Genomic DNA, 224,763 nt, shown 5'->3' with positions numbered 1-224,763 from the left:
GGTTCCGGGCCTGCAAGCGCTGCCGTCCGGACGCCACCCCGGGGTCGGCCCAGTGGGATCTGCGCACGGACACCGCGGCCCGGGCCGTGCGCCTCATCCGCGACGGCCTGGTGGACCGCGAGGGGGTGGACGGTCTGGCCCGCGCGGTGGGCTACTCGCGGCGCCAGGTGGAGCGCCTCCTGCTGGCCGAGGCCGGGGCCACCCCCCTGGCGCTGGCGCGGGCGCAGCGCGCGCACACGGCCCGCCTGCTGCTCGAGACCACCGACCTCCCCCTGACCCAGGTGGCCTTCGCGGCCGGCTTCGGGTCCGTTCGCAGCTTCAACGAGGTGACGCGCCAGGCCTACGCGGCCACGCCCCGCGAGATCCGGGAGCTCCGCGGGCGCCGGCGGGCGGCGGAACGGGCGGGGGCGCACCTCGCATCGGCTGGGGCCGATCCCGCACCGGATGGCGCCGTGCTCACCCTGCCGCTCCGCCTGGCCTTCCGGCGCCCGCTGGAGCCCGAGCAGCTGTTCGGCCACCTCGCGGCAACCGCGGTCCCGGGGGTGGAGACATGGCAGGCCGGCGCCCTGCACCGCACCCTGGACCTCCCGGGCTCACCGGGCGTCGTCTCGGTCCGTCCGCCCGACGCCGCGGCAGCACACCTGGACGTCGTGCTCAGCCTCCTCGACCCCGCCGACCTCACCGCGGCCGTCGCCCGGGTGCGCCACTGGTTGGACCTCGATGCCGACCCCGTGGCCGTCGACGCGGTGCTCGCCGCCGACCCCCACCTCGGCCCCTTGGTCGCGAGCGCACCGGGGCGGCGTGTGCCGCACTGCACCGACGGCCCGGAACAGGCGGTCCGCGTCGTCCTGGGCCAGCAGGTGTCCACCGCCGGGGCGCGCACCGTCACAGGTCGACTGGTGCAGGAGATCGGCACACCGCTCCCGCCCGCCCTGGACGCGGTGGCCGGCCCGCTGGGGCTGACCCACATCTTCCCCCGGCCCGCGACGGTCGCGGCCCGCTGCGCCGCGTCGCTCGCAGGTGCTCCCTACCTGCCGATGCCGCGTGCGCGGGTGCGGGCGGTTCTCGCCCTGTCCGATGCGGTGAGCACCGGCACGCTGGACCTCTCACCCGGGGCCGACCGCGCCGCCGCCCGGGAGGCGCTGGGCCGCCTGGCCGGCATCGGGCCGTGGACCACCGAGATGGTCGCCCTGCGCTGTCTGGGGGACCCGGACGCCTTCCCCGCCACGGACCTCGGGGTGGTGCGGGCGGCCGAACGCCTGGGGACGGGCAGCCTCGGCGGGCGCTCGTCCACAGCCGCGGAGGCCTGGCGCCCCTGGCGGGCCTACGCCGTCCAGTACCTCTGGTCTGCACACGACCACCCCATCAACCACCTGCCGCGGGACGAGGGTGAGACCGCCGCCCCGCACGGACGAGGAGAGAAGACATGACCGACAAGACAGCCACCGACCACCCGCCCCAGCGGTGCCACCGGATACTCCAGACCCCCGTCGGCCAGGTGACGCTGGTGGGCGACGGCCAGGTGCTCGAGGGGCTCTACTGGCCCGACCACACGCCCGCGCCCGACCGCTCCACCTTCGGGCCCTGCGCGCCAGAGGCCTTCACCGATGCGATGACCCAGCTCCAGGAGTACTTCGCCGGCGAGCGCGTCGAGTTCTCCCTGGCCACCCGGGCCGAGGGCACCGACTTCCAGCAGGCCGTCTGGGAGCAGCTCCGCATGATCCCCGCCGGGGAGACCCGCACCTACGGCCAGGTGGCTGCCGCGATCGGCCGGCCGACCGCCGTCCGGGCCGTCGGGGCGGCCAACTCCCGCAACCCGCTGTCGGTGATCGTGCCCTGCCACCGGGTGGTCAGCGCCAGCGGTGCTGCGCACGGTTATGCCGGAAGTGTCGAGACGAAGGAATGGTTGCTCGCCCACGAGCGTCGGCACCGGGCATGACCCGTAAAATGGCCGTGTGACTTCTGATCCCGCCGCTCCGCAGAACCCCTCGACGTCGCCCGACGGTGCCGTCGAGAAGCCCCTGGCCGCCGACGAGCTGCCCGAGCAGATGCGGATCCGCCGGGAGAAGCGTGCCGCCGTGCTGGATGCGGGCGGTCAGGCCTACCCGGTGGAGGTGCCGCGGACGCACTCCCTGGAGGAGGTCCGCGAGCAGTGGGGCCACCTGGAGACCGGGGAGGAGACGCAGGACGTCGTCTCGGTGACCGGGCGCGTGGTGTTCTCGCGCAACACCGGCAAGCTCTGCTTCGCCACCCTGCAGGCCGGTACCGGGGAGCGCCTCCAGGCCATGCTGTCCCTGGCCGAGGTGGGCCAGGAGGCCCTCGACGAGTGGAAGTCCCTCATCGACCTCGGCGACATCGTGTCGGTCACCGGTCGGGTCATCTGCAGCCGCCGCGGCGAGCTGTCGGTCATGGCCACTGACTGGCAGCTGGCCAGCAAGGCCCTGCGCCCCCTGCCCACCCTGCACAAGGACCTGTCCGAGGAGCAGCGCGTCCGCCAGCGGTACGCGGACCTCATCGTGCGTGACGAGGCCCGGCGCATGGTGCTCACGCGCTCGCTGATCACCTCCACGGTGCGCCGCTTCCTCGAGGAGCGCGGCTACGTCGAGATCGAGACCCCGGTCCTGCAGCTCATCCACGGTGGCGCCCTGGCCCGACCGTTCACCACCCACCTCAACGCCTTCAACCAGGACATGACCCTGCGCATCGCGCTGGAGCTCAACCTCAAGAAGGCCGTCGTGGGCGGGGTGGAGAAGGTCTTCGAGATCGGCCGCATCTTCCGCAACGAGGGCGTGGACTCCACCCACAGCCCCGAGTTCACGATGCTGGAGGCCTACGAGGCCTGGGGCGACCAGACCACCATGGCCGAGCTCATGCAGGAGATGTACCTGGTGGTGGCCGATGCCCTCATCGAGGCCGGCCTGCTCGAGTCGCGCGTGCTGAGCACCCCCGCCGGGGAGATCGACCTCGACGGCGAGTGGCGCTGGCTGCCGGTGTACGAGGGCGTGTCCGAGGCGGTCGGCGCCTCGGTGACCCCGGAGACCGACGAGGCCACGCTGCGCGAGCTCGCGGCCCGCCACGAGGTGGAGCTCGACCCCGCCTGGGGTGCGGAGAAGATCGTGCTCGAGCTGCTCTCGGAGCTGGTCGAGCCCACACTGGTGCAGCCGACCTTCCTGTGCGACTACCCACCCTCGGCGCAGCCGCTGGCGCGTCCGCACCGCAGCAAGCCGGGCCTCATCGAGGCGTGGGACCTGATCATCGGCGGGGTGGAGCGTTCGACGGCCTTCTCCGAGCTGATCGACCCCATCGTGCAGCGGGAGGTGCTGACAGAGCAGTCCCTCGCCGCCGCGGCGGGCGACCCCGAGGCGATGCAGTTGGACGAGGACTTCCTGCGGGCGCTGGAGTACGGCGCCCCGCCGATGGGAGGAATGGGTTTCGGTCTCGACCGCATGGTCATGCTGTTCACCGGCGTGGGTATTCGCGAGACCATCCTGTTCCCCCACACCAAGCCGGAGGCATGATGAACGACTTTTTCGCATCGGTATGGCCCTACGTGGCAGCCCTGCTGCCCACGGTGGGAATCCTGTGGCTGTTCATCGTGATGATGAAGCACATCGTCGAGGGGGACCGCCGGGAGCGCGCTGCCGTCGCCCGGTGGGAGGCCGAACAGGATGGCCTGGAGCAGGTGGACGACGACCCCGTGGGGTGAGTCGCGGTGCGCTCCGCCGGCGTTTCCCCGCAGATTCTTCGGCGAACTGCGGACTGCGTGAAGCGAACGAACCACGTCGTTTTGCGGGGAGGGGGCATTCTGGTGTCGAATGGGCACCTGACCCCTCTGGAGAGACGGGGGGGATGACGTGAACGATGAAGGGACCGACATGGTGCAGCGACATGTGACCATCCTCGAGGACGACCTGGACGGCGGTGAGGCCGTGGAGACCGTTTCTTTCTCCGTGGACGGCGTCGCCTACGAGATCGACCTGAATGCAGACAACGCGGCCAAGCTGCGCGACGACTTCGCCCCCTGGGTGGGTGCGGCGCGCAAGGCCACCGGTCGCAAGCCGGCCGGTCGCCGTCCGGCGGCCACGGGCGCCGCGCGCAAGCGCGAGATCGCAGCCATCCGCGAGTGGGGCCGTGAGAACGGCTGGAAGGTCAGCGAGCGCGGCCGTCTCTCGGCCGATCTCGAGGAGGCATACGCCAAGGCCAACGGCTGATCGTCGTCGACTGAGCGCCCGGGGTCTCGCACCCCGGCACACGAGGAAGGGGCCCCGGGATCCATCCCGGGGCCCTTCCTCGTCTTCACCGACACGCGGGGGCGAGCCGGCTCACGCCGTGGATCACTTCTTGCGGTGCTTCTTGCCCTTGCTCTTCACGTCGTCGCCGTAGCTGTTGCCGTAGCCGTACCCGTAGGAGCCGTAGCCATAGCCCTCCCCGTAGAGGATGCGGTTCAGGCGGCTCACTGAGGCGCGGTTGATGACCGCACCCAGCAGGAGCGCGTTCACGTTGCGCAGGTTCGCCGTAGCGCGCTCGACGTGCTCCTTGCGGGTGTCGTTCGCGGCCACCACCAGCACGGCGCCGTCGGTGCTCGTGGTGAGCAGGGCGGCGTCGGTCACCGGCAGCAGCGGCGGGGCGTCCAGGATCACGCGGTGCGTCTGCGTGAGCGTCGCGATGAGGTCGCGCATGCGCTGCGAGCCGAGCAGCTCCGAGGGGTTGGGCGGGATGGTGCCGGCCGGCAGCACCATCAGGTTCGGGTGTTCGGTGGGCTGCACCGCATCGGCCAGGTCGGCGGAGCCGGCGAGCACCTGGGTGAGGCCCACCGAGGAGTCGATGTCGAAGATGCCGGCCACGGACGGGCGACGCAGGTCGGCGTCCACCAGGATCACGCGCTCGCCGCCCTCGGCCAGCAGGTAGGCCAGGTTGGAGGAGATCGTCGACTTGCCCTCGCCCATGCGGGCCGATGTGACGACGATCGACTTCGGCGCGTGGTCGACGTTCACGAAGCGCAGGTTGGTGCGGAACTGGCGCAGCGCCTCGCGGGTGGAGAAGTCCACCTCGCCGCTGTCGCGCACGGCGCGCTCGGGGGAGGCCAGGGCCTCGTTCGCGGGGATGAGGCCCAGCGTCGGGGCGCCGCCGGCCGCCTCCTCGATGTCCTCCTGCGTGCGCACCCGGGTGTCCTGACGGTGACGGAACCAGGCGATCACGTAGCCCAGCGCCAGACCGGCCAGGCCACCGAGGACCAGGGCGCGGGCCGGCTGCGGCTCGGTGGGGGAGGAGGGGAGCTCGGCGTTGGCCAGGGGCAGGATGCTGGTCGCGGGCGCCTGGTCCTGCTGCTGCCCCTCCTCGCCCTCGGGCTGGTTCGGCGCGGCGGACATATTCTGCGTCTCCAGCTCGCGTACGTACTCGGCCGTCTCGGCCACGACGGTGTCGGCCAGCTGCTTGGCGCGCTCCGGGCTGTCCCCGCGGGCGCTCACTGTGATGTTGGGCGTCTCTTCCTCGACCTTGGCCGTGACGCGGCCGGCGAGGCTGCTGGGGCTGGTGTCCAGCCCGAGCTCCTCGATGACCCGCTCGGCCACCGGCTGGGAGCTGAAGTAGGTGACGTAGGTCTTGCTCTTGGTGATCGCCAGGGAGTTGCCGGAGAGGGACTCACCGACCGTGCCGGTTCCGGCGTTCGCCTGCACCACGCCGGTGGCGGTCGCCGTGTAGACGGGCTTCTGCAGGGCCACCCACCCGGCGGCCAGCGCGATGCCCAACAGGGTGCTGAGGACCAGGGTGATGATGTGTCGGCGCGAGAGCCGCAGGATGTCGTCGAGCGTCAAGACGTGCTCCGTCAGTGGGGTGGGATGGGGCGCACAGCACCCGCAGGGACAACTCGAGCACTGTATCCCCTTCCGTCGGACCGACGGGGTCTGTTCGGCCCCCGGGGGCGTGACCCCGACCACGTGCCCCTTGCGCCGCGACGAGGCCCCGCGCAAGCGGACGTCGCCCGCCTACACTCGGAGGGGTCCTCGTGATCTCGGTGGTGCCGCTCGCCCACCGAGCGACTGCGACCGCCGGGAGGCCCACGTGCACATCCTCTATGTCTGCACCGGCAACATCTGCCGGTCCACGTTCGCCGAGCGGTGGTCGCGGCACCTCGCGCCGCACGGGCTCACCTTCTCCTCGGCGGGGACCATGGCGCTGGTCGGCAACCCGATGGACGAGCTGATGGCCCACGAGCTGCGGCGGCGGGGCGGCGACCCCGAGGGCTTCGCGGCACGCCAGGTCAGCCTGCCGATCCTGCGCGAGGCGGACCTGGTGCTCACCATGGAGCGTCGTCACAAGGCCTACGTAGTGGACGAGATGCCGTCCCTGACCCGGCGCACCCACACGCTCGGCCACTTCCTGCACGCCGTCGACGAGCTGGCCGCGGCCGGGCCGGTGCCCTCCGGGCCCGCGCTGGTCGATACGGTGTCGCGCGTGCGTGTCCCGTCCTCCCGTGCGGAGTCGGTCGAGGACCCCTACCGCCGCGGCCCGGAGAAGGCGGCCCAGGCCGGCCAGCAGCTCGAGGCCTGGGTGGGGAGGGTGGTCGGGGCGCTGGCGAGCAGCCCGCCGGTCGATGCGGCACCCGGCCGGCCGGCCGGTGGTCGGCCCGCAGCGGGCGGTTCGACCCCCGTGCGCCTCTTCGGCGACTGAGGTTCGCGCACAGCGAACGAGCAACCCGCCCGGAGCGGAACACCCCGCAGATCGGCACTGTTGAGCCGTACAAGAACGTCCCCCGAGGTGGGCTGTCAGGCAACGAGCAGTCCGAGGCGCTCCACGAGCCCCTCCTGCCGCAGTCCGCGGCCTAGCCTTGGGGTCCCGCGAGGCAAGGAGCTGAGATGTTCGAACGGTTTACCGACCGCGCACGGCGCGTCGTCGTCCTGGCACAGGACGAGGCACGCATGCTCAACCACAACTACCTCGGCACCGAGCACATCCTGCTGGGTCTGATCCACGAGGGCGAGGGCATTGCCGCCCAGGCCCTGGAGAACTTGGGGATCTCCCTCGATGCGGTGCGCGAGCAGGTGCAGGAGGTCATCGGCCAGGGCAAGCAGGCCCCTTCCGGCCACATCTCCTTCAGCCCGCGGGCCAAGAAGGTGCTCGAGCTCTCGCTGCGCGAGGGGCTGCAGCTGGGCCACCAGTACATCGGCACCGAGCACATCCTGCTCGGCCTGATCCGCGAGGGCGAGGGCGTGGCCGCCCAGGTGCTCGTGAAGCTGGGCGCCGACCTCTCCACGGTCCGCCAGCAGGTGATCGAGCTGCTCTCCGGCTACCAGGGTGGCCAGGGCGAGCCGCAGGCCGCTGGCGTCGGCGCGTCCGGGGGACAGGCCGAGGGCACCCCTGCCGGGTCGCTCGTGCTGGACCAGTTCGGCCGCAACCTCACGCAGGCCGCCCGCGAGGGCAAGCTCGACCCGGTGATCGGCCGCGAGACCGAGATCGAGCGCGTCATGCAGGTGCTCAGCCGCCGCACCAAGAACAACCCGGTGCTGATCGGTGAGCCCGGTGTCGGCAAGACCGCCGTCGTCGAGGGCCTGGCTGCCGACATCGTGGCCGGCACCGTGCCGGAGACGCTGAAGGACAAGCACGTCTACACCCTCGACCTCGGGTCGCTGGTGGCCGGCTCCCGCTACCGCGGTGACTTCGAGGAGCGCCTCAAGAAGGTGCTCAAGGAGATCCGCACGCGCGGCGACATCATCCTGTTCATCGACGAGATCCACACCCTCGTGGGTGCGGGTGCCGCCGAGGGCGCGATCGACGCCGCCAACATCCTCAAGCCGATGCTGGCGCGCGGCGAGCTGCAGACCATCGGTGCGACCACGCTGGAGGAGTACCGCAAGCACATCGAGAAGGACGCCGCGCTGGAGCGCCGTTTCCAGCCGATCCAGGTGAACGAGCCCTCGCTGGCGCACGCCATCGAGATCCTCAAGGGCCTGCGTGACCGTTACGAGGCGCACCACCGCGTCTCCATCACCGACGGGGCCCTGGCCTCGGCGGTGAACATGGCCGACCGCTACGTCAACGACCGCTTCCTGCCGGACAAGGCGATCGACCTCATCGACGAGGCCGGCGCCCGGTTGCGCATCCAGCGCATGACCGCGCCGCCGGACCTGCGGGAGATCGACGAGAAGATCGCGAACGTCCGCCGCGAGAAGGAGTCCGCCATCGACGGCCAGGACTTCGAGAAGGCGGCCTCGCTGCGCGACGACGAGCAGAAGCTGCTCAACGAGCGCGGGGAGCGCGAGAAGGCTTGGAAGGAGGGCGACCAGGACGTCGCCGCGGTGGTGGACGAGGACGTCATCGCCGAGGTGCTGGCCGCGACCACGGGCATCCCGGTCTTCCGGATCTCCGAGGAGGAGTCCAGCCGCCTGCTCAAGATGGAGGACGAGCTCCACAAGCGGATCGTGGGCATGGACGACGCGATCCACGCGCTGTCCCAGGCCATCCGCCGCACCCGCGCCGGCCTGAAGGACCCCCGCCGCCCCGGTGGCTCGTTCATCTTCGCCGGCCCCACGGGCGTCGGCAAGACCGAGCTGGCCAAGGCGCTCGCCGAGTTCCTGTTCGGCGACGAGGACGCCCTCATCCAGCTCGACATGTCCGAGTTCGGTGAGAAGCACACCGTCAGCCGCATGTTCGGCTCGCCCCCCGGCTACGTCGGGTACGACGAGGGCGGCCAGCTCACCGAGAAGGTGCGCCGCAAGCCGTTCTCCGTGGTGCTCTTCGACGAGGTCGAGAAGGCGCACCCGGACGTGTTCAACAGCCTGCTGCAGATTCTCGAGGATGGCCGCCTGACCGACTCGCAGGGCCGCACGGTGGACTTCAAGAACACGATCATCATCATGACCACCAACCTGGGTGCCCGGGACATCGCTAAGGGCGTCTCGCTCGGCTTCTCGGCCGGGCCGGAGTCCGGCACGGACTACGAGCGCCTGAAGGCCAAGGTCTCGGAGGAGCTCAAGCAGCACTTCCGCCCGGAGTTCCTCAACCGTGTGGACGACACGGTCGTGTTCCCGCAGCTGTCGCAGGCCGAGATCGTGCAGATCGTCGACCTGATGATCGACCGTCTCTCCGAGCGGCTCGCGGACAAGGACATGGCCATCGAGCTCACGCAGGACGCCAAGGAGCTGCTGGCCAAGCGCGGGTACGACCCCGTTCTGGGTGCCCGTCCGCTGCGCCGCGCCATCCAGCGCGAGATCGAGGACGTCATCTCCGAGAAAATCCTGTACGGCGAGTTCGCGGCCGGGGACATCATCGAGGTCGACGTGGACGCCCCGGCCGCGGAGGAGACCGCCGCTCCCGCGGGGCCGATCAACCCGGGCGCGAGTGGTTCGGCCGCCCCGGTCGGGCCGCGAGGGTTCACCTTCACCTCGCGCCGGAGCCTCGACGCTAAGCCGGTCGACCAGCTGACCGGTGACGCCGACCGCGCGATGGTGGGCGAGTGACCGCCGCGACGCAGCAGGAGCACCGCGTGGGGGAGGGTGTCGGCCATCGTGCCGACGCCGTCTCCCCCCGGCGGGTGTTCGGGTGGGTGGCGGTCGCCGAGGCGATCACCTGGGCGCTGCTCCTGACGGGCATGTTCCTGAAGTACGTCACCGAGACCACCGAGATGGGGGTCAGCATCGCCGGGCCGGTGCACGGTTTCGTGTTCCTGCTCTTCGTGGTGACCGTCGTGGTCGTCGCCGTGGACCAGCGATGGGGTGCCGGCCGCGCCCTGCTCGGGCTGGTTGCCGCCGTGGTGCCCTTCGCGACCATCCCGTTCGAGCGGTGGGCCCAGCGCAAGGGCCTGCTGGCCGACGCCTGGCGTCTGCGCCGGGAGCCCGGCGCCGGGCCGCTGGAGCGGCTTGTCGGGTGGGCCCTGCGCAATCCCGTGCTGGCCGTGTTGGCGGTGGTCGCTGCGGTGGCCGTGGTCTTCACCGCCCTGCTGCTGGTGGGCCCGCCCTTCTGATCGTCCCGCCCGGGTCCTGACCCGGCACCCACGACCTGAGGCCCTCTCCCCACTGGGAGAGGGCCTCAGGCGTGCTCGGGCAGGTCCCGCGGAGGTGCCGGTGGGTCTCAGCTGCGCAGCGTGCCGACCATGCCCTCACTGCCGGCGCCCCAGCAGGTGCCTCCGGGCGTGCAGTCCAGGGTGTGGAAGCCCTGGTCGGTCACCCGCTCCCAGCTCTTCCCGCCGTCCCGGGTGAGGCTGGTCCCCTCCGAGCCCCGGTAGTCGCCGGTGGCCAGGGCAAGGCGACTGCCCCGTACGTGGGCCACGTCCTCACCCACGTGCGTCAGGTCCTCACCGGACCGCCAGGCCCCACCAGCGTGTGAGCGGGCCGTGGTCTGGCGGGTGTTCGCCGGGTCGTCGAAGTCCCCTCCCACCACGATGCCGTGCCGTCCGGTGAACGAGGCAGCGAAGGCCCCCGCTGCGTCCCCGGCGCGCAGGGCGCTGCCCCGCGCCGTCCACGTCAGGCCGTGGTCCGTGGAGGTCAGCACGCGCGAGCTCGCGCCCCCGGTCACGATGTGGGCGCGGTCGGCAGAGACGGTCAGGCAGTCGCCGCTGGACGAGAACTGGGCCTCACCCTCAGTGGGAACCATCCCGGTGCCGGGCAGCACCTCCCAGGTGCGGCCCCCGTCGTCGGTGGCCACCAGCTGGATCCGGCCGTCCACCGGGTCGCTCACGGCGAGGCCGCGGCGACCGTCGGGGTAGAAGGCCATGCAGTTGTAGAAGGCGGCGGGGTCGTCGTTGCGGAAGGTCTCCTGCCAGGTGGCTCCCTCGTCGGTGGTCCGCAGGATGCGGGAGTCCTCGCCGGGCCCGATCGCCAGGACGTGCACCGCGCCACCGACCACCTCGACGTCCCGCAGGCTCAGCCCCTCGGTACCGGGCGGGGTGACGTCCTGCCAGCTGCGGCCCCCGTCCGTGGTGTGGAAGATGCCGGCGGCGCCCCCACTGCGGGACTCACCACTGACCCACGCCTCGGAGGCGCTCACCGCATCGAGGCCGCGGAGGTTCTGGTCGCTGTCGGTGACGCTGGTCCGCCAGTCCAGCTCCGGGCCGGGGGGAGCAGCGGTGGCGGTCGGCGCCGCGGTGAGCACGGCGGCGGTGAGCAGGGCGAGTGCGGTGCGCTTCGTCATCCCTGAACTGTGCTCCTGGCCACGTGCTCTGTCCACCCCTCCTCACCGGGCTCCGGCGTCCACCTCAGGTCGGCAGCGTGTACCCGGTGTGGTCGTCCCCCTCGGCCAGCCCGTCCTCGAGCAGACCGCTCAGGCAGCGTTCCGCCTGCATCTCGGTGGCCCCCGATGCGGTGAGCACCTGCTCGCGGGAGAGGGGGCCGTCCGCATCGCGGAGGGCCTGCACGATGCGGCCGCGCGCCTGCCGGTCGGTGCCCGCCCAGGCCTGGCCGCGCCGCGGTGGCCCGTCGTCCTGCGGGGACCCGGCGGCCACCCAAGCGCAGGGGTCGACCAGCGGGCACTGGCCACACGCGGGGTTCCGGGCGGTGCAGACCAGGGCGCCGAGCTCCATCGTGGAGATGTTCCAGCGCACGCTCTCCGCGGCGCCCGCCGGTAGCAGGGCGGTGGCCAGGGCGCGTTCGGCGGCGGTGTAGCTGGGGGCGGGCAGGGCACGCCCCGAGACCGCGCGCGCCTGCACGCGGCGGATGTTGGTGTCCACCACCACGGCCCGCTGTCCGAAGGCGAAGGCCGCCACGGCCGCGGCGGTGTACTCCCCGATGCCGGGGAGGCTCCGCAGGGCCTCCTCGTCGGAGGGCACCTCCCCGCCGTGGTGGTCCCGGATCGCGGTCGCGGCGTCCACCAGGCGCAGGGCTCGTCGGGGGTAGCCGAGGCGGCCCCAGGCCCGCACGGCCGCGCCGGGGCCGGCGTCCGCGAGGTCCGCCGGGGTGGGCCACCGCTCCATCCACGTGGTCCAGACGGGCAGCACCCGCACCACCGGGGTCTGCTGCAGCATCACCTCGGAGACGAGCACGCCCCACGGGGAGCAGTCGTCGTGGCGCCACGGCAGGTCCCGGGCGTGGCGGGCGTACCAGTGGGCCAGCGGTGCGGCCAGCGCGGCTCCCCGGCGGAGGGCGGCGTCGTCCGGGGCGCGGCGCGGGGCCGGCCCCCTGGTGCGTGCGGCCACCTCAGACGTAGCGGTCGAGGATGCTGGTCTCGGCCATGCGGCTCAGCCCCTCGCGGATCGCGCGGGCGCGGGCGTCGCCGATGCCCTCGATCTCGTGCAGGTCGTCGAAGGTGGCGCCCAGCAGGTGCTGCAGGCCGTCGAAGTGCAGCACGACGCGGTCGACGATGACCGGGGGCAGGCGCGGGATCTGCGAGAGCAGGCGGTAACCCCACGGGGAGAGCGGGCGCTCCAGGGTGTCGCTGGCCACCGGGTGCCCCATCGCAGCGGCCACGGAACCCAGGTCCAGCAGCTCGGCGGTGGACAAGGCCGCGATGTCGGCCAGCACCGCATCCACCTCGGCAGGGTCCCCGGACGGGGTGTGCGAGGGCGCGTAGTCCCGCACCAGCAGCTCGCGGTCGTTGCCGAGTCCGGCGGTCAGCTCGGACAGCTGCAGGTCCACCAGGCGCCCGTCACGCCCCAGGGTGAGCACGTAGTGGGAGATCTCCTCGCGGATGCGGTGCACCATCTCCAGCCGCTGGGCCACGGCCGCGACGTCGCGGACGGTGACGAGGTCCTCGATCTCCAGCGCCGAGAGGGCGGCGGCGACCTCGTCGAGGCGCATCTTGTAGCGCTCGAGGGTCTGCAGGGCCTGGTTGGAGCGGGACTGGATCGCGCTGACCTCCTCCAGCACCACCCGGTGCTCGCCCATATAGAGGGCGATCATGGACATGGAGGCCGAGACGCTCACCACCGGGACGCCGGTCTGCCGGGCCGCGCGCTCGGCGGTGCGGTGGCGGGTGCCGGACTCGCGGGTTTCGATCGCCGCATCGGGCACCAGCTGGGTGGCGGCACGCACGATGCGGGTGAGGTCGTTGGAGAGGACCACCGCGCCGTCCATCTTGGCGAGCTCGCGCAGTCGGGTGGAGGAGAAGTCCACGTTGAGCTCGAAGCCGCCGGTGGAGATCTGCTCCACGGCGCGGTCGTTACCGAGCACGATGAGGGCACCGGTGCGCCCCCGCACGATCCGCTCCAGGCCGTCTCGCAACTCGGTGCCGGGCGCCAGCAGCGCCAGCACTGCGTTCACTGCCTCCTGGTCCACGGTCTCCACGGGGTGAGTCTAGGTCCCCGCCTGCCACGGCGCGTACCGGACACCGGTCCGGCATCGGGGTGGTCCCCGGGCGCTCCGTGCGACACGATGGGGGCGAATCACCGACCGCAGCGAGGAGAACCGTCCATGGACAACCGAACAGGTGACCGCACCTCCCTGGTGCGTCACGAGGAGAAGTTGACCGCTGCCGTGCAGCGGGTGGCCCGTGGCGCGACCCGCGTCCGCAAGCGCGTGATCACCGAGACGGTGACCGTCGAGGTCGAGGTGCAGCGCGAGGTGCTGGAGGTGGAGGAGGCCCCGGCGGCTGGCGGCGGGGCCGCCACGCCCGGGACCGGCACGGCAGTGGACACCGGGGGCGGCCAGGCGGTCGGCGCGGAACAGCTCGCGCAGCGGCAGGTCGACGCGCAGCCCCGCGAGGAGGAGGTGCAGGTCGTGACCCTGCACCGGCAGCGCCCCGTCGTCACCCTGGAGACCGTCCCCTACGAGGAGGCCCGCGTGGTGAAGCGCACCGTCACCGTGCCCCACGAGGTGACCGAGACGGTCCGGCGCGAGCACGTCGACGTGCACGAGGTGGACGCCGAGGGCGTGTCCACCGGCGACTTCCGCTGAGCCCCAGCTTTCCGTCCCGGGGATGATCCGCTCCCACAGCGGATCATCCCCGGGACGCTGTGCGTCGGGCCCCCCGGGGCTCGATGCTGGTGCTGAGCACGGCGTCGCGCCGCTGGCTCAGCGCTTGAGCACCGCTCCGATCGCGTGCTCGAGCGTGTCGGCCTGGAAGACCTTCATGCCGGCGGGTGCCTGCTGGTCGCCCAGGGCCCCCCGGGGGATCACGGCCTTGTCGAACCCGATGCGGTGCGCCTCCACCAGACGCCGCCCGGTGCCGGGCGCATTGCGCAGGTCGCCCGCCAGCCCCACCTCGCCGATGGCGACCAGGCCGTCCGGCAGTGCTTGGTCCGCCAACGAGCTGGCCAGCGCCAGGGCCACGGCGAGGTCCGTGCTCGGCTCCGAGAGGCGCACGCCGCCGACGGTGGAGACGTAGACGTCGCTGGTGGCCAGCGGCACCCCGCCGTGCCGGTTGAGCACGGCCACGGTCATGGCCACCCGGGAGGAGTCCACCCCGCTGGTGGTCCGCCGTGGGCTGGGGGCCTGCGTCGGGACGGCCAGCGCCTGCACCTCGGCCACCAGCGGACGGCGGCCCTCCAGGGTCACGGTCAGGCAGGTGCCGGGCACCGGGGCTGCGTGGCGTGAGACGAACAGCCCGCTGGGGTCGGCCAGCCCGGTGATGCCGGACTCGTCCAGGTCGAAGCAGCCCACCTCGTCGGTGGGGCCGAAGCGGTTCTTCACCGCCCGGATCAGGCGCAGGCGGGAGTGACGCTCGCCCTCGAAGGTCACCACCACGTCCACGAGGTGCTCCAGCACCCGCGGCCCGGCGATCGCGCCCTCCTTGGTGACGTGGCCGACCAGCACCGTCGCGATCCCCCGGTGCTTGGCCTCACGGATCACCGAGGCGGCGACCTCCCGCACCTGGGCCACGTTGCCGGCGGCCCCGTCGACCTCCTGCGAGCTGATGGTCTGGACGGAGTCCAACACCACCAGCCGGGGCTGCACGGCCTCAAGGTGGGCCAGCACGGCGGCGAGGTCGGTTTCGGAGGCCAGGTAGAGCCCGTCGGTGACGGCGCCGATCCGCTCGGCGCGCATGCGCACCTGGGCCGCGGACTCCTCACCGCTGACGTACAGGGCGGGGCCGCCCCCGGCCGCCACCCGGGCCGCGACGTCCAGCAGCAGGGTGGACTTGCCGATGCCCGGGTCCCCGGCCACCAGCACCACCCCGCCGGGCACCATGCCGCCGCCCAGCACGCGGTCGAACTCTTCCACCCCTGTGGCGTGGTGCTCGGAGGCCGAGAGGTCCACCTCCCCGATGGGGCGGGCGGGCTCGCGGACAGAGGCGGCCGGGGTGGTCCTGCCCGCCGGGCGGCCGCCCGCCTCCACCAGGGTCCCCCAGGCCTGGCACTCCTTGCACCGTCCGATCCACTTGACCGTGGTCCACCCGCACTCGCTGCACCGGTAGGACTCCCGCTCGCGGGACCTGCTGCCACCACTCTTCGCTGCCACCCGTGCACCGTATCCGCGCCCCCCGACAACCTCGCCCCGGCAACCTCCCCGTGCCGACCGGGGCGCCGCGGCGGGAGGCAGGGCCCCTGCGCGCCCGTAGGCTGGGGGTCATGCGCCTGGGAGTCATCGACGTCGGATCGAACACAGTCCACCTCCTGATCGTCGACGCCCGTCCCGGGGCCCACCCGCTGCCGGCCTCGTCCTTCAAGCACCAGCTGCGGCTCGCGGAATTCCTCACGCCCGAGGGCGACATCGACGATGCCGGGGCCGAGACGCTGGCCGCGTTCGCCACCGACTGCCTCGACCACGCGGCCGACCTGGGCGCCGTGAAGGTGCTCGGCTTCGCCACCTCCGCCATTCGCGACGCCGGAAACACCGACGCCGTGTTGGCGCGAATCCGCGAGGCCAGCGGGATCGACCTGCAGGTGCTCTCCGGGGAGGAGGAGGCCCGCCTGACCTTCCTGGCCGCGCGCCGTTGGCACGGCTGGTCCTCCGGGCACCTGCTCATGGTGGACATCGGCGGCGGGTCGCTGGAGCTCGCGGCCGGACGGGACGAGGACCCCTCCACGGCCGTCAGCCTGCCGCTGGGCGCAGGGCGCCTCACGCGCCACCTGCCCGGTGACGTGGCCGACCCGAAGCAGGTGCGGGCCCTGCGCCGCTACATCCGCGCCTCCATCGGCGAGGTGGTGCCCGACCTCACGGCGCGCACCCCCCATCGGGTGGTCGGCACCAGCAAGACGATGCGGAGCCTCGCCCGCCTGCAGGGAGCCGCCCCCAGCGGGGAGGGGCCCTTCGTGCGCCGCACGGTCGAGCGCGGGCCGCTCAAGGAGTGGGTGGAGCGGCTGGCGGCCATGCCGGTGTCCGAGCGCGCCTCGCTCCCGGGGGTCAACCAAGGACGGGCGCACCAGATCCTCGCCGGGGCCCTGGTGGCCGAGGGGGCGATGGACCTGCTCGGCATCGAGAGCCTGGAGATCTGCCCCTGGGCGCTGCGGGAGGGTGTGATCCTGCAGTTCCTGGACCACCTGGACACCACCGGCCTGCTGGAGCTGGCATGAGCCGTTGGGCCGTGGGGCTGTCCGCCTCGAGCTGCTACCCGCAGAAGACCGCCTACACCTTCGCCATGGCCGAGCGGCTCGGCTACGACGGGGTGGAGGTCATGGTCTGGGGCGAGAAGCTCAGCCGTGACGTGCCGCGGTTGCAACGCCTCGCGGAGGACCACGGCCAGCCGATCCTCTCGGTGCACGCGCCCACCCTGTTCTTCCTGCAGCACGTCTGGGGCACTACCTGGGACCAGATCGACAGGTCGATCGAGCTGGCCGAGGAGCTCGCCTGCCCGACGGTCGTGGCCCACCCGCCCTTCGCCTGGCAGCGGGCCTACGGCCGTGCATTCGTCGAGGGGATCGCCGAGCGGCAGGCGCGCACCGAGGTCAAGATCGCCGTGGAGAACATGTACCCCTGGCGGGTGCCCGGCACCGGGGCCCGGGGGAAGGTGCCCATGTACCTGCCGGGCTGGGACCCCACATACCACGAGTACGCCCACGTGACGCTCGACCTCTCGCACAGCGCGACCGCCCACGCCGATGCGGTGGCCATGGCCCGTGCGGCGGGGCCCACCCTGGCGCACGTGCACCTGGCCGACGGTTCGGGCTCGCTCAAGGACGAGCACCTGGTGCCCGGGGACGGGTCGCAGCCGTGCGAGGAGGTGCTGGGGATGCTGGGGGAGATCGGGTTCTCCGGGTCGATCATCGTGGAGGTGGGGACCCGCGGCGTGGACGAGGCGACGCGAGTGGACAGGCTGACCCGGTCGCTGGCGTTCGCCCGCCAGCACGCCCACTAGCTGTACTGACCGGGCACGTTGATCAATCGTGAGGAGGGCGGCTGGTTGCCGCAGGCGGTATGCGGACGGTGTTCGTTGTACTGGTGCAGCCAGTCCGGCAGGGCGTCACGTCTTTCTTGCTCGCTGGTGTAGCAGCGGGCGTACGCCCACCCGTCGGCCATGGTCCGGTGGAAGCGCTCCACTTTTCCGTTGGTCTGCGGCCGGTACGGACGGGTCCGCTTCGGGGTGATCGATAGGGCCTCGCAGGTGTCGCGCCACAGGTGTGACCGGTATGCCCCGCCGTTGTCAGACAGCACCCGTTCGATGGTGACACCGCGGTCTGCGAACCACTCGACCGCCCGGTGCAGGACGGCGACGGCGGTGATGGCGGTCTCGTCGTCGTGGACCTCGGTGTACGCGACGCGGGAGTGTTCGTCGATGACGGTGTGCACGAACGCGTACCCGAGCTTTGGGTTGTGCCACTTGCTCTTCGGCTTCCCGGGCGTGGCGGCGCGGTTGCGTTCGCCTTGGAGTCGGCCGACATAGCGCCAGCCGCCGCCGTCGGGGATATTCCCGAGCTTCTTAACGTCCACGTGCACCAGCGAGCCGGGATGGGGGTGTTCGTACCGGCGGATCGGCTCGCCGGTGGCACGGTCGACGTAGGACAGCCGGTTGAGGCGTGCCGTCGTGAGGATTCGGTGCACCGTCGATGGTGCGATGCCGAGTCGAGCGGCGAGCTGAACTGGGCCTTCGCGCAACCGCATTCGCAGGCTGACGCACCGCTTGGTCACCGTCTTCGGGGTCTTGTTCGGCGACACCCTCGGGCGCGAAGACCGGTCTTCCATGGACTCGCCGGCGAGGTAGCGGTCGGCCCACCGCTTCACCGTCGGCCAGGACACCTGGAACCGAGCGGCCACCTCGCTGATCGGCCAGCCATCCTCGACGACGAGGCGAGCGACCTTCAAGCGGTGGCGGGGTGTCAGGGCGGCGTTCTTGTGGCTCATGGGGGGCTCTCGGAACGGGATGAAGGGGGTCAGCGGCAGTGGCTGACCCCCTTCATCGGTGACGAGGAACTCAGGAGGCGAGAGCGGCGGCGGCGATCGCGTTGGCCAGATCTTCGGAGCGGCTCCACATCGGCCAGTGACCAGTGGGCAGGTCGACGATCTGGACGTCGATCAGGTCGTTGACGGCGGCGAACATGGGGTGTCGTGCCTGGGCCAGCTCAAGGACCTGGTTGGACGGCAGGGAGCAGCAGATCAGGGTGGTCGGCACACTGTGGCGCCGATCATTGGTCAAGGAGACCGTGGCGCGGGCGACACCTGCAGGCTCGGGGACAGCGCGGGCGCGGAAGGTCTTGAGCTGACCGTCGCTGAGCCCTTCGAGGCTGGCCTGCTGACCGAGCGTGTCAAAGTCGGGCAGCGGGAGCTCCTCGATGTCCTGCGGGAGCTCCGGCGCGAAGGCTCCTCCGTCTGGCATGGGCCCGGAATCGACCCAGATGACCCGGCGGAGCAACTGGGGGGTCCTGTCCGTGACGGTGCTCACCGCGGCGTTGGCGCCGCTATGCCCCACGAGAACGACGTCGCCGCCGGCCTGTTCGACAAGGGCCTGGAGGGCATCGACCTGGTCCTGCAGAGTGGTGTTCTTCCGATTGGGATCCTGCTCGTCGAGGCCCGACGGAGTGATGGCCTCGACGTCGAGCCCCTGCTCCTTCAGGGCGGGCACCACGTCATCCCAGGCCCAGGCGCCTAGCCAGTAGCCGGGAACGAGGATCACGTGCGGTTGGTCCGTTGCGTTTGATGTCATGTGCTCGATGCTGGCAGGGCTCCTGGACAACGGAGTGGCACTATTTATGACATGAATATGGCGATGGTTTCCTGATGAAGCGTTCGGAACGCCTCCACGCGCTGTCGGAGGCCCTCAGGCGCAGCGGGAAGCGTGGGAGGAGTGCTGGGGGACTTGCCCGTGAGTTCGGGGTGTCTGTCCGGACCATCAAACGAGACCTGACGGCACTCGAAGCTTCCGGGGTGCCGCTGTGGTCCCGCCCTGGTCCAGGCGGCGGGTACGGGATCGTAGAAGGTGGCTCCCTGCCGCCGATCGCGTTGTCACCGGCTCAAGCCTTGGCACTGCTGGCAGCGGTCAAGGCCGCACCCGATGCGCCGTACTCGGATCTCGCGGCAGCCGCCGTCCGCAAGATCGTGGATGTCCTCGACCCGCACACTCGCGAGCAGGTGAGCGAGCTCGCGCAGCGTGTCTGGGTCGACTCGCCCCCCAGCACCTCTCGGTCCGTCCGCTCGACCTGCGAACAGGCCATGACAGATCAACGAGTGCTGCGCATCCACTTCGTCTCCGCCGCTGGCGAGCACACCCGTCGTGACGTCGAGCCCATTCTGTTCGCCGGCACCCGTGGTAGCTGGTACCTCATCGGTTGGTGTCGACTGCGCGGCGCTGTGCGGTGGTTCTCTCTCGACCGCATTCGCAAGGCTACGCTCACGCGCTATCCATGCTCGGGCCACACCGTCGACGAGATCGGCACACCACCGGACACCGCCGCCAGCGTCACCTTGGACTGAACTCGATCGGGTCGATCAACGTCTCCGGTCAGTACAACTAGCCGCCCACCAGCGCCCGGGCCCCCGCGCCGGGGGGGCCGGGGGCCGGGCGCCGCCGAGGTCGTGCCGGGGGGACCGGTCCGTGGCACGATGCAGGAAGGACCCTGATCGGGTCCGGCACCGCCGTCCTGGAGGACAGAAGTGAACGCACCACGCCGCGGCCCGCGTCCTGCGGGGAGCGACACCCGGGCCGACATCCTCGGCGCCGCCCTGGAGCTCTTCTCCACCCACGGCTACGACGCTGTGTCCGTCCGGATGATCGCCCGGCAGGCGGGCGTCGACCCGGCCCTGGTCAACTACTACTACGGCGGCAAGAGCGCCCTGTTCGTGGCCGCCATGCGACCCACGGTCGACGACGAGCTGCTGGCCGCCTTCATCAACGGCCTGCAGCCGGAGACCTGCGGTGAGGAGCTCATCGCCTTCGTGCTGGGGTTCTGGTCGCGGCACGACACCGCGGTGCGCATGACCGGCACCTTCGTGGCCGCGCCCTCGCAGCAGGAGGAGCAGGAGTACCTGCGTCACCTCATCGTGGAGCGCTTCCTGCGGCCGGTGGTGGAGAAGCTCAGCCCGGACCACCACGAGGTGCGCACCGAGCTGGCCGCGGTGCTGCTGATGGGGATGATGGCCGGCACCAGCGTGCTGGGCCTCCCACGGCTGGACGGACTCTCCGTGCGGGACCGGGCGCGCCTGCTCGGACCGGCCTGTCAGGGGTTCCTGGTCGGCGAGCTGCCCACCATCGGGGATGATGGGGGCACGTCCACCGAAAGAGAGTTGCCGTCGTGAGTGTTCTCGACCCGTCCGCCCTGATGCGGGATGCGTTCCTGGCCATGAGCCGTCAGACCGCCGTCCGCGACACCATGGTGAAGATGCCCGTGACCAACAAGGTGGTCTCGCGCTACGTGCCCGGTGAGGACTTCGCCGACGCGGTGCGGGACTGCGCGAACCTGGTGGCCCAGGGCCGCACCGTGACCGTCGACCACCTCGGGGAGGACATCACCGACCTCGCCCAGGCGACGGCCACCAAGGACGCCTACCTGCGCTACATCAAGGACATGAGCAACGCCGGCCTGAGCACCGACGGCACGGTCGAGTTCTCGCTGAAGCTGAGCGCGCTGGGCCAGTTCGTGGGCAAGGACGGGGAGAAGGTCGCCCTGGAGAACGCCCGCGAGATCGCCCGGGCGGCGGCGAACGCCGGCACCACGATCAGCCTCGACATGGAGGACCACACCACTACCGACTCGACGCTGGGCATCCTGCGCGAGCTGCGCCAAGACTTCCCCGGCACCGGTGCGGTGCTGCAGGCCTACCTCCACCGCACCCAGGCCGACTGCCGCGACCTGTCCGGCGAGGGCAGCCGGGTACGCCTGTGCAAGGGCGCCTACGCCGAGCCCGAGTCCGTGGCCTTCCAGGACGACCACGAGGTCGACCTGAACTACGTGGAGTGCGCCAAGATCCTGATGAACGGTCAGGGTTACCCGATGATGGCCACGCACGACCCGAACATGATCGACATCGCCGGCTTCCTGGCCGACTCCGCGGGCCGCTCCACGGACTCCTGGGAGTACCAGATGCTCTACGGCATCCGGCCCCACGAGGAGGGCCGCCTCATCGACGAGGGCTACCAGGTGCGGGTCTACCTCCCCAACGGGCCGGACTGGTACGGGTACTTCATGCGCCGCCTGGCCGAGCGTCCGGCGAACGTCATGTTCTTCGCCCGCTCGCTGCTCTCGAAGGGCTGACGTGCCCGGGCAGGGCCTGGACGAGCTGACCCGCATCACGATGGTCGGTAGCGGCGTGATGGGGCGCACCGTCGCGGCGGGTCTGGTCCGCGCGGGTCACCCGGGTGAGCGGATCACGCTCGTGGGCCGGGACGCCGCACGCGCGGCAACCACTGCCGAGGGCCTCGGCGTGGCCTGCGCGCCGTTGGCCGAGGCCGTGTCCGGGTCCGACGTGGTCGTGCTGGCCGTGAAGCCGCAGGACATGGACGTCGCCCTGGGGCAGGTGCGTGAGCACCTGCGCCCCGGTGTGGTGGTCATGTCCCTGGCGGCCGGCATCCCGCTGGCCTTCCTGCAGGCCCGCCTGCCCGCAGGCACCCCGGTGGTGCGCGCCATGCCCAACACCCCCGCCCAGGTGGGGCAGGGCATGGCGGCCCTCTCGCCCGACGAGCACTGCACCGACGACCAGGTGGAGGTCGCGCGGGCGGTGCTGGAGTCCACCGGCTCGGTCATCACCATCGCCGAGAAGCACCAGGACGCGGTCACGGCCATCTCCGGCTCCGGCCCGGCGTACCTGTTCTTCGTGGTCGAGTCCATGATCGAGGCGGGCGTGCTGCTCGGCCTGCCCCGCTCGACGGCCACCGAGCTGGTGGTGCAGACCCTCTTCGGCGCCGCCACGATGGTGCGCGAGACCGGGGAGCACCCGACGGTGCTGCGGGAGATGGTCTCCAGCCCCGGGGGCACCACCGTCGCCGCGCTGCGCCAGCTGGAGGACCACAAGGTGCGAGCGGCCTTCCTCTCGGCCATGGAGGCCGCGGCCCGGCGCAGCAAGGACCTCTCCGACGGCGTGGTGGATGACGACTGACGGCCCCGGGGCCACGTGCCCCGGGGGCCAGCAGGACCCCGCCGCGCGGCTCGACGCCCTGGTCTGGCTGGACCCCGCATCGGACCGCGACGTGGCCCTCTGGCGCGACATCCGGCTCGAGATGCTGACCGTCGCGCCCGAGGCCTTCGGCAGCACCCTCGCCGAGCACGAGGGCCGAAGCCTCGATGAGTGGCGCGGCCAGGTGGCCAGCCCGGTCCTCGAGACGGTGGTCGCCGTGCGGCACGGCCTCCCGGTGGGCGCGGCGCGGCTGATGCGGCCCGGGGACGGCCTGCCCGCCGAGCTGATCAGCATGTACGTGGCCCCGGCGCACCGGGGCGCGGGCCTGTCCCGCCGCATCGTCGAGGCGGTGATGGAGCGGGCGCGGGAGCTCGGTGAGCCCACGCTGCGCCTCGACGTGATGGAGGACAACCCGGCGGCTCGACGGCTCTACGAGGGCTGTGGTTTCACGGCGCAGGGGCCCGCCGTCCCGGCCCACCCGGAGGACCCGTCGGACCCCCGGGTGGAGCTGCCGATGCTGGTCCACTTGCGGTGAGGGGCTGCGGTCATGGGAACATGTGCCCATGACTGACATCACAGTGCGCGAGCTCGCGGCGGACGAGTGGGAGATCTTCAAGACCCTCCGGCTCCGTGCGCTGCAGGAGGACCCCGAGGCCTTCGTGGCCTCCTACGAAGAGGAGTCCCAGCACAGTGATGAGGAGTGGCAGGAGCGCATGAGCCACGCCACCCGCATCGGGGCGCAGCGGGGGTCCGAGTGGGTGGCGCTCGCGTCCGTGGGGGACGAGGACACCCGTGACGACGACGACCTGGGGGAGGTCTACGGCATCTGGGTCACCCCGTCGCTGCGTGGCGAGGGGGTCGCGCGACAGCTCATGGAGCACGCCGAGCTGGTGGGCCGTAACGCGGGCTACAGCCACCTCGCCTACTGGGTGAACACCGACAACGGGCGGGCCGTCGCGTTCGCCAGCTCCATCGGCTACCGCCCCACCGAGGGCCGCCGCGACGTGGTGGTCGAGGGGCAGCCGGAGGTGGAGGCCGCGTTCATGATCCCGCTGGGCTCGGACACCGACGAGACCCCGCTGGCGCTGCAGAACGACGTGGACGAGGACGCCGCCGAGTCCACCGGGGACGCTCCGGACTGACGCACCACCGCACCGGGCCGCGAGCCCGAGCACACCTGACCCGCACGCGGCACCGCCGGTGCGGGTCAGCTGCGTCTCAGGGGCGGGAGGCCAGCCGTTCGATGGCGGTCACCGGGCCGCTGACGATGATGGAGTGGTGGCGGCCCACCATCGTGCCGGGGACGGCGTGGTGGAAGTCCTCGCCGGGTTCCTTCACGCCCACCACGGTGACGCCGTAGCGCGAGCGCACCTGGCTCTCGGTGAGGGTCTTGTCCAGCATCTCGGTGGGCGGGGTCATCTTCACGATGGCGTACCCGTCGTCGAACTCGATGTAGTCGCGCAGGGTGTCGTTCACCAGGTGGGCCACCCGCCGGCCGCTGTCGGCCTCGGGGAAGACGACGTGGTGCACCCCGATGCGCTCCAGGATGCGGGCGTGCTCGTCGCTGACGGCCTTGGCCCAGATGCTGGGCACCCCGGCGTCCACGAGGTTGCCGGCCGTGAGCAGGGAGGCCTCCACCGACGACCCGATGGCCACGACCGCGATGCGGAACATCTCCGGCTTGGCCTGCGCGAGCTCTTCTGGGTCGGTGGCGTCCAAGGCCAGGACGTGCTCGAACCGCCGGTGGTGCCGCTCGGCCAGCCGGGGCCTCTCCTCGATGGCGTGCACCCGGTAGCCCAGGGACTTCATCTCCGAGGCCACCGCCGTGCCGAACCGGCCGAGCCCGATCACGAGGGTGTCCTCGTCGTAGAGCCGGTGACGCTGCATGCTCTTCCTCTCGGTAGCGTGTCGTCATGGACGACGCCGAACGGGCCCAACATCCCGCGGACCACCCCGACGAGCGGGGGTGGATGGTGTGGGACTCCGCCTTGGTCAAGTATGACTTCGGCCCCCTGCACCCGATGAACCCGTTGCGGCTTCAGTTCACGCACGACCTGGCCGAGGAGCTCGGGGTGCTCCAGGGGCTGCACGTGGTGCCCCCGGTGATGGCCACCGACGAGGAGCTGCAGACCGTCCACCACGCCGAGTACGTCGAGCACGTGCGGCAGGTCTCGGCCGACCCCGCATCCGCGGACGGGGCGCTGGGCATCGGCGACGAGGACTCCCCGGCCTTCGCCCACATGCACGAGGCCTCGGCGCTGGCGGCCGGTGGCAGCCTGGTGCTGGCCGACGCGATCATGGACGGACGGACTCGGCGCGGGGTGAACATCGCCGGGGGTTTGCACCATGCCATGCCCGGGCGGGCGGCGGGCTTCTGCATCTACAACGATGGCGCCCTGGCCATCCAGCGGATGCTCGACCGCGGGGCCGAGAAGATCGTCTACGTGGACCTGGACGTCCACCACGGGGACGGTGTGGAGGCAGCCTTCTGGAACGACCCGCGGGTGGTGACCGTCTCGGTGCACGAGACCGGGCGCGTCCTGTTCCCGGGGACGGGTTTCCCGGGGGACGTCGGTGGGCCCGACGCCGTGGGCTCGGCGGTGAACCTGGCCCTGCCCCCGGGCACGGGCGATGCGGCTTGGCTGCGCGCGGTGCACGCCATCGTCCCGCCGCTGGTGCACGCCATCGAGCCGACGGTGCTGGTGACCCAGCATGGGTGCGACGGCCACGCCAAGGACCCGCTGGCCCACCTGGGGCTGTCCGTGGAGGCCCAGGTCGCCGCGATGGGGTCGATGCGGGAGCTCGCCGGGTCGGTCACCGAGGGCCGGTGGCTGGCGCTGGGCGGCGGTGGGTACTCCATCACCGACGTGGTGCCGCGCAGCTGGAGCGCGCTGCTGGCCGTCGTGGCCGGCAACGAGCTGGACCTCTCGCTGGACACGCCCGATGGGTGGCGGGCGCGGGTGGAGGAGATCACCGGGGAGTTCCCGGCCACCCTCGGCGACGCCGGGGGCGACTGGCCGTGGTGGCGCAGCTGGGAGACGGGCTACGACCCGGAGTCCGCCGTCGACCAGGCCGTCATGGCGGCCCGGGAGGCGACCTTCCCGCACCACGGGCTGGACCCCTGGTTCGACTGAGCGGGGAGGGGACGTGGCCCCATCCGGACACTGCCCGCGCCGGCGGCGTGTATCCTTGGTGATCACCGTCTTCGAGTCCGTGCTCCACGCCCGTGGCGCAGAGCAGGACTCTTTGTCCGTCGTGAGGCCTCCATCCACGAGAGGGGCCGAGGTACACCCCGAAAAGGATGTGAAGCATGGGTTCCGTCATCAAGAAGCGTCGCAAGCGGATGAGCAAGAAGAAGCACCGCAAGTTGCTGCGCAAGACGCGCCACCAGCGCCGCAACAAGAAGTGAGCTGCAACGCCCTCCGACCACACCGGGTCGGGGGGCGTTCCGCTGTGCGGGGCGGGGGCCCCGGGGCGTCGGAGGGCCGCGCCGGGGCCGTGCGGCGGGTGCTCAGGGGGCGCGTGATTTCGCGAACTACGACGGAGCAGCGTAGAGTGGGGGGTGCTGTTCGCGACGCCGGGCGCATCTGGTATAGCGCCCCCTCGAGCCCCTCCCACCCCTGTCCGCGGGGTCGAGACCCTGGCGCGCGAACCCGCTGAGAGGAGTCGGTGATCCCCCGGTGAGCCTGCTGGTCATTGGTGCGTCGCACCGCAGTGCGTCCATGGACCTGTTGGAACGAGTGGCGCTGGGGGACGACGCAGCAGGCGAGCTCGCCGCAGCCGTCCAGGCCGGTGACACGATCTCCGAGGCGCTGACCGTCTCCACCTGCAACCGCCTCGAGGTCTACGTCGAGGCGTCGGCCTTCCACGGCGCCGTGCACCACATCGGCCACAACCTCGCCGACATCACCGGGGTCCGGCTGCCGGACCTCTCCCAGCACCTGTACGTCCACTACGAGGACCGCGCCGTGGGCCACGCCTTCTCGGTGGCGGCCGGCCTGGACTCGATGGCCGTGGGCGAGGGGCAGATCCTCGGTCAGTTCCGCACGGCCCTGCGCCGTGCCCGTCGCTCCGGCCGGGCGGGGACGCACCTGGGGGGCCTCTTCGACCACGCGCTGCGCGTCGGGCGCCGCGCGCACGCCGAGACCGAGATCGATGCGGTGAGCCGCTCGCTGGTGCAGCGCGGTCTGGAACGCGCCGAGGCGCGCCTGGGCAGCCTGGTCGGCAAGCGCGTCGTCGTGGTGGGCGCCGGGGCCATGAGCTCGCTGGCCGCCATGACCGTCGCGCGCCAGGTGCGCACCGACCTGCACGTCGTCAACCGCACCCGGGCCACCGCCGACCGCCTGGCGACCGCCACCGGCGGGACGGCCCACGACTGGGACGAGCTCGCCGGCGTGCTGGCGGACGCGGACGTGGTGCTGACCTGCACCGGTGCCACGGGCGCCGTCATCGAGGCCCCGCTGGTGCGTTCGCTGCCGGAGCGCGACCGGGTGTTCGTCGACCTGGCCCTGCCCCGCGACGTCGCCCCCGAGGTGGCCGACCTGCCCCGGCAGGTGGTCGTGGGCCTGGACGCCCTCGACTCCGGTGGTGAGGAGGACCAGGCCGTGGAGGCCCAGGTGCGCGCCGTCCGCGAGCTCGTGGAGTCGGAGGTGGCGGCCTTCGAGATCGCCCGCCGTCAGCTGGAGGTCGCGCCGACCGTGACCGCCCTGCGGCAGTCCGCGCGCTCGGTGATGCTGGCCGAGATGGAGCGGCTCGACCGGCGCCTGCCCGACCTGGACGAGGCCAGTCGGTCCGAGGTGGAGCGCGCGGTGCACCGCATCGTCGACAAGCTGCTGCACACCCCCAGCGTGCGCGTGAAGGAGCTGGCGGGGGACCCGCGGGGCGACTTCGCCGGCGCCCTGCGCGAGCTGTTCGACCTCGACCCGCACGACGCGGTCAACGTGTCGGCGCCCCCGGCCACGGGCCCCCTGCCGCTGCTGGGGGAGACGGCCCCGGGCATGGAGGGGCTGCGTCTGGACACCCTGTTCGACGAGCAGGGGGGTGCCCGGTGAGTGCCGCGCAGGAGACCGCCGCCGGGGCGCAGGGCCGGGTGGTCCGGCTCGGGACGCGCCGCAGCGACCTGGCCACCACCCAGTCCACCCACGTGGCGGACGCGCTGCGTGCCCGCGGTCACGAGGTCGAGCTGGTGCTGGTGACCACCGAGGGCGACGTCAACCGGGCCCCGCTGAGCCGCATCGGGGGCACCGGCGTGTTCGTCAGCGCCCTGCGCGACGCGCTGCTGGCGGGGGAGATTGACATCGCGGTGCACTCGCTCAAGGACCTGCCGGTGGCGCAGCCGCAGGAGCTCGTCATCGCCGCCGTGCCCGAGCGGGAGGACCCTCGTGACGCACTGGTGGCCCGGGACGGCCTCACCCTGGAGACGCTGCCGGCCGGCGCGCGGGTGGGCACCGGCTCCCCGCGCCGCGAGGCCCAGCTGCGCGTGGCCCGCCCCGACCTCGAGGTCGTGGATCTGCGCGGCAACGTGCCGCGCCGGTTGGCCACGGTCGCCGAGGGCGAGCTCGATGCCGTCGTGCTGGCCGGCGCCGGTCTGCGCCGCCTCGGCCTCACCGAGCACGTGACCCAGTGGCTGGAGCCGCAGGTGATGGTGCCGGCCCCGGGGCAGGGCGCGCTGGCCGTGGAGTGCCGCAGTGACGACGCCGAGAGCATCGCGATGCTGGAGCCGCTGGACCACCTACCCACGCGCACGGCCACCACGGCCGAGCGTGCCGTCCTGGGCACCCTCGAGGCCGGGTGCTCCGCGCCGATCGGTGCGCTGGCCCGCCACGACGGTGCCCGCGTGGACCTGATGACTTTCGCCGGCCCTCGCGACGGCAGCCGCGCGCTGCTCGAGGCCGACTGCGCGCGCGGCGTGCCCGCCGGCCACCCCGCAGACACGCCAGACGACACCCCCGCAGACACCCCCGACGACAGCAGGAACGACGACCGCGTCGCCCTGGACACCGCCGCCCGTGAGCTGGGCCGGCGGGTGGCCGAGGCGCTGCGAGGTGGAGGGGCCGACGTCCTCCCCGGCGTCGGAGAGGTTCCTGCCCACCCCGACCCGACGTCCCCGAAGGAGAACTCGTGAGCACCGCCCCGAGCACCCAGCCCACGCCCACGCGGGTGGGATGCCCCGCGCCCGCTGCCCGCATCGCCTTCGTCGGCGCGGGCCCCGGCGACCCGGGCCTGATGACCGTCCGCGCCACCCGCATCCTGGCCATGGCCGACGTCGTGGTGGCCGACGAGGGCCACCTGCAGGACGACTTCGTGGAGTGGATGCGGCCGGACGCCGAGTTCATGACGGTGCCCGCGGCCCAGGCCGAGCTGACCGCCGTCTCGCGGGCGAAGGAGCTCGTGCAGACCACGCAGGGCGCCGTGAAGGACGCGGCCGCGCGCCGGGCCGAGCAGGGGATCACCCGCGAGGGCCAGGTGCTGGTCGCCCGCATCGTGGACGGTGACCCGTCGATCTTCTCCTCGCTGGGCGTCGAGGCCTCCGTGGCCCGCAAGGCCGGCATCGAGATCGAGGTCGTGCCCGGGGTGTCCGCCATGCAGGCGGTGCCCGCCTACGCGGGGGTGCCGATCGCGACCGGCACCAACCGGGCGGTGCACGCCATCGGCCCCGGTGGCCGGGTGAACCCCGCGCTGCTGGACGACGAGGACTCCACGGTCGTGCTCATCGGCACGCCCGAGGAGGTCGCCGCCCACGCCGCCGCGCTGGTCGGGGCCGGCCGGGACGCCGCGCTGCCGATCGCGCTGACCACCCGGGGGACGACCGCGCACCAGAGCACCATCATCAGCACCTTGGGGGACGTGGCCGAGGGCTCCGCGGAGGTCTCCGCGGACGAGGTGGTGGCCACCATCGGCGCCTGTGTCGGCGACCGCGACACCCTCTCCTGGTTCGAGACGCGCCCGCTGTTCGCCTGGCGCGTGCTGGTGCCGCGCACCAAGGACCAGGCCGGCCCGATGGTGCACGCGCTCTCCGAGCGCGGCGCGACGGCCCACGTGGTGCCCACCATCAGCGTGGAGCCGCCGCGCTCGCCGCACCAGATGGACAAGGCGATCAAGGGCCTGGTGACCGGCACCTACGAGTGGATCGGGTTCACCTCCGTGAACGCCGTGCGCGCCGTGAAGGAGAAGTTCACCGCCCTGGGGCTCGACGTGCGGGCCTTCGCCGGCCTGAAGATCGCGGCCGTGGGCGGCAAGACCGCCGACGCGCTGCGGGAGTGGGGCCTGGAGCCCGACCTGGTGCCCAGCGGCGAGCAGAGTGCCCGCGGGCTGCTCGAGGACTGGCCGCCCTACGACGACGTGCTCGACCCCATCAACCGCGTCTTCCTGCCGCGCGCGGACATCGCCACCGAGGTGCTCGTCTCCGGGCTGCAGGAGCGGGGCTGGGAGGTCGACGACATCGTGGCCTACCGCACCGTGCGGGCGACCCCGCCCCCGGCGCCGGTCCGTGCGGCGATCAAGAACGGCACCTACGACGCGGTGCTGTTCACCTCGAGCTCCACGGTGCGCAATCTCGTGGGCATCGCCGGCAAACCGTCCCCGAGCACCGTCGTGGTCGCGATCGGCCCGGCGACCGCGCAGACCGCGGCCGACCTGGGCCTGCGCGTGGACGCGGTGGCCGAGGAGGCCAGCAGCGAGGCGGTCATCGACGCGCTGACCGACTTCGCCCGTGGCCGGGCGGAGGACGCCGTGGCCGAGGGCAGGCCCGTGACGCGGCCCTCCCAGGAGGCCCCCAAGCGCCGGGCCCGCCGATGACGGCCGGCGCCGGGGCGCTGCCGACCGGCGGGCGGACCGTGCTCGGACCGCACCGTCGCCCGCGCCGCCTGCGCGGCACGCCGGCCTTCCGGCGCATGGTCGCCGAGACGCGGCTGGCGCCGGAGGACCTCGTGCTGCCCGCCTTCGTGCACGAGGGGGACTCCCCGCGCGACATCAGCTCGATGCCGGGCGTGCAGCAGCACACCGTCGAGGGCCTGGTGGAGCTGGCGCTGCACTGCCGCGACGCCGGGGTGGCCGGGATCATGCTCTTCGGCGTGCCGGACCACAAGGACGCCGAGGGCAGCGGTGCGACCGACCCCGACGGCATCCTGAACCGGGCCACCCGCGCCGTGCGGGACGCCGTCGGCGACGACCTGCTGGTGATGACCGACCTCTGTCTGGACGAGTTCACCGACCACGGCCACTGCGGCGTGCTCGACGCCGACGGCCGGGTGGACAACGACGCATCGCTGGAGCGCTACGCCGAGATGGCCGTGGCGCAGGCCCGCGCCGGGGCCCACGTGGTGGGGCCCAGCGGCATGATGGACGGCCAGGTGGTGGTCATCCGCGAGGCGCTCGACGACGCGGGCTTCACCGACGTGGTGGTGATGGCCTACACGGCCAAGTACGCCTCGGCCTTCTACGGCCCCTTCCGGGAGGCCGTGGCCTCCTCGCTCAGCGGCGACCGCCGGACCTACCAGCAGGACCCCGCCAACGCGCGGGAGAGCCTGGTGGAGCTCGCGCTGGACGAGGCCGAGGGCGCTGACCTGGTGATGGTGAAGCCGGCCCTGGCCTACCTGGACGTGGTGGCCTCGTTGCGGGCCGCCACGGACCTGCCGGTCGTGGCCTACCAGGTCAGTGGTGAGTACTCGATGATCGAGGCCGCTGCCGCGAACGGCTGGATCGACCGCCGCGCCGCCGTGCTGGAGGCGCTGCTGAGCATCCGCCGGGCCGGTGCCGACGTGGTGCTGACCTACCACGCGCTCGAGGCCGCCGGCTGGTTGCGCGAGCAGCGCTGAGGCCCGCTCCACCCCGCCGGTGGCGGCCGCCCCTGCGGGGTCGCGGCCCCACCCGCTGTGCAGTGAACTCTCAGGAAGGATTCATACCCTCGTGACCATGCCTGCCCCCCGTGACCCCCAGCCCTCGGGGCACCCTGCGAACACCCCCGTCGTCGACGCCAGCGTGGCCTGGATGGAGCGCGGCCGGGCCGTGATCCCCGGCGGCGTGAACTCCCCGGTGCGCGCCTTCGGTGCGGTCGGTGGCGAGCCGCGCTTCATCACCTCGGCCAAGGGTGCCCTTCTCACCGACGTCGACGGGAACGAGTACGTCGACCTCGTGGGCTCCTGGGGCCCGATGATCCTGGGCCACACCCACCCCGAGGTGCTCGATGCGGTGACCTCGGCCGCCGCCCGCGGCTTCAGCTTCGGCACGCCCAATCCGCACGAGGTGGAGCTCGCCGAGGAGGTCGTCGCCCGCATCGAGCCGGTCGAGGCCGTCCGGTTGGTGAACTCCGGCACCGAGGCGACCATGAGCGCGTTGCGCCTGGCCCGCGGTTTCACGGGGCGCGAGAAGGTCATCAAGTTCTCCGGCAACTACCACGGGCACGTGGACGCGCTGCTGGCCGCGGCCGGATCGGGACTGGTCACCTTCGCGCTGCCGGACTCGGCGGGGGTGCCTGCTTCCAGCGCGGGGCAGACGATGGTGCTGCCCTACAACGACGTCGCCGCCCTGGAGGCCGCCTTCGCCGAGCACGGTGACGAGCTGGCCGCGGTGATCGTGGAGGCCGCCGCCGGCAACATGGGCGTGGTGCCGCCGACCGCCGAGTTCGAGCAGGCGATGCGCCGCCTCACCCGGCAGCACGGTGCCCTGCTCATCTCCGATGAGGTGATGACCGGTTTCCGCGCGAGCCCGACCGGGTGGTGGGGCCTGTCGCAGATGGGGGACGCGCCGGACCTGTTCACCTTCGGCAAGGTCGTGGGCGGCGGCTTCCCGGTGGCGGCCTTCGGTGGCCGTGCGGACGTGATGGGCCACCTGGCCCCGGCCGGGCCGGTCTACCAGGCCGGCACGCTGAGCGGGAACCCGGTCGCAGCCACGGCGGGCCTGACCACGCTGCGCCTGTGCACCGACGAGGTGTACGCGGCCGTGGACCACGCCCGGGAGGTGCTGACCGCGGCCGTCACCGACGCCTTCACGCGCCACGGCATCGCGCACACCATCGGCCGTGCGGGGACGATGTTCAGCGTCTTCTTCGGCGAGGAGCCGGTGCACGACTTCGCCACGGCCCAGCAGCAGGACACCGCGCGCCACGCCGATTTCTTCCACGCCATGCTGCGTCGTGGCGTGCACCTGCCCCCGAGCGCCTTCGAGGCCTGGTTCGCCTCGGCGGCGCACACCGACGAGGTGCTCGACCGCATCATCGAGGCCCTCGACGCCTCTGCCCAGGAGATCAGCGCATGACCCGTGGACCGATGCCGAGCCCGGGCCCGGAGCAGCAGCGGGCCCGCACGACCGACCGGCCCGTCGACGGCGGACCGCAGCACCTCGGCGAGGAGGGGACCGGCGCCCCGCAGCCGGTGCGGCACGACGGCCGCGTGGACCGCACGCTGGTGCATGTGGTGCGCCACGGCGAGGTGCACAACCCCGAGGACATCCTCTACGGGCGCCTTCCCGGGTACCACCTGTCCGAGCGCGGGCGCGCGATGGCCGACCTCGTGGCCGAGGCGCTGGCCGGTCGTGACATCGCCCTGCTGGTGGCCTCCCCGTTGGAGCGCGCCCAGGAGACCGCCGCCCCCATCGCGCGCGCGACCGGGCGCACGATCGAGACGGACGTGCGCGTCATCGAGTCGGAGAACAGCTTCGAGGGGCGACAGGTGACCGCCAAGAAGGGCGCGCTGAGCGAGCCGCGGAGCTGGCCCTTGTTGTGGAACCCGCTGCGGCCCTCCTGGGGCGAGGCCTACAAGTCCATCGCCGCGCGCATGGACGCGGCGCTGCGGGAGGCCGCCCGGGCGGCGCGGGGGCACGAGGCCGTGATCGTCAGCCACCAGCTGCCGATCTGGACGCTGCGGAGCCACCTGGAGGGCCGCCCGCTGACGCACGATCCCCGCAAGCGCGAGTGCTCGCTGGCCAGCGTGACCACCTTCGACCTCACCGGCGACGAGGTGCACGCCGTGTACTACAGCGAGCCCGCGGCATCGCTGCTGCCCGGCGCCTCGTCGGTCCCCGGGGCATGAACGCCCCGCGGAGGACCGGTGGCGGCATGCTCCCCGGTGACAACCCCTCGCGCCGCCTCCTGCTGACCGGGGGAGCGGCCGGTCTGGGCACGCTGCTGCTGTCCGCCTGCGGCGAGGACGGGGGCAACACCGTGACCGGACGTGCCCGGGGCGAGGGCGACGCTGGGTACATTTCGGGCGACGGCACCGTGGAGCAGGTGGCCGCGGACCAGCGCCGTGACCCAGTGACGCTGGTGGGCCAGACCCTGGACGGCAAGGACTTTGCGCTGGACCAGGTGGAGAAGAAGGTCGTGGTGCTCAACACCTGGGGCTCGTGGTGCCCGCCCTGCATCGAGGAGATGCCGGTGCTGCAGGAGTTCTGGGAGAACTACGCCGAGCAGGACGTGCTGCTGCTGGGACTGGTGCAGCGGGACAGCGTGGAGACCGCCCAGGCCTTTCTGCGCTCCCGCGAGATCACCTACCAGAACCTGCGCGACAACGGGGGCGGCACGCTGCGTGGTCTCCAGGGCGCCACGGCTGCGACGCCCACCACGCTCGTGCTCGACGCGCAGCGGCGCATCGCGGCCCGGGTGTCCGGGCCGGTGGAGCTGTCCACGCTGACCACGCTGGTCGACGACGTGCTCGCCGAGGACGCCTGAATGGCGGACCTGTCCCTGCTGGCGCCGCCGGGCGCCCTCGTGCTGCCGGCCCTCGCGGGAGGGGTGCAGGACACCATCGCCTCGGGCTTCCTGCCGTGGGCGATGGTGCTGGCCTTCGCTGGGGGCGTGGTGAGCTTCGCGTCCCCCTGCGTGCTGCCGCTCGTGCCGGGCTTCCTGGGGTACATCACCGGGCTCGGCGGCGTGCAGGCCGAGGGCACGCCGGCCGCGGGACGGCCGCGTCTGGTGCTCGCCAGCATGCTCTTCGTGCTCGGCTTCTCGGCGGTCTTCCTGGCGCTGAGCGTCGTGGTCAGCGGTGTGAGCATCGCGCTCTCGGACGACCGGGCGCTGCTGGTGCGGCTGGGGGGCGTGGCCGTGCTGGTGATGGGGGCCGTGATGGCCTTCGGGCTGGGCGGCCGGGAGTGGAAGGTGCGCTGGCGCCCCGCGGCGGGCCTCGCCGGTGCGCCGCTGCTTGGCGGCGCGTTCGGGCTGGGCTTCTCCGCCTGCATCGGGCCGGTGCTCGGCGCGATCCTCGCGCTGTCGACCTCGCTGAGCGGCTCGGGTGACGCGATCACCCGCGGCGCGGTGCTGGCCGGGGCCTACAGCCTGGGGCTGGGCCTGCCGTTCGTGCTGCTGGCCGCGGGGATCTCGCGCCTGGCGGGGGCGTTCGGGTGGCTGCGTGACCACCACCGGGCGATCAGCATCGTCGGCGGGGTGGCCCTCATGGTCCTCGGGGTACTCATGGTGGCCGGGGTCTGGGACCGCGCGATGGTGTGGCTGCAGACCGAGTGGATCTCCTCCTTCAGGCCGGTGATCTGATGCGGGGCACCCTGCGCTGGGCCTGGAGCCAGCTGACGAGCATGCGCACGGCGCTGCTGCTGCTGATGCTGTTGGCCGTCGCGGCCGTCCCGGGGTCCATCTGGCCGCAGCGGTCGGTGGACGCCGCCGCCGTGGACCGCTACGAGCAGGACCACCCGAAGCTGGCCCCGGTGCTGGACGCGCTGCAGCTCTTCGACGTCTACTCCAGCCCCTGGTTCGCGGCGATCTACCTGCTGCTGTTCACCTCGCTGGTGGGCTGCATCCTCCCGCGCACGCGGGTGTACCTGCGGGGCTGGCGCCAGCGTCCCCCGGCCGTCCCGCGGCGCATGACGCGGATGCCCGGCAACCGCGTGCTGGCCGTGCCCGGCGCCACCGCCGCCCCGGCCGCCGAGGTCGACGGGGTGGCCGACGCCATCGCGGCGATGGGGCGCGCGCGGCGCTACCGGGTGCGCGAGGAGTCGCCCCGCGAGGGCGTGCGCGAGGTCTCCCTGGAGACCGGTATGTTGCGCGAGCTGGGCAACCTCATCTTCCACACGAGCTTGGTGGGCGTGCTCATCAGCGTGGCCATCGGCTACCTGTTCGGGTGGCGGGCGGAGGTGCTCGTCGTCGAGGGGGACGAGTTCACCAGCAGCAACGGGCGGTTCGACACGCTCAACGCCGGGCCGTGGGTGGACACCCGTGACCTGCCGGCCTTCCGGCTCGCGGTCGATGCGGTGGACGTGGAGTTCGAGACGAACGCCGACGCCGGCCCGGGCCAGTTCGGCCAGCCGCGCTTCTTCGAGGTGGACGCCCGCTTTGACGACGGCGACGGCGAGCGGGCGCAGAAGCTGCGCGTGAACTCGCCGCTCTCGGTGGGGGGCGCGCGCATCTATCTGCTGGGCAACGGCTACGCACCCCAGGTGAGCGTCCGGAACGCCGAGGGTGACCTGGTCTACCGCGAGGCCTCCCCGATGCTGGTGCAGGACAACCAGTACACCTCCAGCGGGGCCTTCAAGATCTCGGCCTCCGGCACCGACGAGCAGATCGGCCTGGCGGGGCTCTTCCTGCCGACGCAGGCGATCACCGCCGACCGCGGCCCCCACTCGACCTTCCCCGGCCTGGCGGACCCGGCACTGGTGATGACGGCCTGGGAGGGCACCCTCTTCCCGGGCGGTCGTCCCCAGTCGGTGTTCACGCTGCAGACCGACCAGATGGAGCAGGTCGAGGGCGAGGACGGCACCCCGGTGCGCATCTTCCTGCGGCCCGGTGAGACCTTCCAGCTGCCCGACGACCGGGGCGAGGTGGCCTTCGAGGAGGTCAAGCGCTTCGCCGGCCTGTCCGTGTCGCACGACCCCGGGCAGGTGCCGGCGCTGGTGTTCTCGATGGTGGGCCTGGCCGGCCTGATCATGACGCTGACCATCCGTCGTCGCCGGTACTTCTTCCGCGTCACCGGCGGCACGGCTCCGGCCGGGCCGGGCGAGGTGCACCCGGGTGGGGCTCACCCCATCGAGGTGGACATGGCGGGTCTGGCGAAGGGGCACGACCCCACCGTCAGCGACGGCGTGGACTCGCTCGAGAAGGACCTGCGCAAGCGGCTGGGGCTGCCTCCCGCCGAGGACGCGACCCCCGCGGGCGGAGCCACCGGCCCCCACCCGACCGACGACCCCGACGCAGGTGGCGGACCCACCGGCCCGCGTCAGACCCCCGAGGAGAAGTGATGAACGTGCTGGCAACCGCGCCGGTGGTGCTGCCGATGGCTGTGGACGAGCCGATGGCCCGCACCTCGGACATCGCGCTGGTGGTGACGATGAGCATCCTGGCGCTCTCGATGCTCGCCTACACCGGGTACCTCGCAGCGGCGGACGGTCGACGCTTCGGCACCGCGGGGCAGTTCCTCGCCTGGGCCGGGACGGCGGCGCTGATCGTCACGATCGCCACGCGCGGGCTCTCGGTGAGCCGCGCCCCGCTGGGCAACATGTACGAGTTCGCCCTGGCGGCGGCCGGCTTCGCGATGCTGGGCTTCAGCCTGTGGAGCGCCGTGCGTGACACCCGGTGGCTGGGGCTGTTCGTGGTGGGCCCGGTGCTGCTGGTGCTGGGAGCGGCCGCCACGGCCTGGTGGACCGAGGCCTCCCAGCTGATGCCCTCGCTGCAGAGCTCGTGGCTGGTCATCCACGTGACGGTGGCGACCTTGTCCATCGGCGTGTTCATCCTGGGCTTCGCCCTGGCGGTGCTGTTCCTGCTCAAGCGGCGGCGGGAGGAGTCCGGCGGCAGCTGGGGGCCGGCCTTCCTGGACCGCGTGCCGGGCGTTGACCGGCTGGACAAGTTCACCTACTCGGCGCACATCATCGGCTTCCCGCTGTGGACGTTCACGCTGGTGGCCGGCGCCATCTGGGCCGAGCGTTCGTGGGGCCGTTACTGGGGGTGGGACCCCAAGGAGGTCTGGACCTTCGTGATCTGGGTGGTCTACGCCGCCTACCTGCACGCCCGCGCCACGGCCGGGTGGACGCGCCACGCGGTGTGGTTGGCGATCGCCGGATTCGTGTGCATCATCATCAACTACGCCATCGTGAACGTGTACTTCGTTGGCTACCACTCGTACTCGGGGATGTGACCGATGCTTCGCTACTCGCTGCTGCGGATCCTGGTGTTCCTGTTCTTCCTGCTGGGCTTCTTCCTGGTGCTCGAGCTCGCGGACGTCGAGCTGGGGTCGATGGGGGTCTTCTGGCTCGTCGTGGCCGCCGCCCTGGCCTCGATGGTGGCCTCGCTGTTCCTGCTGAAGGCGCCGCGGGCGGACTTCTCGGCGCAGATCGACGACGCCATCGCCAAGCGTGAGGCCGCCAGATCGCGCAAGCACGCGGTCTCCGACGAGGCCGTCGAGGACGGCACCTACGACGAGCAGGCGGGGCGCCCCACCGGCCGTGGTGCGCGCCGCCGCGCCGATGAGGGCAGCGGCGACGACTTCGTCTGAGGGCGGGCGGCCACTCAGGAGGCGCTGAGGACCGCCACGTCGAACGAGCCCTGGCCGGCGGGCGTGTTGACCCGGTAGCCGGTGGTCTTGCCGGGTGCTCGCAGGGTGAAGTCGCGGCGCCCGGTATTGCAGGGGATGGTGCGGGGGGTCCCGACGGTCTCGAGTTCCCTGCCGAGGAGCACGACCTCGATCTGGCCCGTGCCCGAGCACTGCGCGGCGAACCGGACGGTGGGTCCCGACTGACTGAAGAAATTGGTCGGGGAGGCCTCGCGCTCGTCGAACTCCCCGCTCATGCCGCTCAGGAACTCCTCCTCGGGGTCCAGCAGCTCCTCGGCGGGGCGCGCGCTCACCGTGTAGCCCACCTTGCTCCCCTCCGGGACGACCACGATGAGGGACGTGTCCCCCGGGGTGGCCTCCACCATGAAGGAGATCGTCTCTGCGTCGGGGCAGGTGAACGGTTCGCTACCCAGGAGCACCTGCACGTCCTCGGTGCCCTCGCAGGTCACGTCCACCTGCACCTGCCCGAACGACGTGCCCTTCAGGATGTCGTGCTTGCCGGGGCCCAGCGTCGTGGGCCCTGCGAGCAGGCGGGCACCGTCGTTCGGGCCCTGCGGGGAGGGCTCAGCCGCGCCGTCGGACGAGGTGCTGGGCGGGCTCGGGATCGACTCACTGGACGGGCTCGACTCGCTGGGCGGGCTCGGGCTGGTGGACTCGGACGGGCTGGGGCTCGTCTCGCTGGTGGCTGACTCCTCGCCATCGGCGGTGCAGGCACTCAGGACGAGGCAGAGACTGACAAGGAGCGGAACGGCACGGCGCATGAAGGCCCCCTGGTGGTCGTTCGGGTTCCCCCGGTCGGCGCAGTGCGCTGACTCGCCCAGCATGCAGCACACCGGGGCTGCACGGCCGGGCCGTTGCCGAATTGTGACCTGAGGCCCCCACCGGTCCGCGCCCTCAGGTGGCCCGGGGCGCCGACCGGTCCCGCTCAGTGGCTCTGGATTCCGCTCTGGATCCCGCTCAGTCGTTCTCGATGGCCGCGACCTCGAAGGTGGTGGGCTGGGAGGTCGCGACGATCAGGACGGACGAGAAGGGCTTGGCGCCCTGCAGCGTCACGTCGTGCCGCTCGCCGTCGCAGGGCAGCAGCTGCGGCTTGCCGGGGCGCGCGCTCTCGAGGTCCTTGGCCAAGGGCTGCAGCGTGAGCTTGCCCTTGCCGGTGCACCGGGCGGCCAGCTCGGCGGAGTTCACGCCGTCATCGGTGAAGGTCATCCACTGGGGGGCGCCCTGGACGGTTCCCTTGAGGCTCTCCTCGGCCTCCTCACCCTCGGCGAGCAGCGCCCCGGCGAAGGGGGCGGTCGCGCCATCGGCGTCACCGGACGGGGTGGGCTCGGCGGTCTCGCTGGCGTCGTCGTCGGTCTCGCTGGCGTCGTCGTCCGAGTCGGCGGGCTCGCTCGCGTCGTCGGAGTCGTCGGTCTCAGCCGGGCTCGACGCGGACGTGGACGGGCTGTCGTTGGGGCTGGTGGACTCGTCGGAGTCCCCCTCGCCGCCGCAGGCAGCGAGGACGAGACTGAGGCTGAGCAGGGAGGTGACGGTCAATGAACGGCGCATGGAGTGCCCCCTCGGGAGGTTGTGACGCGGTCCCGGCGCTCTGCCGGCGCGCAGCCGGCTGGCTGCCGACTGCTTTCCATGGTTGCTGAGACACCGGGGAGAATCCACCCCGCGGCGTCCCTTTCGCCGGATTATGGGCAAACTCTCAGCCAGTTCCCACCGAGGCGCTGTCGGTGCGGGCAGTCACCGGCACGGCCTCCCGGCGCCCCGGACCGCGACTCAGCGACCGGCCCACCAGAGGCCGAGGCCCCACAGCAGGCCCAGGGCGAGTTGGAGCCGTCCGGTCTGCCCCAGCACGCCGATCAGCGACCGCCCGCGCGCCCGCTCCAGGACGGACCGCACGGGCGCAACGGCCAAGGGCAGGGCGAGTAGGCCCAGGACCGCCGGGGTGTGCACGAGGCCGGAGGCCAGCACCATCACGAAGGCCAGCGCGATGAGGCCGGCATACAGCCGCCGGGTGCGCGGCGCCCCGAGCCGCACCGCCAGGGTGACCTTGCCGGAGGCTGCGTCGCCGTCGATGTCGCGGAGGTTGTTCGTGAGGTTCAGCGCCGCGGCCACGGCCCCGATGCCGACGGCGCCGGCGAGGCCCGCGAGGTCGATGGCGCCTGCTTGCGTGAACTGGGTTCCGAGCACGGCCACGAGTCCGAAGAAGACGAACACCGCCACCTCGCCCAGTCCGCGGTAGCCGTACGGGTTCTTGCCGCCGGTGTAGTTCCAGGCCGCCCAGACCGCCGCCACGCCGGCGAGCAGCAGCCACCAGGTGCCGGAGAGCAGGCAGAGCAGGACGCCGGCCACCCCGGCCACCCCGAAGCAGGTGAAGGCCGCGCGCTTCACGGTGCCGGGTGCGGCCAGCCGCTGGCCGACGAGGCGTACCGGGCCGACGCGCTCCTCGTCGGTGCCGCGGATGCCGTCGGAGTAGTCGTTGGCGTAGTTCACGCCCACCTGCAGGGCCAGGGCGACGACCAGGGCCAGCAGGGCGAACCCGAGGTGGCCGGCGTCGCCGTGGCCCGCCTCCTCGCGCAGGGCGAAGGCGGCACCGGTGCCCACCGCCACCGGTGCGACGGCCGCGGGCAGGGTGCGGGGGCGGGCGCCGTCGATCCACTGGGCGAGCGTGGCCATGGTCCTCCTGGGCAGGGGCGGGCGCGCCCTCGCAGGGGCGAGCGGTGGGTGGGTGTCCGGGCGCCGGTCGGTCCCGGCAGCCGGTCGATTCTCCCACCGGTGGCAGCCGGGAGCGCCAGTGGGCGGGCGGGCATGGCCATCAGGGGGGGCTACGGTCAGACCATGGAGCGGATGCGTGGGTGGGGAGTGCTGGCCGCGGCCGGCGTCGCGATGGTGTGCGGCACGGTCGCCGGGTGCGGGGGCGAGGAGGATCCCGCGGTGGAGGGCTCGCCGGGCGCCTCGGCGTCCTGGACGCACGGACTGCTGGAGCAGGAGACCCGGAAGGGCGAGCCGCTCCGCATCGTCACCGTCGAGCCGAACCCCGGCGAGGGAGACGGTGCCCTGCTCGCCGGGCGCCTCGTGAACGTCGACGGGTGTGTCCGGGTCGACACCGGCCAGGGGGACCCGGTGCTGCCGATCTTCCCGCGCGACGCCGTGCTCCTGGAGGGCGGGAGCGTGGAGGGGGATCTGCTGTACGTCACCCAGAAGGGGCAGCCGCGCTACATCGGGACGCCGGAACGCCTCGGGGACGAGGTGGAGCTGGGCGGCGGGCTGAGCGACGAGGTCCCGGAGGAGGCCGAGGTCTGCGGCGAGGGCCCGGTCTTCCACGTCGTCGCCGAGCCGATGGAGGACTGACTCAGGGGCGTCGAGGGTGTGGGCGCGGGCAGGACGCGCAGCGTGTGACGGCGATACACTTGACTACCCGTAGTCAACGTGGGGAGCCGCCATGACCGTCGCCACCTCCGTGAAGCTGTCCGACGAGACCGGCCGCAAGCTCGAGCAGCTGGCCGCCGCCACCGGGCGCTCGAAGTCCTACTACCTCCGCGAGGCCGTGGAGACCCACATCGACCGCCTCCTCTACGAGTACGGCATCGTCCAGCGGGTCGAGGATGTCCGCGCCGGCCGCGAGGCCACCTACGGTCTCGACGAGGTGGAGGCGGATCTTGGCCTGGACCGTTGAGGTCTCGGCGACGGCGCGCAAGGCGCTGAAGAAGCTGGACCCACCGGTGGCCCGCCGCATCGTCCGCTTCCTGCGGGAGCTCGAGGCGCTGGACGATCCGCGGGCCCGAGGCAAGGCCCTCACGGGGGTTCTGTCCGGGCTGTGGCGCTACCGGGTCGGGGACCACCGGGTCATCTGTGACGTGGACGACGAGGTCCTCGTCGTCCACGTCATCGAGGTCGGGCACCGCTCCTCGGTGTACGACGACTGACTCAGGCGATCTCGTCGGGCCGCTCGGCGAGTCGACGCAGCGCGGCCCGGTCGTGCTTGCCCGGGCCGGTGAGCGGCATCGCCTCGGCGGTAGCGTTCGGTGGATTGGCGGTGGGGGTGGTTTCGGGAGCGGTCACCATGACCTCAGTAGTACCAGGGGGGCGCCGACCTGTCCGGGTCGCGCTTCTCCGTCGCCGGGGTGGCCAGCCGCTGGCCGACGAGGCGCGCCGGGCCGATCCGCTCCTCGTCGGTGCCGCGGATGCCGTCGGAGTAGTCGTTCCCGTAGTTCATGACCACCTGCAGCGAGAGCGCCACCACGGCGCGAGGAACGCCAGCCCGAGGTGCCCCGCGTCCTCCTCCCCGACCTCGCAGCACACAGCGTGTGCGCGGCCCGGTGCCCACCGCCCCGGGCGCGATCGCCGCCGGCAGGGTGCGCGGGCGGGGCCGTCGATCCACTGGGCGAGCGTGGTCATGCTCGAGGGGCCCTCCTGAGTGTGTGGGGGTTGGGTGATTGTTCCACCGGGACGCGCTGGTGGCGGGCCTCGTCTCAGAGGGGCGTCCACGCCTCTGAGCGATGGAGCGGCCACAGCAAATCTGTTGAGACCCCTTGCTCCTCCCTTGGGCTGGTGTTAACTGGCTCTTCCCAGATGAGGGTGTAGGCGACGCAGCAGCCGTGGTGGGAGGGCGCGGCGCGTCGGTGCCCGGATAGTGGTCGAGGCCTTCCGAGGATGGAAGTTCTCACACTGCCCATCCAGGAAGACCTCGACGTGCCCGACGCTACCTTCGCGACCCCTGATGTGACGACTTTCTGCCGCCTCGACGAGCTCGGTCTCGTGGTCGTGGGCCAGCAGGGACAGCCGGACCGCGCGGTGCTCCTGTGCCGCGTCGAAGAGGACGATGCGGCGCGCTGGTGCCGGCGCTGCGGCTGCGAGGGGAGGGCGCGGGACACCGTCACCGGGCCTGTCAGATGGTCTGTGTAAGCCGTACTGAGAGGAACGGTGAAGGATCATGAACATGACTGACAAGGAGCAGCGGGCTGGTGCCCAGCCCTCGGGGCAGGACTTGGTGGAGGAGTTGAAGGCTTCGGGGCAGTTGGACGGCTTGTTCGCGCAGATCGATGCCGGGCAGGTTGAGCTGACCGGGGATGGTGGTTTCGTCCCGGCGTTGGTGAAGGCTGCCCTGGAGCGTGGGTTGCAGGCCGAGCTCAGCAGTCACCTGGGCTACGAGAAGGGCTCGGTGGACGCTTCAGCGCACAGCAACTCGCGCAACGGGTCCACCCCGAAGACGGTCGCCTCAGAGGTGGGATCGATCGAGTTGGACGTCCCCCGGGACCGGGACGGGTCGTTCACTCCCCGCCTGGTCCCCAAGGGTCAGCGTCGGCTGGGCGGGTTGGACGACATGATCATCAGCCTCTACGCCGGGGGCATGACGATCCGGGAGATCCAGCACCACCTGGCTGGCACGATCGGCACCGAGCTGTCCCACGAGACGATCAGCAAGATCACCGACGCGGTCGCCCAGGAGGTGCTGGCCTGGCAGGTCCGGCCGTTGGAGGAGTTCTACCCGGTGCTCTACCTGGACGCGATCCGGGTCAAGATCCGCCAGGACCATCAGGTGCTCAATCGGGCGGCCTATCTCGCGGTCGGTGTCGATCTGGAGGGTGTCAAGCACGTCCTGGGGATCTGGGTCCAGGACACCGAGGGATCGGCGTTCTGGGCTCACGTGTGCGCCGACCTGGCCAACCGTGGCGTGTCCGACGTGCTGATCGTGTGCTGCGACGGGCTCAAGGGGCTGCCAGAGGCGATCGAGGCGACCTGGCCGGACTCGATGGTCCAGACCTGCGTGGTCCACCTGATCCGCGCGTCCACACGGTTCGTGTCGTACACCGACCGCAAGAAGGTCGCCAAGGAGCTCAAGCCGATCTACACCGCCGCCACCGAGCAGGCCGCCAGAGCCGCGTTGGAGGACTTCGCGGCCAGCGAGATGGGCCGGAAGTACCCCTCGGCGGTCGCGACCTGGCAGGCAGCGTGGGAGCGGTTCGTCCCGTTCCTGGCCTTCCCGCCGATGCTGCGGCGGGTGATCTACACGACGAACTCCATCGAGTCGTTGAACTATCAGCTGCGGAAGGTCACCAAGTCCCGCGGGCACTTCCCCTCGACCGACGCCGCGGTCAAGCTGCTGTGGCTGGCGATCTGCAACATCGAGGACCGACGAGCCGCTGAACGAGCCCGTGAGAAGGGCAAGCCGGCGGCCGAACGCAAGGCCAAGGGCCGCCTCGTCCAGGGCCAGGTCGTCACCAACTGGAAACAGGCACTGGCCCAACTCGCAGCGGCCTACCCCGACCGAATCAACCCCTACCTGTGAACACCCCCGCTTACACAGAAACCTTGACAAGCCCCCGTCACCAGGGAGCTGGCCCACGAACCGCTGGGGTGGCGGCCGACCACGCTGTTGCTCACGGTCCGCCGCTACAAGTGCACCGGCTGCGGGCACGTCTGGCGGCAAGACACCACCCGTGCCGCCGAGCCCCGAGCGAAGCTGTCCCGGACCGCGCTGCGGTGGGCGCTGGTCGGACTCGTCTGCCAACACCTCACCGTTGCTCGCCTCGCCGAAACTCTCGCCGTCTCCTGGGACACAGCCAACGCCGCTGTGCTGGCCGAAGGCCAGCGGCTCCTGCTGGACGACCCGACCCGATTCGATGACGTGAAGGTGATCGGCGTCGACGAACACGTCTGGCGTCACACCCACCGCGGCGACAAGTTCGTCACCGTCGTCATCGACCTCACCCCGGTCCGCGACAAGACCGGGCCATCGCGGCTGCTGGCCATGGTGGAGGGCCGCTCCAAGGAAGTGTTCAAGACATGGCTCGCTGCCCGGCCCAAGGCCTGGCGCGACGGCCTCGAAGTCGTCGCCATGGACGGGTTCACCGGCTTCAAGACCGCCACCACCGAAGAGCTCCCGCAGGCCGTCGCCGTCATGGATCCCTTCCACGTCGTCCGCCTCGCCGGCGACGCCCTCGACCGCTGCCGGCGCCGGGTCCAGCAAGAACTGCACGGCCACCGCGGCCGCAACACCGACCCGCTCTACAGATCCCGACGCACCCTGCACACCGGCGCCGACCTGCTCACCGACCGCCAGACCCAACGCCTCACCGCCCTCTTCGGGGACGACGACCACGTCCAGGTCGAAGCCACCTGGGGCATCTACCAGCGCATGATCGCCGCCTACCGACACCCCGACCGCACCGCAGGCCGACAGGCCATGAGCAACCTCATCACCAGCCTGACCTCCGGCGTCCCCGCCGCGCTCACCGAGCTCGTCACCCTCGGCCGCACTCTGTCCAAGCGGGCAGAGGACGTCCTGGCCTACTTCGACCGACCCGGCACCAGCAACGGCCCCACCGAAGCCACGAACGGTCGCCTCGAGCACCTCCGCGGCTCCGCCCTGGGCTTCCGCAACCTCACCAACTACATCGCCAGAAGCCTGCTCGAGACAGGCGGATTCAGACCCCAACTACACCCTCGATTGGGATGAGCCTACGTGGCTCTTCACGAACGAGGGTGTAGCGCGGGTCTGAACCCTCCGGCTTCGAGCAGCGACCGAGCGATGTAGTGGGTGAGGTTGCGGAAGCCGAGGGCGGAGCCGCGGAGGTGTTCGAGTCGCCCGTTGATGGCCTCGGTCGGGCCGTTGCTGGTGCCGGGGCGGTCGAAGAACGCGAGGATGTCGCCCGCCCGCTGCTTCATGGTCCGGCCGAGCTTGCGGACCTCGACGAGCGCCGCGGGAACGCCGCTGCTGATCGCAGCGATCACCTCCTGCATCATCGCCTTCGCTTTCTTCTTGTCGGGCTCCCGGTAGGCCGCGACGATGCGCTGGTAGATGCCCCAGGTCGCCTCGACCTCGACGTGCTCCTCGCTCGCGAACACTGCGTCCAGGCGTGCCCGCTGCCGGTCGGTGAGCAGGCTCGCCCCGGTGTGCAGGGTGCGGCGGGCTTTGTAGAGCGGGTCGCCCTTGAGCCCGCGGTGACCGGTGGTGTCTTGCTGGACCCGACGCCGGCAGACATCCAGCGCGTCGCCGGCGAGGCGGACCACGTGGAACGGGTCCATGACGGGGACGGCGTCGGGGAGTTCCTCGGCGGCAGCGGTCTTGAACCCGGCGAAGCCGTCCATCGCGACCACCTCGATCCGCTTCGCCCAGTCCGCGGGGCGGGCGGCGAGCCACTGCTTGAACACCGCCTTGGAGCGGCCCTCGACCATGTCCAGCAGCCTCGCCGGCCCGGTCTTGTTCCTCGCGGGCGTGAGGTCGATGATCACGGTGACGTACTTGTCGCCCAGCCTCGTGTGTCGCCAGACGTGCTCGTCGACACCGATCGTGGTGACCCCGTCGAACCGGGCGGGGTCGTCGATCAGGCGCCGCTTGCCTTCCGCGAGGACGGCGGCGTTCGCGGCACTCCAGGACACCCCGAGACCTGCGGCGACGCGGGTGACGGTGAGGTGGTCGATGACGATGCCCCGCAGCGCCCACTCCAGGCCGCCGCGGGAGATCTTCGCACGCGGCGCCGCTGCCCGCGTCATGTCCTGCCGCCACGTGCGCCGGCAGTGTCCGCACCGGTACCGGCGCACCCGCACCAGCAGGGTCGTCGGCCGGTGCCCGAACGGTTCATGCGCCAGCGGGCGCGTCACCGTGTCCCGTGGCACGCCCTCGACACCGCACTTCCGACACCGCGGGTCGTCCTCGACGACGCGGCATTCGATCGTGGCCCGATCCGGCTCGATCAGCTGGCCGACGGCGACGAGGCCGAGCTCGTCGAGGCGGCAGAACGTGGTCAGGTCAGGGGTCGCGAAAGTAGGGTGGAGCACGTCGAGGTCTTTCGGGATGGCGAGCGTGAAGAACTTCCATCATCCGGGAGACCTCGACCCCTACCCGGCCACCGACGCGCTCAACCGACTACACCCTCGTTCGTGAAGAGCCGCATACGTGGCACATGAGTCGGAACTGCGGGTTTTCATCGTGGGTGGGGTGCTCCTTGCCTACCGGGTCTCAGGAAAACCGAACGCAAGGTCCCTGTGGGATGATTCGGAGGCGGTTCGGGTGGAATCCGTTGATCTGGGCGAGTGTCTGGCTGGGCGCGTTCGGTCCTTCGTTGCGGAGCACCGGGTGGATCTCGGGGCGATCGATTTCCTGGTGCAGGAGGATGGGACCCCGGTCTTTCTGGAGATCAATCTCGTATTCGACTGGCGGTACTTCCAGAAGAATGCCGGAGACACCCGGGTGAGCGATGCCCTGTGTGAGTATTTCGAGGGGGCGGTCCGAGCGTGAAGCTGAGCCTCTCGCGTTTCGGCAGCATCTTGGTGGGGGAGGCTGGGCTGGTCTGGGACGACCCCCTGCGTCACCGCCAGATTCCACTGGACCAACAGGGCCTGGAGGCCATCCGGTGGTTCGCTGACGCCAAGGGGTCGGTCTCAGAACGTGCTCGGGCTGTCGAGCAGCTGGGGGAGGATCTGGTGACTGCCTTGGAGGCGCTCGAAATTGTCCTGAGTGAGGTCTCTCCACGTCATCGTCGGGAGAACCTGCTGCTGCGTAGTTGGGGGGAGTGGTCCACCCACGCCCGGATGTACCACTTCGCGACGCGGGTGGAGGTGGGTGAGGAGTTCGCCTCGACCGCCCAGAATCGTGCGATGCTCCGTCACAAGCGGATCGAGGAGCCACCGCCCTCCCGCTTTCCGCACGTGGAGGCCAACGCCCTGGCCCTGCCGGTTCCCGGTGCTGTGCCGGGAACGCCATGCATTGACGTTCTGCGCACCCGGCGCACGGTGCGCCGCTTTGCAGGCCAGCCCCTTGGGGGCGCCGTCCTGTCCACTCTCCTGAAGGAGGCGGTGGGACTCTCGGAGGCGCGGCAGCGCAGTCGAGGCGACCGGGACTATGAGAACTTCTTTCGCAGCGCGCCGTCAGGGGGCGCCCGTGTGTCCACCGAGGTGTACCTCGTGGCCAGATCGGTCCGGGGCCTTCCGCCGGGCGGATATCGGTATAACCCGCTGGACCACACGGTGACCCCGGTGGGCAGGCCCCTCCCGGACGAGGAACTGGCCCATGCGCTGGGTGGGCAGACCTGGTTCTTGGACTGTCCGGTTCTGCTCGTGTACGGCGTGGACCTCCCGAGTCTGGTGTGGAAGTACCCCCATGCCCGCGCGTATCGGGTGGGAATACTGGATGTCGGGCACCTCAGCCAGGCGGTGCTGATGACCGCCACCGCGCTGGGGCTCGGGGCTGGTTTCACGGCGGCCTTCAGGGAGTCGGTCCTGGAGGGGGCTCTCGGGGTGGACCCAGCGGTCAACGCCTTGGCAGGCGTGTGCGGTATCGGGCATCCGTGGGACAACGACCCGCAGACTCAGGGTCTGCATGAGTGAGGAGCGATGATGGCGCTCGGTGCGGACCTTCGTGATTACCGATTGTTGTGGATGGGGGGTATTCCGGCGGATGTGGCGAGCACGGCGTTTGTGTTCGCCACGCCACTCATCGTGTTGCGGATGACGGATTCGGCGGGGGTCAGCGGTCTGGTGGCTGGTTTACTGGGTTTGGCGGTGGTGGTGGGGCGTTCACCGGGTGGAGCCCTGGCTGATCGGTACGACCGGCGCCATCTCCTGGTGGCTTCGCAGCTGGGGCAGGCCGTCATCTTCGGAGTGATGGCTGCGGTGTTGTTCGCCGGGTCCACGTCGGTGGTGCTTTACGCGGGGTTGTCGATGCTCGTGGCGTTCATCGCCTCGACCAATGATGCGGCTGAGGATGCGGCAATCACGCAGGTAGTTCCGCAGGAACGCCTGGAGCAGTCGCACGGAGAGTACCAGGGGCGCAACCAGGCTGCTCAGCTGGCGGGCCCGGCGTTGGGTGGTGTGTTGCTGGGGGTGGGCCCCGGTTGGGTGTGCGCGGTCGCGGCGGTCGCGTGTGTGGTGGCCATGGTGTGCGACCTGCTCATCCAAGCGGACTTGAGTGTCGAGAAGTCCGAGGAGGAGAACTTCGCCCAGTCTGTCATGGCGGGTTTCTCCTACGTCGGGCGAGAGAGCGTGCTGCGTGACATATTGGGAGTGCAGTTCTTCTACAACCTGGCCGTCGCGGGACTGATGTTCTTCATGGTGATCGACCTGGAACGCGCAGGTGTCTCGGCCGGAGTCATCGGATTGCTCTCGGGTCTCCTGGGGGCTGTGGGCATCGCTGGTGCGGCCATAGTGCCTGCCGTGACCAAGCGCCTTTCGTTCCACCAGACGCAGTTGTTCTGTGTGTTCCTGACCGTGGTCTCGTTGGCGACCAGCGCGGCCCTCAGCGGCCATTGGGCAATGGCCATCCCTTTGGCGCTCAGCATCCTCATTGGGCCGAGCGCGGGGGCCGCTGTCTTTGCCCGCATCAGCCGCTCTGTCCCTCAAGAGCGCTTGGGGAGGGTCATCAGCGTGCAGGCGCTGAATGCCATGGGAGGCAGCGCTCTCTCCCGGCCGGCGGTGGGCTGGGCCTACGGTGGTCTGGGCGCGGTCAGCGGCGCCCTGCCGGTGGCTGCTGCGGTGATCTCCTTGGGGTGGGCGGTGGCGTTCTGGCGCAACGACGACGACCCCCAGTACCACCGGCCCCCGGAGCGTGACTGAATCGCTCGGTCTGCGCCCACTGAATGCTCAGGCTACTTCGTCCGGTTCGGTAGCGAGGCGCCGCAGCGCGCCACGGTCGTGCTTGCCCGGGCCGGTGAGCGGCATCGCGTCCACCCAGCGGACGGCGCGCGGGAGCGCGGACGCGGGCAGCGCCTCGCGCAGGGCGTCACGGAGCGTGGCCAGAGGGACGCGCTCGCCGCGCGGCACGGCGACGACCGTCACCCGCTGGCCCCAGGTCTCGTCCGGGGCGCCCACGACGGCGCACTCGGCCACCTGCGGCAGGCGGCCCACCGCATCGGCGACGGGGCCGGGCGCGACCTTCACGCCGCCGGTGGTGATGAGGTCGTCCGCGCGGCCGGTGATGCGCAGGCGGCCGTCGGGGCCGATCTCGCCGAGGTCGTCGGTGATGAGCGTACGTCGCGGGGTGCCGTCGGGGGCGGGGGGTGCGTCCTCGATGCGGGCGCCCTGCCCGCCGGCGTGGGCGCGGGAGGTGACGAGTTCGCCGTCGACCAACCAGCCGCGCGTGACCCACGGTGCGGTGAGGGTGACCCGGCCCTCGGCGGTGGTGCCGATCTCGACCCCGGGCAGCGGGAGGCCGTCGTACACGCAGCCGCCGCAGGTCTCGGTGGAGCCGTAGGTGCGGACCACCGGCAGGCCGGCCGTGGCGGCCCGCTCGGCCACGGCGGCCGGTAGGGCGGCGCCGCCGACCAGGACGGCGTCGGTGGCCGCGGTGACGGCGCAGGCCGTGGCGGGGTCCTCGGTGAGGCGGGCGACCTGGGTGGGGACGAGCGAGAGGTAGGTGCGTGTCGTCGGGTCGGCCTCCCGGGCGGCGGTCAGGTCGGCAGTGAGACGGGCCGGGTCGAAGGAGCCCTCGGCGCCGGTGGTGACGAGGGGCCCGATGCCGGCGACCGCCGCCCGCACGAGCACCTGCACCCCGGCGATGTGGCCCGGAGGGAGGGCGAGGACCCACCGCCCGGGGCCGCCGAGGCGCTCGTGGGTGGCCGTCGCGCTGGCGGTGAGGTCGGCGCCGCGCAGGAGGGCGCGGGCCGGGCTGCCGGTGGAGCCGGAGGTGCCCAGCGCGAGCTCACGCTCGCCGGCCAGCACGGGGGCGAGGGCGGTGCGCACCGCCTCGGCCGTGGCCTCTGGCGGGACGGTGACGGGGGGCGTCGGGGTGAGGGTCACCGGGGCCTCAGTAGTACCAAGGGTGTGCCGACCAGTCCGGGTCGCGCTTCTCCAGGAAGGACTCCTTGCCCTCCACGGCCTCGTCGGTCATGTACGCCAGGCGCGTCGCCTCCCCGGCGAAGACCTGCTGACCCATGAGGCCGTCGTCGGCCAGGTTGAAGGCGAACTTCAGCATCCGCTGGGCGGTGGGCGACTTGCCGAGGATCTCGCGGGCCACCTGGATGCCCTCGGCCTCCAGCTCCTCGTGGTCGGCCACGATGTTGACCGCGCCCATGCGCTGCATCGTCTCGGCGTCGTAGGTGCGGCCCAGGAAGAAGATCTCGCGGGCGAACTTCTGCCCCACCTGCTGGGCCAGGTAGGCGCTGCCGTAGCCGGCGTCGAAGGAGCCGACGTCCGCATCGGTCTGCTTGAAGCGCGCGTGCTGGCGGGAGGCGAGGGTCATGTCGCACACCACGTGGAGCGAGTGCCCGCCGCCGGCCGCCCAGCCGTTCACCAGGGCGATGACGACCTTCGGCATCGTGCGGATCAGGCGCTGCACCTCCAGGATGTGCAGCCGCCCGCCCTCGGCCCTCACCCGGGCCTCGTCCACGGAGGAGGCGTCAGCGGCCGCGACGTCCGTGTCGTGGTCCGTGGCGTACTGGTAACCCGACCGCCCACGGATGCGCTGGTCCCCGCCGGAGCAGAAGGCCCAGCCGCCGTCCTTGGGTGAGGGGCCGTTGCCGGTCAGCAGGACGACGCCCACGTCGGGGGACCGGCGGGCGTGGTCGAGCGCGCGGTAGAGCTCGTCCACGGTGTGCGGGCGGAAGGCGTTGCGGACCTCCGGGCGGTCGAACGCGATGCGGACCACCCCCAGCGGGACCTCGCTGTCCCCGCTGCCGTCCTCGCCGCCGCGTCCCACGGCCGGCAGCGTGCTGCGGTGGTAGGTGATGTCGGTCAGGCCCTCGAACCCGGGCACCTCGGCCCACAGTGATGCGTCCACAGTCATGGCCCCGACCCTAGTTGTCCCCGCAGTGCTCTCGGGCACCCCGGTGCTCCCCGCCCGCGCCCCACGCCACCCAGTACCGTCGGTCCCGTGCTTCCCTGCCCCACCGACCGCCCCCAGGCGGTGAGCGACCCCACCCTGGGCCGTGAGCTCCCCGCGCTCGAGGAGCTGCTCGCCCACCTGGTGGTGGTCCGCCTGCCCATGGTGGTGCGCTTCCGGGGCCTGACCACCCGCGAGACCGCGTTGGTCCGCGGGCCCCTCGGCTGGGCCGAGTTCGCCCCGTTCACCGAGTACGACGACGCCGAGGCCTCCCGCTGGCTCGCCGCCACCCTGGAGGCCGGCTGGTGGGGCTGGCCCGCCCCCGTCCGCTCCACGGTGCCGGTCAACGTCACCGTGCCGGCCGTCGCCGCGGAGGAGGTCCCGGCCGTCGTGGCCCGCGTGCCCGGCGCCGGGACCGCCAAGATCAAGGTCGCCGAGCGCTCCGTGCTGGACCGTGACGAGGCCGCCTCCACGGCGAACGACCTCGCCCGCATCGCCGCCGTCCGCCGCGCGATGGGGCCCGACGCCGCCCTGCGCATCGACGCCAACGGGGCATGGTCCGTGCGTCAGGCCGCCCGGGCGCTCGAGCAGGTGGCCGCCACGGGGGAGCGCCTCGACTATTGCGAGCAGCCCTGCGCCACGGCTGCGGAGCTCGCTGAGCTCCGCGAGCTATTGGTTGCCCGCGGTGTGCCCACCCGCATCGCGGCCGACGAGTCCATCCGCCGCGCGGCCGACCCCCTGCTCGTGCGCGCGCTGGGCGCGGCCGACCTCATCGTCGTCAAGGCAGCGCCGATGGGGGGAGCGGCCGCCGCCGCGCAGATCATCACCGCCACCGGGTTGCCCACGGTCGTGAGCTCGGCCCTGGAGTCGAGCGTGGGCCTGGGGGCGGGCGTCGCCCTGGCCTCCTCGATGCCGGAGCTCGCCGGAGCGTGCGGGCTCGGCACCGCTGCGCTCTTCTCGCACGACGTCACCTCGGCGCCCCTGGTGCCGGAGGGTGGGCGGATCGCCCTGCGCCGCGTCGAGCCGGACCGGGCCGCGGAGCTGGCCGCGCCGGACCGGACCGACTGGTGGGCACGCCGCATCGAGCGGTCCCTGGAGCTGCTGCGGACCGGTCAGGCAGGCTGAGCGGACGAGACGGGTCGTCGTGCCGGTCCGTCCGGGTCGTCCGGTCAGGTCACCGAATCAGGTCACCAGAGGCTGACGTCATAGACCATCACCGCGATGAACAGCACCAGCACCGCCAGGATCGCCGCGTTCACCAGTGCCCGCACCATCAACTCGCGGCGGGTGGGCTCGGGTGCCTTGCGCCAGAACGTGAACCGGTGGAAGGCCTTCACCTGACCGCGCGGGTTGAGCACCCCCATCAGCGTGATCACCACGGCGAGGATGGCCACGGCGACCACGAACTTGACCACGGTGGGCATGTGCGTCCTCCCAAGGGCTCAGGGGATGGTGCCGACGGTCGGCGGTGCGGTTCAGGGTGCCACACCCCCTGCCGGCCCGGGGCGCCCCGGGCCGGCACTAGAATCCGGCCATGAGCCACGTGACGGGGGGCCCCTCGGGCCCGTACGCCTACCACCCGCAGCAGCAGCCGAAGCGCAAGGGCCTGATGCCCCTGATCTTCGGCGGTCTGACGCTGCTCGTGGGAACGCCGCTGGCCTTCCTGCTGCCGATGGCGATCGGCATGGGGGACCTGTTCGGCGCACTGCTCAACCCCGCCTCGGACGGCGACACTCGCTACCTGCCGGCCGGTGAGGAGCGGGTCCTCTACGCGATGGGGCCCGACGCCGACCCGCTGGAGACCGACCAGTGCACGGTGACCGACCCGGCGGGAAACGCCGTGCCCCTGGATCCGCAGCTCACGGAGAGCGCCAGCGCCCCGCAGAACTTCTGGCTCTTCCAGACCACCGAGGCCGGTGACTACACCCTGGAGTGTGGTTCCGGGTCGGTGATGGCCGTCGCGCCCGGGGACGCCCTGGAGGGCGTGATCGGGTGGACCCTGGGTGCGTTCGCGCTCGCGCTGATCGTGTTCCTGCTGGGTCTGGTCCTCATCATCTGGGGCATCGTCCAGCTCGTCCGCACGAGCCGCGAGCAGCAGGCCGTCGCGGGTGGGTACGGCCCCCCGCCCGGCGCGGCGCCGTATGGCCAGCCGGGTCAGTACGGGCAGCCGGGTCAGTACGGCCAGCCCGGCCAGTACGCACCCCCCTCCGGGCCCGCCGACCAGCAGGGCCAGTACGGCCAGCCCCCTGCCCCGGGTCAGTACGGCCAGCCCAGCCAGCCCAGCCAGCCGGCCCCCGAGGGTGCCGGAACGGGTGACGACCCCCGTGCCCCGCACCCGCTGAACGGGGCCCGGGGCCGCCCGGCTCCCGAGTACGGGCAGTACGCCCCAGGGCACGAGCCCAGCACCCAGGAGCCAGGCACCCACGAGCCCGGCGCCGGCACCCGGGCCCCCTCCGGGTCCCCGCAGGACGGCGACGGCCGCGGCGGAGCCCACCGGCTCTGAGGGCGGGCCCGTAGACTGGGCCTGTGGGCGACGGTGCGCACGGCGCCGTCGCCTCCCTCATCACTGCCGTTCCCCCTCGTGGGGGCGGCCCCCACGTCACACAGGAGTTCCCAGTGCCCACCGGCAAGGTCAAGTGGTTCGACGCCGACAAGGGTTTCGGCTTCGTCGGCGACGATGCGGGGAGCGACGTCTTCCTGCGCGCCAGCGCCCTCCCCGCCGGGGTGACCACGTTGCGCCCCGGCACCCGCCTGGAGTACAGCATCGTGCAGGGACGTAAGGGCGACCAGGCCATGCACGTGGAGGTGCTCGACGCGCCCCCCTCAGTGCAGCGTGGCCGCACCCTGCGTGACCGCAAGCCCGCGGACGACATGGCCGTCGTCGTGGAGGACCTCATCCGGTTGCTCGACGACGCGTCCAACCAGCTGCGCAAGGGGCGTTACCCCGACGCGCGCCACGGGCAGACCCTCGCCAAGGCCCTGCGGGCCGTGGCCGACCAGTTCGAGGCAGGACGCTGATGACCACCCCCACCACCCCCACCACCCCCAGCAAGCAGCGCGCCCCGCGCCCGGACGCCGCCCTGATGGAGGCCGTCGGCACGGCCCGCGAGGGGCTCTTCGGTGTGGCCGCCGCGGGTTCGGTCGGCGAGCACGTCGGCGCCGTGAGCGTCGGGGAGCGCCTGGTGACCCACCACTTCGAGTGCCTGCTGCGCGGCTACGTCGGCTGGCGCTGGGAGGTGACCGTCGCCCGGGCGCCCCGCAGCAAGCGGATCACCCTGTGCGAGACGCACCTCGCCCCGGCCGAGGGCGCCCTGCTCGCCCCGGAGTGGGTGCCCTGGGCCGACCGGCTGCGCCCGGAGGACTTCGGCGCCCCGGACGCGCAGACCGAGGAGCCGCAGGTGGTGCTGGTCTCCGCGGCTGCGCTGCCGGTGCGGACCGACGGACAGCAGCCCGAGCGGGTGGCCGCGCGGTGCGAGAACTGTGAGTGCACCGGGTACCTGGTGCCCGTCGAGACCCTGCGCAAGGAGCGCGCCGAGCTGGCCGAGCCGGAGCCGGCACCCCTGCCCTCCCCGCTGATCGACGACTTCGACCTGGACGTGCTCGACCTCTCTGACGAGTCGGACTCGTCCGACCAGCCGGATGCGCGCGACGAGTTCGCCGGCGAGGGCACCGACGAGTCCACCAGCGCGTCGGGCGCCTCCGCCGACGAGCCCGGCCAGGCCGAGGAGTCCCGCGCGTGAACGCGGTGCTCAACCGGTGGTTCGACCTCGAGGGGCGCGAGACCACCGTCGTCCGCGAGGTCCGCGGCGGTGTCGTCACCTTCTTCACGATGGCCTACATCATCGTGCTCAACCCGCTGATGATCGGCACCGTCGCCGACGGCACCGGCAACTTCCTCGGTGGCGGCGACAGCCCCAACATCGCGATGGTGGCCGCGGCCACGGCGCTGGTGGCCGGCGTCATGACCATCCTCATGGGCGTGGTGGCGAACTACCCCATCGCACTGGCGACGGGGCTGGGCCTCAACGCGTTCGTCGCCTTCGGCGTCGCCAGCCTCCCGAACGTCACCTGGGCCGACGCCATGGGTCTGGTGGTGATGGAGGGCCTGATCATCCTGCTGCTGGTGCTCACCGGCTTCCGGCAGGCGGTCTTCCACGCCATCCCCGCCCAGCTCAAGATCGCCATCAGCGTCGGCATCGGCCTGTTCATCGCCTTCGTCGGCCTGGTCGATGCGGGGATCGTCCGCAAGCCCGCCGGCGGCCCGGTGCCGGTCGAGATGGGCGTCGGGGGCTTCCTCTCCGGCTGGCCCACCCTGGTCTTCGTCCTCGGCCTGCTCGCCATCGTCGTGATGATGGTGGCCAAGGTCCGTGGCGCGATCCTCTACGGCATCCTCGGCTCCACCGTGCTGGCTGTGGTGCTGGAGCGCATCATCGGCATCGGTTCGCAGACCGACGCCTCCGGTGAGGTCGTGAACCCCACCGGCTGGGGCCTCAACGTGCCGGCCATCCCCACCCAGTGGGTCGAGGTGCCCGACTTCGGACTGCTCGGCCAGTTCAACCTGCTGGGTTCGTTCAGCTCCATCGGCATCGTGGGTGCCAGCCTGCTGGTCTTCACGCTGCTGCTGGCCGACTTCTTCGACACGATGGGCACGATGGTCGCCGTGGGTGCCGAGGCCGGTCTGCTGGACGAGGAGGGCAACCCGCCCCGGGCGCAGCGCATCCTGGTGGTCGACTCCCTGGCCGCCGCCGCCGGTGGTGCCGGCGCGGTCTCGTCGAACACGTCCTTCATCGAGTCCGCCTCCGGCGTCGGTGAAGGTGCTCGGACCGGCTTGGCCAGCGTCGTGACCGGCATCCTGTTCCTGCTGGCGACCTTCCTCTCCCCGTTGGTGTCCGTGGTGCCCTACGAGGCCGCCACGCCCGCGCTGGTGGTCGTCGGCTTCCTGATGATGCAGCAGGTCACAGGCATCGAGTGGGACCGCCTGGACATCGCCGTCCCGGCCTTCCTCACCATCGTGCTGATGCCCTTCACCTACTCCATCACCGCCGGCATTGGTGCCGGCTTCGTGACCTACGTGGTGCTGCAGGTGGCGCAGGGCCGGGCGCGTGATCTCCACCCGTTGATGTGGATCATCGCCGCCATGTTCCTGGCCTACTTCGGCATCGACCCCATCCGCGACCTGGCAGGAGTGTGATGAGCGCACAGACCCGACGCATCATCGTGATCGTGACCCTCGTGGCCCTGATCCTGGGCCCGGTGGTGGCAGCGCTGTTCAGCTGACCGCTGTCAACCGACGACCGGGCGGCCCACCGTGTGGTGGGCCGCCCGGTCGTTTTTTGTGGGTGCCTCAGGTGGCGGTGGTGAGGTCCGCCGAGGATGGGGTCGAGCCGGGGGGCGGGCTCGGGAGCGGGGTGATGCTCTCCGAGGGGACCGTCCGGCCGCTCGGAGACGGGCTCGGCGCCTCGGACTCGCTCGGGTCGTCGCTGGGCTCGGTGTCGGTCGGGTCCGGGTCGCTGGTGGGGCTGTCGCTCGGGGAGGGTGACTGGTCGCCGTCGCTGGAGGCGTCCGTCTCGGCCGGCGGCTCGCTGGGGTCGTCCGAGCCCGACTCGGACTCGTCGTCGGACCCGCTCTCGCTGGGCGCCTCGCTCTCGTCGTCGGACCCGCTCTCGCTGGGCGCGTCGGAGCTGGTCTCGCTCGTCGGCGAACTCGTGCTCTCCGAGGGGTCCTCGTCGGATTCCCCGGTGCAGGCCGTCAAGCCACCCAGCAGCAGCCCGACGGTCAGGATGTGGGCAGCGGTGCGTGTATTCGTCATGGTGACCCTCCCGGTGGTGTGTCCCTCCACCATGGCGCGGAACGGCCCCGGTGCCAAGCCCCCGGCGGCTTCGTGAGGAAACCGTGAGGAAAGGGGCACCGGGGCCGGGTCGCCGGATCGGTTCCGGCGCAGGGGTTCAGGCGCGGTCCACCGTGCCCTCGCGGCGGGCGAGCCCCTGGGCCGTCTCGGCGCGACGCAGGTCGTCCCAGCGGTCGACCACGATGCGGCGCAGCGCCGCCGGTGCCTGCGGGTGGGCCTCGAGCCACTGGCCGGTCGCCTCGTCGGTCCGGTCGTCGGCCGGGAACATGCCCGGCACGATCCGCTCGGCGATCTCCATGCCGTGCTGCGCCCAGATCTCCTCGAGGCGGCCGAAGTACTCCTCGCGCAGCCAGCCCAGCTCCTCGGAGCGCAGCGGCTGACGGATGCCGCTGATGGTGGCCGAGACGTGGTCGTTCGTCAGCGACAGCGGGGTCAGCAGCTTCTCCCAGGCCTCGCGGCGGGCGTCCTCACTGGGAAGCGACGAGACGGCCTCCAGGTGGTGGGTGATCGTCGAGTTGTTGCGGTCGGCCTCGAGCTCGGCGTCCAGCTCCTCGCGGGTCGCCTCCCCGGTGGCGGCCAGGGCCTTCCACAGGTCCCAGCGACGGTCGGCCTCCCAGGCGATGCCCTCCACCTGCTCGCTCCCGTCGAGGAACCCGCGGGCCACCGGCGCCGATGCGGGGTGCGTCGCCGCCGCAGCCCCGAAGGCTCGCTGCCACACCAGCTGGGCGTCGGAGCCCGGCTCGGCCGAGCGCAGGTTGGCCAGGCAGGTCTCGGCCCAGGCGGCGCGCCAGGCGTCCCGCTGCTCGGCGGGCAGGTACTTCTCGATCGCGGTGCGCGCGTTGCCGGCCACGGCGCCCAGCATGCCGCCGTGCTGCTCGTTGGCCAGCCCGGCGATGGCAGCTCGCACGTAGTGCGCAGCGTGCAGCCGGCCGTCGCGGGTGGCGTCCCACAGGGCCCACCAGGCCGCGGTGCGGGAGGTGTCCTCCTCCAGCGTGCCCAGGTACTCCACCAGCGTGCCCATGCTGCGCTCGTCCAGGGCGAGCTTGGCGTAGGTCAGGTCGCCGTCGTTGAGCAGCACCAGGTCGGGCTGCGGGGACCCGACCAGGTCGGCCAGGCCCTCCACCTCGGCGAGGTCCACCGACGCGGCGGCCAGGTCGAGCTCGGCGCGGCGCGTGCGCTGCAGGCGGCCGTCCACGAGGTCGTAGGTGCCCACGGCCAGGCGGTGCGGGCGCATCACCTCCTGACCGGTCACCGGGTCGGTGCACGCCTGGGTCAGGCGCGCGGCGGTGACGGCCCCGGCGGACGCGTCGCTGCCCGCATCGGAGGTCATGAGCTCCAGGCCCAGGGTGGAGACGCCGGCGGTGCGCAGCCACGGGCCCACCCAGGCGTCCAGGTCGCGGCCGGAGGCCCCCTCCAGGGCGGCCAGCAGGTCCGGCAGCGTGGTGTTGCCGTAGGCGTGCTTCTCGAAGTACGCCGTGGAGCCGGCGAAGAACTGCTCGGGCCCCACATAGTTCATGAGGTTCTGCAGCAGCGCCGCGCCCTTGGCGTAGGTGATGCCGTCGAAGTTCTGGCGGGCGGCCTCGAGGTCCTCGATCTCCGCGACCACCGGGTGCGTGGAGGGCATCTGGTCCACGTGGTACGCCCAGAGCTTGCGGGCCGTGGAGAAGGCCACCCAGGCGTCGGTGTACCCGGTGGAGTCCGCACTGCCCTGCGTGCCCAGCAGCTCGGCGAAGGACTCCTTGAGCCACAGGTCGTTCCACCACTCCATGGTCACCAGGTCCCCGAACCACATGTGCGCCATCTCGTGCAGGATCGTGTTCGCGCGGGTGGCGCGCTGCGAGCGCGTCGGGGTGGAGCGGAAGACGTAGCCCTCGGTGAAGGTCACACAGCCCGGGTTCTCCATGGCGCCGAGGTTGTACTCGGGTACGAACACCTGGTCGTAGGTGCCCCACGGGTAGGCCACGCCGAAGGTGCGGTGGAAGAAGTCCAACCCGGCGAAGGTGATCTCGAAGATCTCCTCCGCGTCGAAGTGCTCCACCAGGCTCTGGCGGCAGAGCAGGCCGACCGGCACCTCGAGCGCGGTGCCATCGGCGGCGGTGCCCGTCCAGGTGCGCTCCACGCGGTGGTAGTCGCCGGCGCACATGGCGGTGATGTACGTGGACATCGGCAGAGTGGGGGCGAAGCTGTGGCGGGTCCCGGCGGGCACCTCGGCGCCGGCGACGATGCCGCCCTCGACGGGCTCGGAGGTCGGGTCCTCGCTGTTGCAGCGCACCACCCAGTCGGTGGGGGCCGTGATCACCCAGGTGAACGGGGCCTTCAGGTCGGGCTGCTCGAAGGTGGTGTAGAGGCGGCGGCAGTCCGCGGGCTCGAAGTGCGTGTAGAGGTAGACCTTGCCGTCGGCCGGGTCGATGAAGCGGTGCAGGCCCTGGCCCGTGCGGCCGTAGGTGCCCCGACCCTCCACGACGACCCGGTGCTGGCCGGCGGAGAGCTCGGGCAGGCTGATGCGCGCACCGTCGAACACCTCCTCGGGGACCAGCGGCGCCCCGTCCAGGCTCACCGCATCGACCCCGCCGAGGAAGTCGAGGAAGGTGGAGCCACCGGTGGAGGTGAAGTCCAGCGTGGTGGTGGTGCCGAAGGTCTCGCAGTCGGCGTCGGGCGCGCTGCGGACGTCGACCTCGATGCGGTAGCTCAGGTCGCTGATCATCGCCGACCGGGCGGCGGCCTCGGTGCGCGAGAGGTTGCGGGAGGAGTGCGGTGCGGTGGGTGCGTGGGTCACGGGGTCAGTCAAACAGACCCCGTGGCGCAGGAAACGTCGACCCTGTGGCTGGGTGTGGACGAGCCGGAGTCGCCGGTCAGGGGTGGTGGACGGTGCCCGTCAGCGGCTCGTCATCATCGGGGGCATCGCCTGGGGTGGAGCCGCCGACGGTGCCGGACCCCGGTTCGCCCGGCTGCGCGCCCCCATCGGGCTGGGGAGCGGTGGGCCGTCCCGGCCGGCTGGGCTGACCGGGCTTGCGAGGGCGGATGCGGGCGTCCAGGTCGGCGTGGCGCAGCAGTTCGCTGAAGGGGGTGTCGACGTGCGGGTGCGTGCCCACTGGGGTGTCGCCGGAGAACACCACCCAGACCGGTCGCGAGTGGATGAAGGTCTGCAGCATGGAGCCGTCCACCACGGCCCGCGCGTGGTGGGTGGCGCGGCGCTTGGCCGCGGCCCCGCCCAGCGGGGTGTGGTCCACGAAGCTGCCGGTCTGGCGAGGGGTGGCGTCGGCCATGTCTGCGGTGCGCCCGCCCTGGGCGCCGGGCACCCGGCGCCCCGTCCGGCGCTCGACCTCGTCGACCACGGCCGGCGCGTGCTTGCGGGCCTCCTGCACCAGGCTGGGCCCGTACTTCTTGGCGGCCCCGGCGATCACGGGCCCGTACTTGATGGCATTGCGGATGACGCGGGGGTTGACCATGCTGGATTCCTCACGGCTGGGGGTTCAGCTCCTGCGCTCCAGTGTCTCGCGCACGGCTCGTCCTCACCAACGCGGGATCCGGCCGGCTGCTTCCCGCCAGCCACGCAGCGGGCCGCCCCGTGCTCGCTATGGTGTGCGCCATGCATCCCTCGGAGCTGGCCCGACGCCGCGGTCGCCGCCTTGAACGGCTCGAGTACACCGGCGAGGGCCTGGACCCGGAGAGCCTGCCGCCGGCGCCGTGGTCCGTCATCGACGAGTGGGTGTCGGCCGCCCACCACCGGGCGCTGGAGAGGGGGGACGTGCCGGAGCCGGCCGCCGTCGCCCTGGCCACGGTCGATGCGGACGGGGCCCCCGATGTGCGCACCGTCCTGTGCCGTGACATCGCTCCGCAGGGCCTGCGCCTGTTCACCTCCTTGGTCTCGGCCAAGGCCGAACAGATCGCCGCCGACCCCCGCGTCGCCGTGACCTGGACCTGGCCCAGCATGTTTAGGGCCCTGCGCTTCCGGGGCGTCGCGGAGGAGCTCCCGCGCGACCAGGTGGACGAATACTTCCGGCAGCGGCCCTGGGGTGCCCGCATCGGGGCCCACGTGAGCCACCAGTCGCACGCGATGGCCACCCGCCAGGAGCTCGTGGACAGGGAGGCCGAGCTGGCCACGCGGTGGCCGGACCGCTCCCGCCCGGACGACGTCCCGACCCCCGGCCACTGGGGCGGCTACTTGGTGCGCCCCTACCAGGTGGAGGTGTGGACCGGGCGCCAGTCGCGGCTGCACGACCGCTGCCGGTGGGAGCTCGTCGAGCCCCTCGACCCCACCCAGTCGGCGGCCGACCAGCGCGCGTTGCTGCTGCCGCTGGACGACGAGACCGCCTGGACGCACACCCTGCTGCAGCCCTGAGGGCCGGTCCCGCCCGCCCCCTCCGTCGGCACCCCCTGCCGCAAACTGTCGTCTGCCCGTCCAACCTGACGCACCTGTACGCGTCGCGTTGAGCCGGGAGAAGACAGAATCGGATCCGTGCCCTTCAGGCGTAGTCGGCCCAGACCCGCTGCTCCTCGCCGTCGATCGTCATCCGGCCGCCGAAGGGCAGGATCCAGTGCGGCCGGGTGTGGCCGAAGGGCACGCCCGAGACGACGACGGCCCGGTCGTTGTGCCGCGTGACGACCTCGCAGACCGCCTCCGTGAGCTGCCCGCGATGGGCGGCGCGCTCCTCGGCCGAGGGCACGTGCTCGTGGTTCGAGGTGGCCGGGCGGGCCAGCACCACGGCCTCGACGGCCTCGAGCAGCCCCCGCTGGGCCAGCGCCTCGAGGTTCCGGGCGACCGCGTGCGGTGGGGGCACCTCCTCGCTGGTCTCCACCAGCAGCACGCCGCCGGCCAGGTCCTCGGCGGTGACGGTCAGCCGCCCGGCCAGGGCCACCCAGGCCAGGACCTCGATGTTGCCGCCCCAGGTGGGACCGGTCACCACGCGGCGCGGCCCGGACCAGACCCACGCCGGGGCCGGCTCGCGCTCCCCGAACTGCGTCAGCGCCTCCGGGGAGGCCCAGTCCGGCCCGAAGTCCTCGGACTCGCCGGGCTCGGTGACCTCCAGGCGCTCGCCGGTGAGCAGGGCCGCCCGCAGCGATGCGGAGTGCACGGCATCGACGGCGGGGCCGGCCCCGAGGTGCACCTGGGTGGAGCCGCCGTGGAAGGCCGCGACGCCGGCGGCGTGCAGCCAGGCCAGGAGGTTGGTGTTGTCGCTGTACCCGAGGAAGGGCTTGGGGTCGGCACGGGCCACCTCGGGGTCCAGGTGGCCGACCACCCGCACCTGGTCGTCCCCACCCACCGTGGACAGCACGGCACGGATCGACGGGTCGGCGAAGGCGGCCATCAGGTCGGCGGCGCGGTCACGCGAGTCGGCGCCGAGCCGACGCGTCGTCGGGTACTCCACCGGCACCAGGCCGGTGAGCTCGGTGAGGCGCTCCATCGCCCGCTCGTGGACGGCGGGCCAGACGGCCGGCGCCGCGAAGGAGGGGGAGAGGACGGCGACCCGGTCGCCGGGGCGGGCCTTGGGAGGGTGCAGCAGAGAGGTCATGCCCGACCGTACCCCCGATGGGGTGAGGGTCGCCTAACCCCCTGGCCGCCGGACCCCGTACACTGGCGCCTCCGCACGTGCCACGGAAGGCAGGCCCAGGTGAGTGACCTCATCGACACCACCGAGATGTACCTCAAGACCATCTACGAGCTCGACGAAGAGGGCATCCCGGCGCTGCGCGCGCGCATCGCCGAGCGACTGGGCCACTCGGGCCCGACGGTCTCGCAGACGATCGCCCGCATGGAGCGCGACGGGCTGGTCACCCTCGGCGAGGACCGCCACCTCACGCTGACCGGCGAGGGGCGCCAGCTGGCCACCCGCATCGAGCGCAAGCACCGGCTGGCCGAGCGCCTGCTGGTCGACGTCATCGGCCTGGAGTGGGAGTACGTCCACGACGAGGCCTGCCGCTGGGAGCACGTCATGAGCGACCGGGTGGAGCGCAAGATCTTGGCCCTGCTGGAGAACTCCGAGGAATCCCCCTACGGCAACCCGATCCCCGGGCTCGAGGAGCTCGGCGGGGTGCAGGGCAAGACCTTCCGCGACGGCGTGGAGTCCCTCGTGGACGTCGTCCGCGACGGGCACGACGCCGTGTTCGTCCGCCGCATCGGCGAGCCCGTGCAGGTCGACGGGGAGGCGCTCGCGCTGCTCACCGAGGCCGGCGTGCTGCCCGGCGAGCGCATCGAGGTGAGCTCCCAGTCCGACGACCGCATCGTCGCCCGGGGCCTGGGCGAGAACGCCTCCGGCGGGGTCTCCCTGCCGCGCGAGATCGCCTCCCACGTCTTCGTGAGCCGCGTTGACGTCCGAAGTCCGCAAGACACCAAGTAATCCCGCACAGAAGCCGGAGTAGAACCCCTCGTGTTAATCGCCCTCGGCGTTCTCACAGTCCTTGTCCTCACAGCCTTCACCGGCTTCTTCGTGGCGCAGGAATTCGCCTACGTCTCCGTGGACCGCACCGAGTTGAGAACTCGTGCCGAGGGGGGTGACAAGAAGGCACAGCGGGCCTACGACCTCACGAGCCGGCTGTCCTTCCTGCTCTCCGGTGCCCAGTTCGGCATCACGGTGACCACCCTGCTGGTCGGCTACGCGGCCGAGCCCCTCATCGGAGCCGGTCTGCGCGAGCTGGTCGGTGCGGAGAACGCCTCCCGCGCCGCCACGGCCATCGCCATCTCCGTGGGTGTGCTGCTCTTCTCCACCATCGTGCAGATGGTGCTGGGTGAGCTCGGCCCGAAGAACCTGTCCATCGCCCGAGCGGTGCCCGTGGCCCGCGCGATCGCCGCCCCCACCGAGGCCTACCTGAAGGTGGCTGGCCCCATCGTGCGGTTCTTCGACAACTCCTCCACTTGGCTGCTGCGCAAGGTGGGCATCGAGCCGGTGGAGGAGCTCTCCTCCGGTGCGACGCCGGAGGACCTGCAACGCATCATCGACCAGTCCCACGCCAGCGGCCTGCTGGACGACGAGCTGCAGGACCTGCTCGACCGCGGCCTGGCCTTCCGCCACCGCACGGTCGGCGAGGTGATGACCCCGCGCGTGGACGTGGAGACCATCAGCGCCGACGCGTCGGTGGCTGAGCTCGTGGAGATGCTGGCCACCGGGCACAGCCGCTACCCGGTGTACGGCCGCGACATCGACGACATCGTGGGTGTCGTGAGCATCTCCGACGTGCTCGGGGTGCCGCTGGAGGAGCGCGCGTCGACCTCCGTGAACAAGATCGTGGACGAGCCGGTGCTGCTGCCGACCTCGCTGGGCGTCACCAAGGCCCTGGAGGAGATGCGCAGCCGCCACCGTCAGATCGCCGTGGTCGTGGACGAGCACGGTGGCTTCGCCGGCGTGGTCTCGTTCGAGGACATCGCGGAGGAGGTCGTCGGGGACATCCTCGACGAGGACGACGAGGAGGAGTCGCCGGCCACCGAGCGTGCCGACGGCACCTGGCTGCTGCCGGCCAACCTGCGACTGGACGAGGTGCGCAAGTTCACCTCCATCTCCCTGCCGGAGAGCGAGGACTACGACACCCTCTCCGGGTTGGTGCTCAAGACGCTGGGCCGCGTGACCGAGGTGGGTGACGTCGCCGAGCTGAGCTGGGTCGTCCGCGACGCGGACGGCGCCCCGTTGCGGGCGCGCACCTCCCTGGAGGTGGTGTCCGTGGAGAGACACGTGCCCGATGAGGTGGTGCTCGCACCGGTGACGGTCGACGACGTGGAGGAGGTCTCCTGATGGGCGACATCGAGAAGCTGCTGATCTCCGTCCTGCTGTTGGCCCTCAACGGGTTCTTCGTGGCTGCCGAGTTCGGCATCATGGCCGCCAAGCGGCACCGTCTGGAGGACCGCGCCGAGCAGGGTGGCCGGGCTGCCCGCGCCGCCGTGGCCTCGAGCAAGGAACTGTCCCTGATGCTGGCCGCGAGCCAGCTCGGCATCACGCTGGCGACGCTGGGCCTGGGTGCCATGGCCGAGCCCGCCATCGCGCACCTGCTGGAGCCGGTGCTGCACGCGCTGAGCGTCCCCACGGCCCTGACCCACCCCATCGCGCTGGTGATCGCGCTGAGCCTGGTCACCTTCCTGCACATGGTGGTCGGTGAGATGGCGCCGAAGTCCTGGGCGATCGCCCACCCGGAGACGGCGGCGATCGCGATCGCCCTACCCTTCCGGGCCTTCGCGATGATCACCAAGCCGTTCATCTGGCTGCTCAACGAGTTCACGAACATCCTGTTGAAGCTGTTCAGTGTGGAGGCCGTGGACACCATCGAGGAGGAGCACGGTCCGGCCGAGCTCCAGCGCCTGATGTCCACCTCGCAGGAGGCCGGGTCGCTGCCCGACGAGGACGCCCGCCTGCTGGCCGGCGCGTTCCGCCTGGAGAACCAGGACCTCTCGCACATCACCCGCCCGGTGCAGGAGCTCGTCACCATCGACGTGGACGCGACGGCCGCGGACGTGGAGCGGATGAGCAAGGAGACCGGGCGCTCGCGGCTGATCGTGACGCACGGCCAGCGCTACGTGGGCCTGGTCCACGTGCGCGATGCGGTGACGGCCCTGTCGACGGGCAAGAACCCCGGGGTGGTGGAGCTGCGCCAGCAGATACCCACCCTGCGCCAGGACGTGCCGCTGATCGACGCCGCGGCGCTGATGCGGCAGCACCGCGCGCAGCTGGCGATGGTCGCCGACCCGGCCGGTCGCAAGATCGGCATGGTGGCGATGGAGGACATCCTCGAGCAGATCCTCGGCCAGTTCGACGACGAGACCGACGAGCTGGTGAAGGTGGCCGGTTCCGGTCGACGCCTGCGTCGCCGCGGCTGAGCGAGTCTGTCGTGCACGGGTGGCGCCCCTGGGTCCTGGTCGGGCTCGGGGGCGCCGTCGGTTCGGTGGCCCGGGTGCTGCTCTCCGAGGCGTGGGGCACCGAGGCCGGGGTGCTGGCCGTGAACCTGGTGGGCGCCTTCCTGCTGGGCGTGGCCGATGCGGTGTGGCGCGGCCGTCGGCCGCTCACTTTGGCCTTCTGGGGAACGGGCGTGCTGGGCGGGTTCACCACGGTCAGCGCGTGGGCGGTGCTGATGGCCGGCTCGTGGGCGTGGTTCTGGGGCGGGCCGGCGCTGCTCGGGGCGGGCGTGCTGCTGGCGGCCCTGGGCCTGCACGCGGGGGCCGTGCTGCGTGGTCGTGACGGGGGCCCGGTGGGGGACGGCGACGCCGTGGGTGCGCGGTGATGCTGGCGCCGGTGGTGGTGCTGTGGGTGGCCGTGGGTGGGGCGCTGGGGGCGGTGTTGCGCCACGCGGCCGACGGTGCGGCGCAGCGGTGGTCGCCGCGCGTGGCGGAGCTGGGGGTGCTGGGGGTGAACCTGGTGGCCAGCGCGGTGCTGGGATTCCTGGCGGGTGGGGAGGTGCTGCTGGGGAGCGTCCCGGGTGAGGGGCCGATGGCGCCGACGCTCACCGCATCGAGGATCCTGGGGGTGGACTGGTGGTTGCTGGGGGCCGGGCTCGCGGGGGCGCTGAGCACCTTCTCGACGGCCGTGGTGCAGGTGGCGCGGCGGGTGCGGGCCGGGGAGTGGGGGACGGCGCTGGCGCTGGCGGGGGTGACCTGGGTGGTCTGCGCGGGCGCGGCGCGGCTGGGGGCGGAGCTCGGCGTGGTCCTGGCCTGAGCGCTGCGCCGGGCCCGCTCCGCCGCCCCGGACTCGCACCGTCGCGCCACAGCATGGTGGAGTGGCGACAGCGCGGTGGGCCGGCGCCTCCCCGTGGCCGGCGGGGCACGCCTGTGGGTGGCCGGGGAGATGTTGTCGGAGGCAGGCCCTACGGTGCCCGCATGAAGTTCTTGCAGACCAGTGACTGGCAGTGGGGCATGACCCGGCACTGGCTCGACGCCGACGACCAGGCCCGTTTCACCCAGGCCCGGAACGATGCGGTGGTGCGGGCGGGGCGGGTGGCACAGGAGCACGACTGCGCGTTCATGGTGGTGGCCGGGGACGTGTTCGACTCCAACCACCTGCGGCCACAGACCGTGCGGCGGGCGATGGAGGCCCTGCGGCAGGTGCCGGTTCCGGTATACCTGCTGCCCGGCAACCACGACGCGCTCAATGTCGCCGCCGTGTACGACTCCCCGGCCTTCACCGGGGTGGGGCTCGAGCACGTGCACGTGCTGCGCTCGAGCGAGCCGGTGGAGGTGGCCCCGGGGGTGGAGCTGGTGGCGGTCCCGCTGACCACGAACCAGCCCGACCATGACGTGGTGGCGGCGGTGCTCGACGACCTGGAGCCCCCGGCACCGGGGGTGCGCCGGGTGCTGGTGGCGCACGGGCAGCTGCTCGAGCTCGACCCGGGGCGGCGCGTTTCGGCGTTGGATGGGGACCGCATCCGACAAGCGCTGGACGAGGGCCTGGTCGACTGGGTGGCCCTGGGCGACCGGCACTCCCGCTGGGCGGACCCCAGCGGCCGCATCCACTACTCCGGGGCGGTGGAGGTCACCGACTTCCGTGACGAGGTCCCCGGGGACGTGCTGGTGGTGGACCTGGGCGAGGAGGGCCGGGCGCCGGCGGCCGAGCCGGTGCACGTCGGCACCTGGCGGATGCTGGGGGTGACCGAGGAGGTCAACTCCGCCGAGGACGTGGCGCGCCTGCGCGAGCAGTGGGAGGCGATCGAGGACAAGTCGTCGGTCCTCATCCGCCACGCGCTGACGGGCACGTTGTCGCTGACCGACGACGCGGCACTGCAGGAGCTGCTCGAGTGGGCGGGTGACACGTTCGCGGCAGCGTTCGCCTGGGAGCGGCACACCGACGTGGTGGTGGTGCCGGATGACGCCGAGCTGTCCGACATCGGGATCGGCGGGTACGTGGCGCAGGCGGCCGCGGACCTCAAGGAACAGACGGAGTCCGGTGGGGAGGGTGCAGCGGCCGCGTCGGACGCCCTGCGCCTGCTCTACCGGTACGCGACGGCAGGGGAGCGAGCATGAGGATCCACGCGCTGGAGGTCAAGGACTTCCGCGGCATCGACCACTACCGCCTGGAGGTGCCCGAGGCGGGGGTGCTGGTGGTCGAGGGGCCGAACGAGGCCGGCAAGAGCACGCTGGTCCGGGCCCTGGACATGCTGCTCACGGAGAAGGCCACGGCCAAGAAGCAGTACGTCAAGGACACCCAGCCGATCGGTCGCGACGAGGGCCCGACCGTCACGGCCGAGCTGACCGTGGGTGGGCAGCGGTTCACCTACGCCAAGCAGTGGGTGAAGGGGCCGCGCACGGAGTTCCGGCCGCACGGTCCGGGGCAGCCGCTGACGGGTGACGATGCGCACAACCACGTGGTCGCCCTGCTGGACGAGCACGGGGACGAGACCCTGCGCAAGGCCCTGCAGCTGCTGCAGGAGGGCCCGCTCGTGGTCGACGGGCTGGGGGAATCGCGCCGGCTGACCGCTGCGCTCGACGCGGTGGCCGGGGGAGACACCGGGAAGGACCTCGACCAGGCGGCCAGCCTGGTGGAGCGGGTCGAGTCCGATGCGGGGGTCTACTGGACGGCGGGTGGCCGGGAGTCCGGTGAGCTGAAGCGGCTGCGCGGGGAGCACGAGGCAGCCGTGCAGGCCGAGGAACAGGCTCGGGCCGTCGTGGAGGCGCTGGAGGGGGATGTGCGCCGGGTGGCCGCGTTGGGCGATGCGGAGGAGCGTGCCGCCGAGGCGGTGACTGCCGCGGCCGCCCGCCGGGCTGAGGCCGAGGAGGCGTGGGCGTCCACGGAGGCCGAGCGGGCTGCGGCGGCCACCGCGCAGGAGGCGCTGGTGACGGCGCGCCGGGACCACGAGCGCGCCGTGGCGGACCAGGTCGCACGTCAGGCACTGCTGGCCGAGGCGGCGGAGGCGGCCGAGGCGGAAGCCGTCGCGGAGGAGGCTCGGGAGGCAGCGCTGGAGCCGCAGCAGGCCGCCGAGGAGTCCGTGGCGCAGGTGGTGGCCCGGCGGGAGGAGGCCGAGCAGGCCGAGGCCGAAGCACGTGCGGCCTCCCGGACGGCGGAGGACCAGGTGGCGCTCGCGCGTGCTGCCGCGGAGCTGACCACGCTGCAGCGTGCGGTGGAGCGCCTCGACGCGCTGCGCGAGCGGCAGCGGGCGATCCGTGCCCTGCTCGAGGGGGACGTCGTCGACGACGACGCGCTCGCCCGCATCACGACCGCCCAGGACGCCCTGCGGACCGCGACCGCCCGGCGCGACGCGGCCAGTCCCCGGCTGCGGGTGGCCGGTGATGCCTCGGTGCCGGTGGTGCTCGACGGGCGGGAGCTGCCCGCTGACGAGCGGCCCTGGGAGGCTCCGATGGGGGCGGCCACCCTGCTGGAGGTGGCGGGTGTGGAGGTGCACGTCCTGCCGCCGCGGGGCGCGGACGACTCCGAGGTCGAGGCAGCCCGCAGGGCGTTGTCCGAGGCCCTGTCCGAGGTGGGGGCCCAGGACGTGGCCCATGCCCACCGGTTGCACGCGGCGGTGCAGCGGGCAGCGGCCGACCGGGATGCGGTGGATGCCGAGCTGGAGACGGCCCTGGAGGGTCGCTCCGTGGAGGACTGGCGGGCCGATGCCGCCGACGCTCGGGTGCGGGTCGAGCAGGCCGACGGGGAGGCACCGTCCGTGACGGATGCCCAGGCGGCCGCCCTCACGGCGCGGGAGGCCCTGGAGGCAGCGCGCGAGGCCGCCGAGGCGGTGCGCGTGGAGGAGGGGGCGGCTCGGGAGACGGCCGCGACGCGGCGGGCTGCGCTCGACCGCGCGGAGGTGCAGCGCGACGCCGCGGCCGCGGCCGTGGCCCGGGTGCAGGACCGCGTGGCGGCCGCGCGGGAGCTCGTCACGGACGACGCGGCGCGGGCCGCGGTGGAGAGCACCCGCCACGCAGTTGCTGATGCCGAGCACCAGGTGGCCGACCGGCAGGAGGCGCTCGCCGCCGCGGGTTCGGTCTCCGAGGAGGACCTGCAGTCGGTGCGGGTGGCGGCCGAGCGGGCCGAGGACCGGCACCGCCGGGCTCGTGACGAGCACCTGCGGGCCGAGGCGATGTTGGCCCAGGTGGGCCAGGAAGGTCGCGCAGAGGACCTCGATGCGGCTCGCACCCACCTCGAGCAGGTCACCGAGGCCTTCACCCGGGTGCAGGCGCGGGCGGAGGCCCTGAAGCTGCTGCTCACCACGCTGCGGAACCGCCGGGCGGAGGCCCAGGCCAGTTACGTGCAGCCCTTCCGGGAGGCGCTCGAGGAGCTGGGGTCCGTGCTCCACCCGGAGGGCTTCGCGGTGGAGGTGGCGCCGGACCTGTCGATCGTCTCGCGGTCGGTGGGAGGTCGGCCGGTTCCGTTGGAGGGCCTGTCGACCGGTGCGCGGGAGCAGCTCTCGGTGCTGTCGCGCCTGGCCGTCGCGAAGGTGGTCGACGCCGACGAGGGCATGCCGGTGGTGCTCGACGACGCCCTGGGCTGGTCCGACCCGGACCGGTTGCGGCGCATGGCCCGCGCCCTGGAGCGGGCGGGTGCGGACGCCCAGGTGCTGGTCCTGACGTGCACGCCGGGCCGGTACGACGCCATCGCGGGCGCGACCGTCCGCACCGTGGAGGACCTGCGGGCGGCGGCTGTGGGCTGAGCCCCGGGGAGCTCATGGCCTCGGAGGGCCTCGCTGCCCATGGTGCCCGGTCGCCGGCCAGCAGCCCAACCGTTAACGTGGAGGGCAGTTCCCACGACCCGTGGGGCCGGGCCGTGGTGAGCCACCGGCCCGGACGAACACCCAGGAGGTGCTCATGAACGACAAGCCCACCAGCATCAGCGCAGAGCGCGAGATCCCGGCCTCGACCGAGGCGATCTTCGAGGTCCTGTCGCTGCCCGAGAACCACGTGAAGCTCGACGGCTCCGGTTTCGTCCGGTCCGTGGACCACGGCGACCGCATCAGCGACGTCGGCCAGGTGTTCACCATGAACATGGAGGGTGAGCACATGGGCGGCGAGTACCAGGTGGACAACCACGTCACCGGGTACGCCAAGAACCAGCGTCTGGCCTGGAAGACCGCCCCGGCCGGCACCGAGCCGCCCGGCTGGGAGTGGGTCTGGACCCTCGAGTCCCAGGGCCCCGATTCCACGCTGGTCTCGGTGACCTACGACTGGAGCGAGGTCACCGACGAGGCCCTGTTGCAGAACATCGGCTTCCCGCTGGTCCCCAAGGAGGGTCTCGAGGACAGCCTCGAGAAGCTCGCCGCCGAGGTCGACTGACTCCAGCGGCGCCGCTCGGCCACCCGCTGAGCGCGTGATGCAGGAGAGTCACGGGCCCCGTCACCCCTGAGGTGGCGGGGCCCTGGCGTGTGCCCCGCCGCGCGGGACTCACTCCACCGTGCTGTGGCGCGGTGGGGCAGTCTTGGCGCGGCGGGGAGCGCGGGGGCGCGGTGGCGGGAACCGGCCCCGGCGCAGGTGGTGCCCCCGGCAGGATTCGAACCTGCGACACCTTCTTTAGGAGAGAAGTGCTCTTCCCCTGAGCTACGAGGGCGTGCGCCCGAACGGTGCCGGGCGCGGTGGCACAGTCTACGACCGCCGGGCCAACTACCCTGCTGGGGTGAGCACCGTGCCCCAGCCCCACACACCCATCGGCCGCACCACCGCCTCCGCCTGGTCGGCGGCCCTCGCGGACGCCGGTGGGCGCAACAGCCTGATCTGGGGTACCCGGCCCGGGCTCGCACTGGACCTGGTGGCCGCCCACCCCGGCGGGGTGGCCAAGCTGCTCTCCGGCCAGCCGGTCCTCCTCAGCGACCTCGTGCGCGCCCCCGGGCCGCGGGAACGCGCCTTGGGCGTGGTCACCGCCATCGCGGACCGGGCGCAGGAGATGGAGGAGGACTGGGGGCTCACCACCTGCTTCGTCACCTCCGGTCTGGCCACCTGGGACGTCCCCGGCACGCAGGCCCCCTCCGCGCCGGTGGTGCTCCGCCCGGCGCGGGTGAGCTTCACGGACAGCTCCCGCACGGAGGCCGAGATCGCCCTCACCGGCGTGCCGGAGGTCAACCCGGCCCTCCTGCGCTTCCTGCGCGTCTCGCACGGGGTGGACCTCGACTCGGTGGTGCTGGCCGAGATGGTCGACCGCCTACACGCCCGCACCGACGAGCCCCTGCTGCGCCACCTGGAGATGCTCTGCCGTGCGGTGCCGGGCTTCGCGGTCCGCTCCGGACAGCACCTGGCCAGCACGACCTACTCCAAGGACGCCGGCATCGCGGACCTCGCCGAGGTGGCCGCAGACCCTTCCCGCGCGCTGGGTCTGCTGGCCTCGGCCGCCGCCGGTCGCAGCTCGGGCGCCGTCGCCCCGCACCTGCCCCAGGTGGCCGGTGTCACCCGCAACGTCGTCTGCCCGCTGGACTCGATGGGGTTGCGCGTGGTCGACCTGGTGGCCGCCGGTCAGGACGTGCTCGTCGAGGCCCGCCCCGGCACCGGTCGCACCAGCCTCCGCTCCGCGCTGGTGGCCGATGCGGTCGCCCGCGAGCAGGCGGTGCTGCTCGCCGCGCCGGACGAGTCGATCCGCCGCCAGGTGGGCGCCGTCATCGACAACTGGGTGGGTCCGGAGGTGCCGGCCGCGTGGGACGTCGCTCGTACGCGCCAGGAGCAGGGTGAGCAGCACGCGGCGCTGATGGCGGCACTGGACAGGGTCATCGCCGGCCTGACCCTGCCCCGGCGGACGGCCGACCCATCGCGGGAGGCCCTCGACGCAGCCCTGACCGCGCACCGTGACCACAGCGCGATGCTGCACGACAAGCGACACCCCTGGGGCGTGAGCGTGCACGACCTGCACCAGCGCCTGGCAGCCCTGGCCGGCCTCCCCCATCCGCCCTCGATCGTGGTGCCCCTCGAGGACGAGGTGGTGCAGCGCGTGTCAGTGGCCGACCTGCCGGCCGTGCAGCAGGACATCGTGGACCTCGCCGCCCGCGGGGCGTGGGAGGTGCGCAGCCAGGAGGACCCGTGGTTCGGCGTGCACGCCGAGGACGAGGAGGACGCCGGCCGCCTGCTCGCCGTGGCCGAGCGCCTGGGCGGAGGCGTGCTCCAACGCACCCGGGAGGAGCTGGCGCCGATCGCCCGGGCGCTGGATGTGCCCGAGGTGACGAGCCTCACCGAGGGGCAGCGTCTGCTGCGGCTGGCCCGCGCGGTCCGCCTGGCCATGCGCCGTTTCGGTGCCGACGTGTTCGACCAGGACCTGGACGTCTGGGCGGCGGCGCACGGCCGCCACTCGCCGGTCTCCGTCGGGTCGCTGCAGGCGGGGCGCATCCGCACCCGCGTGCGCAAGCACCTGCAGGCACGGGGCACCGAGCCGGAGGAGGGCGTGGCGGAGGCCGTCGCCCAGGCCGCGGCCACCTGGCACCGGCTGGCCGGGTGGCCGGGCCGGGACGCCGCCGCCACCGTGGAGCCCGTGGGCACCGAGCTGACCGAGGTGGCCGAGCGCTTCGAGACCGTCTCGACCGACGTGGTGTGGTTCCAGCAGCACCTCTCCGGCGGCCCGGGTGACGACCTGCTCGCCGCCGACCTCGCGTCCCTGCAGACCCGCATGGAGCGCCTGGCTGCGCGTCCTGACCGTGCCGCGCTGCTCCCGGAGGTCTCCCCCCGATGGCGTGAGCTCACCGGCCGCGGCTTCGGCGCCGTGCTGCGGGAGCTCGCCCGCCGGTCGGTCCCCGTGGAGCGGGTGGGTGCCGAGGTGGAGCACGTCTGGGTGCGCGCGGTGCTGGAGCTGATCGGCCGGTCGGAGCCGGCTCTCGCGCAGTTCGACCGCGAGGCGGCCCTGGCCTCGGTGGCCGAGCTCGACCGGGCGGTCACCGCATCGCACACCGCGGCGCGGGAGGCGGTGGCCGAGACGGTCCACCGTGCCCGCGCGACCATCGGCCGCACCCGCCGCGCGGCGGCGCTGCTGGAGGCCGCGCGTCGCGACGGACCGTGGAGCATGGCCGAGTGGTGGCGTCGCGCCCCGGACGTGATGCGGGCGCTGACACCCGTGGTGCTGGCCTCGCCGTGGACGGTGGCCGACGCCCTGCCGCCCACCGCCCGCCTGGACCTGGGGCTGGTGGACGACCTCACGAGCCTGGCCCCGGCCCGGGTCGCGGGGGTGCTGGGCCGCGTGCAGGCGTTCGTGGGCTTCGGCGACCCCGAGACCCCGGAGGTCACCGAGCCCGAGCCGAGCACCCCGGGCCGCCCGGTGGGCACCGTGCCGGGGGAGTCAGCGTGGACCGTGCTGTCGCGCCGCGTCCCGCAGCTGGGCCTGACCACTTCCTGGCGGCACCTCTCGGCGGACCTCGAGCCGCCGGTGCCCGGCCGCACCCCGTTGGCCGCCGTGCCGGGGCTGGCGCCGTCGGCCCGCCACCGTCAGGTGGTGGAGCAGGAGGCCGTGCCGCAGGTGGTGTGGGACCTGGTGCGTTCGGCGCTGGCGCGCCCGTCGGGCACCCAGTCGGTGCTCGTCACGCCCCCCACCGAGGCCGAGGCGGTCTGGTGGCGCCACCGTCTGGCGCAGCACCTCACCGGCGACCACTACTCGCCGGGTGTGCGGGGCAACGTGGTGGTGCGTTCTTGGCGCCGCGCCCGCCGCACGACGGCCGACGTGGTGATCGTTTTGGCCGACGGCCACGGTGACCTGCTGGGCGATGCCGTGGCGCAGCCGGGCAGCCTGCCTGCCGTGCTGCCGGTGCTTCGCCGCGCGCGACGCTCCATGAAGCTGGTGGTCACGCGCGCCTCCGACCAGGAGCTGCGTGCGGCCCGGTCCGTGCCGGACAGCGCCGGCGGACTGCTGACGCGCTGGTTCGACGCGCCGCCGGTGGCCGACAAGGCGGTGGGGGAGGACGCGCTGCCGCCGCTGCACGCCCGCTTCGCACGGCGGCTGCGCGCCGAGGGCCTGGTGGTCCGTCCGGTGCACCACCCGCTGCTGGGGTGGATGCTGCACCTGGCGCCCGGGCCGCGGCGACCGGAGATCACGACGGTGGTCTTCGACGAGCCGATCAGTGCCGAGGGCCTGGAGGTCGACGCCCACGTGCGCGTGTGGCCCGAGCAGCTGCGTCGCGCCGGGTGGCTGGTGGAGCCGGTCTCCAGCCTCGACCTGCACCGCGACCTGGGCCGCGAGGCGATGCGGGTGCGCAACAGCGTGCTGCGCGCTGCGGCGCAGCAGGCGGGCCGTCGGACGTGACCCGGCGCCCCCGGCGGGTGGTCGCCCCGCCCACCTCCGATGCGGCGGACCCCACCTGGGAGGACTCGACCCCGACCCTCGATGAGGGGGGCGTCCCCCCGGCGCGCAAGCGCCCCGCATCGAGGACGGGGGTCGATGGGGAGCGCGGCCCCGAGCGAGCAGGGCCGTCCCAGTCGGCTGCGGGTGCCGAGCGGTCGTCCCCTCGGGTGGTCAGTGAGCGTCCGCTGGGCGCCGAGGACCGCCGGTGGCTGGAGGACCGCCCGCCGCACTGGGGTTGACCTGGGCCGGCGCCGGCCACAGCAACGGTTCACGCCCGGCACGCGACGACGCCGCAGTGCCCTCTTCGGGTCACTGCGGCGTCGGCTCGGTGCGCGGCACCGGGTGGTTGGGGATCACCGACCCGGGTGGATCACAGACCGCGGTTGGTCTTCAGCAGGTCGCGGATCTCGGCCAGCACCTCGGAGTCGGTCTGGGCGGCCAAGACGCCACGACGCTCGTTGAACTTGTTCATCGGCATGACGAAGGCGTAGTACACGACGGCGGCGGTGATCAGGAAGGTGATCAGCGCGGTGAGGATGGCGCCGAAGTCCATGAAGGTCGCCGGGTTGCCCTCGCGCAGGTGGAAGCCGAGACCGGCGGCGTCGGCGCCACCGATGGCGGCGAGGATCGGGTCGATCAGGTTCTCGACGACCTTGTTGACCACGGCGGCGAAGGCGCTGCCGATGACCACGGCGACGGCCAGCTCGACGACGTTGCCGCGCATGATGAAGTCCTTGAAGCCCTGCATGGTGGTTCTCCTAGTGTGAGGGGGGCGACCCCTCCTGCGGGGGGTCAAACGCCGTAACCTTACTGCCCGCCGGCCCGTCAGGTCGCGGATTCGCGTGCGTCGTGCATCACGTCCTCGAGCCCGCGCTCGACCCCTGTCTGCTCACTCCTGTGGGGACCGCACCAGCGAGACGGCCACCGCCCCCTCCTGGCTGCCGGTCTGCACCCCGGCCGATGCGACCGCATCGGACTGTGCGGGAGTGAGTTCCAGCCACAGGCCGCCCAGGGAGTCCACCGCATCGGGGTCGATGGGCGCGGTGGAGCGCACGGTGGCCCGGTCGGCGAGGGTCTCCCCGGTGGTGCGGTCGACCAAGCGCACCGTGCTCCCGGGGTGGGCGGCAGCGAGCACCGGCGGGTCGAGCACGGGCAGGAAGATCAGCTCCCGGCCCCCGGGGATCTGCTCGCCGGCGGGCAGGACGCTGCGGGGTGTGACCGGGTCGCCGGGAGCCAGGGGGATGGTCACGGTGCGGCCCGTCAGCTCCTCCACGGAACCGGCGTCCCAGGCCGCGGCACCCTCGGGCAGCTCGATCGTGCGCAGGTGCTCGGCGGTGAGGGTGGTGCCGGGGGCGATCTCGGCATCCGCGACGAGCACTTCCGTGGTGACCGGCGGTGCAGGTGCAGCGGCCTGGACCCCGGCGCCTACGGCCAGGGCGCCGCACAGGACGGCGGCCACGCGGCGCCATCGACGCACCCGGTGGGCGGGGGCGCGGTCGGTCGGGCTGGGGGTGCGCTCTCGGGTGCGCCGGCGGAAGGGGTTCATGGGTCCTCCTGGTGGTCTCAGGAGGGATCCTGCTGCGGGCGTCTGCGGCAGAGAACCGCCTGGGGACGCCCCCTGTGGACGGGCGGTCGGCGGCCCGGGACGGACCACAGCCCGGGCCCCCGTGGACGCCCCGCCGCGCTGCCGTCCAGCCGCCCCAGGGCTTCTTCACCGCCCCAGACCCACTCCGCCGCGCGGGGTGTGCTTGGCCGTGCTGTGGCGCGGTGGAGTGGGTCTGGCGCGGTGCGGGTGGGCTCAGTCGCTGCTGGAGCTGCTCGACGAACCGGAGCCCGAACTGCTGGAGCTGCTCGACGAACCGGAGTCCGACCCGCCGGAGCCACCGGACCCGCCGACGCGGCTGTCGGTGCGGTAGAAGCCACCGCCCTTGAAGGTCACCCCGACCGAGCCGTAGACCTTCCGCAGGCGCCCCTCGCACTTGGGACAGGTGGTGAGGGCGTCGTCGGTGATCTTCTGCGAGATGTCGAACGCGTTGTCGCACGCGGTGCAGGCGTAGGAGTAGGTGGGCATGGGGGCAGATCGTAATCCGTCGAGCAGGGCCGCCCTGCGGCATCCGTCGGGCGGGACCGCCCACGCCCACGGCGGGTTCAACCACCCGCCAACGCCCGCGCCTCAGAACCAGGTCACGCCCGAGGGTCGCAGCACCCCGTCCACCGGCAGGTCGTGCGGCTCGCTGGGCAGCGAGGGCACCAGCTCCGCATCGTGCAGCACGGTCACCACCTTCACCCCCTCACGCCGCCGGGGGAGCGCACGGTCGTAGCAGCCACCCCCCTGGCCCAGCCGCACCCCGCGCTGGTCCACAGCCAGTCCCGGGGTCAGCACGAGGTCGGCCCCGGCGATGCCGTCCAGGCCCAGCGGGGGGCCCAGGTCCAGGTCCTCCTCGCCCACCACGTCGCCCTCGGGACAGGCGCGCACCTCGGCCCAGTCCAGCGCCAACGAGGGCAGGGTGAGGGGCACCAGGACGCGCACCCCCGCATCGAGCAGGGCCCGGGTGAGGTGGGCGGTCGGCGGCTCGACGTCCCAGGCCGCGAACAGCGTGACCGTGCACGCCCCGCTCTCGCGTACGAGCTGCACACCGTGGGCGGCCAGCGACTCGCCGTCGATGCGGTGTCGCCCGGCAGCGCGCCATTCGCGGCGCGCTGCACGCACCACCCGCCGCGCCTCCTTCTTGTCGTCGGGCAGGTCCAGACCTCCGATGGGGGTGCTCATGCCCCGCAGTATGGCGCGGCCCGGGGTGGTGGTCGGGACAGGTGGCCGGATGCGTGCAGCGGTGTGGGGAGCGGTTGTCGGCGGCTTCCCCTACGGTGAGCCCATGAACACGCGACGTCCGGTCCGCAAGGCAGTGATCCCCGTGGCTGGGTTGGGAACTCGTTTCCTGCCCGCCACCAAGGCCATCCCCAAGGAGATGCTGCCGGTGGTGGACAAGCCCGCTATCCAGTACGTGATGGAGGAGGCCGTGCGCGCGGGGGTGGAGAACGTGGTGATGGTCACCGGGCGCAACAAGGGTGCGCTGGAGGACCACTTCGACCGTCACTGGGAGCTGGAGAAGGCCCTGGAGAAGAAGGGCGACGACCTGCGCCTGCGTCGAGTGCAGAAGTCCAACGAGATGGGGGCCCCGCACTTCGTGCGCCAGGGGGAGCCCAAGGGGTTGGGCCACGCCGTGCTGTGCGGGCGGCCGCACGTGGGGGACGAGCCGTTCGCTGTGTTGCTGGGTGATGACCTCATCGGTGCGCAGGACCACCTGTTGGAGCAGATGATCGCGGTGCAGTCCGAGCGGGGCGGGTCGGTCGTGGCGCTGATGGAGGTGCCGGCCGACCAGGTGAACCTGTACGGCTGTGCGGCCACTGAGGGCGAGCCGGACGCTGATGGGGTGGTGCGGATCACGGGGTTGGTGGAGAAGCCCGACCCGGCGGATGCGCCCAGCAACCTGGCGATCATCGGGCGGTACGTGTTGGACCCGAGCATCTTCGACGTGCTGGAACAGACCCCTCCGGGGCGGGGTGGGGAGATCCAGTTGACCGATGCGTTGGAGGAGCTGGCCACTGCCTCGGAGGAGTCCGGTGGTGGTGTGTGGGGTGTGGTCTTCCGGGGCAACCGCTATGACACCGGTGACCGGTTGGACTACCTGAAGGCCGTGGTGCGTCTGGGGCGCGCGCACGGTGAGTTCGGCCAGGAGTTCGACGGTTGGCTGCGCGAGTACGTCCAGGAGCTGGGCCAGCCCGGCCGGGACGCCTGAGGCGAGGGCCGCGGCGCCCGCACCGCGGCGCTCGGGCCTCGCGGTCGGGCTGCTGACAGGCTGGGCACCGTGAAACCTGCACTGGAGTGGCCTGTCACCCTCGAGGGCCTGACCGCCGCCGGCGACCCGGTGCGTCTGCGTCCGCTGCTGCGGTCGGACTGGCGCGCCTACCAGCAGTTGCGCCGGGACAACCTGGACCACCTGCGCGAGGGCACCGCCGACGACCCCGACGCCCCCGGGATGGGGGCCATCCCCCCGGTGCGCACGGCCTACCACCGCTTCGTCCGCTCCGTGCCGCGGCAGGCCGCTGTTGGCGCCGCGGTGCACTGGGGCATCGAGCACCGGGGGCGGCTCGCCGGTGAGATGGCGCTGGGTGACGTGCGATGGGGTGGTCAGCGCACCGCATCGGCGGGCTACTGGGTGGACCGTCAGGTGACCGGGCGGGGTGTGGGGCGTACGGCGTTGGCGCTGGCGATCGACCACGCGCTGGCGGCGGGTCTTCACCGGGTGGAGGTTGCGGTGGCCGTGCACAACGAGGCCTCGCTGGCGATGGTGGCCGCGTTGGGCCTGCGCGAGGAGGGCGTCCGGGTGGGGGCCACCTTCATCGACGGTCAGTGGTGTGATCACCGCGTGTTCGCGGTGACCGCGCCCGAGTGGGACGCCGCGCGCGCCCGTCTGGGCCATCGTTATTGAATGTTCACCTGGCAGGCGTTTCCGGGGGTGTGTCCTCAGGTGAATCACAGCGTTGTGTTTCTAGACTGCGGCCATGCCGCCCAGCCTCCTTGTCCTCGTGCTCGTCGTCCTCGTCTGGGTCGGGTTCGGGGTGCAGTGGTGGTGGAAGCGGCGTGACCACGTGGCCACGGTGAAGTCCATGGACGCCTTCCTGGACGCGATGGAGGCGCTGGAGCACTCGGTGCGAATGCCCAACCCGCGCTCGGAGCTCGACCACCGCCCTGCCCAGCAGGTCTCTCCCACCGCGGCCATGGAGCCGACGGTCACGGTCAAGCCCCGGCGCGATGAGGCGGACGTCGCCCGCGCGCACGCCCGAGAGGCCGAACGCCGGGCCCGCGCCGGGCAGTCGGCAGACCTTTTCAGCCTGGGCTCGATGCGGGAGCAGCTGGCCGACAAGTCCGTCCGGGCGGGGCTGCTGATCGCCAGCGCCCTGGGCCTCCTGGTGAGCTTCGGGGGTGCCCTGGTGGGTGCGCTCAGCTGGTTCTGGGTGGCCTTCTTCGTGCTGGCCGTGGCGGCGAACGTGGCGTGGTCGCGCAAGTGCGCCGAGATGCAGGTGCGGGGCAGCGGGCTGCGGATCACCGGGGTGCGTCGTGGTGCGCAGGAGGCCCCGGCGGCCGGGCGCTCGGCCACCGGCCGTTCCCGCGCCCAGCGCCCGGGGCGCGCCTCGACCCCCGCCCGGGCGGAGCTCGCGCGGCGGGGTGGCGCACGGACCAGCCGCCCGGTTCCGGCACGTGGTACGCGCCGCGCGGCACCCAAGGGCGCCAAGCCCACGTCCAAGCGCCCGGCCGTGCGACGCTGAGGTCGATCGGGCCAGCGGTTGGTCGCTCGGCGGGTTGGTTGCTATAGTCGGCGCTCGCACACGGGGCTATGGCGCAGTTGGTAGCGCGTCTCGTTCGCAATGAGAAGGTCAGGGGTTCGAATCCCCTTAGCTCCACGTAAAGTTGAACGTTCGAACCTTGCCCCGCTTGATCGCGGGGCAAGGTTCTTTCGTTGTGTGGCCCGGGGGTGGCGTCGAGGATCGTCGCGATCGTCTGGGCTGGTTCGAGGGCGGCTTGGTCCTCGTCATCGATAGTGATGCGGTCGAACAGTGCCCGGTTGAGCATCCGCCGTTCGGCGGGTTCGGCCTTCGCGTACACGTCGCCGATGTCGGTGAGCAGGCCGAGGATCGCGTCGAGCCCGACCTTCGCGTTGTCGTAGGTCGTCGCCAGGGTGTCGAGCCGGCCGGTGATCGCGTGGAGGCTGGCGCGGATGCGGTCTTGTTCAGTTTTGAGCAGGTCGATGGGGATCGCGTCGGCGTAGTGGGCTTGGAGGAGCTTGACCTGTTCGGCTTCGAGCTTGATCTTCTGTCCTTCGAGGAGGGTCCGTTCATCGCTGGTGGATTCGGCGAGGGTGTCGAACACCTGCCCGAGGACGGCCTGGATCTGTCCAGCCTCCTCCTCGGTGACGGAGACGTGTTGGTAGCGGGTCTCGATGCTCTGCTCGACGCGGTGGACGAGGGCGGCGGTGCGCTGGCAGTCGTTGCGCTTGAACCGGCGGCCGGTGCAGGTGAAGTAGTCGTAGGCGACGCCCTGGTGGTTGCGGGGCCGTTCGAACATGAGCTTCTTCCCGCAGCCGCAGTAGATCGAGCCTTTGAGGTAGTGGTCGTACTTCTGCGGCTTGTCGCCGGTGACGTGGTTCTGCTGGAGGATCGTCTGCACCTGCTCGAACGTCTCCGGGGTCACGAGTGGCTGATGGGTGCCGGGGTAGGTGACCTCGCGGAACGTGACGATGCCCTGGTAGTAGGGGTTCGTGAGGATCTTGTGCAGCCCCGTGGTCGTGACCGGCTTCGCGGGGAACGTCGGCGTGGGCCGGGTGACAAGGCCGCGGGTCTCCAGCTCCCGGGCGAGCTTCGATACGGACCAGTCGCCGGTGGCGTAGGCGGTGAACGCGAACCGGATCAGGTCGGCCCGGTCGGGATCGAGTTGCACGTCGCGCACCTCGTGCCCGTTCGCATCGGTGAGGCTGACGTTGAGGTAGCCGATGGGCGCCTTGTGCGGGGTGCCGCCGATGGACGCTTTCTGCACGAGCCCCTTGGTGACCTCTTGGGCGAGGTTCAGGGAGTAGAACTCCGCGATCGAGGCCATGATGCCGTGCATGAGCATCCCGGAGGGGCTCTCGTCGATGTTCTCCATGACAGACACGAGGGTGACCCCGGCTTGGCGGAGGGTGGCGTGGATGATCGCGTCATCGAGCCGGTTTCGGGCGATCCGGTCGACCTTGTTGATGATGCAGTATCGGACGGGATGCTCGGCGAGGTAGTCCAGCATCTCCTGGAGGGCTTTGCGGCGGGCGGTCTTGTCGGACTCGCCGGGCTCGATGAACTCTGCGACGATGACCGCACCGAGCTGGTCGGCCTTGCGCTGTGCGGCCTCGCGCTGCGCGGGGATGGACAGGCCTTCTTCGAGGCCGTTGCGGGTGGCTTGGTCTTTGGTGGAGACCCGCAGGTAGGAGATCGCCGGCACTTTCCCGGCTCTTCCCAATCCAGGGTGGGTCGCGGGGCGGCGCGTCGGTCCTGGGGTAGGCGTCGAGGTCTCCACATGATGGGAGTTCTCACACTCCCCACCTGGAAGACCTCGACATGCCTGACGGTACCTGCACCACGCCTGATCTGACGACGTTCTGCCGCCTCGACGGCCTCGGGTTGGAGGTGACCGGGCAACGCCTCGAGCCGGACCGGGCGGTGCTGGCCTGCCGGGTCGTCGATGATGACCGGTGGTGCCGGCGGTGTGGCTGTGAGGGGACCGTGCACGACGTGGTCACGCGACGCCTGGCACACGAGCCGTTCGGGTGGCGACCCACGACGTTGCTGGTCGCGGTCCGCCGGTACCGGTGCACCGGCTGCGCGCGGATGTGGCGGCAGGACACCACTGCGGCGGCGGAGCCGAGGGCCAAGATCTCCCGCGGTGGGCTGCGCTGGGCGTTGCTCGCGCTGGTCGTGCAGCACCTGACCATCGCTCGGGTCGCCGAGGCGTTGGCGGTGGCGTGGGACACCGCCAACGACGCCGTCCTGGCCGAGGGCCGGCGCGTCCTGATCGGTGACCCGGCCCGGTTCGAGGGGGTGAAGGTGGTCGGGGTCGACGAGCACGTGTGGCGGCACACGCGCAAGGGCGAGAAGTACGTCACCGTGATCATCGACCTCACCCCGATCCGAGACGACACCGGCCCCGCCCGGTTGCTGGACATGGTCGAAGGCCGGTCCAAGGCCGCGTTCAAGACCTGGCTCGCCGAGCGGCCACAGGCGTGGCGTGACGCCGTGGAGGTGGTCGCGATGGATGGGTTTCCCCCGGCTGCGCCGCTGACGCGGAGTATCGCAGCGGGCGGTGCCCCCACCGGCTTCAAGACCGCAGCCGCCGAAGAGCTCCCGTGCGCCCTCGCGGTGATGGACCCCTTCCACGTCGTGCGCCTCGCCGGGGACGCCCTGGACTCCTGCCGCCGCCGGGTCCAACAAGACCTCCACGGCCACCGCGGCCTCAAGAACGACCCGCTCTACCGGGCCCGGCGCACCCTACACACCGGAGAGGACCTGCTCACCGACCGCCAACGAGAACGACTCATCGTCCTGTTCACCAACCCCGACCACGTCGAGGTCGAGGCCACGTGGGGCATCCTGCAACGGATGATCGCCGCCTACCGACACCCCGACCGGGCAACCGCCCGCGCGGCGATGACCGCCGTCATCGACGCCCTCCGCGACGGCGTGCCCGCGGCCCTCGTCGAGCTCCGTCGCCTCGGCCGGACCCTGAACCAGCGCGCCGCCGACGTCCTGGCCTACTTCGAGCGGCCCGGTACCTCCAACGGACCCACCGAAGCCCTCAACGGCCGCCTCGAACACCTACGCGGCTCCGCCCTCGGCTTCCGCAACCTCACCAACTACATCGCCCGCAGCCTGCTCGAGACAGGCGGCTTCCGAACCCACCCTGGATTGGGATGAGCCACCAACCTCGTGGACGGGTTCGGAGCCTGCAATGACGGACGCGATCAATTCCGAAGGGAGCCATCCTGGGCATATAGATCGCTGACCGCGTCCAGGTACCGCGCGACGACTTCGAGTTCGCTCGCGCTGAACTTCTTACTCAATCCGTCGAACGCCTGATCCGCACGGCCATAGAAGGTCCTGAGCGGTTCAATGGCCCCGGGAACGAGTTCCAGCAATGTCCTGCGCCGATCGGTGGGGTCTGGCGTGCGCTTGATGTATCCGGCGGCTTCGAGTCGGTCGACGAGCTTGGTGACGCTGCTCGCGGGCATGCCCGTGGTGGTGCTGATCTGTCGCGGGGTGCGGACGTCATCGCGGAGCACCATCAGATGCAGGGTCTGGAGATCGGTCACCTGCAGGCCGTGTGCGCGGGCGACGTGGTCGTTGTCGAGGATCGCGTGCACCAGGTGCCGCTGCATCGCTGCGCGCACCTGCGCCACCGGCTCATCTGCCATCAGTCTCTACTCCATCCCAGACTCTGTTGCTTCCTATCAGGTACTATACCGGATGTGTACTAGTTTGCTGTGGGCAGAAGGAGAGCTGTGAAGATCTTGGTACCGGGTGCGACGGGCACCGTCGGCGGGCACGTTGTGGAGCAGGCGCTCGGGCGGGGCCATGAGGTGGTCGCGATCGCCCGCAACCCGGCGGCCCTGGAGGTCGAGCATCCTCGCTTGGCGAAGGCGAAGGCAGACATCCTCGACGCGGAGACGATCGAACCCCTCCTGGCGGGCGTCGATGCGGTGGTGAGCACAGTGGGAATCGGAGCATCGAAGACGCCGACGACGCTGTACTCGGCGGGAACCAAGAACCTCGTCGCGGCCATGCGGGCTCACGGGGTCGAGCGCCTCGTGGTGATCTCCTCCGAGGTCGCGGAGCATTGGGCGCATCAGGGTCCGTTGAAGTTGTGGATCGTGCTGCCACTGCTGCAACGGTTCTTGGGTGCGACGTATGACGACATGCGCCGCATGGATGTCGTGCTCTGGGAGAGCGATCTGCAGTGGACTGCGATCCGCGCCCCGCGCATCCAGCCCGCCATCGCGAAAGGCCGCTATCGACTGAGCAAGAACGGGCCGCTCAGGCGCGGGTGGGCGATCACCGCACCCGACATGGCGACCGCGCTGCTGGACATCGCCGAGCGCGACGACTTCGGCCGTTCGCACGTCTACGTCGCCAACTGACCCGCACTACCGGAAGGAAGAAGGAGCCGTGGAGACTCTTCGTGGAATCGTGATCGTCCTGCATCTGGCAGGGTTCGCGTTGCTATTCGGCGCGTGGGCTGTGGAGGCTCTGAGCCGACGTGACAGGATGGCCCCGCTGATGCACTGGGGTATGGCGGTGGCGCTCGCGTCAGGGCTTGCTCTTGCTGCGCCGTGGGGACTCAGCGGCGACCCGAACTACATGAAGATCGGCATCAAGCTGATCGTGCTGCTGATCATCGGCGCACTGCTCGGCATCGGCGCGGCCCGGCAACGCCGAGACAAGCCGGATCCGGCCCCGTTATTCTGGTCGGTCGGCTTGTTGGCCCTCGCGAACGCCACGATCGCGGTCCTCGTGTGACAGGTATCGCCGTTCCCGTCATGAGAGGCCCGTCTGCCACCCGGGTCTTGTGGGCGGCGCTGGCGTTGCTCGTCGTGCTGCATCTGGGTGCTCTCGCTGGGATCGGCTGGGCGGCGATGCCCGCTGTGACGGCCGGGGAGCCGCGCGAGGTCACTTTCGCTCCGTGGATCCTCGGAGGGGCGGGGGTCGTTGCTGCTGTGTGGTTGATGCGACGTGCGCCCCATCGGCTGGTATGGATTCTCGCCGTCGCCGCATTCGAGGGGGTGTTCCTCGGCGGGCTGGCGACGTACTTCGAGGGCCTCTTCCCCGGCGTCGTGATGCAGGTGGCGTTCGCTATCCTCTCGCCAGCCGCCGCCGCGCTGGCGATGATGGCGATCCCTAGGTGTTGCGGGGCAGGACGTTGATGACGATGCCGCGGCGCGCGCAAAGGATGTGCAGTGTTGAGGGAGCGTCGGTAGGGTGAGGAGCATGGCGTGCCCTGAATCAGACACTCAGGGGGCTTTCGGTCACACCGTCAGCCCCCCAGACCTCCTGAGTCCTTAACCCGCCGCCTGCGCCTGTGCGCTGAGCGGGCTCTTGGGCAGCTCCCTGGGCGCTGGCCGTGGTGACGAGACGTTTCCCTCTTTTCGTTCTCGTTCCTCGGAGCCCTCCATGCCCTTCGCCCTCTACCTGCTTGCCCTGGCTGTCTTTGCCATGGGCACATCTGAGTTCATGCTTGCTGGCCTCGTGCCAGACATCGCCGCCAGTGTCGGTGTCTCTGTCGGCACAGCTGGGTTACTCACCTCTGCCTTTGCGGTCGGGATGATTCTCGGTGCGCCCGCCATGGCAGCTCTCACCCGTCGGTGGCCCGCCCGGACCACCTTGCTCGGGTGCGTAGTCATCTTCGCTGCCTGTCACGTCGTCGCCGCCACTGCCGAGACCTTCTCCGTGCTGTTCGCAACTCGTGTGGTTGCTGCGGTTGCTAACGCCGGGTTCCTGGCCGTTGCACTCAGCACCGCGACCCGCCTCGTGGCCCCCAGCCGGAAGGGCCGCGCTCTTGCCATCCTCCTCTCGGGCACCACGATCGCCATGGTCGCCGGTGTTCCCGCGGGGGCTCTACTTGGCACGGCGCTGGGATGGCGGGCCACGTTCTGGGCGGTAGCCTTCCTGTGCGTTCCTGCTGCAATCGGCATCCTCACCGGGATCCGTCCACAGCCGAGAGACACGCAGGACGAAGCCAACGATGGCCTGTCTCTCGCCTTCGAGTTGGCGCAGCTCCGCGTGCCCCGTCTTTTCACGGCGATGCTGCTCGCTGCGCTGGTCAATGGCGGGACTTTCGCCGCGTTTACGTTCCTCGCGCCGGTCGTGACCGGGACAGCGGGTCTGGGCCAGGTGTGGGTACCGGTGGCTCTGGTGTTGTTCGGCATCGGGTCCTTCATGGGAGTCAGCATTGCCGGGCGACTGTCTGACCAGCACCCGCGAACGCTCCTCGTTGTGGCCGCGCCGCTCCTGTTAGTTGGGTGGCTGTTGCTCGCGGTGCTTGCTGGGCACTCCGTGCCGCTGCTCGTCCTGGTGTTCCTGCTGGGAATGCTGGCATTCGCTGTGGGAAGCACCATGATCGCTCGAGTGCTCTACGCAGCATCGGAAGCGCCCACCATGGGTGGTTCCTACGCGACTGCCGCTCTCAACATCGGGGCCGCTGCTGGTCCGGCGCTCGGAGCGGTAGCGCTCGAGAGCTCGAGCAACCTTGGTCCCGTGTGGGCAGCGACCGCGCTGACCGCTCTCGCACTCCTCGTGATGCTGCCCACGCTGCGCATGATCGCCCCGCGGGTACGGAATGTGGAGGCTGCCAAGTGACGCACGCTAATGCTCCGTTGAGCCTTGAAGGTCGACGCCGGCTCGTGAATCGGTGCCTGACCCGGCCGATCGCGCACGTAGCTGCCGAGATGGGCATCTCACGCGCGTGCGCTTCGAAGTGGGTCAACCGGTGGAGACGCCATGGCGAAGCCGGGCTCCAAGACCGTGCTTCGACGCCCCACCACAGCAGTACCGCGACAGCCGCCTGTGTCATCCAACAGATCGAGGTCTGGCGGCGAGAGCACAAGTGGTCCGCCCAGCGCATTGCCTACGGGCTCGCCGAGCTGGACGTCAGGATCAACCGGCGTACCGTCAGCCGACACCTGAGCCGGCTCGGCCTTGGCCGACGCCGGTTCATCGACCCTGGCGGCGACACCAATCGCAAGCCAGGGAAGATCACCGCCCGCTGGCCCGGCCATATGGTGCACCTCGACGTGAAGAAGGTCGGCCGAATCCCTGACGGTGGCGGCTGGCGCATTCATGGGCGCAACAGCGACCAGGCTAGGACTGCGGGTCGCGCGAAGTCAGCTGGGGCGAAGCGGGGGTACACCTACCTACACTCCGCCGTCGACGGATTCTCCCGACTCTCGTACACCGAGCCGCTGACCGACGAGAAGGGACCCACGGCGGCAGCGTTCCTCGCCCGAGCTAAGGCCTGGTTCGCCGCTCACGGGATCTCGCACATCCACCGCGTCATCACCGATAACGGTGCGTGCTACCGCTCGGCCGACTTCGCTCGAATCGTCGGCAACCGCACGCGACACCAGAAGACCAGGCCCTACACGCCCCGACACAACGGGAAGGTGGAGCGCTACCAGCGAATCCTGGCCGAGGAACTGCTATACGCCCGAGAGTTCGAGAGCGAAGAAGCCCGCGACACCGCGATCGGAATCTGGAATATCCACTACAACTACCACCGCCCCCATAGTGGAGCGGGCGGACATCCCCCAGCATCTCGGCTCCGTGCTGGCGTCACCAACGTCTGGCCCTCATACACCTAGGATCCGCAACGGAGGGCGGGCCGTACGGATGGTCGCGATCGCCGGAGCGAGCTACCTGCTCTTTGCACTGCACAACGTTGCCCTGTCAGGTATGCCCTTCCTGCCAGAGGGCACATCGTGGGGTCAGGCGGCCCCGAAGGTCGCGAGCCTTCCGCTCGGCGTCGTCATCACCATCCCGGTCGTCCTCCTCACCTCCTACGCCCTCACCGTCACGTTGGAGCAGGTTCTGTGTCCTGCCGCCAGGGAGCCTGCGCCGCGCCGCGCCTGGCAGTCCGCCCTCGGCATCATGCTCACGATCATCGGATGTAGTGCGATCGTGCCGAGAGTCCGCACAACTCGCTCTCTCACCTTTGACAACGGGTGACGATGCGGCGCTCGTCACGTAGGTGCGGGCTTCCCAACTGCTACGAGTTGCGTATAATACGAGTCTCGTAGTAACTGAGAGAAGGGGCATCATGGACTTCAAGGAGCCGTTGAGCGGTTGGTTCACTCACCTGGCCTGGAACATCGATCTGCGACGGTCCGGCCCGTTCGTGCGTGCAAGTGGCCGCAGGGGCGACTACCGGCACCGGCTGGTGCAACTCGCCGCCCGGCTCGCCGTGCAGTCCGGGGTCGATACCGCGCACGCGCTGGAGGTCACGGTGATCCCGCCGATTAAGGGCTGTCCGGAGTACGACCTCGCGCTGCTCGTCCGGTCCGAGGAGCCGCTGCACTCCGAGATCGTCGCGAGGACGCGGGAACTCGGCTTCCCGGAACCCGTGCACGCGCTGATGGCGCGCAACGCCGGGCTCTTCGGGGATACCGAGGCGGAGGACGGGGAGATCCTGCTGAATCACTTCACGGGAACCGCGACCCCTTCGATCGCGGTGGAGGCGTGGAAGTCGGTGTCGACCTGGTACGCGGACAAGCTCGGCGTCGACAACTCGACCCTGCTGGAGTACACCGGCGAGTCGCCGTTCCTCATCATGAACTATGCACGGCTGCCCGGGAAGGTCGTGCCGTTCCTTGCCGGCCAGCTCACTCGCCCGAGCTTCTACCGAGTAGTCCGTGGGCAACTGCACGAGGTCGGCATTACCCCGTTCCCGCTGTTCGCTCGGAGGGTCCACGCATGACCGCGCCGTCCGCGGAACTGTTGCTGCTCGCACTGCGCCGTCTCCGCACCGACCTCGCCAGCTACGACCGGACGGTCGCCGAGACCGCGGGCATCAAGGACACCGACCTGACGGTGCTCGAAGTCCTCAACCGGGAAGGACCGCAGACACCGACCGTACTGGCACGACGCACCCACACCCGGCTCGCGACGATGACCGGGATCCTCACCCGGCTCGAACGAGACGGCTGGATCGAGCGACAACACGATGCCACCGACCGCCGTTCGATCCGTATCCACGCCACCAGCATCGACCGATTCAACGCCCTCTACGGCGACAACATCGGCCGGCTCCGCGCGGTCTTCGAGCGATGGTCACCGGAGCAGGCCCACGCGTTCCTCAGCGCGATCACCGACATCACCCAAGTGCTCGAAGCCCCGGCCGAGTCTGACACCGAGCAACGACGAGAAGGCGCAGAGGCCGGACAGGAGCGCTGATGCGCATCGGGATCATCGGAGGAGGGATCGGCGGGCTGACCGCCGCCGTCGCCCTGCAATCCGACGGGCACACCGTGACCGTCTATGAGCGCCGTGCCGACGCCGGCGCGGTGGGGACAGGGCTCACGCTGTTCGGGAATGCGTTCGCGGCCTTGGATGCGATCGAGCTCGGAGACCTGGTGCGCGAGGTGAGCAGCACCGCCGTGGGGAGACTGCGCTCAGGCCAGCGACAGCCCTCCGGCCGGTGGCTGGTCGCCCTGCCCCCATCCGACGCTCCGGGCGTGCGGAGCCTGCACCGCAGCGACCTGCACCAAGCACTCGTCACCCGCCTTGCACCCGGAACCCTCCGCCTCGGCGAGGCCGCACGCGTGTCGGAAGACGGGGCACCGATCGTGACTGTTAACCGCAACGAGGAGCAGTTCGACCTGGTGGTCGCTGCAGACGGCATTCGCGGTGAGGCCCGCGCACGATGGGGGCTTGACCCGGCCTCCGCTACGCCGGATACACCGCCTCGCGCGGCGTCACCTCCTCCACCGGCCACCTCTCCGACGAAGCGGGCGAGACCTGGGGGCGAGGTGCGCGCTTCGGGATCGTGCCGCTGCCCGACGACTGCGTGTACTGGTTCGCGACCCGCAACATCTCGCCCGGCGGAACCGACACCGACCCCGCTGAGTCACTCCGCCGCCACTTCGGCTCCTGGCACGCCCCGATCCTTGAACTCATCGACGCGACCCCGCCACAACACATCCTCCGGCACGACATCTACGACCTCGCCAGCTTCCCGAGCACCTTCGTTCGAGGCCGGGGCGTGCTGCTCGGCGACGCCGCCCACGCGATGACCCCCGACCTCGGCCAAGGGGCCGGGCAGGCCATCGAGGACGCCGCCACCCTCGTGCTGCTCCTGCGCGATGCCGCAGTGCACGACCTCGACCGGATCTTGGAGGAGTATGACCGCCTCCGTCGGGCGCGCACCCACGGGCTCTGGCGTCAATCGCGCCTCACCGGGCGCATCGCACAGGCCGCCAGCCCGCTTGCGGTCCGTATCCGGGATGCGGGGCTCCGTGCCGCGCCATCCCGCTTGATGGCCGACGCAATGGCCCGCCTACAACAGTGGGAGATGCCACAGGTCCCGGCATCGACCTCCCGCAGGTTCTGGAGCAGGCTGGATCGTCGCGATTGGACGGACTTCGTCCTCGAGCGTGGCACCATGCCGGTCTCCGTCCGGGTGCGAGGACATGGGCCAGGCGTCATCCTCATCCCCGGAGGCATGCAGACCGCCGCAGACTTCGACCGGCTCGCCACATACCTCGCGGCAACGTTCACCACCATCGTGATCGACCGGCGCGGACGCGGCTCCAGCTCAGACATCGCACCCGCAGAGGGCCTCGATGCTGAAGCTGAAGATGTGGTCGCCGTCGCCAAGGCCATGAACGCACACCACCTGTTCGGCCTCTCCAGCGGCGCGCTCATCGCCCTGAGAGCCGCGCAGCTCGACCCGAACATCGTCCGCGCCCTCGCGCTCTACGAACCGCCCCTCGCCACGCCTGGTCATCAAGACGAGTTCGACTGGACCGACGACGTGGCGCATGGCGCGGTAGCGGCTCGGACTGATCCCGACATGCTCGATGAACGCTTCGGTCGCCCGCGAGCGGCTGGACCACCCGACCTGCCGCCCCGTGACGGCGACGGGCTGGTCAGTCTCGCGCAGTAGCCGGGCCATATCCTGCACGCGCAGCATCGTGAGATACGCGATCGGCGTCTTGCCGTACGCGTCGGCGAACACCCGCGTGAGCTGCTGCGGGGAAAGCCGCACCGATTCGGCCAGCTCACGCAGCGTCCACGAATGCGCGATGTGCTCGTGGAGTGCTTCGCGCGCGAGCAGCGCTTCTCGGCGCAGCGGCGTGAACCGTCGAGTGCGCGGCGGCGCCGGGCGCGAGCGTGCTCGCTGCAACGGCGTCAACCGTACGGGGGAGATGCGGACATAGGGGGCGACCACGTCCATGATCGCGAACCAGAGCGCTTGCAGCCGATGGAATCGGCGCTGGAACTGCCCGTCGAGGCTGAGCGCGACCATCTCATCCAGCCACGCCATCATCATGCCCGTGCGGTCCTCACCGAGGCGCAGGATCTGCGCTGGATCGGAGTAGACCTTCTCCGCGAAGCCCCTTGCATCGAGCCGGTAGTGCAAGATGCCGACGTGCTGCCAGAACGCCTGGTCGATCACGTAGTCGGTATCGGCGTAGATCGTGGTGACGGTGATGTGCCCTTCGGGCTCGGAGCCGCACAAGGTACTCGGCGCCAGCACCACCACATCGCCCGGCCGGACCGCCTGCTGTCCGAACTCGCTGAACAGGATCGCGCTGCCATCCCTGACGACGATAACTTTGACGCAGTCATGAGCCACCGGACCGACTGGGCGATGCACGGTTTGGGTGCGAGCAAGTAGGACTTGATAGTCATGTAGCGCCCGCGGGTTCATCGCTACTCAGGAGTTCTCGCGGCGCAGTTCTTCGCGGGCCTCGTGGAGCCGGTACCACGATAGCGCGTGGGCTTCCTGGATTCTGGCGAGTGTTGCGAGAGAGGGCAGGCACTGTTCCGCGAGGCGCTGCTCGACGAGCGCGACGCCACCGAAGCTGAACTCTTCGATGACGGCCAGCGCGGCCCGCATCTTCCTGCTCGCCATCGGGTGAGCGGCGATCTCGGCGTCGAGCTGCGCGATTCGATCATCGAGATCGTTCCGATCAGTCACCAGTCTGACCTGCCCTCCCTGCGAGATTCAGCGGAGCTTGACGGTGCGGATCGTTGCGACGGTGAGTGCGACGATGACCAGCGCGAATCCGAGCGCCGTGCCGATGAGCGGTAGCGCGTCCTGGGCTGTGAGCCCGCCCGAGCCCGCAAGTGCAGTCGACCCGAGATTCAGGGCGCGTGTGTTGATGGCTTGCGGCCAGATGAAGCTCAGCGGTCGGAGTGCTTCGCTGGTGACCGTGGCGACGCCGACGACGCAGCCGAGCAGGCAGATGGCGACGGGTGCGGCGAACGACTTCAGCAGCATCGACAGCAGGGACTGGATTGCAATCAGCGGCAGGGCTGCGAGCACGGAGATCGCGCCGACGAGGGTGAACTGCCACGGAATGGCACCGTCCAGCCCGAGCACGAGCGTGCCCGAGATCAGGGTGCCTGCTACGAGGACGAGTTGCATGAACGCGACGGGGATCATGATGACCAAGACCTTGGCGATGACCAGCTTGACTGGCCGGCGGGTGGTGGTGAGGAGGAGGTTCCAGTTCGTGCCGCGGTGTTCCATCCGCCAGGCGGTGGACGCGATCAGGCCGATCCCGATTGAGAAGAACAGCAGTCCATAGAACAGGGTCACTTGAGACGTGAAGGATGCCCATCCGGCGTCGAGTGTGGCGGGGTTGTTGGCGAGGTTGATCGTCCCGGTGGTGACGGCCAGTAGCGGGAGGATGAGCGCGATGATCCAGGTGGCGGATCGCTTGAGTTTGAGGATTTCTGCGCGGAGCACGGGGTTACCTTTCGATCCGGTCGAGACGTCGCGTGGCGACGGCGAAGACGATTCCGACGAGGATGAGGAAGCCGGCTATCCACCCGAACGGCGGCGTGAGATACACCAGGCTGTCGCCTTGTTGTCCGATCGGGGAGATCATGGCGTAGTACCCCCAGGGGATGACGCGGGCCACGGCGGTCGAGGTGAGGAGCGTGAAGACGCCGAGGAACGCGCCGAGCATGCCGACGCCGACGGACACGAGTTGGTTCTCCACGATGGCGGCGAGCCAGATGTGCAGCGCGAGGAACACGACATCGATGAGGAACAGCAGCCCCGTGTACAGCACCCACGGCCCCGGATCGAGGGGCACGCGAATGCCGGCGAACAGGCCCATGCCGATCACGAGCAGGCTCTGCACGACGACGGCCGGCAGCAGGACCGTGCTGAGTGCGACGAGTTTCGCCCGGCACAGCACGCCCGGTGAGTATCCGGCGGTTGAGGCGAGGGTCCAGCCGACGCCGGAGTGTTCGATGTCGGTCTGTCGGCTGGCGAGCACGGCGGCGAGGATCGGGGAGGTCATCGCGGCCATGAGCGTGTAGGTCACCATCAGGCCCGCCCACGGCATCGCGTCCGGGTCGTTGAACGATTCCTGGGTGCTGCCCGCGAAGAGGGAGAAGCTGGACAGGCCCGCGACGGCGAGGACGAGGATCGCGGTGATGAGGAACGTGCGCAGGCGGCGCATCTTGCGGAACTCGAGCCGGATCGCGCGCCTCACAGCAGACCACCCCTGCCGGTGAGGTCCATGAACACATCTTCGAGGCTCTGCGCGACGCGATGCACCTCGTAGATCGGGACGCCCGCGACGGCGAGCTGGTAGACGACTTTCGCGGTCTCGTCCTTGTCGATCCCGCTCATCCTGATGCCCTCAGGAACCCGGGTTGCCGTGATGCCCTGTGCGAGGGCGGCCTGCGGGTCGGAAGTCTCGATGATCAGATCCGGCACGGATTGCTCGAAGAGCTGGTCGCGGCTGCCCTGGAAGATCATCGTCCCGCTGGAGAGGATGCCCAGGACGCTGGCCATCTTGTCGATCTCATCGAGCAGGTGGCTCGACACCATGACCGTGATCCCACGACCCGCGAGGTCCACGAGCAGCATGCGAATCTCCTCGATCCCGGCGGGGTCGAGGCCGTTGGTCGGTTCGTCGAGGATGAGCAGTGCGGGATCGCGGGCCAGTGCCATCGCGATGCCGAGGCGCTGCTTCATGCCGAGGGAATAGTTGCGGACCAGCTTGTGCTGCTGCTCAGTCAACCGGACAGTCGCCAGCGCGTGGTCGATCTGTGCGGTGGACAAGTCGAGCATGTCCTGGACGATGCGCATGTTCTCCCGGCCGGTGAGGTGCCCGTACCCGGGAGGAGCTTCTATCATCGACCCGATCGACGGCAGGAGCTTGGTGCGCGATGCGCGCGTGAGGGGCTCGCCGAGCACGTCGATGTCACCGCTGGTGGGCTGGGTGAGACCCAACAGCATCTTCATCGTGGTCGACTTGCCCGATCCGTTCGGCCCGAGGAACCCATACACGTGGCCCTGCGGGACGTCCAGATCGAGGGAATTGACAGCCGTGTGGGTCTTGAACTGCTTGGTCAATCCGCGGGTAGTGATGACGCTGGTCATGCATGCCTCGTTTCAGTCGGGTCGGTCACGCCACCTACGATTCCCGGACCGGCCGTGCGGCAGATCGTGCTGCGGCACGAAGTCGGTCTTCATACCGCGGTATGAAGACCGACAACGGCCCGCGCCATACGATGGTTGGGTATGGAACCGTTCACCGCCCCCGCGACCCGTGAACGGCTCCGTACTGTCTGGCAGGAGCGCCCCTGGATCGCGGACATCGTCCTAGCGGCGCTCGTCGGGGTGCTCGGCGCGATCAGCCGGCCGACGCTGTCGTTCGCCACGCCTGAGCAGGTCGCCTACAGCTTCGTCGTGTTCGGCTGCTCGATCGCTCTGATCTTCCGCCGCCTGCGCCCGCGGCTCGCCCTCGCTGTCGTCGGGGTTCTGCTCTTCGTGCATCTCGTAGTGGTGCAGGAGCTGACGGTGTTCGCCGGTGCGGTGTGTCTGATCGGCGCGTACACCACGCAGACGCGACTGCTCCCGCCGTGGCGGTGGGGATACGCCGCTGTCATCTACGTGGGTGCCGGCGTGGCGGTACTCACCGTGCCGACTCCCGCTCCGGGTACCGACTGGAAGGTCAGGCTGGTGATCTCCGCTGCCGCAGTGGCTCTGATCACGGTCGCCGTCCTGGCTGGCATCGTCCGGCGGAACCGGAAAGCACGCTACGAGGACGCGCTCGAACGTGCCGCTGCCCTCGAAGCCCGGCAAGCGGTGGAGCGGCGGCTCGCTGCTGTCGAGGAGCGCACCCGCATCGCTCGCGAGATGCACGACGTGCTCGGCCACTCGCTGAACACCATCGCGATCCAGGCCGAAGGCGTCCGCTACGTCGTCCGTACCGACCCACAGCGCACCGATCAAGTCCTTGCCGACATCGGGCGCTTGAGCCGCACCGCTGTAGATGACGTGCGCGATCTCATCAGCGTGCTCGCCACCGACGACGAGGGTAAGGCTCCCGTGCGACCGACGCCCACTCTTCGCGATGTTCGCGAGCTCATCAGCGACTTGCAGTACACGAGAGCGGCGATCCGGCTGCATGTCGAAGGCGACCTCACCTCTATCCCCGATCAGGTCGGACTGGCCGGGTACCGGATCGTCCAGGAGAGCCTGACGAACGCTTTGAAGTATGCCGACGGTGCAGCAGTGAGTGTCCGTATCCTCGTACACGATAATTCGGTCGAGCTGACCGTGCTGAACGCCGCATCCGGTGAACGGCGCACCAGACCGCGCGGCGTCTCGCACCACGGGATCATCGGAATGCAGGAGCGTGCACGCGCCCTCGGGGGCACGCTCACCGCCGGCCCCGATCCGAACACCGGCGGATGGGTCGTGGCCGCGAGCCTGCCGTGGAGGCAGTCATGATCACCATCGGGCTCGCCGACGACGAACCCTTGTTCACCGCGGGGCTCGCCATGATCCTCGACGCGCAGTCCGACATGCGCGTGGTCTGGCAGGCCATCGACGGGGCCGACGCCATCCGCCGGCACGATCACGTCGCGCCGAGCATCCTGCTCCTCGACATCCAAATGCCCACGCTCGACGGGCTCGCCGCCACCCAGCGACTCATCACGGCCGGGACGGCCAGCAAGATCATCATCTTGACTACCTTCGACACCGACGAATACGTGCTCACCGCGATCGAGTCCGGGGCATCAGGCTTCCTGGTCAAGAACACCGCCCCCGATGACGTCGTCGCCGCGATCCGGACCGTCCACGACGGCGACGCCGTCATCTCACCCGGCCCCACCCGCCGACTCTTCACGACGTTCCGGAAGCGCCCGGGAGGCTCCGCCGCGGACGCCTCACCTACCGACATCCGCCTCGCGGACGAACTCACACCCCGAGAATGCGACATCCTCGCCCTCGTCGCGCGGGGCCGGACCAATCAAGAGATCTGCGACGAACTATGGCTCACCATGCCCACCATCAAGACCCACATCGGCAACCTCCGCGCCAAGACCCAATCCCGCGACCGCGTACAGCTTGCCCTCTTCGCACTGCGCGTCGGCATCGCCGAACTCACGTAGGGGCCAGAGGCGAGCGGATACGTGGAGCTGGGCACCGCGTACTGTCGTGAAAGTAGCTGCGTCTCGATCGGCTTGAACTTGCGGATCCACGCTATGTCTCGGACGCCGGCAGCGACCTCGCCCGCTTGGTGACTGCTTGCATAGATATCTATGCTTCGTTCCTACGGTCGATGCCGAGTGTTGCGACGAGGTCTTCGTGGAGTTGGAACCAGACTCGGTGGCAGGAGTCCACTTCGGTCCTGTCGATCCAATCGAGCTCCCCGTTCCTGGCCTTGTGCAGGGCAGTCTCGTACCGTTCCGCGTAGCCGCAGAATCTCGCGAGAACGGCAGCGAGGCGCTCGCCCAAGGGTGCAAGTTTCCTGCCGAGTGCCGTGAGTTCATCGAGAACGCGTCCATCCCATGCGCGGTCGGCATGGTCGTTCGGGGCCAGCTGGTCTGCTCCGATGGGCTTGATCTGCCAGTCGGTGACGGCTCGGAGTAGGCGGGCGTTGAGCGGAAGGAACTCGCGGTAGACAGCCGCCACCACGCCAGCGGGGTCGGCGTCCGCGCGTTCTGTTGCGAGTTGGCGCTCGTTCTCCGTCTTGCCCGAGTCGGTGAGTGACCAGCCTTCGAGGTCGGCGAACGCGGCGTGCTGCACCCACCCCTCACGCTCCGCCTCACTCAACACGCGCAGCGCCTCGACGTGGCTCGTTCCCGCACGCTCGGCGACGGCGTCACTGTCGGCGAATCCCATGAGGCGCACGGCGTGCAGCACGAGCAGTTCCGGCGTGGACTGATGCGTCATGCTCGCCTGTCCTGCCTGGCGCTGAGCCGGTTCACGTACTGCTGGCAGGCTTGCGGGGATCGGAACCCCATCGCCTGGGCGATCTGCGCCCAAGTGAGCCCCTCGTTGCGAGCGGCGAAGAGTACGCCGATCTCCACGCTCTCGACCTCGGCGCGTGCTGCCGGGAGCAGCGAGAGTGCGCCCAGAAGCTCGTCTGGGGTCAGCTCGGATGAGCGCCAGAGCGCGTACTGCGTCAGATCCACCGCCGAGGGCGGGGCTGCGGCCTGCTGCCACGGGCGCGGTTCCAACTGGTCTGCGCCCTTGTCGAGAAGTCGGCCCTGAGCCTCGCGCTCACGTTGGGTCGACTCGTGGTCGGCACTGCTGAGTTGCTCGACGTCGTGCTTGCGTTCCATGCCGTCCATCCTGCTACGATCAACAGAATGTTGTCAAACTTTCGTTGAAGGATGGTGTGATGCTGACGACGCTCTCAGAAGCGACCCGGGCGAGCTCGGGTGGCAAGGCGGAGGCGCTCGGTGTGCTGCTGCGGGAGGGGCTGCCGGTGCCCGACGGGTTCGTCGTGCCACACGGCGATCAGCCGGCCGGCGCGGAGGCCGTGCGTTTCTTGCGTGATGCCGTCGCCGGTGAGCTGGGGAGGCTGGGCGATCCGGTGGTGGCCGTGCGTTCGTCTGCGATGAACGAGGATACCGGGGATGCTTCGGCAGCTGGCCAGTACGAGAGCGTCATCGGGGTTCGCGGCGCAGACGACGTGTGTCAGGCGATCATGGCTTGTTGGGAGTCGGCCCGCGCTGCACGAGTGGATGGCTACTGGGCTCGGACGGGTGGAGAGTTGCCTCACGCGTCGGGCATGGCGGTGCTCGTGCAGCCAGTGATCGAGGCGGATGTGTCGGGGGTCATGTTCACCCCCCAGCAGCACGGGCAGCCAACCAGGATCGAAGCATCCTGGGGCCTCGGTCTGGCCGTCGTTGGCGGAACGATCACGCCGGACGCCTACGAGGTCGCCGCGGACGGGGCCATCGGCTGCGCGGTGGGAAGTAAACAGACCCGTATCGACCTGGGCCGTGAGCGCGGCGGTGTGGTTACCAGCGCGATCGCTCCCGACCAGCAATCCGCACGCGCCCTGGACGACGCCACTGTCGCGACCTTGGTCGAGCTGGGAGGCCGGATCGCGACGGTGCTCGGCGGGCCGCAAGACATTGAATGGGCCGTCGCAGACGGCACCGTGTGGATCTTGCAAGCACGCCCGATCACGGCAGCGCTTCCCGACACCAGAGCCCCCGGCCCGCCCCACCCAGCTGAGGCGTTGAGGGGGACTCCCGGATCCCACGGAACGGTCACCGCATCGGCACGAATCGTCCGCGGCCCCTCCGACTTCGCCGCCGTCCGCCGCGGAGCCATCGTGATCTGCCCCTACACCGACCCAGCCTGGACACCCCTGTTCGCCGTCGCCGCCGGGGTGGTCACCGAGACCGGCGGCGCGCTCTCGCACGCCGCGATCGTCGCCCGCGAATACGGCATCCCCGCCGTGCTCGGCGTCGCCGGTGTCACTACCCGCATTGACGACGGTGCCCGAATCACGCTCGACGGTACCGCCGGAACCGTCACCGTCCTTTGACCCGAAGCCTTACCCCGAGAGAAAGGAGAGCCGGGGCATCGTCGTGGTGCTCCCCGACATACTTATGGCTACTAGGGCATGTCTCCTAAGTACGTGAGGGCTCGGGGACGATGGCGGGCGACTGAGTCCACGACCCACTCCAAACGCAACTTTCATTCTTCGGGCTCGAACAAGGTTAGCGGCAGTTGGCCACACCATCGCTCCTCACCGCTACGGTATACCGCCCGCATCATTTACCCTCTCAACTGAATCGCCGAACCAGATACCCGGGATGCCTTCCGCGCAAGTCGACAAATCGAGATACCGGAGAATGGTTCCATCACTATCTACTGCGGCATATTTGCCGACTGGCACGTTCATCGGCGGTATAACCCAAGAGCTAGTGCCGCCGAGGCTGGTTGTCGACAAGTCGTCGACTAGCAGCACTGGACCAGCCCCAAGAGCTCGCTCTGAAGGATCGTCTTCAATCATAACAAAAGCGCGCTCATTCGCTCCGGCAATCGCCGTCTGCGGATCCGGCCTCCACAGGATCTCGAGACCTTCCCCAATGTAAGCGGAGGCAGTCCCCGCGAGATCATTCGTGGGAATCATGGTGAAAGCGTGCGCGAGAATCTTCATAACCCGGCCCTCATTTTGCTGAACTGGGACTCGACATCGTCATCGAAGTCCTCAAAGCTCAATGTAGCGCGTTTCGATGTTGCGGCACTCGTGCCTCCAGTCTACCGCCTGCGATCACCCCAGGGTGCTACTTCTGGTGCGATCCCTCATACTCGATGAACTGCGCGTCGTCGTTGACCGAGGTTCCCCGGTATTCCGGCTGCTGTCCACTGGGCACAAGATCTTGGTAGTAGCCGAGCCGATTACCCCACGGGTCGGAGAAGTCGACAAACGCAACAACTCCAGGCAGCTGCGAGGGCTCAGAATGCTCAATCCCTGACGAGTTGAGAAAGTCCAGTGCAGCACTGAGGTCGAGCACAAGGAATCGCATTCTATTGTGCATAGGCACTGCGTCTGCTTTGCCTCCGACCTGAACCCAGCATTCTTGCCCAGAGATCGGAGACCACTCGAAGAAATCATCATGCGGTTCGAACTCCGGTTCGCGACCGAATAGCGCGCTGTAGAACGATCGTGCCTTCTTGGTCTCGCCAGGCGGAACGTAGATCTGCAACGTGAAGCCAGCAGTTTTCGGGGCTGAGGTGATCGATTCATCGCTCATGACTGTATCCCTTGTGTCACTAGAAACGGAGTTGTTGATTGCGTTCCTGTTGTCGAGGCCCTGGTGAGCGTCTCGCTCCATCTCGGTCGCGGAGGAAGCCTATCACAAGTCCGCCCGAGACATATGTCCGTTCGTGCGGTGATCGAAAGTTAGTTCCGTACCTCCACGAGCTCAGGAGACACGCTCTAGGCGCGTCTCCTGAGCTCGTGGAGGTTTGGGGTGTGATGGTGAGTGGATGAGCCGACGAAGCGTGTTGTCCGACGCCCAGTGGGGATTGATCGAACCCTTGCTCCCTGCTCAACGCCCCTGGTCAGGCAGGCCCCGACGGGATCATCGACAGGTGGTCGAGGGGATCATCTATCGCTACCGGTGCGGGATCGCCTGGCGCGACGTCCCCGGAGACTTCGGGCCGTGGCAGACGATCTGGAAGCGCCACCGCGCCTGGGCTGCCGACGGCACCTGGGACCGGATTCTCGACGCCCTCTTGGTCCGTGCCGATGCGGATGGTGAGCTGGACTGGTCGGTCGCGGTCGACTCCACGATCTGCCGCGCTCACCAGCACGGCACCAACCTCGAGCGCACCACAGGGGGCACTGTGGAACCACAAGAATCTGCGCCACGAGCCTCCTGATCACGCCCTGGGTCGCTCCCGCGGCGGGCTCTCCACGAAGATCCATCAGCTCGTCGACGGACACGGTTTGCCGCTGGTGATCCTCTGCGGGCCCGGCCAAGGCGGAGACTCACCAATGCTGGCCCCGCTGCTCGACGGTCTCTCCGTGGCCCGCGAGGGTCCGGGCCGGCCGCGCACGAGACCAAGCATGCTGCGCGGCGACAAGGCCTACTCCTCCCGCGCGACCCGCCGGATTCTGCGCCGTCGCGGGATCAAGGCAGTCATCCCCGAACCCCGCAACCAGCAGCAACACCGTCGCAATCGCGGTTCACGCGGCGGTCGGCCAGTCGGCCTGGACGCCGTTGCCTATCGCGGCCGCAACGTCATCGAACGCGGATACAGCGACGTGAAGCAATGGCGCGGCCTGGCCACCCGCTACGACAAACTCGCCCTGACTTACCGCGCCGGAGCTGTCCTCCGAGCGATCATCCAGTGGCTGAACTACCTGCTTTAGAGACGTGCCCTAGGTATCTCTACATCGCACGCCACGGTGACGCCGACGCGTTCGGCAACCTCACCGACACCGGGGGCGAGCAAGCTCGTCTTCTCGGTCAGCGTTTAGCGCATCTGCCCATCGACGCCGTCTGGCACTCGCCGTTGCCGCGAGCCGCCGACAGCGCGAGGCAGCTCAACATCTTCCTCACCGGCACCGCCGAGGTGAGCGAAGCGGCCGAGCTGATCGACCATGTGCCTTACGTGCCGAAGCCGGAGGAGACCCCGCCGTCATGGGTGCCGTTCTTCGACGGCTACGACACCGACGAAGCCGAAGCAGGGCACCAGATCGCCCAGAGCCTCACCGCGAGGTTCGCCACCGCACCCGAGGGCGATGACGACGTGCACGAAGTGCTCATCACGCACGCCTACCCGATCGCGTGGCTCCTCCGTCACGCCATGGACGCCCCGGCTATCAGGGCTCATCCGATCTGAGGGTGTAGTCGTGGTCTGAAGCCGCCGGCTTCGAGGAGGCTCCTGGCGATGTAGTGGGTCAGGTTCCGGAAGCCCAGGGCGGAGCCGCGCAGGTGTTCGAGACGGCCGTTGATGGCCTCGGTGGGGCCGTTGCTGGTGCCGGGCAGGTCGAAGAACGCCAACACGTCCGCGGCGCGCTTGGTGAGGGTCCGTCCAAGCGTGACAAGTTCGCTCAGCGCGGCCGGGACGCCGCGTGCCAGGGAGTCGATCACCGCGGTCATGAGAGTCCGGCCCTGGGAGCGGTCGGGGTGGCGGTAGGCGGTGATCATGCGCTGGTAGATGCCCCAGGTCACTTCGACCTCGATGTGTTCGTCGGCGGCGAACAGCGCTTCCAGCCGGGTCTTCTGCTTGTCGGTGAGCAGGTCGGCGCCGGTGTGCAGGGTCCGCCGGGCGCGGTAGAGCGGATCCTTGGCGCGGCCGCGGTGGCCGTGCAGATCGAGCTGGACCCTGCGCCTGCAGCGGTCCAGGGCGTCACCGGCCAACCTCACCACGTGGAAGGGGTCCATCACTGCGGTCGCGTCGGGCAGCTCCTCGGCAGCAGCGGTCTTGAAGCCGGTGAACCCGTCCATCGCGACCACCTCCACGCCGTCGCGCCAGGTCTTCGGGCGGGCGGCGAGCCAGGTCTTGAACGCGCTCTTGGACCGGCCTTCGACCATGTCCAGAAGACGGGCCGGTCCGGTGCCGTCACGGATCGGGGTCAGGTCGATGATGACGGTGACGTACTTGTCCCCACGGCGGGTGTGCCGCCACACGTGCTCATCGACGCCGATCACGCGGGCGCCGTCGAACCGGGCGGGGTCGTCGATCAGCAACCGGCGACCTTCGGCCAGGACGGCGTCGTTCGCCGTGTCCCACGACACGTCAAGAGCTTCGGCGATCCTGGCGACCGTCAGATGCTGGGCCACCAGGGCGACCAAGGCCCAGCGCACCGCTGCCCGTGAGAGCTTCGCCCGTGGCTCGGCTGCGGCCGTGGTGTCCTGGCGCCACACCCGAAGGCAGGTCGCGCAGCGGTAGCGACGCACCCTGATCAGCAGCGTCGTCGGCCGCCATCCGAAGGGCTCGTGCGCCAGCGACCGCGAGACCGTGTCACGCACGACGCCCTCGGCTCCGCACCCGTGGCAGAACGCGTCGTCACCGCGCGTCGCGACGCGGCACTCCAGCACCGCACGGTCGGGCGCCAGGCGCTGCCCGACCACGACGAGGCCGAGCTCGTCCAGGCGGCAGAACGTGGTCAGGTCAGGGCAGTGGAAGGTAGCGTCGCTCACGTCGAGGTCTTCTGGATGAGTTGGTGTAGGAACCCCCATCATCAGGGGACCTCGACCCAACTCCCGACCCCGTCACGCCACCGCCGCTACACCCTCAGATCGGATGAGCCGCTATCAGGTGGCTTGGGCTCAGCAGCGCCAACGCTGCGCTGACCGTGATCGAGCACCGGCCGAGCGTGCCACCGAGCATCGTCATGTTCAACGACATGAGCCACCTGCGCCCCGATCTGCATTGGACGGGATTCCCCAAGACACTGCGCCCCTAAACACGGCGATGAAGGCAAGGAGATTCAATTGAGTGACTATGTGATCGAAGCCGAGGGGCTGGTGAAGCGGTACGGCAAGCACACTGCTCTGGACGGGGTGGATCTGCGTGCCCGGCCGGGCACCGTGCTCGGCGTCCTCGGCCCGAACGGGGCTGGGAAGACAACGTCGATCCGTATCCTGGCGACTTTGACAGGCCTCGATGCCGGAACCGCCAGAGTCGCCGGCATGGACGTCACCCGCGAAGCGGCCAAGGTGCGACGGATCATTGGCTTGACAGGCCAGTACGCGACGCTGGATGAAGAGCTCACGGGCCTGGGTAACCTGATCCTGATCGGGCGTCTGCTCGATCTGCGCAAACGCGAGGCTTCCCGCAGGGCGGCCGAGCTGTTGGAGCGTTTCGGCTTGACCGATGCCGCGAAGAAGCCGGTGGCTACCTACTCCGGCGGGATGCGCCGACGTCTGGACCTCGCCGCGAGCCTCGTCGGTCGCCCTCGTGTCGTGTTCCTCGATGAGCCCTCGGTCGGTCTTGATCCTGGCAAGCGCGAAGAGCTATGGCGGATCATCCGTGAACTCACCGCCGATGGCGCCAGCGTCCTTCTGACGACGCAGTACCTGGAAGAAGCCGACGCACTGGCTGACGAGATCACCGTCATCGACCACGGCCGCGTGATCGCCCACGGCACTCCACCCGAGCTGAAACAGATCGTCGGGGGCCAAGCCATCGCGACCCGTCCCAAGAACCCCGGCGACGTGGAGAGGGCCGCTGCCATCCTGGCCGCCGTCTCCGGCCACCCGGTCGAGCGCACCGCTCAGCACGAGTTGATCACGCCGGTGGACGGCGATCGGGCGATGTTCGACATCGCTCATCGCTTTGAAGCGGAAGGAATTGAGGTTGCCGAGTTCGCGTTACGGCTCCCCAGCCTTGACGAGGTGTTCTTCACCCTCACCGGAGCACCCACCATCGGCGACACGAACGACGAGGCCGAAAGGAGCCACGCATGAGCGCCGACACCATCACCGCAACCAGCTCCGAGAGACGTCCGGCAGGGCTGCTACGGCACAGCCTGATCCTGGCCCGTCGGAGCCTTGCCAAGTCCGCGAGGAACCCCGGTGCGCTGGTCAACGGAGTGGTCACCCCGGCGATCTTCCTGCTGCTGTTCGTCTATCTCTTCGGCGGCTCGGTTGCGGGTTCCACCGACGAGTATCTTCTCTATCTGTTTCCGGGAATCGTGGTCATGGGCGCAGGACTCTCCGGCATGCTTTCGAGCGGCCTGAGCATCAACATTGACATGAAGAAGGGTGTCTTCGACCGCTTCCGCAGCTTGCCGATCGGACGATCAGCACCCCTGCTCGGGTCGATCATGGCCGACATGGTGCGCTACATCATCGCCATCGCGTTGCTGTTCGGGATCGGCTACCTCATGGGTTTCCGCATCCAAACCGACGCCGGATCATCCCTGGCAGCAGTCGTTCTCGTGTTGGCCTTCGGGTTCTGCTTGAGCTGGGTGACCGTCTTCCTCGGCGTGCTCGTCAAGGACGAGGGCGCAGTCATGGCCTTCGCGTTCATCGTGTTCATCCCGCTGATGCTCGGCTCTAGCCTCGCCGCCCCGATCGACACGCTCCCCGCATGGCTCCAAGCCTGGGCAAACATCAACCCCGTCACGCACGCGATGGACGCTGCTCGTGCATTGCTGGCTGGAGCACCGGCAGGAAACTCGATCGTCCAGACGATCATCTGGTCCGTCGGAATCTTGATCGTCTTCTGCCCGCTAGCGATCGTCTCCTACAGCCGTAAGCGCTGACAGACCTGCCTTGACTCTTACGAACGGATGAACGAACGCATGCTTCGGGTGCAGGTAGGTGTGGGCTGCGACCCGGCCAGGCTGCTACCCCGAGCCGAGAACGCCCTCCTCCGCGTAATAGCGAGCGAGCGGAGTCGAGGGTGAAAGCCCGCCGCGAGCAGTCAGGCGATCTGTGCCTCACGTGCCCGATCGTCGGATCGCTCCGGCCCCTCGGGCGCCTTGCAGCGCTCGACCTCGATGAGGTATTCCGTCATCGCGTCGCGGTTGCGGATGAGGACATCGATGCGCTCGGTGAGCTTGTCGCGCTCTTCGTGCAACAGCGTGAGCATTTCCGGGGTTGCGTCGGGGAAGTGGATCGAGCGCGGCTTGTCGAGGCACGGCAGGATCTGCTTGATGATCCGGGTGGTGAGCCCCGCGCCAAGCAGGCCGCGGATCTGCCGCACGCGGTCGACGTATCGGGGGTCGTAGTCTCGGTAGCCGTTGTCGGAGCGATCCGGCACGATCAGCCCCTGCTCCTCGTAGTACCGCAGCAGCCGGCGCGAGGCGCCCGTCCGCTGAGCAAGTTCACCGATCCTCATGCCCACTCACTGTAGTGCGACGACCCTGACTTGACCATCACATTGATGTGATGGTTTCACGATGGTTCCATGACTTCAACGACTCGCTCTGAACAGACGCAGACCCGACTGCCGTGGCTGCCCCTGCTCGCGCTCTCCACCGCCGTGTTCATCACCGCGCTCACCGAAACCCTGCCCGCTGGACTGCTGCCGGGGATGTCGGCGACCCTGGGCGTCAGTGCCGCCATGTCCGGCCAGGCCGTGACCGTCTACGCGGCGGGCACCGCCCTGACCGCCATCCCTCTCGCCCGGGCCACGGCTCCGTTCAATCGCAAGACGGTACTGCTGTGGTCGATGGCCATCTTCGCCGTCGCGAACACGCTCACCGCCCTGATCCCGATCTACACGATCATGCTCGCCGGTCGCGTCATCGCGGGCATCGCAGCGGGCCTCGCCTGGGCCGTGCTCGCCGGCTACGCGCGCCGACTCGCCCCGGCTGGGCTGGAGGGGCGGGCGATCGCCATCGCCATGACCGGCATCCCCGTCGCGCTCGCGCTCGGCGTGCCCGCGGGCACCTTCATCGGCCAGCACCTCGACTGGCGCGCCGCGTTTCTCGCGATCACCGTCGCAGCCATCGGCGTGATCATCTGGATCGCGGGCGGCGTCCCCGCTGTCTCCAACGGTGCTCAGGATGATGCGGCGCGAGCGGCGACCGCGCGAGCCACGCTCGCGATCCCCGGGGTTCTGCCCATCATGGCGGTCGTGCTGCTGTATGTGCTGGGGCACACCATCGTCTACTCCTACATCGCCCCGTACCTCGAAGCCGTGGGTCTCGGCTCGCAGGTCGACCTCATCCTGCTCGTGTTCGGTGCAGCCAGCCTCGTCAGCATCTGGCTGACCGGGCGATACGTCGACACCCGCTTGCGCGCCCTGGCGCTGGCGGCCTCGATCCTGTTCGTTATCGCCGGTACTGTCTTGGCGACGAACTCGGCACCGATCCTGATCTGGATCGCGATCGCCATCTGGGGTCTTGGATGGGGCGGAATCCCCTCACTCCTGCAGACCGCGGCGCCGCGAGCGGCCTTGGTGCACAGCCCCGCTGCGGCCGACACCGCGCAAGCGATCCTCGTCACGCTCTGGAACGCGGCGATGGCGCTGGGTGGACTCGTCGGCGGCATCATCCTTGCCGGAATCGGCACGACCGCGATCCCGATCGCAGCGACCTCGTTCGTCGTGCTCAGTCTCTTGATCATCGCCGTCGCACGCAGACACGCCTTCCCGTCCCGCACGCCATACGTCGCTGATATGTCCGAGATGACGCACGAACAGAGCACCCACTGAGGTCACGCTCGCCGGTTCACGATGAATCGACGTGCAGATGATCACTACAGCGTCTCTCTGGACAGGGCGCCTCCACCGTAGCGACAGCAGAACGTCACGAGACAAGGGGGACTGCTGTAGGTTTGGTTGACACTTCGGGTGTGGTGTTTCAGGCCGCGTGAGCGGGCCAGTAGATGGTCTCAAACTCGATCGGGGTGGTCTTGCCCAGAGCCCGTTGCCGGCGTCTGCGGTGGTAGGTCCGCTCGATCCAGGTGACGATGGCCAGCCGGAGCTGCTCCCGGGTGGCCCAGCGGCGGCTGTTCAAGACGTTCTTCTGCACCAGGGCGAAGAAGGACTCCATCGCGGCGTTGTCCGCGCTGGAAGCCACACGCCCCATGGACCCGGTCAGGCCATGCCGGTGCAGCGCGCAGAGGTACGTGCGCGACCGGAACTGGCTGCCCCGGTCGGCGTGGACCACGCACCCGGCGGTGGTGTCGCGGCCCCGGCGGGCGATGGCCATCTCCAGGGCGTCGACGGCCAGCTGGGAGGTCATCCGGTCATTGATGGAGTACCCCACGATCCGCCGTGACCAGACGTCCTTCACGGCGCACAGGTACAACTTCCCCTCGGCCGTGGGGTGCTCGGTGATGTCGGTCAACCACAACCGATTCGGGGCCTCGGCGGTGAAATCGCGCTGGACGAGGTCGTCGTGGACCGGCGGGCCGGGCTTCTTCCACCGACCCCGGGTACGGGAGTGCGCGGAGACGATCTGCCCCTGGTGGCAGATCTTCCACACGCGTCGCTCAGACAGGGCATGACCGGCGTCCGCGAGTTCATCAGCGATGAATCGATACCCCAGTCCAGGGTCCTCGGCGTGGATCTCGTACGCGGCGTTCATCGCGTAGGCATCCACCAGGTCCCGGTCGCTGACCGGGTGGGCACACCAGGCGTAGAACGCCTGCGGGGAGAACTTCAGCACCCGGCAGGCCACCGTGACGGGGATCCCGTCAGCGGCAAGGTCACGGACCAGCGGGTAGGTCATTTTGGGGACTGGCCCAGCTTCAGGTTCGCCTGTGACAGGTACGCCGCTGCTCGGCGTAGGACCTCGTTCTCCTGCTCCAGCAACCGGTTACGGCGCTTCAGGGCACGCACCTCCTCGGACTCGGCCTTGGTCACGCCCGGACGGGCGCCGTCCTCGACGTCGGCCTGACGGAGCCAGTTGCGCAGGGTTGATTCCGAGATCCCGAAGTCTTTCGCCGTCTGCGCGATCGACGCCTCGCCACGACGGGCGACACCGATCACGTCGTCACGGAACTCCTTGGGGAGAGGTGCAGGCATGATGACATCCTTCCAGCAGGGACCCAGTCCCCACAGATCAGGTATCAACCAAACCCTCAGCAGTCCCAGGGCTCAAAGGGCATTTGCCATGGCGTGTTCAACGTGACTCGTAGTTCATCGCAGTGTGGAGCGTGCGAGGAATGCTTGCGCATGCTCCTGGTTGCGAACGGCGGTCGCGGGCTCGGGGTTGCGGTCGTCATGGGGCGCGCCTCGTCTCGGGTCGGGTTGGCGGTTGCAGTTGGCGGACAGCAGCCTGCGCACGTTCTCGATCACCGCGAGCTTCGGGTTGCAGTGCCTCGATTGCGGTCGCCACGTACGACTGATCCCGAGCGGGTCCCAGGTGCGAGCCCCGCGCCTTTGGTACGCGAAGCCGCCGCGAAGGATGTCCGCCAGCCGCACCGTGTTCCAGTCGATGTCGGCGGTTTCGCCGAGATTCGGGGCATCGGGCCAGCTGTGGGCCAACACGCGCGCAACAGGGACCTTGATCCCAGCGAACCAGATCGTCTCATCATCCGGGGCGTGCTCGACGTCGACATCGAGACCTCTGTGTCCAGAGAATCGCGACCAGTCCGAGGGCGGCGAACCGAGGAAGGTACATGAGGGCGCCGGCCGATAGGTGGAACTCCGCACGAGATCCGGAGTGGAGCCCCACGCCGGAGAGAGCACCTGCCAGGCGTACGGCCCCACGACCAGCCCGGCTCATCAGCCACAGACTCTCGCTCGGCAGCTCGGACTCACTGTCATTCGGAACCCCGAGACCGTCCCGCGTCGGTACCGCCGTCCGCACCCGATCCTCACCACCCTTTGAGCGTTCACACCTCTTGCAGATCAAGGCTAAGAGTTAGAGTACGCTCTAAGTTAGGATCGATACCTATGGTAGATGAGAACGCCCCTGCGTCGCGGTCTTCGGGAGCTGCGGGGCTGGCGGTCGCGGAGATGGCCGAAGCGACCGGCGTCACCGGCCATACGCTGCGCTACTACGAACGCGCCGGCCTGATCCATCCGATCGTCCGCACGCAGGGAAACCAGCGCCGCTACCAGCCCAGCGACATCGAATGGGTCCGGTTCCTGCGCAGACTCCGAGAAACCGGGATGCCCATCGCCCGGATGCGCGAGTACGCCGCGCTCCGCGCCCAGGGCGAGGACGGCGCACGGGCAGGACTCGATCTCCTGGCCGAGCATCTTCAAAGCCTGCGTGAGCAGATCAGGCACCTTCGCGCGCACGAGCGCGCCCTGGCCACCGCGATCACCGACCATCAACACCAGGCCACCAGCACCGACCATGACTGACCGACACGTACCCACTCGGTGCGGACGGCTCGTCGCAGCCGAGCGGAGATAGCCCGAAGAGTTTGCAACCGCCAACACCCATCCGACTGCGCGACTGTGTGGGCCGCCCCTCGAACGATTGCGGGACTCGCAACCCCGTTCCTGTTCACTGAGGCCGGCATGCGGGTCACGGGGTCAAGCTGGATGCTGGTTCCCGGTGACCCGCAGCGCCCGGTAGGCGCTCGGCGTCATCCCGGTCGCGCGGGTGAAGGCGATCGTGGCGCGGTTGCGGGAGCGCCACCCCACCCGTTGCGCGGCTTGCTCGATCGTGAGGTTCGTCTCGCGGAGCAGGCGGGCCATCTCCTCGACCCGCAGCATCGTCAAGAACGCTTGCGGTGTTTTCCCATACGCGTTCGAGAACACGCGGGCAAGTTGCTTCCTGGACAGATGCACACCCTCAGCCAGCTCGCCCAGCGTCCACGAATACGCGATCGCCCCCATTAGTGCTTCGCGTACCTCGGCGGCCTCGCTCCGCGTCGGCGCGAACCGCCGCACACGCGGATGCACCGGCACCACCCGCGCCCGCTGCGACGGCGAAATCCGGTGATCGGTGACGTGGAGGTACGGGGCGATGCGGTCCATGATCGCGAACCACAACGCCTGCGTCCGATGAAACCTCTCCAATTCTCCATCGACGCTCAGCGCGACCAACTCGTCCAGCCACGGCATCAACAACCCCGCACGCTCCTCACCGAGCCGGATGATCTGCGCCGGATCGGTGAACGCCTCCCGCACGAACCCTGGCGCGTCGAGCCGGTCGTGGAGGATCGCCGCGTACTGCCAGAACGCCTGATCGATCACATAGTCGGTGTCGGCGTAGATCGTCGTGACGGTGATGTGACCTTCAGGCTCGGACCCGCACAAGACGTTCGGGCCAAGCACAACCACATCGCCGGGTCGGACCGGTTTCTGCCCGAACTCGCTGAACAGGATCGCGCTACCGTCGCGGACGATGATGACTTTCACGCAGTCATACGCCAGTGGCCCGACCGGGCGATGCACCGTCTGCGTCCGCGCCAACAACACCTGATAACCGCGCAGTGCACGCTGGGACATCCGTCCTCATTCACCCGCAGCGGCGACCCTCACGCGCTTTCCGTGGGGCCGGCCATGTAAGCGTAGAAGGTCATTCCGATCGCGAGCACGAGTGACGCAATACAGAATGAAACTGCTCCGATGGCAAGTTTTGGCCGGCGGGAACTTCGTTTGATTTGGATACCCGACAGCACGGTTCCCGCTATTGCGAGGAGCGCCGCAAAGGGTGGCAGGAGCAATGAACTGGGAAGCGAGAGGAGACCCAGGATGATCGCTCCGATACTGAGCCCTGGGCCGGGCTCTGCGTTGAACTTCGTCTCGTTGTCCGGTGCCTGAACAGGGAGGTTCCGAGGCTTCGGTATCGAAGTTTCTGAGTTCCAGAAGCTGGGTGTGTCGTCGTGCGGATTGGCCATGATCGATCCTCTCCTCATGTCGAATGCTGTATTCGGCTCTTCAGAGTTGAGTGTGGGCGCGCCGCTGGCGCGGGGTAGCTGGAGGTAGACGTCGAGGTCCCCGATGATGAGCGGACTTCTACCCCCGCTGATCTCAAGGACCTCGACGATGCCCAACCATAGTTGCGTATGCCCTGACGCGCTCGATCGCTGCGACCGATGCGACCTTCTCCTCGACTTCCCCAGCCTCCACCTCGTGGCGGTCACCAAGGCCCGAGCGGGACTGGTCCTTGAGGTCGAGTCCTGCGACCCGGTCGCCGGCTGCCCGGGCTGCGGTGTCGTCGCAACTGGCCACGGCCGGATCACGATCGAGATGATCGACGCTCCCTGGGCCGGACGGCCGGTGCGGATCCGGTGGCGCAAGCGCCGCTGGATCTGTCTCGAGAGCGTTTGCGCGGTGACGACCTTCGTCGAGCAGGACCCGGAGGTCTGCGCCCCGCGGGGCCTGCTGAGCACGCGCGCGATCCGCTGGGCGATCGGACAGCTCCGGCGCGTGGGAGCGACGATCCAGGGCCTGGCCCGCCAGCTCGGCACAACCTGGAACACGCTCTGGTCCCAGGTCCAGCCCGTCCTGGCCCAGGCCGCAGGCGATCCATCCAGGTTTGAGGGCGTTCAGGTCCTGGGCGTGGACGAACACATCTGGCACCACCGGGACCCGCGCAGGCGCGGACCGAAGGAGCTCACCGGGATGGTCGATCTGACTCGCGGCACCCACCCCACCGCCAGACTCCTCGACCTCGTCCCCGGCCGATCCGGCAAGGCCTACCGAGACTGGCTCGACGAGCGCGGCGAGGAGTTCCGCAAGCGGGTCGAGATCGCGACGCTGGACCCGTTCCAAGGCTACAAGAACGCGATCGATGACCAGCTCGAGGATGCCACCTGCGTGCTGGACGCCTTCCACATCGTGAAGCTCGCCGGGGCTGCAGTCGATGACGTCCGCCGCCGGATCCAGCAGGAGACCCTCGGCCACCGAGGCCGCAAGGGCGACCCCCTCTACGGGATCCGTCATGTTCTCCGCGCCGGACGGGAACGCCTCACGCCGCGCCAGCAGACCCGTCTGGCCAGCGCATTCGCGGCCCACCCCGATCACGTCGCGGTCGAGGTCGCCTACCAGTGCGCCCAGGACCTCCGAGACGTGTTCCACCAGCCCACGCACGCGCAGGGTCGTCGACTGGCCGAGCAGCTGATCGAGAAGCTGCCATCCTGCCCGATCCCCGAGATCGCGCGATTGGGGAAGACGCTACGCCGGTGGAAGACCGCGTTCCTTGCCTACTTCGACACCGACGGCGCGAGCAACGGGGGCACCGAGGCCGTCAACGGGATCATCGAACTCGGCCGCCGCATCGCCCGCGGATTCCGGAACTTCGAGCACTACCGCCTCCGAATGCTCCTCATCGCCGGCGGGCTCGACGCCTCACCCCACACTTAACTCTGAAGAGCCCTGTATTCAGAGCTTGCTAATTCGAGCTGGTGCACGCTCTACGTTCGGGTATCGGGCTCATCCGATCTGAGGGTGTAGTCGTGGTCTGAAGCCGCCGGCTTCGAGGAGGGATCGGGCGACGTAGTGGGTCAGGTTGCGGAAGCCGAGGGCGGACCCTCGGAGGTGCTCGAGGCGGCCGTTGATCGCCTCGGTCGGGCCGTTGCTCGTGCCCGGCAGGTCGAAGAATGCGAGTACGTCTTCGGCCCGCTTGGTCAGCGTCCGCCCGAGCGTGACGAGCTCGCTCAGGGCGGTGGGAACGCCACGAGTCACCGAGTCGATCACGGCGGTCATCAGTGCCCGGCCTTCGCGCCGGTCTGGGTGGCGGTAGGCGGCGATCATGCGTTGGTAGATGCCCCAGGTCGCCTCGACCTCGACGTGCTCGGCGTCGGCGAACAGGGACTCGATCCTGCGGGTCTGCTTGTCGGTGAGCAGGTTGGCGCCAGTGTGCAGGGTCCGCCGCGCGCAGTAGAGCGGATCGCCGGCCCGGCCGCGGTGGCCGTGGAGATCTTGCTGGACCCGTCGGCGACAACGGTCCAGGGCGTCACCAGCGAGCCGGACCACGTGGAAGGGATCCATCACCGCGACCGCGTCGGGGAGCTCCTCGGCCGCAGCAGTCTTGAACCCGGTGAACCCGTCCATCGCCACCACCTCCACCCTGTCGCGCCATGCCTGGGTGCGGGCAGCGAGCCAGGTCTTGAAAGTGCTCTTCGATCGCCCCTGGACCATGTCGAGCAGGCGTGCTGGACCCGTCCCGTCGCGGATCGGGGTCAGATCGATGACGACGGTGACGTAGTTCTCGCCGCTTCGGGTATGGCGCCAGACGTGCTCGTCCACTCCGACCACGGTGACGCCGTCAAACCGGGTGGGGTCATCGATCAGGACCCGTCGGCCCTCGGCCAGGACCGCGTCATTGGCGGTGTCCCAGGCCACTCCCAGAGCCTCGGCCAACCTGGCGACAGTCAGGTGCTGGGTCACCAGGGCCACCAGCGCCCACCGCACCGCTGCACGCGACAGCTTCGCCCGCCGGTCCGCCGCCGCAGTGGTGTCCTGGCGCCACACCCGCCGGCACGCCTGACAGCCGAAGCGACGCACCCGGATCAGCAGCGTGGTGGGCCGCCACCCGAACGGCTCATGCGCCAGCTGCCGGGTCACCGTGCCCCGCGCGGCGCCCTCGGCCCCGCAGTGCCGGCAGAACGCGTCGTCATCGCCCGCGACCACCCGGCATTCCAGCACCGCCCGGTCAGGCTCCACGCGCTGGCCAACCGCAACGAGGCCAAGCTCGTCCAGGCGGGCGAAGGTCGTCAGATCAGGGGCATCAAAGGTAAGTTCACGCACGTCGAGGTCTTCTGGTCGGGTCGGTGTAGGAACCCCCATCATCAGGGGACCTCGACCCCTACCTCGACCCGGTCACCCCACCACTGCTACACCCTCAGATCGGAAGAGCCGGTTTTCTGTGGTGTATGCCTTGTTGAGAAGTCTCATGAACTTCGAATCTTGAGCCATCGACTGGTCGCCGATGAGCGACACTGCTATTCCGGGTGTCCATGAGTTCATCACGACTGCCGAGAGTCGGGACTGCTGTAGGTTTGGTTGACACTTCGGGTGTGGTGTTTCAGGCCGCGTGAGCGGGCCAGTAGATGGTCTCAAACTCGATCGGGGTGGTCTTGCCCAGAGCCCGTTGCCGGCGTCTGCGGTGGTAGGTCCGCTCGATCCAGGTGACGATGGCCAGCCGGAGCTGCTCCCGGGTGGCCCAGCGGCGGCTGTTCAGGACGTTCTTCTGCACCAGGGCGAAGAAGGACTCCATCGCGGCGTTGTCCGCGCTGGAAGCCACACGCCCCATGGACCCGGTCAGGCCATGCCGGTGCAGCGCGCAGAGGTACGTGCGCGACCGGAACTGGCTGCCCCGGTCGGCGTGGACCACGCACCCGGCGGTGGTGTCGCGGCCCCGGCGGGCGATGGCCATCTCCAGGGCGTCGGCGGCCAGCTGGGAGGTCATCCGGTCATTGATGGAGTACCCCACGATCCGCCGTGACCAGACGTCCTTCACGGCGCACAGGTACAACTTCCCCTCGGCCGTGGGGTGCTCGGTGATGTCGGTCAACCACAACCGATTCGGGGCCTCGGCGGTGAAATCGCGCTGGACGAGGTCGTCGTGGACCGGCGGGCCGGGCTTCTTCCGTCGCCCCCGGGGTACGGGAGTGCGCGGAGACGATCTGCCCCTGGTGGCAGATCTTCCACACGCGTCGCTCAGACAGGGCATGACCGGCGTCCGCGAGTTCATCAGCGATGAATCGATACCCCAGTGCGGGGTCCTCGGCGTGGATCTCGTACGCGGCGTTCATCGCGTAGGCATCCACCAGGTCCCGGTCGCTGACCGGGTGGGCACACCAGGCGTAGAACGCCTGCGGGGAGAACTTCAGCACCCGGCAGGCCACCGTGACGGGGATCCCGTCAGCGGCAAGGTCACGGACCAGCGGGTAGGTCATTTTGGGGACTGGCCCAGCTTCAGGTTCGCCTGTGACAGGTACGCCGCTGCTCGGCGTAGGACCTCGTTCTCCTGCTCCAGCAACCGGTTACGGCGCTTCAGGGCACGCATCTCCTCGGACTCGGCCTTGGTCACGCCCGGACGGGCGCCGTCCTCGACGTCGGCCTGGCGGAGCCAGTTGCGCAGGGTTGATTCCGAGATCCCGAAGTCTTTCGCTGTCTGCGCGATCGGCGCATCGCCACGGCGAGCCACCGCGATCACGTCGTCACGGAACTCCTTGGGGAGAGGTGCAGGCATGGTGACATCCTTCCAGCAGGGACCCAGTCCCCACAGATCAGGTATCAACCAAACCCTCAGCAGTCCCGTCTGTCTCTCACGGTTCAGGAGCGGTCGAGGATGCGGTTGGTGCTGGATTCGGGTGTGAGGTCGAGGCGGCGCAGCAGTTGCGCGTTGAGGGCCACCACGACGGTGGAAGCCGACATGAGGATCGCCCCGACGCTCATCGGCAGCACGAATCCGATCGGTGCGAGAATGCCCGCCGCGAGAGGCACAGAGATGAGGTTGTAGCCAGCGGCCCACCACAGGTTCTGCTTCATCTTCCGGTAGCTTGCCCGCGACAGTTCGATGACCGAGAGCACCGAGCGTGGGTCCGAGCTCGCGAGGATGACCCCTGCCGAGCCGATTGCGACATCGGTGCCGGCGCCGATGGCGATGCCCACATCGGCCTGTGCGAGGGCGGGGGCGTCGTTGACGCCGTCCCCGACCATCGCGACCTTGCGGCCCTCGTCTTGGAGCTCCTTGACCTTGGCGGCCTTGTCTTCCGGTCGCACACCGGCGAACACGCGGTCGATGCCGAGATCCTTTGCCACCGTGTCGGCGACCGCTTGGGCGTCACCGGTGATCATCACGACCTGCGCGCCGCGGGCATGCAACGCGTCAACAGCGTCACGAGACTCGGTTCGTATCTCATCGGCCAACCGCAACGCCCCGATGACCTCGCCGTCGGCAAGGATGTGGAGGATGATCGCTCCTTCTTCGCGCCACTGGTCAGCTATCGGCAGTTCGCTGGCCGAGTGCTGCTGGAGTAGATACGGGCCGCCGACTTCGATGACCGTCCCGTCAACGGTGGCCTTGACCCCGATTGCAGGGGAGGAAGAGAAGTCCGAGGCCCTCGGTATCTGGACCTCTTGGGTGCTGGCGGCTCCGGTGATCGCTCGGGCCAGGGGGTGCTCGCTGTCGGCCTCGGCGGCGGCGGCCAGGGCGAGCACCCGCTGCTCGTCGTGATCGTTCGCGGTGTCGATGGCGGTGACGGTGGGCTCGCCCTTGGTGAGAGTGCCGGTCTTGTCGAAGAGCACGGCGTCGACGGTGCGCATGGACTCCAGCGCGAGCCGGTCCTTGATGAGCACGCCGCCGCGGGCGGCGCGCTCGGTCGCGATCGAGACCACCAGTGGGATCGCGAGGCCCAGGGCGTGGGGGCAGGCGATGACGAGCACGGTGATGGTGCGGACCACCGCGTCGTCGGGAAGGCCAATGAGGGACCATACGAGCGCGGTGATGACGGCCGCGCCGAGGGCGAACCAAAAAAGCCAGGCCGCGGCGGTGTCGGCGATGCGCTGGGCGCGGGAAGAGGAGGCCTGGGCGTCGGAGACAAGTTTCTGGATGCCCGCCAGGGCGGTGTCCTCGCCGGTGGCGGTGACCTCGACCCGCAGTCCGGAGTCGGTGGCGATGGTGCCGGCGACGACCTGCTCGTCGGTCTCTCGGCGCACGGTCTTGGACTCCCCGGTGACCATCGACTCATCCATGCTGGCGCTGCCATCGACGATGCGCCCGTCCGCGGGCACCGAGGCGCCGGGCCGGACCACCACCACATCGCCGACAGCGAGGTCTGCTGGGGCGACTCTCACGATGTTCTCGCCGTCGACCTTCTCGGCCTCATCGGGCAGTAGGGCGGCCAGGGAGTCCAGGGCGGAGGTGGTCTGGGCCAGGGAGCGCATCTCGATCCAGTGGCCCAGCAGCATGATGACCACCAGCAGAGCCAGCTCCCACCAGAAGTTGAGCTCGTCGCTGAGCAGGTGCAGGCTCGCGCCCCAGGAGGCGATGAAGGCGACCGTGATCGCCAGCGCGATCAGCAACATCATGCCGGGCTTGCGGGATCGGATCTCGCCCAGTCCACCGGTGAGGAAGGGCCGGCCGCCCCACACGTACATGATCGTGCCCAGGGCCGGGGAGACCCAGCGCACCCAATCGGCGTTCGGGAGGGGGTAGCCGGTGAGGTGGGCGAACATGTCGTTGAAGCCCACGACCGGGATCGCGATGACGAGCATTATCCAGAACAGCCGCCGGAACTGGCCGACATGATCACCATGCCCGCCATGACCACTATGACCTGCGTGGTCGTGGCCGCCGTGATCCTCATGGTCGGCTTGGTCGTGGCCGCCATGAGACTGGTGTGCCGAGTGGTCGTCGTGCGAGTGGTGGCCGGCGTGCTCGTGCGCTTCAGCCTCGGCGGCCCCGTGGTGGGTCTGCTGGTCGTTCATGCTCTGTCCGTTCCTTCATGCCCGGTTCGTGTCAGTTAGGAAGCGGGCTGGATCTCGCTGTCGACGACCCACTTGTGGTTGGTCATCTTCATCCCGTCGGCCTCGTAGTCGACGACATAGACGGTCTCATCAGTCGAGGACGCGATCGTCGCCGTCGCGCCGTCCATGCCTTCCATGTGGTCGGCGGTCACCGTCACCTCGGTGCCGTCGTCGAGACGGGCGTCACCGGCGCCGTCGAGCTCTTCCTGGACGACCCACTTGTGATCGGTCACGGGATCTCCGCCGCCGACCGGGGTGTAGTCGATCGCGTAGGTGTAGGTGTCGTAGGCGCCGACGATGGTGGCGCTGGCACCGTTCATGCCCTCCATGTGGTCGGCCGTCAGAGTGACTTCGGTGCCGACCGGGTATTCGGGGTCGGTGGCCTCTTTCATGCCCTCGGGGACCGGGCCGCCGTCGGCGGGATGCTCCATGCCGTCGTGGCCCCCATGCCCGCCTTGTGCGTCCTCGCTCTGCGATGGAGTTCCTGCCTCGTCGTTCGCGGTGGAGCAGCCTGCCAGGGCAAGGCTTCCGCCGAGGATCCCGGCGGCGACGAGGATGCTGATGCGTCTGTTCATCTCGATACTCTCCTATTGGCGTGAACCGACCGGCGCTGGTGCGCCGGATACGGGGTGGTTCCGCGCCTCCCGGTCGAGAGGCGCGGAACCATGTCCACGGGCGGTCAGGCCGCGTTGGCGTAGCGGTCGGGGCGGGCGCTGACCTCGATGCCGGTCCCGCCGGCGATCTCAGAGACCTCGGAGCGGATCGCGGTCTCGCAGTGCCCGCAGGTCACGTCGGTCACCCGGTACTCGTTCGTGGTCGTCGCGCTCATAATCCAAACGCCCTTGTTTGTGTACGAGATCTTCAGGCTATACCCCAAGGGGGTATGGGTCAACGGGTAGATGCGTCCTCGGGGGTCTCCTGGGCCTGCCCGGCGGGGCGGACGTGAAGCAGTCGGGTTGCGGCGATGAGTGCCGCCATGGCGGCGACAACGGCCGAGACGATCGCGCCGTGTTCAGTCCGCCGGTGAACGCTGCCTGTGCCGAGCCGATCAGTTGCTCGCCGAGTGCTCTGGCAGCTCGCCTGCGGAGACGAGTGCGCCGTCGATGCTGTCCGAGGCTGCGGCTGCAGGCTCTGGCGGCAGATCGTCGGGCAGAGTGGACTCGATGTTGCCGCGGTAGGCGGCGATCCCGACGGTGCGTGCACAGAGTGGGGCACTGGCGACCATCTGGGCACGGCGATGGCGTGCGTGCTCGCGGTCCTGATCATCCTCATGGTTCTGGTGCCGCCACGACTGCTGCCCGGAGGGATGCACGTACCCTTCAGATCTATCCTGCGCGTCACTCAAGCGACCCTCGACACAAAAGAAGACTCATAATTTCCGTACCGCGGCAACTGCGCTGGAGGATTGGGGCGTCGATCCCGCCGAGCAGCAGACGGGCGACATGGATCACGGAGACGGTATGATAAGCGAGGATGACCTGCCCACCCTCGAAGCATCCAACGGGACCGAAGCGTCTCGACTGTTCCTTGAGCGGATGATCCTCCATCATGAGGGAGCCGTCGAGACGGCCCGGACCCACGTCGATGACGCTAGCAACACCGATGCCGTCGAGCTCGCGCAGACAGTCATCGATGCGCAAACGACCGAGATCCAGGAGATGGAAGACCTCCTGGCCGATCTCTAGCGAGTCACCAGGGTGGGCGCCGGACGCGCTGGATTCGGCACCCACCGGACTCGACCGACCCTCGCATGTCTCTAAGGAAAAACGTTATGCCCTGCCTCCGTTTATCGCGACGCCGCAACGCCCTTGCAGCCGTCTTCGTTGCCATTCTGGCTCTCGTTCTTGCTGGATGTGCCATCACGCCGTCCGGCCCCGCACCGTCATCGGTCAGCAGCCAGACCAGCGAGCGCGAGTTCCTGGCAGATCACGGCCTATCCGGGCTGGATGTCAGGCAGGTCATCGAACGACTGGACACGATGCCCGTCGCTGACCGGCCGACCGATCTGCTCGCGTCGGTGCAGCCAGAGGCGCTCGTGCTCACCGACGATCAAGAGCGTGAGACGCGCCTGCGGTTGCCAGAGGATGAGGTCTACATCTCGATCGCCCCCTACCGGGACCAGACCCACGACTGCTACTTCCACAGCCTGACTACCTGCCTAGGTGAACTCGCTAGCGAAGAAGTTCAGGTCACGCTCACCGGTGCAGACGGTGAAGTGATCATCGATGAAGCGCGCCAGACTTACGACAACGGCTTCATCGGTCTCTGGGTGCCGCGCGACACCGAGGTGACCCTCACTATCGAGCACGAGGGTCAAGAGGCGAACGCAAGAATCTCAACGATGAGCGACGACGACCCCACTTGCATCACAACCATGCGGTTGCAGTGAGCTTGCCGGCACGCCCAGATTGTCTCGCTACGCCGAACGCCGGGAATCGGAGGACATCGAGTGAGGGTCCGCAGGTAGCGACGCTCTGAATGTCCTGATTTCTGTGGCTCTAGTCCACGTGGCGTGCCATTGCCCGGTAGAGGGCGCCGTCGTCTGGCACGGTGCCACGTCCATCGCCGGAGCAGCGGGTGTGGCGAATCCGCGGACGAGGTGGCCGACGAGTCGTCACCAACTCTCAGGGGCGTCGGTGGCCGTGGTGGACACGAGCCCGGGGTTGGCCTGGTCAAACAGGACGTTCTCCGAAGTCGCTGAATAAAATGGCTGGCCCGTCTCCGACAATGAGCACCCCAGTGCCCCGGTCGCGGACGACTGAGGCGCTGGGTCGGCGCACAGTGCTCGTGCAGCTGCCCGGGGCCGCCCGCGCTCAGTGCCGCACGGCCACCCGGGAGGGTGACTGGGCACTCAGGTCGGCCACGACCCGCCGCGCCAGGTGGCCGGAGGACTGCGGGTTCTGCCCGGAGTAGACGGTGCGGTCGGCCACCACGTGCGGCCGGAACGGCAGGATCGCGCGGCTGTACTCCACCCCCGCGGCACGCAGGCGGTCCTCGAGCATCCACGGCACCCGGGGCGCGATGCGGGTCAAGCGCTCCTCGGCGTTCGAGAAGGCCGTCATCACCCGTCCCCGGAAGGGCGAGATGTCCATGCACGCTGTAGCCCCCAGGGCCGCGGCCGCCCCGTGGCAGGAGAAGGCCACCGGCCCCCCGGTGGCCACACGCTCGGACAGCATCGCCCCCGCGACCGCGTCCTGGGCCAAGTCCTCCATCGACCCGTACCCACCGGGGTAGAAGACCAGGTCGTGGTCAGCCAGGTCGAGCCCGTACAGGTTCAGCGGCTTGCGCAGCAACGGTGAGAGCCGGTCCACGCAGTCCTGGAAGCCGTTGGTGCGGGGGAACAGCCCGCCCGCCGTGCCGAGGCTGGCCGGGTCGATGACCGCCGGCCGCCCACCGGGAGTCGCCACGGTGATCTTCCAGCCGGCCTCTGTGAACACGTCGTGGGGGGAGATGAACTCCTCGGCCCACACCCCCGTCGGGTGACGCGAGTCGTCGGACAGGGTCCAGTGAGTGGCCGCTGACAGCACCATCAGGACGGAGATCATGCAACGCTCCTCGGGTCACGCGGCGATGTCCGCGTGCGGTCGTCCGACCAGCACCGGTGTGCCGCCACCCTCGAGCATGGGGGCCGGCCGGCGCCGGCGCAATGTGAGTCGGGATGACCGCTCGGTCCCTCTGCGGGAGTAGTCCCCCGCGGGGGCTCGCCTTGCACAATGGGGCGGTGAGTACTCCCCCCGACAGTGCCCCCCAGCTCGTCGTCCCGTCCGGCCGTCAGGAGGTGGCGGTGCTCGACGAGCCGCGCCACCGCGTCTCGCCCAAGGCCCCGGCATACTGGCGTCTCTGGGCGTGGATCTCGCTCGCCATCACGCTCGTGGTGTGCGGCACGGTCCTGGGCCTGTGGTGGTTCTTCGCCGACGCCGCCCCGCCGTGGTGGGCGTGGACCATCGCCGGACTGTGGGTGGCCGCGGACCTGGTCTCGCTCGCCGTCGCGCCGCAGATCCGTTACCGCGTCGCCCGGTGGGAGGCCACCCCGGACGCGATGTACACCCGCACCGGGTGGCTCAACATCGAGCGCCGGATGGTGCCGCTCGCCCGCATCCAGACGGTCGACGTCTCGCGGGGGCCGATCATGCGCCACTTCGGCCTGACGGACGTGAAGGTCACCACGGCGTCCTCCCAGGGTGACATCGAGATCGAGGCCCTCGACGACGTGAACGCCCAGGCGCTGCTCGAGGAGCTCACGCGTGCCGCGGCCGCCGTGCGGGGTGACGGCACGTGAGCACGCCGATGAACTGGCGCGCGCCGCAGGAGGAGCCCCATGCGGGGGAGCGCACCCTGGGTGCGCAGGAGCCCACCGGCGCCGATGCGGGGGAGCACGGCCCCGCCGGGACGCTCACCGCATCGGACCTGCCGCCCACGGGCGGGCACCCGGGTGACCAGCCGCCGGCCGACGGCGACTGGAAGCGCCAGAACCCGCGGATGTTCCTGGTCTACCCGTTCAAGGCGCTGGGCTCCCTGCTCCCGCTGCTGCTCGTGCTGCTGTTCACCCAGCGCGGGGACGGCCTGTTCCAGCTGTTCAGCGCCGGTGTCGCCGGTGTGATCGCCGTCGTGGTGTCGCTGGTGCAGTACTTCACGCTGCGCTACCGCGTCGGGGCCGAGACGGTCCAGGTGCGTCGGGGACTGTTCACCAAGGAGACCAAGACCGCGCGCCTGGAGCGGGTGCGCTCGATCGACGTGGAGGGCAACCTCCTGATGCGCCTGCTCGACCTGCGCACCATCACGATCGGCACCGGGGTGGACGACGGGCAGGTGGAGCTCGAGGGCATCCGCACCCGCGACGCCGAGGAGCTGCGCGAGGGGTTGCTGCGCCGCTCGCGCGAGGTCCGCGCCGAGCGCGGGATCGATGCGGGGGCGCAGCCCGGCGTGGCGCAGCCCGGCGTGGCGCCGGCCGGCGTGACGTCCGGCGGTGCGTTCCCCGCGGGTGATGAGGGGGCCCTGGACGGGCGCGACGGCCCGGTCGTGATCGGGAACGGCGCGCCGCACGAGCCACCGGCGTCGGAGGTGCCCGAGCAGAGCCTGGTCCGCTGGGACAACCGGTGGCTGCGCTTCGGCCCCCTGGGGGCCAGCGGGCTCGTGGTGGCCGGTGTGGTGGCCGGTGGTGGGGCGCAGTTCGCCGACGACATCGCGCGCTCGGACCTCGGCCAGCGCATCGGTGGGCAGCTGGTGCACCAGCTGCAGGAGCTGGGCGTGCTCGCCAGCATCGCTGCGCTGCTCGCGGCCGGCGCGGTGTTCTCGCTGCTGTTCTCGCTGGCGGCCTACGCGCTGGGCTGGTGGGGCCTGGACGTGACCCGCTCGGGCCACGGCACCCTGCACGTGCGCCGGGGTCTGACCACCACCCGCTCGGCCACGATGGAGGAGCGCAAGGTGCGCGGCGTGATGGTCACCGAGCCGTGGCAGCAGCGTTGGCAGAAGGGGGCCTCGCTGAGCGCGATCGTGACTGGCGCCGAGGGCGGCAGTGTGGAGGTGCTGCCGACCGTGCCGCGCGACACCGCGCGCGAGGTCGCGGTGGACGTGCTCTCCAGCGGGGAGGACCGTCCGGCACCGGTGGGTCTGTTCGGCATGGAGCTGGTCTCGCACGGCCCGCGGGCCCTGCGGCGGATGACCGTCTCGGCCCTGCTGACCACCTTCTGGTTCGGTCTCCTGCCGGCGGCCGTGGCCGTGGCGGTGCTGCGTCACTTCGACGTGACCGACGGGCTGCTGGACCGCGGCTGGTGGTGGCTGTTCGCGTGGACGGCGTTCATCGCGGTGGTGAACTTGGTGCCGGTCTACCCGGCCTGGCGCTCGCTGGGGCACGCGGTCACCGAGCACCACGTGGTCTTCCGGCAGGGCGCGATCCTGCGCAACCACCTGGCGCTGGAGACCGACGGCATCCTGAGCTGGAACATGGCGCAGTCGTTCTTCCAACGGCGGTTGGAGTTGTGCACGCTGACCGCGACCGTGGCCGGCGGCGCCGAGGGCTACGAGCTGCCCAACGTGCCGGTCGAGGACGCGGTGCGGCTGATGCGGTCCGCCTCGCCGGAGCTGCTGTGGCAGTTCAGCCGCGCCGCCTGAGCCGCCCGGTCAGATCCAGCTGGCGAACCACATCCGGTCGCGCCACTCGGAGTACGGGATCACCTGCGCGGTCCAGACGGGCCAGAAGTACCAGAAGTTCAGCACCACCAGCACCAGGTAGGTGCCCACGGCCCAGATGCCCCACCGGTGCCGCAGTGCCAACCCGATGACGAACACCACCGCCAGCACCATGAACGGCTCGAAGGCGATCGAGTAGAACTGGTAGATCGTGCGGTGCTGCACCGGCAGCCACGGCAGCCACCCGGACAGGATCCCCACCACGATGGCGCCGGCCCGCCAGTCCCGCTGCGAGGCCCACCAGAAGAGCAGCACGAAGAAGGCCAGGGTCGCGGCCCACCAGATCGAGACCGAGCCCACCGAGTTGATGGCCTTGGAGCACTTCTCCACCTCGCACCCGGCCTCCCCGAGCCCCTTGGACTCGTAGAAGAAGGAGGTCGGCCGCAGCTGCAGCGGCCAGCTCCAGGGGCTCGACCGGTAGGTGTGGTCACTGGTCAGCCCGAGGTGGAACTCGTATATCCGCACGTGGTACTCCCACAGCGAGCGCAAGGGCGCCGGCAGCCACTGCACGCCCTCGCCGGGGTTCTCCACCGCCCACTGCCGCAGGTACCCCCCGGAGCTCCGGAACCACCCCACCCACGATGCGGTGTACGCCACCAGGGCGGCGCCGCAGACCGCGACGAACGCGAACGGCCCGTCCCGCAGCACCAGGCCCGCGGCCCATGGCTGCGACACCCCGGCGCGCTTGCGCGCCATGACGTCCCAGAGCACGGTCATGAGGCCGAAGGCCGCCAGGGCGTACAGACCGGACCACTTCACCCCCGCGGCCAGCCCCAGGCTGATGCCGGCCGCCCACCGCCACGGGCGCAGGCCCAGCCAGGGCCCCAGCACCATCCCCACGACGGGGCGACGCACCCCCCATCGCCAGGCGTCGCCGTCGTACAGGGCGGCCACCTTGCGCGCGAGCACGCGGCGCGATGCGGTGCGGTCCAGCAGCAGCATCCAGAAGCCCACCAGCACGAAGAACATGAGCACGATGTCGAGCAGCCCGGTGCGGCTGTGGACGAAGTGGTGCCCCTCCAGCATCGCCAGGAAGGAGGCGAGCGTCGCCAGCGTGGCCGAGCCGAACAGCTCCCAGGCCACGCGCCCGATGATCAGGATGGACAGCGTGCCCAGCACCCACACGCCCACGCGCCACCCGAAGGAGGACTCGATGCCGAAGGCCACCTCGCCGGCGGCGATCACCCACTTGCCGACCGGGGGGTGCACCACGAAGTCGGCCTCGTCGACGTAGACCGTCTCCCAGTTGCCGGTGGTGAAGTGCTCGTCGGGCTCCTCCATGCCGTCGGGCTTGTCGCGCTCGTAGCCCCACTCGGCCAGCGACCACGCTTGCTTGACGTAGTAGGTCTCGTCGAAGACCAGCTGGTGGGGCTCGTGCAGGTCCCACACCCGCAACCCGCCGCCGAGCACCATGCACAGCAGGGGGCCGATCCAGGCCCACATGCGGATGCGGCGCGCGATCGCCCCGCGTCGTGCGAGGGGGCCGAGCAGGTCCTCGTTCAGCTGCTGCTCGAGGTCCGGGGCAGCCGGCACGGCGGCACCGGAGGAGGGAGGCATGGCCCGCATCCTAGGGGCAGCCACGGCGGGGGTAGGTTCACCTCACCCGGCCGGTCTTGGAGCAACAGTAGAATCCGCCTCGTGGCACCTGACAACGCGGCTCCGACAAAGCGGTCGGCCACCACCACGACGATCTGGAACAAGATCCTCATGGCGGTCACCGGCCTGATCTTCATCGTCTTCGTGCTTGGGCACATGCTGGGGAACCTCAAGATCCTCCAGTCCCACGAGGCGTTCGACACCTACGCGCACCAACTGCGCGTCCTGGGGGAGCCGATCCTCCCCTACGAGGGCGCCCTGTGGATCATCCGCATCGTCCTGGTGTTGGCAGTCCTCGCCCACGCGCTGATCGCGCTCAAGCTGTGGGGCCGCGCCCGGAAGGCACGGGGCACGCGCTACGCGGTGCACAAGGCCGTGACCTCCACCTGGGCCTCGCGGACGATGCGGTGGGGCGGCATCGCGCTGCTGCTGTTCGTGATCTTCCACATCCTGCACTTCACGACCAAGCACATCCACCCGCAGGGCCAGCTGGCCAGCCCGGCGGCCAACTACGTGGAGAGCTTCGAGATCTGGTGGGTGCTGCTGATCTACGTGGTCGCGATGATCGCGCTGGGGCTGCACATCTTCCACGGCACCTTCTCCGCCGCGCAGACCCTCGGCTTCACGACCACCAAGAACAGCCCGGCGCTGCGGACCACGGGCGCGGTGATCGCCGCCCTCGTGGTGATCGGCTTCCTCGTGCCGCCGTTCGCGGTGTTCTTCGACCTCGTCAACTGACGCGCCCCAGGAGGAGCAGAGACATGGCAACACTCTTTGGAGACAACGCCCCCTGGAAGCGCAAGCGCGACGACCGCGCTGTGGACGCCGACGGGGACCAGCAGCGCGGTACCGCCCAGAGCGAGGCGCAGACCAGCTCGCAGGGCGCCTCGGACGTGAGCGGTCCCGCCAACGCGTCCGTGGACGAGTCCGAGGTCGGCGCCGCGCGCCCGGCCGACGACCGTGCGGTGAACAAGTCCGGTGAGCACACGAACGACCCGTGGACCCTGGGCGACCCGATCGCGGACACGAAGGCGCCCAAGGGCCCCATCGAGACCCGGTGGCAGCGTCGCCAGTTCGAGGCCACGCTGGTGAACCCCGCCAACCGCCGCAAGATCGACGTCATCATCGTCGGCACGGGCCTGGCCGGTGCCGCCGCGGGCGCGACGCTCGGCGAGGCCGGGTACAACGTGAAGTCCTTCTGCTACCAGGACTCGCCGCGCCGTGCGCACTCGATCGCCGCGCAGGGTGGCATCAACGCCGCCAAGAACTACAAGAACGACAACGACTCGGTCTTCCGCCTGTTCTACGACACGGTCAAGGGCGGCGACTACCGCTCCCGCGAGTCGAACGTGTACCGCCTCGCCGAGGTGAGCGCGAACATCATCGACCAGTGCGTGGCCCAGGGTGTGCCCTTCGCCCGCGAGTACGGCGGCCTGCTGGACAACCGCTCCTTCGGTGGCGTGCAGGTGCAGCGCACCTTCTACGCCCGTGGCCAGACGGGCCAGCAGCTGCTGATCGGCGCCTACCAGGCCCTGGAGCGCCAGATCGGCGCCGGCACCGTGGAGATGTTCAACGCCCACGAGATGCTGGAGCTCGTCGTCATCGACGGCAAGGCGCGCGGCATCATCGCCCGCAACCTGCGCACCGGTGAGATCGAGACCCACATGGCCGATGCGGTCGTCCTCGCCACCGGCGGGTACGGCAACGTCTTCTTCCTCTCCACGAACGCGATGGGGTCGAACGTCACCGCCGCGTGGCGTGCGCACCGCAAGGGCGCCTACTTCGGCAACCCCTGCTACACGCAGATCCACCCCACCTGCATCCCGCAGTCCGGCGAGCACCAGTCCAAGCTCACGCTGATGAGCGAGTCGTTGCGCAACGACGGCCGCATCTGGGTGCCGAAGGACGCGGCGGACTGCGACAAGGACCCGCGCGACATCCCGGAGGAGGCGCGCGACTACTACCTGGAGCGCATCTACCCCTCGTTCGGAAACCTCGTGCCGCGTGACATCGCGAGCCGCCAGGCCAAGAACATGTGCGACGACGGCCGTGGCGTGGGGCCGGCCATCGCCGAGACCTCGCCCGATGGCGAGGAGCGCCAGGTGCGCCGCGGCGTCTACCTGGACTTTGCCAGCGCGATCGAGCGCATGGGCCAGGAGGCCGTGGCCGCGAAGTACGGCAACCTCTTCGACATGTACGAGCGCATCACCGGGGAGAACCCCTACGAGGTGCCGATGCGCATCTACCCGGCCGTCCACTACACGATGGGTGGCCTCTGGGTGGACTACGACCTGGAGTCCACCATCCCGGGTCTGTTCGTGGCCGGTGAGGCGAACTTCTCCGACCACGGCGGCAACCGCCTCGGCGCCTCGGCGCTCATGCAGGGTCTGGCCGACGGCTACTTCGTGCTGCCGAACGTCATCAACGACTATCTGGCCAAGCAGGGGCACAGCGAGATCGACGCGAACCACCCCGAGGCCGTCGCGGCACGCGAGGAGGTCGAGGCGCGGGTGGAGAAGATGCTCAGCATCAACGGCACCCGTACCGTGGACTCCATCCACCGCGAGCTCGGCAACATCATGTGGGAGTACTGCGGCATGGAGCGGACCGATGAGGGTCTGCGCATCGCGATCGAGAAGATCCGCGAGCTGCAGAACGAGTTCTGGACCAACGTGAAGGTGCCCGGTGCGGCGGCCACGTTGAACCAGTCCTTGGAGAAGGCCGGCCGCGTGGCCGACTTTCTGGAGCTCGGTGAGCTCATGTGCATCGATGCGTTGCAGCGTACGGAGTCGGCCGGTGGCCACTTCCGGGCGGAGTCCCAGACCGAGGACGGTGAGGCCCTGCGTGATGACGAGGACTTCGCCTACGTGGCGGCCTGGGAGTACACCGGGGCGGGCAACTCCCCGATCCTGCACAAGGAAGAGCTCGAGTACGAATTCGTCGAGATGAAGCAGCGGAGCTACAAGTGAGAATCACACTGAAGATCTGGCGCCAGGACGGCGCAGGCGACGCGGGCCGTCTGGTCACCTACGAGGTGGACGGCGTGACTGAGGACATGTCCTTCCTCGAGATGCTCGACGTGCTGAACGAGGAACTGACCGAGGCCGGTGAGGAGCCGGTCGCGTTCGAGTCCGACTGCCGCGAGGGCATCTGCGGTGCCTGCGGCTTCATGGTCAACGGCGTCGCCCACGGCCCGGAGCGCACCACGCTGTGCCAGCTGCACATGCGCTCCTTCTCCGATGGGGACACGCTCACCCTGGAGCCCTTCCGGGCCACGGCGTTCCCGATCGTCAAGGACCTGGTGGTCGACCGCAGCTCCTACGACCGCATCATCGAGTCCGGCGGGTACATCTCCGTCAACACCGGTGCGGCCGTGGACGCGAACTCCACCCCGGTGCCGAAGGTGGCGGCCGACCGTGCGTTCGACGCGGCGACCTGCATCGGCTGTGGCGCCTGTGCGGCGGCCTGCCCGAACGCGGCGGGCATGCTCTTCCTGGGTGCGAAGATCACGCACCTGGGCGAGCTCCCGCAGGGTCAGCCCGAGCGCGACTCGCGCGTGATCAACATGACCAACCAGCACGACGAGGAGGGCTTCGGCGGCTGCACCAACATCGGTGAGTGTGCGGCGGTCTGTCCCAAGGGCATCCCGCTGGACGTCATCAGCCAGCTGAACAAGGACCTGCGCAAGGCCCTCTGAGCCCCGCGTCTGTCTGGAACCGCCCACCGGCCCCGTGCCGGTGGGCGGTTCCGTCGTCCCCGGGGCGGCACGTTGTGGCCCACCGAGACGCCGTGCGATGCTGTGAGGCAGGTCACGCCAACGGGAGGAGTGGGTGATGCGCAGGTCAGGAGAAGCCTCAGGGGTGTCGGTGCGGGCGGTGATCGCCTTGGCGGCGGCGTCGTTCGCGATGGGTGGATGCGCCACATCAGGGTCGGGGGACGACGACAGCAGCAATCCACCGGCCGAGAGCTCGCCGGGCAGCAGCGCCGACCCCACCTCGGACGACAGCTCGAGCGAGCCCGCGTCGCCCGAGCCCACCGGGGGCGAGTCGCCGGGCAGCGGTTCGGGCGACGAGTCCTCCGGCGAGGCGCCCGGTGAGCCCTCGAGCAGCGGGGGACTGGGGTCGTTGACGGAGTCGCTCACCTCCCCGGGGGCGCCCTCGCCGGAGCCCTCGGCCACGCTGCACACGCCGTCCACGTGAGGCGGCGAGGGCAGTGATGCAGCAGGCACCAGGGCGCAGGCGCCCGGCCCGCATCGGGCTGGCCGTGCTCGGCCTCGCGGCGGTGGGCATCACGGGGTGCACCGGCTCGGGGGGAGACACCGCATCCGGGGAGGGGAGCAGCGGCGTGGGCACCCCGGGGGCGTCGGTGCCGAGTGGGGACGTGTCCGCATCGGCGGGGCCCGACTCCACCCCGGGAACCTCGGGTGGCGCCGATGCCGAGGCGGAGGACACCGGCAGCAGCGGCGCCGACGGTGCCGATGGGGGGAGCGGCACCGAGAGCGCGACGCCGGAGGACGCCGGGCCCTCGGGCGACCCGGGGGACCAGGAGAGCGCTCCGGCCAGCCCCTCGGGAGATCTCCCGTACGCCGTGGAGCAGCAGATGGGTGTCCGGGGTGAAGACCGCCGAGCCGTGCAGGAGCAGCTCGACGGCTTGCTCGGGAACCACGCCGACGAGATGACCTCGGTGCTGCCGTCCGTCGAGCCGCCCGGCACCGACGTGATCGGTCGGCGCGTGTGGCCCCTGGGGCCGACCTCGCAGGTCGTGTGCAGCGGGGACGGGTCGCTGACCTGGGCCTCGGGCCCACCCGACACCCTCGCCGACGACCACACCTTGTCGTGCACCTCCGAGGGGGGCGCGCCGGCCGTGGACGCACCGCGCCGCTCGGGCGAGGACCCGGAAGCCGTGCGGGGCCTGGACCCGCGCTGGCACCAGCAGCTCGCCCTCGCCCCCGATGCCGGGTCCCAAGCCTGGATCGGGGTGCACCTCCCGCTGGCCGAGGGGGCCCCGAGCCCGGACCTGGCCGCTGAGCGCGCCGCCGTCCTGGACGCGCTGGGCGAGACGCACACCACGGCGGCTGACCGCGGCGTGGTGGAGTTCGACGGCCGGGGCGACGAGGAGGTGCTGGCCGTCCTCCAGGCCCAGGCCGGGGACGACTACCGCCTGGTGGCCCACTGCCGTGGAGAGGGCGCGGTGGACCTCACCGCAGTGATCTCCACCTACCAACAGGTCTCCCAGCAGGTGCGCTGTGACGGCCAGATGGCCACCCGCTTCCGTGCCTACGGCAGCGATCCGGCGCGGGAGCTGCACCTGGAGCCGGCACCGGGGACCCGGGCCGTCCTCTCGTTCGAGGTCACCCACGTGGAGCAGTGAGGTCGGCCGGCTGGGGCCCGCGCTGCCTCCTGCCCCGCGGTCGGAGCGCTCGGCGATTTGGCGCCGGGGCCCCTGACCTGCGGCAGGATGGGTGGCATGTGCCGCAACATCCGGACCCTGCACAACTTCGAGCCGCCGGCCACCGACGAGGAGGTCCGGGCCGCTGCGCTGCAGTACGTGCGCAAGATCGCGGGTACCCGGGACCCCTCGCAGGCGAACCGGGAGGCCTTCGACCAGGCGGTGGAGGAGATCACGGCAGCCACCCAGCGCCTGCTGGACGGACTGACCACCTCGGCGCCGCCGAAGGACCGCGAGGAGGAGGCAGCCAAGGCCCGGGCGCGTGCCCAGAAACGTTACGGTGCAGTCTGACCCGGAGACCACCACGGAGGGAACGCATGACCACCGCAGCACCGCTCGAGGGCCGCATCTGGCAGCGCTACGTCGCGCTGGGTGACTCGTTCACCGAGGGCCTGGTGGACCCCACCGACGACGATCCGGATGCCCACCACGGCTGGGCGGACCGGCTGGCCGCCCGCCTCGCGCTGCGCAATGCCGCCCTCACCGACGCCGAGGGCAAGCCCGCGCCGGCACCCTTCGGGTACGCGAACCTCGCCCTGCGGGGGCGGCTCATCGAGCAGGTCACCGGCGAGCAGCTCGATGCCGGTCTGGCCCTGACGCCGGACCTCGTCAGTCTCTCCGCGGGCGGCAACAACTACCTCCGCCCGCGGGTGAACCGGGATGCGGTGGTCGACCAGATCGAGGACGCCGTCGCCCGCATCCGTGAGACGGGGGCGGACGTCCTGCTCATCACCGCGCCGGACATCAGCCGCACTCCCGTGCTGAAGCGTGTGTCCCCGCGCTTCGCCGAGTTCACCGCGAACGTGTGGGGCATCGCCCAGCGCTACGACTGCCACGTCGCCGACATCTGGACCCTGCGCGCCCTGCGTGACGCCCGCATGTGGGCGCCGGACCGCATCCACTTCAGCACCGAGGGGCACCGCCGCATCGCCCAGCAGGCCGCGTGGACCCTGGGTTTGGACGTCGAGGGCGCCGCCGAGCGGCAATGGAACCAGCCACTGCCCGAGGTGCCGCCGCTCACCCGGTGGGAGTCGCTCCAGGCCAACCGCGAGTGGGCCGCACTGCACCTGCGGCCCTGGGTGGAGCGCCGGCTCACCGGCCGCTCGTCCGGCGACGGCCTGATGCCGAAGCGCCCCACCGTCGACGAGCTCGACGTGCAGCGCTTGGCGGAGAACCGCGACCGCATCTGAGCGCGGCGCGGTGGTGGTGGTGGTGCGGCGTCAGCCCCTGGCGGCACTGCCGTCGGGGGACGGCCCGGTCGCCGGGCTGACCAGCGTGGCCAGCAGAATGGCCGCCGCCTGCCGGGGGTCGTCGAGCTCCTCCCCGAACAGCTCACGCACCTGGGTCATCCGGTAGCGCACGGTCTGCGGGTGCACCCCCAGCTGCTCGGCCACCAGGGAGCGCTGGCCACGCAGCAACATCCACAACCGCAGGGTCTCCACCAGGCGCTCGCGGGCGGAGGGGTCCACCTCATCGAGCGGGGCGAGGGCGCTCGTGGCCAGCGCGGCGGCGGCCACCGCATCGCCGTGCACCACCAGGTGCGGCAGCACGTCCACGAGCTCCTGGGGGCCGGGGGCGTCCGCCATCGGGTCGGGCGGGACGACCACCCAGCGGGAGGCAAGGCGCCAGGTGTCCGGGGCGTCGGCGCGGTCCACCACCGGCGTGACCAGGCAGCGGATGCCCGCGTCCCGGCTCCCGGTGCGGGCGCGGGTCCACTCGGCCTCGGAGGGGTCGGGCAGCACCAGGGTGCTCCAGCCCGAGCCCTCCGGCCCCAGGCCCACCTGGTCGATCACCAGCGTGCGCAGCGGCAGGCGGGAGGTGAGGGCCCCGGTGTCCTCGGCCCGGCAGAGCACCATGCCCACCTCACGCGGGGTGGTCAGCTCGGCGGCGCGCGCGTACTGGTCCACCTCGGCGGCGCGAGCGCCACGCAGGATCAACAGGCCCAGGTTGGTGCGGGCCTGGCTGCGCTGCTGGTCGGCCCGGGAGCGCTCCTCGGTGTGGCCGGCCACGGTGGCGGCCGAGAGGTCGTCGATGTACGCGAAGGTCAGCGCGGCGAAGGTCTGCAGGTCCCGGGCGACGAAGCCGTGGTCCAGCGCCACGTCGGAGAAGGTCACCCAGCACACGCGCGCGCCCACCCGGTAGGCCGCCAGCACCGCCTCCACCGAGCGCCCCGCACGCGCCTCGGAGCGGCCCAGCGAGCGCGCGCCCAGGGTGGTGGCCAAGGTGGGACCGGTGGAGGGGCCGGGGGCCTCGATGAGGTCCAGGAAACCGTGCAGCGCCATCGACACCGCCTCCTTGAGCACTGCCGAGCGGCCGTGGCGGAACTCCTCGGAGTACACGACCACGTCCTCCATGATGGCCCTCACGCTCTGCTGGGAGGCGTCCTCCACCGCGGCGCGCAGGTCGGCGACCACGGCCGGCGTCCAGAGCGGGTCCCCGGCGGGGTGCTCGGTGGCTGGCGCTGCGGCGGGATCGGTGGCCTGCTCCGTGGGGCCCTCGGGGGGTGTGCTCATGGAGACAGTCTGCGTCGGTTGTTCCCCGCGAACAAATCCGCGGGCAGAACTCCACGCCCTCTGGGGAGGAATGATGCGCCCGGAGCAGTGAGGATGGATGCATGACGATTTCCGAGCGCCGCGTGACGCCTCGACCCGGGTGGGTCGAGCGCCTCATCGAGGCCGCCGCCGTGGTCACCACCCCGGTGGTGCCGCACGACTACGTCGACATGGTGGCCCCCCTGCAGTCCCGTCAGGTCCTCCTGGCCAAGGTGGAGCGCGTCCGGCAGGAGACCGACCGCACCGTCTCGCTGTGGCTGCGGCCCGGTGTGCTCTGGCGCAGCCACCAGCCCGGGCAGTACATCCGCATCGGCGTGGACGTCGATGGGGTGCGCCACTGGCGCACCTACAGCCTCACCAGCAAGCCCGCGCCCTCCGGCACCCCCGGCGAGGCCGGCCTGCTGCAGATCACGGTCACAGAGGTGCCCGACGGCATGGTGAGCACCCAGCTCGTCCGCCACACCAAGGTCGGCGACCTGCTGCACCTCGATGCCGCGGACGGCGAGTTCACCATGAGCGACCCGCGCCCCGGGAAGATCCTCTTCCTGGGCGCCGGGTCCGGCATCACGCCGATCATGGGCCTGCTGCGCGGTCACCGCTGGCACGGCCCCGACGCCCCGGACGTGGTCGTGGTGCAGTCCGCGCGCACGCCCGAGGAGCGGTTGTTCGCCGACGAGCTGCCCGGCATCGCCGACCGGTTCGGCCTCACGCTCATCACCCGCCACACCTCCACCGAGGGCCGCTTCACGCTGGACTCCCTCGACGAGGAGGTGCCCGACTGGCGCGAGCGCACGGTCTGGGCCTGCGGCCCCGCATCGATGCTCGACGAGGCCGAGGAGTTCTGGGAGGCGGCCGGTCTGCGCGACCAGCTGCTCACCGAGCGCTTCCGCACCGTCGAGATCACCCCCGGCGAGGGTGGCCTGGCCACCTTCGACACCGGGAGCGCGGCCACCGAGGTGGAGACCGACGGCTCGACCACCCTGCTCGATGCGGGGGAGGAGGCGGGGCTGCTCCTGCCGAGCGGGTGCCGCATGGGCATCTGCCACTCCTGCGTCCTGAACCTCACCGAGGGAGCCGTGCGCGACCTGCGCGACGGCTCGCTCACCCTTGCAACTCCCGAGGACCCCACCCTCGTCCAGACCTGCGTCACCACGGCTGCAGGCGACTGCCACCTGGAGGTACCGGCATGACGACGACTCCCATCCGACGCACGCAGAACGCGACGACCCGCCCCGGACTGGGCGGCTCCCGGCTGAAGCCGCAGGCGTTCAGCGACGCGATGCGCGTGAACAAGCAGTTCGCCCGCACCCGCCGCGACACCCGCCGCGGGGTCAACCGCATCACGTCCACGGAGAACCCCGAGCGCCACTGGAAGCCGAAGCGATCCGGCGGCGACGACCCGGCCGCGCACCTGACGATCGAGCAGATCGAGGAGCTGGGGCGGGAGCTCGACGCGCTGCGCCAGGGCGTCATCGACTCGCGCGGGGCCCGTGATGCGGCGTACATCCGCCGCGTGATCGCCACCCAGCGTGCGCTGGACCTGGGCGGTCGCCTGGTGCTGATGGTGGGCAGCCGCACCAAGGCCGGCTTCGTGCTGGGCACCGGGGCGCTCACCGTGGCCAAGATCCTGGAGAACATGGAGATCGGCCACAACATCCTCCACGGCCAGTGGGACTGGATGCGGGACCCGAAGATCCACTCGTCCACCTGGGAGTGGGACCACGCGTCCCCCGCCGAGGCGTGGAAGCACTCGCACAACGACCTGCACCACACGTACACGAACGTGATCGGGCGGGACAACGACCTGGGCTTCGGCATCGCGCGGGTGGACCCGGACCAGCCGTGGAAGCCGTGGATGGTGTGGCAGCCGGTGCTGAACGCCATCAACGCGGTGACCTTCGAGTACTCCATCGCGCTGTACGACCTGGAGCTTGGCCGGTACCAGGGCAAGCCGCTCAAGGCGTGGAAGCCCGCCGTCCCCGGCCTGGTGGCCGTGGGCAAGAAGGTCGCCAAGCAGATGGGCAAGGACTACGTGGTGACGCCGGCGCTGAGCGGGCCGAACTGGAAGTCCACGCTGTTGGCCACCTGGACGGCCAACCTGGCCCGCAACCTGTGGAGCAACGGCGTGATCCTGTGCGGTCACTTCCCCGACGGGGTGCAGACCTTCAGCCGTGCCTCGACCGTGGGCGAGACCCGTGGTGAGTGGTACCTGCGGCAGATGTTGGGTTCGGCGAACATCTCCGGCTCGCCGCTGATGCACATCATGACCGGCAACCTGAGCCACCAGATCGAGCACCACTGCTTCCCGGACCTGCCGAGCAACCGGTACGCCGAGGTGGCGCCGCACATGCGGGACATCTTCGACCGGTACGGCTTCGACTACGTGACCGGTCCGCTGCCGGTGCAGTTGGCCAGCGCGTGGGGCAAGATCTTCCGCTACGCGCTGCCGAACGGGCAGTGGGAGACGGTGCGCCGCCAGCCGGTGCGCTCCGTGCTGGCCGGGGCCCGCTGGGCCGTGAAGCAGGCCCTGCCCGGCAACCGCTGAGGGCTGCGCCCAGAGACAGCGATGCGGAACGCCCGGCAGGTGGGCATTCAGCATCGCTGTGTCTCACGAGGGTCCGGGGGCTGGCGAGCGGTGGGTCTCCTCAGGCGGACTCGTTCTCCAGCACCACCGCCAGCGCCTGGCCCACGCCGATACAGAGCGACGCCACGCCCCAGCGCACGCCGTCGGCCTGCATCGCGGCGGCCAACGTCCCCAGCAGGCGCGTGCCCGAGGCGCCCAGCGGGTGCCCGATCGCGATCGCCCCGCCGCGCGTGTTCACGACCGCCGGGTCCACCTCCCACGAGTCCAGGCAGGCCAGCGACTGGGCGGCGAAGGCCTCGTTGAGCTCCACCATCCCCACCTGGTCCCACCCGATGCCGGCCCGGGCCAGCGCGCGGTTCACGGCCTCCACCGGCGCGACGCCGAAGCGCTGCGGCTCCAGGGCGTGTGCCGCCCGGCCCGCCACCCGCACCAGCGGCTCCCGGCCCAGCCAGTCGGCGGCGGCCGCGGACCCCATCAGCACCGCGGAGGCGCCGTCGGTCAGCGGCGAGGCGTTCCCGGCAGTGATGCGCCCGTCGGGACGGAAGCTCGGGGTCAGCCCCGCCAACTTCTCCGGGGTCGATCCGGGGCGGATCGTCTCGTCACGCGCCAGGTCCTCCGCATCGACCCCGGGCACGCCACAGGTCAGGTCGTCGTAGAAACCGGACTCCCACGCCTGCGCCGCCAACCGGTGCGAGTGCGCGGCGAACTCGTCCATCCGCTCCCGCTCGATGCCGTACTCCAGCGCCACCTGCTCGTTGGCCTCGCCGAGGCTCACGGTCCACTCGTCGGGCATCTGCGGGTTCACCAGCCGCCAGCCGAGGGTGGTCGAGTGCATCGTGGAATTGCCTGCTGCATAAGGCTTCTCGGGCTTGGTCATGACCCAGGGGGCGCGGCTCATGGACTCCACCCCGCCCACCAGCACCAGGTCGGCGTCCCCGGTCTCGATGCTGCGACTCGCCATGATCGTCGCATCCAGCGACGACCCGCACAGCCGGTTCACGGTGGTCCCCGGCACCGTCACGGGCAGCCCGGCCAGGAGCGTCGCCATGCGCGCCACGTTGCGGTTGTCCTCCCCGGCGCCGTTCGCGAGGCCGAAGACCACGTCGTCGATGCGGGCAGCGTCCAGCCCCGGCTGCCGCGCCACGATCTCGCGCACCACGGTGGCCGCGAGGTCGTCGGGGCGCACCCCGGCCAAGGCGCCGCCGAACTTGCCGAAGGGGGTGCGCACCGCGTCGTAGAGATAGGCCGGCTCGATCTGGGTCATGGGTGCTCCTGGCGCTCGGGTGTTCGTGTTCGGGGGCCGCCGGTGGCGGCAGGGTGTCGGGTCCATGGTGCTACACCCCTGTGCCCGGGCCGCCGCACCGCGCAGCCCTGCCGCCTCCGCCGCGCGGGTGCCCACCGCCGCCGCGCGGGTGCCCACCGCCGCCGCGCGGGTGCCCACCGCCGCCGCGCTACGCCCGCAGCGCCGCCTCCGCCGCGCGGGCGCCGGACTGCATCGCGCCCTGGATGGAGGCCCCTCCCCAGTGGTCACCACCCAGGAACAGCCCACCACCGAGGGCCGGGTCGCGTGGGGTGCCCGCCCCGGGGGCCGCATCGGGCAGGGCGTCGGGCACGTCGTGGCGCGTCACCACCTCCCAGCCGTCGACGGGCCGGCCCCACAGCACCGACAGGTGCTCGCGGACTCCCGCCTCGTCGACCGGCCCCTCGCCGCGGTGCAGCACGCTGGCCTCCATGAGGGGAGCCCCCGTCGCGCTGTAGCTGGGCGCGGCAGCGGTGACGACGGCCGTGTTGACGACGGGGCCGCGCCGCGCCGTTCCGTCGACGCGCAACACTGGGTCGGCGGTGGGCGGCTCGGGGGCGGTGAACCACCACGTGGTCACGCCCTTCATGCGGGCCACCGGCAGGACGGGGCCGTCCGGGCCGAGCAGTCCCTGCACCTGCTGCGGCGCCACGGTGACGACCACCTGGCGGGCGACGTGCGTGCCATCGGCGGTCTCCACGGCCAGCGCGCCGTCGCGTGCCACCACCCGGTGCGCCGCCTGTCCCAGGGCCACGGGTTGCCGCAGGCCACCGGCCAGCTGGGCGGGCAACGCCCCCATCCCCGCCGCGGGCAGGCCCGGGGTGCCAAGGAGGAACCACCGCAGCAGCTGCGCCACGGCAGGAGCACTCGTGGAGCCGTCCTCTTCCAACAGCACACCGGCCAGGAAGCGCTCGAGCGCGCGCCGGCCGAGGCCGCCGGCGCCCACCGCATCGAGGCGCTCGCCCCACGGCACCTCGCTCTGGCCGCCCGGGGACGCCAGCGCGGGCAGCACCCACCGGGCAAGGCCCGTGAGCTGACGCAGTGCGGTGGCGTCGGTGGGGACGATGCCGGAGCGGAGGGTCGCGGGGAGGTCACCCGGGGAGCGGACCGGGTCGGCCAGGCGCGCCACCCCCTCGGGGCTCACCAGGTCCACCCCGGGGGTGAAGGTCTGCAGGTCGAGCGCGTCGAGGTCGACCTCCCGGCGGACCCGCGGATAGGCAGGGTTCAGCACCTGGAACCCGCGGTCGCACAGGAAGCCGTCCACGCGGTCGGTGGCGACGCGTCCGCCCACCTCCGCGCCTGCCTCCAGCACCTGCACCCGCTGCCCGGCGGCCTCCAGGTGTCGTGCTGCGGTCAGTCCGGCCAGTCCCGCCCCGATGACGATCACGTCGACGTCCATGCCCCCAGCCTCCCACCTCACCACCCGGCCCGCAGTGGGCCGGGTGGCTCACACCTCACCGGGCGCGCAGGGCGTCGGCCGCGGCCCGGACACCGGACTCCATGGCACCGGTGATCCCGGGGTCCAGGTGGTCGCCGGCCAGGAACAGTCCGGGCGGAGCATCGGCACCGGGCAGCCCCGCGCTCGCCGCGGGACGCACCGGCACCCCGTGGGCCTGGTCCTGCCGGGCCACCACCTCCCAGCCGAAAGCCGGCGTCCCCCACAGCTCGGACAGGTGCACCCGCACGGCCGCCTCCTGCCCCTCCGGGTGGCCGTTGCGGTGCAGCACCAGCGCCGCGATGAGCGGCCGCCCGTCCGCCGAGTAGGCCGGGGACACGTTGGTCACCACGGCCGTCGCCGCCACCGGGCCGCGATGGGGCCGCGCGTCCAGCCGCAGGGCCGTCGACCCACTGGGCGCCTCGTCGGCGGTGAACCACCAGGTGGTCACGCCGTGCCACTGCTGGTGCGGCAGTGGGAGGTCCACCCCCGAGCCGTGGAGCAGGTCCGCACTGACCCCGGCTGGCGTGGCCAGCACCACCTGTGGAGCGCTCCACGTGCCGTGGTCGCCCACCACCACCCACGAACCGCCCCGGCGGCGCACCGCATCGACCCGGGAACCGGTGTGCACCGGCCGCTCCAGGTGGCCTACCAGGTGCACCGGGAGCGCGACCATGCCGTGTGCAGGCAGGGCCGGTGCCGCGTGCAGGAAGGCGCGCAACCTCTCCCGCGCCGTCCTCCCATCCGATGCGGCGCTGCCCCCGCTGCCCCCGATGGCTGCGCTGTTTCCACTGCGCCCACCGTTCCCGATGTCCGCACTGCCGCTGCCCCCACTGCGCCCACCGGGGTCCTCCAGCAGCATGGCCGTCAGAAGTCGCTCGGCCACCAGCGCGGGGCGCCCCTGCAGGCCCCCGGCCGCCAGCGCCTGCGGCCACGGCAGGTCGTCGCCCGCGGCCTCGGCGGCCCGGGCCCAGCGCAGCAGGGACCACACCTCGCGGGCGCTGTGCAGGTCGTGCGCGCGCAGGCCCGCCCGCAGCGTGGAGACCAGCCGTCCCGGTGCACGTCGTGGGTCGGCCACGGTCCGCACCTCGGACCCGTGCGCGTCGCTACCCAGCAGCAGGTCCAGCCCCGGCAGCAGCGGGTGCAGGTCCAGGTCCTCCAGGCCCACCAGCCCCGCCAGGCCCTCCGGTCGTGGGTAGACCAGGTGGAAACCGTGGTCCACCGTGAACCCGTCGACGAGCGAGGACCCCACCCGGCCCCCGACCGTCACGTCCTGCTCCAGCACCTCCACGTGCCGCCCGGCCGCGGTCAGCTGCGCGGCCGCCGCCAGGCCGGCCACCCCGGCGCCCACCACGATGACGTCCGCGTCCGCCGTGCGCAGCGGCACCCGCGTGAGGCCGGGCCGGACGGTCATGCGCGCTCGGCGCCCGGGGGGACGCTCCCCGCATCGGAGGCGGTGTAGGTGACTGACAACGTGTGGTTGCCGCCGGGCTCGAGGTGGATGGAATGGTCGACCCCGTCGGCGCGCTCGCCGATGCACGCGGACTCGACGCACAGGAAGGCATCCCACCCGTCGTCGGGGGTGTCGGCCATCGACCGCGCCCCCTCGGCGCCCGGGCTCCACACCACCGTGTCCGCACCTCCCTGGGACTCGATGCGGATGCTCCGCCCACCGTCCTCCAAAGTCACCGTGCCCCCGGGGCCGGCCGTGCGGTGGATGCGGTCGATCGCCCCCGTGGGCCGCAGGTCGCCGGACTGCTCGGTGACGCCGCCGGTCAGCTTGTCCACCACGGTGGCGCCGTCGAGTCCCTGCACGGTGCAGGCATCCACCCCGGCCACGGCGAAGTAGCTGTGCAGCGCGGCCTCCACGCGGCGTGGCGCGGTGCCGGCGGGCAGGGCGAGAGTCAGGTCCAGGTGCAGCTGGGTGGCGGCCGTCACCTCCAGGCGCAGGTCCACCCCATCGGCCGTGGTGGTCAGGGCCAGTCGCACGGTGCCGTCCTCGGCCACCTGCGCGTCCTCCAGCTCCCACCCGGTGGTCCGGGCGGGGCCGTGGCTGGGGGAGTGCTCCCCGTCGGGCCCGTCGGCGAACCACGGGGCGCACACCGGGATGCCGCCGCGCACCGCCTTCCCGGGGGCGCGCACCGCATCAGGACTGAGCCAGAGCAGCTCGGCACCCCCGGCGGGCACGAACGAGAGCACCTGGGCGCCCTGCAGGTCCAGGTGCAGGGCACAGACGGCGGTCTGCGCGAGCAGCTCACCCGCGCCCGACCCGCTGGGCCTCCACTCGAGGCCGGCGGGGAGTTCGGACGGGCGCTGCGTCGGTGCCATGCGCCCACCCTAGGACGACCCTCCGACAACCACGCCGGAGCGCCGCGAGGGGGCCTGCTGGGCGGCGTGGATCACGTTCCGGCGCGGGTCAGGTAAAGGTTTGCCCTAGATGTGCCGTTCGGTGCCCCTCGCGGGCCGGTGGACGTGCAGAGTGGGTCTCACGCCACAGGGACCGGGATCTCCCAGTGGCCATCAGGCTCGGACGGTGGATGGGATACCCACGGGGCACCGGAAGAGCGCAGCGGGTCGGAGTTCGCTCCGACCCGCTGACTGATGTTCCGGGGGTCGTTCAGGCCGAGGGGGCCGCGCCCGCTGATGGGGCCGCCCCCGCCTCGCCCTGGTCCGCCTCGTCCGCGGCCCCGGACTCACCAGCTCCCTGCCCCTGCCCCTCCTGGGGGGTCTCGCCCAGCAGCGCCGCCATCCAGCGGTTGCCCGGGATGTGGTCCACCAGCAGGGACTTCGCGAAGATCGTCGCCGGCACGGCCACCAGGGCGCCCAGCGGGCCCAACAGGTAGGCCCACACGATCAGTGAGACGAAGATGACCGTCGCGTTCAGTCCCACCATGTCGCCCGTCACGCGCGGCTGGATGATGGTCTGGAACACGAAGTTGATGGCCCAGTAGCCCACTGCCACGACCACGGCGATGAACGGCCCCTTCTCCAGCAGCGCGATCAGCGTGGGCGGGATGAGCCCCAGCACGAAGCCCACGTTGGGGATGTAGTTGGTGACGAAGCTGAACACGCCCCAGGTGATGGCCAACGGGATGCCCAGGGCCCACAGGAAGACCACGTCCACCAGCGCGACGAGGATGCCGAAGACCGTGGTGACCAGCCAGTAGGAACGCACCCGGCGCGCGAAGTCGCCGAACGCAGCCGCCGCCCCGGGACGCTGGTCGGCCAGCACGCGCATGCGGGCCTCCATGCTGCCGGTGTCGAGCACCAGGAAGATCAGTCCGATCACCAGCAGGGTCAGCAGCGAGGCCCCACCTGAGAGCTGCCCGGCGAGGTTGCGCACCACGCCGGCCACCTGCCCGGGCTCGACGTTCGTGAGCAGGTCCTCCAGCTGCGACTCCTCCACCCCGTATCGCGCCAGCTGGGAGATGGTCTGGTCGTACAGCTGGGTGCCCTGTTCGACGTACTCGGGCATGACCTCCACCAGCCGCAGGACCGACCACACCATCGACCAGGCGATGGCGGCCAGGACCGCGTAGATGGCCAACAAGGAGGCCAGGGTGGCCAGCGGCCCGGGCACCTTGTGGCGGCGCATCCAGGTCACCATCGGGTAGGCCGTGATCACGAGCGTGAGGGCCAGGAACATCGGGCCGAGCATGCCGGCCTGGCTGCGGATGCCCGCGCCGATGATGACCAGTGCCGCCAGCCCGACCAGGGCCATCACGGGGTTGATGGGGGCGGGCCGCGCGTCAGCAGCCGTCGCCTCCGGGGGTGCGGCGTGGGTCTCGTCGGGGTGGGGAAGTCGGGTGCTCACCCGGTGAGCGTACGCAGCGGCGGGTGGATGCGGGGTGCGCCTGTGGGTGGGCGCACCCCCGCTCGCTGGCGCTGCACGTGATGCCGGACTGCTCCCGCACCGACGGGCGCGAGTGCACCCCGCTGGCCGTGCGCGGCATCGACGTCCGGCGCTGAGGCGGGGAGGTCGTCGCTGGAGCGGTCGTCGACCCTGCGGGGTCGGTGTGCGATGCGCTGGGAGATGACCGGTCGTGCTGGAATGACGGTGTGTCATCCCAGGTAGCCGCCGAGCTCGTCGCCGTCGTGATCGGCGTGGACGACGTCGTCCCGGTGGTGCTGGCGACCGACGACGCGCTGCCCCACGGGCCGCTGGAACCCGCGCACCGCTCGTTGCAGGCGGGGGTGCGGGCGTGGGTGGCCGAGCAGAGCGCCGTCCAGCTGGGGTACGTGGAGCAGCTTTACACCTTCGCCGATGCCGGGCGGTTGCCTGGGGAGGCGACGTCCCCGGAGCCGGCATCGAGCGACCAGTCACCCAGCGCGGAGACGGTGGCGCCGGGCCGGACGGCCGCGCCCCACGAGGCGGTGACGGCGGGCCGGACAGTCGCCATCAGCTACCTGGGTCTGACGCGCGCGACCTCCCGGGCGCAGTGGATGAGTATCTACTCGCTGTTCCCGTGGGAGGACCGGCGTGGGGCCGACGCTGCGCTCGACGACTCGCTGGCCGCTGCCCTGCAGGCCTGGGCGGGGGTGGATGCCGAGGCCCGCGCCCGGGTGACGTACACCTTCGGGCTCGACGGGGAGCCCTGGCAGCCGGACCTGGTGCTGCAGCGCTACGAGCTGCTGTGGGAGGCCGGCCTGGTTGCGGAGTCGGCGGGGTCCGCCCACCCCGCCACCGGGCGACCGATGGTGCACGACCACCGGCGCATCCTGGCCACCGGGCTGGCCCGGTTGCGCTCGACCCTTCAGTACCGGCCGCTGATCTTCGAGCTGCTGCCCGAGGAGTTCACGTTGGGCCACCTGCAGGCCACCGTCGAGGCGCTCGCGGGCCGGCAGGTGCACAAGCCGAACTTCCGTCGGTTGGTGCTGCAGCAGGCCGAGCTGGTGGAGCCGACGGGGCGAACGAGCAAGGAGACCGGTGGGCGCCCGGCGCGGCTGTACAGCTACCGCCGTGCGGTGCACGCCGAGCGCCGCCACGTGGGCACCAAGCTGCCCCGCCCCAAGGTCCGCTGAGCTGGCCCCGGTCTGTTCGGCCCGCAGATCCGTGCGCAGCTCGTGGCGGTGCGTTCGGGAGGGTCCGCGCGATGAGGCGTCCGCCCGCCAGATGTGACCCGCGCCACGGCATGATCTACCCTTGTGCTCACTGTGAGCATCTACTCACTATGAACACAAGGGAGTCCGCGTGACCACCACCTCCACCTCGCCCAGCTCCGCGCCGTCGCCGACCGCCGCGCCGTCGCCGACGCCCTCGCCGGCCACCACCTCCTCCGCAGCCACGCCGCTGGCCACCCCCCGCGTCCGCCACCGAGCCACCGAGGCCGAGCGCCTCGACGTCGCGGCCGCCATCGAGGCCACCCGCGAGGAGTACGAGCGCGTCCGCCACGTCATCCCCGCTGCCGAGTGGGCCACGTTCGCCCAGGACGTCGTCGCCATCCGCGAGCTCAAGCGCACCCGGGACGCGGTGGTTCTGGCGCACAACTACCAGACCCCGGAGATCTTCCACGGCGTCGCGGACCTGGTGGGCGACTCCCTGGCCCTGGCGCGGATGGCCCAGGAGGTCGAGGCGCAGACCATCGTGCTGGCCGGTGTGCCCTTCATGGCCGAGACCGCCAAGCTCCTCAACCCCGGCAAGACCGTGCTGGTGCCCGACGCCGGCGCCGGCTGCTCGCTGGCCGACGGGATCACCGTGGCCGACATCGAGGCCCTGCGCGCAGCCCACCCGGGCGTCCCGGTGGTCACCTACGTCAACTCCAGCGCCGCCGTGAAGGCCGCCAGCGACATCTGCTGCACCTCGGGCAACGTCGAGAAGATCGTCCGCCACCTGGGCGCCGAGAGGATCATCTGCGTGCCCGACGAGTACCTCGCCCGCAACGTCGCGGCAGCCACCGGGGTGGAGGTCATCACCCACCCTGCGCGCTGCGAGGTGCATGAGCGCTTCTCCGTGGCCGACATCGCCCAGCTGCGCAGCGAGCGCCCCGGCATCACCGTCATCGCGCACCCCGAGTGCTCGCCCGAGGTGGTGGCCGCGGCCGACGTCGCCGGCTCCACCGCGCAGATGCGCGACCACGTGACCACCCACCGCCCGCCGCAGGTCGCGCTGATCACCGAGTGCTCCATGGCGGACAACATCCGCGCCGCGCAGCCGGACCTGGAGTACGTCCAGCCGTGCAACCTGTGCCCGCACATGCGCCGCTCGACCCTGGCCGGCATCCGCGCCGCGCTGGAGACCGGCGGGCCCCAGGTCACGCTCGACCCCGCCACGGCCGCGGGTGCCCGCCGCGCCGTCGAGCGGATGCTGGAGCTCTCGTGAGTGCCCGGGAGGAGAGTTCGCTGGGCACCGCCGCCCGGGTGGGTGCGAGCGCCGATGCCGCCGCGCCGGTGAGTGCCCCCGTGGTCGTCGTCGGCGCGGGTCTGGCCGGCATGGTCACCGCGCTGCGCCTCGCGCCGACGCCGGTGCTGCTCGTCTCCCCGCTGGAGCCGGGGCGGGGTGGGTCTACGGAGCTCGCGCAGGGTGGTCTGGCGGCCGCCATGGGCACCGGCGACACTCCGGCCGCGCATGCCGTCGACACCCACGCCGCGGGGGGCGGGCTGTGCGATGCGGCGACCGTCACCCGCGTGACCGACGCCGGCCCCGACGTGGTCGCCGAGCTGACCGCGCTCGGGGTGACCTGGGACCGGACCGCCAGCGGGCCCCCGCACGCGGGCGCCATGTGCGGCGCCCTGTCCCTCGGGCGCGAGGGAGGCCACGGACGACACCGCATCGTCCACGCCGGCGACCGGACCGGTGCCGCGATCGCCGCTACCCTGGCCGATGCGGTGAGCTCCGCCCCGCACATCACCCACCTCGCGAGTGTGGTTACCGAGGTGGTGACCGGTGGCAGCGACAGTGCGGACCCCGCAGGGCGTTCTGGGTCCGGTTCCGCGGGGCTGCTCTCCGACGACCCCGGCCGCGTCACCGGTGTGGTGGTGCGCACGGCCGGGGGCACGCACCGGATCGCCACCGACCGGGTCGTGCTGGCCACCGGGGGCTACGCAGGCCTGTACGCGCTGACCACGAACCCGTCCACCACTCGGGGTGCGGGCCTGGCACTCGCCGCCCGGGCCGGCGCGCGTCTGGCGGACCTGGAGTTCGTGCAGTTCCACCCCACCGCCCTGGACCTGGCCGCGACGCCGGCAGGCGCGACGCCGGCAGCCGCGACCGGTAGGACGTTGCCAGCCCTGGGCAGCGCCGAGACCGCCGCATCCCTCGGCCGCCTGCCGCTGCTCACCGAGGCCGCCGCATCCCTCGGCCGCCTGCCGCTGCTCACCGAGGCCCTCCGCGGCGCCGGGGCGGTGCTGCTCAGCGACGGGCATCGCTTCGTCGACGAGGTGGCCCCGCGTGACGTGGTCGCGGCCGCCGTCCACGCCGAGCGACGGGCCGGTCGACGGGTGGAGCTCGACTGCCGCGCCGTGCCGGACCTCGACCGCTTCACCGCACTGTCCGCCACCGCCGCCGCAGCCGGCCTGGACCCGCGCCGTGACCCGCTGCCGGTCTGCCCCGCGGCCCACTACTCGATGGGGGGCGTGCTCACCGACGCCCGCGCCCGCACCGACGTGCCCGGTCTGTGGGCCGTGGGTGAGGTCGCGTGCACCGGGCTCCACGGGGCCAACCGATTGGCGTCCAACTCACTCCTCGAGGCCGTGACCACCGGCCGCGCTGCGGCGGAGGACCTGGCCGCGTGGTCGGGGGGCGGTCCTCGCAGCGCCGACGCCGCCGACGCCTCGCATGCCGCCGACGCCGCCGATGACAGGTGCCGCCCGCCCGCGGACCCGCTGGCTGCCTGGCACGACGGGTGGCGCTCGCCCGTGGCGCCCCACCGCACGATCCGGGCAGACGCCGTAGACCTGGCCCTGGCCGGCACGCCGCGCGATGCCGCCCCACCCGCCAGCGCAGTGACCGGTGACCCGGCCAGCCGCCGGCACGTTCTCGGGCCCGACACGGTGGTCAGCGAGCTGCTCTCCGTGCACGCCGGGGTGGTCCGGACGCGTGACGGCGTCCAGCACGCCCTGACCGCACTGGCCGACCGCCCCGGTGACGACGCCCTCGTCGCCCGGTTGCTGCTGCGATCCGCCCTGCGACGCGCGGAATCGGTCGGCGGCCACCGGTGGGGTGCGCCTGATCCCGCCGCACCAGGGGCTGCTGCGCCCGGGGCTGTCGCGCTGGAGTCCGCCGCCGCGGAGGCCTGCGTGGCACCCGGGGCGACGCTCACCGCATCGGGGGTGGGCCGATGAGCACCGCTGACACCTGTTCCGCCGGCGCGACTCGCCCTTCGGCCACGCACGGCTCCCCGCGACCGCGCGACGTCGACGCCCTGGTGGCCGCTGCGTTGGCCGAGGACGTGGGCGAGATCGGCGACGTCACCGCCCGCGCCACCATCCCCGCCGACGCCACCGGTGCCGCCGTGGTCGTCGCGCGAGAGGCCGGCGTGGTGTCCGGGCTGGACTTCGTGGTGGCCGCGTTCGAGCAGGTGGACCCTCGGCTGACCGTCCAGCTCCTGGCCGCCGACGGAGACCGCGTGGCCCCCGGTGCCCACCTGGTGCGTGTGGCGGGGCCGAGCCGCGGCATCGTCACCGGTGAGCGGGTGGCGCTGAACTTCCTGGGGCTGCTCAGCGGTGTCGCCACGACCACGGCTCGGCTGGTGGAGGAGGTCGCCGGCACTGGCGCGCAGGTGGTGGACACCCGCAAGACCGTCCCCGGCCTGCGCGCGGCGCAGAAGCGCGCGGTGCGCCACGGCGGGGGAGCCAATCACCGCCTCGGGCTGCACGACGCGGTGATGGTGAAGGACAACCACATCGCCCTGGCCGGCGGGGTGACGGCGGTGCTGGAGCGGCTCGCCTCCGGGCCGGATGCGCCGGGGCACATGGTCCGCATCGAGGTGGAGGTTGACACGCTCGACCAGCTGCGCGAGTTGGCGGCCTTCGAGCGGCGCCGACTCGATGCCGGTGCGCGGCCGGTGGTGGACGTCGTGCTGCTGGACAACATGGGGCCCGATGGTGTGGCCGGTGCCGTGGCGTTGCTCCGGGCCGCGGGCCTGCACCCGGTGGTGGAGGTCTCTGGTGGGGTCGCCCCTGCGGCCGGAGAGCCCTCCGCGGCCGGCGAGCTTGGTGGCCACTCCCCGGCCCGCGCGCTCGCCCTCGCTGGAGCCGACGTGCTCAGCTCCGGGGCACTCACCCACTCCGCCCGGTGGCTCGACGTGACGCTCGAGGACGAGCCGGTACGGGGGTGCCGGGCCGCGCGCTAGGGGATGGCCGTGTGGTACTAGCCGCCTTCTAGACTCCCGCCATGCAGAGCGCCGCGTCGACCATCGCCGAACAGGGCCGCCGCATCGTCGTGGTGGGGGGTGCCGGTGCGCTGGGCTCCCGGTTCGTCGAGTGGTTCCGCAGCGGCGGCGACCTGGTGCACGTCATCGACCCGGCTGCGCCGGGGGTTCCCGCTGGTGCGCCCGGTGGTGGCGCGTCCGGTGGGCCCAGCGCGTCGGAGGGTCCGGCGGGTGACCCCGACGCGGCGGCGTTCGCGACGGCGGACCTCGTCCTGGTGGCGGTTCCGATCCGGGTGACCGAGCAGGTCATCGCCGCCCTGCCCCCGCTGCGCCCCGATGCCGTGCTGGCCGACCTCACGTCCGTGAAGGCCCCCGCCCTGGCCGCGATGCTGGCCGCTCACACCGGGCCGGTCGCCGGCCTGCACCCGATGTTCGGTCCCGACGTGGCCGGTCCCGCCGGAGAAGTGGTGGTGCACAGCCCCGGGCGCGGTGAGGTGGGCTGGATCCTCGACCGGATCGCCGGGTGGGGGTGCCGGGTGGAGACCGTGGAGGCGGCCGAGCACGACCGGCTCATGGGCATCATCCAGGCGCTGCGCCACACGGTGACCGTGGCCTACGGGGTGGACCTGCGGCGGGAGGGCGCCGATCTGGACCGGCTGCTCGCGCTGAGCTCGCCCATCTACCGCACCGAGCTGATGATGGTGGGCCGCCTCTTCGCCCAGGACGCCGAGCTGTACCACGACATCATCACCGCCTCCGAGTCGAATCTCGAACTGCTGGAACACTTCCACGAGACATTGGGTGATCTGGTGAAGCGACTGCGGTCGGGGGACCGCGACGGGTTTGTCGCCGAGTTCGAGGCGGTGCGCGACTACTTCGCCGGGCACTCCGAGGGGTTCCTCGCCGAGAGCCGGGAGCTGCTCTCGGCCGCCAAGGCGCTGCGGGCCGCCACGGCGGAGGAGGCCTCGGAGGCGCTGGCGGGCGGGGCGGACGAGGGGGGTTCGCCGACCCCGGGTGGCGCGCCCACGGCATCGACGGCGGACGATCTCGCCGCCCGGCTGGCGCCGCACCGTGCGGAGATCGACCGCATCGACCGCGAGCTGCTGCGGCTGGTGAACGCGCGGGCGGCGCAGGCTCGCGCCATCGGCACGATCAAGGGGACCGCCGCCGCCTACCGCCCCGAGCGCGAGGCGCAGGTGCTGCGCGGCCTGGTGGAGCGTAACCCCGGACCGCTGCCGGACGATGCGGTGCGCCGTGTGTTCCGTGAGCTGATGAGTGAGTGCCTGGCGGTGGAGCGGCCGCTGACGGTCAGCTACCTCGGGCCGGCTGGGACGTTCACCGAGCAGGCGGCCGTGCGGCACTTCGGCGGGGCGGCGGTGACGGTGCCCGCATCGAGCCTGGAGGAGGTGCTGCGCGAGGTGGAAGCGCGGCAGGCCGATTACGCGGTGGTGCCGGTGGAGAACTCGACCGAGGGTGCTGTGGGGCGGGCGCTGGACCTGTTGTCGCGGTCGCCGCTGGAGGCCGTGGGGGAGGTGCGGCTGCGGATCGTGCACCACCTGATGGGGCGCGCGCCCGCGGGTGCGGGCGCGGGACCGGTTGTGCGGCGGGTGTTCGCGCACTCGCAGGCGCTGGCGCAGTGCCAGGAGTACCTGACGCGCCACCTGCCCGATGCCGAGCGCGTGCCGGTGAGCAGCAACGCCGAGGCCGCGCGTCTGGTGGCCGAGCTGGCGGCGCATGGCGTGCACGACGTCGCGGCGCTCGGGCCGGCCGGGGCGGCGGAGCTGTACGGGCTGGAGGTGTGGCGTTCCGGGGTGGAGGACGACCCGGAGAACACCACGCGCTTCCTGGTGCTGGGGCACGAGTCGCCGCCGCCCAGTGGGCACGACCGGACGAGCCTGGTGGTGTCGCCGCCGAAGACCGACCGTGACGGTGCGCTGCTGGCGATGCTGCGCCCCCTGGCCGAGCACGGCGTCTCGATGACGAAGCTCGAGTCCCGTCCCATGCGCGGCGTGCTGTGGCAGTACCTGTTCTTCATCGAGGTCGACGGGCACGCCGCCGAACCGGGCGTGGCCGCCGCGCTGGAGGAACTGCGCAGCTCCGCGGTGTTCTTCAAGCTGGTCGGGAGCTACCCGCGGGTGGACTGAGCCGTGCGACGGCCGGTGCGTCGGCCGGTGCGGCGTGGTGTTCAGCCCGCCAGTCGCCGCAGCGCGAGGTGGCTCAGCGTGGCCGCCATGGTGGGCAGCACCGCATCGTCGAACAGCACCAGTGGCGAGTGGTTGAACGCGGCGGTGGCGGGGTCCACGTCGTCCGGCGAGGCGCCGACGTAGAGGAACACGCCCGGCACCTCGTTGGCGACGAACGAGAAGTCCTCACCCGTCATCCGGGGCGTGGGGTGGCGGGTGACGGCCTCGTCGCCGAACAGCTCCCGCAGCCACCCTGCGGCCTGCTCTGTGGCGTCCGGGTCGTTGTGGGTGACCGGGTACTGGCGTACGAAATCCACCTCAGCGGTGCAGCCATGGGCCCGCGCGATGTTCTCGGCCGCCCGGTGGGCCTCGGCCTCGATGCCGTCGAGCGCCTCGTCCGAGATCGTCCGCACCGTGGCGCCGAGTCGGGCCGACGGTGGGATGACGTTCACCGCATCGCCCGCGCTGAGCTGCGTGACGGTGGCGACCACGGGGTCGAACACGCTGAAGGCGCGGGTGATGCGGGCCTGCAGGGCCGTGCCGAACTCGAACAGGGCGGGCACCGGGTCGGTCGCCAGGTGCGGTTGGGAGCCGTGCCCGCCCGCGCCGTGCATGGTGACGTAGAGCCGGTTGCTGCTGGCCATCGCGGGGCCGACGGCGTACTCGATGCGGCCGCGCTCGCCGGGGAAGACGTGCAGCGCGTAGGCGGCGACGACCTGGTCGTGCGTGGCACCTGCGGGGCGGGTAGCGGTCTCCCCGGTGCGCGCGGCGTCGAGCAGCCCCTCCTCGAGCATGTACGTCGCGCCGCCGAGGGACTCCTCACCGGGCTGAAACATCAGGATCACGCTGCCGTGCAGCTGTTCCTGGCGCTCGCTGAGCAAACGCGCCGCTCCCACGAGCGCTGCGGTGTGGAGGTCGTGGCCGCAGGCGTGCATCGCGCCGTTGCTGCTCCGGTACGGCAGGTCGTTCTGCTCGGTAAGTGGCAGGGCGTCCATGTCCGCGCGCAGGATCACCGCCGGGCCAGGGTGCTCACCGCGCAGAACGGCGACCACCGAGGTCGTGGTGTTCCCTGTGGTCACCTCCAGTGGAAGACCCTCGAGCGCTGCCAGGACTCTCGCCTGCGTCTCCGGGAGGTGCAGTCCCACCTCAGGCAGCTGGTGCAGCTCGCGTCGCAAGGTCACCAGGTCCTCGGCGATGGCCTCGGCGTCCGCCGTGAGTCTCTCGTCGTCCGGGGCCGGTCCTGCCGGGTCCTGCAGGTCGTCCGTGCGGGGCATGGGTGCTCCTCGGGTCGGGGTCACGAGGCTAGGCCGTCCTGTCCCACCGTGAAAGGGGCCCGCGGGATTCCCCGGGTCCGGTGCGGGGCCAGGCCATGGGTGTCGAGTGGCGGTGGACACCCCAAGGCCGTGGGCGTCCCCGAGGCCACGCGCGTGCGATGCGCCCGTCGTGCGGGACACCAGTACACCGACGTGCACCCCGGGGCCACGGGCGTGCGATGCGCCTGTCGGCGGTAAGAGGTCAGCATGTGGCGCCCTGGCGGCGGCGGGTGAAGGTGATGGTGGCCATGCCGCTCGCGTCCCGCGTGGTGGTGTGGCTGTAGTGAGGATGTTCTACGAGGCGGTTGTGCCTGCCGCACAGAGGGATTCCGTTGGAGAGGTCCGTCCTCCCTCCCCCGGGATGGAGGAGTTGACCACCTGGCCCGTATCTCGGTGACCACGGGTTGTCATGGTGAATCTCGCACCAGGCGAAGGGTCGTTCGCAGTCCCGTTCGGCGCAGGAGTCGTACTTCGCGGCGAGGGCTGCCTTTTGAGCATCGTTGAAGAAGCGTCGTTGTCGACCAAGGTCCAGCGGGATGGAGTCACCGCCCATGACGACGGGGATGGTGCCCGCGTTGCTGGCCAGCCGCCGTACCTCTGCGGCCGAGACCTCGTTCCCGGTGTCCGTGATTCCCACTCGGTTGACCTCTCCGCGGAGGGTCTCCAGGTCGGTGGTCACCAGCAGGATCGCGTTGATCTTGGAGCCGAGCTTGTCGGTGGGCAAGTGGTCGATGAGTTCTGCCAAGGCCTGACCGCGCTGCTGGTCGCGCAGCTGCCGGTCGAAACGTGCGTCGCCCGTCCCGTGCGCGCCCATCGCTCCGTCGCTGGCGCTGGGTGCCGCGGCGCCAGTGGTGCCCACCGTGTCAGCGCAGGCGGTGCCCGGCAGGCCCCCGCCCGCTTCGCCACCGCCCGTCCCCGGGTATGTGCCGCTGTCCTTGGTGCTGCTGCGACGTCGGGGGCTGGTCAGGGTGTCCAGCGCCTTCTTGAGCATGTGGGCCTGCAGGTCAGGCAGGGTGAACTGGCCGAACCACGTGCCGTCGTGGTTGTCCTTCATCCAGAACGACGCTGCCTCCCAGGCGGCCTGCTCCTCGGTGCGCACCACGTCGTTGTGGTGCTCGTCGACCTCAGCGTCTGGAAGATCGAGCTCTGCCAGGGCGCGCTTGGCGGCCCTGCGCAGCTTGGCAGGGGACAGGTGCTGGGCCTTCGAGACCAGTCCGGTCTCCACCCGCGAGCGCTGCTCCTCGGTGAGGTGGTCGGGGAGGCTCTCCAGGGCCTGCGTGATGATCAGCGCCTGCTCCCGGTTGATCAGCCCGGCGTCCCACGCCTGGGCGGTCGGCGAGTGGGCGGGCTGGCCCTCATCGAGCTGTCCGTCGCCGGCGGGAGTGTCACCCAGACCAGTCGCGTCAGTGCCCGGGGTGCGACCTCCCCGAGGGTCAGCCGCTGGGTCCCTGGGGGCGGGCCGGTGATTGCCCAGCGCCTTCGCGAGGTCGGCGTCGCGCCCCACCTGGCGGGCACTGGTACGGGTGCGCCCGGCGGTGAACTGTGCGTCATCGAGGTGGTGGGCGTTGCCGGCTTCGCGGGTGGCGCGGACGACGTCCAGGGCGCGGATGCGGACTCGGTCGTGCCGGTTGACCAGGGTCTGGACCTCCCGGACCAACCACTCCAGGTCACGACTGTCCAGGGTGTCGGCGCGGGCCCCGAGGTCGGCCACGGCATCGAGAAGGGCATCGACCGTCGCGTTGGCCTCCGCGCAGAGCTGCTGAATCACCATGGCCGGGTGCGGCACGCTGCTGGAGTCGGGAAGAGGGTTGGTCGCGGTGGGGTCTAGGCCGGGTGCATCCGTTCTGGGCGCCGGGCTGCCACCGGTCGCTCGTTGCGATCGCGGGTCGAGATCCCCGGGCGCGGTGGGCGTCGTGGCGCGCGCTGTGCTGAACAGATCGTCCATGGTCGCCCCCTCCCCAGGATGTGTGGCCGAACCCCCTGCCCGACCGACTGCCATCAGAATAGTACACAGGGGCGACAATGACAAGCCGTCGATAGAACATGTGGACGAGTGCCTGGGGCGCCAGGTGCCATCTCCTGGTTCTGTGGACAACGGGGCCTGTTCGGGTGAGGCGCAGGACCCTGTTTCCTCGTCGAGCAGCACGGCCTGGGGTGGCCCGACGAGCGCGGATTCGACTGGCACCTCGCCGGGGTCCGGTGAGTCGGGTACCAGTGGTGCGTCGGGTGGTGAGTCCAGTTCGCCAGGTTCGCCCTCCGGTGCCACCGTCGTGCCCGCACCCCTCACCGCTTCCGGGCGCGCACCACCAGGTCCACCGTGTGCCCCGCCCCGGCGCCGCCGGCCACGTGACGCGGCCGCGCCTCATCGACCACCACCTCCCATTCGTCACCCAAGGAGGCCCGCACCGCCGCGGGGTCGAGAAAGCGAGTCGGGTCGAAACCCTCGTGCACGTGGGCCGGGTCCACCTCGTGGTGCACGAACAGCAACGTCCCGCCCGGCGCCACCAGCGACGTCAGCTTCCGCTCCACAGCGCGGTCAGGCGTCCGCTCGAGCACGGGGTACATCGCGCTCACCAGGTCGAACCCCGCGGCCGGCAGGTCCGCCGACAGAAGACCAGCCGCCACCCCCGTCACCGACACCCCCACCCGCTCCGCCGCCGCCTGCGTCAACGCGACTGCGTTGGGGGAGATGTCCAGCGCGGTGACCTCCCAGCCCTGCTGGGCGAGCCACACCGCATCGGCGCCCTCACCGCATCCGATGTCGAGCACCCGCCCGGGCGTCAGGCCCGCCACCTCCGCGACCAGCGCGCCGTTCGGCTCGCCGCTCCAAGTGGGCTCGCCGGAGTACCGCTCGTCCCAGTGCTCCACGCTCGTGGGCGGGTGCTCCGATGCGGGCGCCTGGCCGTGGCCGGGCCCGTGCGGGTGGTCGTGGGGCGCGGCGGGCGAGGACGTCATGGGGTGAGTCTGACAGCGCGACCTGGCCGCCGCCCCCACCGCCTCAGGGCAGGAAGATCAGGAAGCCGAAAAGCAGGGCGAAGAGGGCTGCCAGCATGGGTGCTCCTGGGGTCGGGCCCGGGTCCGATGCCGGGTGTCGCCCCAGTCTGGTCCGCTGGGTCCCGCTGGGCAAGAGGTGGGTGTGGTCAGCGGGATGTGGGCCGCGCTGTGGCCTCGCTCCGCCGCCCACTGAACCGCCCCGCCAGCACCACGAACCCCGCCGCCGTGGCCACCAGCACCACCGACCGCGTCAGCGCCGCGGGGTCATGCACGGCGAGCTGCGGGATGTGGCGGGCCGGCACGGCCACGGCGAACACGAAGGCGCCGAGCAGACCGAACCAGGCTCCCCGCATCGAGCCGAGGTGGCCGCGCAAGTTGCCCCGGCGGATCGCCCACACGCCGGCGACGACGCTGACGATCGTCGCGCCCGACAGGGCGTGCAGCACGCTCCAGGACGAGCCGTTCAGCCCGGTGATGCCGAAGGAGCTGGCCGCCACGTACAGCATCAGCACCGCCCAGACGCGCCCGATGAGGCGGTGCTGGGCGTCGCCGCGGGGGCGGCGCCAGAGCTGGTAGGCGCCCAGGGGCAGGGCGATCGATGCGGCGAGGGTGTGGGTGACGAGCAGGGTGGTCCAGGTGGTGTCCATCAGGTGCCTCCGAGGGCGTCGCGCAGTAGGCGGGTCTGCCGCTGGTACTCGGCGAGGTCCACCCCGGAGCCGGCGACGGCCTGCTCGAAGGACCCCTCCAGGAGTGCGTCGGCGCGGGTGCGCAGGTCGCGCCCGGCGTCGGTGAGCGTCACGTGGCGGGCGCGTCCGGTGCCCGATGGGGTGACGGTGACCAGGCCCGCGTCCTCCAGCGAGCGGACCATGCGGCTGACCGAGGCCTCGGTGGTGCCGAGCTCCTCAGCCAGCGCGCGTTGGGTGAGGGGCCCGGCGGAGTCGGTGACCACCAGGGCGAGGAAGCGGCGGTACCCCAGCCCCAGCTCACGGCTGAGGATGCGGTCGGCGGCGCCGTCCATGGCCTGGACGAGCAGGTGGAGGTCGAAGGCGGGGCCGAGGTTCATGGGGGCAGTTTTGCAGGTGCAAGTTAGTGATGCAAGTAGACGCGAGGGAGCGTAGTGGATCGCGTGGGTGGCCACCGATGAGGAGGTGGCTACCTGGACCGGCTCCGTGCCGGTTCTGTTGCTGATGCTGACCACCTACGACGTCATCGGCCCGCTGATGACCCGTCGCCATCGGGACAGCCGGTGACGCAAACTGTCGTCACCTCGTCCAACCTGACGCGTGCACATGCGGCAGGTTGGACGGAAGGACGACAGTTTGAGGCAGTGGCCGCCGCTGCCGCAGCTCCCGCCGCCTCAGTCCTGCCCGTCGGATCCCGCGCGACACGAGGTGTGCGGGGGGCGGTGATCTGGCGCGGCTCTGCCACCCGGGTGGCGGTACCTCCGGTGAGAGCGGCCGCACGCCCCGCCCCGCCCCGCACGCCCCGCCGGTCCGGCGCACTGGGGGCCGAAGGAGGCCCCCATGACTCGACACGCCCGCATCCCCGCCCTGGTGGCGGTGGCCGCCCTGCTCGCCACCGGTCTGACGGCCTGCAACAAGCAGACCAGCTCCTGCGACTTCCAGACCGGCAAGGGCGGCGAGTGCGTCATCGACACCACGGGGTCCGCGAACACGGTGCAGCTCAACTTCTTCGTCACGCCCGGCAAGAGCGGCAACGACTTCGCGGACCACTACGACTTCCTGGGTGCGGAGAACGGCGTGGCGCGCTTCGTTGCCACGAGGGACGGGGAGTACGAGTGCCGCCAGGGCGAGACGATCCCCGTGGGCACGGGCCAGGCGGAGTGCCAGATCGTGGAGGACAACCGCCTCAAGGTGCGGATCTGGGTGGGCAACCCGGGCTGAGCGCCCGCCTCAGAACGCCCCGACCCCCAGCCCGAGCGCGATCACCGCGGCCACGCCGATGAACGGCACCAGCACGGTGAGCACGAAGTGTCCTTGTATCCCTCCCGGTGGGGTGAGGCCGGTGTCCCGCAGCAGGGTGATGATCGCGCCGTTGTGCGGCACCGAGTCCCAGCTGACCGAGGCCATGGCGGTGGCGCGGTGCATGAGCTCCATGTCGACGCCCTGCGCGTGCGCCATCGTCGTGAGCTGCTCGCCGAACGCGCGCCCCCTGATGTGGGGGCGCCGCCTCAGCCCTCCAGGGGCGCGGTGGCCCGCTGGGCGATCTCTGCGGCCACCCGGCGGGCGCCGAAGCAGCGGAAGGTGGCGACGCGGTCGTCACCGTGCAGCTCGACGATCTTGGTGCCCACGCCGTAGCGCACGCGCACCCGGCGGATCTCGGCGTACTCGATGCGCCAGGTGGTGTCCATCGGGTGCATCGACTTGTTCATGGCGTTGGGGGCGAAGGCGACCCCATGGTCGTCGGCGGTGACCCGGCCCCCCACCCAGATGCCCTTGACGGGGGAGCCGCGCCAGCTGACCTCCTCGGTGCCGTGCAGCAGGGAGTTGGCGCGTTTGGTGATGGGCTCCATGGGGCGATGGTAGAGGGGCGAGGGCACGGGGCGGGGGCTCAGCGGCGCGGTGTGCGCAGACGCGTCCCGGCTCCCCGATGCGGGTGCCCCTCCCCGATGCGGTGAGCTCACCCCATCGGCCCGCTCACCCCACCGCCCGCGCGCCCCGCTCACCGCTTCCGCGCGCGCACCACCAGGCCCACCGTGTGCCCCGCCCCTGCCCCGCCGGCCACGTGACGCTCCCGCGCCTCGTTGACCATGACCTCCCGGCCCGGCCCGGCCCGGCCCGGCCCGGCCCGGCCCGGCCCGGCCCGGCCCCAACGACGCACGCACCGCGGCCGGGTCGAGGAACCGCATCGGGTCGAACCCCTCGTGCCCCTCGTGCACGTGCGCCGGGTCGATCTCGTGGTTCACGAGCAGCAGCGTCCCGCCCGGTGCCACCAGCTCGGCCAGTCGCCGCTCGGCGCGCTTGTCGGCGGTGCGCTCCAGCACGGGGTACATCGCGCTCACCAGGTCGAAACTCCCGGGCGCCAGCTCGGCCTCGGTGAACGGCGCGGCGATGCCGGTGACCTCCACCCCCGCCCGCTCGGCCGCGGCCCGGGTGAGCGCGACCGCGTTGGGGGAGATGTCCAGCGCGGTGACGGTCCATCCCTGTTGGGCGAGCCACACCGCGTCGGCGCCCTCACCGCATCCGATGTCGAGCACCCGCCCGGGCGTCAGGCCCGCCACCTCGGCGACCAGCGCGCCGTTCGGGTCGCCGCTCCAGGTGGGCTCGCCGGCGTAGCGCTCGTCCCAGTGCTCCGCGCTGGTGGGTGGGTGCTCCGATGCGGGAGCCCGCCCGTGGCCCGGACCGTGCGGGTGGTGCGGGGGCTCGCCCGGGCCATCGTGCGGGTGCGGGTGCGGGTCAGACATGGCGGCAGTGTGGCAGGAGCACGCCTCGGCGGCTCGGGGTGCCAGGGGGTCAGATGTGTTCTGTCGTGGCCAGGTGTGTTCAAAAGATCATAGCGTTCAAGTATTCTGAACACATGTCGTTTCTGAACACTCCCGGAGTCAGGGAGACCTTGAGGCACGCGGGTCTGGCCTTCACGCCGCCGCCGGTGATGGGGCAGGGGGTGGTCTCCCAGCTCGTTGACCTCCAGACCCGGGAGGTCCTCGCGGACTGCGTCGACCCCCGTGAGGATCAGGCAGCGAAGATCCCCCGGGAGGGGGCGCTCCCGGTGGTGGAAATCCACCGCAAGCTGTCCGCTGAGGAGCAGGCCCGCTTGCGGAGAGCCGGCGCGTACTTCATGGACTCGGCTGGGAACATGTGGCTGCGGGCCGCCGGGAGGGTCATCTGGGTCGAGGGCCGGACCGGTCACGAGAAGGCGTCGTCCCCAGGGCCGCGGTCCGCCTCGGCCATCGATCGTCCGGCGGGGCTCAAGGTCCTGTTCGCTCTCCTGGTCGACCCCCGGTTGGTGCAAGCACCTCTGCGGGAGGTTGCGCGGTGCTCAGGTGTCTCACTCGGCACGGTCCACGAGGTCTACAGGGCACTGCGCCGGGGCGGGCACCTCGTCCCCGGGAGGGAGCCGGAGCGGCGAGGGGTACTGACGGGCATCCCCGCCCTGCGCGAGCGATGGACCCAGGGGTACGTGCGACGTCTGGAGCCCGGGTTGCAGTGGGCCCGCTTCTCCACGGATTCGCCGCGATGGTGGGAACAGCTCGACCACGGTGCTGTGTCGGGGGACCCCGGCTTCCAACAGATCTTCGGCCCGTTCCACGGGCAGGGGGTGACGGTCTTCGGAGAACCCCCGTGGCCGGAGCTGAGGCGGTTGGGCCGCCTCCGCCCCGACGAGGAGGGTGATGTGCTGCTCAAGGAGCAGTTCTGGCCGGCCGCGTTACGACTCGGGCAGGGGCCCTTCGTCCCCGAGCTGTTGCTCCGGGCCGACGTCATCGCCGACGGTGATCCCCGGCTGCTCGACATGGTGAGCAGCGCTCTGGGGGAGACGTGATCGACCTGCGGGGCCGTGTGCCGTCCAGCGTCTCCCCGGGCGTCATGAGATCCCTGCGAGAGGCAGTGGGGGACTTCGTCCTCGTCGGTGCGCTGGCGCGGGATCTTCAGGTGCTCGGGCGTGCGGGTGGTCAGGCCGTCAGGGCCACTCATGATGTCGACATCACGGTCTACGCGCCCTCGGGTGACGCCCTGCGGGACCGGATGAGTGCCCTGCGGTCCACGGGGAGCCGGCAGGTCTTCTACTTCGGAGACCTCCAGGTCGACGTGCTGGCGCGGGGACCGATCGCGCCTGGCGGCGTCTTCACGGTCTCAGAGGGCGTGACCTGTGACGTGACGGGCATGGAGGAAGCAGCCCGAGGAGCCGAGAGGATGCGTCTGGGTGAGGACAGCGTGGTGGAGGTGCCAACCCTGGCGTCCCTCGTGGGCCTGAAACTGGTGGCGTGGGACGTGAGGCGCACTTTCACGGCCAAGGACGCGCAGGACCTCGCCGCGCTGCTCGACTCGTCCCACCGGGGAGAGTTCGAGGACGCGTGCTGGAAGGACAGCCAACAGGCCTCGCGCCACGACTTCGACCCGTCGATGGTGGGGCCGGCACTGGTGGGCGCTGAACTGGCATCGACCTGGGAGTCGTCGACGCTTGAGCGGCTACGGGGGGTGATGGAGGAAGGGCGAGACGAACTGGTGGGCGCCTGTGTGCGCTGGGCGCCGGCGACACAACCCATCGGGCAGCAACTCGACGTCCTGCACCAGGAACTCAGCCACGCAACGCCTGCCTCAGGCACACGATAGGCAGGAGCCTCCGCACCTTCCGCCCAGGCCCCAGCCGCCGGGGCGCCGATGTGTGGCACTGGTGAGCGACCCTCCGCCCGCGGCAGGACGACTCCGCGGCCCGTCGCCACGCAGGATGGGCCCATGCTCGCACGCCAACCGATCGACGGAAACGAACGCCTGACCAGCGTGCTGGGCACCCTGCTCCTCACGCTGAAGCTGGGGTTCACGACCCTGCTGGCCAACGTCATCGTCACGGGCCTGATGGTCGTGGTGCTGCTCGTCAGCGAGGGCACGGACGACCTGTGGTCCATGTGGGGCCTCCTCGGCGGCACCGTGGCCTTCCTGAACGTGGTGACCCTCTACCCGGTGTTGGGCCAGGCGGCCAACTCGGTGCCCCTGTCCCGCGCGGTGGTCGCGGCGATGTTCCTGATGTTGGTGGGCGGCATCGCGGTGGTCTCCGGCATCGCCGCGGGACTCCTGGGCCGGTTCGAGCCGCCGCCGGCTGCGCTGGGGGACGCGTGGTGGGCGCCGACCCTGCTGGTGTTCGCCGCGGGGGCGTGGGTCGCGGCGTGGGTCGTGCCGCTGATGTTCGTGGGGTTGTTGCCGGTCCCGCTGGCGCTCCTGGTCGCGATGGTGCTGTGCGCCGTCTCCCTGGCCGGCGCCGCGGCGCCGATGCTGCTCGTCTCGTTCGGCACCGAGTCCTGGGTGAACCTGGCCCTGCTCTCCCCGTTGGTCACGGTGCCGGCGCTGGCGGTGTTCCTCTTCGTGGTGCCCCTGCAGCGCCTGGCGCCGCGCAGCCACTGAGACGGGCATGGCCCGATCGCCGATGCCGGGGCGTCAGCCGGCGTCGATGTCCTGGATGCGGGTGCTCACCTCATCGTCGAGGGTGGTGGTGACCGCCAGGGTGTCCTCGTCCACGAAGCGCAGGCCCCGGACCTGGCGCTCGGGCTCGCCGGGCGGCTCGGACCCCCACAGGACCGTCCCGTCCAGCTCGACCACGACCTGCTCGCCCCCGCCGGTGGTCTCGTGCGGAGCGGCCCGGTAGGCGACCCGGCCCCCCTCGGAGACGTCGTCCACGCCGGCCGGCGTGTCCTCATCGATGTCGAAGCAGGTGACCTCGAGCGACTCCGCATCGATCACGGCCTGACCATCGACGATGGTGTACGCGCCCTGGGCCGGTTGCAGCGTGAGGTGGGCGCTGGTGGTGGAGAGGCCGGGGCAGTCCACGTCGGCGCTCTGGCCGGTGGCCAGGTTGGTGACCGTGATGTCGTCCTGGCGCAAGAGGGCCAAGGGGGTGAACGGCAGGCCGCGCTCCATGATGGCGCCGGCGTTGGCGGGGTCCTGCTCGACCTCACCGGCGGCGGTCTTCCAGTCCGCGGTGTGGCGCTGGAGTTCGTCCAGGACGCTCGGGTGGCCGCCGGTGGGCTTGCCGTCCACCTCGGCGGCGGCGATCTCGCCGGTGGAGGGGTCCAGCAGGGCGATGTCTGCAGAACCCGGGTCGGCGTCATCGCCGAGCCTGACGCCCCGGGCGGCGAGGTGGTCGCCGGCCTCCCAAACCGCGTGTATGCCCACCCGGTCGATGTCCAGGGTGTGGGTCCAGAGCTCCTCCCCGGCCAGGGAGAAGCCGGTGATGGTGGGGATGCGGGGCTCGGCGTCGAGGACCACCACCACCTCGGGGGAGGCCCACACGGCAACGCCCGGCAGGGTGACGGCCTCGGTGGGGGTCTCGGTGGCGGGTGGGGGCTGCGCGGAGCCCAAGGGCTGTGGGGACTCCGTTGCGTCGCTGGAGCGGACCTCTTCCTCGCCGTCGGTGGTGGTGCACCCCGCCAGGGCGAGGGCGACGCACGATGCGGTGGCGATGCTGAGCGGCCCGACGGTGCGGCGGCGTGGTGTGTTCCCCATTCAGGAACAGTAGCGGCGCCGGGGCGTTGGTGGGCGGGGAACGGGAGCGGGGAGTGGGTGCGGCAGGACCGCGCCGTCGCGGGCCGCGGTGACGTCCAGGCCCACTGCGTGCGCCCCCTCATCGAACAGCCTCGATGGCGCCGCGCACCACCGGCTCCCACGGCGTGGGCGCCAGCCCCTCCTGCTGGGTGAGCGCGCCCGGCCGCAGGTGCGACGGGGCGGTCCACAGGTAGCGCATGCGGTGCAGCTCCCGCACCGAGGCCGCGGCCATGCCAGCGACCGCGAGCGGCCAGGTGGGCAGGGAGGTCACGCGCGGTGGGCGGTCGTCGCCGCGCGCTCGAGCCACCGCATCGGCTAGGTCGCGGAGGCTCCGAGAGGTGGGTGTGGGCGCGTGCAGCACCGCCTGGCCACCGGGGGCCAGCCGGGTGGCGTGCGCGGCGGCGTGCCGCATCGATGCCGCGAGGTCCGGCAGGTGGGTCAGGGCGTGGGGGACGTCGGGGTCGCCGGGGAACCAGGCGCGGCGCCCTCGTGCGACGGGGCCGACCACGAGCGCCGTGGCGACCGAGCCCGCGGCGGTGGCCGTGGGTCCGATGAGGTCGGCGGCCACGATGCTGAGGGTGGTGGCCGGGTGCCCCGCGCGTGCCGCGAGCAGCTCGGCGCGCACCGCTCCCAGGGGGCTGCAGGGGTCGGGAGCGGTGCCCTCGACGAGGTTCTGTGCGGCGTGACCCCATGCGTAGACGGACTCGGGGAACACCACGGGGATACCGAGTTCCCCGGCCAGGTCCATCACCGCGGTCTCGCGGGCGGGGAGCTCCGCGCGCCAAGTGCGGTGGTCGTAGGCGGCGTGGACGGTGTGCAGGACGGCCTGGGGCGGGTCGGTCGCGGCGAGCTGCCGCAGCAGGTCGCGGTCGCCGGCGTCGCCGCGGAGGGTGCGGGTGGCGGGCAGGTCGGGGCCATGGCGGCGCAGGACGGTGACGCGGTCGCCCGCGGCCTGCAGGACGGGGATGAGGGCCGAGCCGATCTGACCGGCCCCGGTGAGCAGGACGTGCATGGTTCCTCCAGCGGTAGAGAGCAGTGCTCTCTCAACCTAGCGGGGGCGGGGTGCCTGCACAAGAGCAGTGCTCTCTCAGCGGTGGGTGGAGTGGCAGACTGCGGCCATGGCTCGACGTTCCCGCACCGAGATGGAGGCCGCGATCCTGTGCGCCGGCCGCCGCCAGCTGCAGCAGAAGGGGGCCGCGGCGCTCTCGTTGCGGGAGGTGGCCCGCGAGGTGGGGGTGGTGAGCTCAGCGGTGTACCGCTACGTCTCCAGCCGGGACGAGCTGCTCACCCGGCTGCTGGTGGCCGCCTACGACGGGTTGGCCGATGCGGTGGATGCCGCCCTGGGCCGCGCCGACTCCCGCCAGGCGCTGGCCGTGATCGCCCGTGCCGTGCGCGCGTGGGCGGTGGAGCACCCGGAGGAGTGGGGGCTGATCTACGGCACGCCGGTGCCCGGGTACGCCGCGCCGCAGGAGCGCACGGGTGGGCCGGGGACGCGTGTGCTGGCGCTGGTGCTGCAGGCCGTGGTCGATGCGGGGAGCGGCCGCCCGGGTGCCGGGCGCGGGGCCGAGGCGGCGGGCCCCTTGGCGGGGTTCGCGGCCGAGGCTGCGGAGGTGCTCGACGTGCCCGCGTCATCGGAGCAGGTGGCTGCGGCCATGGGCTGGTGGGCCGGCCTGGTGGGGCTGGTGCACGCGGAGGTGTTCGGCTTCTGGGGGCCGGTCCCGGAGGGGCTGGGGGAGGAGTTGATGGAGCACTGGCTGTGCGGGCCGGGGGACGTGGGCGTGTCGGGGTAGTCCGGGTGGCCGCGTTGGGGGCGGGGGCGAGGCACTCCCGGTCGCTGGAGGTCGACGGCGAGGAGCGCTCCTTCACGCAGCTGAGCCTGGTGGGCGGTTTCGAGAACGGCGCCCGTGGCGGAGGGCCGAGGGGAGCACCCACTCCCCGTGCGGTGGCTGGACGGGCTCCCCTCTGGTCGAGGCCTACTGGGAAAAGTGGCTCTTCGGAGTTGAGCGTGGGTGCTTGGGGGTAGGGGTCGAGGTCCCGGGCATGATCTGAGGACTTCTACCCCCTCGGATCGCCAAGGACCTCGAGGAGTGCCTGAGCCTACTTCTTTGTGCCCTACTGACGTGTGTGGCTCCTGCCAGACCTGGCTGGGGCTGCCGGCGATGAGCGTCACAGAGGTGGTGGATGACGGTGACGCTGGGCTGGTGGTGCACGTCGAGTCCTCGCCGGGCCTTGTGGGTTGCCCCGACTGCGGGGTGGTGGCCACCGCTCACGGTCGCGACGAGGTCCGGCTGGTGGACGGCCCCCTCGTTCGGCAGACGGGTGCGACTGGTGTGGGCCAAGCGCAGATACGTGTGCCGAGAGGCCCTCTGCCCTGGTGCGAGCTTCACCGAGCAGAACGCGTCGGTGGCCCCACCACGGGGCACGTTGACCACCCGGGCGGTGTCCTGGGCAGTGCGCGAACTGCGGGGCGGGCACGCTTCGATCTCAGGTCTGGCCCGTCGGCTGGGGGTGGACTGGCACACGGTATGGAACGCTGTGCGCGCCCACCTGGAAGCGTTGGAGGCCGACCCGGCCCGATTCGATGGGGTGACGATGCTCGGGGTCGATGATTCCCCCGCGCGCTACCGCTCCAAGCGGGAGGTGCCCCCAGCGTGTGGCACCACGTCGACCCGCGCACGCGTGGCCCGCGGATGCTGACCGGCATGGTCGACCTGACCCGCGATCAGGACGGCCGGACACGCGCCCGGCTGCTCGACCTCGCCCCGGGCCGCTCCGGCGCCGTGTACGGGGAATAGCTGACCGACCGGGGACAAGACTTCCGCGACGGAGTGCAGATCGCCACCCTGGCCCCCTTCCACGGGTACAAGAACGCGATCGATGACCACCTCGCCGACGCGACCGCGGTCGTGGACGCCTTCCACGTGGTGAAGTTCGCCACCGCGTGCGTGGACTTTCGTCCGTCGCCGTGTCCAGCAGGACACCACCGGCCACCGCGTGCGCAGGGGCGACCCCTTGTACGGGATCAGGACCCTGCTGCGCGCTGGGGTCGAGAACATCTCTGACCGGCAACGAGCCCGCCTGACCGCGGCGTTCACCGCTCACGAGGCCCACGTCGAGGTGGAGCTCGCCTGGCAGGTCGCCCAGGACGTCCGGGCCCTGTTCCACGCCCCCACCCCGGCCGTCGGCCGGGCCGCCGCGAGACGCTTGCTCGAGATCCTGCCGACCAGCCCCATCGCAGAGGTCAGACGCCTGGGCCGCACCCTGAAGCGATGGTCCGAACCCCTCCTAGCCTACTTCGATACCGGCGGAGCGTCCAACGGTGGCACCGAGGCCATCAACGGACTCATCGAACTCCACCGCCGCATCGCCCGCGGCTTCCGCAACCGCCACAACTACCGCCTACGCATGCTCCTGGTCGGCGGAGGCCTCACCCCCTAACCCACGCTCAACTCCGAAGAGCCGGACATGTACGAGTGCGAGCAGGGGGAGACGATGCAGGTGGGCATGGGTCAGGCCGAATGCCTGATCGTGGAGGGCAACCGCCTCAAGGTGCAGATCTGGGTGGGCGAGCCGCCGCGCTGAGCGGTCTCCCTCACCCACGCAGCGGAACGTTCACGACGAGGAGTGGTGGACATGGACCTGCTTGACCTGGCGGCGGCGATGCTCCTGCTGGCCGGTGCGGGCCTGGGGGTGTACCTGTGGGTGGTGGAGCCGCTGCGGCGCCGGGGTGGGGTGAGGGTGCGGCCAGCTTCCCGCATCAGGGTGGGCGGGCCGGTGGTGCTCAGCCCTTCTGGCGCTCAGAGCCGGCCTTCGCGGTACATCTCCTGTAGTCCCTTCAGTGCGCGGGGTTCGTACTGGATGACCTCATACGAGGTGCCATCAGCCTTGGTGCGCCGTTCGGTCCCCACTCCAGCGAGCTCACCGGCCATCGTGACCCGCCACGCTCCCGGTTCGCCCTCCAGAAAGCCAGCCTTGGCCAGGCGAGCGTTGAGCTCGGTGGCCTTGATCTTGCTGTCCTCTGGGCGCAGCTCTCCCATGTCTCTCCAGCGCGCGATCAGCTGACTCACCGTCAGGGCACCCTCCACCTCCGAGGGCGATGCGGGCGCGGCATCAGCAGGGGCCAGTCGCGAGGCACCGCCGCGCTGGGTCGACCGAACGTCATCGTCGGCGCGGACGGAGTCGGCCGGGGGCCCCGCGGGCAGCGCTGGTGGCTGCACACCCAGACCAGCCGGTGCGTTCGCAGCGAGCCCCAAGCCCTCTGAGGGGTCAGGGACGGGTCCGCTGCCGATGTTCGCGTCGGTTTTGGATGCGTGCTTTGCCACCAGGCGAAAGGCGCTCCCATGGTTCCATCGCCGTTCCGCCCCGAACATGACGAGCAGGTCCTTGGCGCGGGACACGGCGACGTTCAGCAGCTCGGGGTTGGCGTCGATGAAGCCCGCTTCTCCCGCGGCATCGCCGTACACGGCGGAGAACAGGATGACCGGCCGCTCAGCTCCCTGGAGCTGGTGGGCGGTACCGATCGTCATCGCCGAGGCGAGGTTTGCCGGAATAAGCGAGCCGCTGGGCAGATCTCGAAGTCGCTTCTGCAGCACCTCCCTCACGGTGCGCGCCTGGGCGCTGAAGGGCGTCACGACCCCGATGATCCCGTCGGGCTTGGCTTTTTTGTTGGGATCATCGATCTGGTCGATGTAGACGTCGTGCAGGATGTCGTAGTTGTCGATGACCCACTGGGCGATGGCCTCGGCCTCGGGCACGTTCTTTCGGCTGGTGCCCACTTGGGTGTCGCTCGATCCAGGGACGGGTCGGAACTGGAACGCCTCCGTCAACCCGTGCAACTTTGAGTCGGTCTCTTTCCGTTGAGGATTCAGCAAGCCGCCATAGAGGAGGTCGTTGCAGAGTCCGATGATGCTCGGGTGGCACCGGAAGTGCTCGGCGAGAAAAAGACCGCGCCGAGGCGCGTCGTCGCCGTGGAGCCAGCGCCCCGAATGGGCAGCGGACGCCATCAGGCTGGACGGTTGGGAGCAGGTGAGACCGTGGGGTTGCAGCAATTCCTCCCAGACTGCGAGCTCGATGCCGGCCGAGGCGGCAACCTCCTGGTCCGTCTGGACGTCGAGGGACCAGACCGGGGCCAACTGCTGGGTGTCGCCCACCACGAGAGCACGCTGGGCCAGCGCAAACGGTGCCGCGCCCACCGCGGTGTCCACCTGCCCCGCCTCGTCGACGATCATGAGGTCGATGCGCCCGATGTCGAAGGGGACGGGCTCGTCCTTCTTCGTGTACAGGGAGAAGTACCTGGGCACCTGGTAGGCGGTCATCACGAAACACGGCGTGAGCGCAGCGGCCTGCTGCCAGTAGGCCTCCATGACGGACTGGGTCCGCTTCCACCGCTCATCGACAGGGATGAACTCGGCTTCGAGCCAACAGGCCTCGTAGTAGTGCACGGCCAACCAGAACTCGGCATAGCGGAGCGTGCGATCCAGCTCCTTGTCGAGCCCCACCAGATCGGTGCACTGGCTGAGTCCTTCGATGCGGGATAGGCCCTTGAGGTGAGGATTCTCGGCTGCTGCCGCGCACAGTGCGGAGTAGCCAGCATCCGGCCCGTGGGAGGCCATGTGACGAAGAAGCTCCGTACGCAGGTCATCGACCTCCACGAGCGCCTCGTGGATCATCTTCTTGAGGCCGGGGATGTCACTGGTGTGGCCGAAGTAGGAGAAGGCCTTGGCGGCGTAGCAGTCACGCGCACCACTCAGGTACTCCGGCGAGCTGTACTCCGAGTAGATGCCCTCCTTGCGGTGGTCCTCGAGGAGGTACCTGCCCTGAGCCGCCTGACGCTTGGTCCCCGACGGGCAGTACACCGCCAGCGAGGTCATGGCAGCCTCCCCGGCTGCACCCTCCTCGGCAACAGGCAGCCACCGGTGGTCCAGCCTGCCCGGGGACTTCTTGGTCACCGACCCGAAGGCGTCGATGATGTTGGTGACCGCCTGGTTGTTGGTGGACATCCCCACGATCAGGGGTGGTGCCTGCTCACGAAGGGCGTAATTGGTCAGGAGCGTGGCGACCACGGCCTGCAACATCGTGGTCTTGCCCGTGCCCGGAGGGCCGCTGACCGCGGTGACGTCGTTGGCGCCATCGGTCAGGAAGCCGTGGACCGCGCGGCGCTGGGAGGCCGTGAGGGGAAAGCCGTCACTCATGGAACCCGAGGCGTCCAGGGCTCGAGCGAGAAGCCCGTCCTCGCGGTGGATGTCCCTCTCGTGCACCGGGCTGTGGCCTCCCCCGATGAGCTGGGAGACCAGTCCCAGCTCCTGGGTGCGGAGCAGATGGTCATAGAGCTCGAGGAGATTCCGCGTGGCGTTGATGCGCTCGAACTCCATGACGTAGCACGTCTGGGCGTCCAGCACGGTGCGTCCACTGGTTCGTTGCTCGGCGAACTCCTCGGGGGTCAGGCCCGAGACCTCCTTGCAGAGGGCGTCGGCCAGATCCACCGCATCGGCGAAGGACTCCACCTGGGAGACCTCGGCACTGAGCGGGCCGTGGAAGGATTTCCAGAAGGTTTCCTGCTCGCCCAGCATCACCTGGCGTCCGGTCACCTGCGGTGAGTTGAGCCGCTCGGCCGGGATCCACGGTGAGCTCGCGGTCTCCACGACGGCCTCGAGCTGGCCATCGCGGCGGAGGAGGGCGGACAGGAGCACGAGGCCAGCGTGCCTGCCGCCGCTCAGCTGGAGGGACAGCAACGAGATGACCACCGGCACGGGGGAGTCGTCCCGCCGGCGGGCGAAGAGCTTCTCCACCTCATCCGGGGGCAGCTGACCGGTCCTGAGGTGGGCCCTGGGAATTGTGACGAACTTGTCCTCCCCGAACGTGACCTCGTCGAGCTGACCCCTGCGTAGAACGCGAGCGAAGTACTCGATGACGTTCAGATCGGACAGCTCTTGCTGCGGCGTCATGCTGAGAGGCCCTCCGTTCTGTCGGACGTGGTCGAGAGGCATGTCCTCCCTGCGTCCTCCACCACGAACCTATAGGTCACCAACATGGTGGCATGCCGCGTCCTGCCCGCCCCGCGCCGCTCAGAACGCGCCGACGCCCAACCCGAGCGTGATGACCGCGGCCACGCCGATGAACGGCACCGGCACGGTGAGCACGAAGATGTCGGGTCTACGGGGTGTGTGGGTTGGTGGTCGCCGTGGGGGTGGGGATGGGTGTCTGGCTGTGGGTGCTGCCGCTGCTGCGGTGGCTGGGTGGGGCGTGAGGCGGCCGCCGCCTGATGTGGGGGCGCCGCCTCAGCCCTCCAGGGGCGCGGTGGCCCGCTGGGCGATCTCTGCGGCCACCCGGCGGGCGCCGAAGCAGCGGAAGGTGGCGACGCGGTCGTCACCGTGCAGCTCGACGATCTTGGTGCCCACGCCGTAGCGCACGCGCACCTGGCGGATCTCGGGGTACTCGATGCGCCAGGTGGTGTCCACCGGGTGCATCGACTTGTTCATGGCGTTGGGGGCGAAGGCGACCCCGCGGTCGTCGGCGATGACGCGGCCACCGACCCAGATGCCCTTGACGGGGGAGCCGCGCCAGTTGACCTCCTCGGTGCCGTGCAGCAGGGAGTTGGCGCGTTTGGTGATGGGCTCCATGGGGCAAGGGTAGAGGGGCGAGGGCATGGGGCGGGTCGGTACCGTTTCGTGACCCGCGGGGGTTGTCAGCCCTCGACTGGCAACCCGGCGCGCTGCACGATCTGCTGGCCGATCCGGTGGGCGCCGTGGCAGCGCACGCTGGCCACCTCGTCCCCGGAGTGCCCTTGATGATCGTGGTGACAAGCCCCCCCCGCAGGCGCACGGTGCGAATGTGGCGGTAGGTCATGGTCCACGTGGTGTCGGCCGAGTGAACTGCCTTGTTGAGGCCGCTGGGGGCGAAGCGGACGTCCTCGGCGTCAGCAGTGAGCCGGCCGCTCACGGTCTTGGTGAGGCTCTCCATACGGGGAGGGTGGTTCCGGGTCAGGTGGCGAGGTGCTCGGGGAAGAGCGACTCGTCCAGCCCGTGGAACGCCGCCCACTGCTGGTCGCCGTAGGACCAGTGCCACCACTCGGTAGGCAGGGGTGCGAATCCGTTCTCGAGCAGCGCCGCAGCCAAGAGGCGTCTCAGGTCGCGCGCCAGTTCGTCCTCAGCGGTGCGCGTGGTGTCGTGGACCTCGAGCGATGCCACAGCGGATGAGGGGACGAACGCGTCCCAGTCCGTCCCCAGCGCCAGCGGCACCCCGTGGTGTGTGAGCGTCAGATCCACCGCCCCACCGGTCGTGTGCGGGGCAACCATGCCGGGCTCCGATGGGTCGGAGACGAAGCCCTCCACCCCGTCACTGTGTTGGCGGCCGTAATACTCCAGCAGCTCCGCCTGGAAATGTGCGGGCCGCCACCCGTCCAGCACGAGCAGCCCAAACGCCTCCGGCAGCGCCCCCTGAGCGCGGACCAGCCGTTGCACCACCGGTTGGCGAAGCAGCAGGCGTGATGGCGTGTGGCGCAGCGGCAGCTCGCGGTACCCGTGACGCTGCGCCAAGGGCGACGGCAGCTCCCCCATCGGGGCGTCGTCGCTGCCCACCGTCACCGTCGACGGGTGGCGCCTCGGGGTCCCGGAGGGCACCGGGGGAAGCGCCGCGGGCAGGGAGTCCGCGATCTCCGCGGGCGGTGTGGTGAGCCACACCGTCCGCGGGGCGTTGACGTCAGCCCCGGTCACGCAGACCCCGTTCATCCGCGCCTCCGGACGCACGCGCCGAGCCGTCCTGACCGCTCTGGAGCTCCTGCGCCTGGGCCAGCTGGTGGCGGTAGTCGCCGAGCAGCTCGGTGAGGGCCGCGTCGCGATCCATGCGCCCGGCCACCGACAGCAGCACCGCGCCGAGCGCGAACCACGCCAGCAGCACGATGTACTCACCCGGCCACACCAACGACATGTTCGTTCCGGGGACCAGGGCTAGGCAGATGACCGCCGCTGCACCCGCCGCGCCGAGCACGGGCGCCCAACCGGGCGCCTCGTAGGCGCGCTGCAGTCCGGGGTACTTGCGGGGGAGCGCGTACTTGGCGGCCACCACCAGGATCCACACGATGCCCAGGTAGATGCCGCCGGTGTCCAGGAACCACAGGATGGCGCCGGGGCCCAGCAGGCCGAGGGCCAGGGTGGCCACCAGCACGGCCACCAGGGCGTTGCGCGGGGCGCCGGAGCCCTCGTGCACGCGCGCCAAGGAGGCCGGCAGGAGTCGTACGCGGGCCATGCCCACGATGATCCGGGAGGTCGCGATGAACAGGCCCAGGAAGCTGGTGAGCAGGCCCAACATCCCGATGGCATAGGCGCCCCAGCCGAGCAGCGGGAACCCGGCCTCACGGAAGGCGTCGATGGAGCCCAGCTCCATGCCGGCCGTCTGCTCCCAGGGGATCACCCAGGCGCTGGCCAGCAGCACGAGGCAGTAGAAAACCACTGCCACCACCACGGTGATGAGCACGGCCTGGCCGATCTTGCGGGGCGGCATGTCGGCGTCCTCGGCCAGCACGGCCACCAGCCCGAAGCCGACCACGTAGGTCATGCCGGGTACCACCATGCGCAGCGTGGACATGAGGGGGTCGTGGTCGTCGCGGAAGGCGGGCAGGAAGTTGTCCGGGGAGCCCGCGGCGAAGCCCACCATGATGAGCGCCAGGCCGATGAGCACCATCACCACGAACATGAGTACCTGCACCTGGGCGCCGATGCCCACGCCGAACCAGTTGAGGGCAAACATCAGCAGTGTCAGCGCCACGCCCGCGGCCAGCACCGGGGCGGTCACCACACCCTCGTTGATGGTGTAAAGGGGCGAGGCGTTCATGGCGTCGGTGAACTTGCCCAGCAGCGTGCCGAAGGCCGTCACGTAGAAGGCGGTGGAGGAGAGGTAGGCGCCGATGAGCATCCACCCCGCGACGAAGCCGGCCACACGACCCAACGCGGTGTAGCTGAAGACCACCTCACCGCCGGCGCGGGGGAAGAGGGTGGTCAGCTCGCTGTAGGCCAGCGCCACCATGGCGGCCAGCACGCCACCCAGGGCGATGCCCAGGATCATGCCGCCGGCACCGTAGGTGTCGAAGAAAGTGGAGTTGGTGTAGATCCAGCTGGAGCCCAACACGCCGGCCACACCCAGTGCCAGCAGTTGAAACAGGCCCAGTGACTTCTTCATCTCGCTCATGGTGCTCCTCTGGGTGGATGGCGGGGGGCGTCGGGAAGGGCAGAGTCATTCTGCAAGCGAGGAGGTGTGATGGCAATGAGGGCCTGCTGCACGGAGAGGTGACGCCTGATCTGGCTCGCTCGCTGGGCGGCCTGAAAGGATGTGCACCATGCCCGCTGCCTACCTCCAGGAGTTCGGCGAGGATGTCGTGCGCGTGGCCCGTTCCCGTCAGGACGGCGTTACTCTCGCGCGGATCGCGAAGGATTTCTGCATCCACGAGATGACCCTGCACAAGTGGGTGCGCCAAGCCGCTGTCGACGACGGCAACCGTCCCTGCAGGAGCCGGGAGGAGTCGACCGAGCTGCGCGAAGCTCGGCGCCGGATCCGCCTGGGCGGATTCAAGCGGTGGGCGCAAGGAACTCTGCGAGCTTCTCTGATGGTGTCAGATAGCCCAGCGTCTTGCGTGGCCGGCCGTTGAGGCTGTCCTGGATCGCGTCGAGCTCCTCGCGGGTGACGGTGCTCAGGTCACTGCCCTTGGGGAGGTACTGGCGCAGCAGCCCGTTGGTGTTCTCGTTGCTGCCACGCTGCCACGGCGAGTGCGGGTCGCAGAAGTAGATCGGGATCCCGGTGGCCGTGGTGAACGCGGCGTGCTTGGACATCTCGGCGCCTTGGTCCCACGTGATCGTCCTGGCCAATGACGTGGGCAACGTCGTGATCGCTTCACGCATCGCGGCCTCTACCTGCTCAGCGCTCTTCCCGTCTGGCAGGTGCAGCAAGAGCGTCATCCGGGTGGATCGTTCCACGAGGGTGCCGACTGCACTGCGGCTGCCTTCCCCGAGGATCAGATCGCCTTCCCAGTGACCCGGTACTGCACGGTCATCTGCCTCGCCAGGACGCTCGCTGAGCATCACCATGCCGGGGATTCGGCCACGGCCGTCGGTGGTCCCACGGGGCCTGCGAGTGGCGCGGCCGGACCGCAGGCACCGGGCCAGCTCGCGACGCAGCTCGCCGCGTCCCTGCACGAACAGCGACTGGTAGATCGTCTCGTGGCTCACGCGCATCTCCGGGTCGTCGGCGTGATCCAACCGGAGGCGCGCGGCGATCTCCTGGGGTGACCACAGCTGCTCGAGACGCTTGGCCACCTCCTCGAGGAGTCGGCCCGGTGCGAGCTTGAACCGCTTGGGCCGTCGAGCCTGCTCGCGGGCATGCTCGTGGGCGTGCCAGGCCGAGTACCCGGCTCGGCCACCACCGCGCTTCACCTCGCGACTGACAGTGGACACGGCCCGACCCAGCTGGCGCGCGATCGCCGTGAAGGTGTCGCCGCGGTTGATCCCGATCAGGATCTGCTCGCGCTCGTCGATCCTCAGGCAGCCGTGACGTGGTTCCCAGCCGAACGGCCTGGCCTCGACGTGCCTGCCAGCGCGGGCCATGATGCCAACCATCGGCGCGCTGCAACCGACCTCCTTCGCGATGTCGACCAGCCGCCAGCCCTTGGCATGCAACCTGAGCGCGAGCTGCTTCTGCTCCCGACTGAGATGACCGTGCTTGCCCTGCATCCGGGCCCTCCTGTGATCGGCGACTACCTCATCTCACAGGACTCGTTGCACTGACCGCTTGAATCCGCCCTGTCGGAGCAAGAGGTCGAGGTTCTGCGCCGTGCGGCGGCATACCTGTCCCAGGGGCGCCTGCCGGGAAAAGGTTCTACCCGCTCGTGAGCGAGCTCGCCGCCGACGGCACCCCGTCGGATGCCCCCACGGAGGCCCACCTGGCACGACGCGCCCGCCCGCCGGTGGGGTGGGCGTCGGGCGTGGTCGGTTAGCGGTCCGGCCGCGCTGGACCCAGGTCCAAACGCCCGGGGCGTGGTGAACCGAGGCGCTAGCAGCGTGGGGCCGGGTCAGGTAGCGCCCATCAGGTGCCACCCAGGGCGTCGCGCAGCAGGCGGGTCTGCCGCTGGTACTCGATCTCCCGAGGTTCTCGCGCTCTGTACGCATCCCGCGGCACGTGCCCCAGCCATCCGGTTACTTCGGCCGCGGTGTCTGGCGCCGTGCGGTCGCAGTCGCTGCGCCGCGAGACGGCAACAACTCGCCTATGCACCCTGCACAAACGCGGCTCTTTGCTGGGCCTTCTGCACGTAGGCGGCTGCCGCGCCCGCCCCTAGTCTCGCTCCATCACCCGCCTCCCCACCCAGCGAGGTCTCTCATGGCATCCACCGCCGCACTTGATGACCACGGCCTCGGCCGTGTGCCCCGGAGCGAGCGCAAGCACTGGTTCGGCATCGCTGTCCAGCGCTTCGGTCAGGTCTCCGCCCTCAGCCAGTTCCTGCTCGGCGCAACCCTCGGTTACGGCATGGGCTTCTGGGACGCGGCGCTCGCGTTCCTCCTCGGCTCCGTGGTGCTCGAGGTCGTCATGTGCGTCGTCGGCATCATCGGGCAGCGCGAGGGCATGCAGACCTCGCTCCTGGCCCGCTGGACCGGCTTCGGCGAAATCGGCTCCTCCCTGGTGGGCCTGGCCATCGCATTCAGCCTCATCGGCTGGTTCGGCATCCAGAGCGCCATCTCGGCCGAGTCCCTCGACTCCCTGATGCCCGGCGTCCTGCCCGTCTGGCTCTGGTGCCTGCTGTTCGGCCTCGTCGTCACCGCGATCGTCGTCTTCGGCTTCGGCGGCATGCAGCTGCTCGCCAACATCACGGTGCCGCTCTTCCTGGTCCTGGTCGGCTGGTCGATCATCTCCGAGCTCTCCCAGCACTCGCTGGGCGAGCTCGTGAGCCAGGCCCCGCCGGGCGCCGCCACCGGCGAGACGCTCACCGTCCTGCAGGGCACCGGCCTGGTCGCCGGCGGGCTCATCGTCGGCGCGATCATCACCGCTGACATGACCCGCTACAACCGCTCCGCCGGCGATGTGGTGCGCCAGACCGTCCTGGGCGTCACCCTCGGCGAGTTCGGCATCGGCCTGGCGGGCGTGCTGCTGGCCCACGCGGCCGGCTCGGGAAACGTCGTCGCCATCATCACCAGCTCGGTCGGCCTTGTCGGCCTGGTCATCGTCATCACCGGCACGCTGAAGATCAACGACTGGAACCTCTACTCGTCCTCGCTGGGGCTGCTCAACTTCGTCTCCACGACCTTCAATCGCGCCCTGCCTCGCACGGCCACCACGATCGTCATGGGCGTCGTCGGCTCGGTCCTCGCCGCCGTGGGCATCCTCGAGTCCTTCACCCCTTTCCTGATCCTGCTCTCCGCAGCCTTCCCGCCCATCGCCGGGATCATGGTGGCCGAGTACTTCATCGTGAAGCGCTGGCGCCCGGACCTGGAGGCCTCCCGCGCCCAGGGCGTGCTGCCCCCCGCCGCGCCGCGCGTCGTACCCGCCACCCTCGTCATCTGGGCGGTGTCCGCCCTGGTCGGCCACTTCGTCACCTGGGGCATCCCGTCCATCACGGCCCTGGTGCTCTCGATGGTGCTCTACACGCTCGCCGGCAAGGCCGGCCTCGTGCGTGGCCTCGGCGAGGCCCGCACCGACAACGACCGCCCGGTTGGTGGCGCGCCCGCCATCCGCACCGCGGACACCCACTGAATCCGAACCACCCACAGAAAGGTATGAGCTGATGCACATCGGCATCGACGTCGGCGGTACCAACACGGACGCCGTGCTCATGGACGGCACCCGCGTGCTCGCCGGGGTCAAGGAGTCCACCAGCCCGGACGTCACCAGCGGCATCGCCACCGCCATCGGTCTGCTGCGCGACCAGCACCCCTTCGAGGGTCCCCAGGTCGACGCGGTGATGATCGGCACCACCCACTTCATCAACGCCCTCGTGGAGGCCCGCCGCCTGGCGCCCACGGCCGCCCTGCGCCTCGGACTGCCCGCCACGGCCGCCCTGCCGCCGATGGTGGACTGGCCGCAGCGCCTGGTCGGCGCCATCGAGGGCCGCGCCTACCTCGCCCACGGCGGGTACGAGTTCGACGGCCGCCCGATCTCGCCGCTGGGTGAGGACGAGATCCGCCGCCACGCGGGCGACATGGCCGCGCACGGCATCCGCTCGGTCGCCGTCTCCAGCGTCTTCAGCCCGGTCAACCACGACCTCGAGGTGCGCGCCGCAGAGCTGCTCCGTAGCGAGCTGGGCGATGACGTGAGCATCTCCCTGAGCCACGAGATCGGCCGGATCGGCCTGCTTGAGCGGGAGAACGCGACGATCATCAACGCCGCCCTGCGCGAACTCGCCGTCTCCATCGTCGACGGGCTCAGCAGCGCCGTGCGCGCCGAGGGCATTGAGGCCCCGATCTTCCTCAGCCAGAACGACGGCACGCTCATGAATGAGGAGTTCGTGCGCCGCTACCCGGTGGCCACGTTCGCCTCCGGCCCGACCAACTCGATGCGGGGCGCCGCGGCCACCAGCGGACTGGCCAACTGCGCCGTCGTCGACGTGGGCGGCACGACCGCCGACGTGGGTCTGCTCGTCAACGGCTTCCCGCGCGAGACCACCACCGAGGTGCAGGTCGCCGGCATTCGCACGAACTTCCGGATGCCGGACGTGCTCTCGATCGGCATCGGCGGCGGCAGCATCGTCGACCTCGAGACCGGCGAGGTCGGCCCGGAGTCGGTCGGCTACCGCCTCACCCAGGAGGCGCGCGTCTTCGGTGGCTCCACCCTCACCGCGACCGACATCGCCGTCGCCCTCGGCCGCGCCGACATCGGCGATGCCTCGCTGGTGGCGGACGTGGACCTCGACTTCGCGCGCAGGGTCACCGAGCGGATCGCCGAGCGGGTCAGCGAGGCGGTCGACCGCATGCGTACGACCTCCGACCCGATCAGCGTCGTCGCCGTGGGCGGTGGCTCGGTGCTGCTCCCCGACGAGCTGCCCCTCTTCGGCACGGTGGTGCGCCCCGAGCAGTACGCGGTGGCCAACGCCATCGGCGCCTCGATCGCGCAGGTCGGCGGCGAGGTCGACAAGGTTGTCGCCGTCGCCCCAGGCGAGCGCGACGCCACGCTCGATGCGGTGCGGCAGGAGGCGGTCGACAAGGCCGTCGCCGCCGGCGCCAGCCCGCGCTCGGTGGAGATCGTCGACTTCGACGAGGTGCCGATCCCGTACCTGCCCGGCAACGCCACGCGCGTGCGCGCCAAGGCTGTCGGCGACCTGCAGATGGGGAACTGATGCAGATCACGACCGACCACGTCCCCGACCTGGCCCGCGGGGCCGCCCTGCTCGGCACCGGTGGCGGGGGAGACCCGCACATCGGCGCGCTGTTGGCCCGCCAAGCGCTCGTTGAGCACGGCCCGATCGCGGTCGAACCGCTCGGTTCGATCCCCAACGACGCCTTGGTCCTTTCGGTCGCGATGATGGGCGCCCCGACCGTCATGGTGGAGAAGCTCCCCGGTCTGACCGAGATCGTCGCCCCGGTCCGGGCCGTGGAGAAGCACCTCGGCCGCCAGGTGACCCACCTTCTGTGCGCGGAGGTCGGCGGGGTGAACTCGACCGTCCCGGTAGCGGCCGCAGCTGCTCTCGGCCTCCCGCTGCTGGACGCGGACGGAATGGGTCGTGCTTTCCCCGAACTCCAGATGGTGCTGCCCACCCTCTACGGCATCTCGGCCTCACCCATCGGGTTCGCGGACGAGAAGGGCAATAGTGGGGTGCTCGATACCGTGGACAACCGCTGGACCGAGCGCATCGCCCGCGTGGCCTGCGTCGAGATGGGCTGCTCGATCATGATCGCCACGTTCGCCATGACCGGGGAGCAGGCACGGGAGTCCTTGGTTGATGCCTCCTTGAGCCGTTGCCTGGAGCTCGGCCGTGGTCTTCGTGACGCCCGGGACGAGAAGGTCGACCCCGTCGAGGTCGTCACCCGCATGCTCGGTGGGCGCGAGATCGGCGGCGGCAAGGTCGCCGACGTGCAGCGAGCCACCACGACCGGCTTCGCCCGTGGCCAGGCTCGCATCACCTCAGAGGGCGGGGAGTTGACACTCTCGTTCCAGAACGAGCACCTCGTCGCCTCCCATGAGGGCCAGACCCTCGTGACCACCCCGGACCTCATCATGGTGCTCGAGGCCGAGTCCGGCGAGCCGATCACCACCGAGGGCCTGCGCTACGGCCAGCGGGTGCGGGTCGTCGCCGCGCCCTCGGACGAGCGCTGGCACTCGCCGGAGGGCCTCGCGCTCGCCGGCCCCGACTACTTCGGCTATGACACCCCGGCGCACCGCTACGACGGCAGCACCGGGCTGGCCGGGACGGAGCACTCCGCATGAGCTGGACCCTGACTGCAGCCGACCTGCCCGACCTCGCCCGCGGCGCCACGCTGCTCGGCACGGGCGGCGGCGGTGACCCGTACATCGGCCGCCTGCTCGTGGAGCGCGTCATCGGGCCCGAGGGCATCGAGGTGCTCGACCCCGACGACCTCGCCGACGACCTGTTCGTCATCCCCACCGCACAGATGGGGGCGCCGACGGTGATGCTCGAGAAGATCCCCGCCGGCACCGAGCCGCTGGCTGCGCTGCGGGCTCTCGAGCAACACCTGGGCCGCAAGGCCGAGGCGACAATGCCGATCGAGTGCGGCGGCATCAATTCGATGATCCCGCTCATCGTCGCCGCGGAGACCGGGCTGCCGGTCGTCGACGCCGACGGCATGGGCCGGGCGTTCCCGGAGCTCTCGATGGAGACCTTCGCCGTCTACGGCGTGCACGGCTCGCCGCTGGCCCTGGCCGGGGAGCGCGGCGAGACGGTGCTCATCGACACCGGCGACGACGACCGCCAGATGGAGTCCTTCGCGCGAGCGGTGACCATCCGCCTCGGCGGGGTCGGCCACATCGCCGAGTACGCGATGACCGGGGCGGAAGTCCGCCGGACCGCCGTGCCGCGCACGCTCTCGATGGCGCTCGCGCTGGGCCGGGCGATCCGTCTCGCGCGCGAGGGCAAGACAGACCCCTTCGAGGCGGTGGAGCGCACCCTGGCCACGACGCTCTACAGCCACGTGCGGGAGATCTTCTCCGGCAAGGTGACCGACGTGGAGCGCCGCACCACCGAGGGCTTCGCCCGCGGCGTGGCGCGGATCAGCTCGGTGGACGGTTCACGGGACCTCACCGTGCGCTTCCAGAACGAGAACCTCACCGCCGAGCTGGATGGCGAGGTCGTGGCGATCGTGCCGGACCTCATCTGCATCCTCGAGGCGGACACGGCCGAGCCGATCACCACCGAGGGGCTGCGCTACGGCCAGCGGGTGCGGGTCCTGGGCATTTCGACCCCGGACCTCATGCGCACCCCGGAGGCGCTGGACGCCTTCGGCCCCGCGGCGTTCGGGCTGGACCACCCGTTCGTGCCCGTGGAGGACCGGCTGCCGCAGCGCTCCGCCTAGGCTGGGCCGGTGCAGCGCTGGCTCGGTCAGGACGACCTCGACGACTACCTCACCGGGTGCCACGTTCTCGGCGGCGGCGGTGGGGGGTCGCCGTGGTTCCTGCGCCCCGCGCTGCTGGGGCGCAGCTGGCCGGTGACCGTGCGCGGGCTGGACGAGCTGCCCGCGGAGACGGTCTGCGTGGCGGTTGGGATGGGCGGTTCGACGATGGTCATGACCGAGCGCCTACCTCCGCTTCGACCGTTCGACGGGGTGATCGCTGCCATCGAGCACTGGACCCGGAAGCCCGCTGAGGCCGTCTGCACGGCGGAGATCGGCGGGCTGAACGGCGGCTCCGCGCTGCTCGCCGGCGAGGGTCTGGCTCTCCTGGACGCCGACCTCATGGGCCGGGCGCTGCCCGACGTGGACCAGTTCGGCCCGCTCGTCGACGGGGTGCCCGGGGTCGTGCTCGCCTGCGCGACCGGGGGCGAGGGCGTCATGACCGTCACCGACGCCCGACCGGAGGACGCCGAGTTCCTCCTGCGCCACGCGTTCGAGTGCGCGGGGGGCTGGGCGGCGATGGCGATCGGGGGGCTCACCGTGGGCGACCTGCGCGAGCACGCGGTGCCCGGGTCGGTGAGCCGCGCGCTCGAGCTGGGTCGTGCCGGGCGCCGGGTCTTCGAGGCGGGCGACGACCCGCGGGCGCTCGCCGAGGGGCTCGGGGGCGAGCTCATCGGCACCGGGCGGGTGCACGCCGTCGCGCACGAGGCCGGCTCGCGGCGGGCGACGGTCACCATCGACACCGATGCGGGGGAGGTGCTGCGGGTGATCGCCGCCTCGGAGTACCTCGTGGCCCAGGTGGACGGCCGGGTGGTCGCGCAGGCGCCTGACGTCATCGCGCTGGCGGCCCACCCGTCGTGGGAGGTGCTCGCCCCGGATGCGGTGAGCCGCGGGCAGACGGTGGTCGTGATGCGGCTCCCCGCGCCGGAGTTCTGGCGTCGGGCGGACCGGGCCCACGCAGTTGGGTCGGCGCGCTACCGCCTCGGCCTGGCGGGTGGTGCGGCGTGAGCGACATCAACCTCGCCGCGCTGACGGCCCACCCCTCGGCCGGCGCGTTCACCGTGGCCGCTGATGCGGGGGCGCAGTGGGCGGCGGTCCACGCGGTCACCGACGTCGCGGACCTGTGGGAGACCGTGCTCGAGAACCCGGCGCGCGTGCTGGTCGTCGTGCTTGCCGGCGGGCCGGGCAGCGACTGGGAGCGCGACGCGCTGGTGCGGCGGGTGGCCGATGCCGGCTACCGGGGGCTGGCGCTGCCGGCCGGGCGCACTGACACCCACACCGGCGACCTCGCGCGGCGTCTCGGGGTCACGCTGCTGCGCGTGGAGGAGCCGGTGGAGTTCCTGCGGGCCTGCTGGCAGCTGTGCCAGGCGGGGGACTCGCTGACGCTGCAGCACGTGCGCAAGTCCGTGCAGGCGACGCAGTACCGGGCGGCGCACCTCAGCGACCTGCTGCGGCACCTCTCGGCGGGGCTGGGGCACTCGCTGGCGGTCGTGCGGGCCGACGAGGTGGTCGCGCAGGTGGGGGATCCGGTGCCGCCGGCCGTGGTGGCGCGCCGGCCGGAGCGCTGGCTCAGCGCGCGGTGCGAGGGAGACGTGGGGGCGGTGTCCCTGCCACTGCAGGGGGCGCGGCACGGGTGGCGGCTCATCGTGCACGGCCGCGGCTGGAGCGAGGGGCAGCTGCACGCGGTCGCCACAGCCGCCGAGGTCGCCCTGCCCGCCGTGGCTGCGCGCATCCTGCTGGACGACGCCGAGAACGTCGGCGACGCCGCTCGCGCGAGCACGCTGCTGACGGCCGTCATCGATGCGGATGGTGAGGTGGACCCCGCGCTGGAGGAGCGACTGGTGGCGCAGAAGTGGCGGTTGGCCGGGCCGCTGCGGGCTGTGCACGTGGTGGCCCGGGAGCGCACCGACCCGGTGGGGATGCTGCGGCTGGTGCTCGGGGAGGTCGGTGCGGCGCAGGCGGTGAACGGGGCGCTGCACGGTGACGGTGTGACCTGCTGGGTGCAGGCGCCCCCCGGGGAGGACCCGGTGCCGCTGCTGCGGGACGCGCACCGACGCATCCGCAGCCAGATGAGGTGCTCGACCGGGGTGGGCTCGGTGGGTGAGGGGCCGGCCGGGCTGGTGGCGAGCATCCACCAGGCCTGCGATGCCGCCCGGCTGGCCGCCGACCGCGCCTCGGCCGAGTGGTTCATGGCCCTGGACGGCACGAGCCCGGCGCAGCTGCTGCGGGCGTGGACGCAGCCCGACACGTTCGTGGACACGGCCCGGCAGGCGCTGGCGGAGCTCACGGCGGACGAGCTGCTGACCCTGGCGGCCTACCTGGACCAGGAGTCGTCGGTGGCCGGCACCGCCGCGGCGCTCGGGGTGCACCGCAACACGATCCTGCCCCGGCTGCGGCGCATCGAGGAGCGGTTGGGGGCGAGCCTGACCGACGCGGACACCCGTCTGGCGCTGCACCTGGCCACGAGGGTGAGCACGTCCGGGGAGGGGTGAGGGGACGGGGAGGGGTGAGGGGGGCGATTCTGGGCTCATCCCAATCGAGGGTGTAGTTGGGGTCTGAATCCGCCTGTCTCGAGCAGGCTTCTGGCGATGTAGTTGGTGAGGTTGCGGAAGCCCAGGGCGGAGCCGCGGAGGTGTTCGAGTCGGCCGTTCGTGGCTTCGGTGGGGCCGTTGCTGGTGCCGGGTCGGTCGAAGTAGGCCAGGACGTCCTCTGCCCGCTTGGACAGAGTGCGGCCGAGGGTGACGAGCTCGGTGAGCGCGGCGGGGACGCCGGAGGTCAGGCTGGTGATGAGGTTGCTCATGGCCTGTCGGCCTGCGGTGCGGTCGGGGTGTCGGTAGGCGGCGATCATGCGCTGGTAGATGCCCCAGGTGGCTTCGACCTGGACGTGGTCGTCGTCCCCGAAGAGGGCGGTGAGGCGTTGGGTCTGGCGGTCGGTGAGCAGGTCGGCGCCGGTGTGCAGGGTGCGTCGGGATCTGTAGAGCGGGTCGGTGTTGCGGCCGCGGTGGCCGTGCAGTTCTTGCTGGACCCGGCGCCGGCAGCGGTCGAGGGCGTCGCCGGCGAGGCGGACGACGTGGAAGGGATCCATGACGGCGACGGCCTGCGGGAGCTCTTCGGTGGTGGCGGTCTTGAAGCCGGTGAACCCGTCCATGGCGACGACTTCGAGGCCGTCGCGCCAGGCCTTGGGCCGGGCAGCGAGCCATGTCTTGAACACTTCCTTGGAGCGGCCCTCCACCATGGCCAGCAGCCGCGATGGCCCGGTCTTGTCGCGGACCGGGGTGAGGTCGATGACGACGGTGACGAACTTGTCGCCGCGGTGGGTGTGACGCCAGACGTGTTCGTCGACGCCGATCACCTTCACGTCATTGAATCGGGTCGGGTCGTCCAGCAGGAGCCGCTGGCCTTCGGCCAGCACAGCGGCGTTGGCTGTGTCCCAGGAGACGGCGAGAGTTTCGGCGAGGCGAGCAACGGTGAGGTGTTGGCAGACGAGTCCGACCAGCGCCCACCGCAGCGCGGTCCGGGACAGCTTCGCTCGGGGCTCGGCGGCACGGGTGGTGTCTTGCCGCCAGACGTGCCCGCAGCCGGTGCACTTGTAGCGGCGGACCGTGAGCAACAGCGTGGTCGGCCGCCACCCCAGCGGTTCGTGGGCCAGCTCCCTGGTGACGGTGTCCCGCGCCCTCCCCTCGCAGCCGCAGCGCCGGCACCAGCGCGCCGCATCGTCCTCTTCGACGCGGCACAGGAGCACCGCGCGGTCCGGCTCCACCTGCTGGCCCACGACCACGAGACCGAGCTCGTCGAGGCGGCAGAAAGTCGTCACATCAGGGGTCGCGAAGGTAGCGTCAGGCACGTCGAGGTCTTCTTGGATGGGCAGTGTGAGAACTTCCATCCTCGGAAGGCCTCGACCACTATCCGGGCACCGACGCGCCGCGCCCTCCCACCACGGCTGCTGCGTCGCCTACACCCTCATCTGGGAAGAGCCCGATTCTGGGCCCAAGCGGCGCCCTCGCGCGCGTTGGGCGTATTTTGTTGCCGAAGCGACCGTCAACCCGTGGCTGTCTGCCTATGTTTTGGAGCACTTGGATGAAATTGACGCTCTTGGGGGGCGAAGCTAGGGCCAGGATTTCGGGGCGGTCTGAAGGCCGCCTCACAAGCCTTCGAAGTAGTCCTCGTCCAGCCTGTAGAGCACCGCGGTCTGCTGTTCCTGAACACCCACCCCGTACTGGACGAGGAGCTGCGCCAAGCGTTTGCCATCGATGAGCTCGATGCGGGCGTTGATCCGCTCGGCCTCCTGGATGGCGCCGCCGGAGAAGGTGGACGTCGTGATGAAGACCCCACGGTCCCCCTGCTTGCCAAGCAAGGCGCCGGCGAACTCGTGGATCCGCGGACGGTCGACGGTCCTCTCCTCGGCGTAGCGCTTGGCCTGCACATAGATGCGATCGAGTCCCAGAGGGTCTTGACTGATGATCCCATCCACCCCGGCGTCACCGGTCGCGCTCGTCCGCTCGACGCTGCCCGCCCGGCCGTAGCCCATGCGCGAGAGAAGCTGGATGACGAGGTCTTCAAAGCCGGTCGGTGAGAGACCGAGGGCGGCCTGCAGGACGTCGCCCTCCACGGCTGCGCGGTTAATGGAGATGGCGTTCGCCAGCAACTCCTCCGGCGTCTCGCTTGTAGGTGGGGTCTGTCGGGAAGTGGTCGCCAGGGTGGGTTGAGGCTCCTGTTCGCGGGTCCGCTCGCGGAATGCTCGGTAGGCCTGGAACTCGTCCAGTACTCGCACGTCAACGCGGTCAGGGTGGCGCTCTAGCACTTGGCGCCCCGCCTGCGTCAGCCTATAGAGGCCGCGTCCTTCACGTGCCAGGAGGCCCGCCTGGCTCAGGTGGGTGGTTGCCCACCCCACCCGGTTAGTAAAGACGGGCGAGCGCCCGCTGGGTAGCTTCTCCGCGAGTTCCGCTTCGGACAGTTGGAAGGTGATCGCCAACCGTGCCCGGAGGTCACGGACGGCGTGGACCTGACCGTCCTCCAACTCGGCCAGCACCGGCCGCATGAGCGTCTGGAAGTCGGGGATCATGCCGGCTGGCGCCTTGCCTTGTCGTAGGTCTGGCCCACGATGTGCTCCACCATCATCCGGCGGAAGTCCAAGTTCTCGAAGAACATGCTGAACAACTTCCCGTTCTGCTGGTCCCGGTCCAGCAGCATGTCCTCCACGCGTTCCTCCACCACCAGCCTGTAGGCCCTCCGGTCATTGTGACGCGCCACATCCTGCATGTCCACGTCGTGGGCCACCACCATCGTCTGCTGCTCGAACCACAACCTGTCGGCATCGCCCAGCTCGGCGCCGAACTTCTCGTTCAGCACCGCAATGAGCGCCGACAGCTTGTCCGCCACCGGCTCTGCCTCAGCACCCTTGCCTTCACCGGGCAGCGCCTCACCGGGCTCATCGGAGCCCTCCAGCTCAATAACCGTCTCGCCCTGCGCCGCAATCCGCAAGTGCGAAAGCTGCACCGACCTGCTGATTTGGGGCATCGAATCACCCTCGCGCTGCGGTAGGTCCGCGAGCAACAACCGCCCGAACAGGAACAGCCGCTCCTGCTCGGGGTCGGCCCACGGCATCACCTGGGCAATGAAGGTGTACGCACGGCAGAACGCGTCAAGCGTCCCGCGGAACGTCTCCGCGGCGTCCTCATCGCGCTCGTTGAGCATCACCCAGCGCCCGGCTGCCTGCCCCACCAGCTGGTAGATGCGCCCTTGGTCTGTGTCATCCCCGTCCAGCACGAGAGCCACGGCCTGCTGCATCTCCTCTGCCACCAGCACGCCAAACGTCTTCAGTTCCTGCTCCATGGTGGTCAGCGCCTGCGGGTCCACCTGCTCGGCCAGGCTCTGCTCGTAGAACGGCTCGAACGCCGCCTGGATCTCCTCGGCGGAGTTCGCGAAGTCCAGCACGAACGTGTCGTGCTTGCCCGGCATGGTTCGGTTCAACCGGCTCAGCGTCTGCACCGCCGCCACGCCCGAAAGCTTCTTGTCCACGTACATCGTGTGCAGCAGCGGCTCGTCGAAACCGGTCTGGTACTTCTCGGCCACCACCAGCACCTGGTGCTCGTCGTGGAAGCGCCGCGGCAGCTCACTCTCGGGGAACCCGTTCACCGCCCCCTCGGTCAGCGCCACCTCCGGGGTGTCGGGGTCAGTCACCGAGCCGGAGAACGCCACCAGCGCCGACAGCGCACCCGGCCCCTTGTCGTACCCGTTCTTCTTGATGTACCGCTCGATCGCCTGGTGGGTCTTCAGTGCGTGCAGCCGCGACCGCGTCACCACCATCGCTTTGGCGCGCCCACCGACCTTGTGGGCTGTCTTCTCGCGGAAGTGCTCCACGATCACCTCGGCCTTGCCCTCCATCATGTGGTCGTGCAGAGAGGCGTGGCGGGCCAGCGCAGCCTTCCCCTTGCGGGTGTCGATGCTGGGATCGCTCGGCTCGGTGTTGATCAGCTTGTAATACACGTCGTAGGTCGTGTAGCTGGCCAGCACGTCCAGGATGAACCCCTCGGCGATCGCCTGCCGCATGGAGTACGTGTGGAACGGGCGCTTCACCCCATCGGGCCCGGTCTGGCCAAAGATGTTGAGCGTCTTGGGCTTGGGCGTCGCGGTGAAGGCGAAGAACGACAGATTGCTCTGCTTGCCGCGCCGCTGCGCGCTCTCCAGCAGGGAGTCCTCCTCGGCGCCCGGCACGTTGCCATCGGTGGTCTCGGCTGCCTCGGCGTCGTCCAGCGCCTCGTCAACGCCACCCTTCAGCACCCGTTTCATGCCGCTGAAGGCCGAGCCGGAGGTGGAGGAGTGCGCCTCGTCCACGATGACCGCGAAGCGCTGCCCCATCACGCGGCCGCCATCACCGGTCTCCTTCGCCTGCTCTTTGGCCAGCTGCATCACGACCGGGAACTTCTGCAGCGTGGTGATGATGATGCGGGCCGCGTTGCCCTCCAGGGAGGCCTTGAGCTGCTTGGAGTCCTTGTCGATGCGGACGATCGTCCCCTCGGTGTGCTCCAGCCCAGCGACCGTGTTCTGCAGCTGCTTGTCCAGCACCTTGCGGTCGGTGAGCACCACCACCTTGTCGAAGACCGGCGCCTCGTCCTTGCCGTGCAACCGAGAGAGCAGGTGGGCGCTCCAGGCGATGGTGTTGGACTTGCCCGAGCCGGCGGAGTGCTGGATGAGGCGGTCCACCCCGGCGCCGTCCTCGTAGGTGGCGGCCAGGATGCTGCGTACCGCGTGCCACTGGTGGTAGCGGGGGAAGAGCACCTGCCAACTGCTGCCCTCCTTGCGCTGCTGGATGAACGAGCCCAGCAGCTCCAGCCACGCGTCGCGCTGCCAGACCTCCTCCCACAGGTAGGCCGTCTGGTAGCCGTCGCGCTGCGGGTTGCCCGCCGTGCCGGGGTGGCCGGGGCCGTTGCTGCCCTGGTCGAAGGGCAGGAAGCGCGTGTCCTGGCCGGCCAGCCGGGTGGTCATGGCCACGTGGTGCGGGTCCACCGCATAGTGCACCAGCGCCCGGCTGCGGAAGATCAGGTCGTTGGGGTGCCGGTCCTCCCGGTACTGCGTCTTGGCGTGCTCGATGGTCTGGTGCGTGAAGGGGTTCTTCAGCTCGGCCGTGGCCACCGGGATGCCGTTGAGCACCAGAGTGACGTCCACCGAGTCGGCGGGGCGACTCTCGGAGTGGTGCAGCTGGCGCACCACGGCCAGCCGGTTGGCGGCGTACCGCGCGGCGATGGTCTCGTTGAGCCCGCTGGCGGGGCGGAAGGTGGCCATGTCCACCGTGATGCCGGCGTGCTTGGTGCCGCTGCGCAGCACCGCCAGGGTGCCGCGGTGGTCGATGTCGCCGGCCAGCGCCGTGAGGAACCGCTGCCGGGCCAGCCCCTCGCCGCCGTTGCGGGCCACCAGCTGCTCCCACGCCTTCGGCTGGCTCTCGGCCAGCCAGGCCACCACCTCGTCGGGGAACAGCCCGAGGGCCCGGTCGTACCCCTCGGGGGCGAGGGCCTGCCAGCCGTGGCCGGTCAGGTGGGCCTCGACATTGGCCTCGAACGACTTCTCGCGCGTGTTCGCCATGGCGTCACTCCGGGATGCGGGTGCTTGCGGTGGTCACGTCCAGCTGCCCGGTGACGGCAGCGGTGATGAGGGACTGCTTGTACTCGGTGAGGAGCTCGATGGAGCGGGTGAGAGCGGCTTGGGTGCGGCGGTTTCCGGCCATCTCATCCTCCCAGCGGTCGATGGCCTCGATCTGGGTGCTGCGATCTGGCAGCGGGATCATGAGTGAGCGGATAACACCGGAAGGCAGGTTATTGGCCATCCCCTCAGCGCCGCTGACGCCTTGGCGGATGCGTTGCCGGTTCGCGTGATGGCGCAAAGCATGAGCTGTGTACTGAGGGACCAGCCCCGCGACCGTTCTCAAGCGATACAACTTGTCGCACAAGAGGAGCTGGTCGCGCACAGAATCAGGGACCAAGGCGACACTACCGATGAGATCGAGCGACCCACTCGCTCGCGACATGATGAGATCCCCGCCTTTGATCTCATACTCGAGGCGAGGCTCAACCGCATCGGGCAAGCGCTTGTTGTCCTCAGCTCGGAACTCGCCGCTGTTCACGCATCCCGCGCGCATGACACCCCATTGCCCCAGCTCTGCCGGCTGTTGGTCAGCTGCGGGGGACCAGCCCTGCTCGAGTTTCGTCAACAGCCGTCCAAGGCGGACCGCACCCCAGCGGTCTCCGTGGTCAGTGAGTTGATGATCGATCAACTGGCCAGCCTGTGCGGCTACCTGCCCCCGTTGGGTGTTACGGGCGGCGATGATGCGGTCGATGCGGGACACGCGGTCGTCGAGGAAGTCTGCGATGCGCCGCTGATCCGGCTCGGGCGGGAGGGGGAGCCGCAAAGAGCCGATGTCTTGAAAGCGAACCGTCTGCCCGTCCCTCAATTGCTGGGTCGTCGAAGCCAATTCGCCGATGAACGCATGGGACTTGAAGACCCACCGGAAGTATGGGTGATGTGCGCCGTCAATGGCGCGCATCACCGTGTAGGCGGTACTCACCTTCCCCCGCAAGGCAGACGTCTCGAGGCCCCCCTGAAAACTACGGAGATGGGCAATGAAGTCGCCAGGTTCGACGTGCTTCATCTTGTCAGCCCCGCTGAGGTTCAGCACCACCCGCGACCCCGTGCGTTCCATGTACTCGCGCTGCGTCAGGACCCCGAGGTGCTGCGAGGGGGTGAGGTGTTCGTCGTCCGGTCGAGAGGGTTCCCTCCGCTCCCGGAAGCGCGAGCGCGGCTGGATGGTGTCCCAGCCCGATGGCAGGTGTTCCAGCCAACCGTTCACAGCCCCAGTCCCTTCATCCAGCCCTGGATCTGCTCCTCGAGCTCCTTGATCTCGGCGGCGATCTCGTCCACGGGGCGTGGCGGCTCGTACACGTAGAACTGGCGGGTGAACGGGATCTCGTAGCCCACCTTGGTCTTGCTGTAGTCCAGCCACGCGTCCGGCACGTAGGGGTGGATCTCGGTGTGCAGGTGCTTCTCGGCGGCCTCGTCCAGGGTGGAGAAGCGCCGGTTCTCCGGCAGGTCCATCCACCCGTCCGGTAGGGGGATGTTCTCCGCATCGCGCAGGTCCGGGTCCGGTGCGGGCTCGCCCTTCTTGAGGATGACCGGCGCCTCCTCATCGGCGATGGCGGCCCCCTTGAGCACGGCCTTGCGCTCCTTGGTGTCCAGATCCGCCAACTCGTTGGACAGGGCCTTCTCGGTCTCGAAGCGGCGCCCCACCAGGTGGCCGATGCCCTCGTGGGCCTCCGCGAGCTCCGAGGTGACCTCCCAGTGCCGGCGCATGGGGCGCTCCACGGTGATGCGCTGGTAGCCGAAGTCGTTTCGGTTCATCACACGTACGCGGGGGTCGTCGGCGAACTCATCCAGGGCGCCGCCGTAGAGGTTCGTGATCTCACGGATGGCCTCAGGCTTGAGCTCCTTGCGCTTGTCGCCCAGGGACTTGCGCATCTTGGTGCCCATCTCGCGGGCGTCAATGAGGCGCACCTTGCCGCGGCTGGCCCCGTCCTTGTCGTTGGTCAGGATCCACACGTAGGTGCTGATGCCTGTGTTGTAGAACATCTGGTCCGGCAGGGCGACGATGCCCTCCAGCCAGTCGTTCTCCAGGATCCAGCCGCGGATCTCCGACTCGCCGCTACCGGCCTGACCGGAGAACAGCGGCGACCCCGAGAGCACGATGCCGATGCGGGAGCCGCCCGGCTTCATCTTGCTGATCATGTGCTGCAGGAACAGGAAGGAACCGTCGGAAACCCTCGGGGTGCCCGCGCCGAATCGGCCGCTGAAGCCCAGGTTCTCGGCCTCGTCCTTGATGGGGCCGGCGTACTTCTTCCAGTCCACGCCGTAGGGCGGGTTGGCGAGCATGAAGTCGAACTGCTCGGTGGGGAAGGCGTCCTGCGTCAGGGAGTTGCCGCGCGCCATCCGCTCCGGGCCGATGCCGAGCATCATCAGGTCGGACTGGGCGATGGCCCAGGTCTCGTCGTTGAGCTCCTGGCCGCTGACAGTGACCGTGGCGTTGCCGTTCAGGCCCTGGACGCCGTCCAGGGCGCCCACGAGCATGCCGCCGGTGCCGGCCGCGGGGTCGTAGACGGTGCGGACGGGCCGGGGGTTCTCCATCAGCTCGGTGTGGGTCTTACCCGTGAGGAGCAGCTGCACCATCAGGGAGATGACCTCGCGCGGGGTGTAGTGCTCACCGGCGGTCTCGTTGGACATTTCCGAGAACTTCCGGAGCAGCTCCTCGAAGATGTACCCCATCGCCTCGTTGCTCACCACGGAGGTGCGAAGGTCCAGGTCGGCGAAGTCGGCGATGACCCCGTAGAGGATGTCGTCGCGGTCCATCCGTTCGATCTTGGGGTCGAAGTCGTAGGCCTCGATGACGCGGGCCGCCTCGGGGGAGAGGTGGCGGATGTACTTGGCGAGGTTCTCGCGCAGGTTGTCTGCGTCGTTGAGCAGGCCGGCGAAGGTCAGCGGGGAGGTGTTGTAGAACGGGCGGCGACTGGTGCGCTTGAGCAGCTTGTCCTGGCCGGGGCCGATGGTGTCCCACCCCTTGGCCTGGGCGACCACCTCGGCCTTGGTGTCGGCCAGGGCGGCGTCCATGCGGCGCAGGACCAGCAGGGGGAGCATCACTGAGCCGTACTCGTGCTGCTTGAAGGTGCCGCGGAGGCGGTCGGCGATGCGCCAGACGAAGGCGACCTTGTCCTCGAAGCCTTGGGGGGCCATGCGTCTCCTCTGTAGTCCGGGGAGTCACGGTAGCGCGGTGGGTGGGTGTGTCAGTGGGGACGCCTAGATGTGATGTCCAGCCAGGTTGTTGAGCCTGGTGATGGGTGGGGCTCCGATCGCGGAGTGGACCCGGTGGTGATTGTAGAAGTGGATCCAGCCGGGAAGGGCGTCTCGGCGTTCGGTCTCACTGGTGTAGAACCGGGCGTAGGCCCATCCGTCGGCCAGGGTGCGGTGGAAACGTTCGATCTTCCCGTTGGTCTGCGGTCGATACGGTCGGGTCCGTTTGGCAGTGATGCCCAGCTCGGTGCAGGCCTGGCTCCACGCGGCGGATCTGTATGCCGAGCCGTTGTCCGACAGCACCCGTTCCACCGTGACGCCATTGTCGGCGAACCACGCGACGGCCCGGCGTAGTACACCGATCGCGGTTTCCTTGCGTTCATCGGCGTGCATCTCGACGTAGACGACCCGGGAGTGGTCATCGATCACGGTGTGCAGGTGTCCCACCCCGAGCCTGGGCTGGTACCGGTGGTCGCGGGTGCCTTCTCGGTCCGACGTCGCCGCACGGTGCTTCAGGCCCTGCTGGCGGCCGACGAAGCGGTGCCCACCCCCGTCAGGGATCCGCCCGAACTTCGTGACATCGACGTGGATCAGCGACCCGGGGTGAGGGTGCTCGTACCGGCGGACTGGTTCACCGGTGACCCGGTCGATGCGGGCCAGCCGGTTCAGCCGGCAGCGCACGAGCACGGCATGGACCGTGGAGGCCGGCATGCCCAGCTCGCCGGCGATCTGCACCGGGCCGAGCCGGCGTCGCCACCTGGCCTTCACGATCTTCTTCACCACCGCCGGTGGTGTCTTGGTCGGCATCACATGGGGCCGGCTGGTGCGATCTGTCATCCCGGCCGGTCCCTCGTCCCGGTACCGGGCAGCCCACTTGCGGGCCGTGGGTGGTGAGACCAGGAACATCTTGGCTGCCACGGCCACCGGCCACCCCTCCTCGACGATGAGCTTGGCCAGGCGCAACCGAGCGCGAGGGGTCAGAGCAGCGTTAGCGTGGGCCACGAAGGCCTCCTGGGCGTGAAGCGGTTCCTAGACAGCTCCACTCTCGCAACAGGAGGCCTTCACCTATCAGCGAGTCCCGCAACAACGTCCCTGGACATCACACCTAGATGAACCGGCGTCGAAGACCAGGGCTAGGACCGGAACCAGCCAAGCAAGGGATGCCGTGGCCAGCTGGGTCAGGTCCAACGCCCAGTGCGTGGCCGGCCGCCCTCGATGCGGAAGAGCTTCAGGTCGCTCACGCGGGGTCCTCCCATCGCTGGCGAGCAGGGTCCCACGTGCCCCTGGTGCGGGTGCCATCGAGCACGGGGTCCAAGCACCGCCCTGCCGCAGCCAGCGAGGCGTTGAGGGCGTAAAACTCCTCCGGGAACTCCTCGAAGGTCTTGGCGTTCCGCGGGTACTCACCTGCCCAGCGAGGCCCTGGGGAGACCATGGCCGACGGCAGGGAGAGGCGACGTCGTTCGGCCTCGTGCGCCAGCATCCGGTGGAGACGCTCTGCGTCGATCTTCAGGGCGGTGGTGACGCGCACGAGATCCGCCAGGTCGCGCCAGCGGGTGGAGGGTGTGTCGCGCTTGTGGCGCTCGTACATCCCACAGACCTTGTCGGCCATGTGGTTCTCGATCGGGGCCACGGGGATGGCGGGCAGGTCGTCGAGCGCCGGGTCATCGATGACAGGGGTGGGGCGCACCCGATCAACCGGTCCCTCGACATGGCGGCGCTGGGTCACGTCGATGGAGAAGGGCTCGAACAGGGTGCCGCCCAGCATGGCGCGTGCACGGATCTTGTGGGCCCGGGTGCCGTATCCGTACTCATCGACGCGGTCGTGGGTGGTGATGTCGAGCAACTCGAAATTGAACCCGTCGCCGTTGTCGGTGGCGGCCTTGGCGCGCAGATCCTCCAGGAGCGCGTGGGGATCACCACTCTGTGATGCATGTGCGAGGTCGATGTCCTGCGTGAGGCGGCCTCCGCCGATGCGGACCAGCAGGGCGTTCCCACCCAGGAGCAGCCACTCGTCCTGGTTGTCAGCGAAGAGACGCTTGAACAGGAGGGCGAAGACGAACTGTTTGCGCAGGCGATCGACGGGCAGACCACGGCCGCGCGCCTCCTGGCGCAGCCGGTCAGTGAGCTGACGGGCCCTGGCCTGCGGTGTCTGGGGGCGGCGGGGGTTCATCGAGGGGTCTCCTTCTCGGACGCTTGGTCATCGAGTGCTGCCGTGGCCTCGGCGGCCGTGATGTCCGCGGCGAGTTTCTGGAGGCTGCGCTGAAGACGCTCGTCAGCCAGGCTCGAGTTCAGCCCGACGAGTGTGGGGGCAAGGGCTCGGTCCCAGCGTTGTGCGGTGAGCGCCGAGTTCTTCAGTGCAGCGGTCAGGGGCGCGAGATGCTCGGCCGCCCGGCGGGCAATGGGCTGAACGGCCTGCCGTACGACCTTCTCGAGTGCCTCCAGCTCGGGGGGTGTCCCGGCACGCTCGAACGCTTCGGTCATGAGCTCGCTGTGGTCCTCCAGGCCGAAGTGCGGGGCGCAGCGATCGAGGGTGCGAAGAAGGGCCCCGAAGCTCACCCCCGGAGCGGAGAAGGCGTCCTTGACCATCGCGGAGAAGTGGTCGAAGTCAGTCGTGGTGGCCGCGAGATCCTCCAGGGTCCGGGCAACAGTCGTGACCGGCAAGCCATTCACCATCGTGCACTCCGCCGGGGACAGGCCGGACCGGTGGAAGGTCACGTCCGGGTGGATGGTCTGGCGCCGTCGTGGCGAGGTGAACTCGTGTTTCTGGGGGATCAGATCGCCCAGGCTGTGCATTGCGGCGGCGGACACATGGCTCACGACCGTGTCCGGCGGCTCGGCCCCCGAGCGGTCCCGGCCGCTGGCCTCCAGCCAGGCTGCCCGGAGCTCCTGCAGGGGGCCTGGGGGGGCGGAGGGCAGGGCGTACACCCCTCGACGAAGGCGGGTCACGTGTCCCGTGTCCGTGAGGCGCTTCAGGTCCACGGGGGTCACGCCGAACTCGCGGGCCCGGGCGGTCGTGACCAGGCCGTCCTGCTCGGTGCCGAGTTCCACCAAGGTCGTCAAGGCGTCATAGGCCTTCATGGCACCTCCCCTGCTGACTAAATGACACCCACATGATATTTAGTCAGCGGGCTTCGGGCAACAGGACTCTCGCAGCGACGACGCCTGACTTTGTGGAACTGCCGGATGTGGGGCCTCACCACCATGCCGTTCACCCCTGCGTCACTCGCCTGTGTTCGGGTGCCTGCATGTCCTCCGTGCACTCCGCCTTCGTGACCCGTCGCACCCTGCTGGCCGGTGGTGCGTTCGCCTCCGCCCTGACCCTCCTGCCCGACGTCGGGGCTGTCGCCGGCCCTCGCGCCGCAAACACCCGGGCCACCACGCCCGCCACGGGCATCACCCCGCTCTGGCGTGCCCACGCCCACAACGACTACGAGCACCGCCGCCCGCTCCTCGACGCGCTCTCCCACGGGTTCACCTCCGTCGAGGCCGACGTCTGGCTCGAGGGCGACGAGCTCCTCATCGGCCACGCCTGGCCCGACCCGTCCCGCACCCTGCGCGAGCTCTACCTCGACCCGCTGGCCCGCATCGCGGAGGCGAACGGCGGCTGGGTGTACCCCGGTCACGCCCGCCCGGTGCGCCTGCTGGTGGACGTGAAGTCCGGTGGTGCCGAGGCCCGCGCCCTCCTCGAGGATCTCCTGCCCACCTACGGCCGCACCGTCACCTCCTGGAAGAACGGTCGGGAGCGCTCCGGCGCGGTGACCGTGGTCCTCTCCGGCCAGCAGGCCAACCCGGTGCTCGACGCGCCGCTTCGCTGGACCGCCTCCGACGGCCGTCTGGGTGCCCCGATGCCGGCCGGCGCCACCGCCGCGGACCTGCCGCTGGTCTCGGCCAGCTGGTCCTCGCACTTCTCCTGGGTGGGCATCGGCCCGATGCCGGCCAGCCAGCGGGACCGCCTCCACGCCCTGGTCGCCGAGGCCCACGCGCGTGGCCAGCAGGTGCGCTTCTGGGCCACGCCGGACACGATCTGGCTGCGGGAGAACGTCTGGGCCGAGCTGCTCGCCGCCGGGGTCGACGCGATCAACACCGACCACCTCGCCGAGCTCCAGGCCTGGCTGCTGCAGCACGACCGCGGCTGAGCGGGCCAGCGCGCGGGCCCAGCGCCCTGTCATCCGCCCGTTCACCCACCCGCCATCCCACGGTCACGGAAATCCCCTACTTTCCGGCCCATGAACACCCCCTCGCAGCCGCCTGCCCACCCGTCCGCCGCCACCCCCTCCCGTCGTGCCCTGCTCACCGGTGGGTCCACCGCCGCCCTGAGCGGCCTGCTCGCCGTTCCGGCGATGGCCGGTGCCCACCCGGCCGCCACCTCCGAGGGTCACGAGCCCCAGGGCCACGGCACGCCGGGCCGTCGTGGCCCCCACGCCTCGCCCGACCTCCAGTTCACCCTCGCCGTCCTGCCCGACACGCAGTACCTCTTCGACGACGACTCGATCGTCGCCGAGCCGCTCGTGGCCTCGCTGAAGTACCTCCGCCGCCACCGGGACGAGCTCAACCTGGCCTTCCTGGCCCAGCTCGGCGACCTCACCGAGAGCGGCCTGCCCCACGAGATCGCCGCCTTCGACGACGCGTGGTCGATCGTCCGCCGCGCCCGCATCCCCTTCGCGACGCTCACCGGCAACCACGACGTCGACTCCTCGACCACCGACCAGCGCGGCAGCACCCCCTACCTGCAGCACTTCGTCCGCTCCACCCGCGAGTCGGGCGTGCTGGCGGTCAGCCCCGACGGCTACAACAGCGCCCACACCTTCACCGCCGCCGGACGCGAGTGGATGGTGCTCGCCCTGGACTGGCGCCTCTCCGAGGCGGGTTTTGCCTGGGCCGATCGGATGCTCACGCGCCACCGACACCTGCCCACGATCCTCACCACCCACGACGTCATCCACGCCGACCACGGCGATGGGGTGGGCCACCTCTCCGACTACGGCCAGGACGTCTGGGACCGGCTGATCCGCCGCCACGACCACGTCTTCCTGAGCATCAACGGCCACTTCTGGCCCACCGGTCGCACGGTCATGACCAACGACGCTGGCCACGAGACCCACCTGCACCTGGCGAACTACCAGCAGCTCTACTACGGCGGTGCCGCTGCCCTGCGCCTGTACCGCTTCGACCTGGCCCGCGGCGTGATCGACGTCGAGACCGTCGTGCCCTGGCTGGAGACGAACGAGGCCGCCGACTGCGCCCTGGCCCGGGAGGAGCTCACCCTCACCTCTGATGCGGACCGCTTCAGCGTCGAGATCGACTTCGCCGAGCGCTTCGCGGGCTTCGCGCCGGAGCCCACCCCGCAGCCCCGCCCGGCCGAGGCGGTGCTGGTGCGCGACACCCTCGCCTACTGGCGGTGGGACCAGCTGCCCACGGGTGCGCTGGACCGGGCCGCCCGCATCGAGGACCTCTCCGGCCACGGGAACCACCTGGAGGTGGTGAGCAACGGCCGTCGTGTGGAGGTCGTCGGCGAGTTCCACCCCGGGCAGCCCGGCCACGCCAGCCTGGCCTTCGGTGGTGCGGTCAAGGACGCCGGGGACTACCTGCGGACCGTGGCCGGGGCCCCGCTCAACGACGACGAGCTCGAGCGCGGCTACACCATCGAGGCGTTCTTCCGGATGCCGCAGGACTGGTCCGACCGGGACGCCTGGACCTCGCTGCTCTCCCGCCAGGGGAGCGCCGGCGAGGCCGGCGGCACCGGGGGCGACGCCGAGGAGCCCGTGGTCTCGCTGAACCTTTCCGGGGAGCGCCAGCTGCAGTTCGTCTCCTACCCGATCTCCCAGCGCGAGGGGCTGACGAACTGGGGCCACGAGCTGCGCACCGACCGCTGGTGGCACGTGGCCGTGGTCAACGACCGCAAGCACACGACGATGTACGTCGTGGGCTGCCCCGTCGCCCGCAACCCGCACACCCGCAACCGTGGGCTGCGCGCCCTCGACCGTCGCTGGCTCGTGGGCGGCTACGAGTGGGACGGCGTGCTCGACGCCGTGACCCGGACGACGCTGGGTGACGTTCGCATCGTCGGGCGTGCTCTGAGCCCACGGGAGTTCATGAACCAGCGCTGAGGGGGCGCCGACCGCGCGTGAGAGGGGGCTGGGCCGCGTGGCCCAGCCCCTCGTCATGACTGCAACTCAGCCCACGCCGCCGGCCAACGCCCCCCTGTCACGCCCCGGGGTGCTTCGCCCCGCCGCGCAGGTACTCGGTGCTGATCCGCGCCAGGGTCACGGCCCCGACGCTGCGGAAGGGGTGCACGGGGTCGGGGTCCTGCGAGCCGGTCGGCCCGCCGAGCTCGGTGTGGACCACCGCGCTCATCAGCGCGTATGCGTCGTCCTTGGAGTACCCGTGCTCCTGGGTGAGCACGGCGAAGAGGGCCTCGTAGGCCTGGATGACCGAGTCCTGCACCGGGTCGTCGAGCCCCACGCAGACCAGCTCGTTCCCGGTGTCGACGCGAGCGGCCGTCAGCGGCCTTGACCAGGTCCACCGAGACGGTCGCCCGCCCCGCCGCCTCGATGGCCACGAACGACGACTCGCCCCGGCTCATCACCGCGTGCAGGTCGCCGATGTAGAGCAGCGCGCCTGCCACCTGCACCGGTAGGTAGACGGTGCTGCCGACGGCGGCGTCGGTGAGGTCCATGTTTCCGCCGGTCGGGTAGGTCGGCATGACCGTGGACATCTCGCCCCCGGGGCGGGCCACGCCGATGCAGCCGATCATCGGCGCCATCGGCACGCTCACCCCCTCGGCCACCTGGGCGTGCCCGTCGACCAGCGGCACCCGGCGGACGAACCACTCGTCGCCCATCGGACCGGCCAGCGCACCGGCCCCGGGGATGTAGACCGACCAGCCGTGCTCGCCGAGCTCGATGTCGTGGATGGTCACCGCCAGCACGTCGCCCGGCTCGGCGCCCTCGACGAGCACGGGCCCGGTCACCGGGTTGAGCGGCTCGGTGACCTTCGCCAGGTCGCGGACCTCGTCCATCTGGGCGTAGGCGGCGTCGCTCGTCTCGAAGGTGATGCGGTCCCCGGCGCCGGGGGTGACGGTGAGTCGCGGCTCGCGCTCGGCGGAGATGCCGGGCGCGCCGGTGTGCTGGGGGAGCAGGTGCGTGGTCATGGGCATGCCTCCTCGGGGGCGGTGGACTGCCTGGGTGGCCATCCTCGCGGAACCTCACCGCAACCGCCGCGCCGCCACCGCCGCCACGACGGCCACCGCCCCCGCCGAGGCGGTCAACCCCGCGAAGACCCCGCCGGTCAGGTCGTCGGCGAACCACGCCACCACGGCCCTACCGACCGCGAACCCCACGGCCGCCGACACGTTCATCCCCAAGGTCATGGCCGCGTTGTTCACCCCTTGCTCCTCCTCGCCGGAGCGGGCAATCACCTCGGAACTGGTGGTGTTGGCAATCACGCCCATCCCCACCGCGGCCACCGCCCACAGCACCATCGCCGGCACCAGACCCAGCCACCCGGGCGCCAGCAGTGTCGGCCCACGCAGCCGAGGGCCAGCAGCACGAACCCGGCCCGCACCCGCTCCCACGGCGGCAGGCGACGCTGCACCGCATCGAGCCCCGCCAGGTTGGAGCCCACCGCCCACAGGGTGCCGGTCACCCCCAGGCTGACGCCGGCCACCAGCGGGCTGGCGCCGTGAACAGTGGTCAGCATCAACGGGATCCACGCCCCCATGGTCAGGAAGACCAGCCCGGTCACGATCCGCGCGCCGGGCGACCAGGGGGTGTGCCCCGGAGGTCTCGAGCGCCGCCCACTCCTGCGCGGAGACGTGCCCGGTGGCGCGGCCCGTGGCATCGAGACCGCGGCGACCACGCTCCACCGCCGAGGTCACGAGGGGCGTGGCGCGCTGCCGGCCCGCTCCACGGCGGGGAGCAGGTCGTCCCGGGCCCTCTCCATGTGAGGCGCCGCCGCCCGCCGGGCGCGGTCCACGTGCGGCGCCACGGCCTGCTCGGCGCGCCGCAGCGCCTCCTCGATGGGGTAACCCACGGCCAGCGGCCCGGCTCAGCTGATGATGCCGTGCTTCAGGGTCCACTTCTGCGCGCCCTTGTAGGCGTTGACCATCGACCAGATCCAGTTGACGGCCCAGAGGATCCACATCGTCCAGCCCAGGAAGATCACCGTCAGCGGGATCGAGAGCAGGAGGAGCGCCACGGCCGTGAAGAAGAACCGCAGACCGCGGCCCACCTGGCCGTTGAGCGCCTGGCCCAGCCCCACCACGAGGAAGCTGGCCAGGGCCATCAGTGCCGGGTTCGTCGGGGCCACGGTCATCTGACCGGGCGCAGCCCCCGGGCCGGGCTGCCCGGCAGCGGCCACGTAGGGGGCCGGGGTGGGCGCCTGCTGGTAGGCCGGGTAAGGCGCCTGCTGGTGGCCCACCTGCGCCTGCTGGTGCGCCGACTCCTCGGGCTGCGGCGCCGTCGGGTAGGGCGTCGGCGTCTCGTCCGCCGCGAACGGGGTGGACTGCGCGGCATCTACGGCCGCGGACTACGCGGTCTCGAAGGTCGAGGGCTGCGCGGCATCGGGGGCCGGAGCGTGCGCGGTGGCCTCGGCGGCGGGCTCCGGGGTGTGCATCGGCGTGGCGCCGGACTGCTCGTGGGTGGACATGGGCTCTCCTGAGCGTTGGGCGCCGGGGCGCGGGTGCGGCCGCCGTCCGCGTCCTTGTCGCGCAGTACCCGGCACCGATCTGTCGCCTCGCTATCGAATCGCTGTCGCCCGGCGGCCGGTGTCCCACCCGGAGGTCGCGTGCCCTTTAGTGTCGGGGCGTCCCCCCCACGGTCCGAGTCGTCGGTCACCGCTCGGGCAACCCCTCACACACCTTGCAGGAGCACCACCGGTGAAGAAGCACCTCGCCAGTACCCTGGCCGTCCTCAGCGCCCTCGCGCTGGGAAGCGCCGCCACCGCCCCGATGGCGATGGCCGGGACCGCCCCCGCCGCCGCGACCGCATCCACAGCGACGACCTACACGGTCACGGGGGCGTCGTGGCTGACGCTGCGCACGGGGCCGGGCGTGGGGTACGCCAAGGTGAGTGCGGTGCCCAAGGGGTACGTCATCACCAATGCGACGGTGCTGTCGAACGGCTGGGTGAGGTTCACGGACAACGGGCGCACGGTGTACACCGCCCTGCGGTACCTCACGGCGGCCCCCACCGCGACGACCTACACGGTCACGGGGGCGTCGTGGCTGACGCTGCGCACGGGGCCGGGCGTGGGGTACGCCAAGGTGAGTGCGGTGCCCAAGGGGTACGTCATCACCAATGCGACGGTGCTGTCGAACGGCTGGGTGAGGTTCACGGACAACGGGCGCACGGTGTACACCGCCCTGCGGTACCTCACGGCGGCCCCCACCGCGACGACCTACACGGTCACGGGGGCGTCGTGGCTGACGCTGCGCACGGGGCCGGGCGTGGGGTACGCCAAGGTGAGTGCGGTGCCCAAGGGGTACGTCATCACCAATGCGACGGTGCTGTCGAACGGCTGGGTGAGGTTCACGGACAACGGGCGCACGGTGTACACCGCCCTGCGGTACCTCACGGCCGGCGCCACCTCCCAGGAGCCCACCACGGTGGTGCGCCACGTGCGGCAGAAGACCGACGACCTCTTCGTCGACGTCTACGACCGCAAGGCCGCCTCCAGCTCCTACGACGTGCACTACCTGCCCCGCGGCGGGATGGTCAAGGGCGTCGTCGAGGGGTCCTGGTTCCACATGCCCGGTGGCAAGTACGTCCCGATGGCGGAGCTGACCACCACGCACACCCGCTACACCGGGACGAACGGCCGCCACCACCCATCGACCCTGTGCAACGTGCAGGGCACGACCGTCGCCTCCCACGTGCTCACCGCCTGCGGCGCGATCGGGGACCTGAAGGGCCTCAACCTGGCCTACAAGGCGCGATTCAACGAGGACCTGCCGTGGGACGAGTGCTACCGCACCTACGACACGCAGGTGGCCTACCGCCAGGCGTTCGGCACCAAGGCGGCCGTGCCCGGGTACTCCAACCACGGGTCCACCACGCGTCCGGCCTGCGACGCCCCGGAGGACCCGCGCCGGTTCGGATTCGGCACCACCCGGTACACGTGGCTGGTGCAGAACGGTCCGAGCTACGGCTGGGTGCACCCGGGCTGGGCCAAGCCGTGGGGTAAGAACCCCGAGTACTGGCACTTCGAGTACGTCGGCTGAGCCCCGCATCACGACTCCGCAACATCCCGTGCGTCCACCGGGCACTGCCCACGCGACGCTGCACTGACTGCCATGGGCACGCCCGGTCCCCACCCCGCCGCCCACCGCGGGTGACTCTCGGGGAGCCGCCCCGCAGCCCACCACGGCGCAGCTGGTGCGAAGCGTCGTGGCCCGCGTCGCCGAGGGGCTCGCGGTCTCGTGGAACACCGCCAACGACGCCGTCCTGGCCGAAGGTCAACGGCTGCTGATCGACCGCCCGTCCCGCTTGGACGGGGTGAACGCGGTCGGGGTCGACGAGCACGTGTGGCGGCACACCAGGAAGGGCGACAAGTACGTCACCGTCATCATCGACCTCACCCCGGTCCGGGACGGTACCGGGCCCTCCCGCCTGCTGGACGTGGTCGAGGGCCACAGCAAGAAGGCGTTCAAGGACTGGCTCGCGCAGCGGGACCAGGCCTGGCGCGACGGGATCGAGGTCGTCGCCATGGACGGGTTCGCCGGGTTCAAGACCGCCACCACCGAGGAACTGCCGGACGCGGTCACTGTCATGGACCCGTTCCACGTCATCCGGTTGGCTGGCGACGCCCTGGATGAGTGCCGCCGCCGCGTTCAGCAGGAGTTGCACGGGCACCGCGGCCGCAAGGACGACCCGCTCTACTCGGCGCGCCGGACCCTGCACACCGGCGCCGACCTGCTCACCGACCGTCAACACGAGCGCCTCGACAAGCTGTTCACCGGGGACCGGCACGTCCAGGTCGAGTGCACCTGGGGCATCTACCAGCGCATGATCTCCGCCTACCGAGACCCCAACCGGGTCACCGGCCGCGTCGAGATGAGCTCGGTGATCGATGCCCTCGCCGACGGGGTGCCCCGACCGCTGGTCGAGCTGCGCAAGCTCGGCCGCACCCTGGCCAGACGCGTCTGCGATGTCCTGGCCTACTTCGAGCGACCCCGCACCAGCAACGGACCTACCGAGGCCGTGAATGGACGACTTGAGCATCTTCGCGGGCTGGCCCTCGGGTTCCGCAACCTCACCCACTACATCGCCCGAGCACTCCTCGAAGCTGGCGGATTCAGGCCCCGACTACACCCTCGTTTGTGAAGAGCCTCTTTTCCTGTGCCCACGGGCTCCCGGGGGACAGGAAAAGTATTATCCTGATTGAGCCGGCAGCAGAGCTAGTGGAAAGGCGCCATCCAACACGGGCTGGGGAGAGGGCGCCCATCCTCACGCGACGAGTGTTACGAATCGGCTCCAGTCCGTATACTCCCACTCCCAGCGACGGCAGACACGTTCGCGGGGGACTTGGTCGAGGAGGGGGTCAAGTAGCGCCAGCTGCGCAGAAGCGCCGTCGCCGATGACGATCGCTAAGAGGTAGCGATTCGATGCGCCAACCATTACAGACATCTCATTGTTGGTGAGGGAGAAGCGTGAGTTCTTCGATTCAACCTTCTTGACCTCGATGTGCACGGGGATGCCGTCATCAGCCGCGCCCTCCAGGTCATACCCCACGTTCTGTCGTGAGACATCTGTGAGCTCCCAGCCACGCTGATTGAGGTACTCCAGTACAGCGACTTCGGCCGTGCGCCAGCGGCTCATCGCTCCGGAGAAGGTCTCGGTGGTTGAATTCTGTGTCTGAAGGCGAGGGTCAACTAGCCCCGGGGAGGTGGCTTCGGGTTCAGAGGCTCGGGCACTCCCGACGATGTTCTGCTCCGCTTCGGTGAGGTTGCGCCCCTCGACACGGGCGTTCTCAAGGAGTCGTCGGCTGAGTCGCGAGCGCGTGGGAGCAGAGAGTTGTGCGGCAACTCCGCTGTTGGCCAGCTCGCCAGCGCGAAGAGTGGGTGCTCCGAAGGCGGTCCGAAGACTCCTCGCCGCGCTTGTCGAGTCCTCCCGGTAGAGGGCAGAGGGGGCACCCTGGGGAAAGACCAGCTCGACATCCGTAGCGTCGAGCGGGATCTCGCTGAAAGAGAAGTGCCACTCTGAGCTGTTCATCCACCGCTTCGCCGCGGAGAGCACGCAACTCCCGATCGTGGTGCCTCCTTCGAGGAGAACCTGACGTAGATCTTCCCCGTGCATCAAGAGGTCCCAGAGTCGTTGGCTTGCCGGGCTCGATGAACTCATCAAAAGTCGGCCGACGAGCGAGCCGACGGTCTCGAGCGCAGCCTGCGTTGCGGGATCCGAGATGGTCGCGTGCGTTCGTGAAGGATCTGTGAGGACCGGGCCGGATGCGATGGCAGGTAGACCCAGTTCGTCGTCGAGGGGGAGGAAGCAACAGAGCCGACCCCGTCGACCGGTGAGGCTCAAGGCGTGCGGGTCTGCTGGCACGAGTACTTGCACGTCGCCCTCTGCCATTCGATGGAACACCGTCGACCGTCCATCGACACTCAGCGTGACCTTGTCCGGTTCACGCTGGCAATGCCACAGTTCAATACTATCTCCCCGACTCAACTCCAGCGATTCGACGTTTCGCAGAAAGAGCATTGATATCGGGTGAAGTGCCAGTTGCTCCGATGTGCTGGGGCTGAGGTGAATGACGAACTCTGCCCCCGGAGTCAGAGCGGACGCTTCGACCGCTGAGGGGACTCGGAGAAGGGGAGTGCTTGCGGCTGTGCTGCCGAGCGACTCCGCGGCGGCTGAGCGGTCGAAGTGCAGCGTTAGACCAGCCGAGCGCACCTCGACATGCTGGGCGACGGAGGCGACGGCTTTGAAGCCGATCCCACGGTAGCCGATGGAGGAGTCTCCGCGCGTCTTGGTTGAACTGGCCGAGCGACACAGGGCCTCGAAGTCGGGCGACGTGAAGGGGCGACCATCATTGGACCACGCCAGTCGTTCGTCAGTGATGGAAACGCGAACATGTGCCGCCCCAGCGTCATCGGAGTTCTGCAGCAACTCGTAAAGAACGCGAGCCCTGTACGTTTCGGCCAGCAGGTTCTCCACATGTGCCATCTCACGGAACAAACCGGGTGCTTGAGTGTGCTCGCGGATGAGTTGCGCGCGCAACTGCAATACCTCTCCGATGAGGCGGCTCACGTGGGGTCCTCCAGGCGAACGACTACACGGTCCACTGTTCCGGGCAGGTCGTCGAGGTCGAACGTGCTCACCGTGAGCGAAGAGGGAGGCCTAGTGGGGACATTCCCCCCTGCGCCTACAGTGATATATCCGATCATTTGCCTCTCGTGACTATCGAGCAAAAAACCAGTTTCATCGAAAACTTGGATGATCACGTTTGGTCCGGGTGCGTCAAACTCTTCCTGCTCTTGCGCCGGTGCATCCAAGTCGACAGCCCATGACTCATGATCATGCCCCGCTTTCATCAGGTCTTCGATTCCACCGAGTGGGTGTGTCATGCGCAGGGTCACGGCCAGGGTGTCATTGGTCAAGTGGGCAGCAATCTGCCCGACTCGGCAGCCGATCCCTTGCAGTTGGCGAGTGTCTACGAGCATGCACTCCGTTTCCCGCCAGGCGGCGGAGGGGCTGGGTTCCGAGGGGCACTCCGTCCAGTCGTGGGCACCAATCCACACGTAAATATCGTCGGGGTCATGGGGTTCGACCGCGTCCCACAGCCGGCTGGTTTTCGATACGAGCTTTGGGGATCGCAGCGCCTTGGATTTAAAGATGCTCGCCGCCCAACTGTACGGACTCAGGGGCCCTGAGGAGCGGGAACGAATTTGGCAAACAAGCTCTGGGAGGTAGTCAGAGCCGCCATGGTGGCGGACGTCCCAGTCGTCGGGATGAAAATTCAGTTCCATGGAGGTCGAAATCTCGTGGAAAGCAGAGTCGCTATAGCGCGTCGTGACGAGCCGGGCACGGGGATTCTTGATCTCCCAGCCGAGTACCGATAGGCCGACCTCGTCGAGCTCTACCTCTAGTGGGGCGACCGTCTTGTCCTTGGCCACTGTGGCCCTCCTTCGGATCTTGAGTGACCCTGCTCAGGTTAGTCGACTCATGCATTGGCCGTGGGCCTGCGTGCCAGCCCTGTCCTCTCAGCGTGGCCCTCCGCGCTTCATATTGTCGATACGGAGGCCGCCCGCGGTTTCGGCCCCCGCTCAAGCAAGTTGGTCCCGCACCTCGTGCAGCCGTCGGCCATCCGGGAGTCGCCACTCCCACCAGCCATTGCATCCGCGGCCGGATGCCGCTCTGCCGGCAGCGGACGGCGCTGTGTGGTCCTGCCCGTTGACATGCAGTTTCCCCTCCTCGGTGACCACCGCCGCCGGAAGGTCCGATCGACGGCGGAAGGTCAACCTCGTGCCCGGTTGCAGCAGACCTGCCGCCACGAGGTCCCTGACGCTCGCGCTGTTGTGCTCGCGCGTCACCTCCCCACCCACCGTGGGCTCATGCCCCTCCGGCGCAGGCCACGTGGCCAGCAGCTGGTCGAGCATGTGCTCGGTCCGGGCGTCGATCGCCGCCTCGTCCCACCACGCCGAGTGCTCCCTCCGCACCCGTCGCGTCATCAGGTTGTCGTCGTGCTCCTCGAGCGAGGCCCACTTGCCCCGCTCGCCCATCCACGTTCGGTTCGACACCGACGAGTTCAACTTCCCCGTGAGCAACGTCAAGTTCCCCAGCCGGTGCACGTGTGCGTCTCGGTCCAGTTCCTCCGCCAAATCCTCCACCGGCCAGTGGGGCTTCCAGTTCTGAGGCAGCAGGTGCTCGATGTGCATGCGCCGCCGCATCACCCGCGAGCCCGACCGCCCGGTGCCCGCGGCGAACCCGCGCTCGGCATCCTCCACCGCCTCCAGCAGGACCCGCAGACGGCCCCGCTTGAAGGCCCGGTACGCCGGAGCGGCAAGCAACTCGCGCCGCACCTCGGCATCGCCTGGCCAGTAGGTGCTCGATGCGGTGAGCCCCGCCAGGTGCCCCCTCACCACCTCGTCCGCCGTCTGTCCGCTCGCGGTCTCCAGCTCGTCGATGAGGCGCGCGGTCACGCGGCCGAGGTCCGCCGTGGTGACGCGCAGCATCATCCGCCTCATGACCCAACTCTCGAGGTCCACAATGGCGCGCTCGGCCACTCCCGGCTCCACGCCGTTGCGCGGGTCCAGCAGCCACAGCACCACCGGGATCGCCACCTGGGTGTCCACTTCCCCGAAGCGGTAGAACGCCAGGCCGGCCCGCGTCAGGTCGGGGCTGTCACCCTCGGCCTCCTCGACCAGGCCCCGGTAGATGCCTGCCACCTGCACGATGTGGAGCACCAGCTCCTCGATGTCCTGGCCGCTCTCGTGCTCCAGGTAGTGCTTGAACTCTTGGAAGAGCCGCCCCAACGGCACCTCCCGGCCGGTGCGGCTGATGAGCCACTGCTGCAGGAACAACGTGGAGCGCGCCAGCGTCATGCGGCCCGCGCTCACCCGATGGGTCCAGAAGACGCCCTCGAACCGCGACCACTGCTCACGCCAGACCCGCTCGGCATCGCCGCCGGCGGCGTCCACGCGGTGCATGATCAGGTTCTTGATGAGGTCCGCGGGTGTGAGGGGAGTGCCGCGGGCGTTGAGGGTCTCGAAGATGACCTGGGAGTCCTCGTCCACCCCCAAGGAGATGACCACCAGCTGCAGGCCCTGACGCAGGGCATCCACCAGGGCGACGGCGGCGTCCTCGTCGGCTCCGGCCAGGTGCTCCCGGGCCGCGGTGGTGAAGAACGCGTGGGCACGCACGATGCGGTCTTCTGCGCCGGGGAGGTCCCCGTGGGCCACCGGGGCGGGGGCGTTCATCACGGCGCGGAAGGGTTCCCCATCGGCGTTGCGGTGGCGGAACTTGAGGTCGTCCGCCGGGTCGGACACCTCATCCGGGTCGTTGTGCGTGAGCTTGGTCAGCTGCCGGACCAAGCGGTCGTGGCCCAGCTCCTCGAGCACCCCGGCCACTGCGTCGAAGGCGACCTGCAGGGTGGTGAGTCGCTGCTGGCCGTCGACGACCTCCCAGGTGGTGAGGTCGCCGGGGCGGGCGACGGTTCCCTGCAGCACGGCGGCACCCAGGAAGTGGGTGGCGTTCGCGCCCTCGGCCCGCAGGCCGGCGGTGCGCAGGATGTCCTGCCACAGCGGTTGCCACTGCTCCTCGGCGTCCCACACGTAGCGCCGCTGGTAGAGCGGCACCAGCAGCCTCTGGGCCTGTCGCAGCAGGTCGAGCGGTGTGCGGACGGCGGTTTCCATGGGGCCTCCGGGACGGTGTGGCGGGCGTCGCGGCATCGTGCCACGGGGCCGCCGTGCACCACGGTGTAATTTCTGAGGTGTACGGTGTAAATCATGGCCCTCAACATCAAGAACGAGCGCGTGCACCAGCTGGCACGGGAGGCGGCGGCGCTGCGCGGCACGTCCCAGACCAGTGCGCTCGAGGCTGCTTTGGAGGAGTACCTCGAGCGCCACGCGGCAGGGCGTCGGAGCGAGGACGAGCGGTGGGAGAGGGTGACGGCGCTGGTCGACCAGATCCGCATCGACCTGCAGGACGCGGGGAGTGGCTCCCTCAGTGAGGAACTGACGGACCTGTACGACGACGACGGGCTGCCCCGGTGATCGTCGACAGCTCGGCCATCGTCGCCGTCCTGGGTGGGGAGGAGGGCGCGGAGGGGTTGCTGCGCGCGATGGTGGAGACGCCGCGTGTGCGGATGTCCGCGGCCACGTACGTGGAGTGCGCCGTGGTGATCGACCGGCGCGCCTCGGCGGCCACGCGGCGCAGGTTCGACGAGCTGCTGCAGACGCTGGGGGTCGAGGTCGTCCCCCTCACGGTCGAGCACGCTCTCCTGGCGCGGGAGGCGTACCGGGACTTCGGCCGCAGCACCGGATCCCAGGCTCGGCTGAACCTGGGGGACTGCTACTCCTACGCCCTCGCAGCGCACGCGGGAGAGCCATTGCTGTTCGTGGGGGACGACTTCACGCACACCGATCTCGTCGCCGCTCCGTACTGACCACACGCTGGCCGGACACCCCCTCGGTGCCCCGCTCTTCGCCCAGCCGATGCGGGGTGACCCTCACACCGTCGCGGCCGGGTCGTCCTGCGCGTCCACGGGGCCGGTCAGCGCCAGGCCGATCACCATGACCGCGCACCTCAGCAGCCCGGAGATGATCAGCGGCACCCACCCGTCGAAGCTGCCGATCAATGGCTGCCGGCCCCTCTACTCCCACCGGGACGAGTGGAAGACGACACCCGCCACCATGCCCACCGTGGCGACCTTGCGCTGGCCGAGCGCGAGCCTGTCGGGATGCTGGACAACGGTTGTCCTGCGCTTGGGCGCACTGCCCCGCACAGGAAAAGAGTTATCCTGTCTCCGCCGGCCGGTGGGGCAGAGGAAAGGCGGTATCCATGACGAGCTGGGAAGAGGCGGACTGGGAGCCGTCGATGGCGAACCTCCCGCGCAGGGAGCGTCGCAGTGGGACCTACCGCCGTTTCCTTCCGGCTGAGCTGCTGGGTGCGCCCCTCGTGCTGGACCCGGAGGTCGATGCACTCCTGGCCCGTGCCGAGACCGCCGTGCGCAAAGTGGCTGGGTCCTCGCGTGACCTGGCGGGGATTGCCCGCTTCCTTCTCCGGTCCGAGGCCATCGCCTCGTCCAAGATCGAGGGCATCGCGCCAGCGACCGGCAAGGTGGCCCTGGCCGAACTCGGGCAGGGTGACGATGCCATCAAGGGCTACTCGGACCAGGCTCGACTTGTGGCCAACAACATGACCGTCGTGCGCCACGCGACGGGGCGCCTCATCGAGTCCGAGGTGGTGACCGTCGACGACATCGTGGACCTCCATCGCGCGCTGCTTCCCGATGAGGGTCGGCACCACGGCCTGCGAACGCAGCAGAACTGGATTGGCGGGTCCGACTTCCACCCGTTGGAGGCAGCGTTCGTCCCGCCGGCCCCGGAGCGCGTTCCGGACCTGATGGAGGACCTGGCACGGTACCTGTCGGGTGCCAGTCATGCCCCGCTGGTGCAGGCGGCGCTCGTCCACGCCCAGTTCGAGACGATCCATCCGTTCACCGACGGCAACGGACGGGTGGGCCGCGCCCTGATCCACACGGTCCTCGCACGCCGTGGCCTGACCGAGCAGGCGGTGCTCCCCATCAGCCTCGTGCTGGCCACCCGACGGGACGACTACATCCGGGGCCTGGGGGACTTCCGCGGCCTTGGTCTCGCGCGGGAGTCCGGCGCCACCGCGGGCCCTGCGCGGTGGGTGTCGACCTTCGCCGAGGCGGCCATCGCGGCGAGCGAGCAGGCGGCCCGCATCGCGGCCGAGCTGGGGGAGCTCCGCGAGCAGTGGGAGAGGCAACTGACCGAGTCGCGGCGTGCGGGAGGGGCGCAGCGGGCCCTCCGCCGCGACTCCGCATCAGCACGCATCCTGGCGGACCTTCCCGGCATCCCCGTCCTGACGCCGCGGACCGTGCGGGAGATGTACGGCATCTCGCCGGGCGCCGCCCGGACGGCTCTGGACGACCTCACGGCGGCCGGTATCCTCGTCGAACGCGCCGCGGGCCCGGGCGTACGCGTGCACATGGCTGATGACGTGCTCGACCTGGTCACGTGGGCCGAGCGTCGGCTGGCCAGCCCGGGCTTCGACACCATCACCTCCCCGCCGGACCGGGGTGGGCTGCCTGCGCGGCCCGTCTGAATCTCGCGTCACCGCCCGAGGTCCGAGGAGCTCGCGGTGCGCCCACGGGGCAGGTCAGGTCACTTCTCCTCGACGGCCTTCTTCTGCGCCTCCAGGATCTTCTTCGCGTCGTCCTGAGACAGCTGTTCCACCGAGGTCGAGATGACGTTCTCACCCACCGAGGTCGTCAGCAGGGTCAGGCGCTGCACCTCGTCCAGCACGCCGATCTTCATCTCCATGCCTCTGGCGTCGTCCTCGTCGATCTTCTCGAAGGACATCTTCATGTCGTACGGGCCGCCCGTGAGCTCGCCGCACTCGTCTGCCAGCTTGTGGATCGCCTTGACCGCGTCCTCGTAGTTGTCCTTCTTCTCGGAGATGCTCACCTCGGCGACGGAATCGTCCTTCTCGAACGTGGCGGTGGGCCCGTCCGCATCGTCATCGGTGTTGAAGGTCTCGGACTCGTCGATCTCCTTCCCGGCGTCCTTGCAGCCATCCGGGACGTCCTCGAACATGAAGACGATGTCCTCGAAGCTCTGGTCTTCGTCGTCCTCGGACTCAGAATCGTCGGACTGGGACTCGGACTCCTCGCCGCCGTTGTCGGACTTCGTGAAGCCGTCCAGGGGGAAGGACTCCTCGGTCAACAGGGCTGCCTCGGCGTCCTCGGTCGACAGGGCCTCGGGTCCGCCACCGCATCCGGCGAGCAGTGCTGCGGAGATGGCAAAGGTGGGCAGTAGGGCAAGGCGACGCATGATTGCTCCTGAGATCAGAATTTGCGGTCGTGTGGTCACCGCGTCCGTCATGAGTATCAGAATGGCGGTCCCTCCCTCTAGTCGGCAGGAGGAGAGGTGCGGGGAACCTCTCCGGTACGGAGGTGCGTCAGGTGACGTGCACCCGCCGCGCTGCGTCCCCAGCGGGCTGCACCAACCGGAGCAGCCCCTGGGCCGCCGCCAGCTCGGGCGGGGCGCCCTCCAGGTGGAAGCACTTCTGCAGCAGCTCCGCGTGCCCCGGCAGCTCGAAGGCCGGCGCGCACCGGTCGAGCGCCGCGAAGAGGGACACCATCCCCACGTCCCGTACAGAGAACGCAGCCCGCACCATCGCCGCGAAGTGGGCGAGGTCAACCACCGGCGCGAGGTCCTCCAGCGTCCGCGGCACCGTCGTGACGGCCAGGCCCTGGGAGGCGGTGTGCTCGGAGGGGGTGAGGGTCGCGCGGTGGAAGCGCACATCATCGTGCACCGTCTGCCGACGCCGCGGTGAGGTGAACTCGTGTCGATGGGGGATGACCTCGCCCAGCCCGTGCACGGCTGCGGCGGACAGGTGGGAGACGACCGTGTCGGGCGGGTCGCCGACCCACGGGTCGGGCCCGCTGGCCTCGAGCCACGCGGCGCGCAGCTCCTGCAGGGGCCCGTTCGGGGCGGAGGGCAGGGCGTAGACCCCGCGGCGCAGACGCGTGACGTGCCCGTGGTCGGTCAGGCGCTTGAGGTCCAGTGGGGCCACACCGAAGGCGCCGGCCCGGGAGGTGGTCACCAGGCCGTCGTTCTCCGTGCCGAGCTCGGCGAGGGTGGTCAGGGCATCGCTGGAGCGCACGGCCACCTCCCTGCTGACCAGATTTCACGCAGGGGTAATTTAGTCAGCACCCCAAGGCAACCTGCCTACGACGACCCCTCCAGCGCCCGCCCCATCTGCAGCTCCGGTCCCATCGCCTCGACCACCCGGGCGCCAGTCGGTCGGAAACCCAGACGGCTGTAGGCGGCCCGGGCGCGGGCGTTGTCCTCGTGCACCCACAGCGACAGGGTCCCCAGGCCCAGGCCGCGGGTCCAGTCCGCAGCGGCCTCGGTGAGCCGGCCGCGCAGCCCCCGACCGCGGTGGGCGGGGTCGACGTAGACGCCGATGAGCTGCCCACGATTGGCCGCGAGGCGCAGGTCGCGCACCTGCTCCCACTCATCGGCTCCGATGGGGCGCACGGTCACGTCGTCAGCTATGGGGGAGGCTGCCACACGGGGGCCATGCGTGGCGGTCCGCGAGCCGGCGACAGCCTCCCGTAGCGTGACCCACATCACCCGCCCCACCGCGTTGGGCGGGGCACAGCCGCACCCGGGGAGCCACCATGACGCGCGACACCACGCACGAGGCAGAAGCCGGCACCACCCGGACCACGCGGGAGGACCCGACGGCCCACCACCAGATGGTGGACTCGGACGGCGGTCGCCCGGAGTGGATCTCCTGGGTCGGTCTGGGCGCCGGGCTGCTGGCCGCCCTGGTGGTCTACCTCCTCATCCCCGCCGAGGTGGGCCACCACGCCCGCCTCACCGGGGCCGTCGCGGTGCTCATGGGCATTTGGTGGATGACCGAGGCCCTGCCCATCCCCGCCACGGCGCTGCTGCCCCTCATCGTGTTCCCGGCCCTGGCCGACCAGCCGTTCAACAGCATCGGCGGCAGCTACGGCAACTCCATCATCTTCCTGTTCATGGGCGGGTTCATGCTCGCCCTGGCCATGCAGCGCTGGAACCTGCACCGCCGCATCGCGCTGGTCACGGTGCGCGCCATGGGTACCAAGCCGGCCATGGTGATCGCCGGGTTCATGCTCGCCACCGGGTTCCTGTCCATGTGGGTGTCCAACACTGCCACCGCCGTCATGATGATGCCGATTGGCCTGTCCGTGCTCGGCCTGGTGGCCACCCAGATGACCGGCGACGAGGACGCCGAGGGCGGGGACATCATCCGCACCAACTTCGGCACTGCCCTGATGCTGGGCATCGCCTACGCCGCCTCCATCGGGTCGCTGGCCACGATCATCGGCACCCCGCCCAACACGCTCCTGGCCGGCTACATGGCCGATGCGCACGACGTCACCATCGGTTTCGGACAGTGGATGCTGGTGGGCCTACCGCTGGCCGTGGTGATGCTGGTGGTGTGCTGGGTCCTGCTCACCAAGGTGGTGTTCAAGCCCGAGGTCGAGGAGATCCCCGGCGGCCGGGAGATGCTCGACCGGGAGGTGGGGAAGCTCGGGCGCATGGGCTCGGGGGAGACCCGGGTGCTGATCATTTTCGTCGCCGCCGCCCTGGCTTGGGTGGCGCTGCCGCTGCTCATGGACGAGCCCCCGGTGAGCGACTCCGGCATCGCCATGATCGTCGCCCTGCTGCTGTTCCTGCTGCCGGGCGTCGGCCTCACCGGGGAGCGCCTGCTGGACTGGGACACCGCCCAGGAGCTGCCCTGGGGAGTGCTGCTGCTGTTCGGTGGCGGGCTGGCGCTCAGCAGCCAGTTCAGCGCCAGCGGGCTCACCGAGTGGATCGGTGAGAGCGTCTCCGGCCTGCAGGTGGCGGCGGTGGTGATGGTGGCGCTGGCCGCGGCCGGCACCATCTTCCTCACCGAGATCACCAGCAACACCGCCACCGCGGCGGCCTTCCTGCCGGTGGCCGGTGGCGTGGCCGTCGGGGTGGGCATGGACCCGCTGATGCTGGCCGCCCCTGTCGCGCTGGCGGCCACCTGTGCGTTCATGCTGCCGGTGGCCACCCCGCCCAACGCGATCGCCTACGGCTCGGGGTACGTCCGCATCGGCGACATGGTCAAGGGCGGGCTGTGGCTGAACCTCATCGGCATCGTGCTGGTGACGCTCGTCTCGATGACGCTGCTCGCTTGGGTGTTCGGGGTGAGCGCCTGAGTCCGTCGGCGGTGGCCCACCGGGCCTGCCCTCACCCCATGCGCGCCGTGGTCTTCGACGAGGTCGGTGTCCTGCCCCAGGTCCGCGAGGTGCCGGACCCCGCCTGTCCGCCCGGTGGCGTCGTCCTCGACGTCGCCGCCACCGGCGTCTGCCGCTCGGACTGGCACGTCTGGGTCGAACACGAGGAGGTCGTTCTGCCCCACGTTCCGGGCCACGAGCTGGCCGGGACCATCCGCGAGGTCGGCCCCGGCGTCACGCGCTGGTGCCCGATGAGGGCCAGCCCCGCCGGGATCACCGCCACCGCGGGCGGTGCGTCGGCCGCTCCGGCGCTCAGCCGAGCGCGGCGAGCAGATCCGCGCAGGCCTGCTCGCACCGGCGGCACGCCTCCGCGCACACCTTGCAGTGCTCGTGCATCCCGGCGTGCTGCTCGCAGTCCTCGGCGCAGGCCGAGCAGGCGGTGCGGCAGGCCTCCAGTTGTGCGCGCAGGACGGCGGTGTTCTCCCCGGTCTGGCGGGTGAGCACCGCGCCGGTGGCCGCGCAGATGTCGGCGCAGTCAAGGTCGGTGCGGATGCAGTCGCGTAGCTCGGCCACCATGTCCTCGGCCAAGCAGGCGTCGGCGCAGGCCGTGCAGGTCTGTGCGCACTCGAAGCACGCCTCGATGCAGGCGGCGAGCTTCGCCTGGTCGATGGTGCCCGTGCCCTGGGGGTGGGTCTTCAGCATCGCGTCCACGTGGTGGGTCATGACGTCCTCCCGATGGGGTGACTCGGGCTCGCCCGGACGGCTCGCCCTGCGTCCTTCGACTGTAGGGCCTCGCGACCGGCGGTGCAGGTTGGCGATCTGACGGCGACCAGGTCACGACTGGGCAACGCCCCGCGTGGCCCGGGGACGCCGCCCGGGCACCGGGAGTGGACTCGCACCATGAGCACGCCACTCGCCCAGCAGGCTGACCACGCCGACCCGCACCCCGACACCTCGCCCACCCCGACCACGGCGCAGCTGGCCCGCTCCGTCATCGCCAGCCTCATCGGCATCGTGGCCTTCTTCGTGCCGTTCACGGTGGCGGGCACCAGCTCCATCCCGCTGGACCACATCGTCACCTGGATCCGCGAGACCATCCCGGCGGCGGTCCCGTGGATCGTCCTGGCGCTGGTGATCGGCGGCGCCATCGTCCCGTTCGCCACCGGCCAGTGGCGCCGCTCGGTCACCGACACGGTCTTCAGCATCGCCAAGGTCATCGGCGCCGTGGTGGGCTGCCTCATCGTGTTCGAGGCGATGCCCGGCTGGCTCGCGGCGCCCAGCATGGGCCCCTTCCTGTGGGAGAAGCTCGTCATCCCCGTCGGCCTGCTGGTGCCCGTGGGCGCGATCTTCCTGGCGCTGCTGGTGGGCTACGGGCTGCTGGAGTTCATCGGCGTGATCATGCAACCGGTCATGCGGCCGCTGTTCCGCACGCCGGGGCGCTCCGCCATCGATGCCGTCGCGTCGTTCGTGGGCAGCTACTCCCTGGGCCTGCTCATCACCAACCGGGTCTACAAGGAGGGGCGGTACTCCGCGCAGGAGGCCGCCATCATCGCCACCGGGTTCTCCACGGTCTCGGCCACGTTCATGATCGTGGTCGCCAAGACGCTGGGGCTGATGGGGCACTGGAACACCTACTTCTGGGTCACCCTGGCGATCACCTTCGCCGTCACCGCGGTGACCGTGCGCATCTGGCCGCTCAACCGCATCAGCTCCCAGGGGTACCAGGGGCGCGAGGTCGATGCGGAGGAGCGCCCCACCGGCTCGCGCCTGGCCGCCGCGTGGCGGGCGGCGAAGGAGCAGGCGGCCACGGCGCCGCCGCTGGCACGGAACATCGCCGAGAACCTGCGCGATGGGGTGCTGATGGCGATGGCGATCCTGCCGTCCATCCTGTCGGTGGGGCTGCTGGGGCTGGTGCTGGCCGAGTACACGCCCGTGTTCGACTGGCTGGGCTACCTCTTCTACCCGATCACCGCGCTGCTGGGCGTGCCCGAGGCCATGCTGGCAGCCAAGGCCAGTGCGTTGGGGATTGCCGAGATGTTCCTGCCGGCGCTGCTGGTGGCCGAGGCGTCGATGGTGACGAAGTTCGTGATCGCGGTGGTGTGCGTCAGCCAGATCATCTTCTTCTCGGCGCTGGTGCCGTGCGTGGTGGCCACGGAGATCCCGCTGCGGATGCGGGACCTGGTGGTGGTCTGGTTCGAGCGGGTGGTGCTGACGCTGCTGCTGGCGATCCCCGTGGCGCACGTGTTGTTCTGAGGTGACGGTGGTGCCTCCACGCCGCCTTGGCCCCGCGCCCAGTCGATGAAAAGTGTGAACAGCCCCCACTGGCCGGCCGACAGCTCAGCCAGCTCGCGCAGGGAGTGATGGGCTGCGCCTACCCCTCCAGTACCCGCTCCATCTCCAGCTCCGGCCCCATCGCCTCGTCGGCCGTAACGCCGGTGGGCCGGAATCCCAGGCGCGCGTAGGCAGCTCGGGCACGGGCGTTGTCCTCGTGCACCCACAGCGACAGCGCCCCCAACCCCCGCTCGCGTGCCCACTGCTCCGCCGCCTGAGTGAACCGACCGAGCAGCCCCCGCCCGCGGTACGCCGGGTCGACGTACACGCCCAGCAGCTGGCCGCGGTCGGACGGGATGGTGCCGCCCCCGAACTCCGGCTCGCCCGCCCGCTGGACGACGCACACCAGCGAGGCGACCCACACCCCATCGGAGGTGGTGGCGACGAACTGCCGCCCGGTCGCGGCGGGGTCGTCACCCGACCACGCGATGGCGTTCTCACGCCACTGCTCGTCGGTGCGCGCGGCGGCCTCCGCGTAGCGCGTGTAGAAGGCGATCTCCGCGTCCGGGTCCTGCAGCGCGGCCAGTCGGAGGTCGCGCACCCGGCGCCATTCCTCGGCACGGATGGGGCGCACAGTCAGGTCATCAGCCATGCAGGGAGACTGCCACAGGGCGGGGGCGAGGTGCGGGTCGGTGCGACGCAGGCTCCGCTCCCGCATCGGACCTGACACACCACGGCGTGACCTGACCCACCGGACACGGTGGGCCAGGTGCCGCTTTGCTGTGTCAGCTCGCTGAAATCGACGTCCGCGCACCGCCGCGCACCCCATCGCCTACTCTCGCCCCATGCGCGCCGTGGTGATCGACGAGGTCGGGGTCCTGCCAACCGTCCGGGAGGTGCCCGAGCCGCCCTGCCCGCCCGGTGGCGTCGTGCTCGACGTCGCGGCCACCGGCGTGTGCCGCTCCGACTGGCACGCCTGGATGGGCCACGACGAGGTCGCCCTGCCGCACGTCCCCGGCCACGAGCTCGCCGGCACCATCCGCCAGGTCGGCGAGGGCGTGACCCGCTGGCGCGTGGGCGACCGCGTGACCACCCCCTTCGTGTGCGGATGCGGCGCCTGCCCCACCTGCGCGGCCGGCGACAGCCAGGTCTGCCCGCAGCAGACGCAGCCCGGCTTCACCGGCTGGGGGTCCTGGGCCGAGCAGGTGGCCCTCCACGCCGCCGACCACAACCTCGTCGCCCTGCCCGACTCCCTCGGTGACGTGCACGCCGCCGCCCTGGGCTGCCGCTTCGCGACCTCCTACCGGGCGTTGGTGACCCACGGGGGCGTCGGGCCCGGGCAGTGGGTCGCCGTGCACGGGGCCGGTGGAGCGGGGTTGTCGGCCGTCCTCATCGCCCGTGCGCTGAGGGCCCGCGTGGTGGCCGTCGACATGGCGCCCGCGGCCCTGGAGCGCGCCCGTGCCCTGGGCGCCGAGGACACGCTGGACGCCCGCGGCCTGTCACCCGAGCAGGTCGGCGAGGCCGTGCACGACCTGACCGATGGGGGAGCGCACGTCTCGCTCGACGCCTTCGGTTCGCCGGCCGCCGCCCTGGCCTCGGTGCTCGGCCTGCGGCGGCGCGGACGCCACGTGCAGGTGGGGCTGCTGCTCGGCGAGGCCGCCCGGACCGCGCTGCCGATGGACCGCGTGGTCGCTTGGGAGCTGGCCATCCACGGCACGCACGGCCTGGCAGCGCGCGACTACCCCGCGATGCTGGAGCTCGTCACTGGCTCCGGCGGGCGTCCCGGCATCGCGCTGGAGGGGTTGGTCGGGCGTGAGGTGGGCCTCGAGGACGCCCCGGCGGCGCTCGCAGAGCTGGGGGCGGCGCCGGGTGGTGGGATCACCGTCATCCGCCCCTGAGGTGGTGGCGCGGTGGGCCGTGACGGGGCTGCGCCACGCAGTCGGCTGGTCCCGGGCCGCTCAGTCGTCGTAGATGGCGGCTCGTGCGTCGTACTTTGCGCCGGGGAGGCGGTTTCCCTGCAATCTGCGACGCCTCCCGTGCAATGTGCGACGACTCAGGCGCGGTGGGCCGGGGCGGTGCTGGGCCGCTCAGTCATCGTAGATGGCGGGCCGGTGAGGGTGTGCCCCACATCGGTCCCGGTGCCCAGTGGACCTGCCCGCCCGGCCCGGCCCGCCTCAGCCGGCCAGGAAGGACAACCGCACCTTCCGGTCGTGGTTGTCCACGTTGAGGTCCACCAGGCACACGGACTGCCACGTGCCCAGCGCCATCCGCCCATCCACCACGGGCACGGTGGCGTGCGGCGGCACGATCGCCGGCATCACGTGCGACCGGCCGTGCCCCGGCGTGCCGTGGGCGTGCTGCCAGCGGTTGTCGGCCGGCAGCAGGTCGCCCAGCGCGCGGAGCAGGTCGTCGTCGCTGCCGGCGCCGGTCTCGATGATGGCGATGCCCGCCGTCGCGTGGGGCACGAAGAGCTGCAGCAGCCCGTCACCCTGCCCGGCCACGAACGCCTCGCAGTCGCGGGTGATGTCCAGCACGACGTCCTGGCTGCCGGTGCGGTACTCACGCGTGGTCGTGTCCATGGCCTCGATGCTGTCACGCACCCGTGCGGCCGTCGCGCCCGTCGGCCCGGCACCCGGGGCCACCCCGCCCCGGCCGCTGTCATCTCGCTGTCGCTGACTACTCTTCACCCATGGCCGGACAGCAGGGCGTCACCCGGGTGGAGACCGACTCCGAGGCCGCTGCCCTGCGCCGCCGCCTCCTGGACCCGCAGCGCCGCCACCCACTGGTGGTGCTCACCGAGGACGCCAAGGGCCAGGCCGGCGTGCTGGACCCCGAGGAGATCCACGCCGCCCTGCGCGGTCGCGCGGACGTCTGCGTGGTCGCGGCCCAACCGGCCTGGGAGCTCAACGCCGGACTGCCCGGCCACGCCCAGGTCTTCGGCGGCGCCGGGCGCGTCTTCCCCGCCCTCCAGGACGGCAAACTGCTGCCCCCACTGGCCCACAAGCCCGAGTCCGCCTCCGAGGTCGACCGGGTCACCCAGCGCCTCATCACCGAGGCCAAGCACCAGGTGGCCGGGCGCCGCATGACCGGCCAGCAGCCCGCCCCGGCCACCACGCGAACCGCAGCCGGCCACGGGAGCCTGGCCGGCACGGCGGCGGCCGCGGGCGGGGGGCACACCGCATCGCCCCAGGACCCCGACGCCCTCGCCGAGCACCTGCTCGACCCCGCCCGCGCCCGCCCCGTCGTCGTGGTGACGGCGCCGCTCGATGCGGACGCTCCCCTCATCGACGTCGCTCGCCTGCGGGAGGAGGCCGGACCCGACGCCGACGTGGAGGTGCTCACCACGCGCGCGGCTACCTGGCGCCTCACCGAGCGGCTGCAGGGCGAGGGGGTCTACGGCGGCGCCGGGCGCGTCTACCCGCCGGGCACCGACTGGCTCGATGACGGGCGCCTCGCCCCGCTGCGCCTCGGCCAGGACGAGCGGCAGGCGCAGAGGTCCACCGAGGCGCTCTCGCGGGACCTGGTCAACGCCCTGGTGCGCACCGGCGGGACGTCCACCACCCCGGAGGGCGCTCGCGAGGTGACCGGCACGGTGCGCGGCGTGGTCGGCGGGCGGGGGCTGGTGGAGCTCGACGGCGGCGGGTCGGCCGTGTTGTGGCCCGAGCTGGTCGCCCCCGGGGTTCCGGCGGAGCGGATCGTGGCCCCCGGGCAGCGCGTCACCGGCTGGTTCGACGCCACCCGGGGGCGCGTGGACGTCACGCCCGATGCGGGGGAGCACGCCGCGTGGTGGCGCGCCCGGGTGCCCGGTGAGGTGGTGCTGGCCCGGGTGGCGGAGGTGTCCGACGCGACGATGGAGCTGGAACCGGCCCCGGGCGTGACGGTGGCGGTGGGCCTGGCGCAGGTGACCGGCAACGAGCTGGACCGGCTGCGCGACCTGGTGAGCCCCGGGGAGGTGCTGGCCGCGCGGGTCGTGGCGGACGCGAGTGGGGACGGCGCGGGCGCGGCTGCCGCGGGCGAGGACGGCACGTCCAGCGCCCTCGGGCTGAGCCTGCTCGACGTGGACGACGACGAGGCCGTGGTCCCCGCCCCGGCACTGCTGCCCGGGGGTCCGCCGTGGCTGGACCAGCAGGACTGGGGCGCGCACGTCGACCTGCCGGGCGAGGGTGGCCCGGGCGTTGGGGAGCCGGGCGCGGACGGTGGGGGCACGGCATCGGAGGGCACGTCCGGCGCGCCGGGTCCTGGGGTGACCACGGCAGCGGGCAGCCTGCCGAGCGACCCGCCGACCGGCCCCCTGGTCACGCCGGGCAGCACCCCGCGCGAGCGGGCACTGGCCGAGCGGGTGCTTGACCTGCAGGAGCGGGTGAAGCTGCACTCGATGGAGGCGGAGCGGGCCCGGAGGCAGGTGGAGGTCGAGGCGCGGGAGCGGCAGCGCACCGAGCAGCAGGTGGAGCGCCTGCGCCGCGAGAACCGTGAGGCCCGCACCCGCGCCCAACGCGAACGGCAGGCCGGGCGGACCGGGGTGGTGGAGCAGGTGCACGGATTCGCAGACCCCGCGCGGCAGCTGCGGTGGGAGCTCGAGCGCACCTGGGTGGAGACCACCCGGCCCGAGGACAAGGCGACCTGGCCGCTGCCGGCGAGCTACCGCATCGGGCCGGCCATGGCGGACTCACTGCGCACGGTGCAGGGCGTCTCGCGCGACCGGGTGCTGCGCGTGGCCGTGGCGGTGCTCACCGGGCGCGGGGTGGACGAGGACCACGTGCTGCGGCGCGGCGATGCGGGCAACGCCCCGGCCGTCACGCGCGAGGACGGCGCGGTCTGCCGGCGTGCGCCCCTGCAGCAGAAGACGCCCTCGGCCCGGCGGTTGAGCTACTGGCGGCTGCCGGACGGCACCATCGAGCTCTCCCGGGTGGCGCTGCACGACGACCTGGAGCCCTGAGGCGGGGCTCACCCCATCAGCCCCGCAGCCACCGCTTCTCGATGCGGGCGACCGTCACCGCGCCCACCGCACGGAAGGGGTGCACGGGGTCGGGGTCGGACGAGCCGGTGGGCCCGCCGAGCGGCCTCGATGGCGACGAAGGACGACTCGCCGCGGCTCATCACGGCATGCAGGTCGACAGGTGGGCGCGGCCGTCGGCCAGCGGGATGCGGCGGACGAACCACTCGTCGCCCCTCCACAAACACCGGACCGGTGACGGGGTTGGGCGGCGCGGTCACCTTTGCCAGGTCACGGAAATCCTCCATCTGCGCGTAGGCGGCGCCGCGCTGCCTACGCTGGGGGGATGCACACCCCATCGAACGACCCGGTGGCCGAGGCGCGGGCGGCGAGGCAGCGCTACCGCGCCGGGGAGGTGCGGACCACCAGCGGAGTGGCCCCGGGCGTGACGCAGGCGAACCTCGTGGTGCTGCCGGCCGACTGGGCGTTCGACATGCTGCTGCTGGCCCACCGCAACCCGGCCCCCATGCCGCTGCTCGACGTCACCGACCCCGGCGACCCCACGACCTCCTGGGCCGAGGGGGCCGACCTGCGCACCGACCTGCCGGCCTACCGCATCTGGCGCGACGGGCGGGTGGTCGAGGAGGTGCCCGACGCCGCCGACCACTGGACCGACGATGCGGTGGCCTTCCTGTTCGGGTGCTCGTTCGGCTTCGAGGCGGCGCTGCAGGGCGCAGGGGTGCCGGTGCGGAACATCGAGCAGGGGCGGAACGTGGCCATGTACCGCACCCACCGTCCGCTCGTGCCCGCTGGACGGCTGCACGGGGAGCTGGTGGTCTCCATGCGGCCGATGCCGGTGGGCCTGGTGCCGCTGGCGTCGACGACCAGCGCTGCGGTGCCGCTGGCGCACGGGTCGCCGGTGCACGCGGGGGACCCGGCCGGGTTGGGGATCGGCGACCTGGGGCGGCCGGACTTCGGGGAGGCGACCGAGCTGGAGCCCGGGGACGTGCCGGTGTTCTGGGCGTGTGGGGTGACGCCGCAGGTGGTGCTGGAGGCGTCGCGCCCGCCGTGGGCGATCACGCATGCGCCGGGGCACATGTTCGTGACCGACGTGCTCGACGGGCGGCGGTAGGCGGGAGTGTGGCCGGGGGCTGGTCGGCCGGTCGGGGGCCGGTCGGGAAGCTGGCAACCCGGTGCCCGGCCGTCACGCACGAGTGGACACAGCAATGCGGCACCTGACATACCGAACACGGTGTGTCAGGTGCCGCTTGGGTGTGTCAGCTCCTGGCAGGGGGCTGCGTCAGCCGACGTATCCCATCCGCATGTTGCGCTTCTGGGCGCCCTTGTGGGCATCGAAGATGTTCCACAGCCAGGTGGCGAACATGAACGGCCACATGATCCACCCGAGCAGGATGAAGGTGAGCAGGGCCGAGAGGATGCCCATGCCTACCATCGCGCAGAAGAACATGAGACCCCTCGCCACGTCGCCGTTGACCAACTGGCCGAGGCCGGCGATGAAGAAGCTGGCGACGGCGGCAAGCTCAGGGCTCTTGGGAGTGGCCATCATCTGACCGTTGGGCCCGGCGTGACCGTTCGGGCCGGCGAAGCCCTGCTGGCCGGGGTACTGGTGCGAGGAGCCGGCGAAGTGCTGGCCGGGCTGCTGACCGGGGTAGGAGCCCGCCTGCAGGTGCCCGGTGTGGGACGGGTTGCCCTGCGGGTACGGGGCCAGTGCGTTCTGCTGGGGCGTCTCCTGGCCGGGCGCCCAGGTGCTCGACTGCGGGCCCGTGTGCTCGTGCGGCGGGGTCGTCGGCTGCGGGCCGTCGGTGGCGTCGAGCGGGCTGGCGCCCTGCGGGGTGCGGTCGTCCATGGTGTTCTCCCTGGGGATGGGGCGTGTGGGCGGTGGCCGGTCGCGCGGCGATCAGCTGATGCTGGGGATCCTCGCCCCATCGGCTGTCGTTGCGCTGTCGGGCCCCGCATCAGGCGGCGACGACGGCGACGCTGGCGACGGCGCCAGCGGTAACTGCCGGGCGGGGCTACGCGGGTGTGTGGGTGGGGGGAGTGGGCGTGTCAGGTCCGTGATGAGGCCACGCCACCGCCGCGCCACCCCGCCATCACCCGGGCCGTCCCGCGCGCTTACAGTGGCCCGGGTCACAGTCGACCGCCCGGGAGGCCCGCCATGACCGACACCATCACGCCCACCGGTTGCCCCGTCGCGCACACCGCTGCACACCGCGAGCAGCACGCGGGCAAGCACCCCTTCGACCCCTTCGGCGACGCCTACCAACACGACCCCGCCGCCGCCACAGCTGTGTTCCGCGAGGAACAGCCCGTGTTCTACGACGAGGCCCTCGGCTACTGGGTCGTCACACGCTATGAGGACGTGCGCGCTGTCTTCCGTGACCACGAGACGTTCAGCCCCCGCATCGCGCTGGAGAAAATCACTCCGACCACCGACGAGGCCACCGAGGTCCTGAAGACCTACGACTTCGGCTTGGACCGCACCCTCGTCAACGAGGACGAGCCCGCCCACATGGCCCGCCGCCGCGCCCTGATGGGTTCCTTCGCCCCCGAGCACCTGGCCGAGCACGAGGAGATGGTCCGCCGCCTCACCCGCGAGGCCGTGGATGCCTTCATCGACGAGGGCCGTGCCGACCTGGTCACCCAGCTGCTCTACTGGATACCGCTCAACGTCGCCTTCCACTTCCTCGGTGTGCCCGAGGACGATATGGCCACCCTCAAGCGCTTCTCGGTGGCCCACACCGTGAACACCTGGGGCCGTCCCACGCCCGAGCAGCAGGTGGACGTGGCACACAACGTCGGACAGTTCTGGCAGTACGCCGGGCAGGTGCTGGAGCGCATCCGCCAGGACCCCGACGCCCCGGGGTGGATGCCGTTCAGCGTGCGGGCGCAGGCCGAGCAGCCGGAGGTCGTCACCGACTCCTACCTGCACTCGATGATGATGGCTGGCATTGTCGCCGCGCACGAGACGACCGCCCACGCATCAGCCAACATGGTCAAGCTCCTGCTCGAGCACCGCGCCGTGTGGGACGAGGTGTGCGCCAACCCCGCGCTCATCGCCAACACGGTGGAGGAGTGCCTGCGCCACGCCGGGTCGGTGGCGGCCTGGCGGCGGCTGGCGCTCCGCGACACCCAGGTGGGCGGGGTCGCGATCCCGGAGGGGGCCAAGCTCCTCATCGTGAGCGCCTCGGCCAACCACGACGAGCGCCACTTCACCGATGCGGACACGGTCGACCCGCGGCGCGAGTCCGCCGCCGAGCACCTCACCTTCGGCTACGGCGTCCACCAATGCCTGGGCAAGAACCTTGCCCGGATGGAGATGCAGGTCTTCCTGGAGGAGCTCACGACTCGCCTGCCGCACCTGGAGCTCGACCCGGACCAGGAGTTCTCCTACGTGCCCAACACCTCGTTCCGTGGGCCGGAGCACCTCTGGGTGGAGTGGGACCCCACGGCCAACCCGGAGCGCACGAACCCCGGCATCCTGGACCGCCACCGGCCGATCACCATCGGTGAGCCCTCCAAGGGTGCCCTCTCGCGCACGCTGCGGGTGGAGTCGGTGACCCCGCTGACCGACGAGGTGCGCCGCGTCCGCCTGGTGGACCCCACCGGGCGGGCCCTGCCGCGCTGGACCAGTGGCGCCCACATCGACCTCGACTGCGGCGAGGACGAGGACGGCCTGCGCTCGC

The 224,763-nt window shown here is 70.7% G+C and carries 210 protein-coding genes, 2 tRNA genes and 10 pseudogenes (2 of these 222 cut by a window edge); 127 read left to right on the top strand and 95 right to left on the bottom strand.

Annotated elements, in window-relative coordinates:
* The 5 genes from KSED_RS12070 to KSED_RS12050 form a co-directional block, all read left to right on the top strand.
* Positions 1–1,430, top strand: partial view of an AlkA N-terminal domain-containing protein gene (locus tag KSED_RS12070; RefSeq protein ID WP_015780359.1) — the 3' portion only. 181 nt of this gene lie to the left of the window's left edge; 1,430 of the gene's 1,611 nt are visible here — the last part of the coding sequence; its start codon lies beyond the left edge, outside the window; the stop codon is at positions 1,428–1,430.
* Positions 1,427–1,939 (top strand): methylated-DNA--[protein]-cysteine S-methyltransferase, encoded by a 513-nt coding sequence (locus KSED_RS12065; protein ID WP_015780358.1) that lies wholly within the window; start codon positions 1,427–1,429, stop codon positions 1,937–1,939. Before KSED_RS12070 ends, KSED_RS12065 begins: the two co-directional genes overlap by 4 nt.
* Positions 1,940–1,955: 16 nt before the next feature.
* Complete coding sequence (gene lysS / locus KSED_RS12060) at positions 1,956–3,518, top strand: lysine--tRNA ligase (RefSeq protein ID WP_015780357.1); 1,563 nt, start codon at positions 1,956–1,958, stop codon at positions 3,516–3,518.
* Positions 3,515–3,706 carry a hypothetical protein gene (locus KSED_RS12055; protein WP_237699534.1) on the top strand — a complete coding sequence of 64 codons (192 nt, stop codon included), beginning with the start codon at positions 3,515–3,517 and terminating at the stop codon, positions 3,704–3,706. The genes lysS and KSED_RS12055 overlap by 4 nt, the downstream gene beginning before the upstream one ends.
* A gap of 169 nt (positions 3,707–3,875) precedes the next feature.
* Complete coding sequence (locus KSED_RS12050; protein ID WP_041291685.1) at positions 3,876–4,211, top strand: histone-like nucleoid-structuring protein Lsr2; 336 nt, start codon at positions 3,876–3,878, stop codon at positions 4,209–4,211.
* 123 nt (positions 4,212–4,334) lie between these two features.
* Here KSED_RS12050 and KSED_RS12045 read toward each other — a convergent pair whose 3' ends face one another.
* Complete coding sequence (locus KSED_RS12045; protein ID WP_015780354.1) at positions 4,335–5,813, bottom strand: tyrosine-protein kinase domain-containing protein; 1,479 nt, start codon at positions 5,811–5,813, stop codon at positions 4,335–4,337.
* A gap of 247 nt (positions 5,814–6,060) precedes the next feature.
* On the opposite strand from KSED_RS12045, the gene KSED_RS12040 reads away from it, so the two are divergent.
* The 3 genes from KSED_RS12040 (at position 6,061) to KSED_RS12030 (ending at position 9,958) form a co-directional block, all read left to right on the top strand.
* A complete protein-coding gene (locus KSED_RS12040; RefSeq protein WP_015780353.1) occupies positions 6,061–6,669 on the top strand; it encodes an arsenate reductase/protein-tyrosine-phosphatase family protein in 609 nt (202 codons plus the stop codon).
* A gap of 185 nt (positions 6,670–6,854) precedes the next feature.
* Positions 6,855–9,455, top strand: a complete 2,601-nt coding sequence (locus KSED_RS12035) for an ATP-dependent Clp protease ATP-binding subunit (RefSeq protein WP_015780352.1) — start codon at positions 6,855–6,857, stop codon at positions 9,453–9,455.
* Entirely contained in the window at positions 9,452–9,958 is a 507-nt protein-coding gene (locus tag KSED_RS12030; protein WP_015780351.1) for a DUF3817 domain-containing protein, read from the top strand. The genes KSED_RS12035 and KSED_RS12030 overlap by 4 nt, the downstream gene beginning before the upstream one ends.
* Positions 9,959–10,065: 107 nt before the next feature.
* Here the strand turns inward: KSED_RS12030 and KSED_RS12025 are convergent, their stop codons facing one another.
* From KSED_RS12025 to disA, 3 genes are all read right to left on the bottom strand, one after another.
* The gene (locus tag KSED_RS12025) at positions 10,066–11,124 is read right to left on the bottom strand and encodes a beta propeller repeat protein (RefSeq protein WP_015780350.1); all 1,059 of its coding nucleotides are present in this window, start codon (positions 11,122–11,124) and stop codon (positions 10,066–10,068) included.
* 64 nt (positions 11,125–11,188) lie between these two features.
* A complete protein-coding gene (locus tag KSED_RS12020) occupies positions 11,189–12,124 on the bottom strand; it encodes an iron-sulfur binding domain-containing protein (RefSeq protein ID WP_015780349.1) in 936 nt (311 codons plus the stop codon).
* A gap of 1 nt (position 12,125) precedes the next feature.
* Positions 12,126–13,211, bottom strand: coding sequence for a DNA integrity scanning diadenylate cyclase DisA (disA, locus tag KSED_RS12015; protein ID WP_015780348.1), 1,086 nt, complete (start codon positions 13,209–13,211; stop codon positions 12,126–12,128).
* Positions 13,212–13,337: 126 nt separating this feature from the next.
* Here disA and KSED_RS12010 point away from each other — a divergent pair, with 126 nt between their 5' ends.
* Entirely contained in the window at positions 13,338–13,820 is a 483-nt protein-coding gene (locus KSED_RS12010) for a DUF2382 domain-containing protein (RefSeq protein WP_015780347.1), read from the top strand.
* Positions 13,821–13,937: 117 nt separating this feature from the next.
* Here the strand turns inward: KSED_RS12010 and radA are convergent, their stop codons facing one another.
* Positions 13,938–15,323 carry a DNA repair protein RadA gene (gene radA / locus KSED_RS12005; RefSeq protein WP_015780346.1) on the bottom strand — a complete coding sequence of 462 codons (1,386 nt, stop codon included), beginning with the start codon at positions 15,321–15,323 and terminating at the stop codon, positions 13,938–13,940.
* A gap of 110 nt (positions 15,324–15,433) precedes the next feature.
* Between radA and KSED_RS12000 the strand changes: the two genes are divergently transcribed.
* Together KSED_RS12000 and KSED_RS11995 are read left to right on the top strand one after the other, a co-directional pair.
* A complete protein-coding gene (locus KSED_RS12000; protein WP_015780345.1) occupies positions 15,434–16,378 on the top strand; it encodes a Ppx/GppA family phosphatase in 945 nt (314 codons plus the stop codon).
* On the top strand, positions 16,375–17,160 hold the full coding sequence (locus tag KSED_RS11995; protein WP_015780344.1) for a sugar phosphate isomerase/epimerase family protein: 786 nt from the start codon (positions 16,375–16,377) through the stop codon (positions 17,158–17,160). The genes KSED_RS12000 and KSED_RS11995 overlap by 4 nt, the downstream gene beginning before the upstream one ends.
* Here the strand turns inward: KSED_RS11995 and KSED_RS11990 are convergent.
* Together KSED_RS11990 and KSED_RS11985 are read right to left on the bottom strand one after the other, a co-directional pair.
* Entirely contained in the window at positions 17,157–18,143 is a 987-nt protein-coding gene (locus KSED_RS11990; RefSeq protein WP_015780343.1) for an IS481 family transposase, read from the bottom strand. The two genes, KSED_RS11995 and KSED_RS11990, sit on opposite strands and share 4 nt — an antisense overlap.
* A gap of 70 nt (positions 18,144–18,213) precedes the next feature.
* On the bottom strand, positions 18,214–18,942 hold the full coding sequence (locus tag KSED_RS11985) for an alpha/beta fold hydrolase (protein ID WP_015780342.1): 729 nt from the start codon (positions 18,940–18,942) through the stop codon (positions 18,214–18,216).
* A gap of 74 nt (positions 18,943–19,016) precedes the next feature.
* Here KSED_RS11985 and KSED_RS15800 point away from each other — a divergent pair.
* The 7 genes and pseudogenes from KSED_RS15800 to KSED_RS11955 all read left to right on the top strand — a co-directional run.
* Positions 19,017–19,190, top strand: a pseudogene (locus KSED_RS15800) (HTH domain-containing protein); the annotation flags it as partial.
* A gap of 66 nt (positions 19,191–19,256) precedes the next feature.
* Entirely contained in the window at positions 19,257–19,709 is a 453-nt protein-coding gene (locus tag KSED_RS11980) for a helix-turn-helix transcriptional regulator (protein ID WP_015780341.1), read from the top strand.
* Between the two features lie 180 nt (positions 19,710–19,889).
* Complete coding sequence (locus KSED_RS13875; RefSeq protein WP_015780340.1) at positions 19,890–20,531, top strand: TetR/AcrR family transcriptional regulator; 642 nt, start codon at positions 19,890–19,892, stop codon at positions 20,529–20,531.
* Complete coding sequence (locus KSED_RS11970) at positions 20,528–21,487, top strand: proline dehydrogenase family protein (RefSeq protein WP_015780339.1); 960 nt, start codon at positions 20,528–20,530, stop codon at positions 21,485–21,487. The genes KSED_RS13875 and KSED_RS11970 overlap by 4 nt, the downstream gene beginning before the upstream one ends.
* 1 nt (position 21,488) lies before the next feature.
* Positions 21,489–22,328 carry a pyrroline-5-carboxylate reductase gene (gene proC, locus KSED_RS11965; protein ID WP_015780338.1) on the top strand — a complete coding sequence of 280 codons (840 nt, stop codon included), beginning with the start codon at positions 21,489–21,491 and terminating at the stop codon, positions 22,326–22,328.
* Positions 22,318–22,881 (top strand): GNAT family N-acetyltransferase, encoded by a 564-nt coding sequence (locus KSED_RS11960; RefSeq protein WP_015780337.1) that lies wholly within the window; start codon positions 22,318–22,320, stop codon positions 22,879–22,881. The genes proC and KSED_RS11960 overlap by 11 nt, the downstream gene beginning before the upstream one ends.
* Positions 22,882–22,909: 28 nt before the next feature.
* Positions 22,910–23,488 (top strand): GNAT family N-acetyltransferase, encoded by a 579-nt coding sequence (locus KSED_RS11955; protein ID WP_015780336.1) that lies wholly within the window; start codon positions 22,910–22,912, stop codon positions 23,486–23,488.
* Between the two features lie 76 nt (positions 23,489–23,564).
* Here KSED_RS11955 and KSED_RS11950 read toward each other — a convergent pair whose 3' ends face one another.
* The gene (locus KSED_RS11950) at positions 23,565–24,233 is read right to left on the bottom strand and encodes a potassium channel family protein (RefSeq protein ID WP_015780335.1); all 669 of its coding nucleotides are present in this window, start codon (positions 24,231–24,233) and stop codon (positions 23,565–23,567) included.
* Positions 24,234–24,259: 26 nt separating this feature from the next.
* Here KSED_RS11950 and KSED_RS11945 point away from each other — a divergent pair, with 26 nt between their 5' ends.
* The 13 genes from KSED_RS11945 (at position 24,260) to KSED_RS11890 (ending at position 37,774) form a co-directional block, all read left to right on the top strand.
* Positions 24,260–25,480 carry an acetoin utilization protein AcuC gene (locus tag KSED_RS11945; protein WP_015780334.1) on the top strand — a complete coding sequence of 407 codons (1,221 nt, stop codon included), beginning with the start codon at positions 24,260–24,262 and terminating at the stop codon, positions 25,478–25,480.
* A gap of 176 nt (positions 25,481–25,656) precedes the next feature.
* Complete coding sequence (locus KSED_RS14365; RefSeq protein WP_005504750.1) at positions 25,657–25,755, top strand: 30S ribosomal protein bS22; 99 nt, start codon at positions 25,657–25,659, stop codon at positions 25,753–25,755.
* A 271-nt stretch (positions 25,756–26,026) separates the two neighbouring features.
* On the top strand, positions 26,027–27,397 hold the full coding sequence (locus KSED_RS11940) for a glutamyl-tRNA reductase (RefSeq protein ID WP_015780333.1): 1,371 nt from the start codon (positions 26,027–26,029) through the stop codon (positions 27,395–27,397).
* Positions 27,394–28,470, top strand: a complete 1,077-nt coding sequence (gene hemC / locus KSED_RS11935; protein WP_015780332.1) for a hydroxymethylbilane synthase — start codon at positions 27,394–27,396, stop codon at positions 28,468–28,470. Before KSED_RS11940 ends, hemC begins: the two co-directional genes overlap by 4 nt.
* Positions 28,467–30,143, top strand: coding sequence for a bifunctional uroporphyrinogen-III C-methyltransferase/uroporphyrinogen-III synthase (locus KSED_RS11930; protein ID WP_015780331.1), 1,677 nt, complete (start codon positions 28,467–28,469; stop codon positions 30,141–30,143). The genes hemC and KSED_RS11930 overlap by 4 nt, the downstream gene beginning before the upstream one ends.
* On the top strand, positions 30,140–31,162 hold the full coding sequence (gene hemB, locus KSED_RS11925; protein WP_015780330.1) for a porphobilinogen synthase: 1,023 nt from the start codon (positions 30,140–30,142) through the stop codon (positions 31,160–31,162). Before KSED_RS11930 ends, hemB begins: the two co-directional genes overlap by 4 nt.
* 97 nt (positions 31,163–31,259) lie before the next feature.
* On the top strand, positions 31,260–32,600 hold the full coding sequence (gene hemL, locus KSED_RS11920; protein ID WP_041291674.1) for a glutamate-1-semialdehyde 2,1-aminomutase: 1,341 nt from the start codon (positions 31,260–31,262) through the stop codon (positions 32,598–32,600).
* Positions 32,597–33,373 carry a histidine phosphatase family protein gene (locus KSED_RS11915; protein WP_015780328.1) on the top strand — a complete coding sequence of 259 codons (777 nt, stop codon included), beginning with the start codon at positions 32,597–32,599 and terminating at the stop codon, positions 33,371–33,373. Before hemL ends, KSED_RS11915 begins: the two co-directional genes overlap by 4 nt.
* Before the next feature lie 26 nt (positions 33,374–33,399).
* On the top strand, positions 33,400–34,011 hold the full coding sequence (locus KSED_RS11910; RefSeq protein ID WP_015780327.1) for a TlpA family protein disulfide reductase: 612 nt from the start codon (positions 33,400–33,402) through the stop codon (positions 34,009–34,011).
* On the top strand, positions 34,012–34,827 hold the full coding sequence (locus KSED_RS11905) for a cytochrome c biogenesis CcdA family protein (RefSeq protein ID WP_015780326.1): 816 nt from the start codon (positions 34,012–34,014) through the stop codon (positions 34,825–34,827).
* Positions 34,827–36,524, top strand: coding sequence for a cytochrome c biogenesis protein ResB (gene resB, locus KSED_RS11900; protein ID WP_015780325.1), 1,698 nt, complete (start codon positions 34,827–34,829; stop codon positions 36,522–36,524). The genes KSED_RS11905 and resB overlap by 1 nt, the downstream gene beginning before the upstream one ends.
* Positions 36,524–37,417, top strand: coding sequence for a c-type cytochrome biogenesis protein CcsB (gene ccsB, locus KSED_RS11895; RefSeq protein ID WP_015780324.1), 894 nt, complete (start codon positions 36,524–36,526; stop codon positions 37,415–37,417). The genes resB and ccsB overlap by 1 nt, the downstream gene beginning before the upstream one ends.
* Before the next feature lie 3 nt (positions 37,418–37,420).
* Complete coding sequence (locus KSED_RS11890; RefSeq protein WP_015780323.1) at positions 37,421–37,774, top strand: DUF4229 domain-containing protein; 354 nt, start codon at positions 37,421–37,423, stop codon at positions 37,772–37,774.
* Positions 37,775–37,788: 14 nt separating this feature from the next.
* Here the strand turns inward: KSED_RS11890 and KSED_RS11885 are convergent, their stop codons facing one another.
* From KSED_RS11885 to KSED_RS11875, 3 genes are all read right to left on the bottom strand, one after another.
* Complete coding sequence (locus KSED_RS11885; protein ID WP_143827386.1) at positions 37,789–38,592, bottom strand: hypothetical protein; 804 nt, start codon at positions 38,590–38,592, stop codon at positions 37,789–37,791.
* A 196-nt stretch (positions 38,593–38,788) separates the two neighbouring features.
* Positions 38,789–39,376, bottom strand: a complete 588-nt coding sequence (locus tag KSED_RS11880) for a hypothetical protein (protein ID WP_015780321.1) — start codon at positions 39,374–39,376, stop codon at positions 38,789–38,791.
* Between the two features lie 219 nt (positions 39,377–39,595).
* On the bottom strand, positions 39,596–40,495 hold the full coding sequence (locus KSED_RS11875) for a 1,4-dihydroxy-2-naphthoate polyprenyltransferase (protein ID WP_015780320.1): 900 nt from the start codon (positions 40,493–40,495) through the stop codon (positions 39,596–39,598).
* Positions 40,496–40,657: 162 nt separating this feature from the next.
* Here KSED_RS11875 and KSED_RS14975 point away from each other — a divergent pair, with 162 nt between their 5' ends.
* The 3 genes from KSED_RS14975 (at position 40,658) to KSED_RS11860 (ending at position 41,745) form a co-directional block, all read left to right on the top strand.
* A complete protein-coding gene (locus tag KSED_RS14975) occupies positions 40,658–41,170 on the top strand; it encodes a hypothetical protein (RefSeq protein ID WP_169307800.1) in 513 nt (170 codons plus the stop codon).
* A gap of 91 nt (positions 41,171–41,261) precedes the next feature.
* Positions 41,262–41,495, top strand: a complete 234-nt coding sequence (gene relB / locus KSED_RS11865) for a type II toxin-antitoxin system RelB family antitoxin (RefSeq protein WP_015780318.1) — start codon at positions 41,262–41,264, stop codon at positions 41,493–41,495.
* Positions 41,479–41,745: a type II toxin-antitoxin system RelE family toxin gene (locus tag KSED_RS11860; protein ID WP_015780317.1), complete on the top strand. Its 267-nt coding sequence runs from the start codon at positions 41,479–41,481 to the stop codon at positions 41,743–41,745. The genes relB and KSED_RS11860 overlap by 17 nt, the downstream gene beginning before the upstream one ends.
* A gap of 1 nt (position 41,746) precedes the next feature.
* On the opposite strand, the gene KSED_RS14970 is transcribed toward KSED_RS11860, so the two are convergent.
* Complete coding sequence (locus tag KSED_RS14970) at positions 41,747–41,884, bottom strand: hypothetical protein (RefSeq protein WP_015780316.1); 138 nt, start codon at positions 41,882–41,884, stop codon at positions 41,747–41,749.
* A gap of 4 nt (positions 41,885–41,888) precedes the next feature.
* Entirely contained in the window at positions 41,889–42,035 is a 147-nt protein-coding gene (locus KSED_RS14965) for a hypothetical protein (RefSeq protein WP_169307799.1), read from the bottom strand.
* A 437-nt stretch (positions 42,036–42,472) separates the two neighbouring features.
* Between KSED_RS14965 and KSED_RS11850 the strand changes: the two are divergent.
* The 3 genes and pseudogenes from KSED_RS11850 to KSED_RS11840 all read left to right on the top strand — a co-directional run.
* Positions 42,473–42,697 (top strand): annotated as a pseudogene (locus tag KSED_RS11850) (hypothetical protein); the annotation flags it as partial.
* A gap of 61 nt (positions 42,698–42,758) precedes the next feature.
* Positions 42,759–44,108 carry an IS256 family transposase gene (locus KSED_RS11845; protein ID WP_015779415.1) on the top strand — a complete coding sequence of 450 codons (1,350 nt, stop codon included), beginning with the start codon at positions 42,759–42,761 and terminating at the stop codon, positions 44,106–44,108.
* 36 nt (positions 44,109–44,144) lie between these two features.
* Positions 44,145–45,278 (top strand): annotated as a pseudogene (locus KSED_RS11840) (ISL3 family transposase); the annotation flags it as partial.
* A 14-nt stretch (positions 45,279–45,292) separates the two neighbouring features.
* Here KSED_RS11840 and KSED_RS11835 read toward each other — a convergent pair.
* Positions 45,293–46,600: an ISL3 family transposase gene (locus KSED_RS11835; RefSeq protein ID WP_012801719.1), complete on the bottom strand. Its 1,308-nt coding sequence runs from the start codon at positions 46,598–46,600 to the stop codon at positions 45,293–45,295.
* A gap of 232 nt (positions 46,601–46,832) precedes the next feature.
* Here KSED_RS11835 and KSED_RS11830 point away from each other — a divergent pair, with 232 nt between their 5' ends.
* The 3 genes from KSED_RS11830 to KSED_RS11820 are packed head-to-tail and all read left to right on the top strand — an operon-like array spanning position 46,833 to position 49,372.
* The gene (locus KSED_RS11830; protein ID WP_015780315.1) at positions 46,833–47,060 is read left to right on the top strand and encodes a hypothetical protein; all 228 of its coding nucleotides are present in this window, start codon (positions 46,833–46,835) and stop codon (positions 47,058–47,060) included.
* On the top strand, positions 47,057–48,148 hold the full coding sequence (locus KSED_RS11825; RefSeq protein WP_015780314.1) for a SagB family peptide dehydrogenase: 1,092 nt from the start codon (positions 47,057–47,059) through the stop codon (positions 48,146–48,148). The genes KSED_RS11830 and KSED_RS11825 overlap by 4 nt, the downstream gene beginning before the upstream one ends.
* 6 nt (positions 48,149–48,154) lie before the next feature.
* Positions 48,155–49,372, top strand: a complete 1,218-nt coding sequence (locus KSED_RS11820) for an MFS transporter (RefSeq protein WP_015780313.1) — start codon at positions 48,155–48,157, stop codon at positions 49,370–49,372.
* Positions 49,373–49,399: 27 nt separating this feature from the next.
* On the opposite strand, the gene KSED_RS11815 is transcribed toward KSED_RS11820, so the two are convergent.
* Positions 49,400–50,554: an AMP-binding enzyme gene (locus KSED_RS11815; protein WP_015780312.1), complete on the bottom strand. Its 1,155-nt coding sequence runs from the start codon at positions 50,552–50,554 to the stop codon at positions 49,400–49,402.
* A gap of 7 nt (positions 50,555–50,561) precedes the next feature.
* Positions 50,562–51,539 carry a 1,4-dihydroxy-2-naphthoyl-CoA synthase gene (locus KSED_RS11810; RefSeq protein WP_015780311.1) on the bottom strand — a complete coding sequence of 326 codons (978 nt, stop codon included), beginning with the start codon at positions 51,537–51,539 and terminating at the stop codon, positions 50,562–50,564.
* 87 nt (positions 51,540–51,626) lie between these two features.
* On the opposite strand from KSED_RS11810, the gene KSED_RS11805 reads away from it, so the two are divergent.
* Positions 51,627–52,700, top strand: a complete 1,074-nt coding sequence (locus tag KSED_RS11805) for an o-succinylbenzoate synthase (RefSeq protein WP_015780310.1) — start codon at positions 51,627–51,629, stop codon at positions 52,698–52,700.
* A 62-nt stretch (positions 52,701–52,762) separates the two neighbouring features.
* Here KSED_RS11805 and KSED_RS11800 read toward each other — a convergent pair whose 3' ends face one another.
* Positions 52,763–52,999 carry a hypothetical protein gene (locus tag KSED_RS11800; protein ID WP_015780309.1) on the bottom strand — a complete coding sequence of 79 codons (237 nt, stop codon included), beginning with the start codon at positions 52,997–52,999 and terminating at the stop codon, positions 52,763–52,765.
* 110 nt (positions 53,000–53,109) lie between these two features.
* On the opposite strand from KSED_RS11800, the gene KSED_RS11795 reads away from it, so the two are divergent.
* The 4 genes from KSED_RS11795 to KSED_RS11780 all read left to right on the top strand — a co-directional run bounded on the left by KSED_RS11795 (position 53,110) and on the right by KSED_RS11780 (position 56,766).
* Entirely contained in the window at positions 53,110–54,078 is a 969-nt protein-coding gene (locus KSED_RS11795) for a DUF308 domain-containing protein (RefSeq protein WP_015780308.1), read from the top strand.
* 113 nt (positions 54,079–54,191) lie between these two features.
* Positions 54,192–54,593, top strand: coding sequence for a cold-shock protein (locus KSED_RS11790; protein WP_015780307.1), 402 nt, complete (start codon positions 54,192–54,194; stop codon positions 54,591–54,593).
* Positions 54,593–55,315, top strand: a complete 723-nt coding sequence (locus tag KSED_RS13870) for a DUF3027 domain-containing protein (RefSeq protein WP_015780306.1) — start codon at positions 54,593–54,595, stop codon at positions 55,313–55,315. Before KSED_RS11790 ends, KSED_RS13870 begins: the two co-directional genes overlap by 1 nt.
* The gene (locus tag KSED_RS11780) at positions 55,312–56,766 is read left to right on the top strand and encodes an NCS2 family permease (protein WP_015780305.1); all 1,455 of its coding nucleotides are present in this window, start codon (positions 55,312–55,314) and stop codon (positions 56,764–56,766) included. The genes KSED_RS13870 and KSED_RS11780 overlap by 4 nt, the downstream gene beginning before the upstream one ends.
* Before the next feature lie 153 nt (positions 56,767–56,919).
* Here the strand turns inward: KSED_RS11780 and KSED_RS11775 are convergent, their stop codons facing one another.
* The 3 genes from KSED_RS11775 to KSED_RS11765 form a co-directional block, all read right to left on the bottom strand.
* Positions 56,920–57,384, bottom strand: a complete 465-nt coding sequence (locus KSED_RS11775) for a hypothetical protein (RefSeq protein ID WP_015780304.1) — start codon at positions 57,382–57,384, stop codon at positions 56,920–56,922.
* A gap of 136 nt (positions 57,385–57,520) precedes the next feature.
* The gene (gene pepN / locus KSED_RS11770) at positions 57,521–60,199 is read right to left on the bottom strand and encodes an aminopeptidase N (protein WP_015780303.1); all 2,679 of its coding nucleotides are present in this window, start codon (positions 60,197–60,199) and stop codon (positions 57,521–57,523) included.
* 76 nt (positions 60,200–60,275) lie between these two features.
* Positions 60,276–60,872 carry a hypothetical protein gene (locus KSED_RS11765; protein WP_015780302.1) on the bottom strand — a complete coding sequence of 199 codons (597 nt, stop codon included), beginning with the start codon at positions 60,870–60,872 and terminating at the stop codon, positions 60,276–60,278.
* 140 nt (positions 60,873–61,012) lie between these two features.
* Here KSED_RS11765 and pdxH point away from each other — a divergent pair, with 140 nt between their 5' ends.
* The gene (gene pdxH / locus KSED_RS11760) at positions 61,013–61,765 is read left to right on the top strand and encodes a pyridoxamine 5'-phosphate oxidase (protein ID WP_015780301.1); all 753 of its coding nucleotides are present in this window, start codon (positions 61,013–61,015) and stop codon (positions 61,763–61,765) included.
* 124 nt (positions 61,766–61,889) lie between these two features.
* Here pdxH and KSED_RS11755 read toward each other — a convergent pair whose 3' ends face one another.
* Positions 61,890–62,936 (bottom strand): S66 peptidase family protein, encoded by a 1,047-nt coding sequence (locus KSED_RS11755; protein ID WP_015780300.1) that lies wholly within the window; start codon positions 62,934–62,936, stop codon positions 61,890–61,892.
* 99 nt (positions 62,937–63,035) lie between these two features.
* Between KSED_RS11755 and KSED_RS11750 the strand changes: the two genes are divergently transcribed.
* The 8 genes from KSED_RS11750 (at position 63,036) to KSED_RS11715 (ending at position 71,596) form a co-directional block, all read left to right on the top strand.
* On the top strand, positions 63,036–63,761 hold the full coding sequence (locus KSED_RS11750; protein WP_015780299.1) for an iron-dependent transcriptional repressor DtxR: 726 nt from the start codon (positions 63,036–63,038) through the stop codon (positions 63,759–63,761).
* 30 nt (positions 63,762–63,791) lie between these two features.
* Positions 63,792–65,147 carry a hemolysin family protein gene (locus KSED_RS11745; protein WP_015780298.1) on the top strand — a complete coding sequence of 452 codons (1,356 nt, stop codon included), beginning with the start codon at positions 63,792–63,794 and terminating at the stop codon, positions 65,145–65,147.
* Positions 65,147–66,223, top strand: a complete 1,077-nt coding sequence (locus KSED_RS11740; RefSeq protein ID WP_015780297.1) for a hemolysin family protein — start codon at positions 65,147–65,149, stop codon at positions 66,221–66,223. The genes KSED_RS11745 and KSED_RS11740 overlap by 1 nt, the downstream gene beginning before the upstream one ends.
* Before the next feature lie 11 nt (positions 66,224–66,234).
* A complete protein-coding gene (locus KSED_RS13865) occupies positions 66,235–66,624 on the top strand; it encodes a fluoride efflux transporter FluC (protein ID WP_015780296.1) in 390 nt (129 codons plus the stop codon).
* On the top strand, positions 66,624–67,055 hold the full coding sequence (locus KSED_RS15695; protein WP_015780295.1) for a fluoride efflux transporter FluC: 432 nt from the start codon (positions 66,624–66,626) through the stop codon (positions 67,053–67,055). The genes KSED_RS13865 and KSED_RS15695 overlap by 1 nt, the downstream gene beginning before the upstream one ends.
* A gap of 161 nt (positions 67,056–67,216) precedes the next feature.
* Complete coding sequence (locus KSED_RS11725; RefSeq protein WP_015780294.1) at positions 67,217–68,356, top strand: metallophosphoesterase family protein; 1,140 nt, start codon at positions 67,217–67,219, stop codon at positions 68,354–68,356.
* Positions 68,353–70,977, top strand: a complete 2,625-nt coding sequence (locus tag KSED_RS11720; protein WP_015780293.1) for an AAA family ATPase — start codon at positions 68,353–68,355, stop codon at positions 70,975–70,977. Before KSED_RS11725 ends, KSED_RS11720 begins: the two co-directional genes overlap by 4 nt.
* Positions 70,978–71,131: 154 nt before the next feature.
* Positions 71,132–71,596 (top strand): SRPBCC family protein, encoded by a 465-nt coding sequence (locus KSED_RS11715; protein WP_015780292.1) that lies wholly within the window; start codon positions 71,132–71,134, stop codon positions 71,594–71,596.
* Between the two features lie 196 nt (positions 71,597–71,792).
* Here the strand turns inward: KSED_RS11715 and KSED_RS11710 are convergent.
* Positions 71,793–71,867: transfer RNA gene (locus KSED_RS11710), tRNA-Arg, on the bottom strand.
* 66 nt (positions 71,868–71,933) lie between these two features.
* On the opposite strand from KSED_RS11710, the gene KSED_RS14725 reads away from it, so the two are divergent.
* Together KSED_RS14725 and KSED_RS14355 are read left to right on the top strand one after the other, a co-directional pair.
* Positions 71,934–75,521: a hypothetical protein gene (locus KSED_RS14725; protein ID WP_143827384.1), complete on the top strand. Its 3,588-nt coding sequence runs from the start codon at positions 71,934–71,936 to the stop codon at positions 75,519–75,521.
* On the top strand, positions 75,518–75,799 hold the full coding sequence (locus tag KSED_RS14355; protein ID WP_015780290.1) for a hypothetical protein: 282 nt from the start codon (positions 75,518–75,520) through the stop codon (positions 75,797–75,799). Before KSED_RS14725 ends, KSED_RS14355 begins: the two co-directional genes overlap by 4 nt.
* Before the next feature lie 131 nt (positions 75,800–75,930).
* Here the strand turns inward: KSED_RS14355 and mscL are convergent, their stop codons facing one another.
* The 4 genes from mscL to KSED_RS11685 form a co-directional block, all read right to left on the bottom strand.
* The gene (gene mscL, locus KSED_RS11700) at positions 75,931–76,308 is read right to left on the bottom strand and encodes a large conductance mechanosensitive channel protein MscL (protein WP_015780289.1); all 378 of its coding nucleotides are present in this window, start codon (positions 76,306–76,308) and stop codon (positions 75,931–75,933) included.
* A gap of 141 nt (positions 76,309–76,449) precedes the next feature.
* Entirely contained in the window at positions 76,450–77,106 is a 657-nt protein-coding gene (locus KSED_RS11695; protein WP_015780288.1) for an SAF domain-containing protein, read from the bottom strand.
* A gap of 252 nt (positions 77,107–77,358) precedes the next feature.
* The gene (locus tag KSED_RS11690; RefSeq protein WP_015780287.1) at positions 77,359–77,631 is read right to left on the bottom strand and encodes an FmdB family zinc ribbon protein; all 273 of its coding nucleotides are present in this window, start codon (positions 77,629–77,631) and stop codon (positions 77,359–77,361) included.
* 102 nt (positions 77,632–77,733) lie between these two features.
* Positions 77,734–78,330: a 5-formyltetrahydrofolate cyclo-ligase gene (locus tag KSED_RS11685; protein ID WP_015780286.1), complete on the bottom strand. Its 597-nt coding sequence runs from the start codon at positions 78,328–78,330 to the stop codon at positions 77,734–77,736.
* A 103-nt stretch (positions 78,331–78,433) separates the two neighbouring features.
* On the opposite strand from KSED_RS11685, the gene galU reads away from it, so the two are divergent.
* The 4 genes from galU (at position 78,434) to KSED_RS11665 (ending at position 81,023) form a co-directional block, all read left to right on the top strand.
* Positions 78,434–79,357 carry a UTP--glucose-1-phosphate uridylyltransferase GalU gene (galU, locus tag KSED_RS11680; protein ID WP_041291660.1) on the top strand — a complete coding sequence of 308 codons (924 nt, stop codon included), beginning with the start codon at positions 78,434–78,436 and terminating at the stop codon, positions 79,355–79,357.
* Positions 79,358–79,426: 69 nt separating this feature from the next.
* A complete protein-coding gene (locus KSED_RS11675; RefSeq protein ID WP_015780284.1) occupies positions 79,427–80,050 on the top strand; it encodes a GNAT family N-acetyltransferase in 624 nt (207 codons plus the stop codon).
* 73 nt (positions 80,051–80,123) lie between these two features.
* Positions 80,124–80,888, top strand: a complete 765-nt coding sequence (locus KSED_RS14960) for a hypothetical protein (RefSeq protein ID WP_015780283.1) — start codon at positions 80,124–80,126, stop codon at positions 80,886–80,888.
* Between the two features lie 62 nt (positions 80,889–80,950).
* Positions 80,951–81,023: transfer RNA gene (locus tag KSED_RS11665), tRNA-Ala, on the top strand.
* A gap of 799 nt (positions 81,024–81,822) precedes the next feature.
* On the opposite strand, the pseudogene KSED_RS15795 reads toward KSED_RS11665, so the two are convergent.
* A pseudogene (locus tag KSED_RS15795) lies at positions 81,823–82,590 on the bottom strand (recombinase family protein); the annotation flags it as partial.
* Between the two features lie 116 nt (positions 82,591–82,706).
* On the opposite strand from KSED_RS15795, the gene KSED_RS11655 reads away from it, so the two are divergent.
* Positions 82,707–84,059, top strand: a complete 1,353-nt coding sequence (locus KSED_RS11655; protein WP_015780041.1) for an ISL3 family transposase — start codon at positions 82,707–82,709, stop codon at positions 84,057–84,059.
* A gap of 47 nt (positions 84,060–84,106) precedes the next feature.
* On the opposite strand, the gene KSED_RS11650 is transcribed toward KSED_RS11655, so the two are convergent.
* Positions 84,107–84,556 (bottom strand): MarR family winged helix-turn-helix transcriptional regulator, encoded by a 450-nt coding sequence (locus KSED_RS11650; RefSeq protein WP_015780282.1) that lies wholly within the window; start codon positions 84,554–84,556, stop codon positions 84,107–84,109.
* An 87-nt stretch (positions 84,557–84,643) separates the two neighbouring features.
* On the opposite strand from KSED_RS11650, the gene KSED_RS11645 reads away from it, so the two are divergent.
* The 10 genes from KSED_RS11645 to KSED_RS15785 all read left to right on the top strand — a co-directional run bounded on the left by KSED_RS11645 (position 84,644) and on the right by KSED_RS15785 (position 91,794).
* Positions 84,644–85,279 (top strand): NAD(P)-dependent oxidoreductase, encoded by a 636-nt coding sequence (locus tag KSED_RS11645; RefSeq protein ID WP_015780281.1) that lies wholly within the window; start codon positions 84,644–84,646, stop codon positions 85,277–85,279.
* A gap of 28 nt (positions 85,280–85,307) precedes the next feature.
* Positions 85,308–85,658 carry a hypothetical protein gene (locus KSED_RS11640; protein ID WP_015780280.1) on the top strand — a complete coding sequence of 117 codons (351 nt, stop codon included), beginning with the start codon at positions 85,308–85,310 and terminating at the stop codon, positions 85,656–85,658.
* 20 nt (positions 85,659–85,678) lie between these two features.
* Positions 85,679–86,062, top strand: coding sequence for a Bax inhibitor 1 family protein (locus KSED_RS11635; protein ID WP_115306714.1), 384 nt, complete (start codon positions 85,679–85,681; stop codon positions 86,060–86,062).
* A gap of 247 nt (positions 86,063–86,309) precedes the next feature.
* The gene (locus KSED_RS11630) at positions 86,310–87,494 is read left to right on the top strand and encodes a Cmx/CmrA family chloramphenicol efflux MFS transporter (protein ID WP_015780278.1); all 1,185 of its coding nucleotides are present in this window, start codon (positions 86,310–86,312) and stop codon (positions 87,492–87,494) included.
* Positions 87,491–88,495, top strand: a complete 1,005-nt coding sequence (locus KSED_RS14345; protein ID WP_015780277.1) for an IS481 family transposase — start codon at positions 87,491–87,493, stop codon at positions 88,493–88,495. The genes KSED_RS11630 and KSED_RS14345 overlap by 4 nt, the downstream gene beginning before the upstream one ends.
* Positions 88,422–88,859, top strand: a complete 438-nt coding sequence (locus KSED_RS11625) for a Bax inhibitor-1/YccA family membrane protein (protein WP_308699665.1) — start codon at positions 88,422–88,424, stop codon at positions 88,857–88,859. The genes KSED_RS14345 and KSED_RS11625 overlap by 74 nt, the downstream gene beginning before the upstream one ends.
* A gap of 91 nt (positions 88,860–88,950) precedes the next feature.
* A complete protein-coding gene (locus KSED_RS11620; protein WP_015780275.1) occupies positions 88,951–89,607 on the top strand; it encodes a hypothetical protein in 657 nt (218 codons plus the stop codon).
* Positions 89,604–90,083 carry a MarR family winged helix-turn-helix transcriptional regulator gene (locus tag KSED_RS11615; RefSeq protein ID WP_015780274.1) on the top strand — a complete coding sequence of 160 codons (480 nt, stop codon included), beginning with the start codon at positions 89,604–89,606 and terminating at the stop codon, positions 90,081–90,083. The genes KSED_RS11620 and KSED_RS11615 overlap by 4 nt, the downstream gene beginning before the upstream one ends.
* Positions 90,083–90,922 (top strand): NAD(P)-binding protein, encoded by an 840-nt coding sequence (locus KSED_RS15790; protein ID WP_081439865.1) that lies wholly within the window; start codon positions 90,083–90,085, stop codon positions 90,920–90,922. Before KSED_RS11615 ends, KSED_RS15790 begins: the two co-directional genes overlap by 1 nt.
* A complete protein-coding gene (locus tag KSED_RS15785) occupies positions 90,919–91,794 on the top strand; it encodes an alpha/beta fold hydrolase (RefSeq protein WP_373419166.1) in 876 nt (291 codons plus the stop codon). The genes KSED_RS15790 and KSED_RS15785 overlap by 4 nt, the downstream gene beginning before the upstream one ends.
* On the opposite strand, the pseudogene KSED_RS15780 reads toward KSED_RS15785, so the two are convergent.
* The 5 genes and pseudogenes from KSED_RS15780 to KSED_RS11585 all read right to left on the bottom strand — a co-directional run.
* Positions 91,684–92,085 (bottom strand): annotated as a pseudogene (locus tag KSED_RS15780) (helix-turn-helix transcriptional regulator); the annotation flags it as partial. The gene KSED_RS15785 and the pseudogene KSED_RS15780 overlap by 111 nt on opposite strands.
* A 483-nt stretch (positions 92,086–92,568) precedes the next feature.
* Positions 92,569–92,832: a hypothetical protein gene (locus tag KSED_RS11600; protein WP_015780272.1), complete on the bottom strand. Its 264-nt coding sequence runs from the start codon at positions 92,830–92,832 to the stop codon at positions 92,569–92,571.
* Positions 92,833–92,859: 27 nt separating this feature from the next.
* Positions 92,860–93,606 (bottom strand): ABC transporter permease, encoded by a 747-nt coding sequence (locus KSED_RS11595; RefSeq protein WP_015780271.1) that lies wholly within the window; start codon positions 93,604–93,606, stop codon positions 92,860–92,862.
* Positions 93,607–93,610: 4 nt separating this feature from the next.
* The gene (locus tag KSED_RS11590; RefSeq protein ID WP_015780270.1) at positions 93,611–94,363 is read right to left on the bottom strand and encodes an ABC transporter permease; all 753 of its coding nucleotides are present in this window, start codon (positions 94,361–94,363) and stop codon (positions 93,611–93,613) included.
* The gene (locus tag KSED_RS11585) at positions 94,360–95,259 is read right to left on the bottom strand and encodes an ABC transporter ATP-binding protein (RefSeq protein ID WP_015780269.1); all 900 of its coding nucleotides are present in this window, start codon (positions 95,257–95,259) and stop codon (positions 94,360–94,362) included. The genes KSED_RS11590 and KSED_RS11585 overlap by 4 nt, the downstream gene beginning before the upstream one ends.
* Before the next feature lie 141 nt (positions 95,260–95,400).
* Between KSED_RS11585 and KSED_RS11580 the strand changes: the two genes are divergently transcribed.
* Both KSED_RS11580 and KSED_RS11575 read left to right on the top strand, forming a co-directional pair.
* On the top strand, positions 95,401–96,615 hold the full coding sequence (locus KSED_RS11580) for a sensor histidine kinase (protein ID WP_015780268.1): 1,215 nt from the start codon (positions 95,401–95,403) through the stop codon (positions 96,613–96,615).
* Positions 96,612–97,280 (top strand): response regulator, encoded by a 669-nt coding sequence (locus KSED_RS11575; protein WP_015780267.1) that lies wholly within the window; start codon positions 96,612–96,614, stop codon positions 97,278–97,280. Before KSED_RS11580 ends, KSED_RS11575 begins: the two co-directional genes overlap by 4 nt.
* 148 nt (positions 97,281–97,428) lie before the next feature.
* Here KSED_RS11575 and KSED_RS11570 read toward each other — a convergent pair whose 3' ends face one another.
* A complete protein-coding gene (locus KSED_RS11570; protein ID WP_015780266.1) occupies positions 97,429–98,064 on the bottom strand; it encodes a hypothetical protein in 636 nt (211 codons plus the stop codon).
* Complete coding sequence (locus tag KSED_RS11565) at positions 98,061–98,456, bottom strand: DNA-binding protein (protein WP_015780265.1); 396 nt, start codon at positions 98,454–98,456, stop codon at positions 98,061–98,063. The genes KSED_RS11570 and KSED_RS11565 overlap by 4 nt, the downstream gene beginning before the upstream one ends.
* A gap of 59 nt (positions 98,457–98,515) precedes the next feature.
* On the opposite strand from KSED_RS11565, the gene KSED_RS11560 reads away from it, so the two are divergent.
* Positions 98,516–99,676 carry a PEP/pyruvate-binding domain-containing protein gene (locus KSED_RS11560; RefSeq protein WP_015780264.1) on the top strand — a complete coding sequence of 387 codons (1,161 nt, stop codon included), beginning with the start codon at positions 98,516–98,518 and terminating at the stop codon, positions 99,674–99,676.
* Positions 99,677–99,886: 210 nt separating this feature from the next.
* Here KSED_RS11560 and KSED_RS14715 read toward each other — a convergent pair whose 3' ends face one another.
* Both KSED_RS14715 and KSED_RS14710 read right to left on the bottom strand, forming a co-directional pair.
* Entirely contained in the window at positions 99,887–100,267 is a 381-nt protein-coding gene (locus KSED_RS14715; protein ID WP_143827383.1) for a hypothetical protein, read from the bottom strand.
* Positions 100,268–100,421: 154 nt separating this feature from the next.
* A complete protein-coding gene (locus tag KSED_RS14710; protein WP_143827382.1) occupies positions 100,422–100,892 on the bottom strand; it encodes a VOC family protein in 471 nt (156 codons plus the stop codon).
* A gap of 235 nt (positions 100,893–101,127) precedes the next feature.
* Between KSED_RS14710 and KSED_RS14330 the strand changes: the two genes are divergently transcribed.
* Both KSED_RS14330 and KSED_RS11540 read left to right on the top strand, forming a co-directional pair.
* Positions 101,128–102,016 (top strand): IS5 family transposase gene (locus tag KSED_RS14330; RefSeq protein ID WP_198479756.1). Its coding sequence is split into 2 segments (ribosomal slippage): positions 101,128–101,478 and positions 101,480–102,016, totalling 888 coding nucleotides; the frame shifts between segments, so codons are not numbered across the junction.
* Entirely contained in the window at positions 101,995–102,489 is a 495-nt protein-coding gene (locus KSED_RS11540; protein ID WP_237699532.1) for a histidine phosphatase family protein, read from the top strand. Before KSED_RS14330 ends, KSED_RS11540 begins: the two co-directional genes overlap by 22 nt.
* Here KSED_RS11540 and KSED_RS11535 read toward each other — a convergent pair.
* Entirely contained in the window at positions 102,477–103,793 is a 1,317-nt protein-coding gene (locus tag KSED_RS11535; RefSeq protein WP_015780262.1) for an ISL3 family transposase, read from the bottom strand. The two genes, KSED_RS11540 and KSED_RS11535, sit on opposite strands and share 13 nt — an antisense overlap.
* 294 nt (positions 103,794–104,087) lie before the next feature.
* Here KSED_RS11535 and KSED_RS11530 point away from each other — a divergent pair, with 294 nt between their 5' ends.
* Together KSED_RS11530 and KSED_RS11525 are read left to right on the top strand one after the other, a co-directional pair.
* Complete coding sequence (locus tag KSED_RS11530) at positions 104,088–105,062, top strand: daunorubicin resistance protein DrrA family ABC transporter ATP-binding protein (RefSeq protein WP_015780261.1); 975 nt, start codon at positions 104,088–104,090, stop codon at positions 105,060–105,062.
* Positions 105,059–105,862: an ABC transporter permease gene (locus KSED_RS11525; RefSeq protein WP_015780260.1), complete on the top strand. Its 804-nt coding sequence runs from the start codon at positions 105,059–105,061 to the stop codon at positions 105,860–105,862. The genes KSED_RS11530 and KSED_RS11525 overlap by 4 nt, the downstream gene beginning before the upstream one ends.
* 161 nt (positions 105,863–106,023) lie before the next feature.
* Here KSED_RS11525 and KSED_RS11520 read toward each other — a convergent pair whose 3' ends face one another.
* Positions 106,024–106,440, bottom strand: coding sequence for a MerR family transcriptional regulator (locus KSED_RS11520; protein ID WP_015780259.1), 417 nt, complete (start codon positions 106,438–106,440; stop codon positions 106,024–106,026).
* A gap of 69 nt (positions 106,441–106,509) precedes the next feature.
* On the opposite strand from KSED_RS11520, the gene KSED_RS11515 reads away from it, so the two are divergent.
* Positions 106,510–107,760, top strand: coding sequence for an MFS transporter (locus KSED_RS11515; RefSeq protein WP_015780258.1), 1,251 nt, complete (start codon positions 106,510–106,512; stop codon positions 107,758–107,760).
* 148 nt (positions 107,761–107,908) lie between these two features.
* On the opposite strand, the pseudogene KSED_RS11510 reads toward KSED_RS11515, so the two are convergent.
* Both KSED_RS11510 and KSED_RS14705 read right to left on the bottom strand, forming a co-directional pair.
* Positions 107,909–109,077: pseudogene (locus tag KSED_RS11510) on the bottom strand (IS3 family transposase).
* 114 nt (positions 109,078–109,191) lie between these two features.
* A complete protein-coding gene (locus KSED_RS14705) occupies positions 109,192–109,764 on the bottom strand; it encodes a hypothetical protein (RefSeq protein ID WP_169307796.1) in 573 nt (190 codons plus the stop codon).
* A 249-nt stretch (positions 109,765–110,013) separates the two neighbouring features.
* On the opposite strand from KSED_RS14705, the gene KSED_RS11495 reads away from it, so the two are divergent.
* The gene (locus KSED_RS11495; RefSeq protein ID WP_237699531.1) at positions 110,014–110,367 is read left to right on the top strand and encodes a MerR family transcriptional regulator; all 354 of its coding nucleotides are present in this window, start codon (positions 110,014–110,016) and stop codon (positions 110,365–110,367) included.
* A gap of 174 nt (positions 110,368–110,541) precedes the next feature.
* Here the strand turns inward: KSED_RS11495 and KSED_RS11490 are convergent, their stop codons facing one another.
* Entirely contained in the window at positions 110,542–111,462 is a 921-nt protein-coding gene (locus tag KSED_RS11490; protein WP_015780254.1) for a helix-turn-helix transcriptional regulator, read from the bottom strand.
* Positions 111,463–111,491: 29 nt separating this feature from the next.
* A complete protein-coding gene (locus KSED_RS14700) occupies positions 111,492–112,010 on the bottom strand; it encodes a hypothetical protein (RefSeq protein WP_143827380.1) in 519 nt (172 codons plus the stop codon).
* Between KSED_RS14700 and KSED_RS11485 the strand changes: the two genes are divergently transcribed.
* Positions 112,003–113,322 carry an ISL3 family transposase gene (locus tag KSED_RS11485; protein ID WP_115306791.1) on the top strand — a complete coding sequence of 440 codons (1,320 nt, stop codon included), beginning with the start codon at positions 112,003–112,005 and terminating at the stop codon, positions 113,320–113,322. The genes KSED_RS14700 and KSED_RS11485 overlap by 8 nt on opposite strands.
* A 69-nt stretch (positions 113,323–113,391) precedes the next feature.
* Here KSED_RS11485 and KSED_RS11480 read toward each other — a convergent pair whose 3' ends face one another.
* The 3 genes and pseudogenes from KSED_RS11480 to KSED_RS11465 all read right to left on the bottom strand — a co-directional run bounded on the left by KSED_RS11480 (position 113,392) and on the right by KSED_RS11465 (position 118,182).
* Entirely contained in the window at positions 113,392–114,747 is a 1,356-nt protein-coding gene (locus tag KSED_RS11480) for an ISL3 family transposase (protein WP_373419165.1), read from the bottom strand.
* 238 nt (positions 114,748–114,985) lie between these two features.
* Positions 114,986–116,155, bottom strand: a pseudogene (locus tag KSED_RS11475) (IS3 family transposase).
* An 83-nt stretch (positions 116,156–116,238) separates the two neighbouring features.
* Entirely contained in the window at positions 116,239–118,182 is a 1,944-nt protein-coding gene (locus KSED_RS11465) for a heavy metal translocating P-type ATPase (protein ID WP_015780251.1), read from the bottom strand.
* Between the two features lie 48 nt (positions 118,183–118,230).
* Here KSED_RS11465 and KSED_RS15430 point away from each other — a divergent pair, with 48 nt between their 5' ends.
* Positions 118,231–118,434: a hypothetical protein gene (locus KSED_RS15430; RefSeq protein WP_200815017.1), complete on the top strand. Its 204-nt coding sequence runs from the start codon at positions 118,231–118,233 to the stop codon at positions 118,432–118,434.
* Here the strand turns inward: KSED_RS15430 and KSED_RS11455 are convergent.
* From KSED_RS11455 to KSED_RS15060, 3 genes are all read right to left on the bottom strand, one after another.
* Positions 118,431–119,009 (bottom strand): YdhK family protein, encoded by a 579-nt coding sequence (locus KSED_RS11455; RefSeq protein ID WP_015780249.1) that lies wholly within the window; start codon positions 119,007–119,009, stop codon positions 118,431–118,433. The genes KSED_RS15430 and KSED_RS11455 overlap by 4 nt on opposite strands.
* 104 nt (positions 119,010–119,113) lie before the next feature.
* On the bottom strand, positions 119,114–119,263 hold the full coding sequence (locus KSED_RS11450) for a hypothetical protein (RefSeq protein WP_015780248.1): 150 nt from the start codon (positions 119,261–119,263) through the stop codon (positions 119,114–119,116).
* 219 nt (positions 119,264–119,482) lie between these two features.
* Positions 119,483–119,779 carry a hypothetical protein gene (locus KSED_RS15060; protein WP_174260699.1) on the bottom strand — a complete coding sequence of 99 codons (297 nt, stop codon included), beginning with the start codon at positions 119,777–119,779 and terminating at the stop codon, positions 119,483–119,485.
* Positions 119,780–119,876: 97 nt separating this feature from the next.
* Between KSED_RS15060 and KSED_RS11445 the strand changes: the two genes are divergently transcribed.
* Positions 119,877–120,119: a DUF305 domain-containing protein gene (locus tag KSED_RS11445; RefSeq protein ID WP_237699530.1), complete on the top strand. Its 243-nt coding sequence runs from the start codon at positions 119,877–119,879 to the stop codon at positions 120,117–120,119.
* An 86-nt stretch (positions 120,120–120,205) separates the two neighbouring features.
* A complete protein-coding gene (locus KSED_RS11440) occupies positions 120,206–120,823 on the top strand; it encodes a CueP family metal-binding protein (RefSeq protein ID WP_015780245.1) in 618 nt (205 codons plus the stop codon).
* 424 nt (positions 120,824–121,247) lie between these two features.
* Here the strand turns inward: KSED_RS11440 and KSED_RS11435 are convergent, their stop codons facing one another.
* Positions 121,248–121,979 carry a type 1 glutamine amidotransferase domain-containing protein gene (locus KSED_RS11435; RefSeq protein ID WP_015780244.1) on the bottom strand — a complete coding sequence of 244 codons (732 nt, stop codon included), beginning with the start codon at positions 121,977–121,979 and terminating at the stop codon, positions 121,248–121,250.
* 176 nt (positions 121,980–122,155) lie between these two features.
* Here KSED_RS11435 and KSED_RS11430 point away from each other — a divergent pair, with 176 nt between their 5' ends.
* Both KSED_RS11430 and KSED_RS11425 read left to right on the top strand, forming a co-directional pair.
* A complete protein-coding gene (locus KSED_RS11430; protein WP_198479755.1) occupies positions 122,156–122,713 on the top strand; it encodes a PH domain-containing protein in 558 nt (185 codons plus the stop codon).
* Positions 122,710–124,545 (top strand): PH domain-containing protein, encoded by a 1,836-nt coding sequence (locus KSED_RS11425; protein WP_015780242.1) that lies wholly within the window; start codon positions 122,710–122,712, stop codon positions 124,543–124,545. The genes KSED_RS11430 and KSED_RS11425 overlap by 4 nt, the downstream gene beginning before the upstream one ends.
* A gap of 9 nt (positions 124,546–124,554) precedes the next feature.
* On the opposite strand, the gene KSED_RS11420 is transcribed toward KSED_RS11425, so the two are convergent.
* Positions 124,555–126,180 (bottom strand): dolichyl-phosphate-mannose--protein mannosyltransferase, encoded by a 1,626-nt coding sequence (locus KSED_RS11420; RefSeq protein ID WP_015780241.1) that lies wholly within the window; start codon positions 126,178–126,180, stop codon positions 124,555–124,557.
* Positions 126,181–126,261: 81 nt separating this feature from the next.
* On the opposite strand from KSED_RS11420, the gene KSED_RS11415 reads away from it, so the two are divergent.
* The 7 genes from KSED_RS11415 (at position 126,262) to KSED_RS11385 (ending at position 132,857) form a co-directional block, all read left to right on the top strand.
* Positions 126,262–126,957 carry a succinate dehydrogenase cytochrome b subunit gene (locus tag KSED_RS11415; protein WP_015780240.1) on the top strand — a complete coding sequence of 232 codons (696 nt, stop codon included), beginning with the start codon at positions 126,262–126,264 and terminating at the stop codon, positions 126,955–126,957.
* A gap of 23 nt (positions 126,958–126,980) precedes the next feature.
* On the top strand, positions 126,981–129,188 hold the full coding sequence (locus KSED_RS11410) for a fumarate reductase/succinate dehydrogenase flavoprotein subunit (protein WP_015780239.1): 2,208 nt from the start codon (positions 126,981–126,983) through the stop codon (positions 129,186–129,188).
* A complete protein-coding gene (locus KSED_RS11405; RefSeq protein ID WP_015780238.1) occupies positions 129,185–129,916 on the top strand; it encodes a succinate dehydrogenase/fumarate reductase iron-sulfur subunit in 732 nt (243 codons plus the stop codon). Before KSED_RS11410 ends, KSED_RS11405 begins: the two co-directional genes overlap by 4 nt.
* A gap of 136 nt (positions 129,917–130,052) precedes the next feature.
* Positions 130,053–130,418 (top strand): hypothetical protein, encoded by a 366-nt coding sequence (locus KSED_RS11400; protein ID WP_143827379.1) that lies wholly within the window; start codon positions 130,053–130,055, stop codon positions 130,416–130,418.
* Between the two features lie 16 nt (positions 130,419–130,434).
* A complete protein-coding gene (locus KSED_RS11395; protein WP_015780236.1) occupies positions 130,435–131,589 on the top strand; it encodes an ICP22 family protein in 1,155 nt (384 codons plus the stop codon).
* A 96-nt stretch (positions 131,590–131,685) separates the two neighbouring features.
* On the top strand, positions 131,686–131,958 hold the full coding sequence (locus KSED_RS11390; protein ID WP_015780235.1) for a DUF2277 domain-containing protein: 273 nt from the start codon (positions 131,686–131,688) through the stop codon (positions 131,956–131,958).
* Positions 131,959–131,984: 26 nt separating this feature from the next.
* On the top strand, positions 131,985–132,857 hold the full coding sequence (locus KSED_RS11385; RefSeq protein WP_015780234.1) for an SGNH/GDSL hydrolase family protein: 873 nt from the start codon (positions 131,985–131,987) through the stop codon (positions 132,855–132,857).
* Between the two features lie 30 nt (positions 132,858–132,887).
* Here KSED_RS11385 and KSED_RS11380 read toward each other — a convergent pair whose 3' ends face one another.
* The gene (locus KSED_RS11380) at positions 132,888–134,180 is read right to left on the bottom strand and encodes a helix-turn-helix domain-containing protein (RefSeq protein ID WP_015780233.1); all 1,293 of its coding nucleotides are present in this window, start codon (positions 134,178–134,180) and stop codon (positions 132,888–132,890) included.
* A gap of 101 nt (positions 134,181–134,281) precedes the next feature.
* On the opposite strand from KSED_RS11380, the gene KSED_RS11375 reads away from it, so the two are divergent.
* Both KSED_RS11375 and KSED_RS11370 read left to right on the top strand, forming a co-directional pair.
* Complete coding sequence (locus KSED_RS11375; protein WP_015780232.1) at positions 134,282–135,409, top strand: ferredoxin reductase; 1,128 nt, start codon at positions 134,282–134,284, stop codon at positions 135,407–135,409.
* Positions 135,406–136,764, top strand: coding sequence for a fatty acid desaturase family protein (locus KSED_RS11370; RefSeq protein WP_015780231.1), 1,359 nt, complete (start codon positions 135,406–135,408; stop codon positions 136,762–136,764). The genes KSED_RS11375 and KSED_RS11370 overlap by 4 nt, the downstream gene beginning before the upstream one ends.
* 100 nt (positions 136,765–136,864) lie before the next feature.
* On the opposite strand, the gene KSED_RS11365 is transcribed toward KSED_RS11370, so the two are convergent.
* The 5 genes from KSED_RS11365 to KSED_RS11345 form a co-directional block, all read right to left on the bottom strand.
* The gene (locus KSED_RS11365) at positions 136,865–138,067 is read right to left on the bottom strand and encodes a thiolase family protein (RefSeq protein ID WP_015780230.1); all 1,203 of its coding nucleotides are present in this window, start codon (positions 138,065–138,067) and stop codon (positions 136,865–136,867) included.
* 187 nt (positions 138,068–138,254) lie between these two features.
* Positions 138,255–139,502, bottom strand: coding sequence for a flavin monoamine oxidase family protein (locus KSED_RS11360; RefSeq protein WP_015780229.1), 1,248 nt, complete (start codon positions 139,500–139,502; stop codon positions 138,255–138,257).
* Between the two features lie 55 nt (positions 139,503–139,557).
* Entirely contained in the window at positions 139,558–140,952 is a 1,395-nt protein-coding gene (locus KSED_RS11355) for an FAD-dependent oxidoreductase (RefSeq protein ID WP_015780228.1), read from the bottom strand.
* Positions 140,949–141,866, bottom strand: coding sequence for a D-hexose-6-phosphate mutarotase (locus KSED_RS11350; protein ID WP_015780227.1), 918 nt, complete (start codon positions 141,864–141,866; stop codon positions 140,949–140,951). Before KSED_RS11350 ends, KSED_RS11355 begins: the two co-directional genes overlap by 4 nt.
* 289 nt (positions 141,867–142,155) lie before the next feature.
* A complete protein-coding gene (locus KSED_RS11345) occupies positions 142,156–143,352 on the bottom strand; it encodes an AI-2E family transporter (protein ID WP_015780226.1) in 1,197 nt (398 codons plus the stop codon).
* 23 nt (positions 143,353–143,375) lie between these two features.
* Here KSED_RS11345 and KSED_RS15570 point away from each other — a divergent pair, with 23 nt between their 5' ends.
* The 6 genes from KSED_RS15570 (at position 143,376) to tyrA (ending at position 150,990) form a co-directional block, all read left to right on the top strand.
* A complete protein-coding gene (locus KSED_RS15570; protein WP_015780225.1) occupies positions 143,376–143,507 on the top strand; it encodes a hypothetical protein in 132 nt (43 codons plus the stop codon).
* Between the two features lie 90 nt (positions 143,508–143,597).
* Positions 143,598–144,560 (top strand): NUDIX hydrolase, encoded by a 963-nt coding sequence (locus KSED_RS11340; RefSeq protein WP_015780224.1) that lies wholly within the window; start codon positions 143,598–143,600, stop codon positions 144,558–144,560.
* A gap of 169 nt (positions 144,561–144,729) precedes the next feature.
* Positions 144,730–145,857 (top strand): quinolinate synthase NadA, encoded by a 1,128-nt coding sequence (gene nadA / locus KSED_RS11335; protein WP_015780223.1) that lies wholly within the window; start codon positions 144,730–144,732, stop codon positions 145,855–145,857.
* Positions 145,854–147,818 (top strand): FAD-binding protein, encoded by a 1,965-nt coding sequence (locus KSED_RS11330; RefSeq protein WP_015780222.1) that lies wholly within the window; start codon positions 145,854–145,856, stop codon positions 147,816–147,818. Before nadA ends, KSED_RS11330 begins: the two co-directional genes overlap by 4 nt.
* Complete coding sequence (gene nadC, locus KSED_RS11325) at positions 147,815–148,828, top strand: carboxylating nicotinate-nucleotide diphosphorylase (protein WP_015780221.1); 1,014 nt, start codon at positions 147,815–147,817, stop codon at positions 148,826–148,828. The genes KSED_RS11330 and nadC overlap by 4 nt, the downstream gene beginning before the upstream one ends.
* A gap of 41 nt (positions 148,829–148,869) precedes the next feature.
* Positions 148,870–150,990 (top strand): bifunctional chorismate mutase/prephenate dehydrogenase, encoded by a 2,121-nt coding sequence (gene tyrA, locus KSED_RS11320; RefSeq protein ID WP_015780220.1) that lies wholly within the window; start codon positions 148,870–148,872, stop codon positions 150,988–150,990.
* A 41-nt stretch (positions 150,991–151,031) separates the two neighbouring features.
* On the opposite strand, the gene KSED_RS11315 is transcribed toward tyrA, so the two are convergent.
* The 5 genes from KSED_RS11315 to KSED_RS11295 all read right to left on the bottom strand — a co-directional run bounded on the left by KSED_RS11315 (position 151,032) and on the right by KSED_RS11295 (position 156,399).
* Entirely contained in the window at positions 151,032–152,303 is a 1,272-nt protein-coding gene (locus tag KSED_RS11315) for a M20 metallopeptidase family protein (RefSeq protein ID WP_015780219.1), read from the bottom strand.
* Between the two features lie 241 nt (positions 152,304–152,544).
* The gene (locus tag KSED_RS11310; RefSeq protein ID WP_015780218.1) at positions 152,545–154,113 is read right to left on the bottom strand and encodes an HNH endonuclease signature motif containing protein; all 1,569 of its coding nucleotides are present in this window, start codon (positions 154,111–154,113) and stop codon (positions 152,545–152,547) included.
* A 512-nt stretch (positions 154,114–154,625) separates the two neighbouring features.
* Positions 154,626–155,297, bottom strand: a complete 672-nt coding sequence (locus tag KSED_RS11305) for a class I SAM-dependent methyltransferase (RefSeq protein ID WP_015780217.1) — start codon at positions 155,295–155,297, stop codon at positions 154,626–154,628.
* 185 nt (positions 155,298–155,482) lie between these two features.
* A complete protein-coding gene (locus KSED_RS11300; protein WP_015780216.1) occupies positions 155,483–155,983 on the bottom strand; it encodes a DUF2306 domain-containing protein in 501 nt (166 codons plus the stop codon).
* On the bottom strand, positions 155,983–156,399 hold the full coding sequence (locus KSED_RS11295; protein WP_015780215.1) for a MarR family winged helix-turn-helix transcriptional regulator: 417 nt from the start codon (positions 156,397–156,399) through the stop codon (positions 155,983–155,985). Before KSED_RS11295 ends, KSED_RS11300 begins: the two co-directional genes overlap by 1 nt.
* Before the next feature lie 460 nt (positions 156,400–156,859).
* Between KSED_RS11295 and KSED_RS11290 the strand changes: the two genes are divergently transcribed.
* Positions 156,860–157,240 (top strand): hypothetical protein, encoded by a 381-nt coding sequence (locus tag KSED_RS11290; protein ID WP_015780213.1) that lies wholly within the window; start codon positions 156,860–156,862, stop codon positions 157,238–157,240.
* Between the two features lie 9 nt (positions 157,241–157,249).
* Here the strand turns inward: KSED_RS11290 and KSED_RS11285 are convergent, their stop codons facing one another.
* Positions 157,250–157,477, bottom strand: coding sequence for a hypothetical protein (locus KSED_RS11285; RefSeq protein WP_041290948.1), 228 nt, complete (start codon positions 157,475–157,477; stop codon positions 157,250–157,252).
* Positions 157,478–157,527: 50 nt separating this feature from the next.
* Entirely contained in the window at positions 157,528–158,760 is a 1,233-nt protein-coding gene (locus tag KSED_RS15425) for a class I SAM-dependent methyltransferase (RefSeq protein WP_015780212.1), read from the bottom strand.
* Between the two features lie 113 nt (positions 158,761–158,873).
* Between KSED_RS15425 and KSED_RS11270 the strand changes: the two genes are divergently transcribed.
* The 3 genes from KSED_RS11270 to KSED_RS11260 all read left to right on the top strand — a co-directional run bounded on the left by KSED_RS11270 (position 158,874) and on the right by KSED_RS11260 (position 161,413).
* Positions 158,874–159,836, top strand: coding sequence for a type IV toxin-antitoxin system AbiEi family antitoxin (locus tag KSED_RS11270; RefSeq protein ID WP_015780211.1), 963 nt, complete (start codon positions 158,874–158,876; stop codon positions 159,834–159,836).
* A 65-nt stretch (positions 159,837–159,901) separates the two neighbouring features.
* On the top strand, positions 159,902–160,627 hold the full coding sequence (locus KSED_RS11265) for a hypothetical protein (RefSeq protein ID WP_015780210.1): 726 nt from the start codon (positions 159,902–159,904) through the stop codon (positions 160,625–160,627).
* 123 nt (positions 160,628–160,750) lie between these two features.
* Positions 160,751–161,413 carry a hypothetical protein gene (locus KSED_RS11260; RefSeq protein WP_015780209.1) on the top strand — a complete coding sequence of 221 codons (663 nt, stop codon included), beginning with the start codon at positions 160,751–160,753 and terminating at the stop codon, positions 161,411–161,413.
* A gap of 33 nt (positions 161,414–161,446) precedes the next feature.
* Here KSED_RS11260 and KSED_RS11255 read toward each other — a convergent pair whose 3' ends face one another.
* Complete coding sequence (locus tag KSED_RS11255; protein WP_015780208.1) at positions 161,447–162,511, bottom strand: hypothetical protein; 1,065 nt, start codon at positions 162,509–162,511, stop codon at positions 161,447–161,449.
* 118 nt (positions 162,512–162,629) lie between these two features.
* Positions 162,630–163,562 carry an NAD-dependent epimerase/dehydratase family protein gene (locus KSED_RS11250; RefSeq protein WP_015780207.1) on the bottom strand — a complete coding sequence of 311 codons (933 nt, stop codon included), beginning with the start codon at positions 163,560–163,562 and terminating at the stop codon, positions 162,630–162,632.
* 106 nt (positions 163,563–163,668) lie between these two features.
* Here KSED_RS11250 and KSED_RS11245 point away from each other — a divergent pair, with 106 nt between their 5' ends.
* Complete coding sequence (locus KSED_RS11245) at positions 163,669–164,340, top strand: TetR/AcrR family transcriptional regulator (protein WP_015780206.1); 672 nt, start codon at positions 163,669–163,671, stop codon at positions 164,338–164,340.
* A gap of 297 nt (positions 164,341–164,637) precedes the next feature.
* Positions 164,638–165,988: pseudogene (locus tag KSED_RS15835) on the top strand (ISL3 family transposase).
* 359 nt (positions 165,989–166,347) lie between these two features.
* On the opposite strand, the gene KSED_RS11235 reads toward KSED_RS15835, so the two are convergent.
* The 5 genes from KSED_RS11235 to KSED_RS11215 form a co-directional block, all read right to left on the bottom strand.
* Entirely contained in the window at positions 166,348–169,494 is a 3,147-nt protein-coding gene (locus tag KSED_RS11235; protein WP_049758565.1) for a DEAD/DEAH box helicase, read from the bottom strand.
* A 333-nt stretch (positions 169,495–169,827) separates the two neighbouring features.
* A complete protein-coding gene (locus KSED_RS11230) occupies positions 169,828–170,169 on the bottom strand; it encodes a hypothetical protein (protein WP_015780203.1) in 342 nt (113 codons plus the stop codon).
* Positions 170,170–170,529: 360 nt separating this feature from the next.
* Positions 170,530–171,261 (bottom strand): M15 family metallopeptidase, encoded by a 732-nt coding sequence (locus tag KSED_RS11225; protein WP_169307795.1) that lies wholly within the window; start codon positions 171,259–171,261, stop codon positions 170,530–170,532.
* Entirely contained in the window at positions 171,248–172,732 is a 1,485-nt protein-coding gene (locus tag KSED_RS11220; RefSeq protein ID WP_015780201.1) for an APC family permease, read from the bottom strand. Before KSED_RS11220 ends, KSED_RS11225 begins: the two co-directional genes overlap by 14 nt.
* Positions 172,733–173,109: 377 nt before the next feature.
* Positions 173,110–174,267 carry an IS30 family transposase gene (locus KSED_RS11215; RefSeq protein ID WP_015780200.1) on the bottom strand — a complete coding sequence of 386 codons (1,158 nt, stop codon included), beginning with the start codon at positions 174,265–174,267 and terminating at the stop codon, positions 173,110–173,112.
* 643 nt (positions 174,268–174,910) lie between these two features.
* Here KSED_RS11215 and KSED_RS11210 point away from each other — a divergent pair.
* Genes KSED_RS11210 through KSED_RS11185 form a run of 6 tightly spaced genes read left to right on the top strand, consistent with a single transcriptional unit; the run spans position 174,911 to position 182,576 of the window.
* Positions 174,911–176,278: a purine-cytosine permease family protein gene (locus KSED_RS11210; RefSeq protein WP_015780198.1), complete on the top strand. Its 1,368-nt coding sequence runs from the start codon at positions 174,911–174,913 to the stop codon at positions 176,276–176,278.
* A gap of 31 nt (positions 176,279–176,309) precedes the next feature.
* The gene (locus tag KSED_RS11205; RefSeq protein WP_015780197.1) at positions 176,310–177,857 is read left to right on the top strand and encodes a hydantoinase/oxoprolinase N-terminal domain-containing protein; all 1,548 of its coding nucleotides are present in this window, start codon (positions 176,310–176,312) and stop codon (positions 177,855–177,857) included.
* Positions 177,857–178,945, top strand: coding sequence for an S-methyl thiohydantoin desulfurase family protein (locus KSED_RS11200; protein WP_015780196.1), 1,089 nt, complete (start codon positions 177,857–177,859; stop codon positions 178,943–178,945). Before KSED_RS11205 ends, KSED_RS11200 begins: the two co-directional genes overlap by 1 nt.
* Entirely contained in the window at positions 178,942–180,048 is a 1,107-nt protein-coding gene (locus tag KSED_RS11195) for an S-methyl thiohydantoin desulfurase family protein (RefSeq protein WP_015780195.1), read from the top strand. The genes KSED_RS11200 and KSED_RS11195 overlap by 4 nt, the downstream gene beginning before the upstream one ends.
* A 9-nt stretch (positions 180,049–180,057) precedes the next feature.
* Complete coding sequence (locus tag KSED_RS11190) at positions 180,058–181,092, top strand: DUF917 domain-containing protein (protein WP_015780194.1); 1,035 nt, start codon at positions 180,058–180,060, stop codon at positions 181,090–181,092.
* A complete protein-coding gene (locus KSED_RS11185) occupies positions 181,089–182,576 on the top strand; it encodes a PucR family transcriptional regulator (protein WP_015780193.1) in 1,488 nt (495 codons plus the stop codon). Before KSED_RS11190 ends, KSED_RS11185 begins: the two co-directional genes overlap by 4 nt.
* Positions 182,577–182,611: 35 nt before the next feature.
* Here KSED_RS11185 and KSED_RS11180 read toward each other — a convergent pair whose 3' ends face one another.
* The 8 genes from KSED_RS11180 to KSED_RS13855 all read right to left on the bottom strand — a co-directional run bounded on the left by KSED_RS11180 (position 182,612) and on the right by KSED_RS13855 (position 194,490).
* The gene (locus tag KSED_RS11180; RefSeq protein ID WP_015780192.1) at positions 182,612–183,928 is read right to left on the bottom strand and encodes an ISL3 family transposase; all 1,317 of its coding nucleotides are present in this window, start codon (positions 183,926–183,928) and stop codon (positions 182,612–182,614) included.
* A gap of 297 nt (positions 183,929–184,225) precedes the next feature.
* A complete protein-coding gene (locus tag KSED_RS11175; protein WP_015780191.1) occupies positions 184,226–185,146 on the bottom strand; it encodes a restriction endonuclease in 921 nt (306 codons plus the stop codon).
* Positions 185,143–188,163, bottom strand: a complete 3,021-nt coding sequence (locus KSED_RS11170) for a type I restriction endonuclease subunit R (RefSeq protein WP_015780190.1) — start codon at positions 188,161–188,163, stop codon at positions 185,143–185,145. Before KSED_RS11170 ends, KSED_RS11175 begins: the two co-directional genes overlap by 4 nt.
* Positions 188,164–188,167: 4 nt before the next feature.
* Complete coding sequence (locus tag KSED_RS11165; RefSeq protein ID WP_015780189.1) at positions 188,168–189,424, bottom strand: restriction endonuclease subunit S; 1,257 nt, start codon at positions 189,422–189,424, stop codon at positions 188,168–188,170.
* Positions 189,421–191,355 (bottom strand): type I restriction-modification system subunit M, encoded by a 1,935-nt coding sequence (locus KSED_RS11160; RefSeq protein WP_015780188.1) that lies wholly within the window; start codon positions 191,353–191,355, stop codon positions 189,421–189,423. Before KSED_RS11160 ends, KSED_RS11165 begins: the two co-directional genes overlap by 4 nt.
* A 63-nt stretch (positions 191,356–191,418) precedes the next feature.
* Positions 191,419–192,414, bottom strand: coding sequence for an IS481 family transposase (locus KSED_RS11155; RefSeq protein WP_081439855.1), 996 nt, complete (start codon positions 192,412–192,414; stop codon positions 191,419–191,421).
* 235 nt (positions 192,415–192,649) lie between these two features.
* Positions 192,650–193,582 (bottom strand): nucleotidyl transferase AbiEii/AbiGii toxin family protein, encoded by a 933-nt coding sequence (locus KSED_RS11150; protein ID WP_015780186.1) that lies wholly within the window; start codon positions 193,580–193,582, stop codon positions 192,650–192,652.
* Positions 193,579–194,490: a type IV toxin-antitoxin system AbiEi family antitoxin domain-containing protein gene (locus tag KSED_RS13855; RefSeq protein ID WP_015780185.1), complete on the bottom strand. Its 912-nt coding sequence runs from the start codon at positions 194,488–194,490 to the stop codon at positions 193,579–193,581. Before KSED_RS13855 ends, KSED_RS11150 begins: the two co-directional genes overlap by 4 nt.
* A gap of 167 nt (positions 194,491–194,657) precedes the next feature.
* Here KSED_RS13855 and KSED_RS11140 point away from each other — a divergent pair, with 167 nt between their 5' ends.
* Positions 194,658–195,548 carry a PI-PLC domain-containing protein gene (locus KSED_RS11140; protein WP_015780184.1) on the top strand — a complete coding sequence of 297 codons (891 nt, stop codon included), beginning with the start codon at positions 194,658–194,660 and terminating at the stop codon, positions 195,546–195,548.
* 90 nt (positions 195,549–195,638) lie between these two features.
* Positions 195,639–197,519, top strand: a complete 1,881-nt coding sequence (locus KSED_RS11135) for a LamG-like jellyroll fold domain-containing protein (protein ID WP_015780183.1) — start codon at positions 195,639–195,641, stop codon at positions 197,517–197,519.
* Positions 197,520–197,572: 53 nt separating this feature from the next.
* Here the strand turns inward: KSED_RS11135 and KSED_RS11130 are convergent, their stop codons facing one another.
* The 5 genes from KSED_RS11130 to KSED_RS11115 form a co-directional block, all read right to left on the bottom strand.
* Entirely contained in the window at positions 197,573–198,562 is a 990-nt protein-coding gene (locus KSED_RS11130; RefSeq protein ID WP_237699529.1) for an acetamidase/formamidase family protein, read from the bottom strand.
* A 54-nt stretch (positions 198,563–198,616) separates the two neighbouring features.
* Positions 198,617–198,856 (bottom strand): hypothetical protein, encoded by a 240-nt coding sequence (locus KSED_RS11125; protein ID WP_143827378.1) that lies wholly within the window; start codon positions 198,854–198,856, stop codon positions 198,617–198,619.
* The gene (locus KSED_RS11120) at positions 198,853–199,155 is read right to left on the bottom strand and encodes a hypothetical protein (protein ID WP_041290943.1); all 303 of its coding nucleotides are present in this window, start codon (positions 199,153–199,155) and stop codon (positions 198,853–198,855) included. Before KSED_RS11120 ends, KSED_RS11125 begins: the two co-directional genes overlap by 4 nt.
* Positions 199,156–199,284: 129 nt before the next feature.
* Complete coding sequence (locus tag KSED_RS14950) at positions 199,285–199,443, bottom strand: hypothetical protein (RefSeq protein ID WP_015780182.1); 159 nt, start codon at positions 199,441–199,443, stop codon at positions 199,285–199,287.
* A 15-nt stretch (positions 199,444–199,458) separates the two neighbouring features.
* The gene (locus tag KSED_RS11115) at positions 199,459–199,830 is read right to left on the bottom strand and encodes a hypothetical protein (protein WP_015780181.1); all 372 of its coding nucleotides are present in this window, start codon (positions 199,828–199,830) and stop codon (positions 199,459–199,461) included.
* 457 nt (positions 199,831–200,287) lie between these two features.
* Here KSED_RS11115 and KSED_RS13850 point away from each other — a divergent pair, with 457 nt between their 5' ends.
* On the top strand, positions 200,288–201,631 hold the full coding sequence (locus KSED_RS13850; protein WP_015780179.1) for a M15 family metallopeptidase: 1,344 nt from the start codon (positions 200,288–200,290) through the stop codon (positions 201,629–201,631).
* Positions 201,632–201,797: 166 nt separating this feature from the next.
* A pseudogene (locus KSED_RS11105) lies at positions 201,798–202,733 on the top strand (ISL3 family transposase); the annotation flags it as partial.
* A 123-nt stretch (positions 202,734–202,856) separates the two neighbouring features.
* On the opposite strand, the gene KSED_RS14295 reads toward KSED_RS11105, so the two are convergent.
* The 3 genes from KSED_RS14295 to KSED_RS11090 form a co-directional block, all read right to left on the bottom strand.
* Positions 202,857–204,659, bottom strand: a complete 1,803-nt coding sequence (locus KSED_RS14295) for a protein NO VEIN domain-containing protein (RefSeq protein ID WP_081439854.1) — start codon at positions 204,657–204,659, stop codon at positions 202,857–202,859.
* On the bottom strand, positions 204,656–205,525 hold the full coding sequence (locus tag KSED_RS11095; RefSeq protein ID WP_015780176.1) for a hypothetical protein: 870 nt from the start codon (positions 205,523–205,525) through the stop codon (positions 204,656–204,658). Before KSED_RS11095 ends, KSED_RS14295 begins: the two co-directional genes overlap by 4 nt.
* A gap of 150 nt (positions 205,526–205,675) precedes the next feature.
* Positions 205,676–207,763, bottom strand: a complete 2,088-nt coding sequence (locus KSED_RS11090; protein ID WP_015780175.1) for a GmrSD restriction endonuclease domain-containing protein — start codon at positions 207,761–207,763, stop codon at positions 205,676–205,678.
* Positions 207,764–207,856: 93 nt separating this feature from the next.
* Here KSED_RS11090 and KSED_RS11085 point away from each other — a divergent pair, with 93 nt between their 5' ends.
* Complete coding sequence (locus tag KSED_RS11085; protein WP_015780174.1) at positions 207,857–208,123, top strand: type II toxin-antitoxin system VapB family antitoxin; 267 nt, start codon at positions 207,857–207,859, stop codon at positions 208,121–208,123.
* Complete coding sequence (locus KSED_RS11080) at positions 208,120–208,515, top strand: type II toxin-antitoxin system VapC family toxin (protein ID WP_015780173.1); 396 nt, start codon at positions 208,120–208,122, stop codon at positions 208,513–208,515. Before KSED_RS11085 ends, KSED_RS11080 begins: the two co-directional genes overlap by 4 nt.
* 63 nt (positions 208,516–208,578) lie before the next feature.
* On the opposite strand, the gene KSED_RS15565 is transcribed toward KSED_RS11080, so the two are convergent.
* On the bottom strand, positions 208,579–208,707 hold the full coding sequence (locus tag KSED_RS15565) for a hypothetical protein (RefSeq protein ID WP_015780172.1): 129 nt from the start codon (positions 208,705–208,707) through the stop codon (positions 208,579–208,581).
* Between the two features lie 203 nt (positions 208,708–208,910).
* On the opposite strand from KSED_RS15565, the gene KSED_RS11075 reads away from it, so the two are divergent.
* Complete coding sequence (locus KSED_RS11075) at positions 208,911–210,200, top strand: Fic family protein (RefSeq protein WP_015780170.1); 1,290 nt, start codon at positions 208,911–208,913, stop codon at positions 210,198–210,200.
* Positions 210,201–210,259: 59 nt separating this feature from the next.
* Here KSED_RS11075 and KSED_RS11070 read toward each other — a convergent pair whose 3' ends face one another.
* The 3 genes from KSED_RS11070 to KSED_RS11060 form a co-directional block, all read right to left on the bottom strand.
* Positions 210,260–210,928 (bottom strand): hypothetical protein, encoded by a 669-nt coding sequence (locus tag KSED_RS11070; RefSeq protein WP_015780169.1) that lies wholly within the window; start codon positions 210,926–210,928, stop codon positions 210,260–210,262.
* 127 nt (positions 210,929–211,055) lie between these two features.
* Positions 211,056–211,763 carry a type IV toxin-antitoxin system AbiEi family antitoxin domain-containing protein gene (locus KSED_RS13845; RefSeq protein WP_049758559.1) on the bottom strand — a complete coding sequence of 236 codons (708 nt, stop codon included), beginning with the start codon at positions 211,761–211,763 and terminating at the stop codon, positions 211,056–211,058.
* A 65-nt stretch (positions 211,764–211,828) separates the two neighbouring features.
* The gene (locus KSED_RS11060) at positions 211,829–212,140 is read right to left on the bottom strand and encodes a GNAT family N-acetyltransferase (RefSeq protein ID WP_237699528.1); all 312 of its coding nucleotides are present in this window, start codon (positions 212,138–212,140) and stop codon (positions 211,829–211,831) included.
* 143 nt (positions 212,141–212,283) lie between these two features.
* On the opposite strand from KSED_RS11060, the gene KSED_RS11055 reads away from it, so the two are divergent.
* Together KSED_RS11055 and KSED_RS14290 are read left to right on the top strand one after the other, a co-directional pair.
* The gene (locus KSED_RS11055; RefSeq protein WP_015780166.1) at positions 212,284–213,837 is read left to right on the top strand and encodes an SLC13 family permease; all 1,554 of its coding nucleotides are present in this window, start codon (positions 212,284–212,286) and stop codon (positions 213,835–213,837) included.
* A gap of 38 nt (positions 213,838–213,875) precedes the next feature.
* Positions 213,876–214,100, top strand: a pseudogene (locus KSED_RS14290) (alcohol dehydrogenase catalytic domain-containing protein); the annotation flags it as partial.
* A gap of 67 nt (positions 214,101–214,167) precedes the next feature.
* On the opposite strand, the gene KSED_RS11050 reads toward KSED_RS14290, so the two are convergent.
* Positions 214,168–214,578: a four-helix bundle copper-binding protein gene (locus KSED_RS11050; RefSeq protein WP_015780165.1), complete on the bottom strand. Its 411-nt coding sequence runs from the start codon at positions 214,576–214,578 to the stop codon at positions 214,168–214,170.
* 177 nt (positions 214,579–214,755) lie between these two features.
* Between KSED_RS11050 and KSED_RS11045 the strand changes: the two genes are divergently transcribed.
* A complete protein-coding gene (locus KSED_RS11045; protein WP_015780164.1) occupies positions 214,756–216,108 on the top strand; it encodes a YjiH family protein in 1,353 nt (450 codons plus the stop codon).
* A gap of 118 nt (positions 216,109–216,226) precedes the next feature.
* Here the strand turns inward: KSED_RS11045 and KSED_RS11040 are convergent, their stop codons facing one another.
* Positions 216,227–216,778: a GNAT family N-acetyltransferase gene (locus KSED_RS11040; protein ID WP_015780163.1), complete on the bottom strand. Its 552-nt coding sequence runs from the start codon at positions 216,776–216,778 to the stop codon at positions 216,227–216,229.
* A 193-nt stretch (positions 216,779–216,971) separates the two neighbouring features.
* On the opposite strand from KSED_RS11040, the gene KSED_RS11035 reads away from it, so the two are divergent.
* The gene (locus tag KSED_RS11035; RefSeq protein WP_015780162.1) at positions 216,972–218,024 is read left to right on the top strand and encodes a zinc-dependent alcohol dehydrogenase family protein; all 1,053 of its coding nucleotides are present in this window, start codon (positions 216,972–216,974) and stop codon (positions 218,022–218,024) included.
* 276 nt (positions 218,025–218,300) lie between these two features.
* On the opposite strand, the gene KSED_RS11030 is transcribed toward KSED_RS11035, so the two are convergent.
* On the bottom strand, positions 218,301–218,705 hold the full coding sequence (locus tag KSED_RS11030) for a secondary thiamine-phosphate synthase enzyme YjbQ (RefSeq protein ID WP_041291624.1): 405 nt from the start codon (positions 218,703–218,705) through the stop codon (positions 218,301–218,303).
* 110 nt (positions 218,706–218,815) lie between these two features.
* Between KSED_RS11030 and KSED_RS11025 the strand changes: the two genes are divergently transcribed.
* Together KSED_RS11025 and KSED_RS11020 are read left to right on the top strand one after the other, a co-directional pair.
* Positions 218,816–221,062: a DUF4200 domain-containing protein gene (locus KSED_RS11025; RefSeq protein WP_015780160.1), complete on the top strand. Its 2,247-nt coding sequence runs from the start codon at positions 218,816–218,818 to the stop codon at positions 221,060–221,062.
* Between the two features lie 343 nt (positions 221,063–221,405).
* Positions 221,406–222,191 (top strand): putative hydro-lyase, encoded by a 786-nt coding sequence (locus KSED_RS11020; protein ID WP_015780159.1) that lies wholly within the window; start codon positions 221,406–221,408, stop codon positions 222,189–222,191.
* 168 nt (positions 222,192–222,359) lie between these two features.
* Here the strand turns inward: KSED_RS11020 and KSED_RS15135 are convergent, their stop codons facing one another.
* Complete coding sequence (locus KSED_RS15135; protein ID WP_015780158.1) at positions 222,360–222,926, bottom strand: hypothetical protein; 567 nt, start codon at positions 222,924–222,926, stop codon at positions 222,360–222,362.
* A 309-nt stretch (positions 222,927–223,235) separates the two neighbouring features.
* Here KSED_RS15135 and KSED_RS11010 point away from each other — a divergent pair, with 309 nt between their 5' ends.
* A protein-coding gene (locus KSED_RS11010; protein ID WP_015780157.1) for a cytochrome P450/oxidoreductase crosses the window boundary here: on the top strand, positions 223,236–224,763 show its 5' portion. It continues 800 nt past the right edge of the window; 1,528 of the gene's 2,328 nt are visible here — the first part of the coding sequence; it begins with the start codon at positions 223,236–223,238; its stop codon lies beyond the right edge, outside the window.

The organism is Kytococcus sedentarius DSM 20547 (genome assembly GCF_000023925.1).
In the GTDB taxonomy this organism is placed as follows: domain Bacteria; phylum Actinomycetota; class Actinomycetes; order Actinomycetales; family Dermatophilaceae; genus Kytococcus; species Kytococcus sedentarius.
The sequence above is the reverse complement of the archived record's forward strand: the minus strand, read 5'-3'. Positions and strand labels throughout refer to the sequence as shown.

Coding starts and splice junctions, on each gene's coding strand:
- KSED_RS12065 (WP_015780358.1), top strand. CDS start 1,427: ATGACCGACAAGACAGCCACCGACCACCCGCCCCAGCGGTGCCACCGG.
- KSED_RS12055 (WP_237699534.1), top strand. CDS start 3,515: ATGATGAACGACTTTTTCGCATCGGTATGGCCCTACGTGGCAGCCCTG.
- KSED_RS12050 (WP_041291685.1), top strand. CDS start 3,876: ATGGTGCAGCGACATGTGACCATCCTCGAGGACGACCTGGACGGCGGT.
- KSED_RS12035 (WP_015780352.1), top strand. CDS start 6,855: ATGTTCGAACGGTTTACCGACCGCGCACGGCGCGTCGTCGTCCTGGCA.
- KSED_RS12025 (WP_015780350.1), bottom strand. CDS start 11,124: ATGACGAAGCGCACCGCACTCGCCCTGCTCACCGCCGCCGTGCTCACC.
- KSED_RS12010 (WP_015780347.1), top strand. CDS start 13,338: ATGGACAACCGAACAGGTGACCGCACCTCCCTGGTGCGTCACGAGGAG.
- KSED_RS12000 (WP_015780345.1), top strand. CDS start 15,434: ATGCGCCTGGGAGTCATCGACGTCGGATCGAACACAGTCCACCTCCTG.
- KSED_RS11995 (WP_015780344.1), top strand. CDS start 16,375: ATGAGCCGTTGGGCCGTGGGGCTGTCCGCCTCGAGCTGCTACCCGCAG.
- KSED_RS11990 (WP_015780343.1), bottom strand. CDS start 18,143: ATGAGCCACAAGAACGCCGCCCTGACACCCCGCCACCGCTTGAAGGTC.
- KSED_RS11985 (WP_015780342.1), bottom strand. CDS start 18,942: ATGACATCAAACGCAACGGACCAACCGCACGTGATCCTCGTTCCCGGC.
- KSED_RS11960 (WP_015780337.1), top strand. CDS start 22,318: ATGACGACTGACGGCCCCGGGGCCACGTGCCCCGGGGGCCAGCAGGAC.
- KSED_RS11955 (WP_015780336.1), top strand. CDS start 22,910: ATGACTGACATCACAGTGCGCGAGCTCGCGGCGGACGAGTGGGAGATC.
- KSED_RS11950 (WP_015780335.1), bottom strand. CDS start 24,233: ATGCAGCGTCACCGGCTCTACGACGAGGACACCCTCGTGATCGGGCTC.
- KSED_RS11945 (WP_015780334.1), top strand. CDS start 24,260: ATGGACGACGCCGAACGGGCCCAACATCCCGCGGACCACCCCGACGAG.
- KSED_RS14365 (WP_005504750.1), top strand. CDS start 25,657: ATGGGTTCCGTCATCAAGAAGCGTCGCAAGCGGATGAGCAAGAAGAAG.
- hemB (WP_015780330.1), top strand. CDS start 30,140: ATGACGGCCGGCGCCGGGGCGCTGCCGACCGGCGGGCGGACCGTGCTC.
- hemL (WP_041291674.1), top strand. CDS start 31,260: ATGCCTGCCCCCCGTGACCCCCAGCCCTCGGGGCACCCTGCGAACACC.
- KSED_RS11915 (WP_015780328.1), top strand. CDS start 32,597: ATGACCCGTGGACCGATGCCGAGCCCGGGCCCGGAGCAGCAGCGGGCC.
- KSED_RS11910 (WP_015780327.1), top strand. CDS start 33,400: ATGCTCCCCGGTGACAACCCCTCGCGCCGCCTCCTGCTGACCGGGGGA.
- KSED_RS11905 (WP_015780326.1), top strand. CDS start 34,012: ATGGCGGACCTGTCCCTGCTGGCGCCGCCGGGCGCCCTCGTGCTGCCG.
- resB (WP_015780325.1), top strand. CDS start 34,827: ATGCGGGGCACCCTGCGCTGGGCCTGGAGCCAGCTGACGAGCATGCGC.
- ccsB (WP_015780324.1), top strand. CDS start 36,524: ATGAACGTGCTGGCAACCGCGCCGGTGGTGCTGCCGATGGCTGTGGAC.
- KSED_RS11890 (WP_015780323.1), top strand. CDS start 37,421: ATGCTTCGCTACTCGCTGCTGCGGATCCTGGTGTTCCTGTTCTTCCTG.
- KSED_RS11885 (WP_143827386.1), bottom strand. CDS start 38,592: ATGCGCCGTGCCGTTCCGCTCCTTGTCAGTCTCTGCCTCGTCCTGAGT.
- KSED_RS11880 (WP_015780321.1), bottom strand. CDS start 39,376: ATGCGCCGTTCATTGACCGTCACCTCCCTGCTCAGCCTCAGTCTCGTC.
- KSED_RS11875 (WP_015780320.1), bottom strand. CDS start 40,495: ATGGCCACGCTCGCCCAGTGGATCGACGGCGCCCGCCCCCGCACCCTG.
- KSED_RS14975 (WP_169307800.1), top strand. CDS start 40,658: ATGGAGCGGATGCGTGGGTGGGGAGTGCTGGCCGCGGCCGGCGTCGCG.
- relB (WP_015780318.1), top strand. CDS start 41,262: ATGACCGTCGCCACCTCCGTGAAGCTGTCCGACGAGACCGGCCGCAAG.
- KSED_RS14970 (WP_015780316.1), bottom strand. CDS start 41,884: ATGGTGACCGCTCCCGAAACCACCCCCACCGCCAATCCACCGAACGCT.
- KSED_RS14965 (WP_169307799.1), bottom strand. CDS start 42,035: ATGAACTACGGGAACGACTACTCCGACGGCATCCGCGGCACCGACGAG.
- KSED_RS11845 (WP_015779415.1), top strand. CDS start 42,759: ATGACTGACAAGGAGCAGCGGGCTGGTGCCCAGCCCTCGGGGCAGGAC.
- KSED_RS11820 (WP_015780313.1), top strand. CDS start 48,155: ATGATGGCGCTCGGTGCGGACCTTCGTGATTACCGATTGTTGTGGATG.
- KSED_RS11810 (WP_015780311.1), bottom strand. CDS start 51,539: ATGACTGTGGACGCATCACTGTGGGCCGAGGTGCCCGGGTTCGAGGGC.
- KSED_RS11800 (WP_015780309.1), bottom strand. CDS start 52,999: ATGCCCACCGTGGTCAAGTTCGTGGTCGCCGTGGCCATCCTCGCCGTG.
- KSED_RS11795 (WP_015780308.1), top strand. CDS start 53,110: ATGAGCCACGTGACGGGGGGCCCCTCGGGCCCGTACGCCTACCACCCG.
- KSED_RS13870 (WP_015780306.1), top strand. CDS start 54,593: ATGACCACCCCCACCACCCCCACCACCCCCAGCAAGCAGCGCGCCCCG.
- KSED_RS11775 (WP_015780304.1), bottom strand. CDS start 57,384: ATGACGAATACACGCACCGCTGCCCACATCCTGACCGTCGGGCTGCTG.
- KSED_RS11765 (WP_015780302.1), bottom strand. CDS start 60,872: ATGGTCAACCCCCGCGTCATCCGCAATGCCATCAAGTACGGGCCCGTG.
- pdxH (WP_015780301.1), top strand. CDS start 61,013: ATGCATCCCTCGGAGCTGGCCCGACGCCGCGGTCGCCGCCTTGAACGG.
- KSED_RS11755 (WP_015780300.1), bottom strand. CDS start 62,936: ATGACCTCTCTGCTGCACCCTCCCAAGGCCCGCCCCGGCGACCGGGTC.
- KSED_RS11740 (WP_015780297.1), top strand. CDS start 65,147: ATGGGCGACATCGAGAAGCTGCTGATCTCCGTCCTGCTGTTGGCCCTC.
- KSED_RS15695 (WP_015780295.1), top strand. CDS start 66,624: ATGCTGGCGCCGGTGGTGGTGCTGTGGGTGGCCGTGGGTGGGGCGCTG.
- KSED_RS11725 (WP_015780294.1), top strand. CDS start 67,217: ATGAAGTTCTTGCAGACCAGTGACTGGCAGTGGGGCATGACCCGGCAC.
- KSED_RS11720 (WP_015780293.1), top strand. CDS start 68,353: ATGAGGATCCACGCGCTGGAGGTCAAGGACTTCCGCGGCATCGACCAC.
- KSED_RS11715 (WP_015780292.1), top strand. CDS start 71,132: ATGAACGACAAGCCCACCAGCATCAGCGCAGAGCGCGAGATCCCGGCC.
- mscL (WP_015780289.1), bottom strand. CDS start 76,308: ATGCAGGGCTTCAAGGACTTCATCATGCGCGGCAACGTCGTCGAGCTG.
- KSED_RS11695 (WP_015780288.1), bottom strand. CDS start 77,106: ATGAACCCCTTCCGCCGGCGCACCCGAGAGCGCACCCCCAGCCCGACC.
- KSED_RS11690 (WP_015780287.1), bottom strand. CDS start 77,631: ATGCCCACCTACTCCTACGCCTGCACCGCGTGCGACAACGCGTTCGAC.
- KSED_RS11685 (WP_015780286.1), bottom strand. CDS start 78,330: ATGAGCACCCCCATCGGAGGTCTGGACCTGCCCGACGACAAGAAGGAG.
- galU (WP_041291660.1), top strand. CDS start 78,434: ATGAACACGCGACGTCCGGTCCGCAAGGCAGTGATCCCCGTGGCTGGG.
- KSED_RS14960 (WP_015780283.1), top strand. CDS start 80,124: ATGCCGCCCAGCCTCCTTGTCCTCGTGCTCGTCGTCCTCGTCTGGGTC.
- KSED_RS11655 (WP_015780041.1), top strand. CDS start 82,707: ATGCCTGACGGTACCTGCACCACGCCTGATCTGACGACGTTCTGCCGC.
- KSED_RS11650 (WP_015780282.1), bottom strand. CDS start 84,556: ATGGCAGATGAGCCGGTGGCGCAGGTGCGCGCAGCGATGCAGCGGCAC.
- KSED_RS11635 (WP_115306714.1), top strand. CDS start 85,679: ATGAGAGGCCCGTCTGCCACCCGGGTCTTGTGGGCGGCGCTGGCGTTG.
- KSED_RS11630 (WP_015780278.1), top strand. CDS start 86,310: ATGCCCTTCGCCCTCTACCTGCTTGCCCTGGCTGTCTTTGCCATGGGC.
- KSED_RS11620 (WP_015780275.1), top strand. CDS start 88,951: ATGGACTTCAAGGAGCCGTTGAGCGGTTGGTTCACTCACCTGGCCTGG.
- KSED_RS11615 (WP_015780274.1), top strand. CDS start 89,604: ATGACCGCGCCGTCCGCGGAACTGTTGCTGCTCGCACTGCGCCGTCTC.
- KSED_RS15790 (WP_081439865.1), top strand. CDS start 90,083: ATGCGCATCGGGATCATCGGAGGAGGGATCGGCGGGCTGACCGCCGCC.
- KSED_RS15785 (WP_373419166.1), top strand. CDS start 90,919: ATGACCCCCGACCTCGGCCAAGGGGCCGGGCAGGCCATCGAGGACGCC.
- KSED_RS11585 (WP_015780269.1), bottom strand. CDS start 95,259: ATGACCAGCGTCATCACTACCCGCGGATTGACCAAGCAGTTCAAGACC.
- KSED_RS11580 (WP_015780268.1), top strand. CDS start 95,401: ATGGAACCGTTCACCGCCCCCGCGACCCGTGAACGGCTCCGTACTGTC.
- KSED_RS11575 (WP_015780267.1), top strand. CDS start 96,612: ATGATCACCATCGGGCTCGCCGACGACGAACCCTTGTTCACCGCGGGG.
- KSED_RS11570 (WP_015780266.1), bottom strand. CDS start 98,064: ATGACGCATCAGTCCACGCCGGAACTGCTCGTGCTGCACGCCGTGCGC.
- KSED_RS11565 (WP_015780265.1), bottom strand. CDS start 98,456: ATGGAACGCAAGCACGACGTCGAGCAACTCAGCAGTGCCGACCACGAG.
- KSED_RS11560 (WP_015780264.1), top strand. CDS start 98,516: ATGCTGACGACGCTCTCAGAAGCGACCCGGGCGAGCTCGGGTGGCAAG.
- KSED_RS14715 (WP_143827383.1), bottom strand. CDS start 100,267: ATGATTCCCACGAATGATCTCGCGGGGACTGCCTCCGCTTACATTGGG.
- KSED_RS14710 (WP_143827382.1), bottom strand. CDS start 100,892: ATGAGCGATGAATCGATCACCTCAGCCCCGAAAACTGCTGGCTTCACG.
- KSED_RS11525 (WP_015780260.1), top strand. CDS start 105,059: ATGAGCGCCGACACCATCACCGCAACCAGCTCCGAGAGACGTCCGGCA.
- KSED_RS11520 (WP_015780259.1), bottom strand. CDS start 106,440: ATGAGGATCGGTGAACTTGCTCAGCGGACGGGCGCCTCGCGCCGGCTG.
- KSED_RS11515 (WP_015780258.1), top strand. CDS start 106,510: ATGACTTCAACGACTCGCTCTGAACAGACGCAGACCCGACTGCCGTGG.
- KSED_RS11495 (WP_237699531.1), top strand. CDS start 110,014: ATGGCCGAAGCGACCGGCGTCACCGGCCATACGCTGCGCTACTACGAA.
- KSED_RS11490 (WP_015780254.1), bottom strand. CDS start 111,462: ATGTCCCAGCGTGCACTGCGCGGTTATCAGGTGTTGTTGGCGCGGACG.
- KSED_RS11485 (WP_115306791.1), top strand. CDS start 112,003: ATGCCCAACCATAGTTGCGTATGCCCTGACGCGCTCGATCGCTGCGAC.
- KSED_RS11480 (WP_373419165.1), bottom strand. CDS start 114,747: ATGGGGGTTCCTACACCGACCCGACCAGAAGACCTCGACGTGCGTGAA.
- KSED_RS11465 (WP_015780251.1), bottom strand. CDS start 118,182: ATGCTCGTCATCGCGATCCCGGTCGTGGGCTTCAACGACATGTTCGCC.
- KSED_RS15430 (WP_200815017.1), top strand. CDS start 118,231: ATGACCACTATGACCTGCGTGGTCGTGGCCGCCGTGATCCTCATGGTC.
- KSED_RS11455 (WP_015780249.1), bottom strand. CDS start 119,009: ATGAACAGACGCATCAGCATCCTCGTCGCCGCCGGGATCCTCGGCGGA.
- KSED_RS11450 (WP_015780248.1), bottom strand. CDS start 119,263: ATGAGCGCGACGACCACGAACGAGTACCGGGTGACCGACGTGACCTGC.
- KSED_RS11445 (WP_237699530.1), top strand. CDS start 119,877: ATGGATCACGGAGACGGTATGATAAGCGAGGATGACCTGCCCACCCTC.
- KSED_RS11440 (WP_015780245.1), top strand. CDS start 120,206: ATGCCCTGCCTCCGTTTATCGCGACGCCGCAACGCCCTTGCAGCCGTC.
- KSED_RS11435 (WP_015780244.1), bottom strand. CDS start 121,979: ATGATCTCCGTCCTGATGGTGCTGTCAGCGGCCACTCACTGGACCCTG.
- KSED_RS11420 (WP_015780241.1), bottom strand. CDS start 126,180: ATGCCTCCCTCCTCCGGTGCCGCCGTGCCGGCTGCCCCGGACCTCGAG.
- KSED_RS11410 (WP_015780239.1), top strand. CDS start 126,981: ATGGCAACACTCTTTGGAGACAACGCCCCCTGGAAGCGCAAGCGCGAC.
- KSED_RS11400 (WP_143827379.1), top strand. CDS start 130,053: ATGCGCAGGTCAGGAGAAGCCTCAGGGGTGTCGGTGCGGGCGGTGATC.
- KSED_RS11395 (WP_015780236.1), top strand. CDS start 130,435: ATGCAGCAGGCACCAGGGCGCAGGCGCCCGGCCCGCATCGGGCTGGCC.
- KSED_RS11390 (WP_015780235.1), top strand. CDS start 131,686: ATGTGCCGCAACATCCGGACCCTGCACAACTTCGAGCCGCCGGCCACC.
- KSED_RS11385 (WP_015780234.1), top strand. CDS start 131,985: ATGACCACCGCAGCACCGCTCGAGGGCCGCATCTGGCAGCGCTACGTC.
- KSED_RS11380 (WP_015780233.1), bottom strand. CDS start 134,180: ATGAGCACACCCCCCGAGGGCCCCACGGAGCAGGCCACCGATCCCGCC.
- KSED_RS11375 (WP_015780232.1), top strand. CDS start 134,282: ATGACGATTTCCGAGCGCCGCGTGACGCCTCGACCCGGGTGGGTCGAG.
- KSED_RS11370 (WP_015780231.1), top strand. CDS start 135,406: ATGACGACGACTCCCATCCGACGCACGCAGAACGCGACGACCCGCCCC.
- KSED_RS11365 (WP_015780230.1), bottom strand. CDS start 138,067: ATGACCCAGATCGAGCCGGCCTATCTCTACGACGCGGTGCGCACCCCC.
- KSED_RS11360 (WP_015780229.1), bottom strand. CDS start 139,502: ATGGACGTCGACGTGATCGTCATCGGGGCGGGACTGGCCGGACTGACC.
- KSED_RS11355 (WP_015780228.1), bottom strand. CDS start 140,952: ATGACCGTCCGGCCCGGCCTCACGCGGGTGCCGCTGCGCACGGCGGAC.
- KSED_RS11350 (WP_015780227.1), bottom strand. CDS start 141,866: ATGGCACCGACGCAGCGCCCGTCCGAACTCCCCGCCGGCCTCGAGTGG.
- nadC (WP_015780221.1), top strand. CDS start 147,815: ATGAGCACCGCTGACACCTGTTCCGCCGGCGCGACTCGCCCTTCGGCC.
- tyrA (WP_015780220.1), top strand. CDS start 148,870: ATGCAGAGCGCCGCGTCGACCATCGCCGAACAGGGCCGCCGCATCGTC.
- KSED_RS11315 (WP_015780219.1), bottom strand. CDS start 152,303: ATGCCCCGCACGGACGACCTGCAGGACCCGGCAGGACCGGCCCCGGAC.
- KSED_RS11310 (WP_015780218.1), bottom strand. CDS start 154,113: ATGGTGATTCAGCAGCTCTGCGCGGAGGCCAACGCGACGGTCGATGCC.
- KSED_RS11305 (WP_015780217.1), bottom strand. CDS start 155,297: ATGACGTCCTCGCCCGCCGCGCCCCACGACCACCCGCACGGGCCCGGC.
- KSED_RS11300 (WP_015780216.1), bottom strand. CDS start 155,983: ATGGACACCACCTGGACCACCCTGCTCGTCACCCACACCCTCGCCGCA.
- KSED_RS11295 (WP_015780215.1), bottom strand. CDS start 156,399: ATGAACCTCGGCCCCGCCTTCGACCTCCACCTGCTCGTCCAGGCCATG.
- KSED_RS11290 (WP_015780213.1), top strand. CDS start 156,860: ATGACTCGACACGCCCGCATCCCCGCCCTGGTGGCGGTGGCCGCCCTG.
- KSED_RS11285 (WP_041290948.1), bottom strand. CDS start 157,477: ATGGCGCACGCGCAGGGCGTCGACATGGAGCTCATGCACCGCGCCACC.
- KSED_RS15425 (WP_015780212.1), bottom strand. CDS start 158,760: ATGTCTGACCCGCACCCGCACCCGCACGATGGCCCGGGCGAGCCCCCG.
- KSED_RS11270 (WP_015780211.1), top strand. CDS start 158,874: ATGTCGTTTCTGAACACTCCCGGAGTCAGGGAGACCTTGAGGCACGCG.
- KSED_RS11260 (WP_015780209.1), top strand. CDS start 160,751: ATGCTCGCACGCCAACCGATCGACGGAAACGAACGCCTGACCAGCGTG.
- KSED_RS11255 (WP_015780208.1), bottom strand. CDS start 162,511: ATGGGGAACACACCACGCCGCCGCACCGTCGGGCCGCTCAGCATCGCC.
- KSED_RS11250 (WP_015780207.1), bottom strand. CDS start 163,562: ATGCACGTCCTGCTCACCGGGGCCGGTCAGATCGGCTCGGCCCTCATC.
- KSED_RS11245 (WP_015780206.1), top strand. CDS start 163,669: ATGGCTCGACGTTCCCGCACCGAGATGGAGGCCGCGATCCTGTGCGCC.
- KSED_RS11235 (WP_049758565.1), bottom strand. CDS start 169,494: ATGACGCCGCAGCAAGAGCTGTCCGATCTGAACGTCATCGAGTACTTC.
- KSED_RS11230 (WP_015780203.1), bottom strand. CDS start 170,169: ATGGAGCCCATCACCAAACGCGCCAACTCCCTGCTGCACGGCACCGAG.
- KSED_RS11220 (WP_015780201.1), bottom strand. CDS start 172,732: ATGAGCGAGATGAAGAAGTCACTGGGCCTGTTTCAACTGCTGGCACTG.
- KSED_RS11215 (WP_015780200.1), bottom strand. CDS start 174,267: ATGCAGGGCAAGCACGGTCATCTCAGTCGGGAGCAGAAGCAGCTCGCG.
- KSED_RS11210 (WP_015780198.1), top strand. CDS start 174,911: ATGGCATCCACCGCCGCACTTGATGACCACGGCCTCGGCCGTGTGCCC.
- KSED_RS11205 (WP_015780197.1), top strand. CDS start 176,310: ATGCACATCGGCATCGACGTCGGCGGTACCAACACGGACGCCGTGCTC.
- KSED_RS11200 (WP_015780196.1), top strand. CDS start 177,857: ATGCAGATCACGACCGACCACGTCCCCGACCTGGCCCGCGGGGCCGCC.
- KSED_RS11195 (WP_015780195.1), top strand. CDS start 178,942: ATGAGCTGGACCCTGACTGCAGCCGACCTGCCCGACCTCGCCCGCGGC.
- KSED_RS11175 (WP_015780191.1), bottom strand. CDS start 185,146: ATGATCCCCGACTTCCAGACGCTCATGCGGCCGGTGCTGGCCGAGTTG.
- KSED_RS11170 (WP_015780190.1), bottom strand. CDS start 188,163: ATGGCGAACACGCGCGAGAAGTCGTTCGAGGCCAATGTCGAGGCCCAC.
- KSED_RS11160 (WP_015780188.1), bottom strand. CDS start 191,355: ATGGCCCCCCAAGGCTTCGAGGACAAGGTCGCCTTCGTCTGGCGCATC.
- KSED_RS11150 (WP_015780186.1), bottom strand. CDS start 193,582: ATGAACCCCCGCCGCCCCCAGACACCGCAGGCCAGGGCCCGTCAGCTC.
- KSED_RS13855 (WP_015780185.1), bottom strand. CDS start 194,490: ATGAAGGCCTATGACGCCTTGACGACCTTGGTGGAACTCGGCACCGAG.
- KSED_RS11140 (WP_015780184.1), top strand. CDS start 194,658: ATGTCCTCCGTGCACTCCGCCTTCGTGACCCGTCGCACCCTGCTGGCC.
- KSED_RS11135 (WP_015780183.1), top strand. CDS start 195,639: ATGAACACCCCCTCGCAGCCGCCTGCCCACCCGTCCGCCGCCACCCCC.
- KSED_RS11130 (WP_237699529.1), bottom strand. CDS start 198,562: ATGACCACGCACCTGCTCCCCCAGCACACCGGCGCGCCCGGCATCTCC.
- KSED_RS11090 (WP_015780175.1), bottom strand. CDS start 207,763: ATGGAAACCGCCGTCCGCACACCGCTCGACCTGCTGCGACAGGCCCAG.
- KSED_RS11085 (WP_015780174.1), top strand. CDS start 207,857: ATGGCCCTCAACATCAAGAACGAGCGCGTGCACCAGCTGGCACGGGAG.
- KSED_RS11075 (WP_015780170.1), top strand. CDS start 208,911: ATGACGAGCTGGGAAGAGGCGGACTGGGAGCCGTCGATGGCGAACCTC.
- KSED_RS11070 (WP_015780169.1), bottom strand. CDS start 210,928: ATGCGTCGCCTTGCCCTACTGCCCACCTTTGCCATCTCCGCAGCACTG.
- KSED_RS11055 (WP_015780166.1), top strand. CDS start 212,284: ATGACGCGCGACACCACGCACGAGGCAGAAGCCGGCACCACCCGGACC.
- KSED_RS11050 (WP_015780165.1), bottom strand. CDS start 214,578: ATGACCCACCACGTGGACGCGATGCTGAAGACCCACCCCCAGGGCACG.
- KSED_RS11045 (WP_015780164.1), top strand. CDS start 214,756: ATGAGCACGCCACTCGCCCAGCAGGCTGACCACGCCGACCCGCACCCC.
- KSED_RS11040 (WP_015780163.1), bottom strand. CDS start 216,778: ATGGCTGATGACCTGACTGTGCGCCCCATCCGTGCCGAGGAATGGCGC.
- KSED_RS11035 (WP_015780162.1), top strand. CDS start 216,972: ATGCGCGCCGTGGTGATCGACGAGGTCGGGGTCCTGCCAACCGTCCGG.
- KSED_RS11030 (WP_041291624.1), bottom strand. CDS start 218,705: ATGGACACGACCACGCGTGAGTACCGCACCGGCAGCCAGGACGTCGTG.
- KSED_RS11025 (WP_015780160.1), top strand. CDS start 218,816: ATGGCCGGACAGCAGGGCGTCACCCGGGTGGAGACCGACTCCGAGGCC.
- KSED_RS11020 (WP_015780159.1), top strand. CDS start 221,406: ATGCACACCCCATCGAACGACCCGGTGGCCGAGGCGCGGGCGGCGAGG.
- KSED_RS15135 (WP_015780158.1), bottom strand. CDS start 222,926: ATGGACGACCGCACCCCGCAGGGCGCCAGCCCGCTCGACGCCACCGAC.